The 223297-nt window shown below is 67.1% G+C and carries 210 protein-coding genes, 3 tRNA genes, 1 other RNA gene, 2 pseudogenes and 2 riboswitches (1 of these 218 cut by a window edge); of the genes and pseudogenes, 123 read left to right on the top strand and 93 right to left on the bottom strand.

The features are described 5' to 3' along the window. The first annotated feature begins 51 nt into the window (after positions 1-51). Together KAJ83_RS04440 and KAJ83_RS04445 are read left to right on the top strand one after the other, a co-directional pair. A complete protein-coding gene (locus tag KAJ83_RS04440) occupies positions 52-681 on the top strand; it encodes a hypothetical protein (protein WP_210680841.1) in 630 nt (209 codons plus the stop codon). Between the two features lie 89 nt (positions 682-770). After that, on the top strand, positions 771-1034 hold the full coding sequence (locus tag KAJ83_RS04445) for a hypothetical protein (RefSeq protein WP_210680842.1): 264 nt from the start codon (positions 771-773) through the stop codon (positions 1032-1034). A 22-nt stretch (positions 1035-1056) separates the two neighbouring features. On the opposite strand, the gene KAJ83_RS04450 is transcribed toward KAJ83_RS04445, so the two are convergent. Beyond that, entirely contained in the window at positions 1057-1941 is an 885-nt protein-coding gene (locus KAJ83_RS04450) for a hypothetical protein (protein WP_210680843.1), read from the bottom strand. 151 nt (positions 1942-2092) lie between these two features. Here KAJ83_RS04450 and KAJ83_RS04455 point away from each other — a divergent pair, with 151 nt between their 5' ends. From KAJ83_RS04455 to KAJ83_RS04470, 4 genes are all read left to right on the top strand, one after another. Continuing rightward, positions 2093-2998 carry a hypothetical protein gene (locus tag KAJ83_RS04455; protein ID WP_210680844.1) on the top strand — a complete coding sequence of 302 codons (906 nt, stop codon included), beginning with the start codon at positions 2093-2095 and terminating at the stop codon, positions 2996-2998. An 89-nt stretch (positions 2999-3087) separates the two neighbouring features. Next, on the top strand, positions 3088-3645 hold the full coding sequence (locus tag KAJ83_RS04460) for a helix-turn-helix domain-containing protein (RefSeq protein WP_210680845.1): 558 nt from the start codon (positions 3088-3090) through the stop codon (positions 3643-3645). A 105-nt stretch (positions 3646-3750) separates the two neighbouring features. Further along, entirely contained in the window at positions 3751-4047 is a 297-nt protein-coding gene (locus KAJ83_RS04465) for a ribbon-helix-helix domain-containing protein (RefSeq protein ID WP_210680846.1), read from the top strand. Between the two features lie 41 nt (positions 4048-4088). Continuing rightward, positions 4089-4331: a type II toxin-antitoxin system RelE/ParE family toxin gene (locus KAJ83_RS04470; RefSeq protein ID WP_343221964.1), complete on the top strand. Its 243-nt coding sequence runs from the start codon at positions 4089-4091 to the stop codon at positions 4329-4331. Between the two features lie 150 nt (positions 4332-4481). On the opposite strand, the gene KAJ83_RS04475 is transcribed toward KAJ83_RS04470, so the two are convergent. Together KAJ83_RS04475 and KAJ83_RS04480 are read right to left on the bottom strand one after the other, a co-directional pair. Beyond that, on the bottom strand, positions 4482-4844 hold the full coding sequence (locus KAJ83_RS04475; RefSeq protein WP_210680847.1) for an ankyrin repeat domain-containing protein: 363 nt from the start codon (positions 4842-4844) through the stop codon (positions 4482-4484). 3 nt (positions 4845-4847) lie between these two features. Beyond that, positions 4848-5774, bottom strand: a complete 927-nt coding sequence (locus KAJ83_RS04480; protein ID WP_210680848.1) for a hypothetical protein — start codon at positions 5772-5774, stop codon at positions 4848-4850. Positions 5775-5944: 170 nt separating this feature from the next. On the opposite strand from KAJ83_RS04480, the gene KAJ83_RS04485 reads away from it, so the two are divergent. From KAJ83_RS04485 to KAJ83_RS04515, 7 genes and pseudogenes are all read left to right on the top strand, one after another. After that, positions 5945-6097 (top strand): hypothetical protein, encoded by a 153-nt coding sequence (locus tag KAJ83_RS04485; RefSeq protein WP_210680849.1) that lies wholly within the window; start codon positions 5945-5947, stop codon positions 6095-6097. Between the two features lie 65 nt (positions 6098-6162). Continuing rightward, positions 6163-6480, top strand: a complete 318-nt coding sequence (locus tag KAJ83_RS04490) for a hypothetical protein (protein ID WP_210680850.1) — start codon at positions 6163-6165, stop codon at positions 6478-6480. 4 nt (positions 6481-6484) lie between these two features. Continuing rightward, entirely contained in the window at positions 6485-8092 is a 1608-nt protein-coding gene (locus KAJ83_RS04495) for a type IV secretory system conjugative DNA transfer family protein (protein WP_210680851.1), read from the top strand. Next, complete coding sequence (locus KAJ83_RS04500) at positions 8089-8400, top strand: hypothetical protein (protein ID WP_210680852.1); 312 nt, start codon at positions 8089-8091, stop codon at positions 8398-8400. Before KAJ83_RS04495 ends, KAJ83_RS04500 begins: the two co-directional genes overlap by 4 nt. A gap of 22 nt (positions 8401-8422) precedes the next feature. Then, positions 8423-8746 (top strand): hypothetical protein, encoded by a 324-nt coding sequence (locus KAJ83_RS04505; protein WP_210680853.1) that lies wholly within the window; start codon positions 8423-8425, stop codon positions 8744-8746. A gap of 131 nt (positions 8747-8877) precedes the next feature. Beyond that, on the top strand, positions 8878-9291 hold the full coding sequence (locus KAJ83_RS04510) for a hypothetical protein (protein WP_210680854.1): 414 nt from the start codon (positions 8878-8880) through the stop codon (positions 9289-9291). Then, a pseudogene (locus KAJ83_RS04515) lies at positions 9284-10276 on the top strand (recombinase family protein); the annotation flags it as partial. The gene KAJ83_RS04510 and the pseudogene KAJ83_RS04515, both read left to right, overlap by 8 nt. A 547-nt stretch (positions 10277-10823) precedes the next feature. On the opposite strand, the gene KAJ83_RS04520 reads toward KAJ83_RS04515, so the two are convergent. Then, positions 10824-10914, bottom strand: a tRNA-Ser gene (locus KAJ83_RS04520). 206 nt (positions 10915-11120) lie between these two features. Here KAJ83_RS04520 and KAJ83_RS04525 point away from each other — a divergent pair. Then, positions 11121-11450, top strand: a complete 330-nt coding sequence (locus tag KAJ83_RS04525; RefSeq protein WP_210680855.1) for a hypothetical protein — start codon at positions 11121-11123, stop codon at positions 11448-11450. Positions 11451-11500: 50 nt separating this feature from the next. On the opposite strand, the gene lepA is transcribed toward KAJ83_RS04525, so the two are convergent. After that, complete coding sequence (gene lepA / locus KAJ83_RS04530; RefSeq protein ID WP_210680856.1) at positions 11501-13303, bottom strand: translation elongation factor 4; 1803 nt, start codon at positions 13301-13303, stop codon at positions 11501-11503. Positions 13304-14450: 1147 nt separating this feature from the next. Between lepA and KAJ83_RS04535 the strand changes: the two genes are divergently transcribed. From KAJ83_RS04535 to KAJ83_RS04590, 12 genes are all read left to right on the top strand, one after another. Then, positions 14451-15275, top strand: a complete 825-nt coding sequence (locus KAJ83_RS04535; RefSeq protein WP_210680857.1) for a phage capsid protein — start codon at positions 14451-14453, stop codon at positions 15273-15275. 4 nt (positions 15276-15279) lie between these two features. After that, on the top strand, positions 15280-15549 hold the full coding sequence (locus KAJ83_RS04540; protein WP_210680858.1) for a hypothetical protein: 270 nt from the start codon (positions 15280-15282) through the stop codon (positions 15547-15549). A gap of 109 nt (positions 15550-15658) precedes the next feature. Next, positions 15659-16234, top strand: coding sequence for a phage connector family protein (locus KAJ83_RS04545; RefSeq protein ID WP_210680859.1), 576 nt, complete (start codon positions 15659-15661; stop codon positions 16232-16234). Then, entirely contained in the window at positions 16234-18159 is a 1926-nt protein-coding gene (locus tag KAJ83_RS04550; RefSeq protein ID WP_210680860.1) for a phage tail protein, read from the top strand. Before KAJ83_RS04545 ends, KAJ83_RS04550 begins: the two co-directional genes overlap by 1 nt. Positions 18160-18190: 31 nt before the next feature. Further along, the gene (locus tag KAJ83_RS04555; protein WP_210680861.1) at positions 18191-18679 is read left to right on the top strand and encodes a virion core protein, T7 gp14 family; all 489 of its coding nucleotides are present in this window, start codon (positions 18191-18193) and stop codon (positions 18677-18679) included. Beyond that, positions 18679-19884, top strand: a complete 1206-nt coding sequence (locus KAJ83_RS19220; RefSeq protein WP_246484247.1) for a phage tail fiber domain-containing protein — start codon at positions 18679-18681, stop codon at positions 19882-19884. Before KAJ83_RS04555 ends, KAJ83_RS19220 begins: the two co-directional genes overlap by 1 nt. A gap of 16 nt (positions 19885-19900) precedes the next feature. Continuing rightward, complete coding sequence (locus KAJ83_RS04565) at positions 19901-20575, top strand: DUF4376 domain-containing protein (RefSeq protein WP_210680862.1); 675 nt, start codon at positions 19901-19903, stop codon at positions 20573-20575. A gap of 123 nt (positions 20576-20698) precedes the next feature. Beyond that, the gene (locus tag KAJ83_RS04570; protein WP_210680863.1) at positions 20699-21175 is read left to right on the top strand and encodes a hypothetical protein; all 477 of its coding nucleotides are present in this window, start codon (positions 20699-20701) and stop codon (positions 21173-21175) included. Further along, a complete protein-coding gene (gene terL / locus KAJ83_RS04575) occupies positions 21172-22668 on the top strand; it encodes a phage terminase large subunit (RefSeq protein ID WP_210680864.1) in 1497 nt (498 codons plus the stop codon). Before KAJ83_RS04570 ends, terL begins: the two co-directional genes overlap by 4 nt. 22 nt (positions 22669-22690) lie before the next feature. After that, complete coding sequence (locus tag KAJ83_RS04580) at positions 22691-23005, top strand: hypothetical protein (RefSeq protein WP_210680865.1); 315 nt, start codon at positions 22691-22693, stop codon at positions 23003-23005. Further along, positions 23002-23475 (top strand): cell wall hydrolase, encoded by a 474-nt coding sequence (locus KAJ83_RS04585; protein WP_210680866.1) that lies wholly within the window; start codon positions 23002-23004, stop codon positions 23473-23475. Before KAJ83_RS04580 ends, KAJ83_RS04585 begins: the two co-directional genes overlap by 4 nt. Positions 23476-23487: 12 nt before the next feature. Continuing rightward, on the top strand, positions 23488-24033 hold the full coding sequence (locus KAJ83_RS04590; RefSeq protein WP_210681262.1) for a 3TM-type holin: 546 nt from the start codon (positions 23488-23490) through the stop codon (positions 24031-24033). On the opposite strand, the gene KAJ83_RS04595 is transcribed toward KAJ83_RS04590, so the two are convergent. The 3 genes from KAJ83_RS04595 to KAJ83_RS04605 are packed head-to-tail and all read right to left on the bottom strand — an operon-like array spanning position 24030 to position 26446. After that, positions 24030-24671, bottom strand: a complete 642-nt coding sequence (locus KAJ83_RS04595) for a GDSL-type esterase/lipase family protein (protein WP_210680867.1) — start codon at positions 24669-24671, stop codon at positions 24030-24032. The genes KAJ83_RS04590 and KAJ83_RS04595 overlap by 4 nt on opposite strands. Positions 24672-24707: 36 nt before the next feature. Further along, a complete protein-coding gene (locus tag KAJ83_RS04600; RefSeq protein WP_210680868.1) occupies positions 24708-26054 on the bottom strand; it encodes a CCA tRNA nucleotidyltransferase in 1347 nt (448 codons plus the stop codon). Between the two features lie 2 nt (positions 26055-26056). Continuing rightward, complete coding sequence (locus KAJ83_RS04605) at positions 26057-26446, bottom strand: DUF6111 family protein (protein WP_210680869.1); 390 nt, start codon at positions 26444-26446, stop codon at positions 26057-26059. A gap of 146 nt (positions 26447-26592) precedes the next feature. On the opposite strand from KAJ83_RS04605, the gene KAJ83_RS04610 reads away from it, so the two are divergent. Then, the gene (locus KAJ83_RS04610) at positions 26593-27216 is read left to right on the top strand and encodes a hypothetical protein (protein WP_210680870.1); all 624 of its coding nucleotides are present in this window, start codon (positions 26593-26595) and stop codon (positions 27214-27216) included. Next, a complete protein-coding gene (locus KAJ83_RS04615; RefSeq protein ID WP_210680871.1) occupies positions 27216-27899 on the top strand; it encodes a pesticin C-terminus-like muramidase in 684 nt (227 codons plus the stop codon). Before KAJ83_RS04610 ends, KAJ83_RS04615 begins: the two co-directional genes overlap by 1 nt. 174 nt (positions 27900-28073) lie before the next feature. On the opposite strand, the gene KAJ83_RS04620 is transcribed toward KAJ83_RS04615, so the two are convergent. The 3 genes from KAJ83_RS04620 to KAJ83_RS04630 form a co-directional block, all read right to left on the bottom strand. Continuing rightward, entirely contained in the window at positions 28074-28370 is a 297-nt protein-coding gene (locus tag KAJ83_RS04620) for a hypothetical protein (protein WP_210680872.1), read from the bottom strand. A 155-nt stretch (positions 28371-28525) separates the two neighbouring features. After that, a complete protein-coding gene (locus tag KAJ83_RS04625) occupies positions 28526-29179 on the bottom strand; it encodes a CoA pyrophosphatase (protein ID WP_246484248.1) in 654 nt (217 codons plus the stop codon). 1 nt (position 29180) lies between these two features. Further along, the gene (locus KAJ83_RS04630) at positions 29181-29741 is read right to left on the bottom strand and encodes a DUF1285 domain-containing protein (protein WP_210680873.1); all 561 of its coding nucleotides are present in this window, start codon (positions 29739-29741) and stop codon (positions 29181-29183) included. Between the two features lie 315 nt (positions 29742-30056). On the opposite strand from KAJ83_RS04630, the gene KAJ83_RS04635 reads away from it, so the two are divergent. The 5 genes from KAJ83_RS04635 to KAJ83_RS04655 all read left to right on the top strand — a co-directional run bounded on the left by KAJ83_RS04635 (position 30057) and on the right by KAJ83_RS04655 (position 38685). After that, on the top strand, positions 30057-31013 hold the full coding sequence (locus tag KAJ83_RS04635; protein WP_210681264.1) for an AAA family ATPase: 957 nt from the start codon (positions 30057-30059) through the stop codon (positions 31011-31013). 217 nt (positions 31014-31230) lie between these two features. Next, entirely contained in the window at positions 31231-32082 is an 852-nt protein-coding gene (locus KAJ83_RS04640; protein ID WP_343221943.1) for a DUF58 domain-containing protein, read from the top strand. Then, positions 32079-35087, top strand: coding sequence for a DUF4159 domain-containing protein (locus KAJ83_RS04645; protein WP_210680874.1), 3009 nt, complete (start codon positions 32079-32081; stop codon positions 35085-35087). The genes KAJ83_RS04640 and KAJ83_RS04645 overlap by 4 nt, the downstream gene beginning before the upstream one ends. Next, entirely contained in the window at positions 35084-37264 is a 2181-nt protein-coding gene (locus tag KAJ83_RS04650) for a VWA domain-containing protein (protein ID WP_210680875.1), read from the top strand. The genes KAJ83_RS04645 and KAJ83_RS04650 overlap by 4 nt, the downstream gene beginning before the upstream one ends. A 200-nt stretch (positions 37265-37464) precedes the next feature. Further along, the gene (locus KAJ83_RS04655; protein WP_210680876.1) at positions 37465-38685 is read left to right on the top strand and encodes an aminotransferase class V-fold PLP-dependent enzyme; all 1221 of its coding nucleotides are present in this window, start codon (positions 37465-37467) and stop codon (positions 38683-38685) included. Between the two features lie 17 nt (positions 38686-38702). Here the strand turns inward: KAJ83_RS04655 and KAJ83_RS04660 are convergent, their stop codons facing one another. Next, entirely contained in the window at positions 38703-39581 is an 879-nt protein-coding gene (locus tag KAJ83_RS04660; protein WP_210680877.1) for a TIGR01459 family HAD-type hydrolase, read from the bottom strand. A gap of 137 nt (positions 39582-39718) precedes the next feature. After that, positions 39719-41152 carry an EAL domain-containing protein gene (locus KAJ83_RS04665; RefSeq protein ID WP_210680878.1) on the bottom strand — a complete coding sequence of 478 codons (1434 nt, stop codon included), beginning with the start codon at positions 41150-41152 and terminating at the stop codon, positions 39719-39721. A gap of 221 nt (positions 41153-41373) precedes the next feature. On the opposite strand from KAJ83_RS04665, the gene KAJ83_RS04670 reads away from it, so the two are divergent. Continuing rightward, positions 41374-42381, top strand: coding sequence for an SPFH domain-containing protein (locus KAJ83_RS04670; protein WP_246484249.1), 1008 nt, complete (start codon positions 41374-41376; stop codon positions 42379-42381). Further along, entirely contained in the window at positions 42378-42683 is a 306-nt protein-coding gene (locus KAJ83_RS04675; protein ID WP_210680880.1) for a hypothetical protein, read from the top strand. The genes KAJ83_RS04670 and KAJ83_RS04675 overlap by 4 nt, the downstream gene beginning before the upstream one ends. Before the next feature lie 40 nt (positions 42684-42723). On the opposite strand, the gene KAJ83_RS04680 is transcribed toward KAJ83_RS04675, so the two are convergent. The 4 genes from KAJ83_RS04680 to KAJ83_RS04695 are packed head-to-tail and all read right to left on the bottom strand — an operon-like array spanning position 42724 to position 45619. Beyond that, entirely contained in the window at positions 42724-43758 is a 1035-nt protein-coding gene (locus KAJ83_RS04680; RefSeq protein WP_210680881.1) for a quinone-dependent dihydroorotate dehydrogenase, read from the bottom strand. A gap of 34 nt (positions 43759-43792) precedes the next feature. Then, positions 43793-44176: a DUF952 domain-containing protein gene (locus KAJ83_RS04685; protein WP_210680882.1), complete on the bottom strand. Its 384-nt coding sequence runs from the start codon at positions 44174-44176 to the stop codon at positions 43793-43795. Next, positions 44173-45114: an oxygen-dependent coproporphyrinogen oxidase gene (hemF, locus tag KAJ83_RS04690; RefSeq protein ID WP_210680883.1), complete on the bottom strand. Its 942-nt coding sequence runs from the start codon at positions 45112-45114 to the stop codon at positions 44173-44175. The genes KAJ83_RS04685 and hemF overlap by 4 nt, the downstream gene beginning before the upstream one ends. 25 nt (positions 45115-45139) lie before the next feature. Further along, positions 45140-45619, bottom strand: coding sequence for a tRNA (cytidine(34)-2'-O)-methyltransferase (locus tag KAJ83_RS04695; RefSeq protein ID WP_246484250.1), 480 nt, complete (start codon positions 45617-45619; stop codon positions 45140-45142). A 254-nt stretch (positions 45620-45873) separates the two neighbouring features. On the opposite strand from KAJ83_RS04695, the gene petA reads away from it, so the two are divergent. From petA to KAJ83_RS04710, 3 genes are read left to right on the top strand one after another with little or no spacing between them, the layout of a single operon-like run. Continuing rightward, positions 45874-46425, top strand: coding sequence for a ubiquinol-cytochrome c reductase iron-sulfur subunit (petA, locus tag KAJ83_RS04700; RefSeq protein ID WP_210680884.1), 552 nt, complete (start codon positions 45874-45876; stop codon positions 46423-46425). A 12-nt stretch (positions 46426-46437) separates the two neighbouring features. Beyond that, complete coding sequence (locus KAJ83_RS04705; protein ID WP_210680885.1) at positions 46438-47733, top strand: cytochrome b; 1296 nt, start codon at positions 46438-46440, stop codon at positions 47731-47733. After that, on the top strand, positions 47733-48590 hold the full coding sequence (locus tag KAJ83_RS04710; protein ID WP_210680886.1) for a cytochrome c1: 858 nt from the start codon (positions 47733-47735) through the stop codon (positions 48588-48590). The genes KAJ83_RS04705 and KAJ83_RS04710 overlap by 1 nt, the downstream gene beginning before the upstream one ends. 143 nt (positions 48591-48733) lie before the next feature. Here KAJ83_RS04710 and KAJ83_RS04715 read toward each other — a convergent pair whose 3' ends face one another. After that, positions 48734-51481 (bottom strand): ATP-dependent DNA helicase, encoded by a 2748-nt coding sequence (locus tag KAJ83_RS04715; RefSeq protein ID WP_210680887.1) that lies wholly within the window; start codon positions 51479-51481, stop codon positions 48734-48736. Positions 51482-51639: 158 nt separating this feature from the next. Between KAJ83_RS04715 and KAJ83_RS04720 the strand changes: the two genes are divergently transcribed. Continuing rightward, complete coding sequence (locus KAJ83_RS04720) at positions 51640-53226, top strand: lysine--tRNA ligase (RefSeq protein WP_210680888.1); 1587 nt, start codon at positions 51640-51642, stop codon at positions 53224-53226. Positions 53227-53266: 40 nt separating this feature from the next. Here the strand turns inward: KAJ83_RS04720 and KAJ83_RS04725 are convergent, their stop codons facing one another. The 10 genes from KAJ83_RS04725 to KAJ83_RS04770 all read right to left on the bottom strand — a co-directional run bounded on the left by KAJ83_RS04725 (position 53267) and on the right by KAJ83_RS04770 (position 64011). After that, positions 53267-54520 (bottom strand): polyhydroxyalkanoate depolymerase, encoded by a 1254-nt coding sequence (locus KAJ83_RS04725; RefSeq protein ID WP_210680889.1) that lies wholly within the window; start codon positions 54518-54520, stop codon positions 53267-53269. A 266-nt stretch (positions 54521-54786) separates the two neighbouring features. Further along, positions 54787-55881: an FG-GAP repeat domain-containing protein gene (locus KAJ83_RS04730; protein WP_210680890.1), complete on the bottom strand. Its 1095-nt coding sequence runs from the start codon at positions 55879-55881 to the stop codon at positions 54787-54789. 86 nt (positions 55882-55967) lie between these two features. Next, on the bottom strand, positions 55968-57281 hold the full coding sequence (locus tag KAJ83_RS04735; RefSeq protein WP_246484251.1) for a type III PLP-dependent enzyme: 1314 nt from the start codon (positions 57279-57281) through the stop codon (positions 55968-55970). Between the two features lie 219 nt (positions 57282-57500). After that, positions 57501-58682: an NAD(P)/FAD-dependent oxidoreductase gene (locus tag KAJ83_RS04740; RefSeq protein ID WP_210680891.1), complete on the bottom strand. Its 1182-nt coding sequence runs from the start codon at positions 58680-58682 to the stop codon at positions 57501-57503. 20 nt (positions 58683-58702) lie between these two features. Continuing rightward, complete coding sequence (locus KAJ83_RS04745) at positions 58703-59152, bottom strand: MaoC family dehydratase (RefSeq protein WP_246484252.1); 450 nt, start codon at positions 59150-59152, stop codon at positions 58703-58705. A 59-nt stretch (positions 59153-59211) separates the two neighbouring features. Further along, complete coding sequence (locus tag KAJ83_RS04750) at positions 59212-60267, bottom strand: MBL fold metallo-hydrolase (RefSeq protein WP_246484253.1); 1056 nt, start codon at positions 60265-60267, stop codon at positions 59212-59214. A gap of 93 nt (positions 60268-60360) precedes the next feature. After that, positions 60361-61212 carry an alpha/beta fold hydrolase gene (locus tag KAJ83_RS04755; RefSeq protein ID WP_210680892.1) on the bottom strand — a complete coding sequence of 284 codons (852 nt, stop codon included), beginning with the start codon at positions 61210-61212 and terminating at the stop codon, positions 60361-60363. A gap of 30 nt (positions 61213-61242) precedes the next feature. Beyond that, on the bottom strand, positions 61243-62796 hold the full coding sequence (locus KAJ83_RS04760; RefSeq protein WP_210680893.1) for a benzoate-CoA ligase family protein: 1554 nt from the start codon (positions 62794-62796) through the stop codon (positions 61243-61245). 203 nt (positions 62797-62999) lie between these two features. Next, positions 63000-63485, bottom strand: coding sequence for a 4-hydroxylaminobenzoate lyase (locus KAJ83_RS04765; RefSeq protein ID WP_210680894.1), 486 nt, complete (start codon positions 63483-63485; stop codon positions 63000-63002). A 61-nt stretch (positions 63486-63546) separates the two neighbouring features. Next, entirely contained in the window at positions 63547-64011 is a 465-nt protein-coding gene (locus tag KAJ83_RS04770; protein ID WP_210680895.1) for a flavodoxin domain-containing protein, read from the bottom strand. Positions 64012-64169: 158 nt separating this feature from the next. On the opposite strand from KAJ83_RS04770, the gene KAJ83_RS04775 reads away from it, so the two are divergent. The 5 genes from KAJ83_RS04775 (at position 64170) to KAJ83_RS04795 (ending at position 70701) form a co-directional block, all read left to right on the top strand. Further along, a complete protein-coding gene (locus KAJ83_RS04775; protein ID WP_210680896.1) occupies positions 64170-65069 on the top strand; it encodes a helix-turn-helix transcriptional regulator in 900 nt (299 codons plus the stop codon). 225 nt (positions 65070-65294) lie between these two features. Next, on the top strand, positions 65295-66998 hold the full coding sequence (gene boxC / locus KAJ83_RS04780; protein WP_210680897.1) for a 2,3-epoxybenzoyl-CoA dihydrolase: 1704 nt from the start codon (positions 65295-65297) through the stop codon (positions 66996-66998). A 5-nt stretch (positions 66999-67003) separates the two neighbouring features. Continuing rightward, positions 67004-68428: a benzoyl-CoA 2,3-epoxidase subunit BoxB gene (gene boxB / locus KAJ83_RS04785; protein ID WP_210680898.1), complete on the top strand. Its 1425-nt coding sequence runs from the start codon at positions 67004-67006 to the stop codon at positions 68426-68428. 100 nt (positions 68429-68528) lie between these two features. After that, positions 68529-69818: an FAD-dependent oxidoreductase gene (locus tag KAJ83_RS04790; protein WP_210680899.1), complete on the top strand. Its 1290-nt coding sequence runs from the start codon at positions 68529-68531 to the stop codon at positions 69816-69818. Positions 69819-69891: 73 nt separating this feature from the next. Continuing rightward, positions 69892-70701 (top strand): hypothetical protein, encoded by an 810-nt coding sequence (locus KAJ83_RS04795; protein ID WP_210680900.1) that lies wholly within the window; start codon positions 69892-69894, stop codon positions 70699-70701. Positions 70702-70716: 15 nt separating this feature from the next. Here KAJ83_RS04795 and KAJ83_RS04800 read toward each other — a convergent pair whose 3' ends face one another. The 8 genes from KAJ83_RS04800 to KAJ83_RS04835 all read right to left on the bottom strand — a co-directional run bounded on the left by KAJ83_RS04800 (position 70717) and on the right by KAJ83_RS04835 (position 76718). Next, entirely contained in the window at positions 70717-71088 is a 372-nt protein-coding gene (locus tag KAJ83_RS04800) for a histidine triad nucleotide-binding protein (RefSeq protein ID WP_210680901.1), read from the bottom strand. Positions 71089-71177: 89 nt separating this feature from the next. Continuing rightward, positions 71178-71795, bottom strand: coding sequence for a LysE family translocator (locus KAJ83_RS04805; RefSeq protein ID WP_210680902.1), 618 nt, complete (start codon positions 71793-71795; stop codon positions 71178-71180). 126 nt (positions 71796-71921) lie between these two features. Beyond that, positions 71922-72254: a phosphoribosyl-ATP diphosphatase gene (locus KAJ83_RS04810; protein WP_210680903.1), complete on the bottom strand. Its 333-nt coding sequence runs from the start codon at positions 72252-72254 to the stop codon at positions 71922-71924. Positions 72255-72258: 4 nt separating this feature from the next. Beyond that, positions 72259-73062 (bottom strand): imidazole glycerol phosphate synthase subunit HisF, encoded by an 804-nt coding sequence (hisF, locus tag KAJ83_RS04815; RefSeq protein ID WP_210680904.1) that lies wholly within the window; start codon positions 73060-73062, stop codon positions 72259-72261. Positions 73063-73067: 5 nt separating this feature from the next. Next, on the bottom strand, positions 73068-73826 hold the full coding sequence (hisA, locus tag KAJ83_RS04820; RefSeq protein WP_210680905.1) for a 1-(5-phosphoribosyl)-5-[(5-phosphoribosylamino)methylideneamino]imidazole-4-carboxamide isomerase: 759 nt from the start codon (positions 73824-73826) through the stop codon (positions 73068-73070). A 30-nt stretch (positions 73827-73856) separates the two neighbouring features. Then, positions 73857-74492, bottom strand: coding sequence for an imidazole glycerol phosphate synthase subunit HisH (gene hisH, locus KAJ83_RS04825; protein ID WP_210680906.1), 636 nt, complete (start codon positions 74490-74492; stop codon positions 73857-73859). A gap of 33 nt (positions 74493-74525) precedes the next feature. Beyond that, complete coding sequence (gene hisB / locus KAJ83_RS04830; protein ID WP_210680907.1) at positions 74526-75155, bottom strand: imidazoleglycerol-phosphate dehydratase HisB; 630 nt, start codon at positions 75153-75155, stop codon at positions 74526-74528. Positions 75156-75287: 132 nt separating this feature from the next. Continuing rightward, positions 75288-76718, bottom strand: a complete 1431-nt coding sequence (locus tag KAJ83_RS04835) for a S1C family serine protease (RefSeq protein ID WP_210680908.1) — start codon at positions 76716-76718, stop codon at positions 75288-75290. 197 nt (positions 76719-76915) lie between these two features. On the opposite strand from KAJ83_RS04835, the gene hslV reads away from it, so the two are divergent. Then, positions 76916-77473, top strand: a complete 558-nt coding sequence (gene hslV, locus KAJ83_RS04840) for an ATP-dependent protease subunit HslV (RefSeq protein WP_281413095.1) — start codon at positions 76916-76918, stop codon at positions 77471-77473. Between the two features lie 68 nt (positions 77474-77541). Next, entirely contained in the window at positions 77542-78852 is a 1311-nt protein-coding gene (gene hslU / locus KAJ83_RS04845) for an ATP-dependent protease ATPase subunit HslU (protein ID WP_210680909.1), read from the top strand. A 21-nt stretch (positions 78853-78873) separates the two neighbouring features. Here hslU and nudC read toward each other — a convergent pair whose 3' ends face one another. After that, positions 78874-79836, bottom strand: coding sequence for an NAD(+) diphosphatase (gene nudC / locus KAJ83_RS04850; RefSeq protein WP_246484254.1), 963 nt, complete (start codon positions 79834-79836; stop codon positions 78874-78876). A gap of 125 nt (positions 79837-79961) precedes the next feature. Between nudC and ffs the strand changes: the two genes are divergently transcribed. The 8 genes from ffs to KAJ83_RS04890 all read left to right on the top strand — a co-directional run bounded on the left by ffs (position 79962) and on the right by KAJ83_RS04890 (position 87120). Continuing rightward, positions 79962-80056, top strand: an RNA gene (gene ffs / locus KAJ83_RS04855) — signal recognition particle sRNA small type. A gap of 359 nt (positions 80057-80415) precedes the next feature. Then, entirely contained in the window at positions 80416-82416 is a 2001-nt protein-coding gene (locus tag KAJ83_RS04860; RefSeq protein ID WP_246484275.1) for a DNA polymerase III subunit gamma/tau, read from the top strand. 69 nt (positions 82417-82485) lie between these two features. Further along, positions 82486-82809, top strand: a complete 324-nt coding sequence (locus tag KAJ83_RS04865; RefSeq protein ID WP_210680910.1) for a YbaB/EbfC family nucleoid-associated protein — start codon at positions 82486-82488, stop codon at positions 82807-82809. 22 nt (positions 82810-82831) lie between these two features. Further along, complete coding sequence (recR, locus tag KAJ83_RS04870; protein WP_210680911.1) at positions 82832-83422, top strand: recombination mediator RecR; 591 nt, start codon at positions 82832-82834, stop codon at positions 83420-83422. A gap of 31 nt (positions 83423-83453) precedes the next feature. Beyond that, on the top strand, positions 83454-84206 hold the full coding sequence (locus KAJ83_RS04875; protein ID WP_210680912.1) for a type 1 glutamine amidotransferase: 753 nt from the start codon (positions 83454-83456) through the stop codon (positions 84204-84206). Next, positions 84203-85738, top strand: coding sequence for a DUF4139 domain-containing protein (locus KAJ83_RS04880; RefSeq protein ID WP_210680913.1), 1536 nt, complete (start codon positions 84203-84205; stop codon positions 85736-85738). Before KAJ83_RS04875 ends, KAJ83_RS04880 begins: the two co-directional genes overlap by 4 nt. After that, positions 85735-86211 (top strand): DUF3429 domain-containing protein, encoded by a 477-nt coding sequence (locus tag KAJ83_RS04885; RefSeq protein WP_210680914.1) that lies wholly within the window; start codon positions 85735-85737, stop codon positions 86209-86211. The genes KAJ83_RS04880 and KAJ83_RS04885 overlap by 4 nt, the downstream gene beginning before the upstream one ends. A gap of 3 nt (positions 86212-86214) precedes the next feature. After that, on the top strand, positions 86215-87120 hold the full coding sequence (locus KAJ83_RS04890; RefSeq protein ID WP_210680915.1) for a beta-keto acid cleavage family enzyme: 906 nt from the start codon (positions 86215-86217) through the stop codon (positions 87118-87120). Between the two features lie 33 nt (positions 87121-87153). On the opposite strand, the gene folD is transcribed toward KAJ83_RS04890, so the two are convergent. From folD to KAJ83_RS04905, 3 genes are read right to left on the bottom strand one after another with little or no spacing between them, the layout of a single operon-like run. Beyond that, positions 87154-88047 carry a bifunctional methylenetetrahydrofolate dehydrogenase/methenyltetrahydrofolate cyclohydrolase FolD gene (gene folD, locus KAJ83_RS04895; RefSeq protein WP_210680916.1) on the bottom strand — a complete coding sequence of 298 codons (894 nt, stop codon included), beginning with the start codon at positions 88045-88047 and terminating at the stop codon, positions 87154-87156. A 33-nt stretch (positions 88048-88080) separates the two neighbouring features. Then, the gene (locus tag KAJ83_RS04900) at positions 88081-88428 is read right to left on the bottom strand and encodes a DUF167 domain-containing protein (protein ID WP_210680917.1); all 348 of its coding nucleotides are present in this window, start codon (positions 88426-88428) and stop codon (positions 88081-88083) included. 3 nt (positions 88429-88431) lie between these two features. Continuing rightward, entirely contained in the window at positions 88432-88737 is a 306-nt protein-coding gene (locus KAJ83_RS04905; protein WP_210680918.1) for a YggT family protein, read from the bottom strand. A gap of 193 nt (positions 88738-88930) precedes the next feature. On the opposite strand from KAJ83_RS04905, the gene KAJ83_RS04910 reads away from it, so the two are divergent. Then, positions 88931-89006: transfer RNA gene (locus tag KAJ83_RS04910), tRNA-Ala, on the top strand. An 89-nt stretch (positions 89007-89095) separates the two neighbouring features. Here KAJ83_RS04910 and KAJ83_RS04915 read toward each other — a convergent pair. The 5 genes from KAJ83_RS04915 to KAJ83_RS19610 form a co-directional block, all read right to left on the bottom strand. Beyond that, positions 89096-90016 (bottom strand): trypsin-like serine peptidase, encoded by a 921-nt coding sequence (locus KAJ83_RS04915; protein WP_210680919.1) that lies wholly within the window; start codon positions 90014-90016, stop codon positions 89096-89098. A 146-nt stretch (positions 90017-90162) separates the two neighbouring features. Beyond that, positions 90163-90648 (bottom strand): hypothetical protein, encoded by a 486-nt coding sequence (locus tag KAJ83_RS04920; RefSeq protein ID WP_210680920.1) that lies wholly within the window; start codon positions 90646-90648, stop codon positions 90163-90165. Positions 90649-90714: 66 nt separating this feature from the next. Then, positions 90715-92181 carry a D-glycero-beta-D-manno-heptose-7-phosphate kinase gene (gene rfaE1, locus KAJ83_RS04925; RefSeq protein ID WP_210680921.1) on the bottom strand — a complete coding sequence of 489 codons (1467 nt, stop codon included), beginning with the start codon at positions 92179-92181 and terminating at the stop codon, positions 90715-90717. Positions 92182-92214: 33 nt separating this feature from the next. Next, positions 92215-93018 carry a metallophosphoesterase gene (locus KAJ83_RS04930; RefSeq protein ID WP_210680922.1) on the bottom strand — a complete coding sequence of 268 codons (804 nt, stop codon included), beginning with the start codon at positions 93016-93018 and terminating at the stop codon, positions 92215-92217. Positions 93019-93084: 66 nt separating this feature from the next. Next, positions 93085-95238, bottom strand: a complete 2154-nt coding sequence (locus KAJ83_RS19610) for an HD domain-containing phosphohydrolase (RefSeq protein ID WP_210680923.1) — start codon at positions 95236-95238, stop codon at positions 93085-93087. Between the two features lie 153 nt (positions 95239-95391). Here KAJ83_RS19610 and KAJ83_RS04940 point away from each other — a divergent pair, with 153 nt between their 5' ends. Beyond that, positions 95392-96075: a transglutaminase-like cysteine peptidase gene (locus KAJ83_RS04940; protein ID WP_210680924.1), complete on the top strand. Its 684-nt coding sequence runs from the start codon at positions 95392-95394 to the stop codon at positions 96073-96075. Between the two features lie 94 nt (positions 96076-96169). Here the strand turns inward: KAJ83_RS04940 and KAJ83_RS04945 are convergent, their stop codons facing one another. Further along, positions 96170-97450, bottom strand: a complete 1281-nt coding sequence (locus KAJ83_RS04945) for an MFS transporter (RefSeq protein ID WP_210680925.1) — start codon at positions 97448-97450, stop codon at positions 96170-96172. A gap of 120 nt (positions 97451-97570) precedes the next feature. On the opposite strand from KAJ83_RS04945, the gene KAJ83_RS04950 reads away from it, so the two are divergent. Beyond that, entirely contained in the window at positions 97571-98347 is a 777-nt protein-coding gene (locus KAJ83_RS04950) for an AraC family transcriptional regulator (protein WP_246484255.1), read from the top strand. Positions 98348-98396: 49 nt separating this feature from the next. Here the strand turns inward: KAJ83_RS04950 and KAJ83_RS04955 are convergent, their stop codons facing one another. Then, entirely contained in the window at positions 98397-98777 is a 381-nt protein-coding gene (locus KAJ83_RS04955; RefSeq protein WP_210680927.1) for a hypothetical protein, read from the bottom strand. Between the two features lie 372 nt (positions 98778-99149). Further along, complete coding sequence (locus KAJ83_RS04960) at positions 99150-99686, bottom strand: invasion associated locus B family protein (RefSeq protein ID WP_210680928.1); 537 nt, start codon at positions 99684-99686, stop codon at positions 99150-99152. Between the two features lie 589 nt (positions 99687-100275). Between KAJ83_RS04960 and KAJ83_RS04965 the strand changes: the two genes are divergently transcribed. The 3 genes from KAJ83_RS04965 to KAJ83_RS04975 all read left to right on the top strand — a co-directional run bounded on the left by KAJ83_RS04965 (position 100276) and on the right by KAJ83_RS04975 (position 103640). Continuing rightward, entirely contained in the window at positions 100276-100902 is a 627-nt protein-coding gene (locus KAJ83_RS04965) for a sigma-70 family RNA polymerase sigma factor (protein ID WP_246484256.1), read from the top strand. Between the two features lie 7 nt (positions 100903-100909). Next, positions 100910-101695, top strand: a complete 786-nt coding sequence (locus KAJ83_RS04970; protein ID WP_210680929.1) for a ChrR family anti-sigma-E factor — start codon at positions 100910-100912, stop codon at positions 101693-101695. A 292-nt stretch (positions 101696-101987) separates the two neighbouring features. Then, entirely contained in the window at positions 101988-103640 is a 1653-nt protein-coding gene (locus KAJ83_RS04975; protein ID WP_343221947.1) for a phosphoenolpyruvate carboxykinase, read from the top strand. A gap of 214 nt (positions 103641-103854) precedes the next feature. Here KAJ83_RS04975 and KAJ83_RS04980 read toward each other — a convergent pair whose 3' ends face one another. After that, positions 103855-104841 (bottom strand): 2-hydroxyacid dehydrogenase, encoded by a 987-nt coding sequence (locus KAJ83_RS04980; protein WP_210680930.1) that lies wholly within the window; start codon positions 104839-104841, stop codon positions 103855-103857. Positions 104842-105083: 242 nt separating this feature from the next. Between KAJ83_RS04980 and KAJ83_RS04985 the strand changes: the two genes are divergently transcribed. The 4 genes from KAJ83_RS04985 to KAJ83_RS05000 all read left to right on the top strand — a co-directional run bounded on the left by KAJ83_RS04985 (position 105084) and on the right by KAJ83_RS05000 (position 107531). After that, on the top strand, positions 105084-105734 hold the full coding sequence (locus tag KAJ83_RS04985; protein WP_210680931.1) for an SH3 domain-containing protein: 651 nt from the start codon (positions 105084-105086) through the stop codon (positions 105732-105734). A 78-nt stretch (positions 105735-105812) separates the two neighbouring features. Continuing rightward, a complete protein-coding gene (gene zapE / locus KAJ83_RS04990) occupies positions 105813-106991 on the top strand; it encodes a cell division protein ZapE (RefSeq protein ID WP_210680932.1) in 1179 nt (392 codons plus the stop codon). Positions 106992-107033: 42 nt separating this feature from the next. Next, positions 107034-107120: transfer RNA gene (locus KAJ83_RS04995), tRNA-Leu, on the top strand. 180 nt (positions 107121-107300) lie between these two features. Further along, positions 107301-107531 carry a YrhK family protein gene (locus KAJ83_RS05000; protein ID WP_210680933.1) on the top strand — a complete coding sequence of 77 codons (231 nt, stop codon included), beginning with the start codon at positions 107301-107303 and terminating at the stop codon, positions 107529-107531. 799 nt (positions 107532-108330) lie between these two features. Here the strand turns inward: KAJ83_RS05000 and KAJ83_RS05005 are convergent. Then, positions 108331-109014 (bottom strand): FecR family protein, encoded by a 684-nt coding sequence (locus KAJ83_RS05005; RefSeq protein WP_210680934.1) that lies wholly within the window; start codon positions 109012-109014, stop codon positions 108331-108333. A 199-nt stretch (positions 109015-109213) separates the two neighbouring features. Further along, positions 109214-109322, top strand: a riboswitch (cyclic di-GMP riboswitch). Positions 109323-109342: 20 nt separating this feature from the next. Between KAJ83_RS05005 and KAJ83_RS05010 the strand changes: the two genes are divergently transcribed. Then, on the top strand, positions 109343-109834 hold the full coding sequence (locus tag KAJ83_RS05010; protein ID WP_210680935.1) for a hypothetical protein: 492 nt from the start codon (positions 109343-109345) through the stop codon (positions 109832-109834). 117 nt (positions 109835-109951) lie between these two features. After that, positions 109952-110446, top strand: a complete 495-nt coding sequence (locus tag KAJ83_RS05015; RefSeq protein WP_210680936.1) for an MmcB family DNA repair protein — start codon at positions 109952-109954, stop codon at positions 110444-110446. A gap of 31 nt (positions 110447-110477) precedes the next feature. Here KAJ83_RS05015 and moeB read toward each other — a convergent pair whose 3' ends face one another. The 4 genes from moeB to KAJ83_RS05035 all read right to left on the bottom strand — a co-directional run bounded on the left by moeB (position 110478) and on the right by KAJ83_RS05035 (position 114388). Beyond that, on the bottom strand, positions 110478-111284 hold the full coding sequence (gene moeB, locus KAJ83_RS05020) for a molybdopterin-synthase adenylyltransferase MoeB (RefSeq protein ID WP_210680937.1): 807 nt from the start codon (positions 111282-111284) through the stop codon (positions 110478-110480). Between the two features lie 23 nt (positions 111285-111307). Continuing rightward, the gene (gene cysK / locus KAJ83_RS05025; RefSeq protein WP_210680938.1) at positions 111308-112273 is read right to left on the bottom strand and encodes a cysteine synthase A; all 966 of its coding nucleotides are present in this window, start codon (positions 112271-112273) and stop codon (positions 111308-111310) included. A gap of 79 nt (positions 112274-112352) precedes the next feature. After that, on the bottom strand, positions 112353-113756 hold the full coding sequence (locus KAJ83_RS05030; RefSeq protein WP_210680939.1) for an exonuclease domain-containing protein: 1404 nt from the start codon (positions 113754-113756) through the stop codon (positions 112353-112355). Then, positions 113753-114388: a DUF938 domain-containing protein gene (locus tag KAJ83_RS05035; RefSeq protein ID WP_343221948.1), complete on the bottom strand. Its 636-nt coding sequence runs from the start codon at positions 114386-114388 to the stop codon at positions 113753-113755. Before KAJ83_RS05035 ends, KAJ83_RS05030 begins: the two co-directional genes overlap by 4 nt. Before the next feature lie 212 nt (positions 114389-114600). On the opposite strand from KAJ83_RS05035, the gene fdxA reads away from it, so the two are divergent. From fdxA to KAJ83_RS05070, 7 genes are all read left to right on the top strand, one after another. Beyond that, positions 114601-114939, top strand: coding sequence for a ferredoxin FdxA (fdxA, locus tag KAJ83_RS05040; protein WP_210680941.1), 339 nt, complete (start codon positions 114601-114603; stop codon positions 114937-114939). Between the two features lie 536 nt (positions 114940-115475). Next, the gene (locus KAJ83_RS05045) at positions 115476-115994 is read left to right on the top strand and encodes a CarD family transcriptional regulator (protein WP_210680942.1); all 519 of its coding nucleotides are present in this window, start codon (positions 115476-115478) and stop codon (positions 115992-115994) included. A 247-nt stretch (positions 115995-116241) separates the two neighbouring features. After that, complete coding sequence (locus KAJ83_RS05050) at positions 116242-117060, top strand: hypothetical protein (protein WP_210680943.1); 819 nt, start codon at positions 116242-116244, stop codon at positions 117058-117060. A gap of 188 nt (positions 117061-117248) precedes the next feature. Continuing rightward, positions 117249-118136: an RNA polymerase factor sigma-32 gene (locus tag KAJ83_RS05055; RefSeq protein ID WP_210680944.1), complete on the top strand. Its 888-nt coding sequence runs from the start codon at positions 117249-117251 to the stop codon at positions 118134-118136. Positions 118137-118310: 174 nt separating this feature from the next. Next, positions 118311-119333 (top strand): zinc-dependent alcohol dehydrogenase family protein, encoded by a 1023-nt coding sequence (locus KAJ83_RS05060; protein ID WP_210680945.1) that lies wholly within the window; start codon positions 118311-118313, stop codon positions 119331-119333. Positions 119334-119539: 206 nt separating this feature from the next. Continuing rightward, positions 119540-120574, top strand: coding sequence for a tryptophan--tRNA ligase (trpS, locus tag KAJ83_RS05065; RefSeq protein WP_210680946.1), 1035 nt, complete (start codon positions 119540-119542; stop codon positions 120572-120574). 56 nt (positions 120575-120630) lie between these two features. After that, positions 120631-120894: a coiled-coil domain-containing protein gene (locus tag KAJ83_RS05070; RefSeq protein WP_210680947.1), complete on the top strand. Its 264-nt coding sequence runs from the start codon at positions 120631-120633 to the stop codon at positions 120892-120894. 218 nt (positions 120895-121112) lie between these two features. On the opposite strand, the gene KAJ83_RS05075 is transcribed toward KAJ83_RS05070, so the two are convergent. Further along, positions 121113-121865 (bottom strand): sulfite exporter TauE/SafE family protein, encoded by a 753-nt coding sequence (locus KAJ83_RS05075; protein WP_210680948.1) that lies wholly within the window; start codon positions 121863-121865, stop codon positions 121113-121115. Between the two features lie 146 nt (positions 121866-122011). On the opposite strand from KAJ83_RS05075, the gene KAJ83_RS05080 reads away from it, so the two are divergent. Further along, positions 122012-122803, top strand: a complete 792-nt coding sequence (locus KAJ83_RS05080) for an alpha/beta fold hydrolase (protein WP_210680949.1) — start codon at positions 122012-122014, stop codon at positions 122801-122803. 9 nt (positions 122804-122812) lie between these two features. Here KAJ83_RS05080 and KAJ83_RS05085 read toward each other — a convergent pair whose 3' ends face one another. Then, positions 122813-123310, bottom strand: coding sequence for an Lrp/AsnC family transcriptional regulator (locus KAJ83_RS05085; RefSeq protein WP_210680950.1), 498 nt, complete (start codon positions 123308-123310; stop codon positions 122813-122815). 203 nt (positions 123311-123513) lie between these two features. Between KAJ83_RS05085 and KAJ83_RS05090 the strand changes: the two genes are divergently transcribed. Further along, a complete protein-coding gene (locus KAJ83_RS05090; RefSeq protein WP_210680951.1) occupies positions 123514-124497 on the top strand; it encodes a mitochondrial fission ELM1 family protein in 984 nt (327 codons plus the stop codon). Positions 124498-124507: 10 nt separating this feature from the next. On the opposite strand, the gene KAJ83_RS05095 is transcribed toward KAJ83_RS05090, so the two are convergent. Together KAJ83_RS05095 and KAJ83_RS05100 are read right to left on the bottom strand one after the other, a co-directional pair. After that, complete coding sequence (locus KAJ83_RS05095; RefSeq protein WP_210680952.1) at positions 124508-125122, bottom strand: HD domain-containing protein; 615 nt, start codon at positions 125120-125122, stop codon at positions 124508-124510. Between the two features lie 57 nt (positions 125123-125179). Continuing rightward, positions 125180-126328, bottom strand: a complete 1149-nt coding sequence (locus tag KAJ83_RS05100) for a TauD/TfdA family dioxygenase (protein WP_210680953.1) — start codon at positions 126326-126328, stop codon at positions 125180-125182. A gap of 102 nt (positions 126329-126430) precedes the next feature. On the opposite strand from KAJ83_RS05100, the gene KAJ83_RS05105 reads away from it, so the two are divergent. The 4 genes from KAJ83_RS05105 to KAJ83_RS05120 are packed head-to-tail and all read left to right on the top strand — an operon-like array spanning position 126431 to position 130555. Beyond that, a complete protein-coding gene (locus KAJ83_RS05105; RefSeq protein WP_210680954.1) occupies positions 126431-127378 on the top strand; it encodes a LysR substrate-binding domain-containing protein in 948 nt (315 codons plus the stop codon). Positions 127379-127434: 56 nt separating this feature from the next. Continuing rightward, positions 127435-128076 (top strand): 2OG-Fe(II) oxygenase family protein, encoded by a 642-nt coding sequence (locus tag KAJ83_RS05110; RefSeq protein ID WP_246484257.1) that lies wholly within the window; start codon positions 127435-127437, stop codon positions 128074-128076. A gap of 41 nt (positions 128077-128117) precedes the next feature. Further along, the gene (locus tag KAJ83_RS05115; RefSeq protein ID WP_210680955.1) at positions 128118-130040 is read left to right on the top strand and encodes a hypothetical protein; all 1923 of its coding nucleotides are present in this window, start codon (positions 128118-128120) and stop codon (positions 130038-130040) included. Between the two features lie 8 nt (positions 130041-130048). Next, positions 130049-130555, top strand: a complete 507-nt coding sequence (locus KAJ83_RS05120) for a GNAT family N-acetyltransferase (protein WP_210680956.1) — start codon at positions 130049-130051, stop codon at positions 130553-130555. A 17-nt stretch (positions 130556-130572) separates the two neighbouring features. Here the strand turns inward: KAJ83_RS05120 and KAJ83_RS05125 are convergent, their stop codons facing one another. Continuing rightward, positions 130573-130812: a hypothetical protein gene (locus KAJ83_RS05125; protein ID WP_210680957.1), complete on the bottom strand. Its 240-nt coding sequence runs from the start codon at positions 130810-130812 to the stop codon at positions 130573-130575. Between the two features lie 104 nt (positions 130813-130916). On the opposite strand from KAJ83_RS05125, the gene KAJ83_RS05130 reads away from it, so the two are divergent. Together KAJ83_RS05130 and KAJ83_RS05135 are read left to right on the top strand one after the other, a co-directional pair. Beyond that, on the top strand, positions 130917-131816 hold the full coding sequence (locus KAJ83_RS05130; RefSeq protein WP_210680958.1) for a LysR substrate-binding domain-containing protein: 900 nt from the start codon (positions 130917-130919) through the stop codon (positions 131814-131816). A gap of 56 nt (positions 131817-131872) precedes the next feature. Beyond that, the gene (locus KAJ83_RS05135) at positions 131873-132763 is read left to right on the top strand and encodes a LysR family transcriptional regulator (RefSeq protein ID WP_210681276.1); all 891 of its coding nucleotides are present in this window, start codon (positions 131873-131875) and stop codon (positions 132761-132763) included. 56 nt (positions 132764-132819) lie between these two features. Here KAJ83_RS05135 and KAJ83_RS05140 read toward each other — a convergent pair whose 3' ends face one another. The 5 genes from KAJ83_RS05140 to KAJ83_RS05160 all read right to left on the bottom strand — a co-directional run bounded on the left by KAJ83_RS05140 (position 132820) and on the right by KAJ83_RS05160 (position 140299). Next, positions 132820-133050, bottom strand: coding sequence for a hypothetical protein (locus tag KAJ83_RS05140; protein ID WP_210680959.1), 231 nt, complete (start codon positions 133048-133050; stop codon positions 132820-132822). A 9-nt stretch (positions 133051-133059) separates the two neighbouring features. Continuing rightward, positions 133060-133533 carry a transcription elongation factor GreA gene (gene greA, locus KAJ83_RS05145; protein ID WP_210680960.1) on the bottom strand — a complete coding sequence of 158 codons (474 nt, stop codon included), beginning with the start codon at positions 133531-133533 and terminating at the stop codon, positions 133060-133062. Between the two features lie 238 nt (positions 133534-133771). Further along, the gene (gene carB, locus KAJ83_RS05150; RefSeq protein ID WP_210680961.1) at positions 133772-137029 is read right to left on the bottom strand and encodes a carbamoyl-phosphate synthase large subunit; all 3258 of its coding nucleotides are present in this window, start codon (positions 137027-137029) and stop codon (positions 133772-133774) included. Between the two features lie 224 nt (positions 137030-137253). Continuing rightward, positions 137254-138498, bottom strand: coding sequence for an OpgC family protein (locus KAJ83_RS05155; RefSeq protein WP_210680962.1), 1245 nt, complete (start codon positions 138496-138498; stop codon positions 137254-137256). 115 nt (positions 138499-138613) lie between these two features. After that, positions 138614-140299: a thiamine pyrophosphate-binding protein gene (locus KAJ83_RS05160; RefSeq protein ID WP_210680963.1), complete on the bottom strand. Its 1686-nt coding sequence runs from the start codon at positions 140297-140299 to the stop codon at positions 138614-138616. Between the two features lie 260 nt (positions 140300-140559). Here KAJ83_RS05160 and KAJ83_RS05165 point away from each other — a divergent pair, with 260 nt between their 5' ends. Further along, complete coding sequence (locus tag KAJ83_RS05165; protein ID WP_210680964.1) at positions 140560-141513, top strand: helix-turn-helix domain-containing protein; 954 nt, start codon at positions 140560-140562, stop codon at positions 141511-141513. A gap of 93 nt (positions 141514-141606) precedes the next feature. Here the strand turns inward: KAJ83_RS05165 and KAJ83_RS05170 are convergent, their stop codons facing one another. After that, entirely contained in the window at positions 141607-143010 is a 1404-nt protein-coding gene (locus KAJ83_RS05170) for a c-type cytochrome (RefSeq protein WP_210680965.1), read from the bottom strand. 74 nt (positions 143011-143084) lie between these two features. Next, positions 143085-143678, bottom strand: coding sequence for a formate dehydrogenase FDH3 subunit beta (gene fdh3B, locus KAJ83_RS05175; protein ID WP_210680966.1), 594 nt, complete (start codon positions 143676-143678; stop codon positions 143085-143087). A 487-nt stretch (positions 143679-144165) separates the two neighbouring features. Between fdh3B and KAJ83_RS05180 the strand changes: the two genes are divergently transcribed. Further along, entirely contained in the window at positions 144166-144528 is a 363-nt protein-coding gene (locus KAJ83_RS05180) for a DUF6505 family protein (RefSeq protein WP_210680967.1), read from the top strand. A 40-nt stretch (positions 144529-144568) separates the two neighbouring features. Next, a complete protein-coding gene (locus tag KAJ83_RS05185; protein WP_246484258.1) occupies positions 144569-145594 on the top strand; it encodes a DUF6352 family protein in 1026 nt (341 codons plus the stop codon). Positions 145595-145598: 4 nt separating this feature from the next. On the opposite strand, the gene ubiG is transcribed toward KAJ83_RS05185, so the two are convergent. After that, positions 145599-146357: a bifunctional 2-polyprenyl-6-hydroxyphenol methylase/3-demethylubiquinol 3-O-methyltransferase UbiG gene (gene ubiG, locus KAJ83_RS05190; protein WP_210680968.1), complete on the bottom strand. Its 759-nt coding sequence runs from the start codon at positions 146355-146357 to the stop codon at positions 145599-145601. Positions 146358-146474: 117 nt separating this feature from the next. Between ubiG and KAJ83_RS05195 the strand changes: the two genes are divergently transcribed. Next, positions 146475-147698, top strand: coding sequence for an aspartate kinase (locus tag KAJ83_RS05195; protein WP_210680969.1), 1224 nt, complete (start codon positions 146475-146477; stop codon positions 147696-147698). A gap of 136 nt (positions 147699-147834) precedes the next feature. Continuing rightward, complete coding sequence (gene ptsP / locus KAJ83_RS05200) at positions 147835-150105, top strand: phosphoenolpyruvate--protein phosphotransferase (protein WP_210680970.1); 2271 nt, start codon at positions 147835-147837, stop codon at positions 150103-150105. A 76-nt stretch (positions 150106-150181) separates the two neighbouring features. On the opposite strand, the gene KAJ83_RS05205 is transcribed toward ptsP, so the two are convergent. Beyond that, on the bottom strand, positions 150182-150436 hold the full coding sequence (locus KAJ83_RS05205) for a hypothetical protein (protein WP_210680971.1): 255 nt from the start codon (positions 150434-150436) through the stop codon (positions 150182-150184). A 163-nt stretch (positions 150437-150599) separates the two neighbouring features. Here KAJ83_RS05205 and KAJ83_RS05210 point away from each other — a divergent pair, with 163 nt between their 5' ends. From KAJ83_RS05210 to KAJ83_RS05235, 7 genes and pseudogenes are all read left to right on the top strand, one after another. Then, positions 150600-152330: a helix-turn-helix domain-containing protein gene (locus KAJ83_RS05210; RefSeq protein WP_210680972.1), complete on the top strand. Its 1731-nt coding sequence runs from the start codon at positions 150600-150602 to the stop codon at positions 152328-152330. A 240-nt stretch (positions 152331-152570) separates the two neighbouring features. Next, positions 152571-153725 carry a flavodoxin-dependent (E)-4-hydroxy-3-methylbut-2-enyl-diphosphate synthase gene (ispG, locus tag KAJ83_RS05215; RefSeq protein WP_210680973.1) on the top strand — a complete coding sequence of 385 codons (1155 nt, stop codon included), beginning with the start codon at positions 152571-152573 and terminating at the stop codon, positions 153723-153725. A 34-nt stretch (positions 153726-153759) separates the two neighbouring features. Further along, positions 153760-155124: a glutamyl-tRNA reductase gene (gene hemA, locus KAJ83_RS05220; RefSeq protein WP_210680974.1), complete on the top strand. Its 1365-nt coding sequence runs from the start codon at positions 153760-153762 to the stop codon at positions 155122-155124. Further along, complete coding sequence (gene prfA / locus KAJ83_RS05225; RefSeq protein WP_210680975.1) at positions 155121-156203, top strand: peptide chain release factor 1; 1083 nt, start codon at positions 155121-155123, stop codon at positions 156201-156203. The genes hemA and prfA overlap by 4 nt, the downstream gene beginning before the upstream one ends. Next, positions 156196-157098 carry a peptide chain release factor N(5)-glutamine methyltransferase gene (gene prmC / locus KAJ83_RS05230; RefSeq protein WP_210680976.1) on the top strand — a complete coding sequence of 301 codons (903 nt, stop codon included), beginning with the start codon at positions 156196-156198 and terminating at the stop codon, positions 157096-157098. Before prfA ends, prmC begins: the two co-directional genes overlap by 8 nt. A 426-nt stretch (positions 157099-157524) precedes the next feature. After that, a pseudogene (locus KAJ83_RS19230) lies at positions 157525-157755 on the top strand (DUF4167 domain-containing protein); the annotation flags it as partial. Between the two features lie 18 nt (positions 157756-157773). Next, entirely contained in the window at positions 157774-158418 is a 645-nt protein-coding gene (locus KAJ83_RS05235; RefSeq protein ID WP_246484302.1) for a hypothetical protein, read from the top strand. A 77-nt stretch (positions 158419-158495) separates the two neighbouring features. On the opposite strand, the gene KAJ83_RS05240 is transcribed toward KAJ83_RS05235, so the two are convergent. Then, complete coding sequence (locus KAJ83_RS05240; RefSeq protein ID WP_210680978.1) at positions 158496-159251, bottom strand: MOSC domain-containing protein; 756 nt, start codon at positions 159249-159251, stop codon at positions 158496-158498. Between the two features lie 189 nt (positions 159252-159440). Between KAJ83_RS05240 and KAJ83_RS05245 the strand changes: the two genes are divergently transcribed. Next, entirely contained in the window at positions 159441-159848 is a 408-nt protein-coding gene (locus tag KAJ83_RS05245) for a hypothetical protein (RefSeq protein ID WP_210680979.1), read from the top strand. Here the strand turns inward: KAJ83_RS05245 and clpB are convergent. Beyond that, positions 159845-162463, bottom strand: coding sequence for an ATP-dependent chaperone ClpB (gene clpB / locus KAJ83_RS05250; RefSeq protein WP_210680980.1), 2619 nt, complete (start codon positions 162461-162463; stop codon positions 159845-159847). The two genes, KAJ83_RS05245 and clpB, sit on opposite strands and share 4 nt — an antisense overlap. Positions 162464-162769: 306 nt before the next feature. Here clpB and tmpA point away from each other — a divergent pair, with 306 nt between their 5' ends. From tmpA to KAJ83_RS05290, 8 genes are all read left to right on the top strand, one after another. Continuing rightward, positions 162770-163966 carry a 2-trimethylaminoethylphosphonate dioxygenase gene (gene tmpA / locus KAJ83_RS05255; protein ID WP_210680981.1) on the top strand — a complete coding sequence of 399 codons (1197 nt, stop codon included), beginning with the start codon at positions 162770-162772 and terminating at the stop codon, positions 163964-163966. Continuing rightward, positions 163963-164601, top strand: a complete 639-nt coding sequence (locus KAJ83_RS05260) for a phosphonate degradation HD-domain oxygenase (protein WP_210680982.1) — start codon at positions 163963-163965, stop codon at positions 164599-164601. Before tmpA ends, KAJ83_RS05260 begins: the two co-directional genes overlap by 4 nt. Before the next feature lie 100 nt (positions 164602-164701). Further along, positions 164702-165934 carry a CaiB/BaiF CoA transferase family protein gene (locus KAJ83_RS05265; RefSeq protein WP_210680983.1) on the top strand — a complete coding sequence of 411 codons (1233 nt, stop codon included), beginning with the start codon at positions 164702-164704 and terminating at the stop codon, positions 165932-165934. A gap of 161 nt (positions 165935-166095) precedes the next feature. Beyond that, positions 166096-167352 (top strand): sarcosine oxidase subunit beta family protein, encoded by a 1257-nt coding sequence (locus KAJ83_RS05270; RefSeq protein ID WP_210680984.1) that lies wholly within the window; start codon positions 166096-166098, stop codon positions 167350-167352. A 48-nt stretch (positions 167353-167400) separates the two neighbouring features. Further along, entirely contained in the window at positions 167401-167715 is a 315-nt protein-coding gene (locus KAJ83_RS05275; RefSeq protein WP_210680985.1) for a sarcosine oxidase subunit delta, read from the top strand. After that, positions 167712-170819, top strand: coding sequence for a sarcosine oxidase subunit alpha family protein (locus tag KAJ83_RS05280; protein ID WP_343221949.1), 3108 nt, complete (start codon positions 167712-167714; stop codon positions 170817-170819). The genes KAJ83_RS05275 and KAJ83_RS05280 overlap by 4 nt, the downstream gene beginning before the upstream one ends. Further along, positions 170812-171459: a sarcosine oxidase subunit gamma gene (locus tag KAJ83_RS05285; protein ID WP_210680986.1), complete on the top strand. Its 648-nt coding sequence runs from the start codon at positions 170812-170814 to the stop codon at positions 171457-171459. The genes KAJ83_RS05280 and KAJ83_RS05285 overlap by 8 nt, the downstream gene beginning before the upstream one ends. An 86-nt stretch (positions 171460-171545) precedes the next feature. Further along, positions 171546-171830: a sll1863 family stress response protein gene (locus KAJ83_RS05290; RefSeq protein ID WP_210680987.1), complete on the top strand. Its 285-nt coding sequence runs from the start codon at positions 171546-171548 to the stop codon at positions 171828-171830. Between the two features lie 115 nt (positions 171831-171945). Here KAJ83_RS05290 and KAJ83_RS05295 read toward each other — a convergent pair whose 3' ends face one another. Continuing rightward, the gene (locus tag KAJ83_RS05295; RefSeq protein ID WP_210680988.1) at positions 171946-172527 is read right to left on the bottom strand and encodes a HupE/UreJ family protein; all 582 of its coding nucleotides are present in this window, start codon (positions 172525-172527) and stop codon (positions 171946-171948) included. 47 nt (positions 172528-172574) lie between these two features. Further along, positions 172575-172777, bottom strand: a riboswitch (cobalamin riboswitch). A 76-nt stretch (positions 172778-172853) separates the two neighbouring features. Between KAJ83_RS05295 and KAJ83_RS05300 the strand changes: the two genes are divergently transcribed. Both KAJ83_RS05300 and KAJ83_RS05305 read left to right on the top strand, forming a co-directional pair. Further along, positions 172854-173885: a ligase-associated DNA damage response exonuclease gene (locus tag KAJ83_RS05300; RefSeq protein WP_210680989.1), complete on the top strand. Its 1032-nt coding sequence runs from the start codon at positions 172854-172856 to the stop codon at positions 173883-173885. Further along, a complete protein-coding gene (locus tag KAJ83_RS05305; protein ID WP_210680990.1) occupies positions 173882-175483 on the top strand; it encodes a cisplatin damage response ATP-dependent DNA ligase in 1602 nt (533 codons plus the stop codon). The genes KAJ83_RS05300 and KAJ83_RS05305 overlap by 4 nt, the downstream gene beginning before the upstream one ends. A gap of 22 nt (positions 175484-175505) precedes the next feature. Here KAJ83_RS05305 and KAJ83_RS05310 read toward each other — a convergent pair whose 3' ends face one another. The 3 genes from KAJ83_RS05310 to KAJ83_RS05320 form a co-directional block, all read right to left on the bottom strand. Beyond that, complete coding sequence (locus KAJ83_RS05310) at positions 175506-175952, bottom strand: (deoxy)nucleoside triphosphate pyrophosphohydrolase (RefSeq protein WP_210680991.1); 447 nt, start codon at positions 175950-175952, stop codon at positions 175506-175508. A gap of 21 nt (positions 175953-175973) precedes the next feature. After that, entirely contained in the window at positions 175974-177203 is a 1230-nt protein-coding gene (gene argJ, locus KAJ83_RS05315; protein ID WP_210680992.1) for a bifunctional glutamate N-acetyltransferase/amino-acid acetyltransferase ArgJ, read from the bottom strand. Between the two features lie 78 nt (positions 177204-177281). Then, complete coding sequence (locus KAJ83_RS05320) at positions 177282-178145, bottom strand: peptidylprolyl isomerase (protein WP_210680993.1); 864 nt, start codon at positions 178143-178145, stop codon at positions 177282-177284. A gap of 352 nt (positions 178146-178497) precedes the next feature. On the opposite strand from KAJ83_RS05320, the gene secA reads away from it, so the two are divergent. From secA to KAJ83_RS05335, 3 genes are all read left to right on the top strand, one after another. After that, positions 178498-181317 (top strand): preprotein translocase subunit SecA, encoded by a 2820-nt coding sequence (gene secA / locus KAJ83_RS05325; protein WP_210680994.1) that lies wholly within the window; start codon positions 178498-178500, stop codon positions 181315-181317. A gap of 148 nt (positions 181318-181465) precedes the next feature. Then, on the top strand, positions 181466-182857 hold the full coding sequence (locus KAJ83_RS05330; RefSeq protein WP_210680995.1) for a pyridoxal-phosphate dependent enzyme: 1392 nt from the start codon (positions 181466-181468) through the stop codon (positions 182855-182857). 29 nt (positions 182858-182886) lie between these two features. Continuing rightward, positions 182887-184077 (top strand): trans-sulfuration enzyme family protein, encoded by a 1191-nt coding sequence (locus tag KAJ83_RS05335; RefSeq protein WP_210680996.1) that lies wholly within the window; start codon positions 182887-182889, stop codon positions 184075-184077. 36 nt (positions 184078-184113) lie between these two features. Here the strand turns inward: KAJ83_RS05335 and KAJ83_RS05340 are convergent, their stop codons facing one another. After that, on the bottom strand, positions 184114-185163 hold the full coding sequence (locus tag KAJ83_RS05340) for an MBL fold metallo-hydrolase (RefSeq protein ID WP_246484259.1): 1050 nt from the start codon (positions 185161-185163) through the stop codon (positions 184114-184116). A 295-nt stretch (positions 185164-185458) separates the two neighbouring features. On the opposite strand from KAJ83_RS05340, the gene KAJ83_RS05345 reads away from it, so the two are divergent. Beyond that, positions 185459-188137, top strand: a complete 2679-nt coding sequence (locus tag KAJ83_RS05345; RefSeq protein ID WP_210680997.1) for an ATP-binding protein — start codon at positions 185459-185461, stop codon at positions 188135-188137. Positions 188138-188197: 60 nt separating this feature from the next. Here KAJ83_RS05345 and KAJ83_RS05350 read toward each other — a convergent pair whose 3' ends face one another. Continuing rightward, on the bottom strand, positions 188198-188773 hold the full coding sequence (locus KAJ83_RS05350; protein ID WP_210680998.1) for a PAS domain-containing protein: 576 nt from the start codon (positions 188771-188773) through the stop codon (positions 188198-188200). Between the two features lie 302 nt (positions 188774-189075). Between KAJ83_RS05350 and KAJ83_RS05355 the strand changes: the two genes are divergently transcribed. From KAJ83_RS05355 to KAJ83_RS05375, 5 genes are all read left to right on the top strand, one after another. Beyond that, positions 189076-189612 (top strand): sigma-70 family RNA polymerase sigma factor, encoded by a 537-nt coding sequence (locus KAJ83_RS05355; RefSeq protein ID WP_210680999.1) that lies wholly within the window; start codon positions 189076-189078, stop codon positions 189610-189612. Between the two features lie 69 nt (positions 189613-189681). Continuing rightward, on the top strand, positions 189682-190779 hold the full coding sequence (locus tag KAJ83_RS05360; RefSeq protein WP_210681000.1) for a FecR family protein: 1098 nt from the start codon (positions 189682-189684) through the stop codon (positions 190777-190779). A gap of 213 nt (positions 190780-190992) precedes the next feature. Next, a complete protein-coding gene (locus tag KAJ83_RS05365) occupies positions 190993-193476 on the top strand; it encodes a TonB-dependent siderophore receptor (RefSeq protein ID WP_343221950.1) in 2484 nt (827 codons plus the stop codon). A 133-nt stretch (positions 193477-193609) separates the two neighbouring features. Continuing rightward, the gene (locus tag KAJ83_RS05370) at positions 193610-194776 is read left to right on the top strand and encodes a PepSY-associated TM helix domain-containing protein (RefSeq protein WP_210681001.1); all 1167 of its coding nucleotides are present in this window, start codon (positions 193610-193612) and stop codon (positions 194774-194776) included. Further along, on the top strand, positions 194773-194940 hold the full coding sequence (locus KAJ83_RS05375) for a hypothetical protein (protein WP_210681002.1): 168 nt from the start codon (positions 194773-194775) through the stop codon (positions 194938-194940). Before KAJ83_RS05370 ends, KAJ83_RS05375 begins: the two co-directional genes overlap by 4 nt. A 21-nt stretch (positions 194941-194961) precedes the next feature. Here the strand turns inward: KAJ83_RS05375 and KAJ83_RS05380 are convergent, their stop codons facing one another. Both KAJ83_RS05380 and KAJ83_RS05385 read right to left on the bottom strand, forming a co-directional pair. Next, entirely contained in the window at positions 194962-195990 is a 1029-nt protein-coding gene (locus KAJ83_RS05380; RefSeq protein WP_210681003.1) for an amino acid ABC transporter permease, read from the bottom strand. 134 nt (positions 195991-196124) lie between these two features. After that, positions 196125-196958, bottom strand: coding sequence for an ABC transporter substrate-binding protein (locus KAJ83_RS05385; RefSeq protein ID WP_210681004.1), 834 nt, complete (start codon positions 196956-196958; stop codon positions 196125-196127). Between the two features lie 300 nt (positions 196959-197258). Between KAJ83_RS05385 and KAJ83_RS05390 the strand changes: the two genes are divergently transcribed. Beyond that, positions 197259-197669, top strand: a complete 411-nt coding sequence (locus KAJ83_RS05390) for a hypothetical protein (RefSeq protein ID WP_210681005.1) — start codon at positions 197259-197261, stop codon at positions 197667-197669. Positions 197670-197783: 114 nt separating this feature from the next. Then, the gene (locus tag KAJ83_RS05395) at positions 197784-198827 is read left to right on the top strand and encodes a metal-dependent hydrolase (protein ID WP_210681006.1); all 1044 of its coding nucleotides are present in this window, start codon (positions 197784-197786) and stop codon (positions 198825-198827) included. Positions 198828-198895: 68 nt separating this feature from the next. Here the strand turns inward: KAJ83_RS05395 and KAJ83_RS05400 are convergent, their stop codons facing one another. After that, complete coding sequence (locus tag KAJ83_RS05400; RefSeq protein ID WP_210681007.1) at positions 198896-199231, bottom strand: PilZ domain-containing protein; 336 nt, start codon at positions 199229-199231, stop codon at positions 198896-198898. Positions 199232-199504: 273 nt separating this feature from the next. Here KAJ83_RS05400 and KAJ83_RS05405 point away from each other — a divergent pair, with 273 nt between their 5' ends. Next, positions 199505-200692, top strand: coding sequence for a hypothetical protein (locus tag KAJ83_RS05405; RefSeq protein ID WP_210681008.1), 1188 nt, complete (start codon positions 199505-199507; stop codon positions 200690-200692). Here the strand turns inward: KAJ83_RS05405 and KAJ83_RS05410 are convergent. Beyond that, positions 200677-201405 (bottom strand): GntR family transcriptional regulator, encoded by a 729-nt coding sequence (locus tag KAJ83_RS05410; RefSeq protein WP_210681009.1) that lies wholly within the window; start codon positions 201403-201405, stop codon positions 200677-200679. The genes KAJ83_RS05405 and KAJ83_RS05410 overlap by 16 nt on opposite strands. Before the next feature lie 116 nt (positions 201406-201521). Between KAJ83_RS05410 and KAJ83_RS05415 the strand changes: the two genes are divergently transcribed. Next, complete coding sequence (locus KAJ83_RS05415; protein WP_246484283.1) at positions 201522-202097, top strand: isoprenylcysteine carboxylmethyltransferase family protein; 576 nt, start codon at positions 201522-201524, stop codon at positions 202095-202097. Between the two features lie 36 nt (positions 202098-202133). On the opposite strand, the gene KAJ83_RS05420 is transcribed toward KAJ83_RS05415, so the two are convergent. Continuing rightward, a complete protein-coding gene (locus KAJ83_RS05420) occupies positions 202134-202973 on the bottom strand; it encodes a HalD/BesD family halogenase (protein ID WP_210681011.1) in 840 nt (279 codons plus the stop codon). Positions 202974-203128: 155 nt separating this feature from the next. On the opposite strand from KAJ83_RS05420, the gene KAJ83_RS05425 reads away from it, so the two are divergent. Both KAJ83_RS05425 and KAJ83_RS05430 read left to right on the top strand, forming a co-directional pair. Continuing rightward, positions 203129-204733: an ABC transporter substrate-binding protein gene (locus tag KAJ83_RS05425; protein ID WP_210681012.1), complete on the top strand. Its 1605-nt coding sequence runs from the start codon at positions 203129-203131 to the stop codon at positions 204731-204733. A gap of 176 nt (positions 204734-204909) precedes the next feature. Further along, on the top strand, positions 204910-205551 hold the full coding sequence (locus KAJ83_RS05430) for a TetR family transcriptional regulator C-terminal domain-containing protein (protein ID WP_210681013.1): 642 nt from the start codon (positions 204910-204912) through the stop codon (positions 205549-205551). A 43-nt stretch (positions 205552-205594) separates the two neighbouring features. On the opposite strand, the gene KAJ83_RS05435 is transcribed toward KAJ83_RS05430, so the two are convergent. The 3 genes from KAJ83_RS05435 to KAJ83_RS05445 form a co-directional block, all read right to left on the bottom strand. Continuing rightward, positions 205595-206407, bottom strand: coding sequence for a VWA domain-containing protein (locus tag KAJ83_RS05435; RefSeq protein WP_210681014.1), 813 nt, complete (start codon positions 206405-206407; stop codon positions 205595-205597). Then, positions 206394-208190 (bottom strand): acyl-CoA dehydrogenase C-terminal domain-containing protein, encoded by a 1797-nt coding sequence (locus KAJ83_RS05440; RefSeq protein WP_343221953.1) that lies wholly within the window; start codon positions 208188-208190, stop codon positions 206394-206396. Before KAJ83_RS05440 ends, KAJ83_RS05435 begins: the two co-directional genes overlap by 14 nt. A gap of 72 nt (positions 208191-208262) precedes the next feature. Further along, positions 208263-209744 (bottom strand): FAD-binding oxidoreductase, encoded by a 1482-nt coding sequence (locus KAJ83_RS05445; protein ID WP_210681015.1) that lies wholly within the window; start codon positions 209742-209744, stop codon positions 208263-208265. 196 nt (positions 209745-209940) lie between these two features. Between KAJ83_RS05445 and KAJ83_RS05450 the strand changes: the two genes are divergently transcribed. Then, positions 209941-211416 (top strand): D-alanyl-D-alanine carboxypeptidase/D-alanyl-D-alanine-endopeptidase, encoded by a 1476-nt coding sequence (locus KAJ83_RS05450; RefSeq protein WP_210681016.1) that lies wholly within the window; start codon positions 209941-209943, stop codon positions 211414-211416. A 3-nt stretch (positions 211417-211419) separates the two neighbouring features. Here KAJ83_RS05450 and KAJ83_RS05455 read toward each other — a convergent pair whose 3' ends face one another. The 4 genes from KAJ83_RS05455 to KAJ83_RS05470 all read right to left on the bottom strand — a co-directional run bounded on the left by KAJ83_RS05455 (position 211420) and on the right by KAJ83_RS05470 (position 213946). Beyond that, on the bottom strand, positions 211420-212037 hold the full coding sequence (locus KAJ83_RS05455; protein WP_210681017.1) for a periplasmic heavy metal sensor: 618 nt from the start codon (positions 212035-212037) through the stop codon (positions 211420-211422). Next, positions 212034-212591, bottom strand: a complete 558-nt coding sequence (locus KAJ83_RS05460; RefSeq protein ID WP_210681018.1) for a hypothetical protein — start codon at positions 212589-212591, stop codon at positions 212034-212036. Before KAJ83_RS05460 ends, KAJ83_RS05455 begins: the two co-directional genes overlap by 4 nt. Positions 212592-212593: 2 nt before the next feature. Further along, a complete protein-coding gene (locus KAJ83_RS05465) occupies positions 212594-213193 on the bottom strand; it encodes a sigma-70 family RNA polymerase sigma factor (RefSeq protein ID WP_210681019.1) in 600 nt (199 codons plus the stop codon). A gap of 99 nt (positions 213194-213292) precedes the next feature. Next, positions 213293-213946, bottom strand: coding sequence for an EF-hand domain-containing protein (locus KAJ83_RS05470; RefSeq protein WP_210681020.1), 654 nt, complete (start codon positions 213944-213946; stop codon positions 213293-213295). A 245-nt stretch (positions 213947-214191) separates the two neighbouring features. On the opposite strand from KAJ83_RS05470, the gene KAJ83_RS05475 reads away from it, so the two are divergent. Beyond that, the gene (locus KAJ83_RS05475) at positions 214192-214617 is read left to right on the top strand and encodes a VOC family protein (protein ID WP_210681021.1); all 426 of its coding nucleotides are present in this window, start codon (positions 214192-214194) and stop codon (positions 214615-214617) included. Positions 214618-214687: 70 nt separating this feature from the next. Here the strand turns inward: KAJ83_RS05475 and KAJ83_RS05480 are convergent, their stop codons facing one another. Further along, positions 214688-215656, bottom strand: coding sequence for an L-threonylcarbamoyladenylate synthase (locus tag KAJ83_RS05480; RefSeq protein WP_210681022.1), 969 nt, complete (start codon positions 215654-215656; stop codon positions 214688-214690). A 175-nt stretch (positions 215657-215831) separates the two neighbouring features. Here KAJ83_RS05480 and parA point away from each other — a divergent pair, with 175 nt between their 5' ends. After that, on the top strand, positions 215832-216467 hold the full coding sequence (gene parA / locus KAJ83_RS05485) for a ParA family partition ATPase (RefSeq protein WP_210681023.1): 636 nt from the start codon (positions 215832-215834) through the stop codon (positions 216465-216467). A gap of 345 nt (positions 216468-216812) precedes the next feature. Next, positions 216813-218384 (top strand): hypothetical protein, encoded by a 1572-nt coding sequence (locus tag KAJ83_RS05490; protein ID WP_210681024.1) that lies wholly within the window; start codon positions 216813-216815, stop codon positions 218382-218384. A gap of 56 nt (positions 218385-218440) precedes the next feature. Here KAJ83_RS05490 and KAJ83_RS05495 read toward each other — a convergent pair whose 3' ends face one another. The 4 genes from KAJ83_RS05495 to KAJ83_RS05510 form a co-directional block, all read right to left on the bottom strand. Continuing rightward, entirely contained in the window at positions 218441-220033 is a 1593-nt protein-coding gene (locus KAJ83_RS05495) for a PepSY-associated TM helix domain-containing protein (RefSeq protein ID WP_210681025.1), read from the bottom strand. Beyond that, on the bottom strand, positions 220030-220347 hold the full coding sequence (locus tag KAJ83_RS05500) for a DUF3649 domain-containing protein (RefSeq protein WP_210681026.1): 318 nt from the start codon (positions 220345-220347) through the stop codon (positions 220030-220032). The genes KAJ83_RS05495 and KAJ83_RS05500 overlap by 4 nt, the downstream gene beginning before the upstream one ends. Before the next feature lie 10 nt (positions 220348-220357). Then, entirely contained in the window at positions 220358-222823 is a 2466-nt protein-coding gene (locus KAJ83_RS05505; RefSeq protein ID WP_210681027.1) for a TonB-dependent siderophore receptor, read from the bottom strand. Positions 222824-222974: 151 nt separating this feature from the next. Then, positions 222975-223297, bottom strand: the end of a protein-coding gene (locus tag KAJ83_RS05510; RefSeq protein ID WP_210681028.1) for a FecR family protein. Its footprint extends 736 nt past the window's final position; 323 of the gene's 1059 nt are visible here — the last part of the coding sequence; its start codon lies beyond the right edge, outside the window — the gene reads right to left on this strand; its stop codon occupies positions 222975-222977.

Here is a 223297-nt window from a genome sequence, read left to right on the forward strand (position 1 = left end):
GGACCAACCGTGGAAGATCATGTCCATCGGATATCGACAATGGGCCCATGAATGGTGATCAGCGCGAAATGGTATAATGAGTCTTTTTGTAATTTTATTTTTAGGCACGATTACATGAGTGTGTTACGCGAGACATTTGGATCAAAAGCGAAAACGCTTGGCGCCGCCGCCGCTGTTAGCGCGGGCGTTGCGCTCGCGTCCTGGGGGAACACGGCACAAGCGGGTGAGGCGCAGGCCGCCACGCCGCCCGTGAATCAAACCGCCATCAGTGAATGCATTGATTACGTCGAGAACACCCATCAGCGCGAACTGATATATGCGGACACGACACCCTGCGAAGACCTGACAATCCGCGACGTGGCCAGCATGAACGCCCGCGAAACGTACCTATTTGCCTTTGGAGAAGCCTCACGCCGCGTCTATGCGCTGGGCGCGCCCAGCGGCATGGACGCACTCAATTGCCTGCGCAATGAATTCACCGTGCTTCCAGTCGTCGATGGCAAAAAGCAGGTGCCGCGCGGCTTAGGTGGCCTGATTAAACTCATCCATAGCGCGAATAACAATGGGGGCTCGGACGACCCAGCTACCGGACGCATCTATAACGGTGTTGATTGGGTTGCCAAAAACGTCTGCGGCCTCAATCCCGATCAATTGGCCAGCGCGTCCAGACAGCCCGAATAACCCTCTTACATTCGAACACCCATGCAGCGCTTTGCATAGGCAACCTCACGTGCGCTTTCCCTCGTCCACATAGATGCAGGAGTTCAGAGATGAGTCCGTCCCAAAAAGATTCGGACAACGACCCGCGTCCGGTGCTTGCCATTATCGCCGCTATTATCTGCGGTATTGCCGGGTATGATGTCGGTCAGTGGGGCGGCGCCATCGCCGCCGCCGTGATCGCCTTTGGCGGGGTTTATATGCTGTTCGCCGCCATCGTTATCGGCATCAAACTTGCCATTGGCGGGGCGATATTCTTGATGTTGGTCGTGGCGCTCAAAAACCGCTGGGACTGGCTCTCAAGCCTGTTTCAATAAGCGCGCGGTGAAATGCAGCCTCTTAAAAGCCGGGCCCTGAGGGTGGCGGGGGTGTAACGGCGGCAAAGTCGATATCATCGAAGTCCGGTGCAGCATTCTCCGGCGTGGATTCTGTCTGTTGTTCATCTGATGGAGCAGGATTTCCATCAGCCGTTCCAAAGAACGCCGCCATGCTCGCATCGTCCTGCTGTTCTGCTGAAAGCTCTTCAAGCGTGCCTGCATTTTCTGCTTCTTGTGCCTTCGTGGCATTGTAGGCGGATCGTGCGTTCTCAACGTTATCGAGACTTTTGCCGAGTTCCGCCTTGCCTCCTTGATCGGCGTCAACTGCGGTCTGCATCGCTTCCGGTGGTTTGCGCCCGGCGGCGACATCATCGGCTACATCCATAACATTTTGATAATAATCCATCTTGTCTTTAGCGCGCGTGATTTCCTCCTGGCTGGCACCTTCACGGATAAGCCGGTGATATTTCTCCGCATATTCGTTATAGAGTTCGGATGCCTCGTCGCGCACTTCGCCGGGTGTTGTCGCGGTCGGGCCGTTGCCGAAATCCAAGGTAATCGGCTGATCATAGGCGGCAGCAGCGGCGGCGAGGTAGAACATCTGGCCGTTCTCGCTTTGGCGCTTGCGTCCTTCGACCTGCGCCGCTTGAGCGCCGCGCGAGAAATGCTCGTGCTTGAGGATACGGCCCGCAGCGTTCTCGCTCTGCTCGGCCTGAAATTCTTCGAGGCGCTTTTCCCCCGCCATTCGGGTGGCCTGAGCGCGCAACTCCTGCTCGCTCGCCGGTGCGTTTCCGTTTTTATCGAAAGCGACGGTTTCATAGCGCTGGCTCAGCACGCCCTTATCCCACGCGCTTGCGCGCAGGGCTGCCGCTGCGTCGTTCGAAATGTCGTTTGAATTTGCCGCCATTTAATGCCCCTGCATAAACTCTTTATTTTTGCAATTCGTCATCGCAAAGCTATAATTGCTTATATATTCGCATAGAAAAATTAATAATTATGTAAAATTAGATAAAATGATAATAAAATACTTATAAAATTTGTACTATACTGAAATTGTTATGAATTCTTCCAAATCTGACCGAAATCACAGCCTATACAACGCCATCGAAAATGCCGGGTTCGCGAGCATGTCCGCTTTCGTCCGACATGTCGCGCTTTCCTATCGGAACGTCGAGAGCTACGCGAAATTCGAGCGGCGCCCGGTGGATCGCAAAGGGATCGTCAAATACGACATCGCCGCGATTTGCGAGGCCCTGAATTGTAAGCTCGAAGACATCTTTCCAGCAGACTTCATCGATACGCCTTACCGCTTCCGGGAGAGCTACGACGACGATTACGGACGGCGCGCGAAGAAAAAGCCCATCGCCCGTTATTTCTCGGATCGCACGCTGACGAAGCCGCAGGCGGCGAAAGTGCTGAACCTTATCCGGTTCGCGTCCGATATTCCCGAGCCCCTCGGTCACGCTTTTGCCGAGTTGGCCGTCCGGCGCCTGGCGCCGGTCGAGTACGCCATCCTCGCGCGCGTGCAATTCGAGGGGCTGCGTGAGCCCCTGCGATACGGTGACAGTAAGCGCTATGAACGTGCTTGCCGGGCGCTGAACAAACGCTCCAATCAGGAACTCATCGGCGCCTTGAAGCGCGAGCACGCCGCAGGCGGGTCGCGCCGGGAAATCGTCGCGCGGCTGTCGGCCACAGAGGAGGAACTCGAGACGGCGAACCGGATCACGCTGACACCGGAAATTCGCGCCCGCATCCAAGAGCTGCGAAATCGCTCCGGGCTCAGCCCGATCATGTTGCTGAAATGGGCCACCCGGCACGATATCCCGATCCCTGACGGGGTGACGGCCCAGCCGCTCGGCAATGCGCTGAGCGGACGCACGAAGACCATCGCCGCCTTCCTTCTCGAATTTGCCGAGGAAACATGGATTGCGGCGATTGAGGCCAAGGCAAAGGACTCTTCATAGCGCATGTAAGAAACCTTGGCCGGGTGCTGAAACAGGGCGTGGGGAGAGGAAATGAAATTGTGATTTTGAAGTAAGTGTTTTGACCCATCATGAGGAATAAAAGATACGATCAAGCGATAGCGGATTCCGCGTTTGGCAGCATCTCCCGGCTGGCGGAACATCTGGGGCTGTCCTACCGCAATGTGGAGAGCTACGCCAAGGACGGGCGGCGCCCGGTGGATCGGAAGGGGATCGTCAAATACGATATCGCCGCGATCTGCGAGGCGCTGGATTGCTCTCTTGAAGACCTGTTTCCCGAAGAGCAGATCGACAGGCCCTACCGCGTGCGGGAAAGCTATGCGGACGGCTACGGCCAGCGCAAAAAGAAGACGCCTCGCAAATCGGCGGGCGCGGACAAACCCAAGGCCCCGCCCCGCCGGAAGGCCGAGAAAATCCGTAAACGCGAGGCCGATCTGGCCGAACTCAGGGGGTATTTCGAAAGCGGGCTTCTGCCGAGCCGCATCTTCGTCGATGCCGAGGATGCCCCGGAAGGATTGAACCCGCGCGCCGTGGGTCTATGGCTCAGCCCCAAACCGCCGAAAATCCCGGCCAAGCATCTCGCCTATGTGCTCAAACGATGCCGGGAGATGGCGGATCAGAACGGATAATCGCGGGCCGAGTAGGCCATGGAACTCATGCTGCTCCATCACGGCGCAAGTGGCAATCGCCTACCAAGTATGATATAGTAACACTATTGACGTAAGGAGGTTCGTATGAGCGAGCGCAACAGCATTGAACGCATGACCGTGACCTTGACGCCGGAGATGGCGCTTGCCGTGCGCGCGGCGCTGGATGAAGGCTCTTACGCCTCCAGCAGCGAGATCGTGCGCGAGGCCCTGCGCGACTGGCAGCACAAGCGCAGGCTCCGGGAAACCGAATTGGAAACCCTGCGCGGCGATATCGCCGCGGCCGATGACGATAGGGCGCAAGGACGGGTCGGCGCTTTCGACGCCGATAAGATTATCAAGAAGGGGCAGGAAAAATCGAAACGCCGCGCGCCCTCCAAATAACAGAGACCGCCGAGGACGATCTCGCCGATATCTGGGCCTTCATCGCGGAGGACTCGCCGGATACCGCCTCGCGCTTCGTGCATGACCTCCAGCAACGCTTCGCGCCGCTCTGCCATAGCCCGGAGATCGGCCCCCGGCGCGATAGCTTGGCACCGGGGCTGCGCGCCCATTTTTTCCGAAGCTACGCGATCTATTACCGGATCACCGATACCGCGCTCATTATCATGCGCGTGCTTCACGGTGCGCGCGATGCCGCCGCGTTATTTGGGGAAAGCGAGGCCTGAACGGGTGATTTGCGGTGCATTTTGTTTTGAGCCGTACCTGATTGGATTGCACGGATGCCAATAATCCAAGAATGCCGCACTTGCATCGAAGCATAGCCTGAGCGACTACGAAGCTAATGGCCTTAGGGCGTTCCTATGCCTGTTCGTTGACTAAGGCGTGAATTCAGTAAAAAGGCTCGGGTACATGCGATCTGATAAATAGTGAGGAATCTCAGACTTTGCGGATTCCCACGACACATCCAACGCGGTACGACCAAGCAAATCCGTTGCAGAAAAATCTACGCCGTCTTGTTCAGATAAATGCATAACCATATCAACAAAACCGCGTTGCGCTGCTATATGCAAAGCGGTACGGCCCAAATGATCGGTGTTCTCTATACAACGTGGCTCGGTTTCTAGCGCGCCATCAACCTCTGAGAAATTGTTGAAATACGCTCCGCGCAAAATATTATAGTTTCCACTATTATGGTTTTTATTGTTTTCTTGTTTCATATTTTTATATAGATATAACATAACTTATATTCTTTCACCGAAATGTGCAAATAATCTGTCCGACATGATGTAATACTTATGGTCTTTCGGCATAGACTTGTATTCGCCAGAAAGGGTCGTTCTATGTCCCTCCAGCAAAATTGTTGTAGGTTTCGCGGCACTCTCTGATTTCACGAGGGTTCGGGGACGCACCACATCAAAAGAAACGCGTTGCCCTGCTATGAAAAATGCCTCCATGGTTTCAATTCTTCCATGGTAGGCATTCTGCAACTCTATCGCACAATGCCCGGATAGGTCGGGAATGATGATTCCGCTATAGCGTTGAAAATCTGGAACGTTCTCTTTCATTACTCCGCCTTCAGTAAGTGGGTATTCTGCATCATTGAGAATAAGTACATGGACAATAGCGTATGGTTTTTTCGGTAGGTGCTTCAGAAAAAGTACTTTTGTGGGGTTTGGCCTATCTTCCCTATAATAAATCCCATCATTTTCGGAAAAGAAGAAATCTATTTCAGAAAGAATATATGAACTAAGCTTCTTGATGATCCGTTTGGCCTTGAAATCGGCATATACGTACTGCGCACGATCTATACGAAAACCTTGCGCTGTGTCGGGGGCCCGGATTTTCGCGTAGGCATCCAGCACATTCAGTTTGGCAACCGTCGTATGCATTCCCGGCCCCGCGCCGTGACGTTTCCCAACGAAATTGGCGATATCGGCTTCTTTGAGGTTGTCCGTATTGATGGGCTTTAAGGAAAGCGGATCGATGATCTTGTAGCGTGGTGATTCCACATGCCGGATCACATGATTGAAATACGCTCTTCTGCCATCTCCCAGCGCCCAAGCGTCCTGACAGATGAACTGCCAAAGCGAGTATCGATAAAAAGAGTCGTAAGACGACTCAACGTGTATCTCTTTGATTTCACGAATATTTTCGACGTTGTTGGTCACTTGTTACGACTTCCCACTCATGCATTTCACCATACGAACCGGCTGTTTCCACGACAAACGCGCCGATGATCGAACATGTTTCCGACAACACCCATACATACGGCAATGGCCAATCGCGGGTGGTGTCTCATGTGAGACGACAACTCTAACCCTAGCAACTGGAGGTCATTATGGCCAAGCAGACGTGGGAACGTGTCGGAGGCGGTCAGTATGACGTCTACCGCCCCAAGAAGAAGTCCTTCTGGGAACGCGTGGGCGAGGTGATCGGCGGCATGATCGTCGTCGTCGCCGCCCTCGCCATCATCGGCGCGATTGCGAGCTGATGGGATGAGCCCCCGGGCCGGTCGGTTCGGGGGCTTTTCCTGCTGCCACTCAGGAGGACATATCCATGAGCAATCCCTATCCCCAACCCGGCAATCCCGGCGGCGGCCATGACGGCCCGCCGGGGCAGAACCTGCTTTGCGTGTGCCTTGCGCTGCTGGCAGCCGTGCTGGGTACGCCCGCCCTGTTCCAACTGATCGGCCCGGTCATCAAGGAGATGGTCTACAAGGCCTATGACTCGCGCGATCTGGCGATGCTGATGTATTTCGCGAGTTTCGGGCTGTCGGGCGTGGTGATCTTCGCCATCTGCCGCATGGCGCTGTGGTACGCGATTGCCGGGGTCGTCGCCTTCGGCGCGGTGCGCTTCGCCGGGCTGGCGGTTTAACCCCATGACCGGGCCCGTCCACGATAACGCGGCCCATCCCTTCGGCTCGGCGCGGTTCGCCGGGCCGAAGGAGATCGCGCGCGCCGGGCTCTTCACTCGCCAGCCGCATTCGCTGCTGATCGGGTTCTATCAGGGCCGCGCGCTTTGGTATTCCGACATGGGCGGGGGCATGTGCGTGGCGGGCCCGCGCTCCGGCAAGCTGCGTGACCTGCTGGCCTTCAATATCTGCGCCGGTATTCACGCCCCGACGATCCTCGCGCTGGACGTGAAGGGCGAGCTCGCCGGAATCTCGCGCGATCAGACCCCGGACAATAAATTTTGTCTCCATTGGAACCCCCACGGGCTGCACGACCTGCCGCAGGATCGCATCAATCCGCTGGGGCATCTGCGCAAAGACAGCCCCACGCTGATCTCCGATGTGAAGCGCTTCGCCGCCAATGCGATCCCGCCCAGCGGCGCGCCGCAAAGCGCCTATTTCGAAGGGCGTGCGCGGGAGTTTCTGGAAGCGCTCAGCCTCGCGGTCATCGCGCGCGATGGCGGTCTCACCTATCCGGCGCTCTATGAGGCCATCAACCTGCTGGTGATGGGCGGGGACGGCTGGCTCGATATCGCCTTCGAGATGAGCGAGAGTGATATCGCCTTCGTCCGGCGCATCGAAGCCGAGATCACGGATGGCCGCGAAGACACCTCCGGCGGTTTCGTCGGCATCTTGGGGGAACTGACCAAGGCCTTTGCCTGCCTCTCCGATCCGGTGCTGATGGAGGCGCTCTCCCCGCCCTTTACCGCCGCGCTGGCCGATCTGTGCGCCAGCGATCAGACCTATCAGCTCTATCTCATGCCGCCGGGCGATATGGCCGAGCCGTGGGCGCCGGTCATCAAGAGCTTCTTCGTCGGCGCGCGCACCTACAAGGCCCGTGCCCCCGCCGCCCCGCGCCAGACATGGGTGCTCGATGAGATCGGCAACCTCAAAGGCTTCCCGCAGGTGGTGGAGCTTTACACCCGCGATGCCGGGCTGGGCGTTCGCCCGTGGGGCTTCTGGCAATCGACCGCGCAGCTCAGGGCGCTGGGCCCCGGCGCGGAGCAGATAATCCCGGCCTCGGCGGGGCTGCAAAACTGGTTCGGGGTGCGCGATCTGGACACCGCCTCCACGCTCTCGCGCATGCTGGGGCAGGAGACGCTGGCCTACCGCGACGAGCAAGCGCGTGAGCGCGCGCTGCATGCCAAGCGCAAGGCCGCTCAATCCATCTTCCAGGGCGGCAACCCGTTCAAGGCGGCGATGGAACTGCACCATCACGCCCGCATGGCCGACCTGCCCGTGCTCAAGTCCCGTCCGTTGATGACCTCGGATGAGGTGCTGGGCCTCCCGCCCGGCAAGCAGATCATCTTCGTGGACGGGCTGGCGCACCCGATCCTGGCCGACCGTTTTGCCTATTACGATCTGCCCTTCATGGCCGGGCGCTATCACCCGAACCCGTACTTCCCGCCCGCTGACAAGGTGCGCGTGATGACACCGCGCGGCCCGGCATGGCGGCGGGTGATCACCGAGCCTGTGCCGAAGCGCTTCGCCCACTACCCGCAATACCGAGACGGAACATGGAGCCGCATCGCATGACCAGCTTTGCCAAGAACCTTTCGCCTACGCCGATCACGGCGGACTCGCCGCGCCCCGACTTCGGAACAGCGGGCCAGGCCGAGCCGGACAAGGCCAGCCACCGCGCTTCCGACATGGTGAAGAAGGGTCGGCCCGAACCGGCCCTCAAGCCATCGCCCGCGCTCAGCCATGAGGTGGACGGCACCGCCTTCGATGCCGCGTGGAAGGACGAGGCCAAGGCCGCCCGCCGCGACGCCTTCAAGGCCAAGCGCCGCGCGCAGGCGGCCCAATCCAAAAGCCGCGCCTTCAAGCGCGCGGTGACGCGCTAACCCAAGAGAAGGAGTAAGCACCATGACCGATGATACCGACAATAGTCGCGCCCCCAAGCAACCCGCCGATGTCATCCCGGATAGGAACCTCAAGGCTACCATTTGGCGGAATGAGGGTGAGAAAGGGTCGTATTACGCGACCGAGTTCTCACGCACCTACACCGATGGCGAGGGCAATCTCCGGGATGCCTCCAGCTTTATCGCCACCGACCTGCTGCGCGTCTCCGAACTCGCTCGCAAGGCATACGATCGTACCGCCGAACTGCGCCGCGAGGAATTCAAGGAAAAGCGCCGCGCGCAAGCCGCCCGCAGGCCGGAGCGTTCGCGCGATCAGCGCAGCCGATAGGGAGAAAATCCCGCAGCTTTTCCTTGCATCGCGATACGCATTCCCGTATAGATGTTCGCTTAATGTTCTTATCGCGGTGCATGGAAAGGAGGCGCGAAGAGACGAAAGAAATTTGAGAGAAGGAGGACGCCATGAGCGACAAACACGACACCAACCACTTCAACGCCAAGGCTGGAAATGAAGCCGCCGATGGAGCCGAGAATGGAACTGGTGATCCGCCCGCGCCCTCCGGTTATCCCGCTCTCGAATTCGACGCCTCGGAGTTCATGCACTTCCTCGACGATGCCGATTGGAGCGAGGACGAGAAGGCGGAATATCTCACCCTCGTCTGGAACATCGTGTGCGAGTTCGTAGCGCTCGGCTTCAATATGCACCCGCTCCAGCAAGCCAAAAAAGCCTGTGGAAAACATGCGAAACCCAAGGCTCAGAGCCCATCGGGCGGGCCGTCCATGGTAGAATGCATGGATGATGATTTGATCGAAGAATTTATCGCGCGGGACGGGGCTTGCTCCGATCCGGGCGGAAAGGAGTCCAAGAATGATTGATCGTAGAACCACCCTTTATCCCGATTGCAAACAAGCCGTGATCTATGCGCGCGTGTCCTCCGCCGCGCAGGTCGCCAAGGGGCACGGCGCGCACTCGCAAGAGACACGATGCCGCGAATACGCCCGGATGAAGGGCTATGAGGTGCTGGAGGTTTTCCGGGACGAAGCCGTCTCCGGCGGGCTGATCCAGCGCCCCGGCATGCTGGAATTACTGGCCTTCGTGGCCAAGCAGAAGAAGAAGGGCGGCTGCATTGTCCTGATCGACGATATCAGCAGGCTCGCAAGGGACATTAAGGCGCATCTCGATCTGCGCGGCGCCATCACGGAAGCGGGCGGGCGGTTGGAAAGCCCCTCCATCGAGTTCGGCGAGGATTCGGATTCGATGCTGGTCGAGAACCTGCTGGCCTCGGTTTCCCAGCATCAGCGCCAGAAGAACACGGAGCAGACGCAGAACCGCATGCGCGCCCGGCTGATGAACGGCTATTGGACGTTCTCCTGTCCGCCGGGCTACCGCTACGAGGCCGCGCCGGGGCAGGGCAAGATATTGGTGCGCGATGAGCCGCTGGCCTCCATCATCGCCGAGGGCATGACCGGCTTCGCAACCGGGGCCTTTCAGACGCAGGCCGAGGTGATGCGCTTCTTCGAGGGCTGCCCGGAGTTTCCCAAGACGCGCCATGGCACGGTCACGAATGAAAATGTCCGGCGCATCCTGACCCGCGTGCTCTATGCGGGCTATCTGGAGCGGCCCGAATGGGGCGTGAAGCTGACCAAGGCGCGCCATGAGCCGTTGGTCTCCCTCCAGACCTTCGAGCGCATCCAGCAGCGCCTCAAGGAAGGCGCGAAGGCCCCCGCGCGCGCCGATATCTCGGAGCACTTTCCGCTGCGGAATTTCGTGCTGTGCGGGGACTGCGGCAATCCGCTCACCGCCTGCTGGGCGCGCAGCAAGACGGGCAAGAAACACCCGTACTATATGTGCTTCAATAAGGAGTGCGAGAGCAACCGCAAGGCCATCAAGCGCGATGAGATCGAAGGGGAGTTCGAGGCGATCCTGCGCGATGCCGAACCCAAGTCCGGCAGGCTCGATCTCTTTAAGACGCTCACGGCCAAGGCGTGGAGTCAGTACCGCGAACGCGGCGCGGCGATGCGTCGTTCGATCCGCACCAGATTGGAGGAAGGCGAAAAGCAGATCGCATCCTTGCTGGATCGGATCGTGGAGACCTCCAGCTCAAGCGTGGTCGCGCGCTATGAAACCCGCATCGCGGAGTTGGAACGTAAACAGGCGATGCTACAAGAAAGGCTCGCCTCCGAAGGCCAGCCAATCCAGCCTTTTGAGAAGGTTTTTAAACTCACCCTCCGGTTCCTCGCAACGCCTTGTGATAGCTGGAAAAACGGCAGCTTGGATCACAAGAGATTGCTGCTGAAACTGGCTTTCGAGCACAGACCCCGGTACGCCCGAAATTCCGGATTTTTAAACCCGGAATTCGCGTTGCCTTTCAAGGCGTTAATGGGAAACGGACTCGACGCTAAGGCGATGGCGGAGGGAGGGGGATTCGAACCCCCGAGGGGCTATCAACCCCAACACGATTTCCAATCGTGCGCCTTAAGCCGCTCGGCCATCCCTCCGCAGGTGTTCGTTCGTTTGGACGGGGCGGAAAACGCCCCCGAACGGCGCGGGACCATAGCGAAGCGGATCGGGCCCCGCAAGGCCGTATGAAGACCTTGTGAAAGCCCGAGTCTTTGCCGTTTCGCCCGCCTTGAAGGCCATGCTAGGCTCCCGCCAACGCCGAGGGGCGGGATATGAATTACGCGTCGTGAAGGGACCGCGCCGGATGGTGGTTCTCACCTTTCTCGGTCGGCTGTTGGTGATCTTCGCGCTCGCCATGCTGGGGCTCGGTCTCTGGCTATGGTTGAGCGGGGCGGATGTCACGCAACAGGCCGGTCAGCTTTGGTATGTGCTGGATCGCGTGTCGCTCAATGGCGCGCAGGTTTTGGTTCAGCGCCATCTGCATCTACCCTGGCTGTGGGACAGCGGAATCCTGCCCCTGCTGCGCCGGCCGGCCTGGGAGGCGGTCCTATGGCTGGTGATCGGCGGCTTGGCGACCGGCGGTCTGCTGTTGGTGATCAGCCGCAGGCGCGCGCGCCGATCCAGCTTTCGGTGAGGGGTCGCGCGGCGGGTCGTAGGGCCGCGTCGCGACGATGTCCCGAGGGGTCAGTCGTCGCCCATCTTGAGGGCTTCCAGGAAGGCGGACTGGGGAATCTCCACCTTGCCGAACTGGCGCATGCGCTTCTTGCCTTCCTTCTGCTTCTCGAGAAGCTTGCGCTTGCGCGTCACGTCGCCGCCATAGCATTTGGCGGTCACGTCCTTGCGCAGCGCCCCGATCGTCTCGCGCGCGATCACCTTCGAGCCGATCGCCGCTTGCAGCGCCACCTTGAAAAGCTGGCGCGGGATCAAATCCTTGAGCCGCGCGCAAATCTGGCGACCGCGATAGTCCGCCTGGCCGCGATGGGTGATCATGGCCAGCGCATCGACCGGGTCGCCGTTGATCAGGATCGAGACCTTGACCAGATCGCCCTCGCGATAGCCCTCGATCTCGTAATCGAAGGAGGCGTAGCCCCGGCTGACCGATTTCAGCCGGTCGTAGAAATCGAAGACCACCTCGTTGAGCGGCAGCTTGTAGACCACCATCGCCCGGTTGCCGACATAGGTAAGCTCCGTCTGCTCCCCGCGACGCTCCGTGCACAGCGCCAGCACGGGGCCGAGATATTCGTCCGGCAGCAGGATCGTCGCCTTGATCCAGGGTTCCTCGATCCGGTCGATCTTAGTGACCTCCGGGAAATCCACCGGATTATGCAGTTCGATATAGTCGCCGTTGGTCATCCACATCTTGTAGACCACCGAGGGCGCGGTCGAGATCAGGTCGAGATCATATTCGCGCGAAAGGCGCTCCTGGATGATTTCCAGATGGAGCAGCCCCAGGAACCCACAGCGGAATCCGAAGCCGAGCGCGGCCGAGCTTTCCATCTCGTAATGGAAGCTCGAATCATTGAGCGCGAGCTTGCCCACCGCCTCGCGCAGCGCCTCGAAGTCGCTCGCATCGACGGGGAACAGGCCGCAGAACACCACCGGCACCGAGGGCTTGAAGCCCGGCAGGCGATCCGTCGTCGGGTTGCGATCGTCGGTGATGGTATCGCCGACATTGGTGTCGGCGACCTGCTTGATGCCGGAGGTCAGGAATCCGACCTCCCCGGGGCCGAGCCGGTCGACCTCCAGCCCTTTCGGCGTCATCACGCCGACACGATCGACCTCGTGGGCGAGGCCGTTGGACATCATGCGGATGCGCATGCCCTTGCGGATTTCGCCGTCGACGACGCGGACCAGCGTCACCACGCCCAGATAGACGTCGTACCAGCTATCGACCAGCAGCGCGCGCAGCGGCTTCTCCACCTCGCCCTGGGGCGGGGGGAAGTGCGTTACCAGGGCCTCCAGAAGATCCTCGATGCCGACGCCGGTCTTGGCCGAAATCTCCAGCGCCTCGGACGCGTCGAGACCGATTACCTCCTCGATCTGGCGCTTGATGCGATCCGGTTCGGCGGCGGGCAGGTCCACCTTGTTGAGGACCGGCAGGATTTCGAGATCGTTCTCCAGCGCCAGATAGACATTGGCGAGCGTCTGCGCCTCGACCCCCTGGCTGGCGTCGACGACGAGCAGCGCGCCCTCGCAGGCGGCCAGTGAACGGCTGACCTCGTAGGAGAAATCGACATGACCCGGCGTGTCGATCAGGTTGATCGTGTAGCGGATGCCGTCCTTGGCCGTATAGAGCAGACGAACCGTCTGCGCCTTGATGGTGATGCCGCGCTCGCGCTCCAGATCCATGGAATCCAGCACTTGCTGCTTCATCTCGCGTTCGCTCAGGCCGCCGCAGAGCTGGATCAGACGATCCGCCAGCGTGGATTTGCCATGGTCGATATGCGCGATGATCGCGAAGTTCCGAATGCGCGACAGGTCTGTCATGATCGAAGAGATGCTCGTCTAAAGGGCCTCGCCCGGCACATTTCCGGGCCCTTGGCGGCGGCGCGGAAGATAGGGCGCGCGAGGCTCCGGTGCAATGCCCGCGAAGACCCGGCGCGATTGGCGTGCGTGCGTGGGCGCATGCGGGGATTGCGCCATGAACGAAGATCCTTCGGGTCTTACAAGTAGATCCGTATTTGTTCTCATATTTTATGACTTATAACTTTTATCGTTGACTCTGACGAGAAAATTTTGGAAGATCTGTTTATCCAAACACCACAGCTGTGTCCGAAGCGACCTGATCGGGGACGAACCGAATGGGTCGAAGACCGCGTGGTCCGTGGGTTACTCCTCGGCCGATGCGGGGGATATGGTGTGTCGAGGCGGTCCGGATGGGCCGCCTTTTTTCTTTTCGCAGGAAGTTCGCCAGTGTCCGGAGGTTGCCGGACCCGGCGCGCGCCCCGGATCCGGTTCCTTCCCGCCGGACCGTGACGGCGGCGGCCGGGTCGCGGCGCGCCGCCCCGGCACGGCCCACCGCGCGCCAGGTTCGGCCGCCGGACGTTCCCCACGCGTCCGGTGGCCGACCCGCGACGCGACGGGTGCCCGATTGTTCCGAAGGCGTGGCACCCGGACGCGGCGCCGCCGGGTGGGGCCGTGCCGGGGCAGGCCTGCATTCGGCCTGTTTTTTTAAGCATTCATTCGTTTGGTCCTTCGACCGGTCCGGATAACCGGCCGGCAGGCTTGGAACGACCCGGGAGACCGTCCCCGACGGGGCCGGGCGCGACCGCGAGGCGACGCAGAGCCGAAGCGGTCCGCCACCGGCCGGCCGCCGGGACGGCGTCACGTTCCGATGCCGCCGCGCCGGCCCCGACCGAAAGGTCCGCACGGCCGCCACCGCCAAGGGGCCGCGCCCGCGCCCTCCGAGGCCACGGGTCGCGACAACCCCTGTCCTTCCGAGAGGAGGGAACGGGGCGGCCGTCGCCTTTCCCTGACTTCGCCATCCCCGACTTCGCCATCCATGGGGTGGCCGGCGGCCGCCTCGCGACCCATGGGGCGGCCGGTGGCCGCCTCGCGACCCATGGGGCGGCCGGTGGCCGCCTCGCGACCCATGGGGCGGCCGGTGGCCGCCTCGCGACACAGAGGAGACGACATGTCCACGACTGTCGACGACAGCTTCACACGGCATTTCCAGGCGGAGGTGCATGAGTCCTACCAGCGCATGGGCTCGAAGCTGCGCAACACGGTGCGCACCAAGAACGAGATCAAGGGGTCCTCGACGACCTTCCAGAAGGTCGGCAAGGGCACGGCCTCAACCAAGGCCCGGCACGGCAAGGTGCCGGTCATGAACATCGACCACGAGCCGATCGAGGTGGTCTTGCAGGACTACTATGCCGGCGATTGGGTCGATGCGCTGGACGAGGTGAAGATCAATCACGACGAACGCGCGGTCACGGCCAATGCGGGTGCCTATGCGCTCGGCCGCAAGACGGACGACCTCCTGATCGAGGCGTGCGACGGCAACGGCGCGGTGGTCGAGGCCGGCGACGGCGGCGACGGGTTGACCAAGGCGAAGGTGCTGGAGGCGTTCGAGCTGCTCGGCGCCTCCGACGTGCCGGATGACGGCCAGCGCTATGCCATCGTCGGTTGGAAGCAGTGGAGTGATCTGCTGAATATCGCCGAGTTCGCGGACGCGGACTATGTCGGCGACGACAACCTGCCCTGGAAGGGCACGCAGGCGAAACGCTGGCTCGGCGCGCTGTGGATGCCGCATTCCGGCCTCGTCCTCTCGGCCGGGGTGCGCAAATGCTACTGGTACCACAAGACCGCTCTCGGCCATGCGGTCGGTCACGAGGTCAAGACCGACATCACCTGGCACGGCGACCGCGCCGCGCATTTCGTCAACAACATGATGAGCCAGGGCGCCGGCGTGATCGACGCCACCGGCATCATCCGCATGCCCTGTCTGGAGAGCTAGGATCATGGCCTTTCACGCGAAGGATCTGAGCGTCATCGCCTATGCCAACGGCTTCACGCTCTGGCACTACACCACCGCCGACGCGGCCGCGACGGTCGACACGGCGGGCTATTTCAATGCCGCCGCCGACATGTTGCGGCGCGGGGACATGATCCTCGCCAACACCGATACCGGCGGCGATTTCGTCACCGGCATGCTGGCGGTCAGCGCGAACGACGGCATCGAGGTCGATGTCGACGACCTGACCGGGGTCGGCGGCACCGATACCGACTGACCGGTCGCGCATCTTCACCTCAACAGGCCCCATGAGGGAGGCCTCGCCGGAATCCTCCGGCGGGGCCTCTCCGTGTGGCCTGCCGCCATCACACGCAAGGACATGCCCCATGGCCCTCAGCAGTATCGAGTTGACCAACCGCGCGCTCGTGAAGATCGCGGCCGCCCCGATCAGCGGTTTCGAGGACGGCACGGCGGAAGCCATCGTTGCCGGCACGCTCTATGGCGCGACGCGCGACGCGCTGCTCTCCGCCCATCCGTGGAGCTTCGCGGCCGCCCAACGCCTCCTGCCGCGCCTCGTCGCCGCGCCGGTGGCGGATTACGACTATGCCTATCAATTGCCGGCCGACTTCCTGCGCGCGCTGTCGGCGGGCCCCGGCGGGGGCGGCCGCGGCCGTGGTCTCGACTACCGGATCGTCGAACGCCGCCTGCATACCGACGCGCAGGAGGTGACGCTCACCTATATTTTCCGGCCGACCGAAACGGCCTTCCCCCCCTTCTTCGATCAGGCCCTGATCGCGCGTTTGGCGGCCGAGTTCTGCCTGCCGATCACGGAGAGCACCAGCCGCGCCGACGCGCTGTATAAGCTGGCGGAGGATTCGTTCCGTCGCGCCCGTCTGATCGACGCCCAGCAGGATGTCCCCGGCCGGTTCGAAGGTTTCAGCCTTGTCGGGGTGCGTGGCTGATGCCCCGCGTCAAGAGCGTCAAGACGACCTTCACGGCGGGCGAGGTCGGCGTGCATCTGATGGGGCGCACCGATCTGCGTGCCTATGCCAACGGCGCGGCGTGTCTGCGCAATGTGATCGTGCAGCCGACGGGTGGCGTCCGGCGGCGGGCGGGGCTGCGTCATGTCGCGGGCGTCGCGGGGGGCGGGCGGCTGATCGCCTTCGAGTTCAATACGGAACAGACCTACCTTCTGGTCCTGACCCATGGCGCGATCACGGTCTATAACGAGGCGGAGACGGCGGTCGCCACCCTCGCTACCCCCTATGCGGCGGGTGATATTCCCTCGATCGCCTGGACGCAGAGCGCGGACACGCTCTTGCTGATGCATCCGAACCATGCCCCGCGCCAGTTCATCCGCACCGGCGCGACCAGCTTCGAGCTGATCGGCTGGAGCTTCGAGCAAGGCGACAGCGGGCGCCTCCACCAACCGCATCATAAGTTCGCGAAGGCCGATGTGGTGTTGCAGCCCACCGGGACGGCGAATGCGATCGGCGTCGCGGCGAGCGCCCCTGTCTTCACGGCCGCGCATATGAACGCGCGCTTCCGGATCGGCGGCAAGGAGATCCGCATCACCGGCATCTCCAGTGCGACCCAGGCGAGCGCCAGTGTCATGGAAGAGCTCGACGGCACGGCCGCCACCACGGATTGGACCGAGCAGGCCTTCAGCGCCGCGCGCGGCTATCCGATCTGCGGCGTTTTTCACCAGGATCGTTTGGTGATCGGCGGCTCGCGGGAGGCGCCGAACCGCCTCTGGTTCTCGAAGGCGTCGGATCTGTTCAATTTCGACCTCGGCACGGGCGAGGATGACGAGGCGATCGAGTTCGCCATCCTGTCCGATCAGGTGAACGCGATCCGCGCCGTCTTCTCCGGCCAGCATCTCCAGGTTCTGACGTCGGGCGCGGAATGGATGGTTCAGGGCGAGCCGCTGACGCCGACCAATCTGGACCTGAAGCGACAGACCCGCGTCGGCTCCCCGATCGATCGTTACGTTCCGCCGCGCAGCGTCGATCTGGGCACGCTCTTCGTCTCCCGCGATGGGCGGACGTTGCGCGAGTTCCTCTTCGCCGACAGCGAACAGGCCTACGAGGCGAAGGAACTCACCACCCTCGTCCGGCACATGGTCGATCATCCCGTCGACCTCGATTATCACCCGGAGGAACGGCTGGTCTATGTCGTGATGGGCGATGGCGCCATCGGCGCGGTCACGCAATATCGGCAGGAGGCCGTGACCGCCTGGTCGCGCATCGACACCAATGGCGCCTTCCGGTCCGTCGCCGTCAGCGGCGGGCGGGTCTATGTCCTGGTGGAACGCGACGGGTCGATGCGGCTGGAGCGGTTCGATCCGTCGCTGATGACCGACGGCGCCTTCACGCTCGTCGCCGGAACGCCGCGCGCGCCCTGGGGGGCGGGGCAGGGCGGGGATTCGACGCTTGCCCCGCTGGAGGGGGTGGAGGCCGCGATTCGCGCCGACGGTTGGGTCCATGCCCCGGCCCGGGTAACCGGCGGGGTGCTGACGCTGACGGAAGCGGTGAGCGCCGTCGAGGTCGGCCGTCCCTATACCCATGAGGTGGCGCCCCTGCCGGTCTTCGTGAAGGAGGCCGGCGCCGGGCCCGGTCAGGCGGTGCGCCTGGTCCGCGCGCTCTTCCGGCTGGAGGCGACGCAGGCCCTGCATGTCGATACCGGGCGCGGGCCCGTGCCCGTTCCCTTCGCGCGCCGGGACGGTCTTTCCGGTCCGGTGGCTCCGGCCCCGGCGACGGTCGACAAGCTGGTCCGCGCCATCGGCTGGACCAAGGGCGAGGGCACGCCCCTCTGGCGGGTCGAGCAGGCGACCCCCGTCCCCTGCACCATCCTTTCCGTGATGACCGAGATTTCGGCGAACGGATGACCCCGATCTTTTTCACTTAAGGAGAACCATCATGACAGGCGTAGACCCGATCTCCGTGGCCGGTCTCGGACTCAGCGTGCTGAGTACCATCGGCGATGGGATGAGCCGTGGCGCCGAGGCCGAGGCCCGGCGCGAGACGCAGGCGCGACAGGCCGAGAACGAGAGGAACCGCCGCGCCCATGAGCAGCAGCAGCACGCGCTGAGGCAGCGCGTCGAGGAACGGCGGATCGAGCGCGAGCGCAAGCAGGCGCTCGCCACCCAACGCGCGCGACTGGCCGCCTCCGGCGTGTCGGGCACCGGCGGTTCCGCCGACGCGATCATGGCCGGCATCCATCAACGGGCGGACCAGCGGCTGACCGACCTGCGCGCCGATACCCTCTTCCAGCCGGAACCGGTGGACCTGTTGGCCGACGATACCGGCGATACGTTGAAGAATATCGCCGGCTTCGGGCACCAGGTCCTGGGGGTCGCCGACCAGACGGTGGATCTTCTTTCCAATGCCTTCCCCGGGAGCGAGTGATGACAACGCTCACCGTCAACGACGTTCGGCCGCGGGTTCGTTTCCTGCAGACCGTCGGGGGGACCACCGATTTCGATCTTCCCTTCCAGATCCTCGCGGGCGCGGATGTGAAGGTCGCGATCGACGACGGGCCGGAGAATGCCGTCGCCTTCACCCTGCAAATCCTGGACGAGGCGGGGTCGGCGCGGCTGCACTTCGCGGAGGCGCCGCCACTCGGCGCCGTGATCACCGTCTGGCGCGATATGCCGGTCCAGCGGACCGCGAGCTTTCGGGACGACGGCTCGTTCCGGGCGGCAGCCCTCAACCTGCAACTCAACGCCTTGACCTTGTCGGTTCAGCAGGTCGAGGCGCTTGCCGGCGACGCGGTGCGCCGGGCCGTATCGGACGAGGATATCGACCTGACCCTGCCCCGGGTCGACCGCCGCGCCGGGCGTTATCTCAGCTTCGACGACGCGGGGCGGCCCGTGACCGAGGTTCCGGTCGCGCCGATCGAACGCCGTTATCTCGGCGCCCATGCAAGCGCGCCGACGGTGCGCAATGACGGGATGCCCCTGCAACCCGGCGATCTCTATTTCGATATGGCCGCCGACCGGATGAAGGTTCGCGTCGCCGGGGGCGGCGCATGGGGCGCCGTCGCGCTCGAGCCCGCGTCGTTCCTGTCCAGGGAGGGCACGAGCGGGGTTCCGATGGAAGGCGATATCGATCTCGGCGGCCATCGGGTCGTGAACGGCGTGGGGCCCGTGCCGGCCGGCACGGTGATCCTCCATGCGTCCTCGGTTCCGCCGGCCGGTTACATCAAATGCAACGGCGCGGCGGTCGGCCGGGCCGCCTATGCCGATCTGTTCGCGGTCATCAATACCTTCTGGGGCCCCGGCGACGGATCGTCCACCTTCAACGTACCCGATCTGCGCGGCGACTTCCCGCGTTTCTGGGACGATGGGCGGGGCGTGGATGCGGGGCGCGGGTTCGGCACCCTCCAACTCGACGCCCTGCAGAACTTCTCGGGCGCGATGCGCTCGGTTTGGACCGGCGGGGGCGCGATCGACGGCGCCTTCACCGGCTATCCGTCAACGACCAACAATAAGCCGGGAACGGGCGGCAGTTACACCTTCGATATTTACTTCTCGCCCGGCCCCGGCGGGGCGCGCGTCGCCACGGAAACCCGTCCGCGCAACGTCGCGCTGATGGCCTGCATCAAATACTGAGAGAGGAGAGCCGAGAATGAAGACCGTCCACCAGACCGACGCGCTCGGCGTGCTCGTCGGACCATTGTACCTAGATGCCGGCGATCTGGACCCGCTGGAGCTCGGCCGGTATCTGGTGCCCGCCGGCGCGGTCGATGAGCCGCCCCCCGGGGAGGTGCCGGCCGGCCATGTCGCGCGGTGGACCGGCGCGGCCTGGACCGTGGTCGAGGATCATCGCGGCGAGACCGTCTATGACGCGGAGACCGGCGCGGCCACGACCGTCACCGACCTGGGTCTCCTGCCGGCCGGGGCCAGTCAGACCCCGCCGCTGCCCACGGCCGAGGCGCTGTGCGATGCGGTGGATGCCAGCCGCGACCGCCGGATCGGGGACGGGTTCACATTCGATGGGACGGCATTCCAGACCGACCCGGACAGCGTGAAGCGGATCGCCGGTACCGCTAGCGCCGCGCATATCGCGATCACCCAGGACGGCGCGGCGGCGGGCGATCTGCGCTGGGCCGATCCGGCGAGCGATTTCGTTTGGATCGCCGCCGATAACAGCCTCGTTCCCATGGATGCGCCGACCGCCATCGCCTTCGGCCAAGCCTATCTGGCGTTCGAGCGGCGCCTCGTCTTCGCCGCCAGCGCGATCAAGACGCGTATCCGCGACGGCGAGACGGTCGATATCGAGACGGCGGCGGAATGGCCCTGAGGCATCTCGCTTCACCCCGTCCCGGCCGGCCGCGATCCGTGCCCCTGACCACCCAAGACCCCGATCGCCGATCCCTCCGCCCTATTCGGGCGGATTTTTATTTGCCATGAGGAGTATTCGACAATGACCGACGGTCCGCGCAAGACCGGACGCCCCAAGGGCGGAACATCCCGATCCGCCCCCCGCCGCAAGGCGGGCCGGGGGCGCGGCCGCGTCGCCGCCCCCAAGACGCGCGCCCGGAGCAAGACCGACCAGTTGCGCGACCGGCTGGCCGAGCGTCTGCCGGAGATGCTCGACGCCGCCATCACCGCCTATCAACGCATCGCCGCGCCCGTCGGTGGCGATGACCCCAAGGGCTTCGACCCCAAAAGCTTCGCGGCCAGCCAGACCGGGGCCAAGGCCGCGCTCGCCCATATCGAGCAGTTGATCGTCCTGGCGGAGGCGATCATCCGCGATCCGCCCGCCGGTCATGCCGGGGATACCGCGCTGGCCGCGCAACTCGTCGCCCAGGCCAAGGTGGCGTTGGGCGCCGGCGCGGACTCCGACGGCGACCCTAGTGGTGATGGGAATACGGCCGAACCCGGGGAGGATGGGGGATGAGCGCCCGCGAGATCGCCTGCGGCTTCCCCGAATTCCTATGGATATGGAATAGGGTTCAGGGAATGGAGACGCCGGCCCTGCACCGCCGGATCGCGCGTTGGCTCGGCGCGCGCTGGCGGGCGGGCGACCGGCATCTCCTGCTGCAGGCCTTCCGGGCCAGCGGCAAGTCCACCATCGTCGGTGTCTTCTGCGCCTGGCTGCTGTTCCGCGATCCGGCGCTGCGCGTCCTGGTCTTGGCGGCGGAGCAGGATCTGGCCACCAAGATGGTGCGCAACGTGAAGCGTGTGATCGAGCGCCACCCGCTGACCGCCGGCCTGAAGCCGGATCGCGCGGACCAATGGGCGTCGGGCCAATTCACCGTGCGCCGCGCCTTGGAAAGCCGCGATCCCTCCATGCTGGCGCGCGGCATCGGCGCGAACCTGACCGGCTGCCGGGCGGACGTGCTGATCTGCGACGATGTGGAGGTTCCCAATACCAGCGACAGCGCGCCGAAGCGCCAGGACTTGCGCCAACGCCTCAGCGAGACGGATTATGTGCTGACGGCGGGCGGAACACAGCTCTATGTCGGAACGCCGCACAGCTATTACACAATTTATGCAGAAGATGTCCGGCCGGAGACGGACGAGCGCGCGCCCTTCCTCGACGGCTTCCGGCGGCTCACCCTGCCGATCCTGACGGCGGGCGGCGTTTCCCGGTGGCCGGAGAAGTACGACGCGGCGGTGATCGATGGTCTGCGCCGGCGTCACGGTTCGGCGAAATTCGACAGCCAGATGATGTTGCGGCCGGTGAATATCGCCGGCTGCCGCCTCGACCCCGACCGTCTGCGCCCCTATGAGGCCGAACTGGTCTATAGCGAGCGCAACCGCCGGGCGGAACTCAGCCTGGAGGGGGTGCGCCTCGCCTCCGCGACCTGCCGGTGGGACCCGGCCTATGGCGCGCCGGACGCGGGTGACCGATCCGTCGTCGTCTGTGTCTTCACCGACGAGGCGGGCGGCTATTGGCTGCATGACGCCGTCTATCTGAGCGTCGAGCCCGACACCGAGGTGGACGAGGCGCGCCAGCAATGCCGCGCCGTCGCGCGCTTCGCCGCGCGTCATCACCTGCCGGCGGTGACGGTGGAGACGAACGGCATCGGCCGCTTCCTGCCGGGGCTGCTGCGGGCGGAGATCCGGGCGCTCGGCCTCGCGGTCGGGGTGGTGGAGGCGCACTCCACCCGCGCGAAGGAGCGGCGCATCCTGGAGGCGCTCGACGCCCCGCTCGCCGCCGGTCAGATCCGCGCCCATGCCCGCGTCTGGCGGACGCCCCTGCCACGGGAGATGCGCGAATGGCGGCCCGACGGGACCGGCAAGACGCATGACGACGGGCTCGACGCGCTGGCCGGGTGCCTGATCGACGAGCCGGTGCGCCTGCCGCGCACGCCCGCCCCGGATGCCGTGCGACCGGGCTGGCGCGGTGCGCCGGGCCTCGCCGCCGACACGGATTTCGACCTCTAGCCCGAACGCGAAGGAAAGAACGATGGAAGACGCCATCACCATCGACCTGATCTGGTGGATCACGGCGGTGGAGATCCCGGTGTTGACCGGCCTGTTCTGGCTCATCTGGCGCAATCGCCGGGAGCAGGAGGCCGATCTTCAGCACCACCGGCACTTCACCGAGAAGGGGCTGGCCCAGGCGCGCGAGGCGCTCGCCGCCTACAAGCTGGAGGTCGCCAAGACCTATGCCTCGATCTCCTACCTCAAGGATGTGGAGCGCCGGTTGACCGGGCATCTGCTGCGCATCGAATCCAAACTCGATAATACACAAAATATGGAAAGGAAATCCGGTAAATGACGACCTTCTATGAACAGGCCCACCCGATGCGGGAATCCGCCTGTCCCGCCGCCGATGACGGTCCCGTGATCGACCTGTTGGCCCGCACCGTTTGGGGCGAGGCGCGGGGCGAGCCCGTGCGCGGACGCGAGGCCGTCGCGGCCTGCGTCATGAACCGCGTCGCCCTGGCCACGGCGCGCGGCGGCCATTGGTGGGGCACCAATGTGGTCGCGGTCTGCCGTGCCCCTTGGCAGTTCGCCTGCTGGAACGAGGGCGATCCGAACCGGGAGCAGCTGCTGGCGGTGGATCGCGCGGACCCGGTGTTCCAGAGCTGCCTGCGCATCGCGCGCCGGGCGGTGCGGGGCGCGCTGATCGACCCGACGGGCGGGGCCACCCATTACCATCACGAGGATATGCTTCCCTGGTGGGCGAAGGGCCGCGCGCCGACATGCCGGATCGGCCGGCATGTCTTCTACCGCGATATCGGCTGAGGGGGCGTGGCGATGATTCCCGCGTTGCTGGCGCAGATCGGCCTGCCGCTTCTGGTGAGGGCGGTCGGATCGGCCCTGTCCGGCTCCTCCAACGAGGTTGCGAAGGCGGCGGGCGCGGCGCTCAAGGGCGTCGAGGAGGAGATCGCGCGCGGCGGTCTCTCCGGCGCCGATCTCGCCGAGGCCAACCGTCATATCGAGGCGATGGCCGAACTGGACGCCGGCACGGAACGCACCTGGCTGGCCGAGATCAACCGCACGATCCGCGCCGAGGTGGCGAGCGAGGACGCCTATGTCCGGCGCATGCGGCCCACCTTCGGCTATGTGGTCGCCGTCACCTGGGCGGCCCAGATGGGTGCGGTCGCCTATGTCATCGCGACCGACCCTGCCTCGGCGGGGGCGGTGGTCTCCGCCCTCGGCTCGCTGGGCACGATCTGGACGGTCGGGCTCTCCGTGCTCGGCATCTATGTCTATAAGCGCAGCCAGGAGAAGCAGGCGGCCCCGCCCTTCGAGAAGGCGAACGGCTTCCAGGCGTTGGCCCGGATGCTGGGGCGCTCCTAACTGAACCAGCCCCGCCAGTCCGACCAGTCGGCGATCCGCCGGGCGAGCATCCGGTAGCCCTCGGCCGTCGGATGCACGCCGTCGCCGGCGGCCATGTCGCGGTTCCAATCCGCATCCTCCGCCAGCGCGCCGAAGAGGTCGCAATAGGGGATGTCCAGTTCCGCCGCCACCGCCTTGTAGCGGTCGTTGAGGTCCGCGACCCGGTCGCGGTGGAAGAGATATGTCACGCCGGGGCCGGGCCGGATCTGCGGCGGCTCCCGGCGCGGCGGGGTGGGGCCGAGCCACAGGGTCGGCCGCCAGCTCCGCGCGCGGGAGAGCATGGCCCGCGCCGTCTCGACCGAGCGCGCGTGGGACAGGCGCTGGCCCGCCCCTTCCTGATCCGCCATATCGTTCAGCCCGAACATGAAGGTCAGGCGCCCGTCCACATGTTCCGGCAGGCGGGGTCGGCATTCCGCCTCCCAGCGCGCGGCGATCTGCGCGCTCGTCTCCGCCCGGACGCCGAGATTGTAGCAACTCAGATCATGGCCGCGTGTCCCGATTTCCTCGGCGCACAGGCGGCCGGGCCACCCCCGGCATTCGGCGTCGCCGGTCCCGGCGGTCAGGCTGTCCCCGACGAAGCAGATTCGCGCGTTGGTCATGATCGACTGTCCCTTCCTGGTCCTGTTGATCGGGGATTATCCGGCATCCGCGCCGTTGTCGGCCGACAGGCGCGCGGCCTCCGCCGCCAGACGGTCGAGACAGGCGGCGCGGTCCGGGGCGAAGTCCCGGGCGATCCACCACGTCTCCACCGCGCGCAGGCAGCGCCCGACCGCCGGTCCGGGCGGCAATCCCGCCGCCAGCGCATCCGCGCCGGAGATGGGCAGGTCGCGCGGGCGCCACGCCTCCGCTTCCGCCATCAGCGCCTGCCAGGGGGTGGGGTCCGCGCCCGTCCCCTCGGCCCGGGCAGCGCCCAGGATGGCCAGGTCCCAGGCCCGGTCCCGCCCGATGCGGTAGAGCGCCTCGCGGCGCGCCGCCACCGGCAGGTCGGGATGGAAGGGCACGGACGGCTCCGCGAAATCGGCCAGTCGTTCGGCCTCCGCGTTGGAAAGCCGCAGCCGCTCCGCCTGCGCGTGGGCGGCGGCCCGTGTCTCGACCGGGGCCAGCACGGCGAGCCGCCGCAGCCAGTCGCGCCGGCCGGCCGCATCCGCGCGCGCCGTCGCGGCCTGGAGCGCGGCCACCTCCCGCGCCTCCGGCAGCCAATGGGCCAGCAGCCCGCGCGCGATCATCGCCTCCAGTGTCGGCACCGGCCGGTCGCAGGCCAGCAGGCGGGAAAGCTCCCGTCGCACCCGCTCGGCCGAGAGTTGGGGCAGGAGGTCGCGCCGCGCGACGCAGGCCTCGAAATCCGGACCGGAGGGCGCGCCCGCCCCGAACCGCGCATGAAACCGGCAGAAGCGCAGGATGCGCAGCACATCCTCGCGAATGCGCAGGTCGGCCTCGCCGACGAAGCGGACCCGCCCGGCCTTCAGGTCCGCGATCCCGCCGAACGGGTCGTGCAGCGTGCCGTCCGGCTCCGCGAACAGCGCGTTGAAGGTAAAGTCGCGCCGCGCCGCGTCCTCCGTCCAATCGGTGGTGAAGGCGACGACCGCGCGGCGCCCGTCCGTCTCCACGTCGCGGCGCAGGGTCGTGATCTCGAAGGGGCGGCGGTTGACGACGGCGGTGACGGTGCCATGCGCGATTCCCGTCGGTACGGCGCGCAGACCGGCCGCCTCCAGGCGCCGGGTCACCTCCTCCGGGAGGAGGGGGGTGGCGATATCGATATCGATGTCGGCCCCGGCCCCCATTCGGCCGGCCAGCGCATCGCGCACGCAGCCGCCGACGAAACGCGCCAACGCGCCGTCGGCCGCCCCCCGGTCCGAGGCGTTCCCACTTAGGGCGCGCAGCACGGCCAGCGTCTCCGGCGCGCGCATCCAGGTCTGCCTGTCAGGGTCGAGGCGAGGCAGGCGCAAGGGCGGGGGTGGGGGTGGGGGCCGGGATTGGGGCATGCTCACCCCCCCTCGTCCCGCGGTTGATTGGGCAGCGATGGGGGCGGGATGCCGAGGCCCTTGAAGGTCTGTGTCTCGCTCGGCCGGTCGTCCGGCTCCGCTCCCTCCTCGGGGTCGACGAAATGGCCGGGGATGAGTTCGCCGTTCTCCATATGCGGCGGCACGTAGCGCGCGCCGATCGGATTGTCGCGCATCATCGCGACGGCGGAGAGCGTCAGGGCCGTCAGCACCGCGCCCGCCAGGCTGAGCCGCGCCCAGGGCCAGCTCTGCCAGGCGGGGATGGGCTGATGGCGGGCCTCCGCCTCCGCCCGGCGCATGGCGAACCAGCGCCAGACGAGGAAGACCAGCGTCGGCGCGATCAGCGGCAGGATGATGGTGAGGAATGTCCGCACGGGGTTCCTATCCGATCCGGTTCCGGCGCGCCGCCCGGCCCATGGCCGGCGCCGCGCCGCGTGGCAGCGATCTCCATGCCGAATCTATGCCGCATGCCCCGACACGCCAAGCACCGGTCGGAAATCGGTGGGGGGATGGGGCCTCCGTGGCGGCCCGTTCCGGCGCGGCCGGGTCGTCGTCCGGTGCGCTGTTCACCAAGGATATTGGCAAGGAGACCGGCAAGGAGACGGGCGAGAAGGCACGCGGCGAAGGGGCGGCGCGGGCGCGGCGCGTGACGAAACGCGAGGACCGGCGGCAGGATGAAGCCGGGCTCTTCTCCCCGGCCGGGACGGACCGGATCGAGCCGGCCGGCGCGACCGTCGACGAGGCGATCCGTACGCTCATGCGTGATCCGCGCTATTGGCGCGACCGGGGCAAGGGGGTGTCCGACCATGTCGTTCGGCAATGGCGGCGCGCCTATCCCGGTCGCGGCCGACGGGCGGGGGGCGGCACCACCGCCCTATCCCCGGCCATCCGCGCCGACGAGGTCGAGCCCTGGTCGCCGGCGGAATCGCATGCTTGGCCCAACCCGTCCGGCGACGACACGATCCATTCCCGCCCCGCGGTGATCATGCCGGGCTTCGAATGGGACGCGAGGAATGGGGAATGGGTGTCGGTTCCACCGGGGTCGGAAGGGCATGAGGGGTGCGCCGACGCGCAACCCCACCCTTTTCGCCATGCCACGGGCGTGGGGGGACACTGCTGGGCGGCGCCGGCGAAGACACGGTGATGTCCTCGACGCCGAAAGACGCGCGCGCGCAAGTCGCGCAGGCGTCGCCATCCGGAACGATGCCTGGCAGCGGTGCGAACACGATATCGGTCCCGCCCTCGCTCGTCGGAATCGATATGAAATTCATTCACGCGCAGGAGGGGTACGAAACCAATGGATATGTGCCCTACGACAACAACGGAAATGTCGATGGCAGTAGTGGCGTTACCATCGGGGCCGGTGTGGACCTGGGGCAGATGAACGATTACGACCTCAACCGCTTGGTCAAGAACCACGGATTGGACCCGGCGCTCGCCGCAAGGCTGAAACCCTATCTCGGTCTGACGAGGAAGGCCGCGGATTCCTTCCTCGCGGCCAATCCGATCACCCTTTCGAAGGCGGAAGCGGAGCAACTGTCGAATGCCAAGTACGACCAAATCGCGGGCGATCCCGTCAATCGATACGACAAGGCCATGAAGGCTGCCGGGCGCCCCGATACATTCGCGGCGCTCCCGCCGAAAATGAAAACGGTCGCGTTGAGCGTCGCAATTCAGCACGGGGCGAATTTACGATATGCAACCAAACGTTTCTGGAAGACACTTCTTTCAGGAAGCGTCACCGCCATGGAGCACGAGCTTCGTAACTTTGGACCGAACTACAAGAGCCGGAGAATCCGGGAAGCTGATTACCTAGGCAAACCTTAGAGCAAGCGCACGCATGAGACAGTCCCGCGCCCTAACCAGGGTGCGGGACACAGTCATCCAGCTTCTCGGCGAATATGTCACCGAACGCACGCCACTCCGAAAGGGCAGTATCATAATATACAGAGAATTCGGATTGATCGCGCAGTGTGCCGCTATAAATCGCCCCACGGAGGTCTATGGAATTTTCATTATGAAAATAGACATGCCAAAAGAAATCTTCACCTCGTGATATCTCAAGATAGTCATCACTGATTTTTTAATTTCAAAAAAGGTCTTTGGATAGGAATCGCAATACGCACGAAGGTTCTGCCACATCGCGCTGCCAATCGTGCGCATGTTGAACGATTCGTAAAACGCCATCCGCGTAATCTGTTTTTCGCTCGACGGTTCGGCCGTGGCCGGGAGCGCCCAGAATGGCGAAAGCACCATGGCGGCCAGAACCAAAACCCGCATCTCCGCCAAGCCTCCCATGCCGGTTATCGCGCTCCGCAGCTTAATCCGAGGCTGTGGGGGTGGCAAATAAGTGCCTATTCATCTTCCGATGGTTTCGCCGGCGCGGGTGGCGGTTATCGTCCCGGACCTTCCGGCGGCCTGTCGCGCCGGGGGCGTGGACGGGGCGTCCCGCGCTAAGGCGCCACGCCTTCCAGCACATCGGCGAGATTGACCAGCATGCCCGCGGTCGCCCCCCAGATATAGTGGCGGTCATAGGGCATGGCGTAGAAATGGCGCGTGCGGCCCTCGAACTCCCGCGAATGGCGCTGATGGTTGCGCCGGTCGATCAGGAAGGAGAGCGGCACCTCGAAGACTTCCGCCACCTCGAACGGGTCGGGCCTGGGCGCGACCGGGGGGCGGAGGAACCCCACGATCGGCTCCACCTGGAAGCCGGTGCGGGTGACATAGGGGTCGAGGTCGCCGACGATCTCGATCCGTTCCGGGGCGATGCCGACCTCCTCGCGCGTTTCGCGCAGGGCGGCGGCGCGCGCGTCCGCGTCGCCCGGATCGACCTTGCCGCCGGGAAAGCTGATCTGCCCCGCGTGATCCGTCAGGTGATCCGTCCGCCGGGTCAGCAGGACGGTCGGCCGCGAAGGGTGCAGGATGATCGGCACCAGAACCGCCGCCGGGATCAGGGTCGGGCGCGTCGGCGCCATGTCGGGATTGAGGTCGGCATCGCCCCGCCGCGGCCGTGCCGCGCGCCGCGCGGCCTCCAGGCGGGCGATGATCGTCTCGGCCTCCATCTCCGCCATGCGCCGGTCCCCGTCGTTCGCCCCGTCCCCCGCCATGTCATCCGCCATCGGCGGGGCCGAGGGGGAAGAAGCGGCCGGCGCTTTCCACCCCCAGCATGGTGCGGCCGTCCACCGTGCGGGCGACCGCGCGGTCCACCAATTCGTAGAAGACGCTGCGCGCGATCAGGGCCTCCAGCCGGTCGCGGACCAGCACATAGGGGGAGGGCTCGCCGGTCTCCGCATTCTCCTCGACCCGGATCGGGTGATCCGCGCCGGCCGTCACCCAATGGTCCAGATTGGTGCGGAAACGCAGCGTGCCGGGCGTGCTGTCCGCGTCCAGTTCGACCGCGACGAAGGGGGCGTCCTCCACCGCGACCCGGCCGCGCTCGCCCGGCGTCACCAGCCAATAGACGCCCTCCGCGTCGCGTTGAAGCACGGTGGCGAACAGCTTCACCAGCTTCTCGCGCCGGATCGGGTCGCCCTGATGGGTCCAGGTGCCGTCGCGCCGGATGGCGATGTCGAATTGGTTCTCATGCGCCGGCCAGGCGAAACCGGTGAGGCCCCCGCCGGTCTCCATCAATTCCTTCAGGCTGCGCGGTTTGCGCTCTTGTCCGGCCATGGCTTCACGATCATCCTTGCGGCCCGAGCGACGCGGACGATGTCCCTTATCGACACGCTCTTCGGGCGGGGTGCGGAGCCGGTCCGAAATTCGGGGCTATCGCCACGACAAATTCCCGCCCTATTCTCTTGTTGAATTAAGGGCGCTTCGCCGGTTCGTGCAAGCACCGGGGGCCGATCCGCCCCGGAACGGTCCCGCAAGCGTTCATCGCCACCCCGTTCGAGGAGCCAGCGACCCGTGAGTGACAGCCACAGCACCGCCGCCCGCGCGGAGGAGACCAGCGCCGATCTCGACGCCGAACGATTGGCGGAGGAGATGGAGGCGCTGGGCGAGAAGATGGCCGACGCCCGCGCGCAGATCGGCCGCGTCATCTTCGGCCAGCAGGTGGTGATCGATCAGGTCCTGACGACCCTGCTGGCGGGCGGGCATCTGTTGCTGGTCGGCGTGCCGGGTCTGGGCAAGACGCTGCTGGTGGAGACGCTGGGCACCGTGCTGGGCCTGGATAGCCGGCGCATCCAATTCACGCCCGATCTGATGCCGGCGGATATCCTCGGCTCCGAGGTGCTGGAGGAGAGCGAGAGCGGCAAGCGCTCCTTCCGCTTCGTGCACGGTCCGGTCTTCACCCAATTGTTGATGGGAGACGAGATCAACCGCGCCAGCCCGCGCACGCAATCCGCGTTGCTGCAGGCGATGCAGGAGCGCAAGGTCTCCGTCGCCGGTCATCCGCACGACCTGCCGAGCCCGTTCCACGTCCTGGCGACCCAGAATCCGATCGAGCAGGAGGGAACCTATCCCCTGCCGGAGGCGCAACTCGACCGCTTCCTGTTGCAGGTCAATATCGATTATCCGGACGCGGAATCGGAACGCGAGATCGTACTGCGCACCACGGGCCTGCGGAACGCGCGGCCAAGCGCGGTGTTGGACGACCGGATGCTGCTGGACGCCCAGCGCCTGGTTCGACAAGTACCGGTCGGCGAGAAGGTGGTGGACGCCATCCTGCATCTGGTGCGCGAGGGGCGGCCGGAGACCAGCGGGATCGAGGCGGTGCGGCGGAATGTCGCCTGGGGGCCGGGGCCGCGCGCCAGCCAGGCCCTGATGCTGGCCGCCCGCGCGCGGGCGCTGCTGACCGGGCGGCTCGCCCCCTCGACGGAGGATGTGGTGGCGCTGGCCAAGCCGGTGCTGCGTCACCGCATGGCCCTAAATTTCTCGGCGCGGGCCGACGGCGTCACGCTCGATACGGTGATCGAGCGTCTGGCCGCCGACCTCGCCTGACGGAACGACGACCCAGGACCGGACCGGGAGAGCCGCCATAACCCCGAGCGACCGCCAGAACGATCCCCAGACGCCCGCGCCGGACGGGTCCGCGCAGGACGGGACCGATAGGACCGGGGCACCCGATCCGGGCCGGACCGGGCGCGCGCGCGCGATCCGCGGCCGGGCGGAGAGCCTGGGCGACAGCCTGCCGGGTCTGCTGATCGAGGCGGAGCGCGTGGCGGCCACCGTGGCCCAGGGCATCCATGGACGCCGCCGCGTCGGCATGGGGGAGACCTTCTGGCAATATCGCAATTTCGAGGCGCATGACGCGGCCTCCGCCGTGGATTGGCGGCGCTCCGCGCGCTCCGACGGATTGTTCGTGCGCGAGACGGAGTGGGAGGCGGCGCAGAGCGTCTGGCTCTGGGCGGATTCCTCGCCCTCGATGGACTATCGTTCGCATGCGCGCCTGCCGATGAAGCGCGACCGGGCGGAATTGCTGCTCCTGGCTTGCGCCGCGCTACTGCTGCGCGGCGGGGAGCGGGTGGCCCTGATGGGGGTCGGCGACCGACCCGCCATGGGTCGTGCCGCCCTGGAACGCCTGACGGAGCGTCTGCTGTTCCCGCCCGCCGCGATCGCGGCGGCGGAAAGCCGCCGCGACCTGCCGTCGGAGGAGCGCCTGCCCCGCCATGCCCAAATTCTTCTGTTCGGCGATTTTCTCAGCCCGTTGGAGGATATCGAGGCGCGCATCGCCGGTCTCGCCGTGCGTCATGTGCGCGGCGTGCTGGTCCAGGTGCTCGACCCGGCGGAAGAGGCTCTGCCTTTCACCGGACGGACCAAGTTCCTGGGACTGGAGGCGGAAGGGGACCTGACCGTCGGCAAGGCGGAGAGCCTGCGCCCGCGCTATATCGAAAGGTTGCGGGCGCATCGCGCGGCGCTCGGCGATATCGCGCGCGCGGCCGGGTGGCAATTGCTCGTCCATCATACGGATCAGCCGGCCGAACGGGCGCTCTTGACGCTGTTCATGGCGCTTGCCCAGGAGGCCCCGGCGCGTGAGGGCGCGGCCATCGGCGGCGGGGGAATGCGATGATCGGACTCGGGCCGCTCGCCTTCCTCAACCCCTGGCTGTTGCTGGGGTTGATCGCGTTGCCGGCGCTATGGCTGCTGCTGCGCATCCTGCCGCCCGCGCCGAAGCGGATCGGCTTTCCGGCGATCCGGTTGCTCTTCGGCCTGGAGAGCGCGGAGAAGACGCCGGCCTCCGCCCCCTGGTGGTTGGTGCTGCTGCGGCTCCTGGTGGCGGCGCTGCTGATCGTCGCGGTGGCGGGGCCCATCCTCGATCCGGAGCGTGAATTGCCGGGCGACGGCCCCCTTATCCTGGTGATCGACGACGGGTTCGGCGCGGCGCCGGGCTGGCCGGACCGGCAGGCACGGCTGACGGCGCTGGCGGAACAGGCGGGGCGCGCGGACCGGCCGGTGCGGCTTCTCTTCACCGCGCGCGACGCGGAAGGGGCGCCGCCCGCGCTTTCCGACATGCTGCCGGCCGCGCGCGCCATCGACCGGATCGGCGCGGCGACGCCCCATCCCTGGGCGGTCGATCGCGCGGCGGCTGCCGACGCGTTGGCCACGGCGGGGGCCACGGCGGGGGCCACGGCGGGGGCCGGGGTTGGGGCCGGGGCCGGAAGCGAAGGGGAAAGCAGCGGCGGGGCGAGCGTCATCTGGGCCAGCGACGGGGTCGACGCGCCCGGCACGGGCGCGCTGACGGAGGCGATGGCCGCGATCGGCCCGCTGACGGTGCTGACGCCGGCTGCCGACCGGTTGCCGGTCCTCGCCATCCCGCCCCGGGCTGGTGCCGGTGAACTGACGCTGAGCCTGCGGCGGCCGGATGCGGGCGCGCCACGGGACGTCGTCCTGGTCGCGCGCGGCCCCGACGGACGCCCGCTGGCGCGCCATGTCGCGCGTTTCGAGCCCGACGCGCGCGACATGGCGGTGACGATGGAGATCCCCCGCGCGTTGCGCAACGATCTGGCCGCCGTGACCGTGGAGGCGCCGGAGCGCGTGGCGGGTACCCCCCCGGCCGGAAATGGGGCGGCCGAAAACGGAGAGGAGGGCGCCGGCGGCGCGGGGCTCTCGGACCTGTCCGTCGGCCTGGGCGCGGGCGCGGTCGCGCTGTTCGACGAGCGCTGGTCGCGCCGGCCGGTCGGCATCGTGTCGGATGCGGGCCGGGATGTCGGCCTGGCGCTGTTGTCGGAAGTCTATTATCTCGACCGGGCCCTGGCGCCGATCGGGGATTTGAGCCGCGCGCCGGCCGATATCCTGATTCGGGCGGGCCAAGCGGCGATCTTCCTGCCGGATTCGACGCCGGTCGACAGCGACGCGCGCACGGCGCTGCGGGATTGGATCGAAGGGGGCGGCGTGCTCGTGCGCTTCGCCGGTCCCCGCCTCGCCCAGGCGGAGGAGGACGATCTGGTGCCGGTCACGCTGCGCCGGGGCGGCCGGCAGCTATCCGGCGCGCTGCAATGGACGGAGCCGGCGCGGATCGGCTCCGTCTCCCCGGACGGTCCGTTCGCCGGCTTGCCGACACGGACGGAGGCGGTCGTGAAGCGTCAGGTCCTGGCCGAACCGGCTCTCGATCTGGCGGAAAAAACCTGGATGCGGTTGGAGGATGACACCCCCCTCGTCACCGCCGAGCGGCGTGGCGAGGGCTGGTTGGTCCTGATCCACACCACGGCGAACACGGAATGGTCCTCGCTGGCGCTGTCCGGGCTGTTCGTGGAGATGCTGCAACGGCTGACCGAACTGGGCGCCGGTGTCGCGACGGCGACGCCGGGGGCGGCCGACCGGCCGCTCGCCCCCGTCCAGACGCTGAACGGCGCGGGGCGGCTGGGCGACCCGCCGGTCACCGCCCGGCCGATCCCGGCCGACGCCCTGGAGGATGTGGCGATCGGTCCCCGCCATCCGCCCGGCTTCTACGGTACGGAGGCGATCCGCCAGGCGGTCAGCCTCGGCCCGAGGGTCGAGGCGTTCGAGGCCCTGCCCGCCCTGCCCCCCGCGGCCACGCGCGCGGGCTATGACCGGGCCGAGGAACGGCCGCTCGACGCGTGGTTCTATCTGACCGCGTTGGCGCTGTTGCTGATCGACGGGATCGTGACGCTTCTGATGCGCGGGCAGTTCCCGGGCGTCGGCGGTCGTCCGGTCCTGGGTTCCGGCGGGGGCAGCCGCGCGGGAAGCACCGGGACGGCGTTGGTGCTGTCGCTGTGCGCAGGGCTTTCCGTCCTGGCGCTGGCGGCCGGGAACTCCCCCGCCCGGGCGCAGGACGACGCCCGCACGATCGGCCCCGCCATCGGCGCCGAGGCCGGGGACGGGGATGTCGCGCTTACCGGCGACGAATTCGCGCTGCGCGCCGTCAGCGGCACGACGCTCGCCTATGTCGAGACCGGCGACCCGGAGGTCGACCGTATCGCGCGCGCCGGCCTTGGTGGCTTGACCGCCGTGCTGCGGCAACGCACGGCGGTCGAGACGGCGGAACCGCTGGGCGTCGATGTGAACGAGGACGAGCTTTCCTTCTTCCCGTTGCTCTACTGGCCGGTGACGGAAAGCCAGCCCGACCTGCACCAGGGGGCGATAGACCGGCTGAACCGGTTCCTCGCCAATGGCGGCACGATCCTGTTCGATACCCGCGACGCCCATGTCTCGGGCGGTTGGACGACCGGCGGCTCGCCGGATCTGCGGCGGCTGACCCAGGGCATCGACGTGCCGGAACTGACCCCCGTCCCACCGGAGCATGTCCTGACCAAGAGCTTCTATCTGATGCAGGATTTCCCGGGACGCTGGACTGGCGGCACCTTGTGGATCGAGAAGCCGGGCACGACCGTCAATGACGGTGTCGCGCGCATTCTGGTCGGCGCCGCCGACTGGGCCGGCGCCTGGGCGGAGGATGCGGGCGGGCGGCCGATGTTCCCGGTCGTGCCCGGCGGCGACCGCCAGCGCGAGATGGCCTATCGCTTCGGCGTCAATCTGGTGATGTACGCGCTGACCGGGAACTACAAGGCCGATCAGGTCCATGTGCCGGCGATCCTGGAAAGGCTGGGTCAATGACCGACGGGTTGGCGATCGTCTTCGATCCTCTGCTGCCGTGGTGGGCGATCGGCGCGCTGGGCGCGGTGGCGGCGCTGGTGCTGTTGGCCGGCGCCCTCGGCCGCGCGCCGGGCAGCGTGCCGAGGGCGCTGCTGGCCGCGGCGATCCTGGTGGCGGTCGCGAACCCCACGGCGATCCAGGAGAAACGCGCGCCGATCAAGGACGTGGCGCTTCTGGTGGTGGACGAGACCCCCTCCCAGGAGACCGCCGGCCGGCTGGAGGAGACGCGGGCGGCCGCCGACGCGCTGGAGGCGCGCCTCGCCCGGTTCGACGAGACGTTGGAGGTGCGCCGCCTCACGCTGCGCCATGGCTCCATCGCGGAGGACGCGAAGGGTACCCGTCTGGTCGAGGCGGTGCGCACCGCGCTCGCCGACATTCCGGCCCGGCGCTTCGCCGGCGCGATCATGGTGACCGACGGCCAGGTGCATGACGTGCCGGAGCCCGATCCCGCCACCGGCGATCGCGCGCGCGGACTGCCCGGCCCGCTGCACGCCCTGATCGTGGGGAAGCCGGAGGCCTCCGACCGGCGGCTGACGGTCGTCGAGGCGCCGGGCTACGGGCTGGTGGGCGAGCCGGTTAGCATCCGCGTGCGGGTCGACGATCCGGTCGCGCGCGCGGGCGAGACAGCACGGGTTACCGTGCGCCTGGACGGCGAGGTGCAGCGCGGCGTGCGTGCGCCGATCGGCGAGGTGGCGGAAATCCGCGTGACGCCGGATCATCGCGGCCCCTCGATCGTCGAACTGGCGACGCCGGAGCGCCCGGGCGAACTGTCCGCCGTCAACAATCGCGCGGTGTTGTCGGTCAATGGGGTGCGCGACCGGCTGCGGGTCCTGCTGGTTTCCGGGGAGCCGCATCCGGGCGAGCGGACATGGCGCAACCTGCTGAAATCCGACCCGTCGGTCGATCTGGTTCATTTCACCATCCTGCGCCCGCCGGAGAAGCAGGACGGCACGCCGATCCATGAGCTTTCCCTGATCGCCTTTCCGACGCGCGAGCTGTTCGAGATCAAGCTGGACGAGTTCGATCTGGTGGTCTTCGACCGCTATCGGCGGCGTGGGGTCCTGCCCTCCATCTACCTCGCCAATATCGTCGACTATGTCCGTAAGGGCGGTGCCGTGCTGCAGGCGGTCGGGCCGGGCTTCTCCGGTCCCTACAGCCTCTACCGCACGGCCCTCGGACAGGTCATGCCGGGAAGGCCCAGCGGCGCGGTGATCGAACGCGGCTTTACGCCCGAGGTGACCGAGCGCGGCCGCCGTCACCCGGTCACGGCGGATCTGCCGGGCGGTCCGGGCGTCACCTTGAACAGCGCGGGGCAGGCGGTCACCGCCCGGCGCGGGGAGGCGGTCTGGGGCCGCTGGTTCCGGCAGGTCGAGACCGACGCGCATAGCGGCGAGGTGTTGATGACGGGCCTCGACGATCTGCCGCTGCTGCTGCTCGACCGGGTGGGCGAGGGGCGAATCGCCCAGATCAACAGCGACCATATCTGGCTTTGGGCGCGCGGCTTCGAGGGCGGTGGGCCGCAGGCCGAACTGCTGCGCCGCATGGCCCATTGGCTGATGAAGGAGCCGGAGCTGGAGGAGGAGGATCTGCGCGTGCGCGCCGAGGGCGACCGGCTGGAGGTGCGGCTGCGTAGCCTCGACCCGATGGTGGAGCCCGAGGTCGAACTGACGACGCCGGATGGCACCACCCGCGCGCTCACCCTGTCCGCCCAGGGGTCGGGCACCTACGGCACCACGATCCCGATCGAACGCACGGGCCTCTATACCGTGCGCGACGGCGAGCGGGTGGCGATGGCGGCGGCCGGCGCGCTCAACCCGCTGGAGCTTTCTGCCCTTTCCGCGACGACGGAACGGCTGGCCCCCCTGGTGTCGGCGACGGGCGGATCGACCATAAGGCTCGCCGAGGCGGAGGGTGGCACCCGGCTGACGGACGATCCGGCCGCTTTGCAGGCGGCCCTGCCGGCGATCCGGCGGGTGGCGCCGGACCGTGCCGCTGGTGGCGGCGACTGGTTCGGCCTGCGCGAGAACAGGGATTTCGTCGTCACCGGCATCGCCACCCAGACGCTGATGCCGGGATGGCTGCTGTTGCTCCTGGCTCTCGGCCTGCTGGCGGTAAGCTGGCGGCGGGAGAGCCGGTAGGCGCATCCCGATACCCCATCAATCCCCGTTCGTGCGACTGATCCGCAAAGGGCGGCTTGACGGCCGTAACCCGGCGTTTGACACTATCCCTCCCGCGCCGTGACGGCGCGGGAGGGCGGCCGCAATTCCGCGGCCCCGATATTGGACGAGGCACCGGCGCTCGGAAGGCAGGACTCCGACGCCCGCATCGGCAAGGAAACATGCCGTCCGTCAAATTCGATGAGACCGTGAAGTCGGCGCCGGGGCGCCCGGCGGCAGGAAACCGAGGCAGGGCGCCGGTTGGGGCGGCCGCGCGCGATCTTTTCGCGCTGGAACCCCAGGCGACATATCTGAACCACGGTGCGTTCGGTGCGCTCGCGCTGCCGGTGGCCGAGGCACAGGACGAATGGCGCCGTCATGTGGAGCGGCACCCCGCGCGTTTCCTGCGCCGGGAATTAAGCGGCCTACTTCGGCGCACGGCGGACCGGGTCGGGGAGTATGTTGGGGCGCGGGGGGAGGATATCGTCTTCCTTGATAACGCCTCGACGGCGATGAACGCGGTTCTGCGCTCCTTCGTGTTGATGCCGGGCGACGAGGTGGTGACGACCAGCCATTGCTATGGCGCGGTGATGCGCACGCTGGAATTCGTTTGCGACCGGGCGGATTCGCGTCTGATCACGGCGCCGCTTCCCTTCCCGATGTCCGATCCGGAGGAGGCGGTGGAGGCGGTGTCGCGGGCGCTCAGCGCGCGCACGCGCCTGCTGGTGATCGATCACGCGACCTCGAAGACGGCGCTGGTCCTGCCGATCGAGGAGATCGTCGCGGAAGCGCGGGATCGCGGGATCGCCGTGCTGGTCGATGGGGCGCATGGACCGGGCATGCTGCCGCTCTCGATCGAGGCGCTGGGCGCGGACTACTATGCCGCCAACGCGCATAAATGGCTGGGCGCGCCGCGCGGTTCCGCCTTCCTGTGGGCCGCGCCGGAGCGACAACCCTTCCTGCGCCCGACGACGATAAGCCATTTCATCGCCGACGGTTTCACCCCCGCCTTCGATTGGCCGGGGACGAAGGATTTCACGCCGGTCCTCTCCATTCCCGCCGCCCTCGATTTCCGTGCGCGGTGGGGCGAGGCGGCGATCGCGGAATATTGCGGCGATCTGATCCGATCCGCCGCCAGCCAGGTCGCGCGCGACCTGGGCACGGTGCGCGGCGGGCCGGACAGCATGACCGGCTTCATGGCCGCCGTCGCCCTTCCCCCCACGAGCGGAGGCGCGAAGAAACCCCAGGCGGAGCGGCTGCGCGCCCGCCTGCTGGACGAGCATGATATCGAGGTCGATATCCAGCCCGTGGACGGCCGGCTGTGGCTGCGGCTATGCGCCTATCTCTATAACGAGCCGCGCGACTACGAGCGGCTGGTCGAGGCGCTGCACAAGGTGCTGTAACGCCGGGCCGGTCGTCGTCACCAGCGGAACATGTCGGCGGCGTAGGTGGGATGCACGCCGCGCGTTCGCGCCAAGGCCTCCACCTGATCGGGGTCGAGGGGACGGCCCAGATCCTGGCGGTGGATTCCACCGGCGATGAACAGGCTGTCCAGGCCGCCATTCTCTGCCCCCTGGATATCGTGCTGCAGGGAATCGCCGATCCCGATCCCGGGCGCGTCGGTATCGAAATGCGCGCGGATCATATCGTAGACGGCCCGTTGTGGCTTGCCGTGCCAACGCACCGTGCCGCCCATGCGTTCATAGGCCTCGGCGATGGCGCCGGGGCACATCTTCAGGCTGCCGTCCGGTTGGACGCTGACCCGGTCGGGATTGGCGCAAGCCATCGGCAGGTCGCGATCCAGCGCCGCCGCCAGAACCGGCATGTAGTCGTCGAGCTCGCTGCCGCCGGTACCGGCGCACAGGATGAAATCGGCCGCCGCGATATCGTCGGTCTCCGCCACGTCGCAGCCGTCGAGGATGCCGCGGTCGTCGTCCCACCAGATGCCGAAGGCGCGCCGGCCGAGCGCGCCGTAGAAGGGATCGTCCGCATCGTCGCGGCCGCGTTGAAGAAGGCCGCGATGGAGTTCTTCCCCCGAGGTCACGACCAGATCGTAGAGATCGCGATCGATGCCGAGCGCCGAGAGGCGCTCATAGGATGCCTCCACCCGCTTGCCGGAATTGGAGAGTAGCGCGATGCCCGCGCCCGTGCGCGTGGCCAACGCGCGCAACTCCCGCAGCGCCCTGACCGCGCCCGGATGCGTCTGGGCGCCGTCATGCAGGACGCCCCATTGATCGATCACGAAAAGCCCATAATGCTCCGCGACCGCGCCCAGCCCGTCGATGATCCGGATCGTCATCCGCTGAATTCCATCCCCTTTCCATGAGAAGGGGGTTAGATGGCCGGTCGGGCCGGATCGGTCAAGCGACCCTTCCGCGACGGCCGCCGGGGGAAGGGGGAAAGTGAAAGGAATAGGGGCGGTGTCCAGGATGCGCCCTATTGCGCGCCCCCGCGCCCCTCGACATCTTCCTCCTGCCCGTGCTCGGGGCTGAGCTTCGGTTCGCCGAAGAGATAGCCCTGGCCGAAATCGATATTGAATTCCAGAAGCTCGATCAGCATCCGCTCGGTCTCGATCCGCTCCACGATCAGGTCGATATCGTGGGCGTCCAGTTGCTGCTTCAGCATGCGAAGCTGGGAAGCCGCCTCGCCGCCGGCCTCCAATGTGTCGAGGATCAGGGCCGCGTCGATCTTCAGGAAATGGATGTTGAGCGCTTCCAACTCCCCGAGGTCGAGGTCCAGCCGGTCGACCGCGTCGAGCGAGAAGCGATAGCCCATGCCCGCGATCCGCTTCAGATCGGGGCCGAGACGCTGGCGCTGCGCGTCGAAATCGCTCTGCGCCATTTCCAGCACGAGGCTGGAGGCGAGTTCCCGGTGGTTCTCCATATAGGAGATGAAATCGCGGAAGAATTCCCGGTCCGCCAGCGTGTGCGGCGAGACGTTGCAGAAGAAGGCGGTCGTCGCGTCGCGCCGACGCACCCGGCGCAGCAACTGCACGCAGCGGAACAACAGCATGTTGTCGACCGCCGTCGAGAGGCCGGCGCGCCGCGCGGGGGCGAGATACTGGGCGGGCGTCACCACGGTGCCGTCCTCCGCCCGGATGCGGCTGAAGCATTCGAAGAAGCGGCGCTTGCGCTGCGGCAAGCTGACGATGGGTTGGAGATAGAGGTCGACGCGGTCCGTGCGCAGCCCGTCGCGCACGATCTCCAGCACCCGCTCCTCGCTCAAGGCGTTCGGTCCCTCGTCCGCCACGACGCGCAGCGGCGGGCGTGTGCGCTCCCGCTCCGGGCCTCCCTGGGCGCGCCCCCGGTCGGCACGTCCCATGTTGGGTTCCTTGCGCGTGCCGTCCCGCTCCGCGTCGGGCAGCGGTGGCGGTGGCGGCGTCTCGCGCGAGCGTAGGACCGGCGGCACATCGTCGGAATAGAGTTGCTCGACCAGTTGGTGCAGCACCCGGACCTCGGCCTCGACATCCTCCGACGCGCCGGGGGATTGGGCGGTCCGGGCCACCTCTCCCGCCCGGTCGCGCGCCTCGGATTGGCGGCGCGCGGCTTCCTCCAGCGCGTCCAGCACCTCCTCGCCGCCGCGATCCTCGATCAGTTCGAACAGCCGCCGCGTCTCGTCCCGGCTGGTCATCAGCTCCTGACGCAGCCGGTCGTGCGCGCGCTTGAGCAGCAGGATGCGGTGGAGGGTCTGGCGCTCGGCCCGGCGCGCGCGGATCACCTCATGCCCGACCAGCAGGATCAGGAAGACCAGGATTCCGGCCACGACCGCTTCGCCCAGACCCGTCAGATCGGCGGCGCGTAAAACCCAGCCGGCCGCGATGGCGGTCAGTGCGTAAAGCGCGATCAGCCCGGTCTGGACGGTTCCGGCCATGGCGCGGTGTTCCCTGCTTGCCCCCCGCGAAGCCGACACGCCGAATGCGCGCCAAGCGTCGTCTTTCCGTCATACTTGGAAAAGAGCGCGAAGGCTAGACGCGGGCGAGAGCGAAGCCTTCTCGGTATCTTGCCGCTGGCATGCGGGTTGTTTTGGGTGGTAAATCTCACTTGAAAACATCAAAGGGGCGTGCTGCCCGAGCGTGGAGATGATTTGAAGCCATGGAGTTCCAACTGAACGCGCTGATCAGCGAGGGCCTTAGCGGTATCGTCGCGCTTCTCGTACTGATATTCGCGATCCTTCTCGTCCTGAAGGGGGTGAAGGTCGTCCCGCAGAGCGAGGAGTACGTGATCGAGCGTTTCGGGAAGTACACGAAGACACTCGTCCCGGGCCTTAATTTCATTGTTCCCTTTCTCGATCGTGTCGCGCACCAGGTTTCAATCCTCGAGCGGCAATTGCCGGAGTTCACGATCTCCGTCATCACGCGCGACAACGTGGAAGTGCGGCTGGAATCGACGGTCTTCTTTCGAGTAACGGAGCCCGCCGCGAGCGTCTACCGGATTCGCAATATCGATCAGGCGATCTATACGGCCGCCACATCGATCGTCCGGTCGGCCGCCGGCAAGCTGGAATTGGACGAATTGCAATCATCCCGCGATTCGATGAATGCGGAGATCGCCAGCAATCTGCACGATGCCGCGAAGGTCTGGGGCATTGAGATCACCCGTACGGAGATCACCGACGTCATCGTCGACGAGCAGACCAAGGAGGCTCAGCGCCAGCAACTCGTGGCCGAACGCCAACGCCGCGCGGCGATCGCCGTCGCCGAAGGCCAGAAACGCTCGGTCGAGCTTGCCGCCGAGGCCAAGCTCTACGAGGCGCAGAAGGAGGCCGAAGCCGTGCGGATCACCGCCGATGCGGAAGCCTACTCCGTCAAGGTGCAGGCCGAGGCCGATGCGGAACAAACCCGGCTGATCGCCACCGCGATCGCGGATAACGGCCAGCCCGCCATCGACTTCGAGATCATGAAACGTCAGGTCGACGCGCTCGGCAAGGTCGCTTCCGCCGACAACGCAAAGACCATCGTCGTGCCGACGGACGTGACCGCGGCCTTCGGGGCCCTGCAGATGTTGGCCGACACGTTTTCGCGTGGCGCCGCCGGCGGAGCGAGGACAGGTCGGGACGGGGCGGTCGAAGGCGCCACCAACACGCCCCGGGAGGGCGCATGATCGATACGATCGACTATTGGGTCTTCCGCTACGAAGTCTGGATCATCCTCGGCATCGCATTGATCGCCTTGGATCTCCTCGTCGGATTGAACTTCTTCGCCCTGGCGCTCGGCGCGGCGGCGTTGACGCTCGCCGTGTTGGTCTTCGCGGAGACGGAGATCTGGTACGAAGAGGCGCTTCTGCTGGACGACTGGCACGACATGGCGATCGCATACGGTGTCTTGTCGGTGGCCGAAGTCTACCTGATCAAACGCTTCTTCAAACGCAGCGTCGACGACAAGCCGGATATCAATAAATACTGAATGCGGATGCCTGGAACGTGATGGTTCCGCGGAGGCATCATCATGTCCGGTAACCGGCGAGGCCATCCAGGATGCGCGGCACGAGCCCCGGCCCCTCATAGACCAGCGCGCTGTAGAGCTGCACCAGCGTCGCGCCGGCCTCCAGCTTGGCGCGCGCGTCCGCCGGTCCGCCGATGCCGCCGACGCCGACCAGCGGCACGCGCCCTTGCGTCAGCCGTGCCATCCGCGCGAGTCGCTCGGTCGAGGGCGCGAACAGCGGGCGGCCGCTGAGCCCGCCCGTCTCCTTCGCCAGCCGTGTCTCCCGCAAATCGTCCGGCCGGTTGATCGTGGTGTTGGAGATGATCAGCCCGTCGCACCCCCCCTCCGAGGCGAAGCGCGCGATCGCTTCCTCGTCCGCCGTCTCCAGATCGGGCGCGATCTTGACCAGGATCGCGGGCGCGGGACGGCCGGTGACCACCCGGTCGCGGGCGTCGCGCACCGCCTCGACCAGGCGGGAAAGTTCATGGATCGACTGCAGCGCGCGCAAGCCCGGCGTGTTGGGGCTGGAAACGTTGATGACGAGGTAATCGGCGAATTCCGCCAGCGTCTCCGCCCCGATGCGATAGTCGGCGGCGGCGTCCTCGCTGTCCTTGTTCTTTCCCAGATTGACGCCGAGGAGCCCCGCCGGCCCCTCGGCCCGGAAGATGTCGAGGCGCCGGCGCGCGGCCTCCGCCCCCTCGTTATTGAAACCCAGGCGGTTGATCACCGCCCGGTCGGCCGGCAGGCGGAAGATGCGCGGGCGCGGATTGCCGGGCTGGGGGCGCGGGGTGACCGTGCCGATCTCCACGAAGCCGAACCCGGCGCGCAGCATCGGGCCCGGCACCTCGGCATTCTTGTCGAATCCGGCGCTCAACCCCACCGGATTGGGAAAGCGCAGGCCGAAGGCCTCGACCGCCAGGGAAGGATGCCGGTCGGCGCGCGCCGTCGGCCCCAGCCCGGCCTTGAGCGCCTTGATCGTCAGGCCGTGCGCCGTCTCCGCGTCGAAACGGCGCAGCACCGGCAGCGCCAGGGGCGCAAGGCAGTTCGCGATGGTCATGGCGCGTTCCCGTTCCGCCCTCGTCCCGTCCGTTTCAACCCGCCGTCAGGCCGGGCAGGGGGTCGGGAAAGATGTGCACGCCGTCCGCGCCCAGCGGCAGCGGGTCGAGGGAGACCACGGCCTCCAGCGGGACCGTGCCGTATATATGGGGAAAGAGTTTCCCCCCGCGCGAGGTTTCCCATTTCAACGTATCGGGGTCGAGCCTGGCCGGGTCGACGGTCAACAGCATCAGGTCCGGCTCGCCCGCGCGGTGGCGCCGGGCGCTTTCCGCGATCTGCTCGGCGGTGGAGAAATGCAGGAATCCGTCCGCCCGGTCGGCCGCCACCCCCTCGTAGCGGCGCTCGGCCAGGGCCTGGGCCCAGGCGTCGGCCTTGGCGAGGTGATAGATCGGGCGGTTGTCGAAGGTTTGCGTGCTCATGGCCATTTCGCCTCCGGCGGCAGGGACATCAGGACCGCTTCCGGATTGCCCCCGGTCATCAGGCCGAAGCGCGTGCCCCGGTCGTAGACCAGATTGAATTCGGCATAGCGGCCGCGCTTCTCCAACTGCCACTCACGCTCCGCGTCGGTCCAGGGCTCCTGCATGCGGCGGCGCACCAGGGCCGGATAGATATCGAGGAAAGCCTCTCCCACATCGCGGGTGAAGGCGAAATCATCCTCCCAATCGCCGCTGTCCAGATAATCATAGAAGATGCCGCCGACGCCGCGCGCCTCGCCCCGGTGCTTGATGAAGAAATACTCGTCGCACCATTCCTTGAAGCGGGGGTAGTAGCCGGGATCGTGCCGGTCGCAGGCGGTCTTGAAGGCGGCGTGGAAATCGGCCGTGTCGGTCGGGACCTCCACCATGGGATTGAGGTCGGCGCCGCCGCCGAACCAGCTTCGGCCGGTCACGATCATGCGGGTGTTCATGTGGACGGCCGGGACGCGGGGGCTGCGCATATGCGCGACCAGCGAAATGCCCGCCGCCCAGAACCGCCCGTCCGAGCGCGCCGCGCCCGGAATCTCCTTCGCGAACTGGGGCGAGAAATGGCCGTGCACGGTCGAGATGTTGACGCCCACCTTCTCGAATACCCGCCCGCCGCGCAGGATCGACATCTCCCCGCCGCCGCCCAGGTCGGGATTCGGGCCGCCGCCCTCCGGGGCCTCGTCGGCGCGGTTCCACGGCTTGCGCGCGAAGCGGCCGGGGGCGAGGTCGGCATGAGGTCGATCGGGATCGAGGTCGGTCTCGATCGCCTCGAAGGCGGCGCAAATCCGGTCGCGCAGATCGCGGAACCAGTCGCGCGCACGCTCCTGCCGGTGGGCCAGCGTCGCCGCGTCGGGCAAGGGGCTCGCCGTCTCGGGCGCGCTTCTATCCTTCATACCGGTATTAACCATGGGCGCGAGCTTAGTCCGCTTCGCCGGGGTCGGGAAAGCATTGCGTCTGGCGCAAGGTCTCGCCCAACGCCATCGCCGCGCATTGCGCGACATTGAGGGATCGCAGGCCGGCACGCATCGGAATCAGAAGGCGCGCATCGACCGCGTCGTGGACCGCCCCCGGCACGCCCGCGCTCTCCCGTCCGAACAGCAGGACGTCCCCCGGCGCGAAGGCGAAGTCGGTATAGGCGGTTGTGCCGGCGGTGGTGAAAAGCAGCAGGCGGCGGTCCGCATGCGCCGCCCGGAAGGCATCCCAACCGGCGTGGCGCGTCAGATGCGCCTTGGCGATATAGTCGAGGCCCGCGCGCTTCATCCGCGCGTCCGACCAGACGAATCCGGCCGGTTCGATCACCGACAGATCGACGCCCATGCAGGCGGCGAGGCGGAGGATCGCGCCGGCATTTTGAGGGATATCCGGCTGGTAGAGGGCGAGCTGCGGCATTTGGCGCATGGTATTCGGGCTCATGCGCCCGCACAGGCGACTTTGCAAGCCCCGTTCAATCAAGTATACGTGCCGCGTTTCGGGGACGGGGGCCTCGCGTGCGCGATCATGGACGGGATCGTGATCGGCGCCTCTATCCGTGTGTCGCGTTGCGGCGTGTTGTCGCAAATGCACCCGTCGTCGTGAACATGGGGTCTACTATCAGGATCCGGCGCGCGGGGCGGACGACCGTGCGCGACGAGGCATGTATCAAGGGGACGACGATGGCTGACGCGACGCAGTCGAGCGGCGGTGACGAGGAAAAGACCGGCCGCCGCGACTTTCTGAATTATCTCGCCATCGCGACCGGTGCCGTCGGTGCCGGCGCGTTTCTCTGGCCGGTGATCGATTCGATGAACCCGGCGCGCGACGTGCTCGCGCTCGCTTCCACCGAGGTCGATCTGAGCCCGGTCGAGGTCGGTCAGGCGATCACCATCACCTGGCGCGGCAAGCCGGTCTTCATCCGCCACCGCACGGAGGAGGAGATCGAGGCCGCGCGCTCCGTCGATATCGCGTCCCTGCCCGATCCGCAGGCGGACGAGGAGCGGGTGCAGCAGGCCCCCTGGCTCGTCATGGTCGGCGTGTGCACGCACCTCGGTTGCGTGCCGCTCGGCCAGAAGCAGGGCGAGCCGAAGGGCGATTTCGGTGGCTGGTTCTGCCCTTGCCACGGGTCGCACTACGACACGTCCGGCCGCATCCGTAAGGGGCCGGCGCCCGAGAATCTCCATGTTCCGGGCTATGAGTTCACGTCGGACACGTCCGTCCTTATCGGGTAAGGGGATAGCCAGATGAGCAGCCATTCCGCTCCGAGCTTCAAGAATCCGGTGGTGCGCTGGGTCGACTCGCGCCTGCCGGTCTTCAGCTACATGCACGCCGAATACGGCACCTTCCCGATGCCGAAGAACCTGAACTACTTCTGGAACTTCGGCGCGCTGGCCATGGTGGTGCTGATCACCATGATCCTGACCGGAATCATGCTGGCCATGCAGTACACCGCGCATACCGAGCACGCCTTCGATTCCGTCGAGCGCATCATGCGCGACGTCAATTTCGGCTGGCTCCTGCGCTATATCCACATGAACGGGGCGTCGATGTTCTTCATCGTCGTCTATGTCCATATCTTCCGGGGATATTATTACGGCTCCTACAAGCAGCCGCGCGAACTGCTCTGGATCCTGGGCGTCGTCATCCTGGTCCTGATGATGGGCACGGCCTTCATGGGCTATGTGCTGCCCTGGGGCCAGATGAGCTTCTGGGGCGCCACGGTCATCACCAACCTGTTCTCGGCCATCCCCTTGGTGGGCGAGAACATCGTGACCTGGCTGTGGGGCGGCTTCTCGGTCGATAATCCGACGCTGAACCGCTTCTTCGCCCTGCACTATCTGTTCCCGTTCCTGATCCTGGGCGTGGTCATCCTGCACGTGGTCGCGCTGCATGTGACCAAGTCCAACAACCCGGACGGGATCGACGTGCGCGGCCCGCAGGACACGGTGCCGTTCCACCCCTACTTCACGGCCAAGGATTCGGTCGGGCTGGGCGTCTTCCTGCTGATCTTCGCCTTCTTCGTGTTCTTCGCGCCCAACTATATGGGCCACCCGGACAACTACATCGAGGCGAACCCGCTGGTGACCCCGGCGCATATCGTGCCGGAATGGTACTTCCTGCCGTTCTACGCGATCCTGCGGTCCTTCACCGATGACTGGTGGTTCTTCAGCTGGTTCCTGAGCTGGCTGATGACGGCGAAGCTGGCCGGCGTGCTGGCGATGTTCGGCTCGCTGATCGTGCTGGCGGTTCTGCCCTGGCTCGATACCTCGAAGGTGCGCTCGAACCGCTATCGTCCGATCCACAAGTGGCTGGTGATCGCGGTGCTGATCGACTTCGTCATCCTGGGATGGGTCGGCGGCAAGCCGGCGGAGGAGCCCTATGTCTCGATCGCGCAGTGGTCGACGCTGTTCTACTTCTTCGCGTTTATCGTGCTGACTCCGATCATCGGCTGGATCGAGCGTCCGCGTCCGCTTCCCGCCAGCATTTCCGAGCCCGTGTTGAAGGGCGGCGCCACGACCGCGAAGATGGAGAAGTCGTAATGGCCATCACCCTGAAAGGCTTCGCTCTCGGCGTCGCGACGGCGGCGGTCGCGGGCACGATCGCGCTCTCGGGCATGACGGACCGGGCCCTGGCGGCCGGCGAGGCGGAGCACCCGCCGGAGCTTGACTGGTCCTGGACCGGCCCCTTCGGCACCTTCGACCGGGCGTCGGCCCAGCGCGGGCTTCAGGTCTACAGCCAGGTTTGCGCCAGCTGTCATGGCCTGGGTCAGCTCTACTACCGGGACCTGACGGGCCTCGGCTATACCGAGGATCAGGTGGCGGAGTTCGCCGCCCAGTATCAGGTCGAGGACGGCCCGAACGATCAGGGCGAGATGTATATGCGACCGGCCGAGCCGTCGGACCATTTCGTCGAGCCCTTCCCGAACGAGGCCGCGGCCCGTGCCGCCAATGGCGGCGCGCATCCGCCGGACCTCTCGCTGATCATCAAGAACCGGGCCCACGGCTTCGGCTCGATCGGCGAGAACTTCCTGGCGATGCTTCAGGTGCGGGGCTATTCCTCGGGCGCGGACTATGTCCACGGCCTGCTGGCCGAGGGCTATGTCGACCCGCCGGAGGACGTCAATCTCCTGCCCGGGCAGTACTACAACAAGTTCATGGGCAGCGGCGCGATCGGCATGCCGCCCCCGCTCTATCCCGATGGGGTCGAGTACGAGGACGGCACCGAGGCCACGGTCGACCAGCAGGCGCGCGACGTCTCGACCTTCCTGGCCTGGGCGGCGGAGCCCCGGCTGGAGGCGCGCAAGCAGACCGGCGTCAAGGTGCTGATCTTCCTTGCGATCTTCACCGGTATCCTGATCGCGGTGAAGCGCCGGACCTGGGCCAGCGTCAAGCACTGAGGTCCCGGCCGGCCGCGACGGCGCCGGTGCCACCGGCGTCCGCGACAGTGAGAAAATAAGACGGGGAAGCGGCCCTTCGGATCGCTTCCCCGTTTTTCTTTTCGGGATTTTTCTTTTCAGGAGAAGACGGGGCGGGACTCGGGCTATCCCGTCAGGAATTCCCGCGTGCCCCGCACCGCCTCGCGCAGGCCGACGCGCTGAACCTCCACGCCTTCCGGGAAGGCGCCGGTCAGGCGGGTCGGCATCATGGGGTCGAGCAGGACGAAGACACCGCGATCCTCCTGCTGCCGGACAAGGCGGCCGAAGGCCTGCTTCAGCTTGAGACGCGTCAGCGCGTCGTCATAGGCGCGCGCGCCGAAATGCTTGCGCCGGGCCTTGTGCAGGATCGTCGGGCGGGGCCAGGGTACCCGGTCGAAGACGATGAGGCGCAGGCTCTCCCCCGGCACATCCACCCCGTCGCGCACCGCGTCGGTGCCGAGCAGGCAACTGTCGCGCTCAGCCCGGAAAATCTCGATCAGGGTCGGCAGGTTCAGCGCGTCCACATGCTGGCCCAGCAGGGTCAGCCCCGCCTCGTCCAGCGGCCCGGCGATGCGCCGATGCACCCCGCGCAACCGGCTGATCGCGGTGAACAGGCCGAGCGCCCCGCCGCCGGAAGCCTTGAACAGTTCCCGATAGGCCGCGGCCACGAGGTCGAGATCGTCCTTGCGCACGTCGTTCACGACGAAGACGCGGGTATGGTTCGGATAGTCGAAGGGCGAGGGCGCGCGCGCCCGGATCGCGCCTTCGGGCAGATGGACGGCGCCTGTGCGCGCCTCGGCGGAGCGCCATTCGCTCTCCGCGTCGCCGGAGCCGTCGGTCAACGTCGCGGAGGTGACGAGCAGCCCGTGCGACGGTGCCGCCACCGTCTCCGCGAAGGGCAGGGTCGGGTCCACCCAATGGCGGCGCATGCCGACATCGATATCGCGCCCGTCGATCCGTTCGACCGCGAACCAATCGACGAAGGCGGCCGGTGTTTCCCCGTCGAGCGCCAGCAGCATGTCGCTCCACGCCTTGACGGTATCCACCAACCGATGCTTGAGCGAGCGGCAGACCTGCTCGATCCGCACCCGCGTCGCGCCGTCGAGATCGTCCGCCTCCTCGTCGAGCCGGCCGTGGAGGAGGGCCGCCAAACGCTCCGCCGGCTGAATCAGCCGGTCGAGTTTCTGTTTCAATGCGCGGGCGGTCTCCAGCACGGGCTCGCCGACCTCCGCCGCCTCGATCTCCAGGCCATAGGGGCCGTCGCGCCCATGGGCGCGGGCGTAAACCAGTGCGTGAAGCGCGGCCAGGAAGCTTTCCCCCGCCCCTTGCGGCCGGGATTCCGCGAGGCGCGCCATCCACCCGTCGCCCGGCAGCGCGTGGGCGGCGTCCAGCACCTGTTCCAGCGCCTCGGCCGCGGCCTCCCCGCCGCCCAGCAGATCCTCCGCCCGCGCCTTCAGCCCGCGCGCGCGGCCCCGGCTACGGCCTTCGTGGCCGCGCAGCCAGCGGCGCAGTTCCGCCGTCTCCAACCCCGAAAGATAGGCCGAGAAGGCACTGTCGGCGGCGTCGAAGACATGATGTCCCTCGTCGAAGACGAGCCGTGTCGTCCGCCCCCCGAGGTCGAGTTGCCCGCGCGCGGCCTGCACCATCACCAGGGCATGGTTGGCGACGACGAGGTCGGCGCGCCGGGCCTTCCGGATGCCGGATTCGATATAGCATTTCTTGTAGTGCTGGCAGGCGGTGAAGATGCATTCCCCCCGCCGGTCGGTCAGCCCGCTGGTCCGGCGCGGGCCGAGCAGGTCGGTCAGCCAACTCGGGAAATCGCCGCCGGTCATGTCGCCGTCGCGCGTCGCCCCCGCCCAGCGCGCCATCAGGCCGAGCGGGACGGCGTCCGCCCCGTTCACCTGCACGCCGGCCGCCGCCTCCTCCAGGTTCAGGAGACAGAGGTAATTCTCCCGCCCCTTGCGCACGACGACGCGTTGCCGCTTCTCTTCCTCCTCCGGATAGAGGCGGTCCAGCTCCCGGTCGATCTGATGTTGCAGGTTGCGGGTATAGGTGGAGAGCCAGACCGGCGCCTCGTTCCGCTCCGCCCACAGGCTGGCCGGGGCGATATAGCCGAGCGTCTTGCCGACGCCCGTCCCGGCCTCCGCCAGGACCATGTTGGGATGGCCCTCCGTCATTTTCGGCGCGAAGGCGGCGGAAACGGCGGAGGCGTAGTCGGCCTGCCCCGGCCGTTCCTCCGCCCCGTCCCCCAGCAGTTCGGCGAGCCGCCGGCGCGCGTCCGACGGGTCGATGCCGTGGTCGCCGGCCGGCGGCGGCGGCGCCTGTTCCGACCATTCCTTGAGGCGGCGCCAGACGTCGAGGCCGCTGGCCGCCGCGCGGGTCATCACGGCTTCCTCGCTCTCGCCGAGCGCGCTCAGCACCGCCGGTCCCCAGATCCAGCCGCCGCGCGCCATGGCGCCGGCGATACGCGGGGCCTGGTTATCCTCCCCGGCCTCGCGGCCAAGGGTGGTCAGCAGCCCATGCGCCGCGCGCAACAGGCCCGTCGGCGCGTCCTCCAGGCTCTCCGGCATGGGCAGGGAAAGCGCCTCGGCCAGACCGCGCGGGGTCGGCACGCAGAAACGCGCGGGTCGGACGAAGGCGAACAGCTCCAGCAGATCGAAGCCGCGCGTCGGCCGCTCCACCCCCAGCCGCGCCGCCGTCGCGCCCGCATGGACGAGATAACAGGCCTCCGCCCGGCGCAGACGGCGCCCGGCCTCCTTCAGCGACAGCCGCTCGATCTCCCCTTCCTCGGAAAGCCAGGCGGCCTCCCGCATGCCGGCGACGAGCGCGGGCGCGGCGGGCAGGGCGACGCGGATGTGGGACGGGGTGCTCATTGCCCGCGCATTGGGCGTGATTCCGTCGCTCGCTTCAAGCGATCGCGCATGGTGTAAGGCATCGCGGCCGAGTTGACGCGCGGCCCGCCCGCGCCTAGTGTCTGGCCCGCTTTTCCGGGGCTTTCGGGCCATTTCGTTCATGCATGGGAAACAGGAAGATGAGCACTCTCGGGGAATTGGCGTTGGAGGCGAAGGCGTGGCCGTTCGAGGAGGCCCGCAAGATCCTCAAACGCTATGAGAGCGCGCCGCCCGAAAAGGGCTATATCCTGTTCGAAACCGGCTACGGCCCGTCCGGCCTGCCGCATATCGGCACCTTCGGGGAGGTGCTGCGCACCACCATGGTGCGCCGCGCCTTCGAGCTGATGAGCGATATTCCGACCAAGCTGCTGGCCTTCTCCGACGACATGGACGGGCTGCGCAAGGTGCCGGACAACGTGCCCAACAAGGACACGCTCCAGGCCGCGCTCGGCAAGCGCCTGACCAAGGTGCCCGATCCCTTCGGCACGCATGACAGCTTCGGCCATCACAACAATGCGCGCCTGCGCGCCTTCCTCGACGGGTTCGGGTTCGAGTACGAGTTCGCGAGTTCCACCGACTATTACTTCTCCGGGCGCTTCGACGATGCGCTGATCCGCGTGCTGGAGGAATACGAGGCGGTGCAGAAGATCATGCTGCCCAGCCTGCGGGACGAACGCCGCGCGACCTATTCCCCCTTCCTGCCGGTCGATCCGGCGACGGACGAGGTCTATCAGGTGCCCGTCATCGCCACGGATGCGGCCAAGGGCACGATCGTCTATCGCCGCGAGGACGGGGAGGAGGTCGAGACGCCGGTCACCGGCGGGCGCTGCAAGCTGCAATGGAAGCCGGACTGGGGCATGCGCTGGGCGGCGCTTGGCGTCGATTACGAGATGTCGGGCAAGGATTTGATCGATTCCGTCCGCCTTTCGACGCGCATCTGCCAGGCGCTGGGTGGCCGGTCGCCGGAGACGCTGACCTACGAGCTGTTCCTGGACGACAAGGGTGAGAAGATCTCCAAGTCCAAGGGCAATGGCCTGTCGATGGACGATTGGCTCGCCTACGGCCCGAACGAGAGCCTGTCGCTCTTCATGTTCCAGAAGCCGAAGACGGCGAAGAAGCTCTATTTCGACGTCATCCCGAAGAACGTGGACGATTATCTGACCTTCCTCTCCAAGATCGGGGAGGAGGAACCGGCCAAGCAGTTGGAGAACCCGGTCTGGCACATCCACGAGGGCAAGCCACCGGTGGAGCGTCCGAAGCTGTCCTTCTCGATCCTGTTGAACCTGGCCGCCGTCTGCAACACGGAGGACAAGGCGGTTCTCTGGGGCTTCATCAGCCGCTATGCCTCGGACGCGAGCCCGGACAGCGACCCCTATCTCGACCGGCTGGTCGGCCACGCCATCCGCTACTACCAGGATTTCGTGAAGCCGCATAAGGCCTATAAGGCGCCGGACGAGACGGATCGCGCGGCGCTGACGGCGCTGCGCGCGGCGTTGGCCGACATGCCGGCGGATGCCGATGCGGAGGCTATCCAGACCCAGGTCTACGAGATCGGCAAGGCCCACGCCTACGAGAACCTGCGCGACTGGTTCAAGGCGCTCTACCAGATCCTTCTGGGCCAGGATCAGGGGCCGCGGATGGGCAGCTTCTTCGCCCTCTATGGCCTGTCGGAGACGATCGCGTTGATCGACCGGGCGCTGGCCGGGGAGGATTTGTCGGCCGCGTAATGGGGAACGAGGGGGCGCGTCCGCGTCCCCTCGCGCCGCCTTAGAGGGTTTCCCGGATGAACTCCGCGATCTGGGGTTTGATCCGCTCGCGCCATTTGCGGCCGTTGAAGATGCCGTAATGGCCGACCCCTTCCTGCAGCAGATGGCGCTGCCGCTCCTTCGGGATCATGGGGCAGAGAGCGTGCGCCGCCTCGGTCTGGCCGGGGGCGGAGATATCGTCGAGTTCGCCCTCGATCGTCATCAACGCCGTGTCGGTGATGGTCTGCGGGCGCACCGGGCGGCCGTGATGGGTGAACTCACCCTTGGGCAGGCTGTGGCGCTTGAAGACGTGGTCCACCGTTTCGAGGTAGAAATCGGCGGGCGTGTCCATCACGGCCATGTATTCGTCATAGAAGGCGGCCGTCTTGTCCGCCGATTCCCCGTCGCCGCGAACCAGATGGCGGAACATGTTCCAATGCGCGCCGGTATGACGCGCCGGGTTCATCGCCATGAAGGCGCGTAATTGCAGGAACCCCGGATAGACCGGCCGATTGGCGCCGGGGAAGCGCGGCGGGACCCGGTGGATGGCGTTATAGTCGAACCAGGCGATCGGCCGGTTCTCGGCCGCCTGGGTGACGATGGTGGCGTTGGCGCGGGTATCGATCGGCCCGCCCATCAGGATCATGCCGGCCGGCGCATAGGGGGAGCGCTCCTCCGCCAGCACCGCCGTCGCCGCCAGCACCGCCGGCGCCGGCTGACAGACCGCCATGGCGTGGAAGGGCTTGATCGTGCCCTTGCCGTCGCGTTCGGACACCGTGCGCATGAAATCCATGACGTAGTCGATATAGGTGTCGAGGCCGAAGCGCCCCTCCTCCTCCGGCACCAGACGGGCATCGATCCAATCGGTGATATAGACCTCATGATCGGGAAGCAGCGCCTCCACCGTGCCGCGCAGCAGCGTCGCGTGGTGGCCCGACATCGGCGCGACCAGCAGGATCGCGGGATCGTTCAGGCGCTTGGCCCGGTCCCCGATACGCTTGAAATGCAGCAGGTCGCAGAAGGGCTTGGACTCCACGGTCTCGATCGCGATGGGCACGGCCTCGCCGTCGATATGGGTGAGGGGCAGGCCCCATTCCGGCTTCTCCCGCTCGGTCAGCAACCCTTCCATCACCGTGGAGGCCGAGGCCATCATCCGGCCGAAGGGCGTATAGCTCAGCGGTTGGAACGGATTGAGAAAGGCGAGGCGCGTTGCCTCCGCCATCAGGCGCATGGGGACCATCGCCCGCGCACGCGTGTCATGCAGATTGTAGAGCATCTTGTTTCTATCCCCGCCCTTGGGTCCGATATCGCGGCCGCGCCGCCGGGCGGGTCCGTCGGGCACCGCCGCCACGTGCGATTGGTGCGGGGCGGTACGGCCCGGGCTTGGACCCTTGCAGTGTCGGACCTTTGCGTTCGACCGTTTGTCGGACAATTGAGCGGAAAGGCTAGCAGCATTCCGCAAAGCCGAAAAACCTTTTTCGCACACGCGGCAAGTGTCTGATACTAATATAAAAATTCGGGTTGTTCGGCAGGATTCACGTATTATCGCGGGATCGCGAGCCCGCGAATCGCGCCATCTTCCAGGCCCCAGAGGATCTCCACGCGCCCGTCACGGTCGAGATCGACCGTCACGATCGAGGCCGTGATAGTCCGTCCGCCATTGGCGATCCGGGCCTTTTCCTCGAAGCCGCCATCCTCGAAGGCAAGGATCGCGACCATCGCGCGATCCTCGCGCGGCAGGACGAGTTCCGGGCGTCCATCGCCGTCGATATCGTGGATGGCGGAGAGGTCCAGGGCCGTGCTGCCAGCCGCATGGTTGGAATAGCCGGCGATCCGGCGTTCCTCGACGATCCGGGCGCTTTCCCCATCCCAGGCGAAATGGACAAGCACGCCCTCGCCATGCGGGGTCAGGACGGCGGCGATCTCCGGCCGGCCGTCGCCGTCGAAATCAGCGATGCCGGCGGGGTTCAGCCATCGGTCGCGGTCGCCGACGGGTTGGGTCGCCGCGATCTCCTGCATATCCCGGTCGTCCGCCTCCGCGTCATAGAGCGCGAGCGCCGCGCCACGCCCCAGGTCCGTTCGGATCGCCAGCACCTCCAGATCGCCGTCGCCGTCGGCATCGACGATGCGTGGCTCCAGATCCTCGAAGACATGCTCCTGGCCCAGGCGATGCGCCAGGATGCGGCGGTCGGCGAAGGCGACCTGCAGGATTTCCGCCTCGATGGCGTCGCCCAATATGGCGTGGTCGTAGCGCCGAACCGGCCCCTCGTACCAAGCGGCGCTGGGGGTGCGGGGCGCGGTGTCGCTCGTCGGCTCGGGCGGTATGCCGGGGGCGACGCCGACCCGTCCCTGGGGAACGATTTCCGGCGGGGCGAGCTTGCCCATGAAGGGCGCCTCCCCGGCATCGACCAGCGCGCCGTCCTCCAGGGCGAGCGCGCGCCAGCCCCGCCCCTCGACCCGCGCGATCAGGCCGGATGGGGCATGCGGGCTCTCGCGCAGGTCGATCAGCCCCTCGATCCGGCCGAAATCGACCGTCCGCCAATCGAAGGCCCGCGCCGCCGTCGCCCCGGCGGCGAGCAGGGCGCTGGCGATGAGCACGGCGGCGGGCAGGGCGAGAAGAACTCCACGCGTCATCATGGCGCCGACGCTAGCGCATGCGGCCGGGGGATGCCATGGAAGCTTTGATGGCGTGGGAGGCGGGAGGGGGGCGGGGCGGTGTTCCCTCACACGCAACTGCATCCCAGCGGATCGAAGCCGTTGAAGCCGACGCTGGAATAGGTCTGAGTATAGGCGCCGCAGCCGAGGATATACACCCGGTCCCCCTCCCTGAGCGCGAGCGGCAGGCGGATATCCGTCTGCTCGTAGAGCACGTCGGCGCTGTCGCAGGTCGGGCCGCTCAACACGACGGGGCCGGTCGGGCCGCCGTCATGCGGGGTCAGGATGCGGTACTTGATCGCCTCGTCCATGGTTTCGGCCAAGCCGGTGAACTTGCCGATATCGAGCGTGACCCAGCGGCGCGGATCGCCATCGCCCTTCTCCGCGACCAGCATCACCTCGGCCTCGATCACGCCCGCGTCGGCGACGAGGCCACGCCCGGGCTCCGCGATCACGGCGACGGGGCGGGCCGAGCCGAACCGGGCGGCGACGGCGGCCGCGACGGCCTCGGCATAGCGGATCGGATCGGGCGCGGGGCCGCGATAGCGCGCGGGAAAGCCGCCGCCGATATTGACCAGCGACAGGTGGATGCCGTCCGCCGCCAGCCGGTCATAGAGCGCGGCCACCCGGTCGAGCACCGCGTCCCAGGCGGCGAGCCGGGTTTGCTGCGAGCCGACATGGAAGCTGATGCCGAGGTCGGTGAAGCCGCGCCCATGGGCGGCGCGCAGCAGATCCTCCGCCATCGCGTCGGCGCAGCCGAACTTGCGGCTGAGCGGCCAGTCGGCGCCCGCGCCGTCGGTCAGAAGGCGGCAATAGATCAATGCCCCCGGCGCGGCGTCCGCGAGCTTGTCCAACTCCCCGGCTGAATCGAAGGCGAAGAGGCGCACGCCCTTGGCGTAGGCATGGGCGATATCGGCGCGTTTCTTGACCGTGTTGCCGAAGGAAAGGCGGTCGGCCGCGATGCCGAGCGCGAGGCACATATCGATTTCCCCCCGGCTGGCCACGTCGAAATTGGCGCCGGCCTCGGCCAGCAAGCGCAGGACGGGCGCCTCCGGATTGGCCTTCACGGCATAGTGGATATGGGTCGGGGAGAGCGCGGCGGAGAGCGCCCGGTAGCGTGCCCCGACCGCCGCCAGATCGATCGCCAGATGCGCGCGGTCGAGCCCGGCGCCCGCGAACCAGGCGGCGAGGTGCGGCGACATCGCGTCGGCCGGCGCGATGCCGGCATCATCCACGACGCGGAGGTCGTTGGTGCGCGGGTCGTTGGTGCGCTGGTCGGGGGCATTCGAAAGTCCCTCCGGCGCGACCGGGGACGCATTCGGGGTAACGGCCAGGGAATAGATCGGGGATGCGGCGGGGTCGCCGCCGGACAGCGCAGCCATTGACAAGGCTCCCTCTCGGACCGGGGTGACAGCCATGGCCGGCCCGGTGGGCGCGGCGCGGCTTGTGACCGGCAGGTTCCAAAAAGGACGCCTTATCGTCGGTGCAAAGCCCGGCAGGGTTTCATCCACCCCGCCTTGGCCCGTGCGTCCGGCGTCTTCATTCGCGCATATAGGCCCGTTTCGAATCCCCCGCAATAGGGATTTTCGAGGAGGGAGGGGTCAGACGATCCCCCGCTCCGGCAAGGGGCGGTTTTCCGCCACCCGGGCGTAGCCGAAACGGGTCAGGTCGATGGTTTGGTACCCGCCCGTCGTGATCAGTTCCGCGATCGCCCGGCCAGCCCCCGGCGCCTGTTGCAGGCCGTGGCCGCTGAAGCCATTGACGAAGTGGAAATTGCCGACCTCCGGATGAGGGCCGATGACGGCGTTGTGGTCGAGCAGGTTGACCTCGTAATGCCCGGCCCAGGCATTCATCATCTTGATCGCCTCGAAGGCCGGCACGCGACGGGCCCAGGCGGGCCACAGCACCTCGTCGAAGAGGGTATAATCCACCTCGACGTCCCAGCATTCCGGATCGTCCGCCGGGTCGGGCGACTTGCCGCCGATGAAATGCGCGCCCTCCGGCCGGAAATAGACGCCGCTCGGATCGACGGTCAGCGGCAGGTGGGCGAGATCCTCCCGGCAGTCGAAGGCGAAGACCTGGCGCTTCCTCGGCCAGACGGGCAGGTGGATGTCCGCCATCGCGGCGATCCGCCCGGCGGCGGGGCCGGCCGCGTTCACGACGTGAGCGCAGGGCAGGCGCCCGGCTTCGGCGCAGTGCACGGCCGCGATCCGCCCGCCCGCGCGCTCCAGTCCCGTCACCTCGTCCTTGAGGAACTCGGCGCCCAGCGCGCGCGCCTTGCGGCGGAAGGCCTGCAACAGCGCATGCGGGTCGAGCCACCCCTCGTTCCGCTCCCCGAAGCAGCCGCCGGCCACCTCCTCGACCGACAGCCAGGGGAAGCGCGCGGCCAATCCGTCACGGTCGAAGGCGGCGATCGCCGCCCCCTCCGCCGTTTGAAGCGCGTGATTCTCGCGCAGGGCGGGCAGTCCCTCCTCGCTTGCCAGGAACAGATAGCCCTGTTCCCGGAAGACGATGCCGGCGCCGGCCTCGTCCACCGCCAGATGCTCGTCCGCATGTTTCACGAAGTCCGCGCCGAAGAGGGAGAGGCGAATATTCTCCGCCAGCGAGAATTGCTGGCGTACGCCCCCGACGCTGCGCCCGGTGGAGCCGAGGGCATAGGTCGGATCGCGCTCCACCACGGCGACGGTGCCGTCGAAGGCGGCCGGTCCCTTGAGGAAATAGGCCACGGCGGCGCCCATCACCCCACCGCCGATCACTACCGCGTCATAACCGCCCGTGCCCATCGCCCCCGCCTTTCGGCCGCTCAGGGCCGCCGCTTCAACATGGTCATGGATTGATATGTGGCGACCGTTTCATCGTTCTGGTTCCTGACCTCGATGCCCAGGCGCAGGAAGCCACGGTCCGGTTTGCTCTGCGACGGGCGGGCTTCCAGCACGGTCATGCGGCTGGTCAGGGCGTCGCCCGCGAAGACCGGCTTCAGCCAGCGGACTTCGTCCATCCCGGGCCCGGCGAGGCCCGTGCCCACGAAATGACCGAGGTCGAGATAGAGCCGGAAGGAGAAGGCGAGCGTCTGAAACCCGCTCGCGATCACGCGGCCGAAGGGGCCTTGCTCCGCGGCATAGACCGGGTCGGTATGGATCTGCTGCGGGTCGTAGTCCTGGGCGAAGGCGATGATCGTCGCCTCGTCGAGCGTGCCCGCCCGCGTCGTGAAGGTTTCGCCCACCGTGAAGTCGTCGATATAGCGGCCGATCATCGCCTCTTTTCCGGGTTCTGTCAGTGTTTGTCGGGTATCGGGCAAGGGGGTGTCGGATATCAGGTAAGGGCGTAGCGCCGCACGCCGTCGGCGTCGAGGCTGGCCTCGGCCGTGCCGGCTTCCACAAGATGCTCCAGATGCGCCACCGTCTCGCCCAGGGCGAAGATCATGTGTTGGGCGTCCAGCTTGCGCTCGAACAGGGTCTCGATCAGGTCGGCGGCCGGCGCGGGGCCGAGTGCCCGCAAGCCCGCGCGCAGCGCCTCCAGCCGTTCGGCGTGGTGCGCGCGAAGCTGGTCGATCCGCCGGGGCGCGCCGCGATAGGGCAGCTTGTGCGAGGGCAGGATCAGCGTGTCGGCGGGCAGCAGCGCTTCCAACCTGTCCAGGCTGCGCAGGAAGTCGGAGAGCGGCCGCGTCCCGTCCTTGAACCACCAGACGGAGATGTTGGGCGTGATCTTCGGCAGCAGTTGATCGCCGCAGATCATCAGCGACAGGTCGGGGCAATGCAGGCAGGCATGTTCCGGCGCGTGCCCTTCCACCGTGACGACATGCCAGGACCGGCCGCCGATCGAGAGATGCTCCCCATCCCGGATGCGGGTGAAGCGCTCCGGCGGCGGATCGACGCGCGCGGCGAACTCGTTCCCCTCCGCGCGCAGCGTCTCGCGCAAGTCGGTCGACAGGCCGTTGCGCGCGAAGAACGCGTCCTGCGGTCCGGTGAAGGCGGCGTCGTCCAGCCGCTGCAACAGGGTGCCGGCGATCCATTCACCTTCCGTCATCTCGGTCGTGACGCCGTATTCACGGGCAAGCCAGCCGGCGAGGCCGAAATGATCCGGATGGTAATGGGTGCAGATCAGCCGGTGCGGCCGGCGCCCGGAGGCGGGCCCGTCGAACAGCCGGCGCCACAGACGCTTGGTCTCCTCATGTCCGAAGCCGCTATCCACGATGGTCCAGGTCGGGGCGCCGTCGGCGTCCTCGTCCTCGATCAGCCACAGATTGATGTGGTCGAGGGCGAGCGGGATCGGCATGCGCACCCAATGGATGCCCGGCGCGACGGCCAGCATCTCGGCCGGCGCGGGCGGGGCGGCATGCGGATAGTCGAGGGCTCTAACGTCGCTCAAACCGGATCGGTCCTTCTGATTTGGCGGGCGCGCGACGCCCCGGCCGGGCGAAGGATGGACGCACGCGGCGCCTCTTTACAAGACCTCCCGGGGCTAAAGCGCCTTCAGGAAATCGTCCGCCGCCTTCAGCACCGCCTCGCGCCGGTCGCGGTGCGGTGAATGCTTGCAGGTTTCCAGCACCAGCTTCTCGACGCGGCCGGTCGCGCCGCGTTCGATCGCGTCCAGTTGGTCGAGCGTGCCGTACTCGTCATCCGCGCCCTGGATCGCCAGCACGGGGGCGACGACCTGGGGCAGGAACTCCTCGATGTTCCAGGCGCGGAACTCGGGATGCAGCCAGATATCGTTCCATCCCCGGAAGCTGCTGTCCGCGTCGTCGTGATAGCGGCCGAGCTTGGTGACCAGATCGGTGGTCTGGAAGGCGGTCTTCGCCTGTTCGATGGAGGTGATGGTGAGATCCTCGACGAAGACATGCGGCGCCTCCAGGATCAGCCCGGCGACCGCGCGCCCCGCCCCGCCCGCGTGGATCAACGCGATCGAGGCGCCGTCCGAATGGCCGAACAGGATCGGGCTCTCGATGCCGAGCCGGTCGAGCAGCGCTGGCAGGGTCTCCAGCGCCTCGCGATGCATGTAGTCGGTGCCGAACGGCGCGGCGAGCCGGCTGGACCGGCCATAGCCGTGGCGCGAATAGACCAGCACGGGGTGACCGCTCTCCGTCGCCAGCGCGGCCGGGAAGTCCTTCCACATGGCGACCGACCCCAACCCCTCATGCAGCATCACGATGGTCGGACGCGCCGCCGAGTCGCCCCCGGTCGTGTCGCCCCCAGTCGCGTCGCCCCCATGGGCCCCGTCGCGCGGCGGGGCATGGCGGACGCATTCCAGGCGTGTCTCCGCGATATCGACGAAGAAGGTTTCGCTATCGGCTATGGTGAGGCTGTCGGGGGACATGGGGCACGGACCTTTATCGAAAGGGACGGGTCAGGAGGCGCGCAGCTTGAAGCGTTGGATCTTGCCGGTCGCGGTTTTCGGCAGTTCGTCCGTGAACTCGACCCAGCGCGGATATTTATATCCGGCCAGGGCCTGCTTGACATAGGCCTTGATCTCGTCGGCCAGCGCCTCGTCGCCGGAAAGCCCCTCGCGCAGCACGACATAGGCCTTCGGCTTGATCAACTGGTCATGATCCGGATGGCCCACGACGGCGCATTCCAACACCGCCTCGTGACCCAGCAACGCATTCTCGACCTCGACCGGGGAGACATAGATGCCGCCCACCTTCAGCATGTCGTCGGAGCGTCCGGCGTGGCTGTAATAGCCCTCGGCGTCGCGGACATACTTGTCGCCGGTGCGGGTCCAGGCGCCGCAGAAGGTCTCCCGGCTCTTGCCGCGCTGGCTCCAATACATGATGGCGCTAGTCGGCCCCTTCACCTCCAGCGTGCCCATCGCGTCGGCTTCCTCGATCACCGTGCCGTCCTCGTCGACGAGACGCAGCTCATAGCCCGGTACCGGCTTGCCCGACGCGCCGGGCCGCACCTCTCCCGGCCGGTTGGAGAGGAAGATATGCAGCATCTCGGTCGAGCCGAGGCCGTCCAGGATTTCCACCCCCGTCTTGTCCTTGAAGCGCTTGAACAGCTCGGTCGGCAGCGCCTCGCCCGCGGATGTCGCCGCACGCATCCTGTGCTCGCCGGTCGCGGGCAGTTCGCCGCTGGCCAACAACATGCCGTAGAGGGTGGGCACGCCATAGAAGATGGTGACGCCCTGATCCTTGAGAATCGCGCAGACCGATTTCGGGTCCGGCGGCCCCTCCAGCAGCACCGCCGTCGCGCCGACCGCCATCGGGAAGGTCAGGCCGTTGCCCAGGCCATAGGCGAAGAACAGCTTGGCCGCGGAGAAGACGATATCGTCCTCCCGGATGCCGAGGATCGGCAGGGCATAGAGCTCGGCCGTATCGGACAGATGGCTGTGCAGATGCACGGCGCCCTTCGGCTTGCCCGTGGTGCCGGAGGTATAGAGCCAGAAGCAGATATCGTCGGCCCGCGTCGGGGCGGTTTCGAACGTCGCCGGCTGGTCCGCCAGCGCGTCGGAGAGCAGGATATGCCCGCCCGCATCCGCGCCGGAGACGATCACCGTCTCCAGATAGCGATGGGTGCCGATATGGCTCTCGAACTGCGGCAGCAACGGCTCGGAGACGATCAGCGCGCGCGCCCGGCTGTCCTCCAGCATGAAGTCGTAATCCTCGGCCGTCAGCCGTGTATTGACCGGGATCGGCACGATACCGGCCTTGATCGCGCCGAGGAAGGCCGCGGGAAAATCCACCGTGTCCGTCATGCACATCAGGACCCGGTCGTCGGCCCGGATACCGCGCGCCGTCAGGAGATTGGCGACCCGGCAGGCGCGTGCCTCCAGATCGGCATAGCTATGGGGGCCGTCCTTGTCGATGAAGGCAGTCTTGTCGCCGCGGCCGGCCTTCAGGTTGCGGCCGATCAGGTCGTCGGCGGCGTTGTAGGGGGCGCCGACGCTTTGTTCACTCGCCATGGGGTCGTTTCCTGCTTCTCTCTTGATATCCCTCGCCAAGCGGAATGGCGCCTGCCCCGTTCTCGGGGCGGCGGGTGCGCCATCCGTCCCAGGCGGCCTTGGTCCGTGCGGTCTTGGCGGCGATGTCGCGCCGGGACCGTTCTTATGATCTTGGAGGGCGTGGCGGGGTCCCCCGTCCGTCCCCGGGTCGCCGTGCGGCGCGGTTACTTGCCCTTGGTGAAGGCGATCTCGCCTTCGGGCAGAAGATAGAGGACGATCGCCTCGCCCTCGGAAATCGTCGGATGATGCGCCGTGCCGGGCTCATAGACCAGCCAGCCCTCGCCCCGGCCGTCGAACTTGGCGTCCGGCTCCAACGGCACGATCATGTCGATCTCGCCCTTGGGGTGGCCATGATGCGGGCCGGCCAAATCGCGATAGCGCACGACGTCGACGGAGAAACCGTGCGTTTCCGGCCCCGGCTTCACCGGCCGGCCGAAGCGAATACCGCCCATCTCGCGCTCGCCCAGCCAGCCTTCGTCCATGCCCCGCCGGCAGGTGTCGGCGAGGCGCTGGAAGGTCTCGCTTCCCGGCGGGAAGGTATCGTTCAGGAACCGGTCGAGATCGGCGTCGAGCGGCTTGTCCGCGATCCGCGCCGTGATCTCCGCGACCGTCGATTTAAGGGTTTCCGCCGCGGCGGTTCCGGTCGTCATGCGTTCATCCTCCTGTTCCGGTTCGGGCGGCGCGGGATGAGGGGGCGGAAGGTACGGGCGTTCACGCCGCTTCCATCAGCGTATCGTACCATTCGGCCGCCCAGTCGGCCGCCACGTCCTCCGGCAGCGTGCCTTCGGAGGCGTTGTGCTTCATCACCTCCCCGATCCGCCGCGCGCCGAGCTTCGACAGCATCTCGTCGAATTGCTTGCCGCCAAAGCAGAAGGTCTGCGCATAGGTCATGTCGCCCAGCGCGAACACGCCATAGCGCACGGCGCTCAGGTCCGGGGCGTCCTTGTCCAGCGATTCGATGAAGGCATGGCCGTTGTCCGGTACGTCGCCGCTGCCATAGGTGGAGGTGCAGATGATGAAGGTGCCGCCGCCGGAGAGCGCGGCCGAATCGAGATCGTCCATCAGTTCGATTTCCGCCTCCAGGCCCTTGTCGTTCAGGACCTCGGCGATCTCGTCCGCCACCAACTCGGCCGTTCCGGTCATCGTACCGACCAAAATCGTTACCTTATCCGACATCCCGTCCAAGTCTCCGCTTGTTCAAAATAACGGCGCCCGGCCGCTATCGTGGGCAGGGCATTGGGTGTGCAATATAATGCATGTCACCCGTTCTGAAAAGCACCATACTGCACAAGCTCTCTTGCGCGGCGCGACGATTCGCTGCACCGTGCCGCCCCATGAGCGAACGGCGTGTCAAGGACGAGGCGGACAGCGAGCTCGCCGATTATCTGGCCAAGCTCGGCGCGCGCGTTCGCGATGCCCGGGCGAAGCGGGGCATGGCGCGTCGTATTCTGGCACGGGATTCCGGCGTTTCCGAACGATATCTGGCGCAGTTGGAAGGGGGGACCGGCAATCCCTCCATCGCGGTGCTGCGCCAGATCGCGTCGGCCGTCGATTATCCGCTGGCCGACCTGATCGCCGGCACGGTGACGGCGGAAGGCGCGCTGGGGGAGATCGTCGATCTTCTCCAGGGTGTGGAGCCCGCGCGCCTGCCTGGCATCCGCGCGGCGATCGAGCGCCACCTGGAAGGCGGGGAACAGGCGAACAAGCGCCAGCGGATCGCCCTGATCGGCCTGCGGGGGGCCGGAAAATCGACCCTCGGCCGGCTGCTCGCGGCGCGTCTCGACCTGCCCTTCGTCGAGCTTAACCGGATCGTGGAGCGCGACTACGGCGGCAGCATCGGGGAAATCCTGGCGCTGAGCGGCCAGCCGGCCTTCCGGCGGTACGAGCGGCGCGCGCTGGAATCCGCCCTGCGCGAGCATGACCGGGTGGTGATCTCGACCGGCGGTGGTATCGTTTCCGAGCCCGCGACCTTCGGCCTGCTGCTCGATCACTGCCATACGGTCTGGATCAAGGCGTCGCCCGAGGAGCATATGAACCGGGTGATCGATCAGGGCGACCTGCGCCCCATGGCCCGCAACGACGAGGCGATGGAGGACCTGAAGGCGATCCTGGCCGCGCGGGAATCGAGCTATCGCCGCGCCGACGCCTCGATCGACACGTCGGGTCAGACGATCGAGGAAAGCCTCGCCGCCCTCGTCGCGGCGGTGAAGCCGATGCTGGCCCGGGCGATCTAGGCTCCTCTTCTTTCCCAGGATTTGTCGGTGGGTGGCGGCCCGGTCCCGTGCGGGTTTCGGCCGCCTTCACCCCTGCCTTGTTCATGGAGAAAGGGCAGGCAAGGCGAGGGCGGTACGCACAATAATTCTTGAATCCGCCCAAGACATGCATTATAGTGCATAAGGGTGAAGCCAAGGAACGGCATGCACTGCAACAGTCCGTTCCGGGAAAGAAAGGGATCGGGAATGACCGCTCACGCAGCCGAGGCGCCGGCGACCGCCGCGCAGCCCGCCACCGCGAACATCGTCACCTACGACCGCGACCCGTCGGAATACCGGCATTGGTCCTATGAGGTCGACGGCGAGATCGCGACCATGAAGCTGACCGTCGACGAGGACGGCGGTATCCGCCCGGGCTACAAGCTCAAGCTCAACTCCTACGACCTGGGCGTGGATATCGAGCTCAACGACGCGCTGAACCGCATCCGGTTCGAGAATCCGACCGTCAAGACGGCGATCGTCACCTCCGGGCTGGACCGGATGTTCTGCGCGGGCGCCAACATCTACATGCTCGGCACCTCCAGCCACGGCTGGAAGGTCAATTTCTGTAAGTTCACGAACGAAACCCGCAACGGCATGGAGGACAGCTCCAAGCATGAGGGGTTGAAGTTCCTGGCGGCCTGCAACGGCACGACGGCCGGCGGCGGCTACGAACTCGCGCTCGCCTGCGACGAGATCTTCCTGATCGATGACCGCTCCAGCGCCGTCAGCCTGCCGGAGGTGCCGCTGCTCGGCGTGCTGCCGGGCACGGGCGGCCTGACCCGCGTCACCGACAAGCGTAAGGTGCGCCGCGATCTGGCCGATGTCTTCTGCACCTCCGAGGAGGGTGTTCGCGGCAAGAAGGCGAAGGATTGGGGGCTGGTCGACGACATCGCGCCCAAGCAGAATTTCGACGAGAAGGTCCGCGCGCGCGCCGAGGAGCTGGCCGCGACCAGCATCCGTCCCAGCGACGCGGAAGGTGTCGCCTGGACCAAGGTCGCCCGCGACATGCGCGACGACGGCTATGGCTACCGCTATGTCGACGTGACGCTGGACGAGGCGACGCGCGTCGTCACCCTGACCGTGAAGGCGCCGGAGAGCGACCCGCCCGCCGACGGCGAGGCCGCGCGGGCCCAGGGCGTGGATTTCTGGCCGCTCGCCATGGCGCGGGAGCTGGAGGACGCGATCCTCATGCTCCGCACCAATCACGAGAGCTTCGGCATGTGGCACCTCAAGACCGAGGGCGATGCCGAGAAGGTCATGGCCCATGACGCCTTCCTGGCGGAGCAGGGTCGCGATCACTGGTTCCTGCGGGAGACGCTGGGCTTCCTGCGGCGCACGCTGCAGCGGGTGGATGTGACCTCGCGCTCGCTCTTCGCGATCATCGAGGAAGGCTCCTGCTTCGCGGGCACGCTTCTGGAACTCGCGCTGGCGGCGGACCGCAGCTACATGCTCGACCTGCCGGACGACCCCGATGCCGCGCCGACGATCCGCCTCAGCGCGATGAATTTCGGGCCGCTGCCGGGTGTCGATGACCGCACGCGCCTACAGAACCGTTTCCATGAGGATGCGGATACCGTGGCCGCGCTGGAGAAGCGCGTCGGCGAGGCGATGGCGGCCGAGGCGGCGAACGAGGCCGGTCTCGTCACCTTCATTCCCGACGATCTGGATTGGAAGGACGAGATCCGCATCGCCACCGAGGAGCGCGTCAGTCTTTCGCCCGACGCGCTGACCGGCATGGAGGCCAATCTGCGCTTCCCCACCAATGAGACCATGCTGACCCGGGTCTTCGGGCGCCTCAGCGCCTGGCAGAACTGGATCTTCATCCGGCCGAACGCGGTCGGGGAGAAGGGCGCGTTGAAACTGTTCGGCTCGGGCTCGAAGGCCGACTTCGACTGGAAGAGGGTGTAAGCGACATGTCGATCAACTATCAGGAACGCATCCCCAATAACGTCAATCTGTCGACGGACCGGGCCTTGCAGCGCGCGCTGGAGCATTGGCAGCCGCATTTCCTGGACTGGTGGACGGATATGGGGCCGGAAGGTTTCCAGGCGTCCGACGTCTATCTGCGTACCGCGACCTCGGTCGATGCCAAGGGCTGGGCCACCTTCGGCCATGTGAAGATGCCGGACTATCGCTGGGGCATCTTCCTGGCCGATCAGGAGAAGGACCGCGCGATCGGCTTCGGCGACGAATTCGGCAAGCCGGTCTGGCAGGACGTTCCGGGCGAGCACCGCGCGGCGCTGCGTAACCTGATCGTGACCCAGGGCGACACCGAGCCCGCCTCGGTCGAGCAGCAGCGCATGCTGGGCCAGACCTGCCCGTCGCTTTACGATCTGCGCAATCTCTTCCAGGTCAATGTGGAGGAGGGGCGTCACCTCTGGGCCATGGTCTATCTGCTGCACGCCCATTTCGGCCGCCAGGGCCGCGAGGAGGCCGAGGAGCTTCTGCACCGTCATTCCGGCGATCAGGATAACCCGCGTATCCTCGGCACCTTCAACGAGCCGATCGACGACTGGCTCAGCTTCTTCATGTTCACCTACTTCACGGATCGCGACGGCAAGTTCCAGCTCAAGTCGCTGGCCGAAAGCTCGTTCGACCCGCTGGCGCGCACCTGCCAGTTCATGCTGACCGAGGAAGCGCACCACATGTTCGTGGGCGAGACCGGCATCGGCCGCATCATCAAGCGTGCGCTGGAGGTGATGAAGGAAGCCGGCACCGACGATCCGGAGGCCGTGCGCAAGGCGGGGGCGATCGATCTGCCGTTGCTTCAGCGCTATGTGAACTTCTGGTTCTCCAGCTGCATGGATCTGTTCGGTTCGGAGAAGTCGTCGAACGCGGCCGCGTATTTCGCCAGCGGCCTCAAGGGCCGGCCGGACGAGGCCAGCTTCGAGGATCATGTCCTTCTCGACGCGACCTACGACCTGACCGTTCCCGACGGCAACGGCGGCGCCACGGTGGAGAGCGCGCCGGCGCGTAACGCGGTCAACGAGATGGTCCGGCAGGCCTATGTGAAGGACTGCATGATGGGCGTCATCCGCTGGAACCGCCTGATCAAGAAGGCCGGCTTCGACTTCGAGATCACGCTGCCCTCGACCCGTTTCCGCCGGTCGGTCGGCCCCTGGCAGGGGCATACGACGGATCCGGAGGGCAATCCGATCGCGGACGAGCAGTTCGAGCGGATGCGCACCACGTGGCTGCCGACCGAATCCGACCGGGCCTATGTGAAAAGCCTGATGCATCAGGTGATCGAGCCCGGCAAGATGGCGGGGTGGATCGCGCCGCCGGATCGCGGTATCGACTCCAAGCCGGTCGATTACGAATATGTGCGGATCAACTGATCGGCACGATCGTCGCTAGGGCCCTCGCCGTCCCCGGTCCGCGATCGGGGGCGGCGGTGCCTTTTCGCGATGCAGGGTTGGGTTTCGGGACGTAACGCGCATGTCTTCCCTAAAAATCGCCATCGTCGGCAGCGGCCCAGCCGGCTGCTATGTCGCCGAGCGTCTCGGCCGCAAGGCCAAGGGCGCGGTGGAGGTCGATCTGTTCGACCGCCTGCCGACCCCTTTCGGCCTCGTCCGTTCGGGCGTGGCGCCGGATCATCAGACGACCAAGGCGGCCAATCGCGTGATGGCCAAGGCGTTGGAGAAGCCGGAGGTGCGCTTCCTCGGTAATGTCGCCATCGGTCGCGATCTGTCGCTGGACGATCTGCGCGCCGCCTATGACGCGGTGGTCCTGGCGACGGGCGCGGCGAGCGACCGACCGATGGGCGTGCCGGGCGAGGATTTGCCGGGTGTCATCGGCTCCGGCCGGTTCACCCGCTGGTACAATGATCATCCCGACGCGGCGGCGGATGTGCCGGACCTGTCCACCGTGCGGCGCGTCGTCGTCGTCGGTAACGGCAATGTGGCGATCGACGTCGCGCGGCTCTTCTCAAAGACGCCGGCGGAGTTGGAAGGCTCCGACCTTTCGCCGGAGGCGAGCCGCGCGCTTGCCGAGGCGCCGGTGGAGGAGATCGTGATCGTCGGTCGGCGCGACGCGCTCAACGCCAAGTTCACGCCGACGGAGATCGGCGAGCTTGGCACGTTGGAAAATGCCGCCGTGCGGGTTCGCGCCGGGGACGTGGCGTCGGATGGGGAGGGCGCGCTCAATTCCCAAGCCTATGAGATACTGAAGGGCTATGCGGGCGAAACGCGCTCGGCGCCAATCACCATCCGCTTCGCCTTTCACCTTGAACCGGCGGCGGTCGTGGCGGGCGCGGACGGCCGGGTCGCGGCCATGCGTTTCCATAGAACCGAGGTTCGAGACGGTAAGGCCATGGCGACGCGGGAGACGGTCGATTTGCCCGCCGATCTGGTCGTGTCCTGCATCGGCTATGTCAGCGAGGACTGTGGTGCCGTGCCGACGACGGGCGGGCGGCTGGCGAACGAGGGCGGGCTGATCGAGCCCGGCCTCTATGTCGTCGGCTGGGCCAAGCGCGGCCCCAGCGGCACGATCGGCACCAATCGGCCGGAGGCGCACGGCGTTGCCGACCGTATCCTGGACGAGGTTTCGGCCGGGGACCGCCCCGGTCGCGCGGCGATCATCCCGCGCCTGGAGGAAGCGGGGCATGTCACCGTCGATTTCGCGGCCTGGGGCCGTATCGACGCGGCGGAATCCGCCCGCGCCGGCGACGGACGCGTGCGGCACAAGTTCGCCGCGCTCGAGGATCTGCTGGCGGCGGCGCGCGGCTGAGGCACGTTCGCTCGACGCGCGGGGTATGGAGGGGTAGGCTGACGCTTCTCCCTCTCGTATTAGGTTCGTGACCATGACAACCGCCGATCCCGGCGCGCCGACGGCTCATTTCAACGCGGATGCGGATATCGTGCCGGCGGCGCTCGCCGGGGCGGATGTGCGCATATTCCTTCAGCCGGACGAGACGGTCGAGACCCGCCGTTCCACCGAGACCTATATCGAGGCGCTGGATCTGCCGCATCTGATCATCCGTGACGGGGAGATGTGGGCGACCCAGCGCAACGCCGTGGCCGAACCCGGGCGGCCGGGGCGGGTCGCGAAGAATTTCTTCTCCTATTTCACCGGCCTGGATATCTTCGCCAACGTTATCTACACGGACGATTCGGCCATCGCGAAGACGGTCGAGGCGCAGATCATGTCGACCGGCCGCTACAAGCGCCTGCGCTGGGCCGCGCGCGGGCGCTTCGAGCCGGTCTATGACAGCCGGGAGCCGGAAGCCCTGGACCGCTATATCGCGGCGATCGAGAAATGCAGCCGCTTCAAGATGCGCATCGACATGGAGGACGGGACGATCCAGATTCACCCGGTCGTTTATCCGTTCTATTTTCCGCGTTTGAACGACATCCAGGTCGATACGGAAATTCAGTATTTCCCCAGTTTCATGCGGGATAGCCGCGCCGAATTCCTCGGCCTCCTGGACACCAACGTGGAGATGTTCCGGGATCACGCCAACCCGGCGACGCGCGAGAAGGGCGTCCAGGTTCGGGCCCCCGGTTTCTGCGCCTTCTATCGGATGCGGAAAGGGGCGATGGGGCGTCGAATATACGATATTCCCAGCCGCCCCGAACGCCGGTTCGAGCGGATTATCGTCTTCGCCGAATAGCCGCGTGGACGACGATCAACTCCGGGGTTTCGCCAGCAGCGGGCCGAGCTGTTGCCCCCCGGCGATATGAACGTGGAAGTGGGGCACCTCCTGGTTCGAATCGCGCCCGTGATTGGCGAGGACGCGATAGCCGCTGTCCTTCAGGCCCATCTTGCGCGCGACATGGCCGACGGCGCGCACGAAGGCGGCGATCTCCGCGTCCCCGGCCTTCTCGCTGAAATCGTCGAAGGAGACATAGGCCCCCTTTGGGATCACCAGCACATGGGTCGGGGCCTGCGGGTTGATGTCGCGAAAGGCGAGGACATGCTCGTCCTCGAAAATCGTGTCGTTGGGAATCTCGCCGCGCAGAATCTTCGCGAAGATGTTCTGGTCATCATAGGTCGCCATGGCGACTTCGTCCTCCGGTTGGTCCAGGATTTGACGGGAGGGTCGCACCCGGCATCGGTCGGTTCAAACGAAATGAGGCGGCGGCCGCTTCAGCGGTCCACCAACAACCGAAGGCCGAGCGCGCCGAGCAGAAGCGCCGCGCCCCGGTCGAGATGGCGCTTCGCCGCCAGATAGCGCCCGCGCACCGTCTCCGCGCCCATCGCGGCGGCGAGGACGGCATAGAAGGCGAGTTCGACCGCCAGGTGATTGCCGACGACGACGGCCATCTCCCATGGGCCGAGGCCGACGGGAAAGATCACCACCAGGACGGCGGCGGCGAACAGCACGGACTTCGGGTTCAGCAGATTGATCAGGAATCCGTCGCGGAAGGCATGACGCGCCGGGCGGGCGGGGCCGGCGATTGCGTCGCGCGCGCCCTTCCAGGTGCGATAGGCGATATGGAGGAGATAGAGCGCGCCCGCGATCTTGGCCGCCATATAGCCCCAGGGCACCAGTTGGAACAGCCCGTCCAGCCCCAGAAGCGCCAGCAGCGTCCATGTCGCCGCCATGGTGCCGAGCCCCGCACCCGTCACGAAGCCCGCCCGCCGACCGGAGGCGAGCGTCGTTCGAATCGCCACCAGCAGCGCCGGCCCGGGACTGGCGATCGCGGCCAGCAGGGTTAGGTTGAAGGCGATCAGATGGGCGAGGTCGACGGCGCCGTCCGTCATCGTGGTTCATACCAAATCTTGTTGACGATGCCCCGCATCGCTCGCGCCACCCTTCCTATCCGCCTCTGTCCGTTCGGGGGAAAGCCGAACGCGATCCGCATGGGGCATGATCAGCAAGATTTGGTATTACTCCCCGCGGCGCGCCTTCTCCTCCAGCCCGGACGTGCCGGCGCGCGCTTCCAGCTTCTCCCAGACCTCGGCGGGATCGACCCCGGCATCGGCCCAGAGCACGCAGAGATGATAGAGCAGGTCGGCGCTCTCCGCGACCAGCCCGTCATGGTCGTCGCGGGTCGCCTCGATCACGCACTCGACCGCTTCCTCGCCCAGCTTCTGGGCGATCTTGGCCCGCCCCTTGGCGTAGAGCTTCGCGGTATAGCTCTCGCCCGGGTCCGCGCCCTTGCGCGCCAGCACGGTGGCGTGCAGACGGTCGATGGCATGCGTCGGCGTTTCTTGCGCCATGGGGTCAGTCTCCCTCCCTTGGCGTGGTGGGGGCCTGGCTGCCGCCATCGACCGGCCGGATGGGCAGACCGGCGGCGGCCATGTGCGCCTTGGCCTCGGCGATGGAATATTCGCCGAAATGGAAGATGGAGGCGGCCAGAACGGCGGCGGCATGACCCTCGCGCACGCCGTCCACCAGATGGTCGAGGGTACCGACGCCGCCGGAGGCGATGACCGGCACGGTGACCGCGTCCGCGACCGCGCGGGTCAGGGCGTTGTCGAAGCCGCTCTTGGTGCCGTCGCGGTCCATCGAGGTCAGCAACAGCTCGCCCGCGCCGAGATCGACCATATGCCGCGCCCATTCCACCGCGTCCAGGCCCGTCGGCTCCCGCCCGCCATGGGTGAAGATCTCCCACTTGCCGGGGCCGGTCGCCTTGGCGTCGAGGGCGACGACGATGCATTGGCTGCCGAAACGCTCCGCCCCCTCGCGCACGAAGTCGGGACGTTTCACCGCGGCCGTGTTGATCGACACCTTGTCGGCGCCGGCCAGCAGCAGCTTGCGGATATCCTCCACCGCGCGAACCCCGCCGCCGACGGTGACCGGCATGAAGGCCGCCTCCGCCGTGCGGGCGACGACGTCATAGATCGTGTCGCGGTTCTCGTGGCTCGCCGTGATGTCGAGGAAGCAGAGCTCGTCCGCCCCGGCGGCGTCATAGATCCGCGCCTGTTCCACCGGGTCGCCGGCATCGCGCAGATCGACGAAGTTGACGCCCTTGACGACGCGGCCGTCCTTGACGTCGAGGCAGGGGATGATCCGTGTCGTCAGCATCGCGATCAGTTCCCACCCGTCTGGCCGGTCGCTTGGCCGCCGGACTTGGTGAGCGCCACCGCCTCGCCGAGGTCGAGCCGCCCGTCATAGAGCGCCCGGCCGGAGATCGCGCCCGCGATCGCGCCGGTCGCCATCAGCGCCCGAATGTCCTGCAGATCCTTAACCCCGCCCGAGGCGATCACCGGGATCGAGACCGCCCGGGCAAGCGCCGCCGTCGCGTCGACATTGACCCCGCCGAGCGCGCCGTCCCGGTCGATATCGGTATAGACGATGGCCGAGACGCCGGCATCCTCGAACCGGCGGGCGAGGTCGAGCGCCTCGATCTCCGTCGCCTCGGCCCAGCCCTCGACGGCGACGCGGCCGTCGCGCGCGTCGATGCCGACGGCGACCTTGCCCGGGAATTCCCGGCAGCAGTCGTGCACGACCGCCGGGTCCTTGACCGCGACGGTGCCGAGCACGATGCGGCTCACCCCGCGCTCGATCCAGGCGCGGGCCCCCTCTAGCGAGCGGATGCCGCCGCCGAGTTGCACCGGCATGCGCCCGCCGACGGCGGCCAGGATACGCTCCACCGCCTCCGCGTTGACGGGCTTGCCGGCGAAGGCGCCGTTGAGGTCGACCACATGCAGCCACTCCGCGCCCGCCTGATGGAAGGCGCGGGCCTGGGCGCCGGGATCGTCGTTGAAGACGGTGGCCGCCGCCATCTCGCCGCGCAGCAGGCGCACGCACTGGCCGTCCTTCAGGTCGATTGCCGGGTAGAGGATCATCGCGTCACGGGTCCTGTGCGGTTTCGTGCTCTAGGGAGTCCAGGCAAGGAAATTGGCGATCAGCCGAAGGCCCGCCGCCTGGCTCTTCTCCGGGTGGAACTGGGTGCCCACCATGTTGTCGCGTCCGACGGCCGCCGTCAGCACGCGGCCGTATTCGACCGCCGCGAGGCGATGGGCCGGATCGTCCGGCGTCAGGTGATAGCCGTGGACGAAATAGGCATAGTGCCGCCCATCCCCCAGCCCGGCGAAGACCGGATGATCGGCCACGTCGGTCAGGATGTTCCACCCCATATGCGGCACCTTCAGGCTCGGGTCCGGCGGACGGATCGCCTCCACCCGTCCCGGAATCCAGCCGAGGCCCGGATGCACCCCGTGCTCCCGCCCCTCGTCGGCCATCAACTGCATGCCGACGCAGATGCCGAGGAAGGGGCGGCCCTTGTGGATCACCGCCTCCGTCAGGGCCTCCACCACGCCCGGCACGGCCGAAAGCCCGCGCATGCAGTCGCCGAAAGCGCCCACGCCGGGCAGCACGATGCGGTCGGCCGCGCGGATACGCGCGGCATCGTCCGTCACCTCGATGGTTTCGGAGGGGCCGGCCATGCGCTCGAACGCCTTCGCGGCCGAGCGCAGATTGCCGGAGCCGTAATCGACGATCGCGACACTCATCGACGCGCTGTTCCCATTACCAAGGGTGAGATATCAGGAGCGCGCGGCCGGCGCCGCCGCCATGCCGGCGACCCCGCCGAGCGCGCCCTTGGTCGAGGGCACCTGATCGGCCTTGCGCGGGTCGATCGCCACCGCCGCCTTGAGCGCGCGGGCGAGGCCCTTGAAGGCGCTCTCGATCTTATGGTGGTTGTTCTCGCCGTGCAGCGTCTCGACATGGACGTTGGCGCCCAGCGCCTGGGCGAAGGCCTGGTACCATTCCTTGAACAGCTCGGTATCGAAATCGCCCAGCTTGTCCCGGGTGAAGGCGACCTTCCACACCAGATAGGGACGGCCGGAAAGGTCGAGGGCGACGCGCGTCAGCGTCTCGTCCATCGGAATGACGGCATCGCCGAAGCGCTCGATCCCCTTGCGCTCGCCCAGCGCCTTGGCGATCGCCTCGCCGATGGCGTAGCCGGAATCCTCGGTCGTGTGGTGGAAATCGATATGCAGGTCGCCTTCCGCGCGCACGGTAAGGTCGACCAACCCGTGCCGGCCGAGTTGATCCAACATGTGATCGAGGAAACCGATCCCGGTCGCGATATCGGTCTTGCCGGTGCCGTCCAGATCGACGGACACGGCGATCCGCGTCTCCTTCGTGACGCGCTCGACGCTGGCGGTGCGCATGGCGAATCCCTTCTCCGTGCGGCGCGAACAGGGGCCGCAAGGCGCGGTTATACCCGCCGATAGGGCGCTTGGCCAGGGATGGCGCGCCCGATCGGCGGGACAACGCATCGGGACCGCGTCGTCCCTATCGGGTTAGAGGGCCGCGGCTTCTTCCGTCGTGATCCTGACATTCAGGAAGTGCAACGCATCGGCGATCGGAATGAAGAAGTTGGCGCCGACGGAGTAGCTGCCCGGCCCGTATCCCGAGACCGCGACCGCGACCACGTTGCCATTGGCGTCGAGCAGGGGGCCGCCGCTATTGCCGCCCTGAATATCGACGTCCGCCTGGATCAGTCGAAGCCCGGTTTGCTCCGACCGGCGGGTGGCGCTGACCACGCCGCGCGTCACGGTGGAGCGCAGCGCCTCCTTCAACGGGTTGCCGACGGCATAGACATCCTCGGTCACTTCCGGTTCCGCCGTGCGGATCGGGAAGGGGTTGCCGCCGGTCAACGGGACCTTGATCAGCGCGATGTCACGCTGCTTGTGGCGGCGCAGGACGGTGCCCGTCACCTCGATTCCGTTGCGCAGCACGACGGCCACCTGCTCGGCGTTCCCCGTGACGTGGTGGTTGGTCAGGATATAGCCGTCGCGCGAGATCAGGAATCCGGAGCCCAGCCCCGTCCCGGTGCGAATCGAGACCGTGGAATCCAGAACCGCGTCCAGTGTCTCGCGGATCGGCAGGGTGCGCAGCCTGTTGGCCTCGATCAGGATGGGCTCGTCCGCCAGGGGCTGGGAGCGGAAGGTCTCGGTCTCGCTGGTGGAGAGAAGGGCGGCGAAGTCGGGATCGACCGCCAGCTTTTCCGTGGCGGCGCCCCAGGCGTCGAAGAAGGCATCCGTGATTCCGGTCTGCTTCGGCTTCTTCTGGATGCCGTACCCCTTGGAGGTGAAGGTTTCGACCGGCTCCTTGCGCAGCGGGTCGTAGACGATCCAATCGACCTCGATCTGGATCTCGGCGGAGTATTTGCCAAGCGGCCGGCCGTCCCACCAATGATGTTCCTCGCACCCGTTGCCGACCATTTCGGCCAGCCGCGCGCCGAGGAGATATTGGGCCCGGTTGCGGTCGTCATCGACCTCGAACATCGCCTCCGGGTCGCCCGCCAGGTCGAAGCCCCTCTGGGCGAGGGCCTTGTGGATCATGGTGCCGACCTCTCCGTCCCAATTGCCGAGGAACTTGCCGGTCGCCCGCCATTCGTAAACGGACTCGCCCTGATGCCGGTAGTTGCACAAGGAGCCGCCCAGCCCCTCGACTCCGCCGGCGGGGAAATGCATCACGACGGTTCCATGCCGGATCGCGCTGATCGCGCTGGTGAAGGCGATCGGCTTGTACTTGCTCTCCCCGAACATCGCGGCCTGGGCGATCTCGTCCGCGTCCGCCTGGGCCTCGATCGCGGTCGGGGCGTCCGGGTCCGGACGGTCGAGCACCATCGGCGCGGTCGTGTTGCAGGCGGCCAGGACGGCCAGGACGACAAGCAGCGAGATGGACGCGCGAACGCGGGCGCACGCGCGCTGAACATGGACCGGCATGATAAGGACCCTCTCCCCAACGAAACGCAATTACGACGTGCAGTTTAATCGTGGACAACCGGATATGCCATATGGAGATATGATTTTTGCGCGGGCGGGCGTCCGGCATCCCTCCCGCCTTCCTTCGGGCCGCGTCCACTTTCCGATTGACCCCCGTCGCGCGGCATCCCATATCGCGGCGCATGACGGACAAGGCGATGAACTCTCCCGCCGAGATGCATGGCACGACGATCCTGGCCGTGCGCAAGGGGGCGGATGTCGTGGTGGCCGGCGATGGGCAGGTCACCCTCGGCAATACGGTCTTCAAATCCAATGCGCGCAAGGTGCGGCGCCTCGCGAACGGGCGCGTGATCGCCGGTTTCGCGGGCGCGACGGCGGATGCCTTCACGCTGTTCGAGCGGCTGGAGGCGAAGCTGGAACAATATCCGACCCAGCTTACCCGCGCCTGCGTCGAGCTTGCCAAGGACTGGCGCACCGACCGCTATCTGCGCCGGTTGGAGGCGATGATGGCGGTGGCGGACAGCGAGGTGTCGCTGATCCTCTCCGGCACCGGCGACGTGATCGAACCGGAGGACGGGCTGATCGGCATCGGCTCCGGAGGCGCCTACGCGCTGGCGGCGGCCCGGGCGCTCGCCGACCGGGAGGACATGGACGCGGAGGCGATCGCGCGCCGCGCCATGGATATCGCCGCCGGCATCTGCATCTATACCAATGGCGAGATCGCGGTCGAGACGCTGAAGCCCGGCGCCGCCTGAGGCCGGGACACGCGTCCCGCCCGATCCGCGATCCAGTTCGAGAGTCCAGTCGAAAGGCCGCTTTCCCCATGACCGCATTCAGCCCGCGCGAGATCGTCTCCGAACTCGACCGCTTCATCATCGGCCAGCGCGAGGCCAAGCGCGCCGTGGCCATCGCCCTGCGCAACCGCTGGCGCCGCCAGCAGCTCGACGAGACGCTGCGCGAGGAGGTGCTGCCCAAGAACATCCTGATGATCGGCCCGACCGGGTGTGGCAAGACGGAGATCGCCCGGCGGCTGGCCAAGCTGGCCGAGGCGCCCTTCATCAAGGTCGAGGCGACGAAGTTCACCGAGGTCGGCTATGTCGGACGCGACGTTGAGCAGATCGTGCGGGATCTGGTCGAGGCCGCGATCCAGATGGCCTCCGACAAGCAGCGCCGGGCCATGCGGCCCCAGGCCGAACTGGCGGCGGAGGAACGGGTGATCTCCGCCCTGGTCGGCGATAACGCGGGCGACAGCACGCGCCAGTCCTTCCGCAAGAAGCTGCGCGAGGGCGAACTCGACGACAAGGAAATCGAGGTCGAGTTGCAGGACCAGGGCGGCGGCATGCCGACCATGGAAATTCCCGGCATGCCGGGCGCGCAGATGGGCATGGTCAATCTGGGCGACATCTTCGGCAAGGCCTTCGGCGGGCGCACGAAGAAGCGCAAGATGACGGTCAAGAACAGCTACGACGTGCTGGTGGCGGAGGAGGCCGACAAGCTCCTCGACCACGAGGCGATCAAGCTGGAGGCGATCGGCAATGTCGAGCAGAACGGCATCGCCTTCATCGACGAGATCGACAAGATCACCATCCGCCAGGAACGCGCCGGCGGCGGCGATGTCAGCCGTGAGGGCGTGCAGCGCGACCTGCTGCCACTGATCGAGGGCACGACCGTCTCCACCAAGCATGGCGCGGTGAAGACGGATCATATCCTCTTCATCGCTTCCGGTGCCTTCCACCTGGCCAAGCCGTCGGACATGCTGCCGGAATTGCAGGGGCGCCTGCCGATCCGGGTCAATCTGACCGCCCTGACGGAGGAGGATTTCGGCCGCATCCTGCGCGAGACCGAGAATTCGCTGATCAAGCAGTCGGTGGCCCTGCTGGGGACGGAGGAGGTGACGCTCTCCTTCAGCGAGGAGGCGATCGACGAGATCGCGCGCCTTTCCGCCGCGATCAATCAATCGGTGGAGAATATCGGCGCTCGGCGTCTGCACACGGTGATCGAAAAGCTGCTGGAGGAAATTTCCTACACCGCCTCCGACCGCGCCGGCGAGACGGTGGAAATCGACGCGGCCTATGTCGAGAGCCAGGTCGGCCATCTGGCCGCCGACGCGGATCTGTCGAAATTCATTCTGTAGCGGCAGGCCGTTTCGGAGCGGTCATTTCGCGCCGTCGGCCAGCCAATCCTCGATCAGGCGCCGCGCGATGCTGTCCGGGCGGGGCAGCTTGAAGCTCTCGTCCTCCGGACTGGCCAACAACTCCGCGCGGCTCATCCAGCGCGCGCTTTCGATCTCGTCCTCCGCCACCCGGAGGTCGAAGCCGGTGGCGCGCGCCGTGAAGCCCAGCATGATGGAGGAGGGGAAGGGCCAGGGCTGGCTCGATTTATAGGTGACGTCGGCGACCGGCAGGCCGACCTCCTCCATCACCTCGCGCGCGACGGCGTCCTCCAGGCTCTCACCCGGCTCGACGAAGCCGGCCAGGACCGAATGCATGCCCGGCGGCCAGACCGGCTGGCGGCCCAGCACCGCGCGGTCGCCGCCGTCATGGATCAACATGATGACGGCCGGGTCGGTGCGCGGGAAATGCACGGCCCCGCAGGCCGCGTTGGTGCAGCGCCGCTCATGCCCGCCCTTCGCGGCCTCCGCCGGGTGGCCGCAGGCGCCGCAGAAGCGATGGCGCCGGTCCCAATGCACCATGCCGCGCGCATAGGCCAGGATCGCGCCGGCCTCGTGGTTCAGCGCCGGGCCGGTCTTGCGCAGATCCTCGAACGCGCCGCCGAGACTCTCCGGCGCCGCCTCTCCGGTGCCCAGGTCCAGCGCGAAATAGGGCCGGCGCAGATCGTCGAGCCCCAGGAAGATGCCGACGCCGCCCCCACCGGTGGCCTCGACCGCGACGGCCATCTCCTCGACGGAAAGGAACCGCGCCGTCACGTCGCCGTCGGTGTAATCCACCAATGTCGCCTGCTGCCAGACCGGCACGTAGCGGGCGTTCCCGGCCATGGCGAAATCGCCCAGCGCCGCCCCGTCGCGCCGCATCTCGTCCGCCCGGTCGAGCGGCCCGGAGGCGTAGCGGTTGGCGGGATGGGCGTGGTGCGGAACGGATCGGCGGGGCAGCATTTTCATGATGGGGAAAAGTGGCACGGAGGGGCGGGGGCGACAATCCTATTCCCTATACGGAACCCGCCCCTAGGAATCTGGAGGAATCGGGTTGCACTCCCCCGGGGCGATCCTGATATAAGGCGCTTGGAAGGCCGGACGGCGGGCGGGCGCCTCGCCAACCCGGTCAGGTCCGGAAGGAAGCAGCCGTAACGAGTTTCCGCCCGGGTCGTCGCTCCGGTCTTCCGCCGCTTTTCCCACTTTTTCCCGACCGAGACGATCCCACTCGCTGGTCCCAACAATCTGTTGGGTTCACCGCTTGGCGCCGCTATTGTCGGGGCGATGAGTGCCAGCGACGACATGGACCGCGACGATGAGACCGGGGAGGACGGCGCGCCGGAGGCGCCGCCGCCCGGCCCTAATCTGTTTGGGGAGGAGACCCCGCCCCCCGAGCCCGAAGCCTCCGAACCGGAACCGCCCGAAAGCGATTCCGCCCCGGCCGAGGGCGAGGGCGCCCCAGTGAACGCCTCGGTGAACGCGCCGGTGAACTCTCCCCCGGATTCCCCGGCGGAGGCGACCTCCGCCGAGCATCCCGCCGAACCGCCGATGGGCGAAGCCGCCGGGAAGAAATCCGACGCCTATCGCGTTCTCGCCCGGAAATACCGGCCGACCAATTTCGAGGAGTTGATCGGGCAGGAGCCGTTGGTCCGCACCCTGACCAACGCGATCAACGCCAACCGCATCGCCCAGGCCTTCGTGCTGACCGGCGTGCGCGGGGTGGGCAAGACGACGACGGCGCGCATCATCGCCAAGGCCCTCAACTGCACCGGCCCGGACGGAACGGGCGGGCCGACGACCAGCCCCTGCGGCCGGTGCGAGAACTGCCTGGCCATCGCCAGCGACCGCCATGTCGACGTGATCGAGATGGACGCGGCCAGCCGCACCGGGGTCAACGATATCCGCGACCTGATCGACGGCGTGCGCTACCGCCCGACATCGGCGCGCTACAAGGTCTATATCCTGGACGAGGTGCACATGCTCTCGAACCAGGCCTTCAACGCGTTGCTGAAGACGTTGGAGGAGCCGCCGGCGCATGTGAAGTTCGTCTTCGCCACGACCGAAATCCGCAAGGTCCCCGTCACCGTCCTAAGCCGGTGCCAGCGCTTCGACCTTCGCCGCGTTCCCGTGGAACAGCTTTCCGGTCATTTCCGCCGCGTGGCGGAGGCCGAGGGGATGGGCGTCGAGGACGAGGCGCTCGCCATGATCGCGCGGGCCGCCGACGGCTCCGTGCGCGACGGGCTGTCGATCCTGGATCAGGCCATCGCCCTTTCCTCCGGCACGGTCGAGGGGGCGCGGGTGCGCGACATGCTCGGCCTCGCCGACCGGGCGCGGATCTACGATCTTTACGACGCGGTGATGAAGGGCGATGCGGCCGGCGCGCTCGACGTGCTGGGGGGGCTCTATGATGTGGGCGCGGACCCGGCGGTGGTGATCCAGGACATGCTGGATATCACCCATTGGCTGACCCGCGCCAAGATCGTGCCGGGCCTGTTCGATCAGTCCACGACGCCTGAGTTGGAGCGCACGCGCGGCCGCGAGATGGCCGAGCGCCTCAGCATGCCGATCCTGAGCCGCGCCTGGCAGATGTTGATGAAGGGGCTGGGGGAGGTGCGCGAGGCGCCGTCCCCCATCCAGGCGGCGGAGATGGTGCTGATTCGCCTGATCCATGCCGCCGACATGCCGCCGCCGGGCGATTTGATCAAGCAGTTGCGCGGCGCGGACGGGGGCGCGGCGTCCACGACGGGTGGCGCGGCGACGGGCGGCGCGGCCCCATCCGGTGGCGGTGCGCCGCCCGCGAGCGGTGCCGGTCCGAATGCCGTATCCCAGGCGGCGGCGCCGGGCGCCGCCGCACCGCAACAGGCCCCGACCGCCCAAGCCCGAACCACCCGCCTCCCGACCGCCCAGGCGGAGCAGGGCGGCGCCCGTACGGCCCTTCAGTCGGCGCCCCAGCCGGTCGAGACCGAGGCCCCCGCCCCGAATTCGGCGCCCGCGCTGTCCCCCGCGCTGTCCAATGATCCGATACCGCAGGATTTTCGCGCGCTGGTCGCCCTGGCGGAGAAGCGCAAGGAATTGCGCATCGCCAGCGCGCTGCGCCGCCATGTCCATCCCGTCGCGCTGGAGCGCGGGCGGCTGGAATTCCGGCTCTCCGACAGCGCGCCGCGTGATCTGAAGGAACTGCCGGGTCAATTGACCCGCAAGCTTACCGACTGGACGGGGGAGCGCTGGATCGTCAGCCTCTCCAACGCGCCCGGCGCGCCGACGATCGTCGAGCAGGAAAAGGCGAACGAACGCGCCCGCCTGTCCCGCGCGGAGGGCGACCCGCTGGTCCAGGCGATCAAGTCCGCCTTCCCGGGGGCGGAGATCGTCCGCGTCACGGGCCGCGATACCGGAGGTGGACCGGAGGTTTCGTCCACCGGCGAAGAAAGCGGCGATTCCGGGACCGGTCTTGATCCCGACCCCACGGCGACCCCATTTCCCGATCCGGGGCCGGAGGATGACGAGCCGCCGCCATGGGAAGACGGCGACCCCGGACCCTTCGACCCCTGAGCCGCTCGCACGCCCCCTTGGGGCGCGCGCCGTGAATGACCGACAACCGTCGAGAGAGGCCGACCGCCGATGAAGAACATGGCCAATATGATGAAGCAGGCGCAGGAAATGCAGCAGCGCATGCAGGAAATGCAGCAGCAGATGGAGGAGATGGAGGTCATGGGCACCGCCGGCGGCGGCATGGTCTCCGCCACCGTCACGGGCCGGTCCAAGCTGCGCCGGGTGGAGATCGACCCCTCGCTCCTCAAGGAGGACGAGAAGGAGGTGCTGGAGGATCTGCTGGTCGCGGCGGTCAACGACGCCCAGACCAAGGCCGAGGAACGCATGCAGGAGGAAACCCAGAAGCTGATGGGCGGCCTGCAACTTCCCCCCGGCATGAAGCTGCCTTTCTGATCGCCGGGCGCGACGGGTTTCGATGCAGGAGATCGACCGGCTGATCCAGCTTCTGGCCCGGCTCCCGGGCCTCGGGCCGCGCTCCGCCCGGCGGGCGGCACTCGACCTCGTGCGTAAGCGCGAAAGCCTGATGCGTCCGCTGGCGACCGCGCTCGCCGAGGCGGCGGACGCGATCCGCACCTGTTCGACCTGCGGCAATCTGGATACGGCCGACCCCTGTCATATCTGCACCGACGAACGGCGCGACCCGACGCTGATCTGCGTGGTGGAGCAGGTGGGCGATCTTTGGGCGCTGGAACGCGCGGCCGGTTTCAAGGGGCGCTATCACGTATTGGGCGGGGTGCTCTCCGCCCTCGACGGGGTGGGGCCGGAGGATCTGACGATCGCGCAATTGTTGGCCCGGGTCGGCGGCGACAGCCCGGTCACCGAGATCATTCTTGCCACGAATCTGACCGTGGACGGTCAAACCACCGCCCATTACATCACCGAACGTCTGGCGGAAAGCGGGGTGCGCGTGACCCGCCTTGCCCACGGGGTGCCGGTGGGCGGGGAACTCGACTATCTCGACGACGGCACGTTGAGCGCCGCGCTGAAGGCGCGCCAAGCCCTCTAGACCACCCTTTCGGAAACAGAGTTTGCCATCCATGGCGGAGCCCCTCAAACGCCTCACCTTCATCGGCCAGCTCGGCGCGCCGGGACGTTACGACCCCGCGCTGTTCGCGGACGAGCCCGGCGGCGACGACGAGACCGTCTGGTTCGAGGCGACGCTGCGCCGCGCCGGCGTGCGCGAGAGCGTGCGCTATGAGGGGCGGCGGGTCTGTCACGGCGCGCCCCTGCCCCCGATCGACGGGCCGGACGCGCCGGAAGTGGTGGTGGTCGGCGGTTCCTTCCACAGCGTGCATGACGACCTGCCCTGGCAGCGCGCCCTGACCGACTGGCTGCGGGCGCAGCGCGCGCGGGGGGATGCGGGCCCGATCGTCCTGGGCATTTGCGGCGGTCATCAGATCATGGCCCGCGCGCTCGGCGCGCCGGTCGCGAAGGTGACGGGCGGCACCGTGGCCGCGACCCTGCCGGTCGATCTGACGGCGGCCGGGGCGGCGCATCCGCTGTTCCGCGACCTGCCGCGCCCGCCGCGGTTTCATTTCGGCAACGAGGAACATGTCGTCCAGCCGCCGGAAGGCGCCACGATCCTGGCCACGCGCGCGGAGATGCCGGCGGTTGCCCTCGATTTCGGCGGCGGCTGGTATTCCGTTCAGTTCCATCCCGAAGCCGAGGCGGCGCCCTTCGCGCGAAGCTGGGGCCGGGATGCGCTCCACTACGCGAACAACTATGTCGAGGTGCCGGAGACCGCGCGTCTTATCCGGAATTTCCTCGATCTGGAAAGGAGACCCCGATGACACCCTGTCGCGCGCGCAAACATGCTCTGCTGGCGGCCGCCGGGCTCACGGCGCTTGCCTGTCTTGTCGCCGTGCCGCGGCCCGCCGCCGCCCAATCGGCCACCCAATCGACCGAGCAGGGAACCGCCACGGTCCCGGTCCCGGCGGCGGACGCGCACGACATCGTGCTCTATCGCGACGGCCCGGCGGAGGTGACGGAGGCCCGGCCGCTCGCTTTGCCGGACGGCGCGCGCCGTCTGGTCGCGGACGGTCTGCCGGAGACCGCCATCGACGACAGCCTGAGCGCCGCCCTGGTCCCGTCGGAGAGCGCCGCCGCCATCCTGCCGGAGGCCGTCACCCTGCAAGCCGCCGAGACCCAGGCATATGGTCTCCTGGCGCGGTTGATCGGCCAGGAGATCACCTGGCTCGTCCCCAACCCGTCCGCCGGGCCGGGCGAACCGGCCGAACGCGCGATCACCGGCATCCTGCGCGCGGCCGGGGCGGGGGAGCCCGTGGTGGAGCGCGACGGCGGGTTGGAGGTGCTGCCGCCGGGCCGGTTGCGCCTGGACAGCATTCCGGCGGACCTCGCGCTCAACCGCTCCGCGACCGTCGAGATCGACGCGCCGGCGGGAACCTCGACATTGTTTCTGCGCTATACCGCCGGAGGTCTCGCCTGGGATGCGCGCTACGCGGTCGAGGTGGCGCATGACGGAACGTCCGTCCACTTCTCTGGCGACTATCTGATTGTCAATACAAGCCGCGAGGATTACGAATCCGCCCGCCTGCGTCTCGTCGCCGGGGACGTGCCGCGCATCGCGCGGCCGCGCCCGGTCCAGAAGGAGGCGATGCAGGCGATGGCCTATCGCACCATGTCGGCCTCCGATTCCGGCGGGGGACCGCCCTCGGTCGCGGCGGTGGGGGAGCGGCAGATATTCTCCGTCTCGCGCCCGGTCACCTTGGCGGGGAGCAGCACGGTGCGCCGCCCGCTTTTCAAGTCGGTGACCCTGCCGGCGGAACGGCATTACCGGCTGACGGGACAGGGCGAGGCCTGGATCGGCCGCGCCCCGGACGAAAGCGAGCGCCTGCGCCCGCGCGTCGAGGTCACGTTCGTGAACGACGCGGACGGCCCGCTCGCCCGGCCCCTGCCGGCGGGCGAGGTGTCGGTGCGCGCGCCGGATGACGGCGCGCTCTCCACCCTGCTGCTGGCGGAAGCGCGGATGCCGGCCACGGCGGTCGGCGAGCGCGTGGCCCTCGATCTCGGCGAGGCCTTCGATGTCGGGGCGCGGCGGCGTCTCGCCAGTTTCGAATGGCGCGGCGAACCGGACGAGCGCACCGGCCGCCGCCCCTACACGGCGCGGCACGAGATCGTGCTGACCAACGCCAAGAAGACGCCCGTCACGGTCGATATCCTGGATCGTTTCAACGGCGAATGGCAGGTCACGGACTCAAGCCATCCGGTGACGCGCGCGGATGCCCGTACCGCCAGCTTCGAGGTCGAGGTCCCGGCCGGCGGCGAGACCACCTTCACCTATACCGTGCAGGCGGGGGGATGAGCGCGCCCGACCCGACCCGCATTCCGCGTCCGGCGCTGATCCTGGGCGTCGGGGGGCTGCTGCCCTTCATCGTCGGGGCCGTCGGCGGATGGGTCGCGGCGCCGGGCGACGCCAGCCTCGCCCTCAACGCCATGCTGGGATACGGCGCGGTGATCCTCAGTTTCCTGGGTGGCGCCCATTGGGGACGTGCGCTCGCCCCCGATTTGGCGGCGCGGCCCGGCGGGGCGCGGCTGCTCTGGTCGGTGACGCCGGCCCTGATTGGTTGGGGCGCGATGTTCGCGGGCCAGATCTACGCCGTGCTGACACTTTATATCGCGGCCTTCCTGCTGGCCTTCATCGTCGATCGCAAGGCGGTGGCGGTGGGCATGTTTCCCCCCTGGTACGGGCGGCTGCGCCGCTATCTGACGATCGGGGTGCTGGCCTGCCTGATGGTGGGGCTGATGGCGGTGCTCGACGGTGGGCGGGGTATCTAGACGATGATGGGCGCGGCCGGGGAGGCGGACGCGACCTGGCTGGAGGTCGCCTTGAACGGCCCCTGGGGACCGGCGGCCCAGCCGCGAGCGCCGGTGACCGTCGCCGACTGCATCGCCGAGGGGGTCGCCTGCGCCAAGGCGGGGGCCGCCATCATCCATGTCCATGCCTTCGATCCGGAGACCGGGCGCCAGAACGACGATTGGCAAACCTATGCCCGCATCATCGAGGGCATTCGCGACGCGGTCGACGCTATCGTCTATCCGACCCTGCCCTTCAACGGCGCGGCGGGCCATGGGGGCGGCCTCGACGTCGCGGCGCGCTATGCCCATACGGTGGAACTGGCCACGCGCGGCTTGATCGAATGGTCGGTGGTCGATCCCGGCACGGTGCAGATCGCCGATTTCGACCGGATCGCGGACGATAGGCCCGGCTTCGTCTACAGCAACCCCGAGGATCATGTGCGCGAGGGGCTGCGGCTTGCCGGGCGTTACGGCTTCCATCCGGGCTATGCGATCTATGAGCCGGGCTTCCTGCGGTTCGGCGCGGCGCTCGCCCAACGCTATCCGGATGCGCCGCGCGCGCTCTACCGCTTCATGTTCTCCGATCGGTTCAGCTTCGGCTTCCCACCGCGCGAATGGGCCTTGGCGAGCTATATCGAATTGCTCAGGGAATGCGCGCCGGGCGCGCCCTGGATGGTGGCGGGGCTGCAGGTGGATATCACCGGCCTGATCCCCGCCGCGGTCGCGGCCGGCGGCCATGTGCGCGTGGGGCTGGAGGATGCGGTCCTTGGGCTGGAGCGCGGCAATATCGCGCTGGCGGAGGACGCGGCCGCCCTCATCCACCGGGCCGGCGGCCGATTGGCGGATGCCGCCACGGTCCGCCGCATGGCGCGCGGCGCCGCGGATTAGGCGCGAAACGCCGCCCCTTCCCCTCTCGGCGGATTACATCGCCGGTTCGTCCACCCCATGCTGGCGGCAGCAGGCCGTTACCGTGTTGCGCAGCAGGCAGGCGATCGTCATCGGACCGACGCCGCCCGGCACCGGCGTGATGGCGCCGGCGACTGCCTTCGCGGCTTCCGTATCCACATCGCCGACGAGGCGGGTCTTGCCGTCTTCCTTCGGGATACGGTTGATGCCGACATCGATGACGGTGGCGCCCGGCTTGATCCAGTCGCCCTGGATCATGTTGGGCCGGCCGACGGCGGCGACCAGGATATCGGCCTCGCGGCAGACGGCGGGCAGATCCTGGGTGCGGCTGTGGGCGACGGTGACGGTGCAGCTCTGTTGCAGCAGCAGGTTGAACATCGGCTTGCCGACGATATTCGACCGGCCGACGACGACCGCCTTCTTGCCCGAGAGCCCGTCCTTGCCGAAGCGGTCCTGCAACAGCAACAGGCAACCGAGCGGCGTGCAGGGCACCAGCGCCCCGGCCGATCCGGTGGAAAGCCGCCCGACATTGACGACATGGAAGCCGTCCACGTCCTTGTCCGGGTCGATGGTGGCCAGCACCTTCTCCGCGTCGATCTGATCGGGTAGCGGAAGCTGCACCAGGATGCCGTTGACGGTGGGGTCGGCGTTCAACTCCCGCACCTTGGCGAGCAGCGTTTCCTCGTCGGTGTCGGCGTCCATGCGGAACTCGAGGCTTTCCATGCCCGCCTCGACGGTCTGCTTCGCCTTGTTGCGGACATAGACCTGGCTGGCCGGGTCCTCGCCCACCAGCACGACGGCGAGGCCGGGGGTGATCCCATGCTTATCCTTCAGCGTGGCGACCGCCGCGCCGACGCGCGCGCGCAGTCCTTCCGCGAAGGCCTTGCCGTCGATGATATCCGCCGTCATGGGTGTCGGGTCCTTTCGCCGTGATATGCCGCTTTATCCGCCCTGTTCGAGGCGCGCCCTAATCCCGGCCTCCAGATCGGCGGGGTCGTCGGTCGCGATGCGCACGACCTTATTGCGGCCCGTCGCGCCGGAAACGATCGCGAGCGACGTTTTCGGCAGGCTGAGCGCCTTCGCGAGAAGCTTGACCACCGCCTTGTTCGCCGCGCCGTCCGACGGTGGCGCCGTGACGTGAAGGACGAGGCGCCGCCCCACCGTGCCGGTCTCGTCCGCCGCGTCGACCAGCCCGCCGACCCGCTCGGCCGAGGCCTTGGGCGTCACCTTCAGCGCGATCAGCAGCGCCCCCGTCTCGCGACGGAACGGATCGGCCGGTGTGCCGGCCATATCTCAGCCGTAGGCGATCTGACCGGCCAGCCGGCCGAGCACGCCCTGCAGGAACCAGATGCCCAGTACCAGGACCAGCGGCGACAGGTCGATACCGCCCAGATTGGGCAGGAAGCGCCGGATCGGACGCAGCGCGGGCTCGGTGATGCGATAGAGGAAATCGCCGATCGTGTAGACGATCTGGTTGGAGGTGTTGACCACGTTGAAAGCGACCAACCAACTCAGGATGGCCGAGATGATGATCGCCCAGACATAGATCTGGAGCGCGATCTGCACGACCTGGATCAAGGGCAGTAGAATCGTATCCATGAAGCGGTGCCTTCCTCTTGCGATCCGCCGCACATTAGCCAGCCCCGCTGGGCGGGACAAGAGGCGCGGCTGGGTTTCCCCGGCTTTCCCGGGAGGATGAATCGACCGCTTGACAGGGCCGCCCAAGCTCCACATATTCGCGCCGCTTTCGCCGGGGCCCTTGGGGGTTGCCCGCCGGAAGCGGCCCGATCAAGGGGCTGTAGCTCAGTTGGGAGAGCGTCGCGTTCGCAATGCGAAGGTCAGGGGTTCGAATCCCCTCAGCTCCACCACCGACCCCCGTGCCGAGAGGCCCGGGGGTCGTTTCATTTCGATGGGGTGTTATTCGGGGGGGCCGGGGGATGATATCCGGTGGAAGGCGCTATTGCCTCGGGCCGCTGCGTCCGGGGCGGCCCGAATTCACGGCGTCGGCGCCACCTTCGGTTTCGGCCAGAAGGGCGGCGATCTCCGTCCGGAAGGTGGATAGCGGGACGGCGCTGTTGATCTTCGTTCCGGTCGAAAGCTGTACGTCGGCGGCGCTGTTGATCGCGACGATGCGCAGCCCGTCCTCGGTCTGGAGAGCGATCGGCGCGCCTGAATCGCCCCCCACGATGCGGCAGTGATGGCCGAGCAGGGGCGGCAGTTCCTTGGTTACCTTCAGGAATTGCTCCAACCGGCATGTCGCGTCGAGCGAGATGGCGTGCTGCCGGTCGCGCGGATAACCGGCGAGCGAGAAGTCGGACCTGCCCATCAGCGCCGTATCCGCCTCCCGCTGCACCAGCGAGCGCCAGCCGAGATAGCCGGTCTTCCGTCCGATCGGCTCCTTCAGCACGATCAGCGCCCAGTCGTTCGGCAGATTTAGGGGGCTGGCCCATTTTTCCCCATCGAAGCCGGGGGAGGCGATATAACGCTCGGCCTGGGAATGGGCGACGAATTCGCCGCGCTGATAGCCGGCGACGAAATGAACATAGTCGGGCGCGACCCATTTGCCCGTGGCGCGGAAGAACAGGCAATGGGCGGCCGTCACCACCAGACGTTCGCCGATCAGGGCGCCGGTGCAATGGCCGCGCTGACTGACCGCGACATTGACCCGGCCGACGGCGCTCCACGGATAGCGGCTGGCATCGACCACCGTGCGGTTGGCGGTGGGGGCTTCCCCCTGGGCGGCGGCCTGCTTGATGCCTTGATCCGCGCGCACCGGCGCCACGCCTTGCGGCGCGATCAATAGCGACAGGGCCAGGAAAAGGATCGCGGCCGGCGCCGGACGTCGGCGCGCCCCGCGCGTCATCTGGGATAACAGCATTCGCTTCGGTCCTCACCCCTCGCGGGTCGCGTTCGGGTCGCGCGATCCCATCCCGCACGCCGATACGAACGGCGCCGCCAAGCGTGCGTTCAGCAGAGAATATCGTCCCGCGTGGGGGCGTCCAACCCCCGCGACAATAGGCGCGCTCAAATCAATCGCGCGGCGTCGAGGAAATTGCCGGCGACCGCCCCGGCGGTCGGCGCGCGGTTCCCCGCCGCCTCGAATAGATCGGCGAAGGCGCTGGAGGAAAGCGGACCGGCGGCCTCCGCCGTTCCTGCTGCGCCCTCCGTGCCATCGGCGCCGTCGGCGGTGAAGGCATTGTCGAGGGAGGATGCCGTTTCCTCCGGCGCGGCGAGGGCGAGGAACGTATCGGCCCGAAGGCTGAGGCTCTCGCCGATCAATGTCGGCAGGCGCGGGGTGAAGCCGGCCTCGGCGGGCTCCGCGTCCGCCCCGGCGAGTGGGGGTGCCAGCGGGGGTGCCAGCGGGGGTGCCAGCGGGGATGAAAGCGATGATGACGCATCGCCCCTCGTGCTGGCCAAGGCTTGGGCCAGCGGCGCGCGATTCCCGGTGGCGAGCGGCCGTAGCGTTTCGAGCAGGCCGCCAGCGCTATTCGTTCCGGCGATCTCGGCCATCTGTTGGACCTCCACCCATCGAGGTGGGGGGTATCGGCGGCGCTGTGAAGGGGAAGGTCGGGGACGCTATTTCTCGTCGGCCTGAAGCCGCGCGATGGTGCCGGTGGTGGAATGGCCGTCGAGCAGATCGGCCAGCACCACCCGGCCGCCCCAGTCCTCGACATCCACGGCGCCCACGACCTCCTCGCGGCGATAGTCGGCCCCCTTCACCAGCACATCGGGCTTGAGGCTTCGAATCAGGTCGAGCGGCGTGTCGTCGCCGAAGACGACGACGAGATCGACCGCCTCCAGCGAGGCGAGGACGGCGGCGCGCGCGGCCTCCGCCTGAACCGGACGTGTCGGTCCCTTGAGGCGCGCGACGGAGGCGTCGCTGTTGAGGCCGACCACCAGCCGGTCGCAGGCCGCCCGCGCCTGACGGATCAGCGAGACATGGCCCGGATGCAGCAGGTCGAAGCACCCGTTGGTGAAGCCGACGCGCTTGCCCTGCCGGCGCCAGGCGGCGACCCGGTCCTGGGCGGCGGCGGGCGGGGCGACCTTGCTTTCGCTCCCGGCCCAACTCGCCTCGTGCCAGGCGGCCAGGATCTCCGGTGGATAGGCGACGGCGGTGCCGATCTTGCCGACGACGATGCCGGCGGCCTGATTGGCGAGATGCGCGGCCTCCAGCGGCGTGACCCCGGCGGCCAGCCCGGCGGCGAGGGCCGCCACCACCGTGTCGCCGGCGCCGGCGACGTCGAAGACCTCCCGCGCGCGGGTCGGCAGTTGCGTGACATTGCCCGGCTGCCACAGCGTCATGCCCTGTTCCGAGCGGGTGGCGAGCACGCCGTCGATGCCGCAATTCTCCACCACCCAGCGACAGGCTTGCAGCACCTGCGGGTCGGTGTCCGTCATCCGCTCGGTGGCGAGCGCCAGTTCCTGCCGGTTGGGCGTGATCCAGTGCGCGCGGCGGTATTTCGTGAAGTCCCGGCCTTTCGGGTCGCAGATGACGGGCACGCCCGCCGCGCGCGCCGCGTCGATCAACCGGCGGGCCAGATCCTTGTCGACGACCCCCTTGCCGTAGTCGGAGAGGACGAGCGCGCCCGCCCCGTCGAGCGCGGAGGTCGCCCCGGCGATAAGCGCCTCCCGCGCGTCGTCGTCGAGCGGTCCCGGCTGTTCCCGGTCGGTGCGCAGCAATTGCTGGCCGCCGGCCATGAAGCGGGTCTTGAGGGCGGTCGGCCGGTCCGCGACCTCGACCAACGACGCCGTCACGCCGTCGAGCTCGTCGAGCACCGCGCGCACCCGCCCGGCCGTGTCGTCCCGGCCGACCACGGCCAGAAGATCGGCCCGCGCGCCGAGCGCGGCCAGATTGCGGACCACATTGCCGACGCCACCCAGCGCCTCGCGCTCCCCCTCGATGCCGAGGATGGGGATCGGCGCTTCCGGCGAGATACGCTGGACCGTGCCCTCGACGAAGCGGTCGAGCATGAGGTCGCCGACGCAGACAACCCGCGCGTCGGCCAGACGTTCGATCACCGCCGCGATGTCCGCGCCGCTCATGGTTTCACCGCCCTCCGATGATGGCGCGGGCCGTCAGAAGCCGGCCCGCAGGAACCGACGCTCGGTACCCCAGAAGCAGGCGGCGGTCAATTCGCCGCCATAGCAGGCACCCGTATCGATATCGAGGCGGTTGGGCCGTTCCTCCACCGTCGGAACAGGCGTGTGGCCATGCACGACGAAGGCGCCGAAATCGGCCGTGCTCTCCAGGAAGGGCTTGCGGATCCAGATCAGTTCCGCCGGGTCCTGGGCATCGAGCGGCACGCCCGGACGCACGCCCGCATGAACGAGGAAATAACCGCCCGCCCGGTGGCTGTAGGCGAGGGCGTCGAGGAACCGACGATGCGCCGCCGGCACGGCATGCGCCAGATCGTGGGAGGCGCGCAGCAGGTCGTCCGGATCGTCATGGCGCGCCGGCGGCTCGACATCGTAGCTCTCCAGCGTCTCCGCCCCGCCATTGATCATCCAACTGGGCGCGATGGTAAGATCGCCGATCAGGAAGCGCGTGAAATAATCCTCGTGATTGCCCTTGAGCGTCACGACCGTCACCGGGCGGCCGTCGTCGAGGCCGTGCGGCGCCAGCCCCTCGCGGTCGAGCATCAGGATATCGTCGATCACCCCGGCGGAATCCGGCCCGCGATCGACATAGTCGCCGAGGAAGACGATGCGGATCGCCGTCTGCGCCGTGCCGGCGGCATCCGCCGCGATCCGGCCCAGCAGGATGCGCAGATGCGCGCGGCAGCCATGCACGTCGCCGACGGCATAGAGACGCACCCCATCCGGCGCGGCGGGCGGCGCGGCGGGCGCCGTGTCGGAGAGGTGGGCGGGACGATCCATCATGCCTCGATAGATGGCGGCCCGCCCGCGATCCGTAAAGGCGCGCGCGGGAAGGGCGGAAGCGGGGCCTCAATCGACGTGTTTCGGCCCGTCCTCCTCCGGCAGGTCGCCGAAGTCCTTCCACTTTTCGCGGCCGCCACGGTTGTCGAGCACATTGGCGAGCGCGACGACCACCGCGCGGTCGAATTTCTTATTGCCCTCCTGCAGCAGGATATCGACCGCCCGGTCGAAATCCATGCCGGCGCGCCAGGCGCGGGCGGAGACCATGCCGACGAAGGCATTCGCGGCGGCCGCGATGCGGGCGGTCACCGTGATCTGGTCGCCCTTCAGCCCCTGCGGCGCGCCGGAGCCGTCGAAATTCTCCTGCAACTGCGCCAGCGTGTCGTAGACCGGACCGTCGAAATCGATGCGCTTGACCATCTCCGCGCTGGTCAACACCGATTGCTGGATCATCCGGATTTCCTCGTCGGTAAGTTGGCCCTGCTTGGTCAGGACCTCGGAAGGGACCGAGATCTTACCGAGATTCATCAGGTTTCCGGCGATGTTGGTGGTCTCGATCAGGGTGCGGTCGAGTTCCATCTCCTCCGCCACGGCGCGGGCGACCCGGCCGACGCGCGCGGAATGGTGGGCGGAATAGGGATCGCGTTGATCGACGACGGATACCAGGGTCTCCACGAGCTGGCGCATGGCGAGCTCGCGCTTCTCGCGCTCCTTCACGCTTTCCGTGATGTCCTGGCTGACCATCAGCACGCCGGGTGGAAAATCCTCCCGCGCCGGCAGCGGGATCAGATCGGAGCGATAGACGCGCGGACCGCCCTCGCCCAGCTCCATCTCGTGGGTGAAGCTTTGCGGCTCGCCCTTGGCCAGCGTCTCCTTGATCCAGGCGTTGATCCGCTTGCCCTCGACCGGGCCGAGCACGGCGCTGACATGCTTGTCGAACATGTCGCCCCGCTCCATCCGGGCGAGGTCGAGCGCCTTCTGGTTGAACCAGCGGAAATGCCCGTCCTCGTCCATGATGACGATGACGTTGGGCTGGCTGTCGGTCACCAGATGCATGAAGTTGCGCTGGCCCTGGAAGCGCTTGGCCAGCGTCTCGAAACGGGTCGCGGCCTCGGTCGCGCGCTTCGAGGTGCCGTAGTACCAGAGCGCTACCATGCCGCCCAGCACCAGCAGGATGATCATCCCGAAGACGATCATCAGGGTGTTCAGACGATCCTCGGATTCCGACAGCGCCTCCGACCGGTCGATCTTGTAGAGCAACGACCAGGGTACCTGCTCGAACGCGCGCGCGGTGGCCAGCACCTCCGTCCCGTCATAGTCGGTCTTCAGCGCGAAGCCGCCGGCATTCTGGATCGCCCAGGCCGCCGCGAGATCGGGCGTGTCCATGGCGAGCTTGCTCTTGAGCGGGCCCGTGCCGTCGGCGAGCGGGGTGAGATAGGCGACCGTCTGCCCCTCCTGACGGACCAGCAGGGTCTCGGCCGTGTCCTCGCGCGCGCCGGGTTGTTCCAGCAGCGGGAAAAGCTCCTCGCCGACCTCCTTCACGCCGACGACGGTCGCGATCTGGTTGGCCGCGCTCTCGTCCGATTGCAGCGCGAAGACCGGCATGGCGAAGGCCATGGCCGGATTGCCCGCATTGTTGAGGAACATGTCCGAGATACCGGCCGTGCCCGGCTCCAACGCCGCCAGGAAGGCCTGCAACCGGCCCTGCAAGGGCGGGAAGCCGGGGCTGGAGACCACGATCAGCCCGTCCTGCGCCACCAGCGCGAGACCGGCGACGCCGACGCGGTTGACGTTGGCGTTCACCTCCGGCCCCGAAATCTCGCCCTTGAAACCGGCACGGTCGGCGACGACGGTCAGCAGGTTCTGGAGATAGCCGAGTTCGGCGGGCGCGTCCTCGTCCTCCGCCGTCGTGCCCTCGGAATGCAGCAGTGTCATATAGAGCTGCACCGACTGATTGTCCGCGATGCCGCGCAGATCGGCGAGCTGCGCGTCGAGCCACCGGTCGATATCGGAGAAGCGGCTGTCGGCGACGATGCCCATGCGCGACTGCCAGTCGCGCAGCTCGCGCGCGCGTTCCGACTCGGTGAATTGATAGACCAGATAGAAGCCGATGGCGGCGGCGATCAGCAGCACGCCGCCGGTCACCGCCATGCGGATGGCCGCGCTCTTGCCGCCCTGTTCGGCGCCGGATGCCTTCGCCACGGCCGCGTCGCTCGTGCTCACGGAACCTTGTCTCCCCCTCCGCCGGCGGGCCCGTTTTCATGGCGGGCCTTGTCGCCTCTGTGATATCGCGCACAGACTAGCGTAAGAGGACGCGGCAAACTATAGGTAACGCGAGGTCCGTTCCTTGTGTGCTTGGCAGGAAGAGTGGGTACGATGCGCGCGACGATGATGCAGCCGAAACAGCTTGTCCACCGGGCCCGCCGCGCCGGCCGTTTGTGCCTTCTGATCGCGGCGCTCGCCGCCGCCGGGGTTGCCGCGCCGGCCATGGCGGCGGGCTATAAGCTGTTCGGGACCAACGAGATACAGTCCGACTCGTTGGAGAAGTTCAACAAATGGACCGAGGCCCTGTCGCGCTACGACGACGAAAAGGGCAATGAACTCGACGTCTGTCAGCCGAGCGCGAGCGAGAAGTGCCATGTCGCGCGCTGGCGTATCTTCCTGAAGCAGATCGCCGGCCGGCCGCCGATGGAGCAGTTGCAACTCGTCAACGAGTATCTCAACAAGTGGCTCTATGTCATCGATCCGGTGAACTACAACAAGAAGGACTATTGGGCGACGCCGCGTCAGTTCATGTACCGCAACGGTGATTGCGAGGATTACGCCTTCGCGAAATACGCCTCGCTGGTGCATCTCGGTTTCCCGAAGGACAAGATGCGCATCGTCGTGCTGAACGACCTCAACTTGAAGATCCCGCACGCGGTGCTGGTGGTCTATATGGACGAGACCGGCTATCTGCTCGACAACCAGATCGCCAAGGTGATCGAGGCCAACCGCGTCACCCACTACAAGCCGATCTTCTCGATCAACGAGCAGCATTGGTGGCTGCATCGGGGCTAGCATCGCGGAGTAGGGCCGGATAGGCCCCGCGATCGGTCAGCGGCCCGGCGGGGCGCGCGGCGTTTCGACGCGGCCCCGATCCGATCCGCCCGCGCTACTCCGCCGGGGTCGGCGCCGGACGCGGCCCGTCCAGACGGCGGACCAGCGTTTCGTTCCCCTGGTCGGGGTGGCGCGGGACCATCAGCGCCAGGATCAGCGACACGCACGCCATGGCCGAGCCGATATAGAAGACCAGCCCCGGATCGTTCAGCCAGATGAAGCCGAAGGCCGCCGGGATGCCGACCGCGGCGATATGGTTGATGGTGAAGCTGACGCCGGCGGTGGAGGCGATGTCCTTCGGATCGGCGATCTTCTGGAAATAGGTCTTGATGGCGATCGCGAAGGCGAAGAACAGATGGTCGAGGATATAGAGCCCGGCCGCCCAATATTGGTCTTCGACGATCGCGTATCCGGCGAAGATTCCGATCAGCCCGCAATATTCGAAAATCAGCGCCGCCCGTTCGCCCAGCCGCGCGATCAGCCGGCCGACATAGGGGGCGACAAAGATGTTGGCGATCAGATTGATCATGTAGAGCAGCGTGATCGCGCTCACGTCGTAGCCGAACTTCTCCACCATCAGGAAGGCGGCGAACACCATGAAGATCTGCCGCCGCGCCCCGCCCATGAAGGTGAGCGCGTAGTAGAGCCAATAGCGCCGACGCAGGAAGAGGCTCTTGGTTTGCATCTCCGGCGCCTCGAAGCGCGGGAAGTAGATCTTGCAGAAGACCGCGATCGCGAGCGTGAACAGACCCGCGCCGACATAGAGCGGCTCGTAACCGAGCGACAGGCCCCAGCCGTCCGTCGATATGCCGATCAGATCGCCCAGCAGCGTCAAAGGCTTGTCGTCGAAGGTCAGCATGATGACGATGAAGACGGCGAGCGTCCCGGCGGAAGCGGCCATTAGCTGCTTTGAGAGATGCTGGGCCGCGTGGCGTTTCTCCACCAGTTGCAGCGTCAGCGACTGGTTCATCGTTTCGTAATAGTGATAGCCGACCGACATGATGAAGGTCGTCCCGTAGAACAGCAGTTCGCTCGGGAAATAGCCGGTGAGCGCCGTGCCGATGCCGAGTAGCGCCAGCGAGACGAAGGCCAGGTTCTGTTCGCGGATGAAGGGCAGCAGGAAGATCGCCGCGAAGCTCAGGAAACCGGGGATTTCCCTGATCGACTGAAGGAAGCCGATCTCCTTTCCGGTGAAGGCCGCGCGTTCGACCGCGAAGTTGTTCAGCAGCGCCATCCAGCCGTTCATGCTGACGGCCATGGCGCAGGCCATGATAACCAGCATCGTCTCGGGCCGGCGCAGGAGGGACGGGCGCTCGCTCGGCGCCGATTGGGTCATTGTCTTCATGGCGCGGAGAATAGGCCTGACGGGGGCGGCTGTCTTACGTTACTCTGCCATGTGATGTTGCGAATCGGACAACCTCGACCCTCTGTGCCTCCCGGGCTTCCCCGGCCCGTCATGGTGCGCGCGGAAGAGCTGGAGCCCGGCTATCGCTATCCGCCGCACAATCATCCTTGGGGGCAACTTGTCTATGCGCTGGATGGTTCGCTCACGGTGGAAACCGAGGCCGGAAGCTGGCTCGCCCCGCCGCAGCGCGCGGTCTGGGTGCCGCCGAACGTCGACCATGCGGTCAGCGCCACCGGGCCGGCCTCCTTCCGCAGCCTCTATTGCGACATGGAGGCATCGGCGACCTTGCCCGACCGGGTCACGGTGCTGGAGATCGCGCCCTTGCTGCGCGAACTGATCCGTGCCTTCGCGGCGTTTCCCGAACGCTATGATCGGGAAGGGGCGGAGGGGCGGCTGGTTGCCGTGGTGCTGGACCGCTTGCGTTCGGCCGCCGCGACGCCGGCGCCGCTTCACCTGCCGCTGCCGAGTGATCGACGCCTGCATTCCGTCACCGCGGCGCTGATCGCGGACCCGGCGGATGGGCGGGGGTTGGAGGTGCTCGCAACCGGTGCGGGGGCGAGCGTGCGGACGCTTGCCCGGCTATTCCAGCGCGAAATGGGAATGAGCTTCGGTCAATGGCGCACGCGCCGCCGTCTGATCGCGGCGATCGAACGGCTGGCCGACGGAGTGTCGGTCACGACCGTCGCCTATGATTTGGGCTATGAAAGCCCGTCGGCCTTCGTCGCCATGTTCCGGCGCGAAACCGGACGCACGCCGGGCCAATTCCTCGACCGTCCCGCCGCCGTGTCGCGCGCGTCCGGGGTGCGCGCCGACGGGCGCCACCCCTGATCGCCCCAAATCACGCATACGGGATGGCCGCTACGGAAGGTAAGGGGGATCAGGCCTCGCCCGCGCGGATTTCGGCGCGCACGGCGAGCGCCCGGGCGAGCAGCCCCTCATAGCGGTCGCCCCAGGGGGCGCGCGCGGAATCGAGCCGTTCGCTTTCCAGCATCTCGATCACGGAATCGAGCGCGTCGCGCGGACCGTCTGTCTGGGCGCGCGTCAGGATTTCCTCCGTTCCCCGAAGCCGGCGCAGCGAGCAGGTCAGCCGCAGATCGCACTCGTCGAGTGCCCGCGCGATCCGCTGCGTGTATTCCGCCATCCCGTCGACGGCGATCTTGGCCCGCCGAAGGTTCGCGGATTGCCTGTCGATGGCGGTTTCAAGCGCGCGCATGGCCGCGGCACTAGAGCGCGGCTCCCATTGGGGCGTGGGGGGCATGACCGGTATCTCTTCTCCTGGACGAGGGGTGTATACGGACCCTAGAGCATGATGAGATCATATGGACCCACTCGAGGTCGTTTTTCCGGGTTTCCGGCAAGAAGAGGGCGCGCGGGCGATGTGGTTCATCGTCAAGCGGCCTCGACGCGGTCCGGGGGCCCGGAAAACAGACCGAAGGCGCCGCTTGCGGCTCCCTGGTCGTCGTCGCGACGCGCTTCCGATGCCCCGCATCACCACGCGCGGCGCTCCTAGCCCAAGAAACCGAAAGCGGCGTCTCGGATGGGTCCATATGATCTCATCATGCTCTATAGCACGGGCGTCCAGATCTGCTGTGGTATCCGGGTGGCTCCGCCGCGTACGTCATGACCGGTGTCAATTCACGCCGCAGGCACGGTTTATCGCATTGTTCGCGTCGGTGAAGCCGCGCAGGGAGTAGGTGTCCTTTGTCGCCGTCCCCCGGGAGGAGGTGCCGCGCACGACCATGTCCAACCCGGCGCGCATGGCGCGGACGATCCTGGGGTCGTCTTCCCGCCGGGCGAAGGCGCCCTCGCCGTCGGTGAAGAGTTGAAAACTCTGATCGCCGATCTGGACGGTGACGGTGCTGTTCTCCTTGATCGGATAGCCCATGACGAAGCTGACCTCGCCGATCCGCTCATCGGAGGGTCGGTGGATAACGAAGGCCCAGATGTCGCCGCGCTGGGTATAGTCTCCCTCGTCCTTCTGGGGCTTGGAGTACATCGAGCACATCTTCGCGCCGTCCTGCTCATAGGTGTGCGCGGTCCAGTCCCGGAATTGGCCGAGAACCTCGTTGGCGCGCGCTTGCGGGGCGGCCCCGGTCCATAGGGCCACGCAGAGGGCGGCTCCGGCCGCCAAGAGGCCCGTCGCGCGAATGGGGCGCGTCGCTCGCATACCATATCCTCCTGTCTTGCTCGTCATCCGTTCCTCGTTCCGATGCGTCGGGAATATCGGCTATCGACTCGAATGGCCGCGTCCCGGCTTTCCCGGGAGTATCGGCCGCCGTATCTAGTGCCATGATATGGGCTACGCCAGTAGATTGACGAAAAAATGGCCAATACACCATGTCCCGCCGGAATACCGGCGCCAAGGGCGCTTCCCGATTGATCCATGCCCGATTGATCCATGATCGTGACGCCCGCGTATGATTTCCATGATGCTGGATATCATCGAACATGAACGCCGGGAAACGCGTTTCCCCACAAGGCATGCCCGGGAAATTTCCCGGGAAGAGCCCCGCGATTTTCAGGGCGATCACCAGGGGGACCGCTGCCGGCGCGCGACCTCCGGCGATCATTTCGCGCGCGACCCCGATCCGATCCTTGCGGTCGAGCCTTGCACTTGTCGGACATGTGGGCAAGATCGGACCGAAGGGCGCGGAAAGCTGCCGGCCGGTCATGTCTGCGATGTTCGCGAAGCGGATGCAGAGGGCACGTCGGTCGCGGCGCCGGCGCCATCGGGGAAGTGGGCGACGCGGGCGAGGATGAAAACGACCGGCACCGGCAACGCCGAACAGGAAACCGAGAGGGCCGCGGCCGATCGCTCCGAGCCGGTCGAACCGGGGCCGGAGGAACACGCGGCGTGGATGCGCGCGGTCGCGCAGGAGCGCTCGAAGGTCGCCTTCGCCCGGCTGTTCGACCATTTCGCTCCCCGGATCAAGGCCTATCTGGTTCGCAGCGGCTCCGACATGGGGGCGGCGGAGGAACTCGTCCAGGAAGCGATGTTGATCGTGTGGCGGCGTGCGGAAAGCTTCGATCGCGCCCAGGCTTCCGTGGCCACTTGGATGTTCACCATCGCGCGGAACAAGCGGATCGACGCCTATCGCCGAATGAGCCGGCCGGAACTCGATCCGGACGATCCGGCGCTTGCCCCCCAGCCGGAGCCGATGCAGGACGATTCGGTGGGCGCGGACGAAACCGCCCAGGCGATTCGAACGGCGATCGCGGATCTTCCGGAGGAGCAGGCGGAGATGCTGCGCCTCGCCTTCTACGAGGACCTCGCGCATAGCGAAATCGCGGAAAAGACCGGCCTACCATTGGGGACGGTGAAGTCCCGTCTCCGGCTCGCCATCGGGAAGATGCGCGGGCTCGTGGATGATGATTTGAGGTGAGTTGAGAATGGCGGCGACACAGTCCGATAACCGGAAGTCCGCGAACGTCGATCGAGAGGCCCCCGGCGCGGCTCCCACCCATCACTTGAGCGAGGAACTGCTCCTGGACTACGCGGCCGGCGTGACCGACGAGGCCGTCGGCGTGCTGATCGCGACGCATCTGACGCTCTGCCCGGTCTGCCGGGCGCGCGCGGATCAACTCGATGCGCTCGGTGGCGTGATGATGGACAGGCTGACGCCCTCGCCGCTGAGCGAGGATGCGTTCGACCGGTTGATGGCGCGTCTCGACGCGGATGCGCCGGGCGATGACGCCCCGCTGCGTCACGACATCGATATGCGGGCGCCCGGTGGCGGACGCGATGGGCGGGGCGGTGACGATGATGCGCTCATGTCCGGGGGGGGCGCATCGGATGCCGTCCTGCCGCGCGTGTTGCAACGTTATGTCCCGGCGCGGGTCGAGGATATCGATTGGACACCGATCGGCCTCGGCGTGCGACGATTCGACCTGTCCATCACGGGACGCTCCCGCGCGACCATGCTCTATGTGCCGGCCGGCCGGGCCGTGCCGCAGCACACGCATGAGGGCAATGAATATGTTCTCGTCCTGCAAGGGGCCTTCACGGATTGCTGCGGGCACTTCGGGCGCGGGGATGTCGGGATCGCCGATTCCGACCTCGATCACCGCCCGGTGGCGGAACTCGGACAGGATTGCATCTGCCTCGCCGTTACGGACGGTCCGCTTCGGCTGACGGGGCTTCTCGGCCGGGCCTTCAACCGTTTCGTGAAATTCTGAGACGACACGCGCCGGATGCCTGCCCGGCTGGCGCATGCGCGTCCTTCCGGTGCGGGAAGCCGGTGACGTGAATCTGTTGATCCCTCCCTTGCCAAGGGGTATTGACCCCGGGTCGGTGTCGGATGCGGGGTGTGGCGCCCTTTGATCTGGCCAAGCGCGGGACGCGCCTTATACTCATTCGCACTTACGCGTTCGAAACGCCCTCATGCGGCGAGGCGGCGCGGGTCCCGCGGCGTGAGCGTAGCCGAAGGCCGCCTAGCCGGAGTTCCAGGCCCCATGAGGCGGGCCGGTGGTGAATGAGGTCCGGTGGCGGGTGAAGGAGGAGGAAACCTTGTCGTCGCAGCATCGGGTCACGGGCGCGCCCAGCGCCTTCGGGTTGGATAATCACGGCATCATCAATCCAGGCCCCACTCATTGGAATCTCGGCGCGGAGGCCCTCTACGAGGCGACCGTCCGCGGCGGTCTCGGCACCGTGACGGTCGGCGGCGCGCTGACTGTCGAAACCGGCACCTATACGGGCCGATCCCCGAACGACAAGTTCATCGTCGACGAGCCCGCGAACCGCGATCAGGTCTGGTGGGGCGCGGTCAACCGGCCGATGGAGGAGAAGCGCTTCGACCAGCTTCATGCGCTGACCGCCAGCTATCTTCAGAACCGCGATCTCTATGTCCAGGATCTCCACGCCGGCGCCGATCCGGAACACCGGCTGAAGGTGCGCGTCGTTTCCGAGAGCCCATGGCACAGCCTGTTCGCGCGCAACATGTTCATTCGTCCCGCGCGCGGAGATCTCTCCGGGTTCGAGCCCGACTTCACCATCCTTCACGCCCCGAACCTGCAGGCATTGCCCAGTCGGGACGGCACCAATTCGGAATGCTTCGTGCTCGTCAACCTGGCGAAGCGCCTGGTGCTGATCGGGGGTACGCGCTACGCGGGCGAGATCAAGAAATCCGTCTTCTCGATCATGAACTATCTGCTGCCGGCCAAGGGCGTGTTGCCGATGCACTGCTCCGCCAATATCGGCGAGGCGGGCGATGTCGCGATCTTCTTCGGACTTTCCGGCACCGGAAAGACGACCTTGTCGGCCGACGGCACGCGGCGCCTCATCGGCGACGACGAGCATGGCTGGTCCGATAACGGCGTCTTCAATTTCGAGGGCGGCTGCTACGCCAAGGTGATCAAGCTGAACCCGGAGATGGAGCCGGAAATCTGGGCCACCACGCGGCGTTTCGGCACGATCCTGGAGAATGTGGTCTTCGACCCGGAAACCCGCGAGCTCGACCTCGACGACGGCACCTTGGCGGAGAACACGCGGGCAAGTTACCCGATCGATTTCATCCCGAATATAGAGCCGGCCGGCCGGGGCGGACAGCCCAAGAACATCGTGATGCTGACGGCGGACGCCTTCGGTGTGCTGCCGCCGATCGCGGAATTGACGCCGGAGCAGGCGATGTATCACTTCCTCTCCGGCTATACCGCGCGCGTCGCGGGGACGGAACGCGGCGTGACCGAGCCGCAGGCGACCTTCTCCACCTGTTTCGGCGCGCCCTTCATGCCGCGTCATCCGACCGTTTACGCCCAGATGCTGCGGGAAAAGATGGCGAAGTCCGGTGCGCGGTGCTGGCTCGTCAACACCGGCTGGTCCGGTGGCTCCTACGGCGAAGGGGAGCGGATGTCGATTCATCATACCCGGGCGATGGTGCGCGCCGCGATCGAAGGCAAGCTCGCCTCCGTCGCCAAGACGCCGGACGAGAATTTCGGTCTCTTCATTCCGGAGAACTGCCCCGACGTTCCGGCCAATGTGCTGCAACCGAAGAAGACCTGGCAGGACGGTGGCCGCTACGACGAGGTGGCGCGGAACCTGCGCGGCCTTTTCGAGAAGAATTTCCGGCAGTTCGAGGATCACGTCTCCGACGACGTCAAGAAGGCCGGAATCTACGCCGCCTGATCCGGGCCCGTGGGGCCGTGAAAAACGAAGGCGGCGGTCCCGGACGGGCCGCCGCCTTTCGGTTCCGGCCCGCACCTCCGGTCAGAATCCTGTGCTCTGGTCAGAACCCTGTGCTCTGGTCAGAACCCTGTGCTCTGGTCAGAACCCTGTGCTCTGGTCAGAACCCCGTGCTCTGGTTAGAACCCCGTGCTCTGGTTAGAATCCCGTGCTCTGGTCAGAACATTGTCTCGATCACGCGGTCGGGTGGGTTGTGGCCGTCGACGAAGGTCTTGATGTTGATGATGACCTTCTCGCCCATGGCGACGCGCCCCTCGATCGTGGCGGAGCCCATATGGGGCAGCAGCACCGCGTTCTCGGCCTTGAGCAGCTTGGGGTTGATCTTCGGCTCGTTCTCGAAAACGTCGAGGCCGACGCCGCCGATCCGGCCCTGGGTCAGGGCCTTGACCAGCGCGTCCTCGTCGATCACCTCGCCGCGGCTGGTGTTCACCACATAGGCATGCGGCTTCATCAGCGCCAGCCGCCGGCCGTTCAGCAGGTGAAAGGTGGCCGGCGTGTGCGGACAATTGACCGAGATGATGTCCATATGCGCGATCATCTGGTCGAGCGAGGACCAGTAGGTCGCCTCCAGCGCCTCCTCCGTTTCCGGAGCGACGCGGTTGCGGTTATGGTAATGGATGGAGACACCGAAGCCCCGCGCGCGCCGGGCCACCGCCGTGCCGATCCGGCCCATGCCGATGATGCCGAGCCGCTTGCCCCAGATGCGGTGGCCGAGCATGCCGGTCGGGCTCCATCCCGTCCATGCGCCGGACCGGACCAGCCGTTCCCCCTCCACCAGCCGGCGTGGCACCGCGAGCAGCAGCGCCATGGTCATGTCGGCCGTGTCCTCGGTCAGGACATCGGGGGTGTTGGTCACCATGATTCCGCGCTTCTTGGCGGACGGGAAGTCGATATGGTCGACGCCCGTGCCGAAGGACGCGATCAATTTCAATCGTTCGCCGGCCGCCGCGATCACATCGCGGTCGATCCGGTCGGTGACCGTCGGGACAAGGACGTCGGTCTCCGCGGCCGCCGCGATCAGCTCGTCCTTGCTCATCGCGCGGTCGTCGAGATTGAGCGCGCAATCGAATAGCTCCATCATCCGTGTCTCGATGATGTCGGGCAGCTTGCGGGTGACCAGAACCTTGGGTTTCCTGTAACTCATCGCCTCGTCGCTTTTTCCTCCGGGCGCGCTCCATGCGGGTCCCCCCGAGGGAACCGCGAGAAACCCGGGCTCACCGCTTGTGGAAGCGCGCGATTCGGGCCATTTTCCCAGAATGCGGCCGGGTGTCCGATCGCGCGCACGCGCCCGTTATAGGCGTTCAGGTACGCGCGAGCCAGAGGCAACCGACGGGTCGCTTGCCGCTTTCATGGCGGGTGGATCGATCGAAAGAGGGTTAACAGCCGATGCGCGCCTCCGACTGGCGCCCGGCCGATCGCGACCGGGCCGAGGCATGGATGGACCGCACGCCGGGCGTGATGCCGGCCCGCCGTCGCCTGACGGCGGTCGTCTTCATGCTGGTTTTCCTGGCGGGCGGGGCGATCGGGCTCGTCTGGCTTCCGGGAGTGATCGGGCCGGGGGCGGCGGTCGCTCAGAACGCGACGCAAGACACCGGCGCCGGCAGCGATGCGAATGCGGCTGGGGCGCCGGGGGGGGCGGCGCGGCGCATGGTTTCGCTCGATTCCAGCGAGGTGAATGTTCGCACCGGCCCCGGTATCCGCTTTCCCGTGAAGTGGGTCTTCAAGCGCCGCTTCATGCCGCTGGAGGTGCTGGCGGAATACGAGACCTGGCGCAAGATTCGCGATTGGGAGGGTGCCGAGGGCTGGGTCCACCGGGCCATGCTCTCCGCCCGGCCGACGGTGCTGGTCATCAAGCCCGAGGTCACCATGCGCCGCGCGCCGGAGGAAACGGCGCCGGCCGTAGCCCGTCTCGCCGACGGGATGGTCGGCCGCCTCATCGGGTGCGGCGAGCAGGGCTGGTGCCAAATCGACGCCGCGGGCTATGAGGGCTGGGTCCGGCGCGAGGGGCTGTGGGGGGCGCTCTCCGGCAGCGGGTGAGGGGGCGTTCCCCCGCACCCGGATACGCATGGGGTTCGCCGCTTTATCTCCCGCGCATTTGCGCTTATGACGGACGGCATGTCCGAAGGCCCCCTTTTCCAATATCGCCAGTTGCGCCGGGATGGCGCGATCAAGGCGGATTCCGTCCAGGAACTCGCGGCCGAGAAGCTGCAGAGCCTGCATAACGCGCTCAAGGGCTATCGCCCGGAGAAGGGCGGCGGCGGGCTGAAGGCCCGGCTCGGCCTTGCCCGCCGGCGGCAGGAGCCGCCGCAAGGCCTCTATCTCTATGGCGGGGTCGGGCGCGGCAAGTCGATGCTGATGGACCTCTTCTTCGAGGAGGCCCCGGTCGAGCGCAAGCGGCGCACCCATTTCCACGAATTCATGCTGGAGGTGCACAACGCCCTTCATGCGCGGCGCAAGGCGGGCGGCGGCAAATCCGACGACCCCCTGCCCAAGATCGCCGCCGAGGTGGCGAAGGAGACATGGCTGCTCTGCTTCGACGAATTCTTCGTCACCGACATCGCGGACGCGATGATCCTGGCCCGTCTGTTCGGGGCGCTGTTCGACGAGGGGGTGGTCGTGGTCGCGACCTCCAACTGGCCGCCGGACGAGCTCTATAAGGACGGCTTGCAGCGGGAGCGCTTCCTGCCCTTTATCGATATCCTGAAGGAACGGCTGGATCTCCTTCACCTCTCCTCCGAGACCGACTACCGGATGCTGCGCCTCAAGGCGATCAAGACCTATTGGGCGCCGCTCGGCGCGGCCGCGTCCAAGGCACTGGCGAAGGCCTTCGCCGATCTGACCGACGGCGCCCGGGCCGAGCCCGAGACGGTCGAGGTACGCGGTCGCACGGTGGCCGTCGCCAAGGCCGCGCGTGGCGTGGCGTTGGTCGATTTCCACGAGCTGTGCCAGAAGCCGCGCGGGGCGGAGGATTATCTGGGCCTCGCGCGGGCCTATCACACCATCGTCCTCGATGGCGTGCCGCGGCTGTCGGCCGATCGGCGCAACGAGGCCAAGCGCTTCATGACGCTGATCGACGCGCTCTATGAGCACCGCTGCAATCTGATCATGGCCGCCGACGCGGACCCGCCCGACCTCTATCGCGAGGGCACGCATGCCTTCGAGTTCGAACGCACCGTCTCCCGCCTCAACGAGATGCAATCGGCGGAATACCGCGACCTCCCCCATCGCGACGCCCCGGCACCGGGAGAGGACGCCGAAGCCGAACCGGAATCCAGGAATGAAAGCGCGGAATAGCGGTTGAACCGACGCCCGCGCCGTCCTAATAACGGCACCGAGGCCCCTGTGGCGGAACCGGTAGACGCGGCAGACTCAAAATCTGTTTCCCGTAAGGGAGTGGGAGTTCGAGTCTCCCCGGGGGCACCATTTCTCCTGACGTCGAACTGGCGCTCCAGTTTTGGTTCGACATCCCTTCGGGATGGGGCACCACCTTCTCGTTCTGATCCAGGTCTTTTCCTCCTCTCCCGAATCCGGGAGCGTGCGCAGTCGTGGTCCGGGGAAGCTGGATGCCGCCTCCGGGCGCGGTTGCCGTGAGAGGAGGGAATATTGCGCAAGGCACTCAAGATCCTGGTTAAGGATTTCGGTTGGATTCACCTGTCGCTAGGCCTGGGCGGCAATCTCGCCTTCTTCGTCGGCAGCGTCTTTTTCCTGCCCTCGCTGGAAGCGTTCAAGTTGGCTGGAATCTGGCTCTTCATCATCGGTTCCTTCTTCATGTTGATCGGGGCGCTGGGCGAGTTGCTGGTGCGGCTCTGGCGCGAGGAGGACGAGGGAGAATGACCCTGCCGTCCGAGGCCGCTTACATTGTCCCGCACCGCGTTCCTTTTCCGGCATGCCGATTGCCGTGCCATGGCACGGCTGCGGGCATTGGGAGGGGCGCGGCGGGAGAGGCGCGGCCATGGATGCGATGTTGGGCACCGATATCTTTACCGATCCGGTCATGAGGCCGCGCCTGAAGGCGCTCTATAACAAGCATTATGACGTGTCCATGCCCGCATCGATGCCATGGAGGCGCGCGGCGGCGCGCCACGCGCGATGACGGCGCGCACATTAAGCGCGGCGCGATATCGGGCGGGGATTCCGGATTTCGATTCCCGGCTCGATATACAGGCGCGGGTCTCCCCCATCGCCATGTCGGGAGCCACGGGCGACGCGATCGAGCGCGCGGAGCAGCGGATCGCGCATCTGATGGCGACCGATCCCGACCCCCGTCGAGCGTGCATTCGGTCTTTTCCGGCGGTGGTCGGATGATGGGCTATGTCCGGGTGGACGGCACGCTGGTGACCGATGAAAGGGGCGCGCGGGAACTTGCCCGGTATTACGACGGTCTTTCGGTCAAGATCTATGACACGACCCCATGCCGAGCCGCCGCGCCTTCGCCGAGACGTGGTATCCCGGCCACGATGTCGGCGCGCATCATGCCGAGGCCTCGCTGGAGGCCAAGCAGGATATGGAAAGCGCGCGCGCCATCGCGCGCAGCAGGAACGCCTCGCCGAGATGCGCGATTTCCTGTTGGGCCGGATGGAGACCGCGCGGAGCGCCGCCGGGTGACCTGTCCGGCGCGCCGCCTGGGCGGCGATTATTCGCCGGGAAAGGCGACCGTCACGATATTGCGTGCGATGCGGTTCGCGTCCCAGCGCGCGGGCGTGTCCGGCATCGGTGCCTCTGGGTCGGTGATGACGATCCCGTCGCCCGGCTCATCCAACGCGATGCTGCCGCCGGCCGTCTCGATCGACACCAACCCGTCGTCGAGCAGCACGACCGAGAGCGCGCGCCCATCCTGATAGCCCCAGAAGTCCGTGCCGCGAATGCCGATCGTCGCGATCGGGGTTTCCACCCGCATGCTTCCCTGCTTGCCGAGCGCGCCGGAAACCATGCGGAAGGCGCCGTGCATGACCGTCAGCGTGGCCGCGCCGACGCCGGTGTCGGGATCGTAGATCAGGCTGTCCAGACTGACCACCGCCGCTTCGCCCAGCGTCAGCACAGACCCGTCATCGAGCCGGATCGAGGCGCGGCCGGATGGGTCGGTACGCAGGCGTTCACCGGCGTGGACGGGTGCCTCGGCTTCCAGGTCCCGGCGCTCCGTCAACGTCTCCGCCCGGACAGCGGGGTGCAGCCGCGCGACCGTTCCGATGGCCGTGTCCTCCGCCGCCGCCCGCGGCAATGCCGGAAGGCAGGTCCCGATCAAAAGGGCGGCGGTCAGGCAGATGGCGCGCGGAAGCGCCGCGCGCGCCGCCGTCATTCGATTGCAGAATGCCCTCATCGCGGAAATCCCCCCATAAAACGCTTGTCGATAAAACGTCCGAAAGACCGAAAATATCGCCCCACGGCGCCACATGCCCCCGGGCATGCCCGCCGGTCAAGCGCCGATCGCGTTCGTGACCATGCTGTGACGCCAATCACTGACGCGCGGTACCCGGTTCCTGTTGACTGGTGGTATCGAGGCGAGGGCTGGCGCCCTCGACCCGAAAGGGCAAACCGCCGGAAACGGCGGGACGCAAAGTGACCGGCCTTAGGCCGGGCGCCCCGAAAAGAGGGGGAGGGCCCGGCGATGGCGGCGGCACTGCCGAAGGAAGAGGACGACCGCCGCGATGCGCGCCGAATATATCATCGCCGCCACCTTGATGGGTGCCGCGTTGGCCGTGCCGGCGGTCCTGGTGGGCGTGATGGGGGATGTGATTCCCGGCCTCTCCCTTGAGGGGCGCGCGCGCGGTAATGGCGAGGCCCCGGCCCTCACGCTTACCATTCCGCCGGTCATGGTTCCCGATGCGCGCGGTGTTCGGGGGGGCGCGCCCCGTACCGTGGTGGTGGAACTGGATCTGCGCGGCCGCGATGCGGCCGACCGCGTTTGCAAGGCACATCCCCGTCTGGCCGATCGGATTCTGGAGCATATGCAGGATGACGGGCGGGGGCCGACCGGCCCGCGTGGTAACGATACGCGCCTTGCCTGGTTGCTCGACCGGACGCTCGGGGCGGTCGAGATCGAACGCGCCGCGGTTGTCGAGAGCGATGACAAGCGCCCGCGCACCTATGACCGGCCGCTCTATCGCTGCAATCAGGGCAGCGCTTGGCCAATGCCGTAGCCGACTGTCCGGTATGCCCGAATATCGCGGCCCCGGTGGGGCTCGACAGCGGCCGATCGTCCCGGCATTGTTCCCCCTTCGATCCGCTTATCCCATGCCTCCACGGGACCGACGGCCATGCCAGCCGATTCGACATATGCCGACGCGCCGTCGGGCGAGGGCGATCCCGCGCCCTTCGACGGGCGGCCGGCGGCTACCGGCGCGGTTACGCGCGGGACGACGCGCCTGTTCCGGGAGCGTGGCGAGGCCTGCTTGCTGGAGGTTATCCTCAAGACCGGCCGGCGCGCCGATATCATGGCGCTCGACCGGTCCGGCGCGGTCACTATCCTGGAGGTGAAGTCGGGTGTCGAGGATTACCGTGCCGACGGCAAGTGGCGGGACTATCTGCCCTTCTGCGACCGGTTCTATTTCGCGGTGCCGATCGGCTTCCCGGTCGAGATCCTGCCGGACGAGGTGGGGTTGGTGGTGGCGGACGCCTATGGGGCCTCGATTGAACGCCCGGCGGCCGAGGGCACGATGAACGCCAGCCGTCGCAAGGCCCTGATGCTGCGCTATGCCCGGCAGGCGGCCGAACGGCTGATGCGGATCGGCGATCCGTCGGCCGGGCTCTGAATCGCGGCATCTCCGTTGGGAAAAGGGTGGGTCAATCCGCCTGCGGTGCCGTTATGCGCGGATGGTCGCCGCACAGCGGACACTCGGGATCGCGGCGCGTGCGGATCGTGCGGAAGGTCTGGTCGAGCGCGTCGAACAGCAACAGCCGCCCGGCCATGCCGGTGCCGAGTCCCAGCAGTTCCTTCAACGCCTCCACCGCCTGCAAGGTCCCCATCACGCCGGCCACCGCGCCGAAGATGCCGACGGTGTCGCAGCGCAGCACCAGGTTCGGGTCCGGCGGCGTGGGGAAGAGGCAGCGATAGCAAGGAAAATTCTCTCCCTCCGCGTTCGCCGCATAGGCCTTGTAGGTGGAAAGCTGCCCTTCGAAGCGCACCAGCGCCGCGCTGACCAGCGGCTTGCGCGCGAGATAGCAGGCATCGTTCGTCAGATAGCGCGCGGCGAAATTGTCGGAACCGTCGACCACCAGGTCATAGTCGGAGACGAGGTCCATCGCGTTCGCGGCGGTGAAGCGCGCGCGATGCTCGATCACCTCGATCTCGGGGTTGAGGGACTCGATGCGTTCGGCCGCGCTGCGCACCTTGGCCTCGCCGACCGTATCGTCCGCATGGATGATCTGGCGTTGCAGGTTGGTGACGTCGACCACGTCGTGATCGACGATGCCAAGCGTTCCGACCCCCGCAGCCGCCAGATAGAGCAGCGCCGGCGAGCCCAGCCCGCCCGCGCCGATCACCAGAACCCGGCTGGCGAGCAGCTTGAGCTGCCCTTCTTCCCCGACCTCGTCCAGGATGACGTGGCGGGCATAGCGTTCCAGTTGCGCGTCGCTCAGATCGTTCGTCATGCCTGCCTCGCCGGCTTGCGCCCTCACACGCCCTCGAACAGGGCGGTGGAGAGATAGCGCTCGGCGAAGCTCGCCAGGACGACGACGATGCGCTTGTCCTTCATGTCGGGGCGCTCCGCCACCTCCAGCGCGGCGGCGAGCGCGGCGCCGGACGAGATGCCGCAGGCCAGCCCCTCCAGCCGGGCCGCGCGCCGGGCGGTTGCGAAGGCGGTCTCGTTGGCGATGCGCAGAACCTCGGTGATGACGCCTGTATTGAGGATCTGGGGAATGAACCCGGCACCGATGCCCTGAATCTTGTGCGGGCCGGGCTGTCCGCCGGAGAGGACGGGGCTGTCCTCCGGCTCGACCGCGACGACGCGCAGATAGGGATTGCGTTCCTTCAGCACTTCTCCGACGCCGGTGATCGTGCCCCCGGTGCCGACCCCGGCGACCAGCACATCGACCTTGCCGTCGCAGTCGGTCCAGATTTCCTCCGCCGTGGTGCGGCGGTGAATCTCGGGGTTGGCGGGATTGACGAACTGCTGCGGCATGACCGCGCCGTCGATTTCCCCGATCAGCGCCTCGGCGCGCGCGATGGCGCCCTTCATGCCCTTCTCCGCCGGGGTGAGGTCGATTTCGGCGCCGAGCAGCTTCAGCATCTTCTGCCGCTCGACCGACATGCTCTCCGGCATGGTCAGGATCAGCCGATAGCCCTTGGCCGCGGCGACGAAGGCCAGCGCGATGCCGGTATTCCCCGAAGTCGGCTCCACCAGGACCGTCCGGCCGGGGGTGGCGAGACCGCGCTCCTCCAGCTCCTCGATCATGGCCAGCCCGATCCGGTCCTTCACGCTCGACAGCGGATTGAAGAATTCGAGCTTGGCGACGATGTCCGCCTCGACGCCCGCGTCCTTCGCCAGCCGGTCGAGACGCACCATTGGCGTGCCGCCGATCGTCTCCAGAATGGTGTCGTGGATATGCCCGCGCGCGGGCGCCGCCTTGCCTGCCGTCATGGGATGTTCGGTCCGTTTCCTTCGTCGCGTTTCCGCCCTGCCCGGACTGTACGCCCTTTGCTCCGCGCGGCAAGACGGCTCATGCCGAAAGCGCGGCCTCGCGCCGGTCCAAATAGGCCTCGATCGCGTCGAACAGCGGGTCGTTCCCTTCCGTCTCCCGCAGGGTGGCGAGGTCCGCGCGCGCGGCCGGCAGGGTGGTCCAAGGGACCTCCGCCGCCTCCACCAAGCGCTCGCGTTTCCAGGCGTCGAGCTTCGCCACCGTTCCCGCCGGCAGCGCATGGGGGCTGTCGAAATAGACGATGCGCCGGGCGAAGCTGGCGAGGCGCTTATCCTCGAACTGGCCGATCAGTTCCTGGCGTTCCTCCGGCGGGGCGTCGCGGAAGCGCGCCATCAGCGGTTCGTCATGCCGGGGGATGAAGCCGTCATAAAGCCGTTCCTCCACATGCGGGCTCGGCTCCCGGTCAGCGAAACGCTTGCTCATCGCCTCCAGGATCTTCTGGCGCAGCCGCCCATTCGCGGCGAGGCGCGCGGCCCGGCGATGCCATTCCGCCTTATCGAGGGTCGGCAGCCGCGCGAAATAATCCTCCGACGCCACGTCCAGCGGCACGGCATAGGGTTGCGCGTTGAGGCGCATCGGCTTGATCGGCTGGGCCGGGTCGGTGCCGATCAGGCCGATCAATTCTTCTAGGGGGTGGGCGGCCAGATCATCCGGGTCGGTGCCGAGGTCGAGGACCGCGGCCTCCGACTGGAACGTGCCGATCAGACTGCCGGCCCATGCGGACAGCGTGTTGAAGCGGTCGACATGGCCGGCGGCGAAAACCGGGTTGTCGCGCATCAGACGCTCCGCGTTCTGCTTCGCCGTGTTGTCGAGCATGGCATGCCAGACGGCGGGCGATCGTTCGCGGATCATGGCGGCGAGCTCGGCCGTCTTCTCCACGTCGTAGAGCGCGTCATGCGCGTCGGCCGCATCGAAGGCGATGCCGTTGGCTGCCGCCAGGGGGCCGAGCTTGAAGCTGGGCCTGCCCGAATCCGTCATCGGCAGGTCGATCTCTCCCGGACGGAATAGCCAGACCGCACGGGCGAACCGCATCGTATCGCCGCGCCGGTTGCCGTGCTTGTTGGTCAGATAGGGATCGAGCAGGCTCTGGAAGCGCGCATGGCGCAGCACGCTCTCGTCGAAGCCGAGGGAGTTGTGACCGATGAAGATAGCGGGGCCGTACCGGCTCGCGAACCGCTCGAAATCCGCCATCAGGTCCCAGTGCCGCGTCTCCGGCTCGTCGAGCCGGTCGGGATGGAGATGGGTCACGTAAAGCGCGGTCGGGGAAGGGACGACATGCGGCATCAACCGGCAGCGCGCGTTCATCCGCGCGTCCGGCACGGGTCTCAGATCCGGGTCGCACGCGACGGCGCCGATCTGCAGCACCTGGTCGAAGCCGATGGCGAGGCCCGAGGTCTCGAAATCATAGAACAGGAAATGGGTCATCGGCGGAAGACGACGATCAGGTTGTTGGCCGGCATGGGCACGACGGCGGCGAGGGCGAGGCCGGCTGCCTCGGCCTCCGGCGCGACCTCCCCCTCCAGGTCGCGGACGCCCCAGGCCGGGTTCCGCTCGCGCAGGGATTCGTCGAAGGCCTCGTTGGTGTCCGCCGTGTGACGGCCCTCGCGGCGATAAGGACCGTAGAGGATCAGCGGCGCCCCCGCCGGCAGCAACCGGCCGGCGCCCGCCATCAATCCCCGTGTCGCCGCGAAGGGGGCGATATGGATCATGTTGGCGCAGAAAATCGCGGCGACATCGCCGGGAAGCTCCGACCACCACGCGTCCCGCGTCACGTCGACCAGAAGCGCGGGCGCGATGCGCGCGCAGCCGGTGTCGCGGGCATGGGCATCGATCGACGCGCGCGCCCCGTCATCCAGATCGCTCGGCTGCCAGCGCAGGCCCTCATTCAGGATCGGGGCGAAATGGGCCGCGTGTTCGCCACTGCCGCTGGCGATTTCCAGTACGGTGCCGTGCGTCGGAAGCTCACGCGTCAGGACAGGCAGGATGGCATCGCGGTTGCGCAGGGCCGCGGGCGCGTGTCGGCGCGGGTTCGGGGCGTCGGGATCGGGGGCTTTCACGCGTGTGAACTCCTTGCAGTCGCTGTCGTCGCGGGGTGCTGAATGCCGCATTGCGGCGAAAAACGTTGCGTCGCACCCTGGGCATTACTACAAACCCACCGGTGCCGTGCGGTAAAGTCCGGTGCTTGTTTTTCGTCGTGCGTACCCGGCCGGCATCCGGATTATCCCGCAGCGCACCATGTTGATCGCCCGCGTTCGGAGGATCGTCATTCATGACCTATGTCGTTACCGAAGCCTGCATCAAGTGCAAGTATCAGGACTGCATCGAGGTCTGCCCCGTCGATTGTTTCTACGAGGGCGAGAACATGCTGGTGATCCATCCCGACGAATGCATCGATTGCGGTGTGTGCGAACCCGAATGTCCGGCGGAGGCGATCCTGCCCGATACCGAGCCCGAGGCCGAGAAGTGGCTGGAACTCAATCGGGACTACTCCGAGAAATGGCCGAATATCACGCGGAAAGGCGAACCGCCGGCCGATGCCGAGGAATGGGACGGCGTGAACGGCAAGTTCGAGAACCATTTCAGCGCCAATCCGGGTAAGGGAGACTGACCTTTCCCGGATGCCGCGGTGCCCCCGCGGGTCGTCCCGGTACCTGTCGGAACGCGATGTCGGGTTAAGCTTCGCTTTTTATATCAAAAGCTTGCGGGCCAGGTTCCACGTGTCTGGCCAGGATTCCGCGTGTGCGAAGTTTCGCTGGGAAATCGGCGAATTTTATGTTACATTATTACCCATAAATCGAAGCGGCGTCCGGCCACACACATATCCGTCCCCGGGGAAATCCCTGGGCGATGGTGAAATGGCGGACGGCGCGCTTTCAGGCGACCGAATATCCCGCGCCTGGCTGTCGATCCACCGGGCCCGTCCCGGAGGTCGTGCCGGGTCGGGGGAAAATCGCGTCAGGCGCCGGCGGGTAACCGTCCTACGGGCGTCGGGCGCCATCGGCCGGGTGCTTCCGATCGTCGGCCCGCGATCGACCGATCCCGACCGGAGACCGAAATATAGGATCGCAGGGCCCGGTGCCCGGTGGGCCGGGTGAAGCCGCGGACGGTTCGACCCGATGCGGCATACTGGTAACGAGGAATGGAATGGCTAGCAAGTCTTCGGCGAACAAGGCGGGATACCGCAAGGGTGATTTCGTGGTGTATCCGACGCATGGCGTCGGCAAGGTTCTGGGAATCGAGGATCAGGAAATCGCGGGTCAGAAGCTCGAGCTCATCATCATCGAATTCGACAAGGACCGCATGACGCTGCGCGTCCCGGTTGCCAAGGCCGATCAGTCGGGCCTGCGCAAGCTGTCCTCTCCCGATCAGATGAAGACGGCGCTGAAGACCCTCAAGGGTAAGAGCCGCGTGCGCCGGACCATGTGGTCGCGCCGCGCCCAGGAATACGAGGCGAAGATCAATTCCGGCGATCCGGTCGCCATCGCGGAGGTCGTGCGCGACCTGTTCCGCAACGCCAATCAGCCGGATCAGTCCTATAGCGAGCGTCAGCTCTATCAGGCGGCGCTCGACCGGCTCGCGCGCGAGTTCGCGGCCGTCGAGGCGATCGACGAAACCTCCGCCGCCGATCGGTTGGAGCAGATGCTGCAGAAGGCGGCGGCCTAGGCTTTCCTCCCGTCGGGAAGAAGCAGGACGGGCGGGAAAAGGCGGGCGAACCTCGGGGGCGCCCGCCTTTCCCTTGCCCGGTCGCGACGCGCCGTGTCTTTCTGGTGGTTCCATTTGCCCGGAAAGCCCTCTAAAGAGGATGCGGGAGGGACGATCCACCGCGCGCCGGCGGCCGTCCGCGAACAGTCGCCCATATGTGCGAAGGCGCGACAGATCAAGGCGACCGGGAGGACCACGGGCGAAACCCATGGCGGATAGTCGGACGATCATTCCCCTGCGGTCCGCCGCGCGGATATGGGCCGTGGCCGCGATCCACGGCGAGGCGGAACGCCTCGCGGCCCTGCATGACCGCATGGCGGAGGAAATCGATAGCGGCGACCGGATCGTCTATCTCGGCAATTATTTCGGCTATGGGCCCGATGGCCGCGAGGTGCTGGACGAATTGATCCGTTTCCGGCGCTGGTTCCTCTCCTTTCCGCCCTATATGGACGGCGACGACATCGTCTTTCTGCGTGGCGCGCAGGAGGAGATGTGGGTGAAACTGGTGCAACTTCAGTTCGCGACCGAGCCGGCGGCGGTCCTCGACTTCATGGCCGCGCGCGGTATGGGCGAGGCGTTGGCCGCCTTCGGCGCCGATTTGGAGGAGGCGCGCCGCGCCGCGCGCGACGGCACGCTGGCGCTGACCTATTGGTGCAATCGGTTGCGCGACCGGTTACGTGCCATCCCGGGGCACGAGGCGTTCATCGCCGCGCTGGCCCGCGCCGCGCTGGTCGCCCCGGCGGGGGAGCGCGGCGGCATGCTTCTCGTTCATTGCGGTCTTGATCCGGAAAAACCGCTCGATGCCCAGGCGGATGCCTTCTGGTGGGCGCCGCGTGGATTCGAGCGCTTGGATACCGCCTTCCAGGGGTCGATTACCCGCGTCGTGCGCGGGTTCGACCCGGAGGCCGCCGGCGTCGTCGACCGTGCGCTCACCCTCTCCATCGACGCGGGCGCGGGGCGCGGTGGGCCGTTGACCGCCGTGCGGCTCTCCCCGACGGGGAAGCTTGAGAAGCGCTACACCGTCTGACCCCAGATCTCTTCCCTTCGGCCTTTTTCCCACCTGTCGTTCGCTGCGAATGCATCGCGAGCGGAAAGATGATATATTTCGGCTCGCGAAAGTGATCCGTTTTCCCACGGTCGACGTATTACCTCATGCAAGAACGCGCGCGCTGCCCGCAAGGACCGGCCACGCCGCAAGCGAGAGGGATCAGGGACATGGCCTATATCGATGATCCGGAGACCCAACGGGCGAATCTGCGCTTCATCAAGGCGTCGATGAAGCAGCCGCTCCTCACCCGCGAACGCGAGATGGAATTGGCCCGTCTCTGGCGCGAGACGGGGGACGAGGCGGCGTTGCACGAGATGGTCTCGGCCTATACGCGCCTTGTCGTCTCGATGGCGTCCAAGTTTCGCAATTACGGCCTGCCGGTCGGCGATTTGGTTCAGGAAGGCTCGGTCGGTCTGATGCAGGCCGCCGCGCGGTTCGAACCGGAGCGCGATATCCGTTTCTCCACCTATGCCAGTTGGTGGATCCGTTCGGCCATGCAGGATTACGTGCTGCGCAATTGGTCGATCGTGCGTACCGGCACGACGGCGGCGCAGAAATCCCTGTTCTTCAACCTGCGTCGACTGCGCGCCAGGATCGCGGATGCCTCCGCGACCCAGCTTACCCCGCAGCAGCGCGCCGCCATCGCGGCGGAACTTAAGGTCAATCCGCGCGACGTGGAGAGCATGGAAAGCCGCCTCGCCGCGGGCGACCAGTCGCTCAACGCGCCGGTCGGCGAGGAGGAGGACGGCGGCAACTGGCTCGACTTCCTGCGCGACGACCGGGCCAGCCCGGAGGAGGTGGTCTCCGGCCTGCGCGACAGCGAGACGCGCTCGCGCTGGCTCGCCGAGGCGATCGGCGAGTTGAGCGCGCGCGAACAGACCATCATCCGTCGCCGCCGGCTGGTCGAGGAAGGCGCGACGCTGGAGGAGCTGGGCCGCGAACTCGGCGTCAGCAAGGAGCGCGTCCGGCAGTTGGAGCATCGCGCCCTCGGCAAGTTGCGCAAGAGCCTCGAAAGCTGCGCGGAACGGCCCGGCGACCTGCTGGTCGAGGCCTGAACGCACGACATTCGACCTCCCCCAAGATCGGTTTCGATCGACCTCGCCCGGGCTTTGGTCCGGGCGTTTTTTTGTTTGGTCCCATGTTCGGCCCCATGTTCGGTCCCGGAGTCTGGAGCCTTCGGGGCGCGCATGGCACCCTGCGCCCGCGCGGCGGCAGGATGAAGGAGAAGAATGATGAAGGCCATGCGGCTCGAGGAGGATTTCGGGCTGGAGAATATCCGCTATCGCGACCTGCCCGATCCGGAACCCGGCCCGGGCGAGGTGGTGATCGCGATCGAGGCGGTGGCGATCAATCCGCGCGACCGACTGATGATGCTGGGCGGCTATGGTCGGATGGGCGGTCGGCCGCCGCTGATTCCGCTGTGCGACGGGGCGGGGCGGATCGCGGCCGTCGGCCCGGGGGTCGATGGGGTCCGGGAAGGTGATTTCGTCTTTCCCCATTATAGCCGGACATGGCCGCGCGGGCTGCCCGACCCCTCCGCCCACGGGGGCGCGCATGGCGGACCGCTGGATGGGACGATGCGCGCGCTGATGCCGGTGCCGGCCACGGCCGTGGTCCAGGCGCCCGTCCATCTGACGGCGGCGGAGGCGGCGGCGTTGCCCTGTGCCGGGGTCACCGCCTGGTCGGCCGTGGTGGAACAGGCGCGGATCAAGACCGGTCAGCGGGTACTGATTCAGGGGACGGGCGCGATTTCCCTCTTCGCCCTGCAATTCGCGAAGCTTCAGGGGGCGGAGGTCGTCCTGATCTCCTCCAGCGACGAGAAGCTGGAACGCGCCCGCGCGCTCGGCGCCGATCACCTGATCAATTATCGCGACGTTCCGGATTGGCATAAGCCGGTGCGGGAGATGACGGCGGGGTTGGGCGTCGACCATGTGGTGGATGTCGGCGGGGCGGCGACGCTCGAAAACTCCATCGGGGCCGTGCGTACCAGCGGGTCGATCAGCCTGATCGGCGTGCTGGGCGGCTCGCGGCCGCCCTTCGATCTCGGCCGCGTCGTCACCCGCAATATCCGCCTTCAAGGTGTCACCGTCGGCGGCCGGGACATGGCGGAGCGCATGGCGGCCGCCGTCGCGTTCCACCGCATGCGCCCGGCATTGGAGGAAAAGCGCTTTGCCTTCCGGGACCTGGCCGGGGCATTGGATGCGCTGCCGGAGGGGCGGCATTTCGGCAAGGTCGTGTGCGAGGATTTCTGAATCCGGCATCCTCGTGACGCCCGCCCGCCGCGCCTTGCGTGACGCCCGCCCGCCGCGCCTTGCGTGACGCCCGCCCGCCGCGCCTTGCGTGACGCCCGCCCGCCGGGCACTTGCTTGACGCCCGCCCGCCGCCCGGCGATAAGGCGGGCGACCGCAGCCGATCCATCCTGATCAATCGCAATGACGCCTCGGGGAGTCCACATCCCATGACCGGTAAGAGCTATCCCGCCGCCCCCACCGCCCGCGTCTTCTCGGGCATCCAGCCGACGGGGCACCTGACGCTGGGCAATTATCTGGGCGCGATCCGCAATTGGGTGCCGTTGCAGCGGGAGTTCGAATGCCTCTACTGCATCGTCGATCTGCATGCGATCACGATGTTCCAGGAACCGGCGGCCCTGCACGCCGCGACCCGTCAGGTCGCGGCGGCGCTGATCGCCTGCGGTATCGACCCGACGCGCCATATCCTCTTCAACCAGTCGCTGAACCCGGATCACGCGGAGCTTGCCTGGTACTTCAACTGCGTGGCGCGGATGGGCTGGCTCTCCCGCATGACCCAGTTCAAGGAGAAGGCGGGCAAGGACCGGGAGCGCGCCTCGGCCGGCCTCTTCGTCTATCCGAACCTGATGGCGGCGGACATTCTGGCCTATCGCGCGAACCGCGTGCCGGTGGGCGAGGACCAGAAGCAGCATCTGGAACTCGCCAACTCGATCGCGGACAAGTTCAATCACGATTGGGAGGTTCCGGGCTATTTCCCCGAGATCGACCCCCTGATCCTGGGCGAGGCGACGCGGGTGATGTCGCTGCGCGACGGCACCAAGAAGATGTCGAAGTCCGACCCCTCGGACATGAGCCGCATCAACCTGACCGATACGGCCGACCAGATCGCCCAGAAAATCCGCAAGGCGAAGACCGATCCGGAACCCCTGCCGACCGAGGCCGCCGGTTTCGAGAATCGACCGGAGGCCCGCAATCTGGTGACGATCTATGCCGCCTTGACCGACAAATCGGTGGCCGATGCGCTGGCGGAAGTCGGCGGCCAGGGGTTCGGCGATTTCAAGAAGCAACTGGCGGACGCGGCGGTCGCCCATCTCTCCCCGATCACGGAGGAAATGAACCGCCTGCTGGCCGATCCGGCGGAGATCGACGCCACCCTCTTCAAGGGGGGCGAAAAGGCGCGTGCCCTATCCCGACCGGTCCTGGCCCAGGTTCGTGATATACTGGGGTTCGTGCATTCGGGATGAGGCGCGAGGCCCGATCCGGATAGGACCATGACCCGTCGAGAGCGGGAGGATATAGGGTGACACGGGACGAGGCGATCGGATGGCTGCGCCTGCTCGGGGATGCGCTGGAGGAACAGCGCGTCGAAGTGGAATTGCTGCGTCGCCAGTCCGAACGCCTGATCGAGGAATGCGAGGCGTTGCGGGCCAGTCTCGCGCGGTATGGCGCGTCCTGGACGCCTGTTCTGAGCGACCTTGATCGTCTGAGGAACCATGTCGTCCGAACCGGCGCGTTCGCCACGGCCGGAAGCCCCGACGGCGATATCCGGACGCGTTCCCTTTAGAGCATGATGATATGACATGGACCTATCCGGGACGCCCTTTCGGTTTCCTGGCTAGGAGCGCGGCGTGACGCTGTCCCCCTTATGATCCTGGGGGGGGCCGAACCGCGTCGAGGCCGCTTCACGATGAACCACATCGCCCGCGCGCCCTCTCCCCATGGGGCCGTGGGCCGGAAACCCGGAAAACGATCTCGGATGGGTCCATGTCATATCATCATGCTCTAGAAGGAAAGCAGCGCCGATAGTCGGTCTCCGACCAACGACAACCCCGCCACCGCCAGCATGACCAGAACATAGCGCCGGAATTGCGCGCTGCTGGCCCGGCGATAGAGCCATAGCCCCCCGATCGCGCCGATCACGGCGAGGCCCGTCACCATCGCCACCAGCCACGCGTCCGACAACGCCACGCGGCCGCTGGCGTAATGGCCGATGGCCGCGGTCAGCAGCACCATCAGATTGAAGGGCTGGTAGACGCCGCGCTGTTCGTCCTTCGGCCAACCGCGCAGGCCCGCCCAGATCGTCGGCAAGGGCCCGGACAGGCTGAGCAACCCGCCGAAGAAACCGCCGCCCACGCCGACGGCCGCGTCCGCGGCCCGTCCGCCCCAGCGCACCACCGGCGGCACCCGAACCAGCAGCCCATAGGCGGCATAGGCGACGAGGAAGATGCCGAGGCCGAGCTTCACGGCCTCCCGGTCCAGGACCGGCAGCAGGAATACCCCGATCGGCATGCCGATGACCCCGCCCGCCAGGAAAGGCAGCAGCCGGGGCCAATGGATGCCGTGGCGCACGAAGGTCAGCGTGGTGATATGCGCGGCCACCGCGATGGTGGCCCCCAGCGGTACGACGAAGGTCGGGCTGGCCACATGAATCCAGATGCTGAGCGAGATCAGCCCGGTGCCGAGACCGGTCAGGCCCGAGACGAAACCGGCGACGAGTGCGCCGCCCGCCATGACGGAAAGGAACAGGATGTCCATGATGGTCTCTTGTCGCGAGCCTCTTTCGGTCGCGGACGGGCCGGGCACGGCCGTCCGCCTTGCGTGGGGGGATGGCGGGTGGTTCGATGGAACTTCTCTAGGCCATGCCCGCGCCAATTGAAAGCAGTCCGGACGGAAAGACACTCATGCCGCTCACGCTCGCGACGACCGACCTGTCGACGGATCGATCGGAAACGCCCCTCGTCATCCTGCACGGCCTGTTCGGGCAGCGGAAGAACTGGACCAGTTTGCAGAAGCAATTCGCGCGTAGCCGCCCCGCGATCGCCGCGGATCTGCGCAACCATGGGGAAAGTCCCTGGGACGACGCCATGGATTATCCGGCGATGGCGGCCGATGTCGCCGCCCTGATCGAGGGGGTGCCGGGCGGTGGTCCCGCCGACGTCCTGGGTCATTCCATGGGGGGTAAGGTGGCGATGATGCTGGCGCTCACCCGGCCGGAGTTGGTCGCGCGCCTGATCGTGGTCGATATCGCGCCCGCGCCCTCGACCGCCGGGGGGCTCGCCGCCTATGCGGAGGCGATGCGCGCCCTCGACCTTTCCGGGGTGACTCGCCGGGGCGATGCCGATTCGATGCTGGCCGACGCGGTGCCGGATCAATCCGTGCGCGCCTTTCTTCTGACCAACCTCGCGCGCGAGGGGGAGGGCTATGGCTGGCAGCCGAATCTCGACGTGCTGGCGGCGCGCATGGATGATATCGAGGGTTTTCCGGAGCCGGAGGACGGCGCGACGCCCTATGAGGGGGAAACCCTCTTCATCGCCGGCGGAAAATCGGATTATGTCGGCCCGCAGCATCAGGCGGCGATCGACCGCCTCTTCCCCCGCGCCCGGATCGATACCATTCCCAGCGCCGGCCATTGGGTCCATGCGGAGGCCCCCCGGCCGTTCATGGAGACGGCCCTGGGCTTCTTGGACGATTAAGTCCGGCCGTCAGTCCAGATCCTCGTCCGGCCGTTCCGGGTCGATCGGCACGCCCACGTCGCGCTTGGAGGTGCGGATGCCGATGGCGGAGCGCACATGGCTGACATTCGGCGCGGCGGTCAGTTCGTTCGTCAGGAAGCGGTTATAGCTGTCGAGATCCCGGGCCACGACCTTCAACAGGAAGTCGGTCTCGCCCTGGAGCATGTGGCATTCGCGCACGAGCGGCCAGCGCCCGACCCGTTTCTCGAACTCCACCAGATCGCTTTCCGCCTGGCTTTCCAGGCCGACGAAGGCGAAGACGGTGACGCCGTAGCCGAGCTGTTCCTCGTCCAGGTCCGCATGATAACCGCGGATGAAACCGGCCTCCTCCAGCGCGCGCACGCGGCGCAGGCAGGGCGGGGCCGAGATGCCCGCGTTCTTGGCGAGTTCGACATTCGTGATCCGGCCATTGGCCTGCAGATCGCGCAGGATCTTGCGGTCGATCTTGTCGAGTTTGGTGCGGCGCATGAGGCTCACTTTCCATCGCGGGAAGTCGCGCATGCCTTACCGCGAACCGAGGGTAAAGCGCAACATTGTTAGCGCATCCGCGAAGGGCACGCGATCGGGTGGAGGGGAAGCTTGCCCGGTTGGGAGCGTATCGGCATAGTCCCGCGCGATTCGGGCCGAGGTGGCCCGCGCGAAGGTTCTCACGACAAGACAGTTGGAGCGCGATGCAGCCGGTTGACGAGTTCTGCTGGGTCCTGACCGACGGCAAGGCCGGGATGGAGGCGCAAGCGCTTGGCCTGGCGGAAGCCGTCGGCCTGCCCGTTACGATGAAACGGTTGCGCGGCGGCTTCCCCTGGCGCTTCCTGCCGGCCGCTTGCTGGCCGCCGGGCGTCATGGGCTTGAGCCCGCGCAGCGATCAATTGGTCCCGCCCTGGCCGCGTCTCGTGATCTCCTGCGGCCGCCATGCGGTCGGCCCGGCGCTGGCGGTGCGCCGGCGCAGCCGGGGGGCGACGGTCGTGGTGCATGTCCAGCACCCGCATGTGCCGCTCTCGCGCTTCGATCTGGTGGTCGCCCCGCGTCACGATCGCGTGAACGGCCCGAATGTCGAGGTGACGACCGGCTCCGTTCACCGAATCACCCGGGCGCGTCTCGACGAGGCCGCGGCCGCGATGGCCGAGGATTTCAAGTATCTGCCCCGGCCGTTGATCGCGGTGCTGATCGGCGGCACCAACGGGGCCTATCGCCTCGACGAGGTGGAGAGCGCGCGCCTCGCCCATCAGCTCAAGGATCTCTCGGCGAAGACACGGGGCAGCCTGTTGGTCACGCCCTCGCGCCGCACGGGCGAGGAAAATATCCGCATCCTGCGCCGCGCGCTTCACGCGGTGCCCAGCAAGGTCTGGGACATGCAGGGGGAGAATCCCTATTTCGGCTGGCTGGGCGCCGCCGACGCGGTGCTGGTGACGGGCGATTCGGTCAATATGGTCTCGGAGGCGACGGCGACCGGCAAGCCGGTCTATCGCCTCGACCTTCCGACCGTGGGCCGGGTCGAGAAGTTCAAGCGCTTCCACGCGGCGATGGAGGAGCTCGACGCCGTCCGCCCCTTCGAGGGCCGGATCGATCTGGACTGGACGCCGGGCACGGTGGATGACACGCCGCGCGCGGCCGCGCGGGTGAAGGCGCTGCTGGCCGAACGCCGGGCCGACGCCTGAGCGCCGGCGCCTAAGCCGCGATCAGCGGCTCCCGCGCGCCGGGTCGCAGGACCGCTTCCGCCCAAACGGGCCGGGCGAAGACCTCCCGCACCATCGGCGCGAAATGGGAAAGCGGCAGCGTCTCGTAATCCGGATCGAAGGATGTCTGGTCCCACCGCTCGCAGAAGGTGACCGCGGCGTCATAATGCGGGCTGTCGGCATATTTCCGCCGCGCCTGCGGATCGGCGCCGATCTTGTCGCCGTAATAGGCGAGTTGGAAGATGCCGTGATGGCGCACGACCCAAGTCACCTCCTCGCGCACATAGGGGGCGAGGATATCGGCGGCCAGGCTGTCGTGATTGAAGGGGGCCAGCCCGTCGCCGATATCGTGCAGCAGGGCGGCGACGATCCAGTCGGTATCCGCGCCGTCCCGTTCCGCGCGCGTCGCCGATTGCAGCGAATGGTCCAGCCGGCTGATCCGGTAGCCGGACAAGCCTTCCTCCAAGGTTTCGAGCTGCGTCAGAAGCCGATCGGCCAGCCCGGCGGCATAGCGTTCCTCCAGCCGGTGCAGCAGGGCGTATTCGGCCTCCGTGCCGTCCTGCATGCGGGTGAAGCCGACGGTCCCGTCCGCGTTGGGTTCGTTCATTCTCCTCGTCTCCCTCGTCTCGTATCGCCTCGCCTTGCCACGTCTTGCCCCATCGGGTCACGCGACTTCGCGGCCGACCTCCGTCGCCATGCCGCCGCGCGCCAGCACGCGATAGAGGCTTTCCGGCCCGTCATGATCGATATAGCAGCCCTGAAGATGCCGGAAACCGCCGGCGCTGTCGAAGGCCGTGCGGCCGTGCAGCAGGCGGTGATTGTCCATCATCATCAACATGCCCGGCTCCAGCCGGAATTCGATCCGGAAGGCGGGATCGCGCGCCAGGTCGTGCAGCCGCCGGCGCCCGCGATAGAACAGCGTCAGTCTTTCCGTCTCCACCGGGGGGACATAGTCGAGGCGCGGGCTGAAGCGCAGGGTCTTGAGCCGCCCGTCCGGCCAGCGCTCGATCATCGGCACCCGGGTCTCCAGGCTGGAATAGGTGGAATCATAGACGAAGCGCACCGGCATGGTTTCCAGCACGCGGACCGCCTCCGGCATCTCCTCCTCCAGCGCCGCGACCAACGCCTCGCCGTCGACCAGGGTGGAGCGCCCGCCCTCGACCGTCGTCTCCAGGCAATGCAGCATCTGGATGCCCGGCACCGGCCGGCGATAGGGATTGTCCGCATGCGCGGCCAGCGCGTTTCCGGTATAGGCGAGGTCGATCGGGTCCGGCTTGGTCCTGACGTCGAACAGCGGGCCGAAATTCGTCTCGCGCAGGTACCCGAAGCGCGCGGCGATCCGAAGCAGCGACCCCGGCTCGCGCGGGGTTTCGTTCAGGATACAGAAGCCGGTGCGGAAGAAGCCTTCGAGCATCGTCCTCAACGCCGCCGGATCATCCAGCGAGTCCCATCGCGCATCCGTGCGCGCGACCGTCGCGGCCGTCCAGGGCTCCGGCGCGGGAACGCGCAACGGGTCGTCCAGCCAGCCCAGTTCGATCGCCAGTTCATAGAGGTCGAGGGCGCGCGCGCCACCATCGCTGAAGCCGAGGCGCAGGCGTCCGTCATCGCCCAGGCTTGCCTGATGCACGGCCAGATCCTCGGGCAGTTCGCAGGGCTCGAACAGGCGCTGACGGCTGACCGGGTCGAAATCGGCGGGGTCGTCGCCGCGCTCGCGCAACCACAGGGGATGCAAATCCGTCGCGCGGCCGTGCGCGCCGCGCAGATGGAGGTAGCCCTCCCGTGACACGATCGCCGCCTCTATGCCGTGCGTCATGGCTTCGCGCTCCTCGATTCGCCACGTTGATGCCTTCCCTTACGCCTGATGATGCGCATTGATCCACTTGGAAAATTCTGATGCATCTCATAACATGAAGTTATGAAAGCACTGCGCCATCGCCTGTTGAATGCCAATGCCTTGCTGGTTTTCGAATGCGCCGCGCGGCTGACCAGTTTCACCCGCGCGGCGGAGGAACTGGGGATCAGCCAGCCGGCGGTCACCCGCCATGTGCGTGGGCTGGAGGAGGCGCTGGGCCGGCCCTTGTTCCGGCGCCGGCACAATCGCCTCGCGCTGACCGAACCGGGGGAGCGTCTGTGGCTCAGTGTCAGTCATGGCTTCCACGATATCGCGGAGACGCTGGAGGCCATTCGCCAGACCGACAGCCGCCCGCGTGTCGTGGTGGCCTCCCATTCCGGATTCGCCCAGCAATGGCTGATGCCGCGGTTCTCGGCGCTCTGCGCCGAACTGCGCGATTTCGATGTGCGCCTGATGGTCTCCGACCGGGAGACGGAACTGGATCGCGGCGGCTATGATTTCGCGATCCGCATCGGTGGGCGGCGCGCGCGCGGCGGCCCGCTGGCCCACGCGCTGGCGGACGAATATGTGTTCCCGATCGCCTCCCCCGCTTTCCTCGCCGCCAATCCCCATTATCGCGATGCGTCGCCGGCGGATCTGCTGCATGCGCCGCTGCTGCATATGGACGAGGGGGATCAGGCCTGGATGACCTGGTCCGGCTGGTTCCGGGCGAACGGCGTCGCGGGTCGCGTGCCCCGGCCGGAAGTGCTCTACACCAACTATCCGCTGGTGCTGCAGGAGGTGATGGCCGGGCGCGGCATCGCGCTCGCCTGGCGGCCACTCACCGACCTGCCGGTCGGCCAGGGGGCGCTGGTGCCGGTCGGGCCGGCGGTTCACAATCCGGAAACCGGCTATTATCTGACATGGCGGGGCGACGGGCCGGCGGCTGAACGCGCGCCGTCGCTGTGTGCGTGGTTCGATGTGGAAATCGCGGCGACCGCCACGCCCGGGCGGGACCCGGCGGCCGCGTGATTTCGCGGGCGCCGTTGCGTTTGCGAAGGGGCGCTCCGTCGCTTACAAGAAGGTTCATGATGCAGGCGACAGAGCTCTCCACGATCGATATCGCGCGGTTGCGCGCGTGCCCGGTGAATGGGGACCCGTTCCGGCATATGATCGTACCCGGGTTCCTGCGGGCCGACGCCGCCCCGGCGGTTGATTCCGATTATCCCAAGCTGGATCGCGGCGGTTCCATTCCGTTGGGCGCGCTCGACTATGGCCCGGCTTTCGCCCGGTTGATCGCGGAGTTGCGCTCGCCCGAGATGACGGCGGCGGTGGCGGAGAAGTTCGATATCGACCTCGCCGGCCGGCCGACCATGGTGACCGTGCGCGCGCGCTGCCGGCTCAAGGACGGCCAGATTCATACCGACAGCAAGGGCAAGCTCGTCACCGCGCTGCTTTATATGAATGGCGGCTGGGAGGCCGATGGCGGGCGGCTGCGGCTGCTGCGCGGGCCGGATTCGCTCGACGATTACGCGGCCGAGGTACCGCCGGACGCGGGCACCCTGCTGCTCTTCAAATGCACCGAGGACGCCTGGCACGGGCATAAGCCGTTCGAGGGGCCGCGCCGCGCGATCCAGCTCAACTGGGTGGTGGACGAGAGTTACCTCAAGCGCGAGCAGCGGCGCCACGGCCTCTCGGCGCTGCTCAAGAAGCTTCCCTTCGCCTCCTGAAGCGGGGCAATTCCCAAGGACCGGATCGGAGGACGCGGACCATGCCGCTCAATATCGAGACCTTCTCTAACAGGATCGGCGGCATCTCGACCTTCAAGGCGCTCGGCCATCCCTTGGCGGTGGCGCCCGCGCGCGCGCTGATGGAACGGCTGGCGGCGGCGGGGCCCGTCGCGCTCTACGACCCCCTCGGCATGGCGGAGGCGGTGAACGCGATCCACGATCTCTCCGGCCTCGATCTATGCGGTCTTTACGTCCAGGACATCGAGGCGGTGGGCGCGGTTCATGTGGGCCTGACCGCCCAGCCGGTAACGGACCTGAAGGCCTCCGGCGCGCGGACGGTGCTGCTGACCGCGTTCGAGGCCGACCGGCTGGCCGATCATGTCCGCCACCTGCTGCCGGAGGGGGCGGAGATCGTCACCCTCGACGCCATCCGCATCCCGGAGGCGATGCAGACCAACCGGCGGCGCTATCTCGACAACCTCAACTGGGCCACCAATTTCGCCTTCTTCCGCGACGATGACGACGGGCATCACACGCGCCTCGTCACCGCCAATTACTGGGGCGGCTACGGCGCCAAGGATGTCGAGGTCTGGTGTTGCCTGTTCGACGCGGCGGGGGAGGTTCTGGCCGACTGGCGGGAAGCCCTGGGCCCCGCCAACGGCACCTTCACGGTGGACAGCAAGGCCGTGCGGCGGCGCTTCGGTCTCGGCCCCTTCACCGGCCAGCTTTTCCTGCATGTGATCGGGGCGGCGGGGCACGACATCGTCAAATACGCCCTCGACACCTATGGCGAGGGGGCGGACGTGCTTTCCTGCACCCATGACGCCAATGCCTGGCCGGCCGATCTTTATGCCGGATTGCCGGCACCGGCGTCGGGGGAACGCGTGGTGCTCTGGGTTCAGAACAGCCATCCGACCCCGATCCCGAAAGGGGCCATCGGCCTCAACCGCATGGGACGGGAGAGGGTCGCCTGGTTGGAGGAGGAGGTGCCGGCCTTCGGGTCACACGCCCTCGACGTCTCGACGCTGATGCCCGGGCTTTCCTGGCCGGAGCAGATCGAGATCCAGGCCGGCAAGCATTTCGTGCGCCCGCGCTACGAGATCACCAAGGCCGACGGCCGCCTGCGCATCAGCCATCCCAATGTCGAACGGGTGGACCTGAAACCCGATCCGAAGATCCCCGACCTCGCCAATCTGATGGGGAAGGGCTATCTGCTGCCCGCGCCGATCCTGCCCCCCGCGCATTACGAGAGCCTGGTCCTGCCGACGCCGATGTCGACGGCCCAGGACAATCTGCCGATCGCGGTGGTGCTCCTGGACCGGACGGGCAACGAGATCGCGCGCCACGGCTTCGGCTGTCTGCCGCGCGATCATGCGGAGCAGCTCGACCTCGGCCGTCTGGCGGTCGATTCGGGCCTCGCGCCGGAAGATTACGGCCATGCGGAGTTGATCTACGATTTCGCGGACGGGGGCGAGGCCGATGGGTGGCTGCACGGTCTGTTCCGCTATACCGACGCGCGCTCCGGCCATGCGGCGGAGACCAGCTTCGGCGCGCATATCTTCAACCATATCCTGACATATAGGAACGAGCCGCAGAGCTATGCCGGCCGTCCGCCGGGCCTTTCGACCCGGCTGTTCCTGCGCATCGGGCCGGACGGCTACGACGCCTTCTGTCATCTGATCTATCCCGCCTCAACCGATTGGCACGCGTCGAGCGATACCAGGCTCTCGCTGATGAACGCGTCGGGCGTGACGGTCGCGGAGCGCGCGGTCGCCATTCCCTGCGGCGGCAGCTATCGCTTCACCCAGCGCGGCCTGTTCGACGCGGCGGAGTGCGCGGCCGCGGGCGATGCGGGCTATATCCTGATCCGCGACGTGACCTGCCGCCTTTTCGGCTATCACGGGCTGATGGCGGGAGAGAACGGCGCGTCCAGCTTCTCGCTCGACCATATGTTCGGGTTCTGAGCGCTCCCATGCTCCAAGGCGCCGCCGCGATCCGGGCGGAGCGGCCGGCGGATGGGCCGGCGATCGCGGCGCTTCATCGTGATGCCTTCGACGGCCCGGACGAGGCCCTTCTCGTCGATCGCCTGCGCGCCGATGGGGATGTCGTCCTTTCGCGCGTCGCTTGCGCCGGGCCGGCCGTGATCGGGCATATCCTCTTCTCGCGCATGGATGCGCCTTTTCCCGCGCTGGCCCTGGCACCGCTCGCCGTGGCGGCGGATCATCGGCGTCAGGGCATCGCGGCCGCCTTGATCGGGGATGGCTTGGCGGCGGCCCGCGTGCGTGGCTGGGTGGCGGTCTTCGTGCTGGGCGATCCGGCCTATTACCAGCGATTCGGCTTCTCTCACGAGGCGGCGGCCGGGTTCGAAAGCCCCTATCAAGGCCCCGGTTTCATGATGTGCGCGATCGACCCCGGCGGCTTGCCGGCAGGGGGGAGGGGCGTCCTGCATCACGCCCCGGCCTTCGCCCGGCTGGGATAGCGCGGGGCGCGGCCCGCCTACCGATCGAACCAAAGGCGCAGCGCCTCGATCTCCCGGCGGTGAATATCCTCCGGCAGTTCCTCCACGCCGATATCGCGGCGCAGATGCGACGGCAACCGGGCGAGGTCGCGGCGGATTCGATGTTGCCTCACGGCCTCGCGCGTGCCGTCGATCAGCCGCTTCGCGGCCAGATGCAGGCGGCCCGTCGGGCGGCGTTCTTCCGTCTTTTCCGCGCAAGCCGTCATCGTGCAGGTCATCGTACCGCTCCTTTTTTCGTCTCCGGTCATACCGGTAATCTGGGCCGGGATGACAGCGGCGAAAAACGGCATTATCTTGCATCGATATAAGGAAAGCTTGCATCTTGACCCGACGCTCCCTGCCGCTGAATGCCTTGCGCGCCTTCGAGGCCGTCGGCCGCCATCGGAACATCTCCCATGCGGCGGACGAGCTTGCACTGACCCATGCGGCGGTCAGCCGGCATATCCGCAATCTTGAGAAGGAGTTGGGCGCCGCGCTCTTCCGCCGGACCGCGCGCGGGGTGGAGCCCCTGCCGCATGCGCGCGCGCTGCTGGAGGCGATGACGGGAAGCCTCGCGGCGATCGGGGAGAGCTATGACGCGCTCGCGGGGCGCAAGACGACGCGGCTGACGGTCAGTTGCGGGGTCTGTCTCGGCATGCGCTGGTTGCTGCCCCGCTTGAGCGATTTCGAGGCCGAGGCCGGGTTCATCGAGGTCGATGTCGATGCGACGCCCGATGTCGTCGATATCGCGCGCCACGAGGCCGATTTCGCCCTGCGTTTCCTGCCCGAGGCGCCGGGCGCGGAGACGGATGGCATCGTGCATGACCGGCTGTTCGGGTCCGCCATGGTTCCGGTCGCGGCGCCCGCGCTGGCCGCGACACTGGACGGCGGCGGGCCGGAGGCGTTGTTGGAGGCCAAGCTGCTGCAGGAGGATGACGGCCGGCTCTGGTCCTATTGGTTCGAGGCCCAGGGGTTGAGCTTCGATCGGCCCAAGCGGCGGACGACGAAGGTCACGGGCTCCGTTCTCTCGATCGAGGCGGCGATGCGCGGTCTCGGCGTGGCCCTGGGGCCGGCGGAACTGATCGGCGATGAGTTCGAGCGGGGAACGCTCGCCGTGCCGCGCGGGATGGAGACGATTCCCTTCGGCGCCTATTATCTCGTCCATCTGCCGGAGACGGCGCGGCGCAAGGCCGGGGCCGCGTTTCGCCGGTGGGTCCTGGCGCAGGCGGCAGCCGCCGGCTGAAGGGTGCAATGCTCTAGCACCGCTGCGCCGATTCGGCTAACGTCCCGGCCATGCCGATGGATTGGGACAGATTGCGCATTTTTCATGCCGTGGCCGAGGCGGGCAGCTTCACGCATGCCGGCGAGCGGCTGAATCTGAGTCAATCCGCCATCAGCCGGCAGATCTCCTCCCTGGAGGAGAGCGTGAAGGTCCCCCTTTTCCACCGCCATGCGCGCGGCCTGATCCTGACCGAGCAGGGGGATATGCTGTTCCGCACGGTGAAGGACGTCTTCCATAAGCTCTCGATGGTGGAGGCGCGGCTGGCGGAATCGAAGGACCGGCCGAGCGGTCCCCTGAAGGTCACGACCACGACCGCCTTCGGTTCGACCTGGCTGACGCCGCAGATCAAGGAGTTCATCCATCTCTTCCCCGATGTGGAGGTGAGCCTGATCCTCTCCGACGAGGAACTCGATCTCGGGATGCGTCAGGCGGATGTCGCGATCCGGATGAGCCCGCCGCGCCAGCCGGACCTCGTCCAGCGGCCCTTGATGAGCTACACGACCAAGGTTTACGGCGCGGTCGCCTATCTCGAAGCCAAGGGCCGCCCCGGCAAGCCGGAGGAGTTGGACGGCCACGATATCGTCGTCTTCGGGGAGGAGACGCCGATGCCGGTGAAGACGGTCAATTGGTTGCTGGAAGCCGGGGCGCGGCCGGAGACGCCGCGTCGGCCGATCCTGCGGGTCAATTCCGTCTATGGCGTCTATCGCGCGGTGCGCAGCGGCCTCGGCCTCGCCAGCCTGCCGGAATTCATGATGCCGGAGAAGATGGGGTTGGAGCAGGTTCTGCCGGAATTGAGCGGCCCGACCACCCAGGCCTATTTCGTCTATCCGGAGGAACTGCGCCATTCCAAGCGCATCGCCGTCTTCCGCGACTTCCTGTTGCGCAAGGTGGCGGAGATGCAGTTCTGAAGCCCCGGCGGGGGCGCACCGCCGCCGCTCCCGGACAGCCGCTCCCGGACACCGGTCTATCGGTCGTCGAACTGACCGGCTTCGCGCGGGGCGCGGCGTGGATCCTGGAAATCGTCGACTTCTTGATCGTGCCCACTCCGGTGGGAGCGGTGCATGAGCACCATCAGAGCGGCGTAGAGCCCGAAGGAGAAGATCAGCGCCAGCAGCACCGCGATCCAGCCATGGATCGAGAAATTCAGGCCGGACAACTCATTGAGCCAGACAGCCAAACTGTCGAGGAAATTCATGGCGCCGGATCACTTATAGCTGACGGAAACGACTTCGTAGTCCTTGGTTCCGCCGGGGGTGGTCAGTTCGAAGCTGTCGCCGACCGACTTGCCGATCAGGGCGCGGGCAAGCGGCGAGGCGATCGAGAGCTTGCCTTCCGAGATATCGGCCTCCAATTCGCCGACGAGGCGATAGACCGACTCTTCGTCCGTATCGCAATCCGCCACGGTCACGGTCGCGCCGAACTTCACCTGATCGCCGGAGAGCTTCGAGGGGTCGATCACGTCCGCCCGGCTGATGCTGTCCTCAAGCTGGGCGATGCGCCCTTCCACGAAGGACTGACGCTCGCGCGCGGCATGATATTCGGCATTCTCCGACAGATCGCCATGCTCGCGCGCCTCGGCGATCGCCTGGATGATCGCCGGGCGTTCCTGCGTCTTGAGGGTCTTGAGCTCTTCCTGCATGGCCTCGTAGCCCTGCAGCGTCATCGGCACTTTCTGCATCGACGATTCCGTCCCGCCTGTTTTCGTCCCGTCGCCGCGTCATGCGCCACGGGGTGTCGATCTTCTTGTTCCGTGCCGGCATCCGGCACCTCGTCCAACCGTCCGCCCGATCGCCCCCCGATACCTTTCGATACCTGACGGGCGCACCGCCGCCGATACCCCCCGTCAGGAAGCCGGCAGGCGGCGCGACGATCCTTTCGGGACCGGTCGAACCCTTGGCTCTCTCGGGGGGCAGCGACTAGGCAGAGCGTTTAAAGTACGATTGAAGCGGAGCGACTTCAAGGGTGCCTTCCTTAAGCGCCCGGATCGCCATCGCCGCCGCGCGCACACCGGATACCGTGGTGTAGTAGGGCACCTTCTGTGCCAGCGCCGCCTGACGCAGACTGGCGCTGTCCTCGATCGCCTTGCGGCCCTCGGTCGTGTTGAAGATCAACTTGACCTCGCCGTTGATGATCGCGTCCACCACATGCGGCTGGCCTTCCAGCACCTTGTTGACCCGACGCACCTCCAGGCCGTGTTCGGCCAGGAAGCGCTGGGTTCCGCTGGTGGCGATCAGCGTCAGCCCGGCCTCCAACAGCATGCGGGCCGGCTCCAGCACCGCTTCCTTGTCGGAATCCTTGACCGATATGAAGGCCGTGCCTTCCGTCGGCAGGTCGGCGCCGCAACCGATCTGCGCCTTGGCGAAGGCATGCGCGAAATCGCTGTCGAGGCCCATGACCTCGCCGGTCGATTTCATCTCCGGTCCCAGCAGCACATCGACGCCGGGGAAGCGGTTGAAGGGGAAGACCGCCTCCTTCACCGCGACGCGCGGGGCAAGGGAGCGATTCTCCAGATCGAAGGCTTCCAGCGTCTCGCCCGCCATCACGCGCGCCGCGATCTTGGCGATCGGCAGGCCGGTGGCCTTGGCGACGAAGGGAACCGTTCGGCTGGCGCGCGGATTGACCTCCAGGATGAAGACCCGGCCCTGTTGCACCGCATATTGCACGTTCATCAGCCCGACCACGCCGAGCGCGTGGGCCAGCGCCTCGGTCTGGCGCTTCATCTCCTCGACGGTCTCGTCCGGCAGTGAATAGGGCGGCAGCGAGCAGGCGCTATCGCCGGAATGGATACCGGCCTCCTCGATATGCTCCATGATGCCGGCGACATGGACGCGCGTCCCGTCGCAGATCGCATCGACATCCACCTCGATCGCGTCGCGCAGATAGAAGTCGATCAACACCGGGCTCTTGCCGGAAACCAGAACGGCGGTGCGGATGTAGCGCTTCAGTTCCGCTTCGTCATGGACGATCTCCATCGCCCGGCCGCCCAGCACGTAGGATGGGCGCAGCACCACCGGATAGCCGATATCGGCGGCGATCTTGAGCGCCTGCTCCTCCGAGGTGGCGATGCCGTTGGGCGGCTGCATCAGCCCCACCTCGTTCAGCAGGCGCTGGAAGCGCTCGCGATCCTCGGCCAGGTCGATGGCATCCGGTGGTGTGCCCAGGATCGGGATGCCGGCGGCCTCCAGCGCGCCCGCGAGCTTGAGCGGCGTCTGCCCGCCGAACTGCACGATACAGCCCAGGACCTCGCCGCGCTCCTGCTCCTTGCGGACGAGCTCGATCACGTCTTCCGCCGTCAGCGGCTCGAAATAGAGCCGGTCGGAGGTGTCGTAGTCGGTCGAGACCGTTTCCGGGTTGCAGTTGACCATGATGGTTTCGAACCCGGCATCGGACAGCGCATAGGCCGCATGGACGCAGCAGTAATCGAACTCGATCCCCTGGCCGATGCGGTTCGGCCCGCCGCCCAGGATGACGACCTTACGGCGGTCGGTGACCTCGGCCTCGTCCTCCGGCTCGGTGATGCCGTCACCTTCATAGCAGGAATACATATAGGGGGTCGCGCTCGGGAACTCCCCGGCGCAGGTGTCGATGCGCTTAAAGACCGGTCGCACGGAAAGGGCGTGCCGATGCGCCGCGACCGCGTCCGCGGTCTTGCCGGTGAGCTGGCCCAGCCGCTCATCCGAGAAGCCGAGCTTCTTGAGGCCCAGCATCGCCTGCCGGTCGTTCGGCAGCCCCTCGGCGCGGACCCGGCTCTCGGCCGCCAGGATTTCCGCGATACGCTCCAGGAACCAGGGGTCGATGCGGGTGATGCGGTGCGCCTCCTGGACGCTCATCCCCTGGCGCATGGCCTGCGCGACCTTGAGCAGCCGGTCGGATGTCGGCTTGGCGATCGCCGCGCGCATCGCGTCCGGGTCCTCGCCGATCTCCATGTCGTCCAGGCCGCAGAGTCCGGTCTCCATCGAGCGATAGGCCTTTTGCAGGCTTTCCGGGAAGGTGCGGCCGATCGCCATGGCCTCGCCCACCGATTTCATCGAGGTGGTGAGATAAGGGTCGGCGCCCGGGAATTTCTCGAAGGTGAAGCGCGGCATCTTGGTGACGACATAATCGATCGTCGGCTCGAAGCTGGCCGGCGTCACCTTGGTGATGTCGTTGTCGAGCTCGTCGAGCGTATAGCCGCAGGCGAGCTTGGCCGCGACCTTGGCGATCGGGAAGCCGGTCGCCTTGGAGGCCAGCGCCGAGGAGCGCGAGACGCGCGGGTTCATCTCGATCACGACGAGGCGCCCGCTCTCCGGATCGACCGCGAACTGCACGTTCGAGCCGCCGGTATCCACCCCGATCTCCCGCAGGCAGGCGATCGAGGCGTCGCGCATGATCTGATATTCCTTGTCGGTCAGCGTCAGCGCGGGCGCGACCGTGATCGAATCGCCGGTATGGACCCCCATCGGGTCCAGGTTCTCGATCGAGCAGATGATGATGCAGTTGTCGTCCTTGTCGCGGACGACCTCCATCTCGTATTCCTTCCAACCGAGCACGGATTCCTCGACCAGCACCGTGTGGACCGGCGAGATGGCGAGGCCGTATTTCGCCATCCGCTCGAACTCCTCGCGGTTATAGGCGATGCCGCCGCCGGTGCCGGCGAGCGTGAAGCTGGGCCGGATGATCGCGGGCAGCCCGACATAGTCGAGCGCGCGCATCGCCTCCTCCATCGAGGAAACCTGCTGCGAGCGCGGGCTCTCCAGGCCGATGGCGTCCATCGCCTCGCGGAAGCGCTGGCGATCCTCCGCCTTGTCGATGACGTCGGCGTCGGCGCCGATCATCTCCACGCCCAGGCGCTCCAGCGTACCGTCGCGGAACAGGTCGAGCGCGGTGTTGAGGCCCGTCTGCCCGCCCATGGTCGGCAGCAGGACGAGCTTCTCGTCCGGATGCTCGGCGCGTTCGCGTTCCAGGATACGGGCGACCGTGTCGGGACGGATCGGTTCGACATAGGTGGCGTCGGCCGTCTCCGGATCGGTCATGATGGTGGCCGGGTTGGAGTTGGCGAGGACGACGCGGTAGCCCTCCTCCTTCAAGGCCTTGCAGGCCTGAGTCCCGGAATAGTCGAATTCGCAGGCCTGTCCGATCACGATCGGACCGGCGCCGATGATCATGACCGCATCGATGTCTGTGCGCTTGGGCATGGGGGCGCGGTGCCTCGGTCGGTTTGTCAGCGTTGGCGCGAAAAGGGCGCGCGGTGATTGCGGCCCGCTTTCGTCGCGTCCCCGCCCGATCCGGCCACGCACGAAGGCGCGGCCGCGCGGCGAGGGGGCCGACCCGCGAACCGGGGCGTGTTTACATCATGGCAGGGGGGGACGCCAGCCCCCGCACGCGGGATTCCACGCAGCGCGCGATGCCCCATGGCATGTCATTCCGCGCCCGCCGGCCGGACGTGCGTCGCTGTCGGGTCGCCCCGGCCGGCGGCATTCGACCGCATGTCCGAGGGAGAGACCTTCGTTCGTTCCCGCCAGGGCTGGCGCTTCAGCATCGTGCACCAATAGGCGAAGCCGACCAGAACCGCCATGCCGCCCAGATTGACCAGCAGGAAGGTGATCCCGTTCCGCCCCATCTGGTCGAGCGCCATGCCGGCGATTCGCGCTAGTCCCATGGAGAGAAGGAAAATCGGCAGCGAATTGCGGCCCACCGTGATGATCGGCATGGCATAGCGCGAAAGCAGCGCCGCCTCCCGCCCCTCCACGACACGTAGGGCGAGATAGGCCAGCGCCAGGAAATGCAGATAGCGCAGGATGCCGAAATCCGTCTTGTCCCGGATTGGCCAGATCACGACGCGCAGCTCGCGCAGCGCCTCGAAATGCTGTGCCGTCCCCCAATGGGCCGCGGGAATGCAGAGCACGACGAACAGCGCGCAGATCCAGGTCAGGGCGGCGGAACGCGGCGGCGGCGGCAACCAGCCCCGCGCGAAGGAGAAGCCGGTAAAGAACAGAAGCTGCCAAGCCAGCGGATTGAAGAACCATTCGCGCGTGACGTCCTCCCGCCACGCCTCCGCCGGGAGGTCCCAGCCGAACCCGGCATTGAGCGCGTAGAGCGTGAAGCTCGCCGCGATCGGCAGCAGCTTATGTACGAGCGAGAGCGCCATGATCGCCGGCACCATGACGAGCGCGCCGATATACATCGGCAGAATGTCGAAATAATTCGGGACGTAGGTCAGCGTGAAGAGCCCCATCATGCCCTCCGCCGGGTGCTCCAGGAACCAGCCGAGATTGAGTCCGTCGATATACTCCCCCTCCGGCAGGAGGTGGGCGCCCGCGACCGTGATCGCGGCGATATAGAAGAACATCCCGATATGGGCGGCATAGACCTGCCAGACGCGGAACAGGATGCGCGTGCAGCCATAGCCGAACCCCGCCTTCACGAAGGTACCGCCGAACGCGATGGCGGCGGCGAAACCCGAGCAGAAGACGAACATCTCCGTCGCGTCCGACCAGCCGAAGCGTGCCGGGATGAACAGCGTCCAGAGATTGCCCGGCACATGCGCGATGAAGATGATCAGCATCGCGATACCCCGGAAGAAATCCAGGCGTGGGTCGCGGGGCGTCTTGGCCGGAACCGGATTGGGCGCGGGGGTCGGGACGGAGGTCGGGGGTGGGGCCATTCGTTTCTCGCAACAAGCTAGGGTCGGACGACACTATCCGCCCGCGTCCGCGACCGCGAGGGCATGGGGTGCTCTCCGGCGCTCACAATGGCGTCATCGCGTCGGGAGGAAGGGGCTATCGCGCCTTAAGCGATGCCTCCCGGATCTGGCTGAGCGATTGGGTCGGGGTCAGCGCCTCCGGGTCGACGACGAGGTGAAGGAGCGCGGGGCGACCCGACGCGGCCGCCTCCATCGCGCGCTCGAAGGCGGGGGCGAAGGCTTCCGTCGTCTCCACCCGTTCGCCATGGGCGCCGTGGGCCGCGCCGAGGGCCGCGAAATCCGGGTTGCGCAGCGCCGTGCCGCTTACCCGCGTGGGGTAGGCGCGTTCCTGGTGCATGCGGATCGTGCCGTACATGCCGTTGTCGATCACGATCACGATGATGCCGAGACCGTGCTGCGCGGCGGTCGCCAGTTCCTGCCCATTCATCAGGAAACAGCCGTCGCCCGCGAAGGCGACGACTGTCCGCTCCGGATGCAGCATCTTCGCCGCGACCGCCGCCGGCGTGCCGTACCCCATGGAGCCCGAGGTCGGCGCCAATTGCGTGCGCCAGCCACGATAGGGGAAGAAACGATGGACCCAGGCCGCGTAATTGCCCGCCCCGTTGCACAGGATCGCATCCTCCGGCAGGCGTTCGGCCAGCCACTGCACGATTTCGGGCAGTTGCAGCGGACCGGGGACCGCGACGGGCTCGATGAACGCCTCGTATGCCGCCCGCGCGTCGGCGCGACGCCCGGCCCAGGGGACGGGCGCCGTGGGCGGCGTCAGGGTCGCCAACGCCTCCGCGAAGGGTTCCATGCCGGTCGCGATGGCGAGATCCGCGTCATAGACCCGGTTCAATTCGTTCGCGTCCGGATGGGCGTGGATCAACATTTGCGCCGGGCGCGGCGGGGCCGGCAGGCTGTAGCCGCCCGTCGTCATCTCCCCCAGGCGCGCGCCGGCGACCAGCAGCAGGTCCGCCTCGCGAATCCGGGCGGCGAGCGCGGGGTCTATCCCGATACCGACATGGCCGGCATAGCAGGGGTGGCGGTTGTCGAGATAATCCTGACAACGGAAAGACGCGCCGACCGGCAGGTCCCAGGCTTCCGCGAAGCGGCGCAACCGGTCGAGCGCGTCGGCGTTCCACGTCGCGCCGCCGACGATCATCATCGGCCGTTCGGCGGCGGAGAGCCGCGCGCGCAGATCGGCCATCGCCGCCGCGCCGGGATGCGCCTGGATGGGGCTGTAGCGTTCCAGCCCGCCGGGGGCTTCGGCCCGTTCGCGCAGCATATCCTCAGGCAGGGCCAGCACGACCGGCCCCGGCCGCCCGGATGTCGCGGTATGGAAGGCGCGGTTCAGATATTCCGGAATGCGATCGGCGCTGTCGATCTGCGCCACCCATTTGGCGAGCGGCGCGTACATCGCGCGGTAATCCACCTCCTGAAACGCCTCGCGGTCGGTCTGGTCGCGCGCGACCTGCCCGATCAACAGGATCATGGGGGACGAATCCTGAAAGGCGATATGAACGCCGGCGGCGGCGTTCGTGGCGCCCGGCCCGCGCGTCACCATGGCGATGCCCGGCCGTCCCGTCAGCTTGCCATGGGCATCGGCCATCATGGCGGCGCCACCTTCCTGCCGACAGGTGACGAAGCGGATGTTCGTATCCACCAGCGCGTCGAGCAGCGCCAGATAACTTTCCCCCGGCACGCCGAAGGCCGTTTCGACCCCGTGCAGTTCGAGGTGCCGCGCCAGGATCTCGCCGCCCGTTTTCTCAGCCCCGTTCACCGTTCCGTCAGCCTTCTCGTTGCGTCGCGACCGGCCCCGGGCCTCCGGATGCCGCGCGGCATCCTATGCCGGTGCGCGCGGGTGAGAAAGCGGCCTCGCATGGAGGTTTACCGTAAAATCCGATTTTTCGCCTTTCATGCCCCGGAACGCATCCCGGACGTACCCCGAACGCGACATAGTCGGTTAAGATCGCGTCTTCGCAAGAGGGGAAGGGTAGCACCGGGTCCTCGGCGCGTCGCAGGGGGGCGGACGGCGTCGGCATGACGAGTGTGAAAAACGATTTCCAGGGCCGCTTCGCGCGGGCCGTGTTGTTTCGCGCGGCTCACGGTGAACCGCCGCGCATCCTGCCGTATTTCCGGATGGTCATGCGGGTCGCGGGCGCGCCCGTGCGGTTTCGCCTCGGCGGGGGCATGGCGGGCGGGGATATGGTGGATCTAGGCGCCGACGAGGTGCTTCTTATCGACCCCTGGACACCGCACGCCCGGGACCCGTTGGCGGAGAACACGGCCGCGACGCTCCTCGTCCTGGAGATGGAGCCGAGTTGGGCGGGCGCGCCGCCGGCCCTTCCGGTCACGGAGGCGCCAGCGCGCGTCGCGCGCGAGGTTCTGGCGCCGCTCGGCCCCGAAACACGCTCGGCGCGCGACGCGCTCGTGCGGTCCATGCGACGGGACGCGAACCGAATACCCGGCCTTTCTCGCTCGCCGGCGGATGCTTGGGCGGTGGAGGAGCCGCTGTGCGCGCTTGTTAATTCCATTCTGGCGCGGTGTCTCGATCCGGTGGAAGGCGGTGCCAGATCCCTGCCCGCCGGGGTGCGGCCGATCGACCATCGCATCTGGCGGGCGATCGAATTGATGCGCCGGACCATCTGCAAGGAGCCGGGGGTGGACGCGATCGCGGTCGCCGCTGGATTGTCGCGCTCCCGTTTCTTCGAGCAATTTCGGGCCTGTTGCGGCGTCACGCCCCGCTTCTACGCCGATATGCTGATGATCGAGGAGGCGGCTCGTCGCCTGACCGAGGGGGAAGGCTCGATCGCCGAGATTTCCGATGCGCTCGGCTTCAGCGCGCAGAGTCATTTCACGCGATTCTTCCGGCATAAGACGGGGGCTTCGCCCAGCCTGTTCCGGCGCGCGACGCGCGGCTATTCGACTCGGGCGCGCCTGTCCCTCGTCGCCTCCGGCGTCGATGGTGGGGCGGATCGGCTGGCCGGGGCCTGACCGGGACTGGCCAAGGGTCTGGCCAAGGGGTTGGCCAAGGGACTGGCAGGACGCGCGTGTCTCGCGGGCGCGCGCCGGTTGCCGCGCGGCGGTTCAGTCGGCCTGCGATTCCCCCTCCTTCCGCGCGGGTTGCGACGCGTCCTCGGTCGCGTGCTTCAGGAAGGTCATCAGATCGGCGCGGGCCTGGGCATCCGGCATGCGCTGGATCGGCATCTTGGTTCCCGGCAACATGACGTCGGGTCCTTCGGCGAAGAGTTGGGAGACCGTCTCCGGCGTCCAGACGAAATCGGCCGCGCGCAGCGCGTCGGAATAGGTATAGCCCCGCAGCCCGCCGACACGCCGGCCGAATATCCCGTCGAGCGTTGGGCCGGAACGGGGCGGCGCCTCGGCGTCCAGGCTGTGACAGACGGCGCATTTGCGGAATTGGAAACTGCCGCGCTCGACCGGGTCGTCGCTGTCGGCGAGGTCCCGGCTCACCCGCTCGATCGGCTGGAAGGGCGTGGCCGTGCCCTCGACGGGGCTGCCGTCCGACGCCTTGAAGGCGCGCGTCACGCGATCGATGCCGGAGGCATAGACGGTCGCCCCGTCCGGCGTGAAGGCGATCGACCAGACCGCGCGGTAATGTTCCAGCGGAACGTCCACCGCCGGTACTTCGCTTTCTCCCGTCCCGACATCGGTCAGATGCCAAAGGAACAGATGGCCGTCCGTTCCGCCGGTGGCCAGCATATGGCCGTCCGGCGAGGCCGCGACCGTCAGCATCGCGCCGTCATGCGCCGGCACCTCGCGCAGGTTCTCCCCGCTCTCCATATCCCAAAGGCGCAGGGCGCCGTCGGCCGACGCGGTCGCGGCGCGGCGTCCGTCGGCCAGCAGGGCGATATCGTTGATCGGGAACCCGACCGTGGCGAAGGTCCCCGCCGGCGCGTCGTTCCCACCGATCGGCCAATGGCGGATGGTACCGTCATAGCCGACGGAGATCAGGGTGCCGCCGTCGGGCGTGAAGCGGACCGCGTTGACCGGCCCCTCATGGCCTTCAAGTACCGCGCGTTCGACCCCGCCCGCCGCGTCCCACACCCGTATCGTCCGGTCCCAGGAGGCGGTCGCGATCAATCCACCGTCGGGCGAGACGGCGACATCCACCACCTTTCGTTCATGGCCGGAAAGGACAGCCCGTTCCGTGGCGGTATCGAGCGACCAGATCCGCGCGGTGCCGTCGTCGCTGACCGTGACCGCGCGCCCTTCCGGCAGGAAGGCGGCCGCGTTGACCGCGGCGTCATGGCCATAGAGGCGGGCCCGCTGCGTTCCCTCCGGCAATGTCCAAAGGATCGCCACGTCATCGAAGCCGCTGGTTATGGCACGGGCGCCGTCCGGGGCGATGGCGATATCGCGCACTGGCGCCCCATGTCCGATCAGATCGCCCGCCCCGGCCGTGCCCGGCGATAGAAGCGGAAGCGGGAGCAGGCAGAGAACCCGCGAAATCCACCCGGCACGGGCGGCCAAGACCCGAAAAAACGCCTTCATGCCGTTCGACCCGGTTCCCGATTATGCCCTGCGTTCAATACCACCCGGTTTCATCAAGACCCGGATTTCTCGTAGGCGGACCCCCACCCCCAGGCGCCGGAGCCGAAGCCGCGCGCCACGACGCGCTCGCGGTAGATGTCGGAGATCATGTCCCCGTCGCCCGCCAGCAACGCCTTGGTCGAGCACATCTCCGCGCACAGCGGAAGCTTGCCCTCGGCCAGACGGTTGCGCCCGTACTTCTGGAACTCCGCCTGGGAGTGGTTCTCCTCCGGGCCGCCCGAGCAGAAGGTGCATTTGTCCATCTTGCCCCGGCTGCCGAAATTGCCCGCCTGCGGATATTGCGGCGCCCCGAACGGACAGGCGTAGAAGCAGTAGCCGCACCCGATGCACAGATCCTTCGAGTGAAGAACGACCCCTTCCTCCGTCTGGTAGAAGCAATCCACCGGACACACCGCCATGCACGGCGCGTCCGAGCAATGCATGCACGCGACCGAGATCGACCGCTCCCCAGGCTCCCCGTCGTTGATCGTCACGACACGACGGCGGTTGATCCCCCAGGGTACCTCATGCTCGTTCTTGCACGCCGTAACGCACGCGTTGCACTCAATGCACCGCTCCGCGTCGCACAGGAACTTCATTCGTGCCATTGGTCTCGTCTCCTCGCCTCGGCCCGCCCGGCCCGCCCAGCGGGGGGGGGGGTATCCCGTGACCGCCTTCGTCCGAGGAAGGGCGGCCGACCGTCGGTTCAACCTGATGGTGGGACGGCGTTCCCATGCGCTTCGCCGTGATCGCGGTGCCGCTCGATCGCGGTCAATGCCGGTCTGCGCGGGTCCTCTCCGCGCGGCGCGCATGGGGTGGCGGTCATCAAGACGATCCCACCTCCCTAAATCCGGTTCGGCTGGTCAAGCTTCGTCCGAACCGGTTATCCGGGCGCCGTTCCGCGTCTGTCGCGCGGTTTTCCTCGTTGTCGGCCGGTCGTCGGCCTGGCGCCTCGTCAACTCGCGGCGTAGCGTGCGATGGTTGCAAGCGGGCCGCTTATTGGTCCTACCAATTGAGTATCGCGCTCATCGCGAACGGTGTCTAGGGTATGTCGCGAGGGTCGGTGATATCCCGGCTTGGCGACGGGAGCGGAGGATGGCCTCGAACGCGGCGAAGCAAGGCGCGGACGACGCGCCGGGGTGCCGGATCACGCGGCTGCCCCGGGTGATCCGGCTCGACCGGTCGGACGCGCGGATTTTCGATCCCCCCGCCGCGCCGGGGGAGATCGCGGTCACCGGCGCCTTCGCCTTCGCCGATGTGCGGGTCGACGCGCTCAAGGGCCGGGATCTGATCGCCTTCGGGCAGGGCTTCCTTGGCCTCGTCAGTTTCGGGCGCGCGACATTCGTCCAGGTGGCGCGCGTGGAACCGGGGGAGGTGGAGGCGTCGACCCTGGCGCTTGGTGCCGGACGACGATGCCGGCTGAGGCGGCGCGGGGCGAGGCGGCCGGACAAGGGATAAGGGACGCGGCCGAACCGCGCCCGAACAGCGAGGAGCGGCCATGAACGCCACCATCATTCCCGATTTCTGGGTCACCGCCGGTCACGGTCTATTGCGCCGCGGAGAGGACGGCCGGCACACCGTCACGGACGCCTTCCTGCGGGCCTATTTCGAGCGGCCGGAGATTCGGCCCCAGCCGGAAAGCGGCCCGGCCGAACGCGCGCTGCACCAAAGCCTGCTGGACGACCCCCGCCGCCCGGTGGGCGCGGGCGATATCGCGCGGATCGAGGATTCGGATGGGCGGGAGAATTATCGCATCCTGTTGCCCTTCCGCGATCTGCTGGTCGAGGCGGGGAGTCTGGAGGCGGCCTATCGCCGGTTGGTGACCGAGAGCCCCTTTCCACTGCCGCAACTCTTCCTCGACCAGATCGTGCACGCCATCCTGCGCGGGATCCTGGACGGGACCGACAACCCGTTGCAGGCGCGCGCCGGCGAGATATTCTTCCGTCCGCAGCGGATCACCGTCCAGGACGGCCAAATCCTGGCCGGCGACGCGGAGACGGTGGAACGGCTATCGACCACCGGCGGCTTCGGCGATATCGGGCGCATGCTGAAGGAGAGCAACGCACCGATGAACGCGGTCGACATGGACGTCCTGTCGGAGGAGCACGGCGCCGACTATTGGGCGCGGTCCGACCGCTTCGACATGGTGCTGGACCTGACCTTCGCGCGGCCGGGTCTCGATGCCCTGTGCCGGGTGATGGAAAAATGGATCGCGCATTTCCTGGCGTTGGAGACCCGGATTCATCCGGTGCAGTCGATCAGCGACGAGCGTTGGGTCTGGCACAGCGGCCTCGACACGGAATCGAGCGCGCTGCTCAACGCCCTCTATCGCGGCGAGCCGGTGGCGGAGGCGCGCCAGGGCCGGCTCCTCTCCCTCTTCCGCATGGAGATCAAGGACGAGGCGTCGGTGATCGCGCGCGTGCGCGGCCGGCCGGTCTATCTCGGGCTCGCCATGTCGGCGGATAACACTGTTCGCATGAAACCGCAGAACCTGCTGGTCAATCTGCCCGTCGAGGGGGCGTGAGACGCTACCGCCTGACCGCGAAGGCCAGGTAGTTGACGGCCAGATCGCGCGCGTCGAGGCGGAAGGCGTCCTTTACCGGGTCGTAGGTCAACCCTTTCAGGTCGCTCAGCGTCAGCCCGCCCGCGCGCAGCATCGCCGCCAGTTCGGAAGGCTTCACGAACTTGCGCCAGTCATGCGTGCCGCGCGGCAGCCAGCGCATGACATATTCCGCCGCCACGACGCCGAGCAGGAAGCCCTTCGGCGAACGGTTGAGGGTGGAAAGCCCCATCGCGCCGCCCGGCCGGACCATGGAGGCGCAGGTGCGGATGAAGGCGGCCGGGTCGTTCACATGCTCCACCACCTCCAGCGCGAGGACGGCGTCGAAGCGTTCCCCGGCCGCCGCCAGCGCCTCCGCCGTGTCATGGCGGTAGTCGATCGCGAGGCCGGTTTCCTCGGCATGAAGGCGGGCGACGGCGATCGATTCCTCCGTCGCGTCGAGGCCGACCACGTCCGCCCCCATCCGTGCCAGCGGTTCCGTCACCAGGCCGCCGCCGCAGCCGACATCGAGAATCCGCAGACCCGAGAGCGGCGTCAGGCTCCCCGGATCGCGGCCGAAACGTGTCACCAGATGATCGCGCAGGAACGTAAGGCGGAGCGGGTTCAGCCTATGCAGCGGGCGGAAGTCCCCCTCCGGGTCCCACCATTGGCGGGCGATGCGGGCGAACTTCTCCACCTCGCCCGCGTCGATCGATCCGGCGGCCGCTGCCTGTCCCCGAATGGGCATCGATTCGTCCTTGAAGCTTCTATTGCGCGTCAACCACTGCTTGAGTATGGATACGCCGCGCCGTGTGGACAAGCCGCGCCGGCGCCTTCACCTCAAGACCGACGGACGGCGGACCCGATGGCGCGCATCGTGATGAAATTCGGCGGAACATCGGTCGCCGACCTGGACCGGATCGCCAACGCGGCCGGACGCGTCAAACGCGCGGTGGAGGCGGGTGACGAGGTCGCCGTCGTGGTTTCCGCCATGGCCGGCGTCACCAACCAACTCGTCGGCTATGTCGATAAGACCAGCCGGGTCTATGACGCGCGTGAATATGACGCGGTCGTCGCTTCCGGAGAGCAGGTGACCGCGGGCTTGATGGCCCTGCGGCTGCAGGAGCTGGGCGTCGCCGCGCGCAGTTGGCACGGCTGGCAGATTCCGATCCGCACCAACGAGGTGCACGGCAAGGCCCGGATCGAGGAAATCGGCACCGACAATCTCGATCCCCGCCTGAAAAGCGGCGAGGTCGCCGTCATCGCCGGCTTCCAGGGAGTGAGCCCGCGCGGGCGCATCACCACGCTGGGCCGCGGCGGGTCGGATACCACGGCGGTCGCGCTCGCCGCCGCGCTGAAGGCGGATCGCTGCGACATCTATACCGACGTGGACGGTGTCTATACGACCGATCCCCGCATCGTCGCCAAGGCGCGCAAGCTGGAGCGGATCAGTCACGAGGAAATGCTCGAGATGGCCTCGCTGGGCGCCAAGGTGCTACAGACGCGCTCGGTCGAACTTGCTATGAATCACGGGGTGCGCTTGCAGGTGCTGAGTTCCTTCGAGGACAAGCCCGGTACCCTGGTCGTGGATGAGGAAGAGATCGTGGAACAGCAGGTCGTGAGCGGCATCGCCTATTCCCGGGACGAAGCCAAGATCACCCTCGTCAAGGTGGCGGACAAGCCGGGCGTCGCGGCCTCGATCTTCGGGCCCCTGGCCGATGCGGCGGTCAATGTGGACATGATCGTCCAGTCCGTCTCCAGCGACGGCCAGCGCACGGACATGACCTTCACCGTGGCGAAGACCGATCTGGATCGGGCGGTCAAGACGCTGGAGGAGAATCGCGCGGCGATCGAATATGAACAGCTCATCGCCGATCCTGACGTGGTGAAGATCTCCGTTATCGGCGTCGGCATGCGCAGCCATGCGGGCGTCGCCCAGACGATGTTCCGCACGTTGGCGGAGAAGGGCATCAATATCCAGGTGATCTCGACCTCCGAGATCAAGATTTCGACGCTTGTCGGCGAGGAATATACCGAACTCGCCATCCGTGCCCTGCACAGCGCCTACGGCCTCGACACCGCCGCCTAGCGGCGACGCGCGGTTCCGGGTCGTCTCCGGCCCGGGTTTCGGACGATGGGAGCGGGGCGCGACGTGATCGTGCGCGGCGGCGCGCCGGCCGGTATCCGAAGCGATGCGCCGCCTTTTCGGGAGATGGAGTGAGGCCATGGGCGTCACCGCGAAATGGGCCGGATCGCGCCTGCTGCTGCGGCGGCTGCGCGATGTCATGGCCGGCGGTGGCAGCGCCCAGGAACGGCTCGACCGCATCGTCCGGCTGATCGCCAGCGACATGGTGGCGGAGGTCTGTTCGATCTATGTCCGCCGCGCGGGCGACGTGTTGGAACTCTTCGCGACCGAAGGGCTGAAGGCCGAGGCGGTGCACCATACCCGCCTGCGCGTGGGCGAGGGCATCGTCGGCGAGATCGCGGCCTATAGCCGGGCCACCGCGCTGGCGGACGCGCAGAATCACCCCAATTTCGCCTATCGCCCCGAGACGGGAGAGGAAATCTACAGCTCGCTGATGGGCGTGCCGATCCTGCGCGGCGGCCGCGTGCTCGGCGTGCTCGTGGTGCAGAATCGCACCAGCCGCACCTACACCGACGAGGAGGTGGAGGTGATGGAGACGATCGCGATGGTGATCGCGGAACTGATCGTCTCCGGCGGGGTCGTGCGGCGCAAGGAGCAGACGCCCGCCGACGGCATCGCCATCGCGCCCCTGCGCATGGAGGCGGTGAAGCTCAATGCCGGTCTCGCCATGGGGCGCGCGGTGCTGCACCGGCCCTATGTGCCGGTCGGGCGGTTGGTGGCCGAGGACGAGACGCAGGAGCAGGACCGCCTGTCCGAGGCGCTGGCGGCCATGCACAAGTCGCTGGACGACATGGTCGATCAGGCGGATAGCGCCGGGTCCGGCGACCATGTCGATATCCTCAAGACCTACCGGATGATCGCCCAGGACCGGGGCTGGATCAAACGCATCCGGGAGGCGATCTCCACCGGTCTGACGGCCGAGGGCGCGGTTGTACGCGTACAGGACGATACCCGCACCCGCATGAAGAATGTGCAGGACAATTATCTGCGCGAACGGCTGCTCGATCTGGAGGATCTGGCCTATCGCCTGTTGCAGCACCTGGCGGGTGGCGACGCCGCCGGGACCGGTGGTGCCCTGCCGGAGAACGCGATCCTGGTGGCGCGCAACATGGGGCCGGCGGAGTTGCTGGACTATGACAGTTCCCGTCTGCGCGGGCTGGTCTTGGAAGAGGGGTCCGCGACCAGCCATGTCGCGATCGTGGCCCGCGCGCTGGATATCCCCGTTCTCGGCCGGGTCAAGGGCATCGTGGACCGGGTGGAGGCGCAGGATCATCTGATCGTGGACGCCAATAATGGCGTCTGCTTCGTTCGGCCGGGGGAGGATTTCCGGGCAGCCTTCGCGCTCTCCATGCGGACCTTCGAGGAGAAACGGGAAGCCCATCGCCGCGCCCGCGACCTGCCGAGCGTGACGCGCGACGGAGTCGCGGTCGACCTCATGATGAACGCCGGCCTCTTGATCGACATGCCGCATCTGCATGAAAGCGGCGCGGCGGGCATCGGGCTCTATCGCACCGAGGTTCCCTTCATGGTGCGCAACGATTTTCCGGACGTCGAGGCGCAGATCGATATCTATGCCCGTATCCTCGATCAGGCGGAAGGCAAGGAGGTGGTCTTCCGCACGCTCGATATCGGGGGCGACAAGGTGCTGCCCTATTTCGAGGCGGCGGAGGAGGAGAACCCCGCCATGGGCTGGCGCGCGATCCGCATCGCGATGGATCAGCCGGGCCTCTTGCGCACCCAGTTGCGCGCCATGATCCGGGCGGCCGGCGCGCGTCCGCTGACGGTGATGTTTCCGATGGTGGCGGAACTCTCCGAATTCGAATATGCCCGCCGCCTGTTGATGAAGGAGGTGCGGCGCTGCGCCGATCGTGGCCATCCGACGCCCGCGATGCTCAAGGTCGGCGCGATGCTGGAGGTCCCCTCGCTCGCTTTCCAGATCGAGGCGCTTTCGGGCCGGGCGGACTTCCTGTCGATCGGCTCCAACGATCTGCTGCAATTCCTGTTCGCTTCCGACCGGGGAAATCCAAGGCTGGATGGACGCTACGACCCGCTCTCGCCGCCGGCGTTGGGGTTCCTCAAGCATGTGATCGAGGCTTGCCGGCGCGCCGGTATTCCGCTCTCCGTTTGCGGCGAGATGGCGGGCGATCCGTTGCAGGCGATGACGTTGATCGGCCTCGGCATCCGCCGGTTGTCCATGGCGCCGGCTTCGGTCGGGCCGGTGCGCTCGATGGTGCGGTCGCTCGATGCCGCGACGACTAGTAGTTTCACGGAGAGCCTGCTCGAGGCACGTGGCCACAGCCTGCGCGCGCGCTTGGCGGGATTCGCGCGGGACCACGGGGTGTCGCTTTAGGCTCCGCCGCCGGGGCGGTCGCGATGGTCGGGGCGCATGCGGGCATACGGGTCCGGTTTCGGTCCAGGCTTCTCGATCACTTGATATAACCTTTTATGAATGAAGGAATATTCTTGTTGAACCGGCGGGCCGCCGGGGCGCGGATGGTTTCGCGGCGCGTGCCGGCCCGTGCGCCACGAACCGACCGCGACATCATGCCGGAAGGGGCGCGTATCGACATTCCGGTTTCCCGCAATGCGCCGGACCACGGCGGTTTCGTGCGTGTTTTTCGTGAGAAGACGCGGAGAATCATATCCATATCGGGCATTGCGTTTCCGTCGCCCTGCTTCATAATGCCCGTGAATCGTTGGTGTTTTGGGGCATCGGCAAGGAGCCCGTCGCGACATGGACGATCCCCGAGGGAGGGGGCGCGCCGGGTTCGTGAAAATGGTGGCCGCTAAGGATTTAGGGCTGCCGACCGGCCCCTGTTTCTTCGATAACCCAATCGGATAGTCATGGCGCGCATGCCGCACGAGACGATACAGCAGGACTCGACCCAGGACGCCGAGCGCTCCCGCCCCAAGGTCGGTGAGGTGCTGCGCAGCCGCCGCCTTTCACGCGATGAGGGGCTTCGGGAGGTCGCGCAGAAATTGCGCATCCGATACCCCTATCTGGAGGCGATCGAGGAAGGACGGCTCAGCGAGTTGCCGGGGCCGACCTATGCGATCGGCTTCGTGCGGGCCTATGCCGATTATCTGGGCCTGACCACGGAGGATGTGGTCGCCCGGTTCAAGGCGGAAAGCCGGCAATTGGAAAGCCGCTCGGAACTGGTCTTTCCCGAACCGCTTCCGGGCAGTCGCGTGCCGGGCTTCGCGCTCCTGCTGGTGGCGATCATGCTCGGTGGCATGGTCTATGGGGGATGGCTCTATGTCTCCGGCCAGGATCGTCCGATCGCGGAGATCATTCCCGCCGTGCCCGAACGGCTGGCCGCCCTGATCAACGACGTCTCGGGGCAGATTTCTGATGTGCCCGCACCGCCGCCCGGGACCGAAACCCCGGCGGAGGACGGGACGGCACCCGCCGATAGCGCGCCGGATGCCGGCACGGGCGCCGATGTCCGAATGGACGCGGAGACCGGGGCCGGTGCCTCCTCCGGCGCGGGCGGCAATGAATCATGGCCCGGCGCCCAGCCCCAGGCGGACCAAATGGCGGGTCAGACGGGGGAGACGACCTCCGAGTCGGCGCCGGCCTCCGGGGCGGAGGACGCGGCGCGGCCGACGACGGGGGGGGCGGTCGACGGAAGCGGGACCGCCGCGCCGCAAGCCGGAACGGGCGAAACCGAAACGACGCGCGCCGACGGGCCCCAGCCCGGCACGACGGAAGGCGTGGCCGCCGACGATGCGGAGGCGCCCGCCTCCGGTCAGGTCGCGACGGGACAGGCGCCGGCCGCCGAGGCCGCCGCCACCGGCGAGTCGACAGTGGCGCAATCGACGGCACCACAACCGACAACACCACAACCGACGATCCGGAGTGGGCAGGAAAACGCGACGGCCGCCGCCAACGGCGAGGCTGCCTCGACGGCGGAGAGCGGCGCGCCGGACGGCCCGGCCCCCCGCACCGCCGCGGAGGCGGAGGAGAATGTCGCGGCTATCGCCGAGGTGACGAGCGAACCTCTCGACCCGCCCGCGTCCGCCTCCAACCAGCCCACCTCGAACCAGCCTGCCGGCACGGCCCCCGATCCCGGTGCGCCGGCCTCGGGCGGTGTTCCGGCAGGCAACACGCCGACACAAGTCACGTCGACACAAGGCACGCCATCCCAAGACGGTGTGCCCCAGCAGGGCGGGGCCTCCCAAGGCGGGACGACGGAAACCGCTTCGGCCGAATTACCGGCCGTGCCGGAGAATGACAGCGCGGGCGATCAGATCGCGCCCGCCGCCGGGTCTGGTGGCCAGGTCTATGGCGCCGCCCCGGATCAATCGCGCGTGACCCTCACCGCGCGCGTCGCTTCCTGGGTCGAGGTCAGCGGCCCGGCCGGTCAGACGCTGATGGCGCGCCTGCTGCGCGCGGGCGAGACCTATCGCGTGCCGGACGAGGCGGGAGTAACATTGGTCACCGGCAATGCCGGCGGGCTGGAGATCCTGGTGGACGGGGAGCGCGCGCCGGATATCGGGCCGCTCGGCGCGGTGCGGCGCAATGTGGTGCTCGACCCGGCGAAGTTGAAGGCGGGGGTCGCCGTCGGCGGTTAGGTGCCGGGTATCGGCCCGATCCGCATCATGCGCGGGAAAGCGTTACGCCACGGCTTGATTTCCGCCGGCTCGACCCGCATTTTCAGGATATGGAGAGTCCCCCGGTGACTGGCGCTGGCCGGTACGGAAACGGGGTGTAACCCCTGGAACAACCTGGGCTGGGAACAACCCGGGCCGGGGACAAGCGCGGGACGGGCGAGCCCGGCCGAGGCCGCGCCCGAGGAAGATCGAGCACGGACGATGAGCGTCAGGCCCTATCGCGATATCTATCGCCGCCCTTCGCGCCGGATCATGGTGGGCGAGGTGCCGGTCGGCGGGGACGCGCCGGTCACCGTTCAGACCATGACCAACACGCTGACCGCCGACGCGGCGGCTACGATCGCCCAGATCCGGCGTTGCGAGATCGCGGGCGCGGACATCGTGCGCGTCTCCTGCCCCGACGCGGAATCGACCGAGGCGCTGCGCCATATCGTGCCCGAGGTGACGGTCCCGATCGTCGCCGATATCCATTTCCATTATAAGCGCGCGATCGAGGCGGCGGAGGCCGGGGCGGCCTGCCTGCGCATCAATCCGGGCAATATCGGCAGCGCCGAGCGCGTGCGCGAGGTGGTGCGCGCGGCCAAGGATTACGGCTGCTCCATGCGCATCGGCGTCAATGCCGGCTCGCTGGAGAAGCATCTGCTGGAGAAATACGGCGAGCCCTGCCCCGAGGCGATGGTGGAGAGCGCACTGGAACATGCCCGTATCCTGGAGGATAACGACTTCCGGGAGTTCAAGATTTCGGTCAAGGCATCGGACGTCTTCCTGGCGGCGGCGGCCTATCAGCAATTGGCGGAGGCGTGCGACTATCCGCTTCACCTGGGCGTGACCGAGGCGGGTGGCCTGCGCGCCGGGACGATCAAATCCTCGCTCGGCATCGGGTCGCTGCTCTGGGCGGGTATCGGGGACACGCTGCGCGTCTCTCTCTCGGCGGAGCCGGAGGAGGAGGTCCGCGTCGGCTTCGATATCCTGAAGTCGCTCAATCTGCGCCATCGCGGCGTCAATGTGATCTCCTGCCCCTCCTGCGCGCGCCAGCAGTTCGACGTGATCGAGACGGTGAAGGTGCTGGAGGACCGGTTGAGCCATATCACCACGCCGATGACGGTCTCGGTGATCGGATGCGTGGTGAACGGCCCGGGCGAGGCGCGGGAGACCGATATCGGCTTCACCGGTGGCGGCAAGGGCACGCATCAGGTCTATATCGCCGGGCAGCCGGCCCATCGGCTCAAGGACCGGGATATCGTCGATCATCTGGTCGAACTGGTCGAGGCGAAGGCGGCCGAGATCGAGGCCGAGAAAGCGGCCGCCGAGGAGACCGGCGGTCCCAAGACCCAGGCCGCCGACGCCGCCGAATAGCTCTTCAACACCCGGCCGAAGGACCGAAACGCCCGTGACGGATCACGCTTCCGTCGATCGGCCGGCGGATGCGCGGCCTTATATCGTCGGCGCGAATCATCGCACCGCGGACGGGCGGCTGCGCGAGGCGTTGTTCGTCGAGGAGGCGCGGCTGGAGGAGACCTATGCCGCGATCGGCGCGGCGGGGCTCGCCCCGGCGGCGTTGCTCTCCACCTGCGACCGGGTGGAACTGCACGGCATGGCCGCCGATCCGGAAGCGGCGGCCGCGCGGGCGGAAGCCTTCCTGGCGGACCGGGCGGGCGTTCCGCCCCATCGTTTGGACGGCGCGGTCTATCGGCTCTATGACGCGGATGCGGTCGGGCATCTCTATCGGGTGGCCTCGGCGCTCGACAGTCACATGGTGGGCGAGGCGCAGATCCTGGGGCAGCTCAAGGCCGCGGCCGCGCGCGCGGCCGCGGCCGGCACGATGTCGGTCGAACTCGACCGGCTTTATCAATCCGCCTTTCAATTGGCGAAGCGCGTGCGCAGCCAGACCCGGATCGGGGAGGGCGCGGTCTCCGTGGCGGCGGCCGCGGTGCGGATCGCGGGCGATCTACATGGCGACCTGAGCGACCGGCGCGGGCTTCTGATCGGACTCGGCGATGTCGCGGACGTGATGTTGGAGCAGTTCGAGCGTGCCGGCCTGACCCGGTTCGACATGACCGGCCCGTCGCGCCGGACCGAACGGGTGGCGGGCCGTGCCGGCCGGAACTTCGTGCCCTTCGACCGGCTGGCCGAGGCCATCGGCGAAAGCGACGTGGTGGTGACGGCCGGGGGCCTCGGCCGATATCTGGTGACGCCGGAGGTGCTGGAGGCGGCGCTGGACCGTCGGCGGCGCCGGCCGATCCTGCTGCTCGATTGCGGTGTGCCGCGCGATGTGGAGCCGGCCTGCGACCGGATCGAGGAGGCGTTCCTCTATAGCCTCGCCGATATCGAGCGGTTGGCCGAGCGCGGCCAACTCGACCGCCGGGCGGAGGCCGAGGAGGCGGGTCGCATGGCGGAGGCCGCGGTAATCGAATGGCGCCGCCACCAGGCGGAACAGGAAGGGATTCCGGCACTGATCGCGCTGCGCGAGCATTTCGAGACGGCGCGGGCCGACGTCCTCTCCCGCCATCCGCGCGCCGACGCGGAGGAGGCGACGCGGCTGTTGATGAATCGACTGCTGCACCGGCCAAGCGAGGCGCTGCGCGCCATCGCGGCCGAGGGGGGCGCGGCCGACCTGCGCGACATGGTGACCGTCAATCGCGTCCTGGCGCGCCTGTTCGGCGTGGGCGGCGCGGCGGAGGCCGGTGCGGCGGAAAGCGGCGTGGTGGCGGATCAAACCGGACGGGACGATCAGGAGGTGAAGGACCGCGAATGAGTTGGACCGATAATCTGGAACGGGTCCTGGCGCGCCATCGGGAGCTTTCCGATACCATGGCGCGGGGCGATCTGGGCGCCGACGCGTTCCGAAAATATTCGAAGGAATATGCCGACCTCTCCCCTCTGGTGGAGAAGGCGGAGGCCTTCAAGGCCGCGAGGGCCGAACGCGCGGACCTTGCCGGCATGGCCGAGGATGCGAGCGCCGACGCGGAGATGCGCGCGCTGGCGCGCGAGGAATTGGAGACGCTCGACGAACGCCTGCCGGAGATCGAGCACGAGTTGAAACTGCTCCTGCTGCCGAAGGACGAGGCCGACGATCGCAGCGCCATCCTGGAAATCCGCGCCGGGACCGGCGGTGACGAGGCGGCGCTCTTCGCGGGCGATCTGTTCCGGATGTATCAGCGCTACGCCCAGATCCGGGGCTGGCGCCTCGACGTGGTGGAGGCGAGCGAGAACGAGATCGGCGGCTATTCCCAGATCATCGCCGAGGTGTCGGGCGATGGCGCCTATGGCGCGCTCAAGTATGAATCGGGCGTCCATCGCGTCCAGCGCGTGCCGGAGACGGAATCCGGCGGCCGCATCCACACCTCCGCCGCGACGGTGGCCGTGCTGCCGGAGGCGCAGGAGGTCGATATCGACATCGACGAGGGCGATCTGCGCGTCGATACCTATCGCAGCCAGGGTGCCGGCGGTCAGCATGTGAACACCACCGACAGCGCGATTCGCATCACCCACATCCCGACCGGCGTCGTCGTCACCTGCCAGGACGAAAAGTCGCAGCATAAGAACCGGGCGAAGGCGATGCGGGTCCTTCGTGCGCGCCTGTTCGACGCCGAGCGCGAACGTCAGATGAGCGAGCGGGCGGAGGCCCGCAAGACCCAGGTTGGCTCCGGCGACCGGTCGGAACGCATCCGCACCTACAATTTCCCGCAAGGCCGCGTCACCGACCATCGCATCAACCTGACGCTCTACAAGCTGGATAAGGTGATCGCCGGCGAGGCGCTGGGCGAGGTGATCGACGCCCTGGTGCTGGAGGATCGCGCGGCCCGGCTCGCCGTGATCGCCGAGGATGGCTGAGACGACCCCGCCTAAAACCCTGGGGGCGCTGCTGACCGCGGCCACGGCCCGCCTTGCCGAAGCGGGGGTGGAGACGCCGGCGCGCGATGCGCGTCTGTTGCTGGCCGATGCCATGGCGGTTTCCCCGGCGGCGCTGATCGGGGCGGGGCGCGATCCGGTTTCGCCGACCGCCGCCGCGCGGTTCGAGGCTCATATCATCCGGCGCGCGGAGCGGGAGCCGGTATCCCGGATCCTGGGACGGCGGGGATTCTGGACGCTCGACCTTGCGGTCGATCCGGCGGTCCTCGATCCGCGCGCGGACAGCGAAACCTTGGTGGAGGCCGCGCTCGACGCCGCGCCGGACAGGGCGCGGGCTTGGCGGGTGCTCGACCTCGGTGTCGGCAGCGGGTGCCTATTGCTGGCCGTGCTGTCGGAGCGGCCGGCGGCGATCGGCCTCGGCATCGATCGCTCGGCGGCGGCGGCCGGAATCGCGCGGGCCAACGCGGCGGCGCTCGGCCTCGATGGCCGGGCATGGATCGCGGTCGGCGACTGGGCGGCGGCGGTGGCTGGGCCGATCGACCTGGTTTTGGCGAATCCACCCTATATCGCGCGCGGCGAGATCGCGGACCTCGCCCCGGAGGTCGCGGGACATGATCCCCGGCTCGCGCTCGATGGGGGGGCGGACGGTTTGGACGCCTATCGCGCGATTCTCGCGGGATTGCCGCGACTCCTCGCGCCGGACGGCCATGCGGTCTTCGAGGTCGGCGCGGGGCAATGGGCCGCGCTCGCCGATCTGGCCCTGGCGGCGGGTTTCGAGGCGACGGCCTGCCGGCGCGATTCGGCGGGGATCGCACGGGTTCTGAGTGTCCGTCGCATGGGCAAAAAACGGCTTGGAAAGAGCCAACGAACGGGCTAGGGTCATCCGCGCGTCGGGTACGATGTTGCGGCTGATGCGCGGGCTAATTGCCCCGCGTGCCGCGTGATCGGGGCGACGCTGGCGGACAATCCGGCGAATAGTAGGCCGCACAGGATGTGCGCGCGGTGCGATCCACGGGATCGCGTCCCGATACGCGCTCGCCCTAGGGAATGGCCATGCATGCCGCCCATAATGGGCGTGGCCGGGCACCAGCCGAGGCGACGACGAAAGGCTCCCCGCGTGTCGTGACGTGGGGGAGGCCGGACGGAAGCGCGGTCTTGACCGTGCGCGCCGCAGGCTCCCGCGCCGTCGGGTTGAGAGGGGCCGGACGAAAATCGGCCGGATCGGGGGGACCTATTCGGTCTCACGCATGAGGTCGCCGTCACGGGTCGCGGCCGTCCTTGATGGACGGGCGGGGGCCATTTCATGAATGACGGCGGGAATCGAACGAGGATCGGTGTGAGCAATCAGAATCAAAAGCGCGGCCGTCGTAACAATAACAACAATAATAATGGCGGCGGTGGTCGCCGTGGTGGCGGAAATCCGGCACGGCAGAATTATGATTCGAATGGGCCGGGTGTGCGTATTCGCGGCAACGCGACGCAGATCCAGGATAAGTATCTGCAATTGGCGCGCGATGCTCAGGGTTCCGGCGACCGGGTTCTGGCCGAGAATATGTTGCAGCATGCGGAGCATTACTACCGCATCCTGAACGCCGATTCCGGCGATCGGGGCGGCCGCTCCAACCAGCATCAAGGGCAACCCCAGATGCCGAATGCCGCCGAACTTACCCAGCGCGGCGATCAAGACGATGACGCGGGCAATCGGCGCGACGACGCCGATGGATCGCGCCGGGAGCAAGCGTCGGGACGCGATCAGGGCACCGACGGCCGGGACGACGGCGATACCGCCGAGGGCGATGGCGGCGGCCGTCCCGCGCGCGCGCAACGTGGTCGGGGCCGGGGGCGCCCGCGCCGCGAGGCGAGCGATGAGGGGGCGGGCGAATCCGGCCCGGTCGCCAAATCCGGGACCGACGCGACGAACGAGGACGGCACGGGCGCTGGCGGCGATTCACCCAAACAGGAAGCGGCCGACGCGACCGACACGGGAGGCACCGACGCGGGAGGCACCGAGGCCGGGGCGACAGAGGCGGCAGCGGCTGAAAGCGCGCCGCCCAAGCGTGGTCGCGGCCGCCCCCGCAAGAACCCGGATGCGCCCCCGCGTCGTCGTCGGACGCCGTCCCGGGATGCGGCCGATAATGCGGCCGACTCGGAGGAGCCGGACGATGCCGGCGTCCGCGCCATTCTCGGCGCGGACTGAACGACGCGCCGGCGCCCCGCCGGCGGCCATTTCCGGCGCTCGTTTCATGTTGTTCCGGTGACGGTCGGGGCGGTCGGTCAGGCGATGCGCGCGCTATCGCCCTTGGCGATCCGGCCGCCTCGAACGACGCGGGCATAGACGCCGCATTCGATATGACCGAAGCCCTTACGCAGGGTGAGCGGCAGGTTCATGTCGACCGCGCCGGTCGCGGGGTCGACATTGGTGGCGGCGCAGCGCTCGATCGGCTCGACGACCTCCAGCGCGGCCTCGCCGATCTCGATCACCTTGCCGACCCAGCCCGATTCGGTCCAGGCCGGCGCGCCGTCGATATAGAAATTGCCTCGGAAGCGCAGCGGATCGACCGGCGCGCGGGCGACGCGCTCGATATCGCGCACGCTCGCCAGATTGATCAACGAAACCCATGGGTCCGGTACGTCGGTGAATTGCTGGTCCGCCGGTGCCTCGACGATGCGCGGATTGCCGCGCGGTCCTTCCGGCAGGAAACCGGAGAGGAAGGTTTGCAGCAGCATTCGTCCGGTGACGTCGTCGAGCCGCCCACGGCTGACCTGCTTGCCCTTGCGGGTGATGGTCAGGGTGTTCGTCTCATCTTCGAAGGAGATGCCGAGTTGGCCGAGCTTCTCGTCCTTCGCCAACATCAGGAATTCCTGCTTCCGCGCCCATTCCGGGGCGGCGGGGTCGATCTTGCTGGCGGCGTGCGCGATCGCCCACCGGCGGTCGTTGGGCAGCGCGCGGCCGACCGCCAAGGCGACCTCCGACACATGGTCGGCGCTCAATCCCTTTACCGGATAGCGGCAGATATCGTCGACGCGCATCCCCATGCCTCCGTTTTAGCCACTCCCTTCGGTGTCGCCAAGGCCCGCGAGGATCTCACCGCGACCACGTGCAATGCGGGCGGAATGGTCGCGGCGTTTCAACTTGCTGTGATTGGGCGGCGCGCCTAGTTTCGCACGCGCGATCTTTCGTCCACCGTTTCCCCTTAGCGTGGTGTGATTTCAGACTAAATGGCTGATGCCTTTCCCTATGAGGTCTATGCGGTGCGGGCCGGTTCCTCCGCGCCGGTCTTCGCTCTCGTCTCGCCCGTTCGGGTGTTGCTGGTTCTTCTGGGGCGGGAAGCGCCGCCTCTCGGCACATCGATGGTGACCGCGCTCAAGGAGATCGATTGCTCTCCGCGCGACGTGCGCGACATCGTCCATGTCGGCGAGGCGCCGGAGGATGGCCCGCGCAGCGTCGCGGCCTTCGCCGATGCTTGGATACATCGCGTCACGGGAGAAAAGGACCTGCTGGCCGGCATCAGCGCCGTGCGTGACGAGGACGGGCGCCTTACCCTGCGCGTCACCACGCGCGGCGGGCGCCTGATCCTGCCCGCGCTGGACCAGGTGCCCGCCGGCGCGGCGGTGCGGTTGGATTAGGCCGCCTCGGCCTTCACCTGCGTGCCGTTGATGACGAGGCCGTCCGCGTCGGCGGTGACGCGGACCGTGTCGCCGTCCACGATCCCTCCTTCCAGGATCAGCGTGGCCAGCGGGTTCTGCAGGTGCTTCTGGATCACCCGCTTCAACGGCCGCGCGCCATAGACCGGGTCATAGCCGGTCGCGCCCAGCCAGTGCTTGGCCGCCTCGTCCACCTCCAGCCCGATCCGGCGGTCCGCCAGGAGCTTGGTGAGATGGCCGAGCTGGATATCGACGATCCCGGTCATGTTCTCCCGGCCGAGGCGGCGGAACAGCAGGATTTCGTCCAGCCGGTTGAGGAATTCCGGCCGGAAGGCGCCGCGCACGACGTTCATCACCTGCTGGCGCGCCTCCTCGACATCCTGGCCGTCCTCCTGGGCCGCCAGGAATTCCGCGCCCAGGTTCGAGGTCATGACGATCAGCACGTTGCGGAAATCGATCGTCCGGCCCTGGCCGTCCGTCAGGCGCCCCTCGTCCAGTACCTGGAGCAGGACGTTGAAGACATCCGGATGGGCCTTTTCCACCTCGTCGAACAGCACGACCTGATAGGGTCGGCGGCGCACGGCCTCGGTCAGGGCGCCGCCCTCGTCATAGCCGACATAGCCCGGGGGCGCGCCGATCAGGCGGCTGACCGAGTGTTTCTCCATGAATTCCGACATGTCGATGCGCACCATGGCGGTGTCGTCGTCGAACAGGAATTCGGCGAGCGCCTTGGTCAGTTCCGTCTTGCCGACGCCGGTCGGCCCCAGGAACAGGAAGCTGCCGATCGGCCGGTTCGGGTCCTGCAGGCCGGCCCGGCTGCGCCGCACGGCGTTGGCGACGGCCTTGATGGCCGCGTCCTGGCCGATCACCCGCTTGGCCAGCAGGCTTTCCATGCGGACCAGCTTCTCGCGCTCGCCTTCCAGCATCTTGTCGACCGGAATGCCGGTCCAGCGGCTGACGACGCTGGCGATATCCTGGTCGGTGACGGCTTCGTTCAGCATATGGCCCTGGCCCGCGTCCGCCTCGTCGTCGTCGCGTGCCTCGGCGGTGGCGAGCTTCTTCTCCAGATCGGGGATCACGCCATAGGCGAGCTCGCCCGCCCGGTCGAAACGCCCGTCGCGCTGCGCCTGGGCAAGCTCGACGCGTGCCGCGTCCAGTTTCTCCTTCAGTTCCTGGGCGGAATGCAGCTTCTCCTTCTCCGCCTGCCAGGCGGCGGTCATGTCGGCGCTTTGCTTCTCCAGCCCGGTCAGTTCCTCCTCCAGCTTCTCCAGCCGCTCGCGGGAACCCTTGTCGGTCTCCTTCTTGAGGGCCTCGCGCTCGATCTTGAGCTGGATGATCCGCCGGTCGAGTTCGTCGATCTCCTCCGGCTTGCTATCGACCTCCATGCGCAGGCGCGAGGCCGCCTCGTCCATCAGGTCGATCGCCTTATCCGGCAGGAACCGGTCGGTGATGTAGCGGTTGGAGAGCGTCGCGGCCGCAACCAGCGCCGAATCCTGGATGCGCACGCCGTGATGGACCTCGTATTTCTCCTTCAGACCACGCAGGATCGAAATGGTGTCGGCCACCGTCGGTTCCGCCACGAAGACGGACTGGAATCGCCGGGCCAGCGCCGCGTCCTTCTCGATATGCTTGCGGTATTCGTCGAGTGTCGTGGCGCCCAGACAGTGCAATTCGCCGCGCGCCAGCGCCGGTTTCAGCATGTTGGAGGCATCCATCGAGCCTTCCGCCGCGCCGGCGCCCACCAGCGTGTGCAATTCGTCGATGAACAGGATGATACCGCCCTCGTCGGCCGCGACCTCCTCCAGCACGGCCTTCAGCCGTTCCTCGAACTCGCCGCGGAACTTGGAGCCCGCGACCATCGCGGACAGGTCGAGCACCAGCAGTTTCTTATCGCGCAGCGCCTCCGGCACGTCGCCATTGACGATGCGCAGCGCCAGCCCCTCGACGATCGCGGTCTTGCCGACGCCGGGCTCGCCGATCAGCACGGGGTTGTTCTTCGTCCGGCGCGAAAGCACCTGGATCGACCGGCGGATTTCCTCGTCCCGCCCGATGACGGGGTCGAGCTTGCCGTCCCGCGCGGCCTGGGTCAGGTCGCGGGTGTATTTCTTGAGCGCGTCGAACTTGCCTTCCGCGTTCTGGCTATCGGCCGTGCGGCCCTTGCGCATGTCCTTGATGGCCTTGTTGAGGGCCTGCGGATTGACGCCCGCGTCGGCCAGCGTCTTGGCCGCCCCCGTTCCCGACGCCATGGCGAGCGCCAGCAGCATCATCTCGGCCGTCACGAAACTGTCGCCGTTGTTCTTGGCGAGGTCCTCCGCCTGGCTCAACAGCTTCGCCGTCGCGGTGTCGAGATGGAGCGAATTGGCCCCGCCACCCTGAACCTTGGGCTGCTTGACCAGATCCGTCTCGACGAGCGCCAGCGCGCGCTTCGGATCGCCGCCGGCGGCCCGGATGAGGGTCGCTGCCAGCCCTTCCTCGTCGTCGAGCAGGACCTTGAGCAGATGGTCGGGAACCAGCCGTTGGTGATCCGAATTGATCGCCAGCGTCTGGGCGGACTGGATGAAACCGCGACTGCGGTCGGTGAACTTCTCGAAATTCATGCCTGTCGATCCTCTTCGTTCGTCCCCCGCATCATGCAGCGAGACGTCCAAGAACCCGAATGCCACGGGCCGGACTTCCGGCCAGGAGACCCGCTTCGGCGGCGTCCCCGCATTCATCGTACCAGATATATTGGAAGCGCGGGGAAGGGCCACAAGACCGATGATTCGGGCTGCGTGGCGTATCGGCCCCTTGTTCGCGTCTATCCCGCCATTGGGTGAAATCAATGGGGCCGCGGGCCTCGGGGATTGTTACATGGCTGCAATATAACTGCGCTAACCACCGACCCCTGCTGAAAGGATGACGGCATGGACACCCTGACCCGAGCGACCCCCCATACGGACGCCGCCGATCTCGTCGCGGAACTCGCCGGTGTCGAGGACCGGGCGCTGACGCTGCGCTGGCCCGACGGCGCGACCCATCGGTTCGACGCGGTTTGGCTGCGCGACAATGCGCGCGGCGACGCCCACCGCCATGGCGGCAACGACCAGCGCCTGTTCGATGTCGCCGACCTGCCGGCGGACATTACCATCGCGGCGGCCGAAATCGCGGCGGACGGAAATCTTCGCCTGACGGTCGAGCCGGAGGGGCTGGATCTCGTCTTCTCGCCCGGATGGCTGCGCGTGAACGCCTATGATGGCCGGTCCGGCGTGGGAGGTAACGAAGACGGTGAGGGGGGCGCGCCCGCGACCTGGGACGCGCGCCTCGCCGACCGCCTCGTCCGGCACGATTACGCCGCCGTCACCCGCGATCCGGCCGCCCTGTATGATTGGCTGGACGCGATCCGCGCGGACGGCTTCGCGCTGATGCATAACGTCCCGGCGGAACCGGGCATGGTCTGCCGGTTGGCCTCCCTCTTCGGTTTCGTGCGCGAGACCAATTACGGGCGCCTGTTCGACGTGCGCAGCGAGGCGCGACCGAACAACATGGCCTTCACCGCGGCCGGATTGGGTGTGCACACCGATAATCCCTATCGCGACCCGGTGCCGGGGCTGCAACTCCTCCATTGCCTGGCGGCGGAGGAGGATGGCGGTGCCTCCATCGTCGTGGACGGGTTCGAGGCCGCCCGTCGCCTGGCGGAGAGCGCGCCGGAGGATTTCGCCCTGTTGGCGCGCTGGCGGGTGCCCTTTCGCTACCGTACCGGCACGACCGACCTGCGCGCCCGCCGCCGGTTGATCGAGGTGGACGAGGCCGGACGGCCGATCGCGGTCGCCTACAATAACCGCTCCATCGCGCCGCTGGATCTTCCGGCGGAGGTAATGCCGGCCTATTATCGGGCCTATCGGCGGTTCTCGGAGGTTCTGCGCGACCCGTCTCTCGCCGTGCGCTTCAAGATGGGACCGGGCGATCTGTTCGTGGTCGACAATCGCCGGGTGCTGCACGGCCGGGACGGTTTCGCGGGCGGCACCCGCCATCTTCAGGGCTGCTACGCCGATATGGATTCGCTGTTGAGCCAGCTTCGCGTCATGGAACGCGAGCGCGGCGGCGAGGGGGAACGGGCATGACCGCCCCGACGACCAACCGGGAAACCGGCATTCGGGATACCCTGCCGAGCGACCCCGACCGGGTGACGGCCGTGACGGCGGTGGACTTCATCCTCGCCCTCTTCGCCCAGGCGGGCGGGCGCGACTATCTGGGCGAGGTGGTGAGCCAGCAGGAGCACGCGCTGCAATGCGCCGTCTGCGCCGATCAGGAGGACGCGCCGCCGCCGCTGGTCGCCGCCAGCCTGCTGCACGATGTCGGGCATTATCTGCATGATTGCGCGGAGGACGCGGCCGCCCAGGGCCTGGACAGCCGGCACGAGCAGGCGGGCGCCGATTTCCTGGCCCGCTTCTTCCCGCCGGAGGTCTCGGAGCCGGTGCGCCTGCATGTCGATGCCAAGCGCTATCTCTGCGCGGTGGAGCCGGATTATTTCGACCGTCTGTCGGAGGCGAGCGTCCATTCGCTCAATCTCCAGGGCGGACCGATGTCCCCGGCGGAGGTCGCGGCCTTCGAGGCCAATCCGCATCATCGCGCCGCCGTGCGGCTGCGCCGTTGGGACGAGACCGGCAAGGTCGAGGGGCTGCGCACGCCCGCGCCGGAGGATTTCCGCGCGTTGCTGGCGGGGTTGGTGCGCCCCGTCGGCGCGGACGGCCGCTGACCCTTCGCGTGCTACCCTTCGCGCTTCCTCTCCCCCTTTCCAAGCCTTCCCCGCTCCGCCATAAGGGCTTCGGGGTAAGGACAGGCGGGGAATGGATGCGATGAGCGAGACGCCACTGCCGCTCGACGGGCTGCGAATCCTGGATATGAGCCGGATTCTGGCGGGGCCGACCTGCACGCAGTATCTGGGTGACCTGGGCGCCGACGTGATCAAGGTCGAACGGCCCGGCGCCGGCGACGACACGCGCAAATGGGGGCCGCCCTATCTGCGCGACGCCGAGGGCGCGGAGACGGAGGAGAGCGCCTATTACCTCTCATCCAACCGCTCCAAGCGCTCGGTGGCGATCGACGTCTCCACGCCGGAGGGGCAGGCGCTGATCAAGCGGCTGCTCGTCGGCTGCGACGTGCTGATCGAGAATTACAAGGTCGGCGGCCTGAAGAAATACGGCCTGTCCCATGACGATCTGAAGGATGATTTCCCGGGGCTCGTCTATTGCTCGATCACCGGTTTCGGCCAGACCGGCCCCTATGCGGCGCGCGCGGGCTATGATTTCCTGGCGCAGGGCATGGGCGGCATCATGTCGGTGACCGGCGCGCCGGAGGGGGAGCCGACGAAGGTCGGCGTCGGCATCGCCGACGTGATGTGCGGCATGTACGCGACCACCGCGATCCTGGCCGCGCTGCGCCACCGCGACCGCACCGGCGAGGGCCAGCATATCGACGCCTGCCTGCTCGACACCCAGGTCGCCTGGTTGATCAACGAGGGGTGCAACTATCTGATATCCGGCAAGGTGCCGAAGCGGATGGGCAACGAGCATCCCAACATCGTCCCCTATAAGGTGTTCGAGGTGAAGGACGGCTTCGTCATCCTGGCCATCGGCAACGACGCGCAGTTCCAGCGTTGGTGCGGGTTCGCGGGCGCCGGGGATCTGGCGGCCGATCCACGCTTCCAGACCAACAAGGACCGCGTCACCAATCGCGCCGTCCTTTATGCGGAGATGCCGCGCTACATGATCGTCCGGACGATCGACGAATGGGTCGATGGGCTTGCCGCCATCGGCGTGCCCTGCAGCCCGGTCAACACGATCGACCGCGTCTTCGACGACCCACAGGTCCAGGCGCGCGGCATGCGCATCGACCTGCCGCACCATCAGGCGGGCGGCGACGGCACCGTGCCGTTGATCGCCAATCCGATGAAATTCTCCCGCACGCCGGTGCGCTATCGGCGTGCCCCGCCGACGCGCGGGCAGCATACGGACGAGATTCTCTCGGAAACGCTCGACCTCGACGCGGCGGAGATCGCGCGGCTGCGTGCGGCCGGCGCGATCGAGTAGGATGGCAAGGCGAGGGAAGGGGGAGCTGTTCCGTTTCCGCCGCCGATGTCGCGCTTTGGCCGAAGCTTGACGGAGACCGGCATATGCCGTGCCCTGTTCCGGGCTATAGACCGTCGGCGTGATTTCAGCGGTGCCGGCGGCACCATCCGTTGGGGTTGTCGATGGGCGAGTATTCGGTCTGGAGCGTGCTGAAGGGCGGGTTCACCGCCCAACGCCATTGGAAACCCGCCTGGCGCGATCCCGATCCGAAGCCGGCCTATGACGCGCTGATCGTCGGCGGGGGCGGGCATGGTCTGGCGAGCGCCTTCTATCTCGCCAAGCTGCACGGCATGCGCAATATCGCGGTGCTGGAGAAGGGCTGGCTGGGCGGCGGCAATACCGGGCGGAACACGACCATCGTGCGCTCCAACTACATGTTGGAGGGCAATGCGCATTTCTATGAGAAGTCGCTGCAACTGTGGGAGGGGTTGAGCCAGGAACTCGGCTACAACGTCATGTTCTCCCAGCGCGGCGTGATCAATCTGGCGCATTCGGACGCGCAGATGGACGCCTATGCCCGGCGCGGCAACGCCATGCGCCTCAACGGGATCGATGCCGAACTGCTCTCCCGCGAGGAGGTGCGTGCCCGCGCGCCGATGTGCGATTTCTCCGACAAGGCGCGGTTCCCGATCCATGGCGGGCTGTTGCAGCCGCGCGGCGGCACGGCGCGGCACGACGCGGTCGCCTGGGGCTTCGCGCACGCGGCCGACCGGCTGGGCGTCGATATCATCCAGAATTGCGAGGTGACCGGCATCGATGTCGAGCAGGGCCGCGTCACCGGCGTTCAAACCACGCGCGGTGCGATCAAGGCGCCGAAGATCGGCCTCGCCGTCGCCGGGCACACGACGCAACTGGCCGAGATGGCCAGCCTGCGCCTGCCGATCGAGAGCCATTTGCTCCAAGCCATGGTGTCGGAGCCGCTGAAGCCCTGGATCGACACGGTCGTCACCTTCGGCGCCGGGCATTTCTATATCAGCCAGTCGGACAAGGGCGGCCTCGTCTTCGGCGGCGACCTCGACGGCTATAATTCCTTCGCCCAGCGCGGCAACATGCCGACGGTGGAACATGTGATCCAATGCGGCGTGGCCCTGATGCCGGGGTTGAAGCGCCTGCGCCTACTGCGCCATTGGGGCGGCGTCATGGACATGACCATGGACGGCAGCCCGATCATCGGCCGCACGCCGGTGGAGGGGCTCTATCTCAATGGCGGCTGGTGCTATGGCGGCTTCAAGGCGACGCCGGGCAGCGGCTGGGTCTTCGCCCATACCATCGCCCAGGACCGGCCGCACAAGCTGAACGAGGCGCTGGGGCTGGAGCGGTTCGAGACCGGCGCCCTGCTGGACGAGCGCGGCGCCGGTCCGGTGCCCGGCTGGCATTGAGCGCGGGCGCGCTCGGGATCGTGATCGAGGGAAAGGTGCGTCGGCGGAATGTTTCGGATTGAATGCCCCTGGTGCGGCACGCGCGACATGGTGGAATTCACCTATGTCGGCGACGGCACGCTGACCCGCCCGGCGCTCGGCGCGCGGACAGGTCATTTCGAGCATGTCTATCTGCGCGCCAACCCGAAGGGCACGCATGTCGAGCTTTGGCATCATGTCGCGGGCTGCCGCCAGCATGTGGCGGTGAAGCGCGATACCCTCACCCATGAGATCCTGGCGACCGGCGGACCGGGCGAGGTGACGGCCGCGCGCGACGACGTGCCGAAGGGCGCGGCAAAAGGCGAGACGGGGGGCATGGCGTGAGCGAGTATCGCAAATCCCCCCGCTCCCCCCTGCCCAGCGTCGCGCCGCCGAAGTCGCGGCCCATGCGCGTGGCCGACGGCGGGCGCATCGACCGCACGCGGCGGCTTAGCTTCACCTTCGATGGTGTCGCGATGACCGGGTTCGAGGGGGATACGCTCGCCTCCGCCCTGTTGGCGAATGGCGTCGATCTGGTCGGGCGCAGCTTCAAGTATCACCGCCGGCGCGGCATCTTCTCCAACGGGCCGGAGGAGCCGAACGCCCTGGTCCGTCTGCGTGTCGGCGCGCGGATGGAGCCCAATACGCGCGCCACCATGGTCCCCCTCTATGACGGGCTGGTGGCGGAGAGCCAGAATCGCTGGCCCACGCTGGCCCACGATATCCAGGCGCTCAATTGGCTGATCGCGCCCTGGATTCCGGCGGGGTTCTACTACAAGACCTTCATGGGCCGCGCGGCCAACACCCGGCTTTGGATGTGGTTCGAGAAATCGATCCGCCGGGCCGCCGGCATGGGCACCGGCACGCACGAGGCCGACCCCGACGACTATGACAAGATGACCGCCCATTGCGAGGTGCTGGTGATCGGCGGCGGGCCGTCGGGCCTGGCCGCGGCGCGGGCGGCGGCGGCCGGCGGCGGCCGCGTGGTCCTGGTCGATGAGCGCGAGGATTTCGGCGGCCGCCTGCTGATGGACCGCGAGACGATCGACGGCGAGGAGGGCGCCGCCTGGGCCGCCCGGATGCGCGCGGAATTGGCGGCGCTTTCCAATGTCCGCCTGCTGCCCCGGACCACCGCCTTCGGCTATTACGACCATAACCGGATCGGCTGTGTCGAACGGGTGAGCGACCATCTGATCGAGCCCGAGCCGCATCGCCCGCGCCAGCGCCTGTGGTCGATCCGCGCGGCGGAGGTGGTGCTGGCCACCGGCGCGATCGAACAGCCGCTCGCCTTCGCGGACAACGATCTGCCGGGCGTCATGCTGGCGGGGGCGGTGCGCGCCTATGCCAACCAATATGGCGTGAAGGTGGGCGAGCGTATCGTGATCGCCACCAACAACGACGACGCCTATCGCACGGCCTGCGATCTGGACGATGCCGGCGCCTGGGTGGAGGCGGTCGTCGATATGCGCCCGAAGGGGGCGGAGCCTACGCTGCGCGCGGCGATCAAGGAGCGCGGGATCGACATCCTGCATGGTTGGGCGCCGGTGAAGGCGCAAGGCACGAAGCGCGTGCGCGGCCTCGCCATCCTGAAGATCGACGAGACCGGCAAGCCCGTCGGCAATCAACGTGCGGCCAGTTGCGATATCGTCGCGATATCCGGCGGTTGGCAACCGACGCTCCACCTCTTCAGCCAGACCGGCGCCAAGGCGGTCTGGGACGATGCGAAGGCGTGCTTCCTGCCCGGCCCGCCGCGCCAGCGCGAACGCTCCGCCGGGGCCTGCGCCGGGCGCTTCACGCTGTCCGAATGCCTGGAGGGCGGGCACGCCGCCGGCCTGGACGCGGCGGAGAAGGCCGGCGCCGCGCGCCCAACCCTCGCGGCACCCCGGGCCGAGGTCACCCCGCAGAACCCGCCGCGCGCGATCTGGGAGTGCCCCAAGCCGGTGAACACGCCGGGCAAGCGCTTCGTCGATTTGCAGGACGATGTCGCCGTCTCCGACATTCAACTCGCCCATCGCGAGGGCTATGTCTCGGTCGAGCATCTGAAGCGCTACACCACCCTCGGCATGGGGACGGACCAGGGCAAGACCTCCAACATCGCGGGCTTCGCCGTGATGGCGGCCGCGCGCGGGGTCGAAATCGGGCGCACCGGCACCACCACCTTCCGCCCGCCCTATACGCCGGTCGCGCTCGGCGCGCTGGCCGGGCCGGAGGTGGGGGAGCATTACGCCCCCCTGCGCCGCACGCCGATGGATTCCTGGCATGCGGAACGGGGCTGCACCTGGATCGACGCCGGCCTCTGGCGCCGCCCGCGCACCTATCCCGCCCATGAGGGGGAGGGGCTGTTCGATGCCTATATCCGCGAGACCAAGGCGGTGCGCGGCTCGCTCGGCCTGTGCGACGTCACCACGCTCGGCAAGATCGACATCCAGGGGCCGGATGCGGCGGAATTCCTGAACCGCCTCTATATCAACGGCTGGAAGACGCTTCCCGTCGGCAAGGCGCGCTATGGCCTCATGCTGCGCGAGGATGGGCTCGTCCTCGACGATGGCACGACCTCGCGCCTGGGCGAGACGCATTTCCTGATGACGACGACGACGGCGAACGCCGTGCGCATCATGGCCTGGATCGAGTACTATCTGCAGGTCGTCTGGCCGGATCTGCGGGTGAAGGCGACCAGCGTGACGGAACAATGGGCGGCGATGGCGATCGCCGGGCCGAAGGCGCGCGAATGCCTCGCCACCGTGGTGGACCGCGACCTTTCCAACGAGGCCTTTCCCTTCATGGCCTGTGGGCCGTGCGTGATCGACAAGGGCGTGGCGGGGGCCGAGATTCCGGCGCGTCTCTTCCGCATCAGCTTCTCGGGCGAGCTTGCCTATGAACTGAACGTCCCGGCCGATCATGGCCGCGCGGCGTGGGAGCGGCTGATGGCGGCCGGCGCGCCCTTCGATATCGTGCCCTACGGCATGGAGGCGCTCGGCAATATGCGGATCGAGAAGGGGCATGTCGCGGGGCCGGAACTGGACGGCCGGACGACCGCCGAGGATCTGGGGCTGGGCCGCATGATGTCCTCGAAGAAGGATTTCATCGGCGCGCAACTCGCCAGGCGGCCCGACATGACGCGGCCGGACCGCAAGCAGCTGGTCGGCCTCGTACCGGTGGACGGCAAGACGCGCCTCGGCCAGGGCGCGCAACTCGTCGCCGCCGACGCGCCGGCGCGGGCCGGATCGCTCGCCGCCGGTGGGGCGCCGGTCGCGATGATCGGTCATGTCACCTCGACCGGCTACAGCCCGGAACTGGACCACCCCATCGCGCTTGGCCTCGTGGAGAATGGGCGCGCGCGGCATGAGGAGGTGATCGCGATGCGCGATCCGGTGCGCGGGCGTGAAACGAAGGTGCGCATCGTCGCCCCCGTCTTCGTCGATCCGGAGGGAGAACGGCTCCATGGCTGAAACGGCATCCCTTCACCCCGCCCGCCGCTCCGCGCTGGAAGGGCATCTCCTGCCCGGCGATGTGGGGGGCATCGGCGCGGACGGGCCGGGATTGACGGTGACGGAGCGTCGCGCGCTCGCCATCGCGCAGGTCGAGGCCTGGGGCGAGAGCGTGGAAGAAACCCAGGAGGCCATCGCCAAGACGATCGGCATCCGCCCGTCGCGGGAACCGCTGACGGCGGTGAGCGCGGATCGGGCGGTGGCGCTGTGGCTCGGCCCGGAACGCTGGCAGATCGTGGAACCGGAGGCCGCCCGTGCCGGAGCCGATGACGGGGCCGGGCTGGTCGGGGTGCTGGCGCGCGCGCTCGGCACCCAGGCCGCCGTGACCGACCAGGGTCATGGCCGGGTGTGCCTGCGGATCGGTGGGCCGGCGCTTCTTCCGGTGCTGGCGAAGGGCTGCACGCTCGACCTCGATCCGGGGCGCGATCTCGATCCGGGCCGGGTGGCGAACACCAGCCTCGGCCACATGGCCGCGACCATCCACCGGACCGCGACGGACGGGGCGGATATCTATGTCGCGCGGTCCTTCGCCGTCAGTTTCGTGGACTGGCTGCTTCATGCGGCGGCCGAATATGGCTGCCGCGTCACCGATCCGGAATAATCCGCGGGTCCCCCCTTTACAAAAGACGTTTCGCTCCTCATCTCTCGGACAAGCAAATACTTCGGGAAACGAAGGAGGTTGCCGAGATGGAAACGAAGGACGCGATTCGCACGAAGCTCGAAGCCCGCTTGCAGGAATTGCGCGCGGAGATCGACAAGCTGGAAGCGAAGGCGAAAGACCGGCAGGCCGACGCGCAGTTGGAGTCCGACAAGACCTTGGACGAGCTGCGCGACAAGCGCACCGAGACCGAGCGTAAGTTGGAGGATCTGCGGCGTGCCGGCGAAAGCGCCTGGGACGATACGCGCATGGGCCTCGAACGCGCCGTGGAGGATTTGCGCGGGGCTCTCGATAAGGCCAAGTCACGCTTCTGACGGCGTGCACCCCATTCCGGAGCCGACCACGCCTTTGGCGTACTGCCCCTCCCCCGGCTCCGGGAAACCGCGCGGCGGCACCCGTTATCGGGGCCGCCGCGCGGAAATTCTTTCTTCAGAGAATACCGAAGACGATGGCCAGGCCGGCCGCCGCCGTGGCCGCGCCGCCGATGCGCACGACCCGGCGCTGGGTCGAAAGCGCCGTGAAGGCGCCGACGCCCGCCGCATGCAACAGCGCGGTCGCCAGCATGAAGCCGACGGCATAGGTCAGGCCGGACGCCGCGAGCGGCGCTTCCGTCCCATGGGCATGGCCGTGGAAGATCGCGAAGAACCCGACGATCGCCATGGCGAGCGCCGTCGGCAGTCCCTTGCCCAAGGCGACGAGACCGCCGATCGCGACCACCGACAGCGCGATGCCGAGTTCGACCATCGGCAGGCCCAGCCCGGCCATCCCGGCCACGCCGCCGACCGCCATCATGCCGACGAAGCTGGCGGGCACGAGCCAGCGGGCGCGCCCGCCGAGCAGCCCGGCGAAAAGGCCGACCGAGACCATCGCCAGCACATGGTCGAGACCGCCGATCGGGTGTAGGAAACCGCTGGCGAAGCCGCTGGTGGCGGTGGCTCCGGTATGGGCGAGGGCCGGATCGGCCAGCGTGACCGCGGCGAGTGTCGCGGCGGCGAGATGGGTCGTGCGCATGATGTCGTTTTCTCCTTCTGAGGGGCCCTCCGCCCCCGGGTAAGGGATTGCTGCCGAGTGCGACGGCCGGTCTCCTGGCTCGCGATCGCTTCCACGCCCGGCCTTCCCAACGCGGCGCCGATAAGGCGGCGCGTCAGTGACCTCGTCGAGGGGCGCGGCACGGATCGTCACAGTGGCGGGGGCCGCACCGGATTCTCACCGGTTTCCCGATTATCCCGGAGGGTCCGGGACCGTCGCGATGCTTTCACCCTGGACGGTAGCGAGCGGCGTACCGCACCGCAACGGTTTCGTTGGCGAAGCGCCGGCTCCGTCCTAGATTGACGTCCATGATGCGTGCGCGTGGGGCTGACTCCCATCCCGAATCCTGGCTCAGGGCGACCGACGGTGGCCTTTATTGCGTGCCGGGCGATTTCCATGTCGATCCGCACCGCCCGGCCGAGCGCGCGGTCATCACGCACGGCCATGCCGACCATGCCCGGGCGCGCAACGGGAAGGTACTGGCGACCCCGGGGACGCTCGCCATCATGCGGGCGCGTTACGGCGCGGAGGCATGGAGGGAGAGCCAGGCCCTCGACCATGGCGAGACGGTGCGGATCGGCGATGTGACCGTCTCCCTCGCCCCGGCCGGGCATGTCCTGGGCAGCGCCCAGGCGGTGCTGGAATATAAAGGCGCGCGGGTCGTCATCTCCGGCGATTACAAGCGGCGGCGCGATCCGACATGCCCGCCCTTCGAGCCGGTCGCCTGCGATGTCTTCGTGACGGAGGCGACCTTCGGCCTGCCCGTCTTCCGCCACCCGCCGGATGGGGAGGAGGTGGCGAAGCTGCTGCGCTCGCTGGAGACGTTTCCGGAGCGTACGCATCTCCTCGGCGCCTATGCGCTGGGTAAGGCGCAGCGGTTGATTCGCTTGTTGCGGGAGGGTGGCTACGACCGGCCCATTCATCTGCATGGCGCGATGGGCGCGCTCTGCGATCTTTACGAAGCGCAGGGCGTGCCGCTCGGGCCGTTGCGGGCGGTCGGTGATCGGGACAAGAAGGAATTGGCGGGGGAGATCGTGCTCTGTCCCCCCTCCGCGCTGTCCGACCGGTGGAGCCGGGGATTTCCCGATCCGCTCACCGTCATGGCTTCCGGCTGGATGCGGGTGCGTCAACGCGCGCGCCAGCGCAATGTGGAACTGCCCTTGATCCTTTCCGACCATGCCGATTGGGACGAACTGACCCGCACGCTGGAGGATGTCGGCGCGCCGACCGTCTGGGTCACGCACGGGCGGGAGTATGCGCTGGTCCACCATGCGCGCGGGCGCGGCTTCGACGCCAAGGCACTCTCCCTCGTCGGCCGCGAGGAGGAGGACGAGACGTGAAGCCCTTCGCTGGCCTGCTGGAGCGGCTCGTCTTCACGCCCTCGCGCAACGGCAAGCTGCGCCATCTTCAGCGCTATTTCGCCGAAACGCCGGACCCGGATCGCGGCTGGGCCCTGGCCGCGCTGACGGACGGGTTCGAGCGGAAATACGCCACCCCCTCCCTTGTCCGCCCCCTGATCGAGGCGCGCGCGGACCCGGTGCTGTTCCGCCTGTCCCATGATTATGTCGGGGATCTGGCGGAGACGGTATCCCTCATGTGGCCGGGTCCGGCGGAGGCTGCGCGGGAGAACGCGCCGCTCGCCCTCTCCGACGTGATCGAGACGGTGCGCGAGGCGCGCCGCAAGGAGGTGCCCGCGCTGATCGCGGGGTGGCTGGACCGCCTCGACCCCAGCGCGCGCTTCGCCTTGCTCAAGCTTCTGATGGGCGGGATGCGCGTCGGTGTCTCGGCGCGCCTGGCCAAGACCGCGCTGGCCCGGTACGGCGGCATCGACCTCGACCGGATCGAGGAGATGTGGTTCGGCCTGAGCCCGCCCTATACCGATCTGTTCCGCTGGCTCGACGGCACGGGCCCGGCGCCCGCGGTCGATGACCGGCTGATGTTCCGGCCGATGATGCTGGCGACGCCCCTGGAGGGCGAGGACGTCGCGAGGCTCGACGCCGGCGCCCATGCCGCCGAATGGAAATGGGACGGCATCCGCGTGCAACTCGCCGCCCATGATGGGCAGGCGCGCCTCTATTCCCGCACCGGGGACGAGATCGGGGGAAGCTTCCCGGAAATCGCGGGCGCCGCCGACTTCGACGCGGTGGTCGATGGCGAATTGCTGGTGGTCGCGGCGGGGGAGGTGCGCCCCTTCAACGACCTGCAACAGCGTCTCGGCCGGAAATCGGTCACGCGTCGGATGTTGGCGGACTATCCCGCGCACCTGCGCGCCTACGACCTTCTGTTCGAGGGGGGCGAGGATCTGCGCGCCCTGCCGCTGGACGCCCGGCGGGACCGGCTGGCGGCCCTGATCGCGCGGGAGAACAAGAGTTGGCTCGACCTGTCGCCGGAAGTGCCGTTCGCCTCGTGGGACGATCTGGCCCGGCTGCGCGGCGACGCGCGGGCGGCGGGGATCGAAGGGCTGATGCTGAAGCGTCGGGATAGCACCTATCAGGCCGGCCGGCCGAAGGGGCCCTGGTTCAAATGGAAACGCGATCCGCTCACCGCCGATTGCGTGCTGATGTATGCCCAGCGTGGACACGGCAAGCGCTCCAGCTTCTATTCCGACTTCACCTTCGGCGTCTGGCGGGGCGAGGAGGTGGTGCCCGTCGGCAAGGCCTATTTCGGCTTCACCGACGCGGAGTTGCGCCAACTCGACAAATGGGTGCGCGACCACACGATCGACCGGTTCGGGCCGGTGCGCGCGGTCTCCTTCGGGTTGGTGCTGGAAATCGCGTTCGATTCGATCCAGCGTTCCAACCGTCATAAATCCGGGCTGGCGATGCGCTTTCCCCGGGTCGCGCGCATCCGCTGGGACAAGCCGGTCGCGGAGGCGGAGCGGATCGAGACGCTGGAGGCGCTGGTCGAACGCGCGGCGCCCGATTTGGTGGCGCAATGAAGGAAGGAGATTTGCCCCGGGATCAGAGCAGGTCGCGCAACAGGCCGATCAACGGCTCGTCCGCCGGCGGCATGGCATAGTCGCGCAGGCGCGCGGGATAGGCCCAGGCCAGCGCCTCATGTTCCAGCGCCCGGGGCTCGCCCTGCCAGACGCGGCAGGCGAAGACCGGCATCAGAAGGTGGAAATCCTCATAGCCATGGCTGGCGAAAGCGATGGGGGCGAGGCAGCTTCGCCGTGTCTCGATGCCCAGTTCCTCGGTCAATTCGCGGATCAGGGTCGCCTCCGGCGTCTCCCCGTCCTCGACCTTGCCGCCGGGAAACTCCCATAGGCCGGCCATCGCCTTGCCCTCCGGACGCTTGGCGATCAGCACACGGCCGTCGCCGTCGACCAGCGCGGCCGCGGCCACCAGCACGATCCGCGCGGTCGTGCCCGCCTCCCGCGCACCGGCCTGCCAGCATCCGCTATCCATCGTTGGAACGCGCCCCCGTCGTCAGGTGCGGTAGTCGGCATTGATGTCGATATAGCCGTGGGTCAGATCGCAGGTCCACACCCGCGCCTTGCCCCGGCCGATACCGATATCGACGTCGATCTGGATGTCCCGGCCCTTGAGGTGCGCGGCCACCGGGGCCTCGTCGTAATCGGGCACGCCCTCGCCCTTCTCGGCGATGACGGTGCCGCCGACGGCGACGGTCAGCCGGTCGCGGTCCGCCCGTTCGCCCGCCTTGCCGACGGCCATGACGATGCGGCCCCAGTTCGCGTCCTCCCCCGCGATGGCGGTCTTCACCAGCGGCGAATTGGCGATGCACAGGCCGATACGCCGGGCCGCCTTCTCCGAGGCGGCGCCGGTCACGTCGATGGTGATGAACTTGCTGGCGCCCTCGCCATCCTTCGCCACCTGGATCGCGAGGTCGGTCATCACCTGTTGAAGCGCCTCCCGGAAGCCCTTGAGCGCCTTGTCGGAGGCCTTCTTCGGCAGCTTGTTTCCCGCCTTGCCGGTCGCCGCGACGAGCAGCGTGTCGCTGGTCGATGTATCGCCGTCCACCGTCATGCAGTTGAAGCTGCGATCGACCGCCTTGCGGGTGATCTTCTGCAGGATGTCCTTCGGGATGGACGCGTCGGTGAAGACGAAGGACAGCATGGTCGCCATGTCCGGCGCGATCATGCCGGACCCCTTGGCGAAACCGGCGATGGTGACCGGCACGCCGCCGATCGCGCAGGTCGCGCTCGCCCCCTTGGGGAAGGTGTCGGTCGTCATGATGGCGCGCGCGGCCTGGGGCCAACCGTCGGACGTCAGCCCCGCGCGCAATTTCGGCACGGCCTTGGAAATCCGGTCGCCCGGCAGCTTCACGCCGATCACGCCGGTGGAGGCGACCAGTACCTCCTTGCGCGTGCAGCCCACGGCCTCGGCCGCGGCATCGACCATCACGCGCACCCCCTCCATCCCGGCCTTGCCGGTGAAGGCGTTGGCGTTGCCGGCATTGACCAGGATCGCGCGGGCCGTGCCCTTCTTCAGAACCTGGGCGCACCAATCGACCGGCGCGGAGCGGGTGAGCGATCGGGTCAGCGCCCCGGCCACCACCGTCCCCGGGTCGAGTTCCGCCATGAAAAGGTCGGGTCGCCCCTGATACTTCACCCCGGCGGACGCGCCGCCCAGGCGCACGCCATCGATGGGCGGCAGTGTCGGAAAACGCTTCGGCGCGAACGGCGACACGGCGGTCATGACCGGTCCGGCTCCCCTAGAAGTTATATAGAGATATGTCCCCGGCCGTCCGCCGGAACGGACGGCCGGGGGGACAGTTTACTGGTCCCCGATCGGACTTTCCATCGGCTCGCCGTCGAGATTGAAGCGTTGAACGTCGGCCTGTTTCGTCATGTCGTTGGAAACCTTGAAGGCGATCTCCTGGCCCAGGCGTTCGACCAGCCGGGGGCGCATTTCCTCGAAAGTCGGCGAGGGGACGGTGCGGCGATCCTCCACCAGGATCACATGCCAGCCGAACTCGGTCTGGATCGGGTCGGCGGTGAAGGTGTTGGGTTGCAGGCCGAAGGCGGCCTCGGCGAAGGCCGGGACCATCGCGTCGTGGGTGAACCAGCCGAGATCGCCGCCGTTCTCGCCGCTCGGCCCGGTCGAGGACTCCTTGGCCAGCGTCGCGAAATCGGCGCCGTCGGTGACCTGTTGGATGATGTCGCGGGCCTTGGCCTCGCTATCGACCAGGATATGGCGGGCCTTCACCTCCTCGCGCGGGGGATTCTCCGCGATGAAGCGGTCATATTCGGCCCGGAGCTCCTCGTCGGTGATCGCCTCCTCGACCCGGCGGCTGAGATAGACGTCGTGGATCACCTGATCGCGCAGTTCCTCGACGCGCTCCTCCACCTCCGGATCGTCGGCGAGGCCGGCGTCGCGGCCGCGCTTCATCAGCACTTCCTGCTGCACGATCCGCTCCAGCAGTGCCGGATAGACCGCGCCGAAGCCCTGTTGCTGATACTGCCGGGGCAGGTCGCGGAAGGCGCGATGAACCTCGCCCATGGTGATGGTCTTGCCCTCCACCTCGGCGGCGACGGCATCGGGGTCGAGCGATTGCGCCTCGGCGGTGCGCGGGTGGATCGGCGCGCCGGCGACGGCGAGCGCGAGCAGCACGGCCAGCATGGAGAGTATGCGCGTCATGTCGGGTTAGCCTCCCGGTTCGGAATCGGTCTCGGACTTGAAGGGGGCCGCGCCGCCATCCTGGGCCGGCGTCGCGGGCGGGCGCACGAAACCACACTCCATCGCCCTTCACAAGCGGCCGCGACCCCATCGCGAGCGGGCGCGGCGAAGCGACGCGAGCCTCGCATGGCCCGGCATCCCGGGGCTTCCCGTCATCGCCCCGTCGTTGACAGGGGCGACCCGGCCCCTTAAGTCGAAGGTCGATTTGCACGCACCCCCGGACCGTCTCGGGGACCGCCGCGGGACAAGCGCCGCGGCCGGCCCGGCCTTGGGGGCGCTCTCCAACGCTTCCAGGCGACGGCGGACCCATTTGATGATTTCCGGACTGCTCAAATCCGTATTCGGCACGGCGAACGATCGCGTCCTAAAGGGGCTGACCAAGAAGGTCGAGGCGGTCAACGCGCTCGAACCGGAGATGGAGGCACTCGACGACGCGGGCCTGCGCGCGCGCACCGACGATTTCCGCAAGCGCCTGGCCGAGGGGGCGACGAAGGACGACCTGCTGGTCGAGGCCTTCGCCACGGTCCGCGAGGCGGCCAAGCGCACGCTGGGCCAGCGCCATTTCGACGTGCAGCTCATGGGCGGCATGGTGCTGCATGAGGGCAAGATCGCCGAGATGAAGACGGGCGAGGGCAAGACCCTCGTCTCGACCCTCGCGGTCTATCTCAACGCGCTCGGCGGCAAGGGCGTCCATGTCGTCACGGTCAACGACTATCTGGCCAAGCGCGACGCGAGCTGGATGGGCGAGATCTACGAGTTCCTCGGCCTCACCGTCGGCGTCATCGTGCCCGGCCTTTCCGACGTGGAACGGCAGGCGGCCTATGCCCGCGATATCACCTACGGCACGAACAACGAATTCGGCTTCGACTATCTGCGCGACAATCTGAAATTCCGCCTGGAACAGATGGTGCAGCGCGATTTCAACTTCGCGATCGTCGACGAGGTGGATTCGATCCTGATCGACGAGGCGCGCACGCCGCTCATCATCTCCGGCCCGACGGAGGACAGCTCGGACACCTATCGCACGGTCGACGCGCTGATTCCCGACCTGACGGCGGAGGATTACGAGGTCGACGAGAAGCAGCGCTCTGTCACCCTGACCGAGCAGGGGCAGGAGCGGATCGAGGCCCTGCTGCGCGAGCGCACGGACCTGTTGGGCGAGGGCGGCCTCTACGATATCGGCAATGTCAGCGTCGTCCATCACGTCAATCAGGCCCTCAAGGCGCATCGTCTGTTCACGCGCGACACCGACTACATCGTCAAGGACGACAAGGTCGTCATCATCGATGAGTTCACCGGCCGCATGATGGAGGGGCGACGCTATTCCGACGGCCTGCATCAGGCGTTGGAGGCGAAGGAGCGCGTTTCTGTTCAGATGGAAAACCAGACGCTGGCTTCCATCACCTTCCAGAATTACTTCCGCATGTATCCGAAGCTGGCCGGCATGACCGGCACGGCGATGACGGAGGCGGGCGAGTTCGATGAGATCTACGGCCTTCAGGTGGTCGAGATGCCGACCAACAAGCCGATGGTCCGCAAGGATTTCGACGACGAGGTTTATCGCACCAGCAAGGAACGCGACGCCGCCGTCCTCGAACAGGTGAAGGACGCGCATTCGCGGGGCCAGCCGGTGCTGGTCGGCACCGTTTCGATCGAGAAGTCGGAGCAGTTCGCCGATCTTCTCAAGAAGGCCGGGTTGAAGCATCAGGTGCTGAACGCCCGCCATCACGAGCACGAGGCCGCGATCATCGGGCAGGCCGGTATTCCGGGCGCGATCACCATCGCGACCAACATGGCCGGGCGCGGCACCGATATCCAACTCGGCGGCAATTACGAGATGCGGGTCTGGCGCGAGTTGGAGACCGTCACCGACCCGGCCGAACGGGCCAGCCGCGAGAAGGCGATCGCCGACGACATCAAGGCCAAGCGCGATACGGTGCTGGAAGCCGGCGGCCTGCTGGTGATCGGGACCGAGCGGCACGAGAGCCGCCGCATCGACAACCAGTTGCGCGGCCGTTCCGGCCGGCAGGGTGATCCGGGTGCCTCCACCTTCTATGTCAGCCTGGAAGACGACCTGATGCGGATCTTCGGGTCCGAACGCATGGACGGCATGCTCGGCAAGCTGGGCATCGAGGAGGGCGAGGCCATCGTCCACCCCTGGGTCAACAAGGCCCTGGAAAAGGCGCAGCAGAAGGTCGAGGCGCGGAACTTCGAGGTGCGCAAGCAGCTTCTCAAGTTCGACGACGTCATGAACGATCAGCGCAAGGTCATCTTCGACCAGCGCAAGGAGTTGATGCGCGCCGACGATGTCTCCGACACCATTCAGGACATGCGCGCGGAGACGATCGACGAGTTGATCCATCGCACGATCCCCGCCCAGGCCTTGCCCGATCAGTGGGAAACCGACTCGTTGCATGAGGAATGCCTGCGGCTCTTCGCGCTCGACCTGCCGGTCGCGGACTGGGCGGCGGAGGAAGGCGTCGGCCGGGAGGAGATGCGCGAGCGTATCGCCAAGGCGGTGGACGAGAAGATGGCCCAGAAGGCCGCCCATTACGGCCCCGAGATCATGCGGGTGGCGGAGCGCAGTCTGCTGCTGCAACTCCTCGACCATGCGTGGAAGGATCATCTGCTGCAACTCGACCATTTGCGCCAGGGTATCGGGCTCAGGGCCTATGCGCAGCGCGATCCGCTCAATGAGTACAAGTCCGAGGCCTTCGACCTGTTCGAGCAGATGCTCTCCAACCTGCGCAGTCAGGTGACGAGCGTTCTCGCCCATGTCGAATTGCGGGTCGAGGCGACGCCGGAGGAGATCGATCAGCGTGCCCGCGCGCGTGGCCAGGAAGGCGCGCGGCGCGAATTGCGCCCGGAGGCCGAGGGTGCGCCCGCCGAAGTGCCCGCCGAAGCGCGGCAGCCCGCGCGCCAGCCGGAGATGGCGGGCGTCGGTGCCGGCGCCTCGCCGCAACGCGCCCAACCGATGACGGCGGAGACCGCGCCCCCCGGCTGGGTCGAGGACGAGGGCACCGGGCGCTGGCTCGACCCCAAGGACGAGAGCACCTGGGGCAAGGTGCCGCGCAATGCCAAGTGTCCCTGCGGGTCCGGCAAGAAGTACAAGCAGTGCCACGGCCGGGCGTGACGCCTCGTCCAAATCTCCCCGTGATCGGCACGGCCTGATCGGCGCGACCTGATCGACGCGACGCGCCTTCCGCATGCCGTCTTGGCAGGGCGGACAATGGGGTTTTAACTGCGGGCGTCGCGTGTTCACCGTCGGCATCGGAGGTCCCATGACCCGCATAGACGCCCGCCCGCCCTATCCCGATGTGCTCTCGATGATCGGCAATACCTCGATGGTCGAGGTGACGGGATTCGATACCGGCCCCTGCCGGCTGTTCCTGAAGCTCGAAAGCCAGAATCCCGGCGGCTCGATCAAGGATCGCATCGCGCTGTCGATGATCGAGGCGGCCGAACGCGAGGGCCGGATAAAACCCGGCGGCACGATCATCGAGGCGACGGCGGGGAATACCGGTCTCGGCCTGGCGCTGGTCGCGGCGCAAAAGGGCTACCGGATGAAGCTCGTCATCCCAGACAAGATGAGCCAGGACAAGATATTCCATCTGAAGGCCCTCGGCGCGGAGGTCGTCATGACCCGCTCCGACGTCGGCAAGGGGCATCCCGATTATTACCAGGACATGGCCGAACGGCTGGAGCGGGAGATTCCCAACAGCTTCTGGGTCAACCAGTTCGCCAACCCCGCCAATCCGGCCGCGCATGAGAAGACGACCGGGCCCGAGATCTGGGAGCAGATGGGCCACGATCTCGACGCGGTGGTCTGCGGCGTCGGCTCCGGCGGCACGATCTCGGGGCTCGGCCGCTATTTCAAGCGGGTGGCGCCGGATGTGCGCATGGTGCTGGCCGACCCGGAGGGCTCCGTCGTCGGCAAGGCCGCGCTGACGGGCGAGGTCCCGTCCGAGGTCGGCTCCTGGCTGGTCGAGGGCATCGGCGAGGATTTCATCCCGCCCAATTGCGACCTCTCCCTGATCGCCGACGCGGTCTATGTCTCCGACCGGGAGGGGTTCCATGCCGCGCGCGATCTGGTGGCGCGGACCGGCGTGCTGGGCGGCAGCTCGACCGGAACGCTCCTCGCCGGCGCGCTGAAATGGTGCCGGCGGCAAACGGAACCGAAGCGGGTCGTCACCTTCGTCTGCGACACCGGCAATAAATATCTCTCCAAGGTCTATAACGACGCCTGGATGGTCGATAACGGCCTGATGGAATTGGAGAGCCACGGCGACCTGCGCGATCTGGTCGTGCGCCGGGCGGATCGCGGGCAACTGGTCACGGCGAAGACCACGGAAACCCTCGGCACCGCCTATGGCCGGATGCGCATGTTCGATGTCAGCCAGATTCCGGTGATGGACGACAAGGGACGCCTCGTCGGACTGGTGGATGAGAGCGACGTGATGCTGGCGGCCCAGGAAGGGACCGACCCGTTCGGCCAGTCGGTCGCGGATCACATGGTCGAGAATCTGGAGATCGTGCATCCCGGCGATTCGCCGGACAGCCTGTTGCCGCTGTTCCGCTCGGACAAGGTTGCTATCGTGATGGAGGACGACCACCTATTCGGCCTCATCACCAAGGTCGATTTCATCAACCATCTGCGGCGCCGCGGGCGCTGACGGATCGGCGAGGGAAGGGAAGCAACGGCATGGACGGCGCGCCGAGCGGATCGAAACGCAATCGCAAGCAGGGCCTCTCCACCCGGGGTATCCATGCGGGCCAGGAACCGGACCCGACGACCGGCGCCATCATGGTGCCGATCTACGCGACCTCGACCTACGTTCAGGAGAGCCCGGGCCGGCACAAGGGCTATGAATATTCGCGCAGCCAGAACCCGACGCGCATGGCGCTGGAGGCCTGCGTCGCCGATCTGGAGGGCGGCGCGCGCGGCTATGCCTTCGCCAGCGGGCTGGCCGCCATGGGAACCATCCTGGAGACACTGGACAGCGGCGCGCGGGTGCTGGCGATGGACGATCTCTATGGTGGCAGCTACCGGCTGTTCCATGACGTTCGGCAGCGGTCCAGCGGCCTGCATTTCGATTTCGTCGACATGACCGATCCGGCGGCCGTGGAGGCCGCGATCACGCCGGAAACGCGGATGATCTGGATCGAGAGCCCGACCAACCCGACGCTGAAGCTGGTCGATCTGGCGGCCATGGCCGATATCGGGCGCCGCCACGGCCTCGTCACCGTGTGCGACAACACCTTCGCCTCGCCCATCGTCCAGCGTCCGTTGGAGCATGGCATCGACATCGTCGTCCATTCGGCGACGAAATACTTGAACGGTCATTCCGATATGGTCGGCGGCGTGGTCGCGGTGCGCGAGGCGGGCGATATCGCCGACCGGCTCGGCTATCTCCAGAACGCGGTGGGCGCGATCCTGGGGCCGTTCGACAGCTTCCTGGCGCTGCGGGGGTTGAAGACGCTGGCGCTGCGCATGCGCCAGCATTGCGCCGCCGCCCAGGCCGTCGCGGAGTATCTGGAGGCCCATCCGAAGATCGAACGGGTGATCTATCCCGGCCTCGCCTCGCACCCGCAGCATGATTTGGCGGCGCGCCAGATGACGGGCGGGTATGGCGGCATCGTCACCGCCTTCCTGAAGGGCGGGCTGGAGGAAAGCCGCCGTTTCCTGGAGAGCACAGAGCTTTTCGCCCTCGCCGAGAGCCTGGGCGGGGTGGAGAGCCTGATCGAGCATCCGGCGATCATGACCCATGCCTCCGTCCCGCCGGAAAACCGCGCGAAGCTGGGTATCTCCGATACGCTCGTGCGGCTATCCGTCGGGGTGGAGGATACGGCGGATCTGATCGCCGACCTGGAGGCCGCGCTGGAGGCGGTCTGAGAACCGCCGCCATCACCCTGTCCACCCGTCCTCCGGTCAGCAGCCGGCGGTGCAGGTTCCTTCTCCGTCGAAACGCATCGCCCGGCCGCTGAGCGGCAGGTGCGCGGGCACCGTCACCGCGTCCATGAACTGCTTGGTGCGGGTCCCGTCCTTGACGGCGCCGCCCTCGGTCGCGGGTTCGTTCGCGTGGCTGGGGATGACGGCCTTGGGCTTCACCAGCTCGTTGACGACGAAGGCGGCTTCCGTCGGGCCGGTCGTGTAGGTGTCGCCGATATTCATGACGGCCAGTTCCGCGCCGTACTGGCGGCGGACGACGGTTTCCTGTTCCGCCGTCACGCCGGTATCGCCGGAGAGATAGACGACCAGCCCGTTGCTGAAGGTCAGCACGAAGCCTTCCGGCGGGCCGACATAGGCGGTCAGGCCGGCGGTGGAGAGATGCTCGCCCAGCTCCCCCTCGATGAAGGCGCCGGACAGGCCGTTCGAATGCACCGCGGGCACGGTCGTGACCGTGACCCCGCCGATCGTCGTCGAGGCGCCGAAGCGCACCAGCCGCACCGTCGCGGGATCGCCGCCCAGCGCCTTCACCTTGTTGGCGAAGAAGCCCGGCATCTCGCCGCCGACGACGAAGGCCGCCCCCTTGGCCATGGCGATATCGATGCTGTTGGAATTCGGCGTGGCGTCGACGGGGAATTCCAGATCGGTGCAGGGGCCCTGCTTCACCGCCTCGATCCGGCGGTCGCCCAGATGGTCGCCATGGACGTGGCTCAGCAGCACGGCGTCGATCGCGCCGAGGCGCGGGTCGTCGGGCCCCGCGACCGTACGGCCGGCATCATAGAGAATGCGGGTGCCGTCCGGGTCCTCGAAGATCATCGCGCGGTCGAGCTGACAGAACTCGCCCTCGTGACTGCCGAGCGGAGTGACCGTCACGGTGCCGTCGGAGGCGCCGCCATCCTGGGTACTATCCTGGGCTGCGGCCGAGGGCCCGCCGGGCAGCATGGCAGCGCTCATCATCAGGGAAAGCGCGGCGAGTGTCCGCGTTCCGGCGCGGAGCGAACTGAACGCGGTCGCGATCGACGTCGAAACCATGGGTCCCTGTCCTTTCAATGTTCGTGCGGGTCAATGTTCGTGCGGTCGGGCGGGCCGGCGAAGCCGAACGGCGCCATGATCATCGCTTGGGATTATGTAGAGCGCGCACGGCGGGCGGCCACCCCGGTGTCGCCATGCCTCCATATCCGTCTGCGAGGCGACACCACCTTGCCGTTAACGAAATCTACACGGGTCCTCGGTTATCGAGGGGAACCATTATTCATGAATGTTGCCATCCAGCCCCGTAGGCATTGGGTCCATCATGTCGAGATGGGCCGATCCGAGTAGGACATCCATGGACGCGCTGAAAGCACTGCTGCTTCCCCTGATCAACGATATCGGACTGTTGTCCCTCATGGTGCTCGTCGTCGGGGGACTTCGCGCACGCTATGGCATCGATGGCGTGGCGCTTCGGCGGGATATCCTGACGGGGCTCGCCTTCGGGGCGATGGCATCGCTCGTGATGTTGCAGCCGGTTCCGCTACCGCATGGGGCCGTGGCCGACCCGAGGGCGGGTCCCTTGCTGCTCGCCGGCTATTTCGCCGGTCCGTTCGGCGCGGCCGTCACGGCCGCCATGGGGGCGGCCACGCGCTACTATGTGGTGGGTGGTCCCGTCGCCCTGGGAGGCGCGGTCAGTTTCGCGCTCTATGCGATGGCAGGCCTCGGCGCGGGCTATTTGCTCAAGCGCCGCCGGCGCCCGCTCTCCGCGCCGGTCCTGGTCGGGATCGGGGTCGTCGGGACCGTGGCGGTCATCCCGTCCTTCTTCATAAGCGTCACGCCCGAGGTGGCGCTGGAAATTCTCGCCGTCGCGGGACCGACCGTGCTCGGCGCGAATATCGTCGCGACCCTGCTCGTCGGCCTAGTCCTTACCGAGGCGGCGCGCATGGCCGACAGCCGGCGGCGCGAGATTCAGACCCGCGAGGAACTCCGTAAGCTCGCCTTGGTCGCCGACCGCACGACCAACGGCGTGATCATCTCCGACCGGTTCGGCATGATCGACTGGGTCAATGAGGGCTTCACCCGAATGACCGGCTATTCCCTCGACGAGGTGCGCGGCCTGAAACCCGGCGCGTTCCTGCAGGGACCGGGAACCGATCCGGAAACGCGCGCCCATATCAGCGAACAGCTTAACGCCGGCCTGCCCGTGTCCACGGAAATCCTGAACTATCATAAGTCGGGGGGGGAATATTGGGTGGCCGTCGACATCCAACCCGTGGAGACGGTGGGTGAACTGACAGGTTTCATCGCTATCCAGTCCGATATCACGCGTCGCAAGAAGCTGGAACTCAATCTTCTTCAGGCGGAAACGGTCGCGCGGACCGGCAATTGGGAATATGATCTGCGAACCGGCGCGGCGGTATGGTCGCGCGGTGTCTTCGAGCTGTTCGAGGTGCGCGAGGCGGATGGCGCGCTCGATTTCGATCAGGTTCTCTCCATCATCCATTCCGAGGACCGCGACCGGCTGCGCAACAAGATCACGCAGACCCGGAAGACCGGGGCGGCGTTTCGGGTCCGGGTCCGCGCCCTGGTTCACGGCAGGACGGTGTGGGTCGAACTGGTCGGCGATGCGGATCGCGCCCGTGGCCAGACCCAGCGCGTCTTCGGCATCATACAGGATGTGACGATGATCGCGGAGCGCGAGGAGCAATTGCTGGCCGCGCGCGAGCAGGCGGAACTCGCCAACCGCTCCAAGAGCCAGTTCCTCGCCAATATGAGCCACGAAATCCGCACCCCCATGAATGGGGTGCTCGGCATGGCTTCCTTGCTGTTGCAATCCGATCTGAGTCCGGAGCAGAAGCGTTTCGTGCGCACGATTCATGAATCGGGCACGATTTTGCTGACGACAATCAACGAGATCCTCGATTTCTCCAAGATCGAGGCGGGGCACGTCGATATCACGCCGGGCCCGTTCGACATCCGCCTCCAGGTCGACAGGGTCCGGGATCTGTTCATGGTCCAAGCGAGCGAGAAGGGGCTGACCTTCTCCGTCGAGGTCGCTGACGACGTGCCGCGCGCCTTGGTGGGCGACGGCGATCGTATCCATCAGATCCTGGTCAATCTGCTCGGCAATGCGATCAAGTTCACGGCCGAGGGCGTCGTTCAGCTTTCCGTTTCCGTCGAACGGGAGCGATTGGACCAAGCCGCCGGCGATGCGACGCATGTCGTGCGTTTCGACGTGGCCGATACCGGGATCGGGATTGAATCGGAGGCGTGTGAACGACTCTTCTCCAGCTTCACCCAGGCGGACAGCAGCATCGCCCGGCGTTATGGCGGCACGGGGCTTGGTCTCGCCATCTCGCGCCATCTGTGTAGCTTGATGGACGGGACGATCGAGGTCGAGAGCGCGCCGGGCAAGGGCAGTGTCTTCACGCTTCGATTACCGCTCCGCGAGACCGCCGGGACGGGCGGGAACCGGACGGAGGCATGGGGCTCGCCCATGGATGTGGGATCGCTCTCCATCCTGCTGGCCGAGGATAATGAGGTGAATCAACTCGTCGTCGGCGCGATGCTCTCCGCGCTGGGTCATCGCTATGAGGTCGCGAACAACGGCGCGGAAGCGATCCGGGCCTTGCGCGGCGCACGCTATGATCTCGTCCTGATGGATGTCCATATGCCGGAGGTCGACGGCGTGACGGCGGTGAAATCGATCCGGGCCTCCGATATGGATCAGCGCGACATTCCCGTGATCGCCTTGACCGCGGACGCTCTGGACGGCCGTCGGGAGCATTATCTCTCGCTCGGCATGAATGACTATCTGACCAAGCCGATCGATATGCGCGCGCTGGCCGCCGCGCTTCGCCGCGCGGTGCCGGGGCGCCGGCCGGCCGTCCTTCGCGAGCCGGTCTCCACCGCGCTGCGGCCGGGCCGCGTCCGTGGGCGGTCCGGTGCCGGCCATGACGCGGCACCTGGAAGCGTCATGGCGGACATGGCGCGGACCGGCGATAATCAGGAGGCACGGAAGGCCGAGCGGTAAGGTCTTTCCCCTCTATCCGGGTCCCCAATCCGGGTCCCCAGTCCGGGTCCCCAGTCCGGGTCAGCGTCTTTGGTCCGGAATCCCCGCGCGCGGGGGACCGGGGATGTTGCCGACGACGAACCGTGTCACACGGCCGTCCCCTCCGGCTAGGGGCAGGATCAGGCGACGCCAGCTCGCGACCATAACCGATTGGGGGGGCGCGTGCTCGGTCAGGACGGGTTCGCGCCGTGCCATGGACGCCAGATAGACGGCCCGGAAAAAAGCCGCGATATAGGGGTCCACGGCGGTCTCCGATAGGAGCAGGCCGGTCAGATCCCGCCCGAACCGCTCCGCGATCTCGCGCCCATAGACGCGGTATCGGAAATCCGCGCCTTCGTTCACGACGTCAAGCAACATGACATAGGGCAGGGTGGCCGACACCTCCAGCGGATCGAACTCCATCTGCGCGGGCAGGTCCAACCCGTCCCGCCGCCGCGAATCCCGCAAGCTGGTCCAGTAGGTGAAAAGGGTATCCAGATTTGGATTCCGCAATTGGCCTACCGCCGGCTCGAAGTCGATCACCGGCCTGGGCGCGTTGAATTCGCGGAAATAATCGATGGTTCGATCCGCTCGTCCTTCCGTCAACTCACGCGTCATCGCGTCAAGCATGTCCTCGAGAGGAAGCCGCGCCATCGATCAAGCCTATTCCCATGTCCGTTAATTGTTCCGTGAAAAGCGAGTGCAGCATAACGGCGCATGATAAGCGAGCATTGTTTCGCCTCGTCGGCGGGTTGCCGCCACTCCCCCTTTCCGGCCTGTCCGGCGCTTTCCCGTCCCGGAGTCTTCCTTCGGGAACAAGGAAGGCGACGGGGATGATTGCACCATGGGCGTGGTATTGTTAAAAGCAAATAAGAATTATTCGCATCTAAATTCCTGCTCAAGGCACGGATCGGCAGCCGGTGCAACGAACGCGCATCACATTGGCCTTGTTTTCCCGGCACAGGGCCGCGCTTATCGACTATGCCCAACGCATTCTCGGCAATCGGGAGGGGGCGGAGGACGTGGTTCAGGATGCGTGGCTTCGCGTCGCGCATGCCGATGGGTCGTCGACCGGCGCCATGGTCGACCGACCGCTCGGCTATCTCTATCGTGTCGTGCGCAATCGGGCGATCGACATGCGCCGCCGCGATATGGAGCGCGCGCCCTCCACTGCCCCGGCCCAGGCCGGATCGGCCGACCCGTCGCCGGAGGCCGTGGCCGCGGACCGTCAGGCGTTGGCGGTGATGTCGGCCGCCCTCGACGAGTTGCCGGCGCGTACGCGCCGTGCCGTTCTCTTGCATCGCGTGGACGGAATGCGCATGGTTGAAATCGCGCGCGAACTCGACCTTTCCGTCGCATCGGTTCATGGCTTGATCCATGATGGTCTTGCCCATTGCCGAGATCGGTTGAGGCGCGAAGGCGTTCTGCCACAGTCGATCGATGGGGACGGGCGATAGGGCGGGTGTGAAATATCGCCGGTCTCGTTCGTCCTAGAGGGTATGGATCATCTTCCAAAGGGAAACGCCATGCACGGACAGCGCCTTTCGCGCGGTCGCGGTCCGACCGATAGGCCGGACGGGCGGGCGGTCGACGCGACGGCGCTGGATTTCGCCATCGCGCTGCGCGACGCCCCGGAAGATGAGGCCCTGGCCGAAAGGTTCGAGGCATGGTTGGCGGCGGATATGGCGCATCGGGCCGCATGGCGTGAGGTGCGAAGCCTTATGGCGCTGACCGACGCGATTGGCGCCGGTCGGTGGGCGGCGTCGCCCGACCCTTCGCCCGACGCCGGTTTCGCGCCGGAAACCGGGTCGGCGTCCGGGCGTTCGGGCCGGCCACGGGCGGCGCGATGGCGCGGCGGCCGGGTATCGCGGCCGCGACGCGTGACGGCGGGCCTGTGCGCGGCGGCCGTCATCATGATGCTGGCGGTTGTCATCGGAACGGGCGTGCGGGGGCCGGAGGCGGATTACGCGACCGGCATGGGGGAACGGCGCGCCGTCTCCCTGCCCGATGGTTCGCGACTCGATCTCTCGGCGGAGAGCGCGGTCGCCCTTTCCTTCGACGCGGAACGGCGTGTCGTCGATCTGATCGACGGCGCGGTCTTCGCGACCGTCGTGCCGGATCCGACACGGCCCTTCACCATACGTGCCGGCGCGCTCGAGGGCACGGCGGTCGGCACGGCCTTCGAGGTGCGACGGCTCGACGATGGCGCGCGCCTCGCGGTTGCCGAGGGGGTGGTGCGTGTCGACCGGCCCGGTACTTCCGTTTCGAACACCGATACCGACCCCGTGCCCGGCACGGTGCGGCTCGTCGCGGGCGAATGGGCGCGCGTCGACGCCGATGCGACACGCGCTCTCGCGCGCGGCCGCCAGTCCGCGGCAAGCGTCGCCAGTTGGCGCGAGGGCGTGCTCAGCGTCACGGATTGGCCCGTCGCGGATGTGGTCGATGCGATCCGCGACCAGTTTCCGGGAACCATCCTGGTGCTCGGGTCGGCGGCGACGGGGACCCATGTCACCGGCGTCTACGACCTCTCCCAACCGTTGCGGGCCCTGCGCGCGGTGGCGCATCCGCATGGCTTCGTCGTCCGGCCCTTCGGGGATTGGCTGATCGTCCTCTCGCCGGTTTGAGGGCGCGAGGGCCGCGCAATTCCGCGGAAGGGGCCGGTGCGGAACTTTTTCTGAAATCCGGGGATACCCAGCCGTCCTAGGAGTCGGACGCGATCATGACGGTCGCGGCGCGCCCACTCTCGGGGTGGGCGTCGGTTTCGGTCACGGATGAGTGGAGAAGGGGAAGTCATGCTCAGCACTGGCATGCTCAGCACTGGGAGGAACGCGCGGACGGTGGGCCAAGCGCCGCGCCGGGAGGCACCGCGCCGTCGGCTTGTCGAGGCGGGCTGGATCGTGCCGGCGGCGTTCTTGGTGGCGTCGATGGCGTCGCCCGCCGTGCTGGCCGAACCGGCGAACATCGAAATGGCGAGAGCCGCGCAACTCGCGCAAGCGTCCGAGGAGAGCGTCGATTTCGCGATTCCCAGCCAAGCGCTGAGCGAGGCGCTGACCGCCTTCGGTCGTCAGGCCGGCCTGCAGGTCACGGTCGAGTCGGAGCTTCCGGCCGGGCGCACGGCGCCCGCGGTCAACGGGACGATGACGCCGAGCGCGGCGTTGCGGATGCTTCTTTCCGGAAGCGGCCTGACCTGGGCGTTCCTGGATGACGACACGGTCGCCCTGCGCCGGGTCGAGGCGGGGAACGATCAGATGGTCCTGGACCCGATCATGGTCGAAGGCAGCGGCACGCCCGCGACCGGCGATATCGGCCGTCAACTGGCCCCCTATGCCGGTGGGCAAGTCGCGCGCGGCGGGCGCAGCGGTATCCTGGGGAACCAGGACATGATGGACGCGCCCTTCAACGTCACGGCCTATACCGAGGATACGATCCGCCTGCAGCAGGCCGAGACGATCGGCGACGTGATGGAGAACGACCCCTCCGTGCGTACCGGCTACGGCTTCGGCAATTTCTCCGAACGCTTCCGGATTCGCGGCTTCGACGTCTATGGCGAGGATGTGTCGGTCGACGGCCTCTATGGCAACGCGCCGCGCCAGCTCGTGTCCATGGAAATGTATGAGCGCGTCGAGGTGACGAAGGGCGCGAATGCCTTCCTGAACGGTGTCGGCCCTGGAAACAGCGGCGTCGGCGGCGGCATCAATCTCGTCCCGAAGCGCGCGGGCGACGAGCCCCTGACCCGCCTGTCCGGCGATCTGGCGAACAATGCGCGGGCCGGCGCCCATGTCGATTTCGGGCGGCGCTTCGGCAAGAACGATGTCTTCGGCCTGCGTGTCAACGTCGCCCATCGCGACGGTGAAACCTCGATCGAGGATGAGGAGCGCCGGATGAGCCTCGGCTCCGCCGCCTTCGATTATCGTGGCGAGGATACCCGCGTCACCCTCGACATCGCCGCCCAGGAACATCGCATCGACCAGGGACGCCCGATGGTGCAGGTCGGCACGTCGCTGGTACCCGACGCCCCCGACGCGGAAACCAACTACGGCCGGGATTGGAGCTATGCCGAGATGGACGATCGTTACGTCCAGGCCCGGGTGGAACATGATCTGTTCGATCGGTGGACGGCGCATCTCGCCGCCGGTCTGCGCAATATGGAGGAGGACGGCGACTACGCCACCCCGACCATCAATAATCTGTCCGGCACGGCGACGGTCGGCCGGATGGCGGTCCCGCGCGAGGATTCGAACCGCAGCATCGATGCCGGTATTCGCGGTGCCTTCGAAACCGGGCCGGTCGGCCACGAACTGACCTTCGGCGCCAATCGCCTGGAGACGGAGAACCGGAACTCCTACGACCTCGCGCTGACCAACGCGACGATCAATATCTACGATCCGCGACAGACGGCGCGGCCGGGGCCCGGCCTCGTCGCCGGCAGCCTGACCGACCCGCCGCTGGTTTCGGAAAGCGAGCTTCAGAGCACCTATATCGGCGATACGCTCTCGATCATGGACGACATGGCCTCCCTGACGGTCGGCCTGCGCAACCAGGAGATCGAGGTGCGCGGTTATAACCGCACGACCCAGGCCCAGACGTCGTATTATTCCGAGAGCGCGCTGACCCCGGCCGTCGGCCTCGTGGTGCGGCCGACGGAGCAGTTCTCCCTCTACGGCAACTATATCGAGGCGCTGGAGCAGGGACCGACCGCGCCGAGCACCGCGACAAATGCCGGCGAAATCTTCGCGCCCCATATCTCGGAGCAGTTCGAGATCGGCACGAAGCTCGATTTCGGAACTATCGGGGGATCGCTGGCGCTGTTCCAGATCAGCAAGCCGAGCGGCCTGACCGACCCGGCGACCAATCTTTATAGCGTCGACGGCGAGCAGCGCCATCGCGGTGTCGAACTGACACTGTTCGGCGAGCCGGTGGAGGGAACGCGCCTGATCGGTGGCGTCGCCTATACCCGGGCCGAACTGGTCGCGACGGCGGGTGGCGCCAATGACGGCAATGATGCGGTCGGCGTGCCGGACCTTCAGGCCAATCTGGGCGTGGAATATGACCTGCCCTTCCTGGACCGGGCGACGATCGGCGCGCGTGCCCTCTATACCGCGCCGCAATATCTCGACGCGGCCAATAGCCAGGAGGTTCCGTCCTGGGCGCGGCTCGATCTCGCCGCGCGCATGACGCGGACGATCGACGACCGGGACGTGCTCTTCAACCTGTCGGTGGAGAATGTGACGAACGAGGCTTATTGGGCCTCGGCCGCCGGGGGGTATCTGACCCAGGGCGCGCCGGTGACCGGCAAGTTCTCGGTCTCGATGGATTTTTAATCGAAGCTCACGACCCGCGCGTCATTGCGCGGGACCGGAAGATCTTTGGGGAGGCGAAGCCGGCGTATCGCGCCGCGCGGTCGCCTCCCCAATCGTCGTAAGGGCCGGTGGGCCGTAAGACGGAGGAGAAGGCGTGAGTCCGGTCGCGGTTAAACGATGGGTCTGGGTTCATAAGTGGACCAGTCTGATCTGCACGGTCTTCATGCTGTTGCTGTGCGTGACGGGTCTGCCCCTGATCTTCCATGATGAGATCGACGCGGCGCTGGAGGGCGATACCACCCTGCCGCCAGTGCCGGAGGGCACGGGCCTTCGCACCCTGGACGAAGCGGTCGCGGCCGCCCTCGCCGCCTATCCGGGGGAGCGGCCGCTGTTCCTCAGCTTCGACATCGACCGCCCGGTCGTGAACGTGACGACGGGGCCGCGCGCGCGTTCGACGCTGGCGGAGATGCACCTGACCGCCATCGATCTGCGCACCGCGGAAATCATCGGTTCGATCAAGGAGGAGGGGATCATGCATGTGATCCTGCGCCTCCATGTCGATATGTTCGCGGGTCTGCCGGGGGAGCTTTTCCTGGGGTTCATGGGGCTGTTGCTGGTCGTCTCCATCGTCTCCGGCGTTGTCGTCTATGCGCCTTTCATGCGGCGGCTGCGGTTCGGGACGGTGCGGACCACGCGTTCGATCCGGCTGAAATGGCTCGACCTGCATAATCTGATCGGGATCGTCACCTTGATGTGGCTGACGGTGGTGGCGATCACGGGCGTGATCAACACACTCTCCACGCCGCTGGTGGACCTCTGGCGGGCGGATGAATTGGCGGAGCTGACCGCGCCCTATGAAGGCATGCCGCTTCCGGAAAGCTTCACCGACATCGATGCCGCGGTCGATACCGCCATGGCGGCGGCGCCAGGGATGAGCCCGCGTTTCATCGCCTTTCCCGGCGTCCGGTTCAGCACCAACCACCATTATGCCGTCTGGCTTCGCGGTGCCACCACGGCGACGGAACGGCTCAGTACCCCGGTGTTGATCGATGCCACCGACGGCGACCTGACCGCCGTCGGCTCGCGCCCCTGGTACATGACGGCGCTCGGTCTTTCCCAGCCGCTGCATTTCGGGGACTACGGTGGGCTGCCGTTGAAGATCCTGTGGGCGGTCCTGGATATCCTGGCGATCGTCCTGCTGGGAAGCGGCGTTTATCTCTGGGCGGTCAAGCGTTCCGGCGGCTCGGCGGAGGCGTTGGTGGCACGCCGCGCGCGGGCCGTGTCGGAGGGATCGGGACCGGAAGCGGAGGCGGCGGAATGACCCTGTGGGCGATTTTTCGGGCGCCGGTCGTCATCGCGGTGGCCAGCATCGTCGGGCTCGTCGCCGCGCTTGTCGGCAACGGGTTGGCGGACGCGGCCTCCTGGGTTGGGCTGTTGGTGCCGGTTGCCGCGGTGGTCTGGGCCTGGATGGCGCGGCGGCAGTAACGACGGCGACCGCGATCGATCCTATCGCGCGTCGGCCTTGCCATAGTGTCGCTCGATCCGGGCCTGGATCATCTCGAAGCAGATCGACAGCGCCCAATAGACCAGCGCGGCGGTGATCAGCATCTCCATATGCTTGAATTCGCTGCGCCCCTGGGTCTTGGCAAGGAAGGTCAGTTCCCACACCCCCACGACGGAAACGAGGGAGCTGTCCTTCAGCATGGCGATGAACTGGTTGCCGGTCGGGGGGACGATCAGCTTCATCGCTTGCGGCATGACGATCTTGCGGAAGATGATGCCGCCGCGCAGGCCGAGCGCCATGGCGGCTTCCCGCTGGCCGCGCGGCACACCCTGGATGCCGGCGCGGAAGATCTCCGCCAGATAGGCGCCGTAGCATATCGACAGCGCCGCGATCCCCGCCGGTACCGGATCGACGACGAAGCCGAGCTGCGGCAGGCCGATATAGATCAGATAGATCTGCATCAACAGCGGCAGGCCGCGGAAGAAGCTGATGTAGAAGGTGGAGACGCCAAAGGCGAAGGGGTTCCGCGACATCCGCGCCAGCGCCGCGAACAGCGCGATGACGCAGGCGATCGCGATCGAGACGAGCGAGATATAGATCGTCGTGAAAGCCCCGCGCCCGACCAGGAAGCCGATCTTCTTGGCGATGAATTCATAGGAAAGATCGAAGGAATAGAAGAAGGTGAGAAACAGCAGGAAGAGTTCGAGCCAGACGAGCGGAAGCTGAAGCCGCCCGGGGCAGAGCGTGATCAGGAAGACGTTGATGGCGATCGCGACCGTCATGACGACGGCGGTCGCGAAGAGGCCCCAGAGCCCGCTCTCCATCGGATCGCCGATCGCCGGGCGCAGCAGTTCGCCGACCCCGGTGCCGCGCAAATCCGTGATCATGAAGAAGACGACGCCGATGACGGCGAGCGCGATGCGCTGGTTCCGCCGGCCCTCCAGCCAGGCGAAGCCGTTCTCGAAGGCGGTACCGAGGATGTTGAGGAGCGACTTGCGCGCTCGCGCTGGGACGGCGTCTCGCTCGGACATGAGCCTCTGGCCGGTGCTGCGCCGTCCGGAGCCCGTGGCTGGGACGGCGGTGGTTTGGAACGGGATAGGGGCCGGCCGCGCCCGCCACCGGCCCGGACGGGCGGGGACGGGGCGCGGCCGGTATCCGATCGCGTTTATTCGGTCGTGGTATAGTCCACGCCGTACCACTTCTCGGACAGCTCGCTCAGCGTGCCATCCTCATGCATGGCGTTGATGATCTCCTTGATCTTGGCGTCGAATTCCTCGTCGCCCTTGTCGGTCGCGACCGCCAGCGGCTCGTAGAAGGCCGGCGTGCCGACGATCTCCATCGGATAGCCGTTCTTGATCGCTTCCTGGATGGTCGGCTGGGCCGAGAGCACGGCGTCGAGGCGCGTGCCGTCGCCGAGGCGCAGATCGTCGAAGGCATTGGTATCCGTCTCGTAGGTACGGATTTCCCCGGCCTTGACGTCGTAGGAGAAGTCCGGCGCGCCGAGCGCGTCGATCACCAGGTTCTCGTTCAGGTAATTCTCGTAGGTGCAGCCGCCGCAAACGCCGATGGTCTTGCCGTTCAGCGCTTCCTTGCTGTCGATCGCGGAATCCGCGTGCACCGCGAAGGAGGCTGGCACGTAGTAATAGACCGCCGGGAAGTCGAGCACCTCCGCCCGCGTCTTCGTCGGCGTCATTGAGCCGACCGAGATATCCCAGCGGCCGTTCCAATTGCCGGCCGTGATGACTTCCCAGGCCGGGGTGACGATCTCGATCTCGACGCCCATGCGCTTGGCGATCTCGCGGCCGACATCGACGTCGAAGCCGTCCATCTCGTTGTCGTCGTTCAGGAAGGACTGCGGCGGATAGGCCGGGTCCGAGGACAAGGTGAGCGTGCCGGTGGACGTCACCCGGTCGAGCGTCTCGCCCGCCTGGGCGAGGGCGGGGGCGACGAGAAGCGTGGCGGCCGTGAGCAGGCCGATGAGCGTGCGGGTCGGTTTCATGGTGTTCGAGCCTCCAAACCGTTCTTTAGCCGGATCGTGTCCGTTCTTCGTGGTATGTTTCGTCGTGTTCGTGACCGGATCGCCGCCCGGCGCATCGATATGATCCCCTACGATACGACCCGCACGACGGGTAGCAGCATAGAGAATCCACGCGCGCGCAACAATCGCCCAATCCACCGGCCCCAATCCGGAGGCCCCCAATCCGAAAGCCTCCGTGCGGGCGGCGCGAAGGGGCTCGCATGCGGGAAAGGAATCATGCTAGGCGAATGAACGGTTAGGATCGCGTCGATACGCGGCGCGATGGCGAGTCAATATATGGGCGTGGGGCCGGTGGCAGCTTCCTTCTTGAAATTCTTCGCGATGCTTCTTCTTGTCGGCATGGTCGCCGGATGCGCGCAGATCGAACCGTCCCCGACCGTTCGGGAGGACGGTACGTTTCAGTTCTGCCCGAATCCCTTCAATCGCCATCATGTCCTGATGGCCGCCCGACGCCATTGCGCGCCGTTGCCGGCCCAGCCGCTCGGCTTCGAGACCTGTCCGGACGATCCGCTGGTCGATGGCTGGGTCTTCGCCTGCCGCTACAATCCCGGCTATGACCGCCTCGAAATCGACGATGTGCGGACGAAGGAGCCGGAGGAAGCGAAGGACGCGGACGACCCGATCACCGATCCGGACGGCGACGGGGCGAAGGCCGTGGAGCCGGCCGAGTAACCTTCCCCGTCCGGGTGACCGGGCGGGCTTGTCCGGCCGCGTCCCGCTCCTATTTGAACAAGGGCCTCGGGCGGTAAATCGTTCGATCATCGCTTCCCTGGACAGGTTCAGCTCTTGGATTCCCTCACGCAATTCGCGCTCGGCGCCGCGATCGGCACGGCGGTGCTCGGCCGGCGGATCGGGCCGCGCCGTGCCGCCATCGCCGGCGGCGTGCTCGGCACCCTGCCGGATCTCGATGTCCTGTTGCCCTTCGACGGCCCGATCGATGGTTTCGTGGAGCATCGCGGCTGGACCCACTCGCTGTTCGTCCACAGCCTGCTCGCGGTGCCGATCGGGGAGGGGCTGCGGCGGCTCTGGCGGGCGCGCGGGCGGGTGCCGGACCTTCCCCGCCTGGAGGTTTGGGCGGCGGTTTGGCTCGTGTTGACGACGCATGCGCTGCTCGATTGGACGACGACCTACGGCACGCGCATCCTCTGGCCGCTCAGCGACGTGCCCTATGCGCTGTCCTGGATCTTCATCATCGATCCGCTCTATACCCTGCCCTTGTTGATCGCCGTGCTGGGGGCGTTGATCCTGGGCGCGCGCTGGCGCGGCGTTCGGCGGGGCGCGGTCGTCGGCCTCGTGCTCAGCACGGCCTATCTCGGCTGGACCGGCGTCGCCCAGGGCATCGCGGAGGCGAAGGTGCGCGCCGCGCTGGCCGCCGGCGGGGTGACGCCCGAGCGGATCACGATGATCCCCATGCCCTTCAACAGCCTGCTCTGGCGCGGGATCGCGATCGATGGTGCGCGCTATATCAACGTCTATCGCTCCGTCCTAGACGACCGGGTCGAGGCGCCGCTTCACATCCATCCACGGCATCTTGCCCATGACCGGGCCCTCGACGCCTATCCGCCGCCGCAGCGGGTGGAACGGTTCAGCGACGGCAATTACGCCTATCGCCGCGATGGCGAGGATATCCTGATCGCCGATATTCGCATGGGGGTCACGCCGAACTATGTTTTCACCTTCCGGGTCGGCCGGGTGGTGGCGGGGGAAGACGCCGGCTCGGCCGTGATCGAGCCCGCCCCCGTCGAACGCCGGGAAGGCGGGCACGATCCCGCCGGGATCGGATGGCTGTGGACACGGATATTCGACGAGGACGCCGTGCGCGCGGAATGACCGGCGGCCGCCCGCGCGGAACCGGGCCGGTCAGCCGGCGTTGGGCCAGTCAGCCGGTGTTGGCCCAGTCAGTCGGCGTTGGCCTTGATGAAATCGAGAACCATAGCGCGGTGATAGGGCGCCTGATAGGTGATGGCCGCGCCGACGTAGTCCTCGATGCGGCGCCGCACCTCGAATCCGACGGGAATCTCGAACTGATCCTCGAGATTCTGCAGCACGAGGAAGGCCTGATGCTTCTCGCCCTCGACCAGCGGCAGCGCGGCGTCGGTATAGAAGCCGACGCCGTCCTCGCTGACATTGTCGACCTTCAGGGTACGATCCGCGATCTCCAGGAAGCCGACGGAGACGGTATAGCGGGGCTGTCTGCGCCGTTCGATATGTTTCATCGCCTCGCCGTCCGCCATCGGTCCACGCCACTTGATCCTTGAAAATCCGCTACACTATATCGACTTCGGCGCGAATATCCACCGCGACGCGGGAGGAAGGGCGAGCGCGAAAGAACCCCATGTCTTTTCGGCGATATCGATGCGGGACGCTATAGTCCGGGGAGGGTCCGTGTGGTAGTTATTGGGCAAGGGTGGGAGAGGGGCGGCGCCGTGCGATCGCCAATGCCCAATGTTTGTGCAATTTCTTGAGGAACTGGGTCAGGCGATTCCATGAATCGGCGTGCGTTGAAAATGCTCCTGCGCTCGGGGCGATTCCTGTGTTTTGACTGTCGTGGTCCTTATCACGACCTCAAGCAGCGCAACGCGGAAGAAGACGACAAGACGATGGTGGATGACGGCTTCAAGCGTCAATCGCCGTCGCGCGGGATGCTGTTCGACCTCTCCACGCTCAACCTCGGAATCTTCTTCAAGGAGGTTTCCTATTCGGACGAGCAGGACGAGGTGTTCGTTTCGACCCGTGTCTACTTCCCCTATAACGACGAGGACGTGGGGCAGGGCGGGGAGAGCACCTCGGCCGAGCCGGAGACGATCATCCGCGTACTTGCCAAGCGCGGGGCCATCAAGGACACCAGCGCGCTTTCCACCCATGACCAGCGCGTGCTGGAGGTATTGTCCCAACTTCCGACCTTCGATCCCTTCCTGCTGCTTTCCCAGCGCCGGGAGATGGAAGGGGACCGGAAGATTTCCGCCAAATATTTCGACATCACCGAGGACGATTGGGTGATGATCCGCCGGCCGGTGATGGAGAAGATATCCCTGCTGGTCTCGAAGGCGAACCGGGATCACGAGGTCGATGTCTTCGAGCAATATATGGGCGGCGAGGACGAGGACGACGAGACCCGCCGCCTGATGACATCGGCCGTCATCGATTCGATCTGGCGCGGCGAGGCGACCCAGGGCTGCCGACAATTGATCCGCAGCTTCAAGCTGGACGAGGACAAGACGACCGAGATCCTGTTCGCCTGGAAGGGGATCAACTACTACGAGTTCCAATACAAGAAGTATCAACAGCAGTTCTACGACTTCTTCAAATGGCTCGGCGGCGCCGGGTCCATGCCGAAGGACCACAAGACGCTGCAATCCAGCCAGATCGACCGTTTCGAATATCGGCGCGAGCGGGCCCGCAAGCTGATCCGTGCGACGCATGCCACGGTGATGCAGATCATCGCCGACTATAATTCCTCCTTCGAGCGGTTGGTCGACGAGGATTCCCCGCGCGAGTTCCAGCTTTTCCTGTCGAACGCGCCGAAGAACTTCCTGACCGTGGGCCTCGCCATCGGCGTGCTGGCGCATACCACCACGGCCTGGGTCCAGATGACCCAGTCGGGCAAGAAGCCGAGCGTGAAATCGACCGAGTTGGAGCCGTTCTACGACTTCATCATCGCCGTCAATGGCCAGGATTTCTACGTCGCGCGGTGATCCGCCGCCCCCTTCGCGAAGGGCAGCTTGCCACGCGGCAGGGAGCCCATGCCGTCACGGATATCCTGCTCGATCGCATGGGCGAGCGCGTCGATCTCCCGGCCCCGCAGGGCGGCCACCGCCTCCTTGTGCCGGTCCTCGTTATAGGTGACCCCCAGGGTTTCGCGCGTCAGATAGAGGAAGGGGCCGATCTGCAGCCACAGGCTCTCGATCAACGGGACCGTGACGCGCGAACGCGCCGCGTCGTAGAGCGTGAAATGGAAATCCAGGTTCTTCTGCAGATAGGCCTCCCAATCGCCCGTCTCGATGGCGACGTCCTGTTCGGCGTCGATCCGCTCCAGACGCGCGGCGAGGGCGTCGAGGTTCCCCCGCGCCGCCGCCGCCTCATAGGCCCGGCGCGCCGCCAGAACCTCCAGCGCGACGCGCGCCTCGGCCAGTTCCTCGAAGGCCTCGACCGTCATCGCCGGCACCTCGACCCGGCGGTTGGGCTTCAGCGTCAGGGCATGTTCGCTGACCAGCCGGCGCAGAGCTTCGCGCACCGGCATGCTGCTGACGCCGAGACTGTCCGCCAGCCCCCGGATCGTGACCGACCGGCCGGGCCGGAAGCGGCCCGTCATGATTTCCGCGCGCAGCGTTTGATAGACGCGCTCCTGAAGCGTCGTCTTGCCCTCGCCCACCTTACCGTCGTCCGTTATGCCGTCGTCCGGTGACATCCGGCCCTTTACCCTCTCGCCCGAAGCATATGTGATCACAGTTTCCCAGATCGCGCGTGTCGCGGCAATGACGCTGCCACGAGGGGTGTTCGGATGGGTAGGAAACAGGAGTGACCATGGAACCGGACGGACAGACCCTGGAGGCCGCAGGTCTGGCGCGCGAAGCCGGGCCGATGATCGGCGCCGGCGCGATCGCGCTCGGCATCGTCATCGCGATCCTGTTCCAGCGGATCGGGGAATGGATGGTCGCGCGGCGCAACGAGGCCGCGTTGCGCGCCCATGGTTTCCACGAGGCGGGGCCGCGCTTCCTCCACTCGGCCGGCATATTGCTTCAGGGCGCGTGGCTCATCGCTTGCGGCTGGGTGGCCCTGACGCCGGAGACGATCCATTGGCCCGCGATCGTGCTCTATGCCGGGCTTCAGGTCGCGCGGCTCTGGGTGATCCTGTCGCTCGGACCTTTCTGGACGGGACGAATCCTCACCCATGACGAGGCGCCCGTGCTGCGGCGCGGCCCCTATCGCCACCTGCGTCACCCGTTGCATTGGATCGTCGCGGTGGAGGTGGCGCTGCTGCCGCTGGCCTTCGGGGCCTGGCCGGTCGCGCTGGCCTTCACGCCGCCGATGGTGGCCCTTCTGATCCTGCGCGCGCGGGCGGAGGACGCGGCGCTCGCAGGGCGTCCGGCGATCCGGTAGGGCGGCGCGCCCGGGCGGGGCTCGGCCGGGCGGGGATCAGCCGACCGTCATCCGGGGTTCCCGCGCGCCATAGACGGTTTCGTTCACTTGCGGGTCGCCGATGACGCCGGGCTCGGTCTCGTAGACGAAGACCCCCATGACGCGCAGGCGGTCCCCGCGCACGGGCGAGACGCGGTGGAGCGAATTGCAGCCCCGGAAGAGGCAAAGCGCCCCGGCTTCCCGCGCGACGGTGCGGATGCCGTCATCCGCCTCGCCCTTCAGCACGCGGGCGACCCGGTCATAGCATTGGTCGTCGTCGGCGCGCGTGTTGGGCCAGATCTGGAAATCGCCGCCCGATTCCGGCTCCTGCAGCATCAGGGTCATGGTGAAGGCGTTCACCGAATCGAAATGCCAGGCCGACCGGTCGCCATCCCGATAGCAGACGGTGTTGACCGGCTGCATCGGGTCCTCGTTCACATAGAGCGTTTCCTCCCCGACGATCGCGGCGATCAGGCGGCGCGTCGGCTCCCAGTAGTAAAGCGTCTTGAGCGGGGAATCGGCTGGCAGAAGATCGGCGGCGAGCATCCGGGTGCTGGCCTCCAGCATCATGTTGCGCGGATGATCCGCCGGCAGGTCGGGGTCCGCGGCGCGCTGGAGATAGCAGTTACGCCGCGCGCTGTTGTCATGCCCCATCGGCAGGGCGGCATTGGCGTCCGCGATGGCGCGCAGGCGCGCGGCCTCGGTGATGAAATGCGGCAGTTCGCAATATTGGTCGCGGTCGAGCTTCGCGCGCAGGCGCTTTACCGTCTCGACAAGGCCCGGATCCTTCGGCCGGTCCAGCGGATAGCGCGCCAGGTCGATGACGGCCTCGGGGCGGGTGAAATCGATGTCGCTCATGATCGGGCTCCTCCGAATAGGCGAAGTTCTTTGCTGCCGGGACAATGCCAGAAAAAATTTTGAACGACCAATATATTTTTTGTTATGCTACGATCGGATCGTCGGCGATCGACGTCGACGGCGGGCATGGGAGATAGAAAATGGACGAGGACAGGATGAGAGGCAGCGGGAACGGAACCGGAGTCGGATCGAACCGGGGGCCGAACCGCCGGCGGGTACTGACCGGCGCGGCGGCGGCCGCGGCCGGCTTCTATGCCGGGCCGATGCTCTGGACGGCCGGGCGTGCCCGGGCCGCGACGCCCAAGGCCGGCGGCCATATGACTTTCGGCGTCAGCGCCGGATCGACCAGCGATACCTTCGATCCGGGCAAGGTCGGCAATGCCTTCGAATCCGTGATGCAATACACGGTCGGCAGCATGCTGACGGAGATCGACGCCGACGGCGGGGTTCAGCCGAAACTGGCGACCGGCTGGGACTCCTCGGCCGACGCGACGCGCTGGACGTTCGAGTTGCGAAAGGACGCGGTCTTCCATGACGGGCGGAAGGTCACGTCCGAGGATGTGATCGCCTCCCTCAACCATCACCGGGGCGAGAAGTCGGAATCGACCGCGAAGCCGATCATGGCCGCGGTCGAGGATATCAGCGCCGACGGGCCGAGCACCGTCGTCGTCGCCCTGTCGGCGGCGGACGCGGACTTCCCTTTCAAGCTCAGCAGCTTCAATTTCCCCATATATCCCGCCAATGCGGACGGCACGATGGATTGGCAAAGCCGCAATGGCTGCGGCCCCTATCGGGTCACCGCGTTCGATGCCGGCGTCCGCGCCGAGTTCGAACGTCATCCGGATTATTTCGCGCGCGGCCCGCGCGCCCATTTCGACAGCGTGTCGCTGCTCTGCCTTTCGGACACGGCGGCGCGTCAGAACGCCCTGATGACGGGCGAGGTGGATGCGATCGACCGAGTCGATCTGGCGACCTTCGATCTACTGGCGAAGGCGACGGGCATCACCGTGGAGGAAGTGCCGAACAAGACGCACTATACCTTCCCGATGCGCACCGATACCGCCCCCTTCACCGACCTCAATGTGCGCCTCGCGCTCAAGCACGCGGTCGATCGGGAGGCGTTGCTGAAGACGATCCTGCGCGGTCATGGGGTGATCGGCAACGATACGCCGATCAACAGCACCTACCGCTATTACAGCGACGAGGTCCCGCAGCGGACCTATGATCCGGATCGCGCGCGCCACTACTTGAAGAAGGCCGGCCATGAGGGGCTGGCGCTCGATCTCCACGCCTCCGACGCGGCCTTCACGCGCGCGGTCGATGCCTCCGTCCTGTTGGCGGAGAATGCCAAGGCGGCGGGTTTCGACATATCCGTCAAGCGCGCGGCGCAGGACGGTTACTGGAACGATGTTTGGATGAAGGTTCCGTGGAGCGCCTGCTATTGGTACGGCACGCCGACGGAGGACGGTATCTTCACGACCGCCTATTCGGCGGGGGCGGATTGGAACGACACGTTCTGGGATAACGAGCGGTTCAACGAACTGCTGGTCGCCGCGCGCGGCGAACTGGACGAAGCGCTCCGGGCGGAGATGTATCACGAGATGCAGCTTATCCTGAACGAGGATGGCGGGCTGATCGCGCCGGTCTTCGCGAACGATGTCTTCGCCACCCGCGACGGAATCGCGCACGGGCCGCTCGCCAATAACTTCGAGGTCGACGGGCGCCTCTTCTTCGAGCGCTGGTGGCGCGAGGACGCCTGATCGTCTCGACACCACCGCCTCGTCGGCCATCCTTGGCCCGGTCGACGGGGCCATCGGTTGGGCCGTCCGCGCGGACGATCCTGGGAGGGGTCGGGGGGCGCGTCGCTTGGCGCGGCGCGCCCCTTGACTCTATAATGAGGTGGATCGTTGCATTTCCTGTTGGAGTATCCAGTCCCGTGGCAAATAGGTCGTCCGCGAGTCCGGCGAAGCGCGAACGCCCGCGCACCCATGCCGAGATCAATGATTTCCGGCGGCGGGCGTTGTTGGAAGGGACGATCCGGTCCTTCGCCGAACATGGCGTCGCCGGCACCACGAACCGGACGATCTGCCAGGCGGCCGGTACGTCCAGCGGATTGATCCAGCATTATTTCGAAACCAAGGAGAAACTGGTCGCGGCGGCCTTCTCCCATCTCTTCACGCATCTCGCCGATGCCGTGGGGGAGGCCGTGGCCGCCGCCGGGCCGGGCGCGGTGGACCGATTGCGCGCCATGCCGCGCGCGATCCTCTCGCCGGAGATCGCGACCGACGAGATCAAGAACGCCTTCCTGACCTTTTGGCACGAGATCCGATTCAACCCGATGGTGCGGGCCGAGAATAAAGAATTCTACCGAGACTATACACGCCGTACCGAGATGCTGTTCGCCGATGCCGCGGAGGAACTCGGCCGGAAGATCGATATCGCGCAATCGACGCACGGGCTGGTCTGCCTGTTGGATGGGCTTTGGCTCAATCTGACGATGGAGAAGCCGGTGCTGTCCGCCGAGGAGGCGGAGACGATCTGCCAACGCTATATCGATGGGGAATTGGGATTGCGATGACCGCCCCCCCCCCCCGGCGCGCGCGGTCCAAACCGGGCGCCCGTCACGACACGGTCTTGGCGCCGCAGGCCTCGATGATTTCCGCGATGGCTTCCGCCGCGCCGCTGCCGGATCGCTGGATTTGGATGAAGAGCCCGCCGGTCAGCAGGGCATAGGCGCGCATGACCTCCGCCTTGCGCGGGTCGGGCGTGGGCTGGTTGCCGTCGGTGGGGATATAGATCGCCGATATGCGGATGTCGCGCGCCAGCGCCGCGCCCGCCACCGCGCGGGCGTTGGCGCCGTCCACGGCTTCCACGAAAAGATCGTCGAACCCGCCCGGCAGATTGTCCGTGATCAGCACCAGGATACGCGAGGCGGCGCGCCAATCGCCGGAGAAATCGCCCCGTTGCGGCCGTGCACCCCCACCGGCCAACCCTTCCACCGCCGTGCGCAGCGCCTCGTCGGAAGCTTCCGGCCCGCCGCCTCCCCCTTCCGCGCGGAGCCGGAAGAGCGCCCGGCGAAACAACTCGTCCGCCGCCTCGGGACCTTCGCCGTCCACCAGATCGAGGTCGACGTCGATATCGTCGCGGAAACTGATCAGACCCAGGCGGTATCGCCCCGCCGACACATCGGCGACGCGGTCCAGCAGGCGGCGGACCTCCGCCTTCGCCTCGCCGATTGCGCGACCGATGGAGTATGTCTTGTCGATCGCGAAGACCAGATCGACGCTACCGCAACGCGCGCCGTCTCCGGGCTTTTCCACGCCGGCGGGGGCGGCGGTGGGGCCGCAGAGAGCGAAGACCATCGAAAGAGCCAGCAGGCCCGCCGGGATCAGCGGGCTTCCACGGGGATGGCGTATTCCGCTAAAGCGCCTCATCCGGAATGGCGCGCAGGCTCGCCGGCCCCCGCGCGATCGGCGTGACGAGCCCCGCGGAGAGGGGCAGGATATTCTCCGCATAGAACAGCGCGGTGGCGAGCTTGGCCTCGTAGAAGCCGCGGTCGATCTCCTCCCCGCCGCCGTCCAGCTTGTCCTGGGCCACGATCGCCGCGCGCGCCATCATCGCCCCGCCCGCGGTCAGACCGAACAGCCTCATGTAATAGGCGGCGGCGCCATGGGCGGCGTCCGGGTTCTCCGCGCCATGCTCCAGCAGATGGCCGGTGGCGTTGTCGAGGTGATCGACCGCGAGGGCGAGTTGCCGGCGGATTATCGCCATATCCTCGCCGCCGCGCTCGTTCAGGCCGTTGATCAGCGCGTGCAGCTCGTCGATATATTCGCCGATCGCCTCGCCGCCGTCGCGGATCAGTTTCCGCCCGACGAGGTCGTTCGCCTGGATGCCGTTGGTGCCCTCGTAGATCGGCAGGATGCGGCTGTCCCGGAAATGCTGGGCGGCGCCCGTTTCCTCGATATAGCCCATGCCGCCATGGACCTGCACGCCCATGGAGGTCAACTCCACCGCCATGTCGGTGCACCAGCCCTTGACCACCGGCGTCAGGACGCCGACCCGGCGCTTGGCATAGAGGCGGTAGCTCTCCTCCGGATGGCGCCGCGCGGTATCCTGCATCAGCATCGCATCCAGGATCAGCGCGCGCATCGCCTCCGAATAGGCCCGCATGGTCATCAGCATGCGGCGGATGTCCGCGTGCCGGATGATCGCGGCCGGATAGGTACCGTCGATGGCGCGGCCCTGCCGGCGTTCCCGCGCATAGTCGCGGGCCTGCTGATAGGCCCGTTCGACGGCGGCCAATCCCTGGACGCCGACCGCCAGACGGGCGTTGTTCATCATGGTGAACATGTATTCCAGGCCGCGGTTCTCCTCCCCGACCAGATAGCCGACGGCCCCCTCGTCGTCGCCATAGGCCATGACGCAGGTGGGGCTGCCGTTGATGCCGAGCTTGCGCTCCAGCGAGACGCAGCGCACATCGTTGCGTTGCCCCGGCGCGCCGGTTTCGTCCGGCAGGAACTTCGGCACGATGAAGAGGGAAATACCCTTCACCCCCTCCGGGGCGTCGTCGCAGCGGGCCAGCACCAGATGGACGATGTTCTCCGCCAGATCATGCTCGCCATAGGTGATGTAGATCTTCTGTCCACGGATGCGGTAGTGATCCTCCCGCCGTTCCGCCCGGGTCTTGACCTGGCTGAGGTCCGAGCCCGCCTGCGGCTCGGTCAGGTTCATGGTCCCGGTCCACTCGCCGCTGATCATTCGCGGCAGGTAGAGCTGCTTCTGCGCCTCGCTGCCATGGGCCTGCAAGGCCTCCACCGCGCCTTGATTCAGGATCGGGCAGAGCCCGAAGGCGAGGTTGGCGGATTGCCACATCTCCTGCACCGCCGTGGCGATTGTCCAGGGCAAGTCCTGGCCGCCGTAATCGGCCTCGAAGGGGACGGAGTTCCACCCGCCCTCGACATAGGCGCGATAGGCCTCGGCATAGCCGTCGGGGGTGCGCACCACGCCGTTTTCCAGGCGGGAATGCTGACGGTCGCCCGCGTGATTGATCGGGGCCAGCACGTCGCGGGCGAGCTTGCCGGCCTCCTCCAGCACGGCCTCGACGAGGTCGGGCGTGATCTCCTCGCCGCCATGCAGTTGCTGGACCTGACCGAGCAGGCCGAGATCCTTCAGCACGAAACGCATATCGGCGATCGGTGCGTTATAGGGAACCATCATCCACCCCTCGATTCCTCCCGCCCGGACGTGCCGGCCTCGTTCGCGAGGGGCCGGTCGCGCGTGGGCGTTCCTTCAAGCTTCCGGCAGCAATGCGCCGGGATTCATCAAGCCCTTCGGGTCGAGCGCGCGCTTGACCTGGCGCATGATGTCCAGCTCCACCGCGCTCTTGTACCGGGTCAGTTCGTCGCGTTTGCTGCGGCCGATGCCGTGCTCCGCGCTGATCGAGCCCTTCAGGTCGTGAACGATATCGTGCACCGCCCGGTGCAGGTCCGGCGCGCGGGCCTTGAAGGTCTCGCCGTCCATGTCCTCGGGCTGGCTCAGATTGTAATGGATATTCCCGTCGCCGACATGGCCGAACGGATAGGGTCGGGTGCCGGGCTGGACGCGCTCCACCGCCTCGGCGGCGCGGCGGATGAAATCCGGGATCGCGCTGACGGGGACGGAGATGTCGTGCTTGATCTGCGCGCCCTCTCGGTTCTGGGCGTCCACGATGGCCTCGCGCAGGAACCAGAGCTGACCGCGCTGATCCTCCGACTGGGCGATCACCGCGTCCACGATCCGCTCCGCCTCGAAGGCTTCCTCCAGCAGCGTCTGCAAGGCCGCCTCCACCGCCTCGCCGCCGGCGAATTCCAGCAACACGGTCCAGTCATAGGTCTGCTCGAAGGGCGCGCGGGCGCCCTCGACCAATTTCTCCGCCCAATCCAGGGCGAAGCCCGGCATCAATTCGAAACTGGTGAGCGCGCCGCCGCCCTTCGCCTTCGCATCGGCCAGCAGGGTCAGCGCGGCGTCCAGGTCGCTCAACGCCACCAGCGCCGTTGCCCGCGTCCTTGGCCGGGGGAAGAGTTTCAACACCGCGCCCGTGATGATTCCCAACGTCCCTTCCGATCCAAGGAACAGATGCTTCATGTCATAGCCGGTATTGTTCTTCCGCAGCCCCGTCAGCCCGTCCCAGACACGCCCGTCGGGCAGCACGACCTCCAGCCCCAGCACCAGCTCGCGCGCATTGCCGTAACGCACGACGTTGATCCCGCCCGCGTTGGAGGCGAGATTGCCGCCGATCTGGCAGGTCCCCTCCGCGCCGAGGCTGAGGGGGAACAGCCGATCGGCCGCCGCCGCCTCGTCCTGCAGGCTCTTCAGGATGCAGCCGGCCTCCACCGTCATGGTGTCGTTGGCGGCGTCGATGGCGCGCACCTTGTTCATGCGGGAGAGGTTGATCAGCAGCATCCGGCCCGACCCGTCGGGGGTGGAGCCGCCGACGCGGCCCGTGTTGCCGCCCTGCGGGACGACGGGGATGCCGGCCTCGTAGGCGATCCGCATGACCGCCGCGACTTCCGCCGTGCTCGCCGGGCGGGCCATGCCGAGGCATTTGCCGTGATAGATGCCCCGGCTGTCGACCAGCCAGGAGTCGAGCGCCGCGGGGTCCGTCACCCAGCCCTTGTCGTCGAGGGCGGCGCGGATCTCGCCCACCGCCCGCTCGACCGCCGCCGCGTCGGGCGAAGAGGCGGTCGGTGGGGCATCGCCCGTCCGGGTGTCGATCACGCTATCTCGGCTCATCGGGGGGCACCGTTCATCGGGACTGCCGACCATTCATTGACCATGCTGAACAGGGTAACAGGTAGCCCGCTGCGGGGGCGCCCGCAAGATATTGCTCGTGCGGTCCCGCCCGCCGGGGGCGCGACCCCTTGTCCCGTCGTTTTCCGATACCGCGACGATTTCCGGCGCGGGCGAATGGCCTTAGTCTCGGGACATCATGTCGCGATCGATTCCTGCTCCGTTGTCCCTGTTGCTGTTCGTCCTGGCGGTCGTCGCCGGGTGCGCCGGGCCGCCGCCCGCCCCCGACACAGGGGGCGACACCGCGCGCGCCCGGGCCGAGCCCGTGATCGGGCCGGATCACCTCGGCTATCTGTTTCTCGAAATCGGCACGGGCCGGGTGGTCGCCGGGCATCGCGCGGACGAGGGATTCATTCCGGCCTCCACCGTGAAGCTGATCACCGCCGCCGGGGCGCGTGGGGCGCTCGCCCCGGATCTTCGCTTCGTGACCCGTCTTTGCATGGGTCGGGTGCTCGATGCACAGGGGCGGTTGACGGGCGACCTGATCCTGGTCGGCGGGGGCGACCCGACCCTCGACATGGACGATCTGTTGACGTTGGCGGAAAGGGCGCGGGGCGCGGGCCTGCGCGGTGTGACGGGGCGGCTGCTGTTGGACGATGCGTTGTTGCCGCCCACCGGGCCGATCGCGCCGCGCCAGCCACCGGATGCGGCCTATAACCCGCCGCTTTCCGCCCTGATGGTGGCGGAGGGCGCGCGGCGTCTTGAATGGCGGCGCGAGGGGGCGGCGACGCAGGCCTGGTTCGTGCCCGAGGCGCATGGGCATGGCCCCGATGAGGGGGATGATCCCGATGAGGCGGCGGCCCGCGCGGCGCGGGAGGGGGCCGCGACGGGCCATCGCTGGCTGCCCGTCACCGCGCCGAGCCTGGCGACGGGTCGGCTGTTCCGGCGCATGCTGGGCGATCTCGGCCTGGAGGTGTCGGAGGTGGCGCGCGCGCCGGGGGCCGGCTGTCCGGTCGAACTCGCCCGGGTGGAGAGCGCGCCGCGCGATTCCGTCCTGGCCGAGATGCTGGCGACCAGCAGCAATCCGATGGCGGAACTGGTCGGCCTCGCCACCGACCGGGCGCGCGGCGGGACCGGCACCGCCATCGCGGCGGCGGCGCGGGGGACGGTCGATTGGCTGCGCGCGGCGGTGCCGGGGGTGACATGGCGCGGGCTGCGCCTGCCCAATCATTCGGGACTGGATGCCGGCGCGCGCGTCAGCCCGCGCCAGATGGCGGGACTGCTCGCCCATGCCTATCGCGCGGATGCGCGTGCGAAGGCGGATCGGGGGACGGCGGCGCGGCCCTTCCCCGCCCTGCTGGCGGCGGGCGGTTGGGACAAGAGCCTGCGCGGCCGTCTGGCCTCGCCGGAAACGGCGCTGCGTGTCTGGGCCAAGACCGGCACGATGCATTTCGGCATCGCGCTCGCCGGCTATCTCTATGCGGGCGACGGGCGGGTTCTGGCTTTCGCGATCGATGCGCACGACCCGGCGCTTCGGGCCGCCTACGACCCGGTCGCGGCTGATCCCCCGGCGGCGGTCGAGGCGCGGGCCGCCGCCTGGGATGCCGCCGCCCGCCGGGCGATCGACGCGATCCTGATCGAACAGGCGCGCGGGCTCCACGCCGTCGAGGGGTGACGGTCAGTCGGGACGGTCGCGCCGGGGCGGGCCACCGCGCTCCACCAGCGCTTCCAATTCCTCCGGCGTCAGGACATCGGCCGCGTCCAGCAGCGTGGCGTGCATCCGCTCCTGCACCGCCCTGGTGGTTCGCCGCACCTCCGCCAGCGCACCATCCAACGCCGCCTTGTCGAGGCCGTCGCCCTCCGCCGCGCCGGCCATGAGATCGCGCAGCCGGCGCCGCGCGTCGCGTGCCTCCCTGAAGGCCGCGCGCAGGGCCGGGCCGTGCCGTTCGAAGATCGGCCTCAAGCGCGCGTCGTCGCCGATGCCCCGTTCATCGAGGAAGGCGCGGAACAGGCCGCGCGGCCGTTGGAAGCCGCGCCCTTCCCCGGCATGATGCGATGGGCCGCCGGGCCCGCTTTCCCATTGGCGCGCGTCGTGATGGCCGAAGCCGCCGCGATGATCGATCACCCCGGACCAATGCAGGGCCGCCATGCCGAGCCATGCCAGCACCAGGAGATTGAGCGCCAGCGAGCCGATCAGCAACCAGCGCCGCCATCCGCCCCCCGCGCGCCCTGTGTTGCCCCCCGCCACGTCGTTCTTCGCCACGTCGCCCGAATTCAGGTCGTTCGGATCGCTCATTGCATGCCCTCCTGCGACACGCCCGCATCCGGCGCGGCGGGACCATAGAGGAAGAGCGCGATATCGACGCCCTCGCCGGTTTCATCCATGGCTATTCCGTTCGATTCCGGCGGGGTGGCGGTCGGCGTCTCCGCCGAGACCAAACCACCCAACGGCGCCATGTCCGGCGCGCCCACACCGAGACCGAGGCCCAGCATCAGGGCCGCCGCGAAGGCACCCGCCGGTTGCCAGATCGGCCCCGGCCATTGCAGCAGGCGCCGCAACCGGGCGGCCGTGCCCGGCCGCGCGTGCCCCGCGAGACGCGGCGCCAGATTCGCCGGCATGTCGGGCGCCGCCCATTCATCCAGCATCCGGTCGAGCGTGGCGGCCTCCGCCAGCAGCCGCGCCGCCTCTGCCGGCGCGGCCGCTCGGAAGTCCCGCGCCGGGCCGCGTTCCGCCGCCGGCCAGCGCGCGATCGACGCGCCATAGGCCTCGGCCAGGGCGGCGAAGCGCGCCGCGCCCATCCCAACCCGGTCTCCGCCGTTGCCCGTCATCGTCCTGTCGCCTTCCGTCATGGTTAGAGATCCCCCCGCCGGTCGAGCAGCGCGGCCTTCAACGCCCGGCGTCCCCGCGCCAGCAGGCTCTCCAACGCGTCCTCGCCGATATCGAGTGTCCGGGCGGCCTCCCGGCCGCTCAGCCCCTGATAATGCACCAGTAGGATCGCGGCCTTCTGCCGTTCCGGCAAGGCATGGATCGCGCCGCGCACGGCCTGGGCCCGCGCGGCGCTTTGCAGGCGCTCCTCGCCGCTCGGGCTTTCGTCCAGCCCATGCCGGCCGAGCGCGTCGTCGGCGGGAAGCGGCATGGTCCGCCCGCGCCGCCGCAGCCGGTCGATACATAGATTATGCGCCGTGCGATAGAGCCAGGCGCGCACCGGCCCGCGCGGCGGGGACAGGTCGTAGGCCCGCCATAGGCGCGCGAAGCTTTCCTGGGTCACGTCCTCGGCCTCCGCGGTTTCGCCCAACAGCCGGGCGGCATAGCCGTGCAGCGGCCGCGCCAGCCGGTCGAGCAGGGCGCGATAGGCGGCCGCCTCCCCGGCCGCCGCCGCGCGCGAGAGCGCGTCGAGCCTGGCGCTTTCATCGTCCGGCGGCGCGTCCTGGCCGGTCTGGTCCTCCCGCATCGGCACCTATCCGTGATCCGGTCCGGGCGCGCCGGCCGCTCCCATACCGACCGCGCACGGTCGGGATGGGATGCCCGGCACGCCGTGGCCGGTGGGCGGTCAGCCCTGCTTCCTCGGCCCCTCGACCTGGATTTCCCCGGCCTCGATCGTGCCGCTTTCGTCACGGTCGAGGCGCTTGAACAGCCGGTCGGTCGCGGTCTCGACCTGGGCACGTTCCATGCCGGCGGCGCGCATCAGCATGGCCATCGGATGCCGGCCGTGATGCTTGCCCCAGCGGCCGTCACGATAGCCGTGCCGCTTGCCGTCGTCATCGCCGCGATGATCGTCCCGGCCACCATGCCACGCGGCGCGCATGCGCATGCGCATCTTCTGGCCGAAGGCCGTGAACTCGGCCTCGCTCAACATGCCGTCGCCGTCGCTGTCGGCGTTCCGGAAGATCAGGCCCTGGAAGCCCTCGCGCACCTCCCGGCGGCTCAGCGTGCCGTTGCCGTCGGCATCGACCTTGTCGAACAGCGCCAGCGTACGCGCGCCCAGTTCCTCCCGGCTGATCGCGCCGTCGCCGTCTGCGTCGGCATCCGTCAGGATTTCCTGCATCATCGGGCTCGCCAACATGTGGCGATGATGGGCCTCGCCGCGTTCGGCCTTGTCGCCATGGGCCTGGGCGAGACCGGCGAGCCCGGCCAGACCCAGCGTGGAGGCGAGGCCGAGGGCGGCGGCACCGCGAAGCGCGGCGCGTTTGCGGGAAAGGGTCATGTGTCGAAATCTCCTTGGTGACGTTCGGGGGATACGATCCGGGGACCGGACGGGATTGTCCGCGCCCATCCATGCCCTTCGAACGCGGCAAGCGATCCTTTCCGTCGCGGTCCCGTGAAATTTTTCCGCAAATCAGTAAATATACGTAATTCGATGCCTGGGGGAGCGTCCTTGACGCCCGGGCGGGCGGGCCCTACCCATTTCCGGACCGATCGGGGCGGCACGTCCCGGATAAGGCCACGGAAATGAAGCCGCGTATCTCCGTCATCACGCTCGGCGTCGACGATCTGGAACGGTCGCTCGTCTTCTATCGCGACGGCCTCGGGTTGCCGACGGCGGGGATCGTCGGTCGTGAATTCGCGCATGGCGCGGTCGCTTTCTTCGATCTGGCGGGGGGAGTGAAGCTGGCGCTCTGGGCGCGGGCGGATATCGCGCACGACACCGGCCTGCCGGTGTCCCGGGTCAGCCCGACGGCCTGCACCATCGGACATAACGTCGCCAGCAGGGCGGAGGTCGATGAAGTCATGGCGGCCGCCGCGCGCGCCGGCGCCACGATCCTGAAGCCCGCGCGGGAGACGTTCTATGGCGGCTATGCCGGCTATTTCGGCGATCCCGACGGCCATCTGTGGGAGGTTGTGTGGAATCCGGACTTGATTCCGGTGGCGGACTGATCGGGCTTCCTGGCGACGGCGGGGCTGGCGAGTGCGTGGCGATTGACGGGCGCGCGCGTGCCCGGTTCGCTTAATCCCGGGGCGCGGCGGCCCGGCGCAGCCGGTCGTTGATCGCGCGGCCGAGGCCGGTTTCCGGCACGGGCGCCACCGCGATCCCGGTGAAGCGCGCCGGGTCGTCCGCCCGGTGGAGAAGCGGGAACAGGTTCGCGGCCGCCTCCCGCAAATCCCCCGCCGCGCTCAAGCTGGCGAAGGTGTCGGGCGGGTTGATGTCGGCGAACCCGATGAAGGCCTCGCCCTCGCGCGCGGCGCGCGCCGCCAGCCGGATCGGCAGGCCGGGCGCGTAATGGCTCGCCAACATGCCGGGGGCCTTGGGCGCGGATTTGCCCGCGGCATCGCCGTCATGGGCGCGCAGCGGCGCCGCCAGCAGCGCCTCGATCTCCTCCGCCGCCACGCCGCCGGGGCGCAGCAGGGTCGGGCGCGGGCCGCTCATATCGACGATCGTGCTTTCCAGCCCGATATCGCAGCGCCCCCCGTCGAGGATCAGGTCCACCGCCCCGCCCAGCGAGGCCTCGACATGCGCGGCCTCGACCGGGCTCAACCGGCCGGAGCGGTTGGCGCTGGGGGCCGCCACCGGCCCATCGACGGCGCGCAGCAACGCGCGGCTGCGCGCATGTCCCGGAATCCGCACCGCCACCGTGGGCAGGCCCGCGCTCGCCAGCAGCGATAACGGCGCGCCCGCCTTGCGCGGCAGGACGAGGGTCAGCGCCCCGGGCCAGAAGGCGGCCGCCAACCGCTCCGCCTCCTGCGGCACCACGACATAGCGGTCGAGGGCCGCGCGGTCCGGCAGATGGACGATCAACGGATTGAAGCGCGGGCGGCCCTTGGCCTCGAAGATCCGGGCGACGGGCCCCTCGCTCTCCGCCAGCGCGCCGAGGCCGTAGACGGTCTCGGTCGGGAAGGCGACAAGGCCGCCGCCGCGCAGCATGTCGGCCGCGCGCGTCAGCGCCTTATCGTCCTCTATCGGAAGGATCGGGGTCATGACGGGCGGCTATATGCCGAAGCGATGCCGATCGGGCAAGCGCGGCGCGCGCCCTGGCCGGTAAAGGCGCGGAAACTGGCCCCGCCGTACGCTATGCTTCTCGCAGTTGCGAAATGCGCGCATGCGCGCGTAAGCTCACCCCACGGCTTCTCGAGCGGATCGCGAAAGGGACATCATGCCCGGAACCGTCCTAACCGTCGCCCAGCAGAAGGGCGGTGCGGGAAAATCGACATTGGCCGCCCATCTGGCGGTCGCCCTTCTTCTCAAGAAGAAGAAGGTGGCCTTGGTCGATATCGACCCGCAATCGACGCTCGCCGCCTGGTTCGAGGCGCGGCGCGAAAGCCTGGACGAGGCGGCGGGCGGCCTGATTTTCGAGAGCGTCACCGGCTGGCGCGCCGCGAAGACGGTGGAGACGCTGGCGCGGGAGGCGGATTTCGTCGTCGTGGACAGCCCCCCGCATGCCGAGACGGATGCCCGCGTCGCGGTGCGCGCCGCCGATCTGGTGGTGATCCCGACCCAGCCGAGCCCGCCGGACGTCTGGGCGACGCGCCCGACGCTGGACCTGGCGGAGAAGGAGAAGCGCCCGGCCGTCCTCGTGCTCAACCGCGTGCCGCCGCGCGCGCTGCTGACGGACCAGATGGCGGAGAAGCTCGGCGATTATAAGGTCCGCATCGCCAAGGCGCGCCTCGGCAACCGCGTCGCCTTCGCGGAGGCCATGGCCCTCGGCCTCACCGCCCCCGAATTCAAGAAATCAAGCCAAGCCGCCCGCGAGGTCCGCGCGCTCGCCACCGAACTCATGCGGGTGAAATAGCCGCGTTGGCTGCCGGAACCGCGAATCCCGGTCGCCTTATAATTCCTGGGTGTCGGGCGCGCGCTTTACAATCCGCTTTGTGTCATGCTGCCGGATCGGTAGACTCCTGAAATGGCGGACGATCCGAAATTCGAGACTCGAGAGCAATTACGCCGCTGGTTACGCGACAAGCCAGCCGCATGGGGACAAGCGATCGCCTGTCGCGCGGCGTTGCGGGTCCTACCCCTCGTGGGGAGGGCCGTTGGTTCGCGCATAACGCGGCGAACAAGGTTTTCGAACTTCCCTTTCCAGTCTTTTCGCGCCAATCTCATATCATGGGCGGCGCTGAAATATCCCGCCCATGATATGAGGGCCGCCGCCGCCTACGCCGCCGCCTACGCCGCCGACGCCGACGCCGACGCCGCCGCCTACGCCGCCGCCTACGCCGCCGCCGCCGCCGCCGACGTCGCCGCCGCCGCCGCCGACGTCGACGCCGCCGCCGCCGCCGCCGACGTCGACGCCGCCGCCGCCACCGCCGCCGCCGCCGCCGCCGCCGCCGCCGGCGCGCAGGTTTGGTCGGCGGTGACGATGGATGCCGGGTGGCTGGAGGTTCATCCCGAAGGACGGCTCGTCGAACAGCCTCTCTGGCTCGCGGATGTGCGTGAGGACGATCGGTACAAGGCGAATATTCCGCCTTGGGTCCGGGACGCATTGGACGGTTTGGCGAAAAGCGATTTCATGATCCAGACCGGCTTCGATCCCTGGATCGCGTGGTATCGCGCCATCATCCCCAACAATAGAGGTGGCGTGCCACGGGACCATTTCGGTGAAGCCGTGACCCTCAGGATCGCGACCCAACCCGACAAGTGGTGGAAGCGCCCGGTATCGGAAGTCAATGCCGACATCGCGGCATGGCTGAATGAGCGCCCGGCCGATCCCGACTATGACCGGGACCTGGAAACCGCGCTGGAGAACCTGCCCGCGCAGACGCCGGCCGCCTATCGGTTCCATTGGCGGGATGACCGCATCAAGGCGGAGCCCCCCGATCCATCGCCGGGCGATAGCCCGGTCGCGCAGGATTTGCTCGACGAGGTTCGGCGCAAGGCGAACGATCTTTCCGAACGCCTGGAACGGTTGAACGCCGATCCGCATGCTCACCGGTCGGTACGTGGCTTGCTGGATGTCCTGCCCCCCGGGGCCGGTGAGTTGCGTCCCGGCCTCCTGCTTTCCCGCGCCCGGTCCGTGGAGGCCATCGCCACCGCCTATGCCGGGCCCGACGAGGAACGAGAACTGTTTCCGGGTGCCGTCTCGCAGATTCTCGATCTGTCGGAGACGGTGCGCGACCTGCAGGGGTGCCTGCCGGAAATTCGCGAGATCGAAGCCGAGAGAATGGCTCTCGAAATCGATCCCGCCACTGTCGATGCAATCGCGCGCCATCTCGACGACATCGTCGAGACGGCGGTCGCCGACGACGAAATCGTCGATGAAAGTGCGAAGGATGCGCTTCGCACCATCACCGCGAACGCGGACCAAGACGCGCCGCCGGTGGTTCAACAGCGTCTGGTCGCCGATCGCGTCCTCGTCGTTCGTAACTTCCTGTCACCGCTCTTCCGCCTCGCGCTCGCGTCGAGTTTCGCGGCCGGGGCAACGGACGTCAGCCGGGAAATTTGGGAGAAGGCGCGCCCGAAGTTCGTCGAGGGGGCCGCGGACGGCCTCGGGTCCATGGGGCGGCCCGTCGTCGTGATCGGCGTGTCGGCGTTGGTGGGCGCTTTCCTCGGCCCGACCGCCGGTATCGCGGCGATGCTTGCCGGATTTTGCAAGATCGACCGGCTGGTCGGGCTGTTGGAAAAGCGTTTGCAAAATAGCCGGCCGGATACGGACGACGAACCGGATGACGATAAAGCCGATAATGCGTCGAGCGGGCCTCCGGTAGATTAGGCCGCATAGGAAGAGTGCTCTGCCGACAGCGGCAAGGCCCAACGTCGCAAGTGCCGTCATTCGGCTGCCTCGGTTTTTCGTCGGGCGGATATCTGGGCTTTTTTGCCGGGGGTCGGGTCGGATCGGCGGTGTCGTGCGACCTGCCGGGCGGCGACGGCGAAGGCGGCCCCGAAAGCCAGGACCGTCAGGTCGAAGCCGGCGAGTTCCCAGGCCCTGGCTGGCAGGGTGACGCCGAGGTGTCTGTCGGTGGTCAGCGCGTTCAGGATCGGCAGCAGGCCGAACGCGCCGGCTGCGATCCAAAGCTGTTCCACCCATCCGCGCGCGGCGGGGCGGGTGAAGGCATGCAGGGACATGACGGCCCAGGCGATGAACATCGCATGGGCTTCCCAGGCCGCGCGGTTCTCGATTCCGAGGGGGATCAGCCGGTTGGCCCAGAAATACGCGGCGATGGCCACGGGCAGGCCGACGATGGTGGCGATGTTCAGCCGCTCGACCAGCCTGAACCCGAAGCCGTCGCCGATCTTCAGCCGTCGCTTCACGGTCCATAGAATGAGCCCGGCCCCGATCATGGCCGTCCCCATGAGACCGGACAGGAAGTAAATCCAACGCAGGACGGGTCCGGCGAACAGCCCCTCGTGGAGGCCGAGGAGAGTCTGAAACGTCACAAGTGGCACGGATCGAGGAACGGCCTCGTGGAGTAACATTCCTGTCGTCCCGTCGAAGGTCATTTCGGCCAGTGCCCGGGATGGGTTGAGTTCGCCTCCCCTGATTACAACGCGGGCATTGGCGTCTCCTGGGTTGTAGACCCTGATGGATTTAACTTCGCCGACACCCATTCGGGTTTCCGACGCGTGCAATAACGGCTCGAGTGGAACAAGTGGCATGGTGAGGCCAGCCGGATCCGGTGCATCCGTCCGGTTATACAACTCGTTGAAAAAGGTCTTCTGTGAGTCTTCACCTTCTCCAACGCCATAGCTGGCCCACATCACCGGCGCCATGTAGATGTAAGCTAGAAAGATCAAGCCCGACCACGTGATCATCAAATGGAAGGGTAGTGCGAGCACGCTGAGAACGTTGTGTGCATCGAGCCAGGATCGCTGCCCTTTGTGCGGACGGAACGTGAAGAAATCCTTGAAGATGCGTCTGTGGACGATGATGCCGGTAATGATGGCGACCAGCATGAACATGGTGCAGACACCGACGATCCACTCCGCCGTTCGCATGGGCATGTAGTGGAGTCGCCAGTGCATACGGTACAGAAGATTGCCGCCACCGGTCTCGCGGTGTGCTATCGGTTCGGCCGTGGCGGGATTCAAGAATACTCTACCGCTACCGCTCGTCTTGCCACCCGGTTGGGGTGTATCGCGCCAGAAAATATAAAGATCCGATGAACGGTAGCCGGGAAAGCTGATAGTCCAGTATTCGGCATCCGACGATGCTGATTCAAGATGCGCGCGCGCCAAACCAAGCAGCTTTTCCGTGGGCATGGCGACCTCCGGCAAAGGTCGCTCTGGCTCCATCCAGCGATCAATTTCTTCATCGAAATAGCCTGCCGTTCCTGTCAGGAAGACGAAGAACAGTACCCAGCCGACCACCAGTCCGGCCCAGATATGCAGCCATCCCATCGACTGCCGGAAAGTGCCTTTCATAATAAGAAGCCGGGTGAAAGCAGACCCCAAAGCCCGGAGAAGCCGGCGATCGTGCCGCCAATTCCCAAGCACATCCGTCGCAATGATTTCACTGCGAAGACCCAGAGGACCGCGCCTGAATAGGTGAGGAAGCTCACCATCAAGCCGATCAATACAGCTTCGGCGCGGGCCATGGGAAGAACGAGGGAAAGACAAGCGGAAGCAGCTATAGCTAGCGCATATCCCCCTATTACGGCTGCACCAATCCGTAAGATGATCTCGCCAGTACGTCCCGCTATTTTTCCGCTAGTCACAGATGCGAACGAACGATTCATCGCCGCATCCTCAGAAGTTCTTTCTCAGCGTGAGCCAGAAGCTTCGCGGTTCTCCGAAACGGTTGCCGAGCGACGTGCCTTGCAGTTTCTCGTAATAGGTTTCGTCAAGTATGTTGTTCACGGACAACGAAACGGAGGCATCCTCCGTTAGGTCGTAGCCGAGTTGCGCGTTGGCGACGACGTAACCATCCTCTTCGATCCGCAAATTGCCGGATTGGACGAAGAAACTGCTCGCAACTTTGCCGCCGCCCCCAATGCTTAGACCTTCTAGCGGGCCTTCATAGAATTTGTAGCGCGCCCAGAGATTGAACACGTGCTTTGGAATTGTTGGCCTGAACGCGGTGCCGGTTTGACTGGCGGAGCCCTTGATATACTCACTCTCGGTATACGCGTAACCGGTGAGCAATTGCCAACCTTCGGCCGGGCTGCCGCTGATCTCGGCCTCGATGCCCCGGCTACGGACCTCCCCGGCGGAGATGGAGAAACCAGGATTATTGGGATCGGAAAGAGCGCGGTTCTGGTCTTGAACCTGAAATGCTGCGAGATGTCCGATTAGGTTGTCGTTGAACAACCCAATTTTAACGCCTGCTTCATATTGATCTCCCACGCGGGGGGGCAGGACGTCGCCCGCCACGGTTGTGGCTGTTTGTGGCTGGAATATGCTCGCATAGCTGCCATAGAAGGAAGCCGCATCATTGGCGTCAATAACGATTGCCGCGTAGGGAGTTCCCTCTGCCTCAATGCTCGTGTCCGACGTTGTCTGGCCGATAAGGTTATCTCGGGCTTCGGATTGCCACCAACTCAGTCTGCCGCCGAAGATACCCGTGAGCCATCCGGTCGGTTTCAGGCGCGCTTGACCGTAGAGGCCGTACTGCTCCGTATTCAATCCGCTGGCAGATGACGCTACGAAGTTGGGTTCCGGTATATCCGATCTCGGGGCATATACGTTGGTCGATGCAAATATACCGGAATCCCAGTAGTTCTTGTCGAAGTCTGAGTATTTGTAGTCAAAGCCCCCAAGCAGTTTCTGGGTCTGGCCGAATGCCTGCAAGGGAACATATCCATGCGCGTCGATGGATATGTCTTCTTGCTTGGAGTTGAATTTTTGCCCGTGCAGCTGGACCAATCCCGTATTCGGATCGGCGCCACCGCCCAGGGAAAAGGCATACTTACCGCCTGCGCTCCGATCCACATAACGTGTGGTCAACTGCAACTTCGCGCCATCATCGAAGCTGTGTTCGATATCAGCAAAAGTGCTCACGGTTTCAAGTTCGTAGCGGTTCCAGTCAGCCCCGATGAAGGTTGAACGATCGACATCCAGCAATTCGCCGTTATCGAACGTCGGTAATCCATAAGATATGACGGCGTCATCTTGCTGATACGTGGAGCCGACAGACAACGTTGTCGATTCCGTAATGTCCGCTTCGATGGTGCCGTAAAGGACTGGTCGTTCCTTGCGCGCCACATCATAAAAGTACTCACGATCCTCATAGGCAGCGACGATACGACCTCTAACCCGCTTATTGTCAGTAAGCGGCCCCGTGACATCAGCTTCGCCACGATAGTAATTCCATGATCCGACGCGTGCCGCACCGCCGTAGGCAAAGTCATCCAGAGGACGCTTCCGGACAAAGTTGATTGCGCCACCAGGTTCTCCGGAACCTTGAAACAGTCCAGAAGGCCCTCGGAGAACCTCCACGCGATCGTAAGTATAGAGGTCGAGGCTTTTGCCGAATGAGTTATCGTTGCGTACGGTGACTCCGTCGTATTGGAACGTATCTACTTCGAAGCCCCGCGAATAAACTGGAGAGCGGGTTTCATCGGTTCGCACGACATTCATACCGGTCGTTTGCCGCATGGCGTCTTCCAGTGAGGTGTAGTTGCGATCTTCCATGAGTTGGCGAGTAACGACGCTCACCGACTGTGGCGTTTCCCGGATGCTCGTCGGAATTTTTGAGCCGACAGAAACTTGTGATCCTGCATAGGAACCGGTCCCTTCTGTCTGGCCGGGGTCTCGGAGAGTGCTTCCTTCGACAGTAATGGGATCGAGCACAATAGCGCTGCCGTTGTTGTCGCTAGGCCGTTCGATGGCGACGGTCGCGTCGTCGGAACGCGTGTAGATAAGGCCGCTCCCCGCCAGCAGGCGGTTCAGCGCCTCTTCGCTTGTCATCGGGCCGCGCACGGCGGGCGCGGTCAGGTCACGGGGAAGCGTGCCGTGGACCGTCACCTGCATTCCTGACTGCTGGCCGAACTGGGTGAGCGCCGTTGTCAAGGGCTGGGAGGGGAGATCGAATGCCTTCTCGTTGGAGAGTTGCACGACCTGGACTTGGCCGTCGACGGCCTGCGCCCGTGCCGGCGGCACTGCGACGACAATTGAAAGGGCGGTGGCGGAAAGGGCGGTGGCTATCGCCAGGGAAACACGTAAGGTCGCACCATGGCCGGTTCCTTCCGGTTGCTGTTCAATCCCGCAATTCATCCAACATCTCCAACAAGTGTTTCGTGTTCAGGCGCATATGTTGAAAGCGCGAATGAGAGGCATTCGCGTATTCAATCACGAAACGCTGTGGGAGATTTCAATTCCAGAAAAAGTTCCGACTTTCTCGTAACCCCCTGGAATCAAGAGCGGCCTAAAAACGAGAGACGACGAGAAGCCAGGGGCTGAACGCGCGGACTACGGCCTTCTGGGAACGGGCGATAGCGCGAAGCGCGGCTTCGGAATCGGTCAGATTGTAGACGCCGGTCACGGGCTCGTCGCCGAGCGAGCCGTCGGCGATAATAATCGCCCCCGAATGGTAACGGCGCAGTCGATCGACGACGTCGGCGAATGCCTGATCCTGCGCGATGAGCTGGTTTTGACGCCAGGCACCGATTTCCGATACGGGCTGCCGGCCAAATCGTGCATGCCCCGACAGGCCCACGCGCACGAACTCACCCGCCTGTAGGGCCTCCG

Source organism: Marivibrio halodurans (genome assembly GCF_017963645.1).
Taxonomy (GTDB): domain Bacteria; phylum Pseudomonadota; class Alphaproteobacteria; order UBA8366; family Aestuariispiraceae; genus Marivibrio; species Marivibrio halodurans.

What these genes read in the sequence shown, in the direction of transcription:
- KAJ83_RS04440 (WP_210680841.1), top strand. Translation starts at nt 52, where the DNA reads ATGGTGATCAGCGCGAAATGGTATAATGAGTCTTTTTGTAATTTTATT.
- KAJ83_RS04445 (WP_210680842.1), top strand. Translation starts at nt 771, where the DNA reads ATGAGTCCGTCCCAAAAAGATTCGGACAACGACCCGCGTCCGGTGCTT.
- KAJ83_RS04450 (WP_210680843.1), bottom strand. Translation starts at nt 1,941, where the DNA reads ATGGCGGCAAATTCAAACGACATTTCGAACGACGCAGCGGCAGCCCTG.
- KAJ83_RS04455 (WP_210680844.1), top strand. Translation starts at nt 2,093, where the DNA reads ATGAATTCTTCCAAATCTGACCGAAATCACAGCCTATACAACGCCATC.
- KAJ83_RS04460 (WP_210680845.1), top strand. Translation starts at nt 3,088, where the DNA reads ATGAGGAATAAAAGATACGATCAAGCGATAGCGGATTCCGCGTTTGGC.
- KAJ83_RS04465 (WP_210680846.1), top strand. Translation starts at nt 3,751, where the DNA reads ATGAGCGAGCGCAACAGCATTGAACGCATGACCGTGACCTTGACGCCG.
- KAJ83_RS04475 (WP_210680847.1), bottom strand. Translation starts at nt 4,844, where the DNA reads ATGTTATATCTATATAAAAATATGAAACAAGAAAACAATAAAAACCAT.
- KAJ83_RS04485 (WP_210680849.1), top strand. Translation starts at nt 5,945, where the DNA reads ATGGCCAAGCAGACGTGGGAACGTGTCGGAGGCGGTCAGTATGACGTC.
- KAJ83_RS04490 (WP_210680850.1), top strand. Translation starts at nt 6,163, where the DNA reads ATGAGCAATCCCTATCCCCAACCCGGCAATCCCGGCGGCGGCCATGAC.
- KAJ83_RS04495 (WP_210680851.1), top strand. Translation starts at nt 6,485, where the DNA reads ATGACCGGGCCCGTCCACGATAACGCGGCCCATCCCTTCGGCTCGGCG.
- KAJ83_RS04500 (WP_210680852.1), top strand. Translation starts at nt 8,089, where the DNA reads ATGACCAGCTTTGCCAAGAACCTTTCGCCTACGCCGATCACGGCGGAC.
- KAJ83_RS04505 (WP_210680853.1), top strand. Translation starts at nt 8,423, where the DNA reads ATGACCGATGATACCGACAATAGTCGCGCCCCCAAGCAACCCGCCGAT.
- KAJ83_RS04510 (WP_210680854.1), top strand. Translation starts at nt 8,878, where the DNA reads ATGAGCGACAAACACGACACCAACCACTTCAACGCCAAGGCTGGAAAT.
- KAJ83_RS04525 (WP_210680855.1), top strand. Translation starts at nt 11,121, where the DNA reads ATGGTGGTTCTCACCTTTCTCGGTCGGCTGTTGGTGATCTTCGCGCTC.
- lepA (WP_210680856.1), bottom strand. Translation starts at nt 13,303, where the DNA reads ATGACAGACCTGTCGCGCATTCGGAACTTCGCGATCATCGCGCATATC.
- KAJ83_RS04535 (WP_210680857.1), top strand. Translation starts at nt 14,451, where the DNA reads ATGTCCACGACTGTCGACGACAGCTTCACACGGCATTTCCAGGCGGAG.
- KAJ83_RS04540 (WP_210680858.1), top strand. Translation starts at nt 15,280, where the DNA reads ATGGCCTTTCACGCGAAGGATCTGAGCGTCATCGCCTATGCCAACGGC.
- KAJ83_RS04545 (WP_210680859.1), top strand. Translation starts at nt 15,659, where the DNA reads ATGGCCCTCAGCAGTATCGAGTTGACCAACCGCGCGCTCGTGAAGATC.
- KAJ83_RS04550 (WP_210680860.1), top strand. Translation starts at nt 16,234, where the DNA reads ATGCCCCGCGTCAAGAGCGTCAAGACGACCTTCACGGCGGGCGAGGTC.
- KAJ83_RS04555 (WP_210680861.1), top strand. Translation starts at nt 18,191, where the DNA reads ATGACAGGCGTAGACCCGATCTCCGTGGCCGGTCTCGGACTCAGCGTG.
- KAJ83_RS19220 (WP_246484247.1), top strand. Translation starts at nt 18,679, where the DNA reads ATGACAACGCTCACCGTCAACGACGTTCGGCCGCGGGTTCGTTTCCTG.
- KAJ83_RS04565 (WP_210680862.1), top strand. Translation starts at nt 19,901, where the DNA reads ATGAAGACCGTCCACCAGACCGACGCGCTCGGCGTGCTCGTCGGACCA.
- KAJ83_RS04570 (WP_210680863.1), top strand. Translation starts at nt 20,699, where the DNA reads ATGACCGACGGTCCGCGCAAGACCGGACGCCCCAAGGGCGGAACATCC.
- terL (WP_210680864.1), top strand. Translation starts at nt 21,172, where the DNA reads ATGAGCGCCCGCGAGATCGCCTGCGGCTTCCCCGAATTCCTATGGATA.
- KAJ83_RS04580 (WP_210680865.1), top strand. Translation starts at nt 22,691, where the DNA reads ATGGAAGACGCCATCACCATCGACCTGATCTGGTGGATCACGGCGGTG.
- KAJ83_RS04585 (WP_210680866.1), top strand. Translation starts at nt 23,002, where the DNA reads ATGACGACCTTCTATGAACAGGCCCACCCGATGCGGGAATCCGCCTGT.
- KAJ83_RS04590 (WP_210681262.1), top strand. Translation starts at nt 23,488, where the DNA reads ATGATTCCCGCGTTGCTGGCGCAGATCGGCCTGCCGCTTCTGGTGAGG.
- KAJ83_RS04595 (WP_210680867.1), bottom strand. Translation starts at nt 24,671, where the DNA reads ATGACCAACGCGCGAATCTGCTTCGTCGGGGACAGCCTGACCGCCGGG.
- KAJ83_RS04600 (WP_210680868.1), bottom strand. Translation starts at nt 26,054, where the DNA reads ATGCCCCAATCCCGGCCCCCACCCCCACCCCCGCCCTTGCGCCTGCCT.
- KAJ83_RS04615 (WP_210680871.1), top strand. Translation starts at nt 27,216, where the DNA reads ATGTCCTCGACGCCGAAAGACGCGCGCGCGCAAGTCGCGCAGGCGTCG.
- KAJ83_RS04620 (WP_210680872.1), bottom strand. Translation starts at nt 28,370, where the DNA reads ATGGGAGGCTTGGCGGAGATGCGGGTTTTGGTTCTGGCCGCCATGGTG.
- KAJ83_RS04625 (WP_246484248.1), bottom strand. Translation starts at nt 29,179, where the DNA reads ATGGCGGGGGACGGGGCGAACGACGGGGACCGGCGCATGGCGGAGATG.
- KAJ83_RS04630 (WP_210680873.1), bottom strand. Translation starts at nt 29,741, where the DNA reads ATGGCCGGACAAGAGCGCAAACCGCGCAGCCTGAAGGAATTGATGGAG.
- KAJ83_RS04635 (WP_210681264.1), top strand. Translation starts at nt 30,057, where the DNA reads ATGGAGGCGCTGGGCGAGAAGATGGCCGACGCCCGCGCGCAGATCGGC.
- KAJ83_RS04645 (WP_210680874.1), top strand. Translation starts at nt 32,079, where the DNA reads ATGATCGGACTCGGGCCGCTCGCCTTCCTCAACCCCTGGCTGTTGCTG.
- KAJ83_RS04650 (WP_210680875.1), top strand. Translation starts at nt 35,084, where the DNA reads ATGACCGACGGGTTGGCGATCGTCTTCGATCCTCTGCTGCCGTGGTGG.
- KAJ83_RS04655 (WP_210680876.1), top strand. Translation starts at nt 37,465, where the DNA reads ATGCCGTCCGTCAAATTCGATGAGACCGTGAAGTCGGCGCCGGGGCGC.
- KAJ83_RS04660 (WP_210680877.1), bottom strand. Translation starts at nt 39,581, where the DNA reads ATGACGATCCGGATCATCGACGGGCTGGGCGCGGTCGCGGAGCATTAT.
- KAJ83_RS04665 (WP_210680878.1), bottom strand. Translation starts at nt 41,152, where the DNA reads ATGGCCGGAACCGTCCAGACCGGGCTGATCGCGCTTTACGCACTGACC.
- KAJ83_RS04670 (WP_246484249.1), top strand. Translation starts at nt 41,374, where the DNA reads ATGGAGTTCCAACTGAACGCGCTGATCAGCGAGGGCCTTAGCGGTATC.
- KAJ83_RS04675 (WP_210680880.1), top strand. Translation starts at nt 42,378, where the DNA reads ATGATCGATACGATCGACTATTGGGTCTTCCGCTACGAAGTCTGGATC.
- KAJ83_RS04680 (WP_210680881.1), bottom strand. Translation starts at nt 43,758, where the DNA reads ATGACCATCGCGAACTGCCTTGCGCCCCTGGCGCTGCCGGTGCTGCGC.
- KAJ83_RS04685 (WP_210680882.1), bottom strand. Translation starts at nt 44,176, where the DNA reads ATGAGCACGCAAACCTTCGACAACCGCCCGATCTATCACCTCGCCAAG.
- hemF (WP_210680883.1), bottom strand. Translation starts at nt 45,114, where the DNA reads ATGAAGGATAGAAGCGCGCCCGAGACGGCGAGCCCCTTGCCCGACGCG.
- KAJ83_RS04695 (WP_246484250.1), bottom strand. Translation starts at nt 45,619, where the DNA reads ATGCGCCAAATGCCGCAGCTCGCCCTCTACCAGCCGGATATCCCTCAA.
- petA (WP_210680884.1), top strand. Translation starts at nt 45,874, where the DNA reads ATGGCTGACGCGACGCAGTCGAGCGGCGGTGACGAGGAAAAGACCGGC.
- KAJ83_RS04705 (WP_210680885.1), top strand. Translation starts at nt 46,438, where the DNA reads ATGAGCAGCCATTCCGCTCCGAGCTTCAAGAATCCGGTGGTGCGCTGG.
- KAJ83_RS04710 (WP_210680886.1), top strand. Translation starts at nt 47,733, where the DNA reads ATGGCCATCACCCTGAAAGGCTTCGCTCTCGGCGTCGCGACGGCGGCG.
- KAJ83_RS04715 (WP_210680887.1), bottom strand. Translation starts at nt 51,481, where the DNA reads ATGAGCACCCCGTCCCACATCCGCGTCGCCCTGCCCGCCGCGCCCGCG.
- KAJ83_RS04720 (WP_210680888.1), top strand. Translation starts at nt 51,640, where the DNA reads ATGAGCACTCTCGGGGAATTGGCGTTGGAGGCGAAGGCGTGGCCGTTC.
- KAJ83_RS04725 (WP_210680889.1), bottom strand. Translation starts at nt 54,520, where the DNA reads ATGCTCTACAATCTGCATGACACGCGTGCGCGGGCGATGGTCCCCATG.
- KAJ83_RS04730 (WP_210680890.1), bottom strand. Translation starts at nt 55,881, where the DNA reads ATGATGACGCGTGGAGTTCTTCTCGCCCTGCCCGCCGCCGTGCTCATC.
- KAJ83_RS04735 (WP_246484251.1), bottom strand. Translation starts at nt 57,281, where the DNA reads ATGGCTGCGCTGTCCGGCGGCGACCCCGCCGCATCCCCGATCTATTCC.
- KAJ83_RS04740 (WP_210680891.1), bottom strand. Translation starts at nt 58,682, where the DNA reads ATGGGCACGGGCGGTTATGACGCGGTAGTGATCGGCGGTGGGGTGATG.
- KAJ83_RS04745 (WP_246484252.1), bottom strand. Translation starts at nt 59,152, where the DNA reads ATGATCGGCCGCTATATCGACGACTTCACGGTGGGCGAAACCTTCACG.
- KAJ83_RS04755 (WP_210680892.1), bottom strand. Translation starts at nt 61,212, where the DNA reads ATGTCCCCCGACAGCCTCACCATAGCCGATAGCGAAACCTTCTTCGTC.
- KAJ83_RS04760 (WP_210680893.1), bottom strand. Translation starts at nt 62,796, where the DNA reads ATGGCGAGTGAACAAAGCGTCGGCGCCCCCTACAACGCCGCCGACGAC.
- KAJ83_RS04765 (WP_210680894.1), bottom strand. Translation starts at nt 63,485, where the DNA reads ATGACGACCGGAACCGCCGCGGCGGAAACCCTTAAATCGACGGTCGCG.
- KAJ83_RS04770 (WP_210680895.1), bottom strand. Translation starts at nt 64,011, where the DNA reads ATGTCGGATAAGGTAACGATTTTGGTCGGTACGATGACCGGAACGGCC.
- KAJ83_RS04775 (WP_210680896.1), top strand. Translation starts at nt 64,170, where the DNA reads ATGAGCGAACGGCGTGTCAAGGACGAGGCGGACAGCGAGCTCGCCGAT.
- boxC (WP_210680897.1), top strand. Translation starts at nt 65,295, where the DNA reads ATGACCGCTCACGCAGCCGAGGCGCCGGCGACCGCCGCGCAGCCCGCC.
- boxB (WP_210680898.1), top strand. Translation starts at nt 67,004, where the DNA reads ATGTCGATCAACTATCAGGAACGCATCCCCAATAACGTCAATCTGTCG.
- KAJ83_RS04790 (WP_210680899.1), top strand. Translation starts at nt 68,529, where the DNA reads ATGTCTTCCCTAAAAATCGCCATCGTCGGCAGCGGCCCAGCCGGCTGC.
- KAJ83_RS04795 (WP_210680900.1), top strand. Translation starts at nt 69,892, where the DNA reads ATGACAACCGCCGATCCCGGCGCGCCGACGGCTCATTTCAACGCGGAT.
- KAJ83_RS04800 (WP_210680901.1), bottom strand. Translation starts at nt 71,088, where the DNA reads ATGGCGACCTATGATGACCAGAACATCTTCGCGAAGATTCTGCGCGGC.
- KAJ83_RS04805 (WP_210680902.1), bottom strand. Translation starts at nt 71,795, where the DNA reads ATGACGGACGGCGCCGTCGACCTCGCCCATCTGATCGCCTTCAACCTA.
- KAJ83_RS04810 (WP_210680903.1), bottom strand. Translation starts at nt 72,254, where the DNA reads ATGGCGCAAGAAACGCCGACGCATGCCATCGACCGTCTGCACGCCACC.
- hisF (WP_210680904.1), bottom strand. Translation starts at nt 73,062, where the DNA reads ATGCTGACGACACGGATCATCCCCTGCCTCGACGTCAAGGACGGCCGC.
- hisA (WP_210680905.1), bottom strand. Translation starts at nt 73,826, where the DNA reads ATGATCCTCTACCCGGCAATCGACCTGAAGGACGGCCAGTGCGTGCGC.
- hisH (WP_210680906.1), bottom strand. Translation starts at nt 74,492, where the DNA reads ATGAGTGTCGCGATCGTCGATTACGGCTCCGGCAATCTGCGCTCGGCC.
- hisB (WP_210680907.1), bottom strand. Translation starts at nt 75,155, where the DNA reads ATGCGCACCGCCAGCGTCGAGCGCGTCACGAAGGAGACGCGGATCGCC.
- KAJ83_RS04835 (WP_210680908.1), bottom strand. Translation starts at nt 76,718, where the DNA reads ATGCCGGTCCATGTTCAGCGCGCGTGCGCCCGCGTTCGCGCGTCCATC.
- hslV (WP_281413095.1), top strand. Translation starts at nt 76,916, where the DNA reads ATGAACTCTCCCGCCGAGATGCATGGCACGACGATCCTGGCCGTGCGC.
- hslU (WP_210680909.1), top strand. Translation starts at nt 77,542, where the DNA reads ATGACCGCATTCAGCCCGCGCGAGATCGTCTCCGAACTCGACCGCTTC.
- nudC (WP_246484254.1), bottom strand. Translation starts at nt 79,836, where the DNA reads ATGAAAATGCTGCCCCGCCGATCCGTTCCGCACCACGCCCATCCCGCC.
- KAJ83_RS04860 (WP_246484275.1), top strand. Translation starts at nt 80,416, where the DNA reads ATGGGCGAAGCCGCCGGGAAGAAATCCGACGCCTATCGCGTTCTCGCC.
- KAJ83_RS04865 (WP_210680910.1), top strand. Translation starts at nt 82,486, where the DNA reads ATGAAGAACATGGCCAATATGATGAAGCAGGCGCAGGAAATGCAGCAG.
- recR (WP_210680911.1), top strand. Translation starts at nt 82,832, where the DNA reads ATGCAGGAGATCGACCGGCTGATCCAGCTTCTGGCCCGGCTCCCGGGC.
- KAJ83_RS04875 (WP_210680912.1), top strand. Translation starts at nt 83,454, where the DNA reads ATGGCGGAGCCCCTCAAACGCCTCACCTTCATCGGCCAGCTCGGCGCG.
- KAJ83_RS04880 (WP_210680913.1), top strand. Translation starts at nt 84,203, where the DNA reads ATGACACCCTGTCGCGCGCGCAAACATGCTCTGCTGGCGGCCGCCGGG.
- KAJ83_RS04885 (WP_210680914.1), top strand. Translation starts at nt 85,735, where the DNA reads ATGAGCGCGCCCGACCCGACCCGCATTCCGCGTCCGGCGCTGATCCTG.
- KAJ83_RS04890 (WP_210680915.1), top strand. Translation starts at nt 86,215, where the DNA reads ATGATGGGCGCGGCCGGGGAGGCGGACGCGACCTGGCTGGAGGTCGCC.
- folD (WP_210680916.1), bottom strand. Translation starts at nt 88,047, where the DNA reads ATGACGGCGGATATCATCGACGGCAAGGCCTTCGCGGAAGGACTGCGC.
- KAJ83_RS04900 (WP_210680917.1), bottom strand. Translation starts at nt 88,428, where the DNA reads ATGGCCGGCACACCGGCCGATCCGTTCCGTCGCGAGACGGGGGCGCTG.
- KAJ83_RS04905 (WP_210680918.1), bottom strand. Translation starts at nt 88,737, where the DNA reads ATGGATACGATTCTACTGCCCTTGATCCAGGTCGTGCAGATCGCGCTC.
- KAJ83_RS04915 (WP_210680919.1), bottom strand. Translation starts at nt 90,016, where the DNA reads ATGCTGTTATCCCAGATGACGCGCGGGGCGCGCCGACGTCCGGCGCCG.
- KAJ83_RS04920 (WP_210680920.1), bottom strand. Translation starts at nt 90,648, where the DNA reads ATGGCCGAGATCGCCGGAACGAATAGCGCTGGCGGCCTGCTCGAAACG.
- rfaE1 (WP_210680921.1), bottom strand. Translation starts at nt 92,181, where the DNA reads ATGAGCGGCGCGGACATCGCGGCGGTGATCGAACGTCTGGCCGACGCG.
- KAJ83_RS04930 (WP_210680922.1), bottom strand. Translation starts at nt 93,018, where the DNA reads ATGATGGATCGTCCCGCCCACCTCTCCGACACGGCGCCCGCCGCGCCG.
- KAJ83_RS04940 (WP_210680924.1), top strand. Translation starts at nt 95,392, where the DNA reads ATGCGCGCGACGATGATGCAGCCGAAACAGCTTGTCCACCGGGCCCGC.
- KAJ83_RS04945 (WP_210680925.1), bottom strand. Translation starts at nt 97,450, where the DNA reads ATGACCCAATCGGCGCCGAGCGAGCGCCCGTCCCTCCTGCGCCGGCCC.
- KAJ83_RS04950 (WP_246484255.1), top strand. Translation starts at nt 97,571, where the DNA reads ATGGTGCGCGCGGAAGAGCTGGAGCCCGGCTATCGCTATCCGCCGCAC.
- KAJ83_RS04955 (WP_210680927.1), bottom strand. Translation starts at nt 98,777, where the DNA reads ATGCCCCCCACGCCCCAATGGGAGCCGCGCTCTAGTGCCGCGGCCATG.
- KAJ83_RS04960 (WP_210680928.1), bottom strand. Translation starts at nt 99,686, where the DNA reads ATGCGAGCGACGCGCCCCATTCGCGCGACGGGCCTCTTGGCGGCCGGA.
- KAJ83_RS04965 (WP_246484256.1), top strand. Translation starts at nt 100,276, where the DNA reads ATGAAAACGACCGGCACCGGCAACGCCGAACAGGAAACCGAGAGGGCC.
- KAJ83_RS04970 (WP_210680929.1), top strand. Translation starts at nt 100,910, where the DNA reads ATGGCGGCGACACAGTCCGATAACCGGAAGTCCGCGAACGTCGATCGA.
- KAJ83_RS04980 (WP_210680930.1), bottom strand. Translation starts at nt 104,841, where the DNA reads ATGAGTTACAGGAAACCCAAGGTTCTGGTCACCCGCAAGCTGCCCGAC.
- KAJ83_RS04985 (WP_210680931.1), top strand. Translation starts at nt 105,084, where the DNA reads ATGCGCGCCTCCGACTGGCGCCCGGCCGATCGCGACCGGGCCGAGGCA.
- zapE (WP_210680932.1), top strand. Translation starts at nt 105,813, where the DNA reads ATGTCCGAAGGCCCCCTTTTCCAATATCGCCAGTTGCGCCGGGATGGC.
- KAJ83_RS05005 (WP_210680934.1), bottom strand. Translation starts at nt 109,014, where the DNA reads ATGAGGGCATTCTGCAATCGAATGACGGCGGCGCGCGCGGCGCTTCCG.
- KAJ83_RS05010 (WP_210680935.1), top strand. Translation starts at nt 109,343, where the DNA reads ATGCGCGCCGAATATATCATCGCCGCCACCTTGATGGGTGCCGCGTTG.
- KAJ83_RS05015 (WP_210680936.1), top strand. Translation starts at nt 109,952, where the DNA reads ATGCCAGCCGATTCGACATATGCCGACGCGCCGTCGGGCGAGGGCGAT.
- moeB (WP_210680937.1), bottom strand. Translation starts at nt 111,284, where the DNA reads ATGACGAACGATCTGAGCGACGCGCAACTGGAACGCTATGCCCGCCAC.
- cysK (WP_210680938.1), bottom strand. Translation starts at nt 112,273, where the DNA reads ATGACGGCAGGCAAGGCGGCGCCCGCGCGCGGGCATATCCACGACACC.
- KAJ83_RS05030 (WP_210680939.1), bottom strand. Translation starts at nt 113,756, where the DNA reads ATGACCCATTTCCTGTTCTATGATTTCGAGACCTCGGGCCTCGCCATC.
- fdxA (WP_210680941.1), top strand. Translation starts at nt 114,601, where the DNA reads ATGACCTATGTCGTTACCGAAGCCTGCATCAAGTGCAAGTATCAGGAC.
- KAJ83_RS05045 (WP_210680942.1), top strand. Translation starts at nt 115,476, where the DNA reads ATGGCTAGCAAGTCTTCGGCGAACAAGGCGGGATACCGCAAGGGTGAT.
- KAJ83_RS05050 (WP_210680943.1), top strand. Translation starts at nt 116,242, where the DNA reads ATGGCGGATAGTCGGACGATCATTCCCCTGCGGTCCGCCGCGCGGATA.
- KAJ83_RS05055 (WP_210680944.1), top strand. Translation starts at nt 117,249, where the DNA reads ATGGCCTATATCGATGATCCGGAGACCCAACGGGCGAATCTGCGCTTC.
- KAJ83_RS05060 (WP_210680945.1), top strand. Translation starts at nt 118,311, where the DNA reads ATGATGAAGGCCATGCGGCTCGAGGAGGATTTCGGGCTGGAGAATATC.
- trpS (WP_210680946.1), top strand. Translation starts at nt 119,540, where the DNA reads ATGACCGGTAAGAGCTATCCCGCCGCCCCCACCGCCCGCGTCTTCTCG.
- KAJ83_RS05075 (WP_210680948.1), bottom strand. Translation starts at nt 121,865, where the DNA reads ATGGACATCCTGTTCCTTTCCGTCATGGCGGGCGGCGCACTCGTCGCC.
- KAJ83_RS05080 (WP_210680949.1), top strand. Translation starts at nt 122,012, where the DNA reads ATGCCGCTCACGCTCGCGACGACCGACCTGTCGACGGATCGATCGGAA.
- KAJ83_RS05085 (WP_210680950.1), bottom strand. Translation starts at nt 123,310, where the DNA reads ATGCGCCGCACCAAACTCGACAAGATCGACCGCAAGATCCTGCGCGAT.
- KAJ83_RS05090 (WP_210680951.1), top strand. Translation starts at nt 123,514, where the DNA reads ATGCAGCCGGTTGACGAGTTCTGCTGGGTCCTGACCGACGGCAAGGCC.
- KAJ83_RS05095 (WP_210680952.1), bottom strand. Translation starts at nt 125,122, where the DNA reads ATGAACGAACCCAACGCGGACGGGACCGTCGGCTTCACCCGCATGCAG.
- KAJ83_RS05100 (WP_210680953.1), bottom strand. Translation starts at nt 126,328, where the DNA reads ATGACGCACGGCATAGAGGCGGCGATCGTGTCACGGGAGGGCTACCTC.
- KAJ83_RS05105 (WP_210680954.1), top strand. Translation starts at nt 126,431, where the DNA reads ATGAAAGCACTGCGCCATCGCCTGTTGAATGCCAATGCCTTGCTGGTT.
- KAJ83_RS05110 (WP_246484257.1), top strand. Translation starts at nt 127,435, where the DNA reads ATGATGCAGGCGACAGAGCTCTCCACGATCGATATCGCGCGGTTGCGC.
- KAJ83_RS05115 (WP_210680955.1), top strand. Translation starts at nt 128,118, where the DNA reads ATGCCGCTCAATATCGAGACCTTCTCTAACAGGATCGGCGGCATCTCG.
- KAJ83_RS05120 (WP_210680956.1), top strand. Translation starts at nt 130,049, where the DNA reads ATGCTCCAAGGCGCCGCCGCGATCCGGGCGGAGCGGCCGGCGGATGGG.
- KAJ83_RS05125 (WP_210680957.1), bottom strand. Translation starts at nt 130,812, where the DNA reads ATGACCTGCACGATGACGGCTTGCGCGGAAAAGACGGAAGAACGCCGC.
- KAJ83_RS05135 (WP_210681276.1), top strand. Translation starts at nt 131,873, where the DNA reads ATGGATTGGGACAGATTGCGCATTTTTCATGCCGTGGCCGAGGCGGGC.
- KAJ83_RS05140 (WP_210680959.1), bottom strand. Translation starts at nt 133,050, where the DNA reads ATGAATTTCCTCGACAGTTTGGCTGTCTGGCTCAATGAGTTGTCCGGC.
- greA (WP_210680960.1), bottom strand. Translation starts at nt 133,533, where the DNA reads ATGCAGAAAGTGCCGATGACGCTGCAGGGCTACGAGGCCATGCAGGAA.
- carB (WP_210680961.1), bottom strand. Translation starts at nt 137,029, where the DNA reads ATGCCCAAGCGCACAGACATCGATGCGGTCATGATCATCGGCGCCGGT.
- KAJ83_RS05155 (WP_210680962.1), bottom strand. Translation starts at nt 138,498, where the DNA reads ATGGCCCCACCCCCGACCTCCGTCCCGACCCCCGCGCCCAATCCGGTT.
- KAJ83_RS05165 (WP_210680964.1), top strand. Translation starts at nt 140,560, where the DNA reads ATGACGAGTGTGAAAAACGATTTCCAGGGCCGCTTCGCGCGGGCCGTG.
- fdh3B (WP_210680966.1), bottom strand. Translation starts at nt 143,678, where the DNA reads ATGGCACGAATGAAGTTCCTGTGCGACGCGGAGCGGTGCATTGAGTGC.
- KAJ83_RS05180 (WP_210680967.1), top strand. Translation starts at nt 144,166, where the DNA reads ATGGCCTCGAACGCGGCGAAGCAAGGCGCGGACGACGCGCCGGGGTGC.
- KAJ83_RS05185 (WP_246484258.1), top strand. Translation starts at nt 144,569, where the DNA reads ATGAACGCCACCATCATTCCCGATTTCTGGGTCACCGCCGGTCACGGT.
- ubiG (WP_210680968.1), bottom strand. Translation starts at nt 146,357, where the DNA reads ATGCCCATTCGGGGACAGGCAGCGGCCGCCGGATCGATCGACGCGGGC.
- KAJ83_RS05195 (WP_210680969.1), top strand. Translation starts at nt 146,475, where the DNA reads ATGGCGCGCATCGTGATGAAATTCGGCGGAACATCGGTCGCCGACCTG.
- ptsP (WP_210680970.1), top strand. Translation starts at nt 147,835, where the DNA reads ATGGGCGTCACCGCGAAATGGGCCGGATCGCGCCTGCTGCTGCGGCGG.
- KAJ83_RS05205 (WP_210680971.1), bottom strand. Translation starts at nt 150,436, where the DNA reads ATGAAGCAGGGCGACGGAAACGCAATGCCCGATATGGATATGATTCTC.
- KAJ83_RS05210 (WP_210680972.1), top strand. Translation starts at nt 150,600, where the DNA reads ATGGCGCGCATGCCGCACGAGACGATACAGCAGGACTCGACCCAGGAC.
- ispG (WP_210680973.1), top strand. Translation starts at nt 152,571, where the DNA reads ATGAGCGTCAGGCCCTATCGCGATATCTATCGCCGCCCTTCGCGCCGG.
- prfA (WP_210680975.1), top strand. Translation starts at nt 155,121, where the DNA reads ATGAGTTGGACCGATAATCTGGAACGGGTCCTGGCGCGCCATCGGGAG.
- prmC (WP_210680976.1), top strand. Translation starts at nt 156,196, where the DNA reads ATGGCTGAGACGACCCCGCCTAAAACCCTGGGGGCGCTGCTGACCGCG.
- KAJ83_RS05235 (WP_246484302.1), top strand. Translation starts at nt 157,774, where the DNA reads ATGTTGCAGCATGCGGAGCATTACTACCGCATCCTGAACGCCGATTCC.
- KAJ83_RS05240 (WP_210680978.1), bottom strand. Translation starts at nt 159,251, where the DNA reads ATGCGCGTCGACGATATCTGCCGCTATCCGGTAAAGGGATTGAGCGCC.
- KAJ83_RS05245 (WP_210680979.1), top strand. Translation starts at nt 159,441, where the DNA reads ATGGCTGATGCCTTTCCCTATGAGGTCTATGCGGTGCGGGCCGGTTCC.
- clpB (WP_210680980.1), bottom strand. Translation starts at nt 162,463, where the DNA reads ATGAATTTCGAGAAGTTCACCGACCGCAGTCGCGGTTTCATCCAGTCC.
- tmpA (WP_210680981.1), top strand. Translation starts at nt 162,770, where the DNA reads ATGGACACCCTGACCCGAGCGACCCCCCATACGGACGCCGCCGATCTC.
- KAJ83_RS05260 (WP_210680982.1), top strand. Translation starts at nt 163,963, where the DNA reads ATGACCGCCCCGACGACCAACCGGGAAACCGGCATTCGGGATACCCTG.
- KAJ83_RS05265 (WP_210680983.1), top strand. Translation starts at nt 164,702, where the DNA reads ATGAGCGAGACGCCACTGCCGCTCGACGGGCTGCGAATCCTGGATATG.
- KAJ83_RS05270 (WP_210680984.1), top strand. Translation starts at nt 166,096, where the DNA reads ATGGGCGAGTATTCGGTCTGGAGCGTGCTGAAGGGCGGGTTCACCGCC.
- KAJ83_RS05275 (WP_210680985.1), top strand. Translation starts at nt 167,401, where the DNA reads ATGTTTCGGATTGAATGCCCCTGGTGCGGCACGCGCGACATGGTGGAA.
- KAJ83_RS05285 (WP_210680986.1), top strand. Translation starts at nt 170,812, where the DNA reads ATGGCTGAAACGGCATCCCTTCACCCCGCCCGCCGCTCCGCGCTGGAA.
- KAJ83_RS05290 (WP_210680987.1), top strand. Translation starts at nt 171,546, where the DNA reads ATGGAAACGAAGGACGCGATTCGCACGAAGCTCGAAGCCCGCTTGCAG.
- KAJ83_RS05295 (WP_210680988.1), bottom strand. Translation starts at nt 172,527, where the DNA reads ATGCGCACGACCCATCTCGCCGCCGCGACACTCGCCGCGGTCACGCTG.
- KAJ83_RS05300 (WP_210680989.1), top strand. Translation starts at nt 172,854, where the DNA reads ATGATGCGTGCGCGTGGGGCTGACTCCCATCCCGAATCCTGGCTCAGG.
- KAJ83_RS05310 (WP_210680991.1), bottom strand. Translation starts at nt 175,952, where the DNA reads ATGGATAGCGGATGCTGGCAGGCCGGTGCGCGGGAGGCGGGCACGACC.
- argJ (WP_210680992.1), bottom strand. Translation starts at nt 177,203, where the DNA reads ATGACCGCCGTGTCGCCGTTCGCGCCGAAGCGTTTTCCGACACTGCCG.
- KAJ83_RS05320 (WP_210680993.1), bottom strand. Translation starts at nt 178,145, where the DNA reads ATGACGCGCATACTCTCCATGCTGGCCGTGCTGCTCGCGCTCGCCGTC.
- secA (WP_210680994.1), top strand. Translation starts at nt 178,498, where the DNA reads ATGATTTCCGGACTGCTCAAATCCGTATTCGGCACGGCGAACGATCGC.
- KAJ83_RS05330 (WP_210680995.1), top strand. Translation starts at nt 181,466, where the DNA reads ATGACCCGCATAGACGCCCGCCCGCCCTATCCCGATGTGCTCTCGATG.
- KAJ83_RS05335 (WP_210680996.1), top strand. Translation starts at nt 182,887, where the DNA reads ATGGACGGCGCGCCGAGCGGATCGAAACGCAATCGCAAGCAGGGCCTC.
- KAJ83_RS05340 (WP_246484259.1), bottom strand. Translation starts at nt 185,163, where the DNA reads ATGGTTTCGACGTCGATCGCGACCGCGTTCAGTTCGCTCCGCGCCGGA.
- KAJ83_RS05345 (WP_210680997.1), top strand. Translation starts at nt 185,459, where the DNA reads ATGGACGCGCTGAAAGCACTGCTGCTTCCCCTGATCAACGATATCGGA.
- KAJ83_RS05350 (WP_210680998.1), bottom strand. Translation starts at nt 188,773, where the DNA reads ATGACGCGTGAGTTGACGGAAGGACGAGCGGATCGAACCATCGATTAT.
- KAJ83_RS05360 (WP_210681000.1), top strand. Translation starts at nt 189,682, where the DNA reads ATGCACGGACAGCGCCTTTCGCGCGGTCGCGGTCCGACCGATAGGCCG.
- KAJ83_RS05375 (WP_210681002.1), top strand. Translation starts at nt 194,773, where the DNA reads ATGACCCTGTGGGCGATTTTTCGGGCGCCGGTCGTCATCGCGGTGGCC.
- KAJ83_RS05380 (WP_210681003.1), bottom strand. Translation starts at nt 195,990, where the DNA reads ATGTCCGAGCGAGACGCCGTCCCAGCGCGAGCGCGCAAGTCGCTCCTC.
- KAJ83_RS05385 (WP_210681004.1), bottom strand. Translation starts at nt 196,958, where the DNA reads ATGAAACCGACCCGCACGCTCATCGGCCTGCTCACGGCCGCCACGCTT.
- KAJ83_RS05390 (WP_210681005.1), top strand. Translation starts at nt 197,259, where the DNA reads ATGGCGAGTCAATATATGGGCGTGGGGCCGGTGGCAGCTTCCTTCTTG.
- KAJ83_RS05400 (WP_210681007.1), bottom strand. Translation starts at nt 199,231, where the DNA reads ATGGCGGACGGCGAGGCGATGAAACATATCGAACGGCGCAGACAGCCC.
- KAJ83_RS05405 (WP_210681008.1), top strand. Translation starts at nt 199,505, where the DNA reads ATGCTCCTGCGCTCGGGGCGATTCCTGTGTTTTGACTGTCGTGGTCCT.
- KAJ83_RS05410 (WP_210681009.1), bottom strand. Translation starts at nt 201,405, where the DNA reads ATGTCACCGGACGACGGCATAACGGACGACGGTAAGGTGGGCGAGGGC.
- KAJ83_RS05415 (WP_246484283.1), top strand. Translation starts at nt 201,522, where the DNA reads ATGGAACCGGACGGACAGACCCTGGAGGCCGCAGGTCTGGCGCGCGAA.
- KAJ83_RS05420 (WP_210681011.1), bottom strand. Translation starts at nt 202,973, where the DNA reads ATGAGCGACATCGATTTCACCCGCCCCGAGGCCGTCATCGACCTGGCG.
- KAJ83_RS05425 (WP_210681012.1), top strand. Translation starts at nt 203,129, where the DNA reads ATGAGAGGCAGCGGGAACGGAACCGGAGTCGGATCGAACCGGGGGCCG.
- KAJ83_RS05435 (WP_210681014.1), bottom strand. Translation starts at nt 206,407, where the DNA reads ATGAGGCGCTTTAGCGGAATACGCCATCCCCGTGGAAGCCCGCTGATC.
- KAJ83_RS05440 (WP_343221953.1), bottom strand. Translation starts at nt 208,190, where the DNA reads ATGATGGTTCCCTATAACGCACCGATCGCCGATATGCGTTTCGTGCTG.
- KAJ83_RS05445 (WP_210681015.1), bottom strand. Translation starts at nt 209,744, where the DNA reads ATGAGCCGAGATAGCGTGATCGACACCCGGACGGGCGATGCCCCACCG.
- KAJ83_RS05450 (WP_210681016.1), top strand. Translation starts at nt 209,941, where the DNA reads ATGTCGCGATCGATTCCTGCTCCGTTGTCCCTGTTGCTGTTCGTCCTG.
- KAJ83_RS05455 (WP_210681017.1), bottom strand. Translation starts at nt 212,037, where the DNA reads ATGAGCGATCCGAACGACCTGAATTCGGGCGACGTGGCGAAGAACGAC.
- KAJ83_RS05460 (WP_210681018.1), bottom strand. Translation starts at nt 212,591, where the DNA reads ATGACGGAAGGCGACAGGACGATGACGGGCAACGGCGGAGACCGGGTT.
- KAJ83_RS05465 (WP_210681019.1), bottom strand. Translation starts at nt 213,193, where the DNA reads ATGCGGGAGGACCAGACCGGCCAGGACGCGCCGCCGGACGATGAAAGC.
- KAJ83_RS05470 (WP_210681020.1), bottom strand. Translation starts at nt 213,946, where the DNA reads ATGACCCTTTCCCGCAAACGCGCCGCGCTTCGCGGTGCCGCCGCCCTC.
- KAJ83_RS05475 (WP_210681021.1), top strand. Translation starts at nt 214,192, where the DNA reads ATGAAGCCGCGTATCTCCGTCATCACGCTCGGCGTCGACGATCTGGAA.
- KAJ83_RS05480 (WP_210681022.1), bottom strand. Translation starts at nt 215,656, where the DNA reads ATGACCCCGATCCTTCCGATAGAGGACGATAAGGCGCTGACGCGCGCG.
- parA (WP_210681023.1), top strand. Translation starts at nt 215,832, where the DNA reads ATGCCCGGAACCGTCCTAACCGTCGCCCAGCAGAAGGGCGGTGCGGGA.
- KAJ83_RS05490 (WP_210681024.1), top strand. Translation starts at nt 216,813, where the DNA reads ATGAGGGCCGCCGCCGCCTACGCCGCCGCCTACGCCGCCGACGCCGAC.
- KAJ83_RS05495 (WP_210681025.1), bottom strand. Translation starts at nt 220,033, where the DNA reads ATGAAAGGCACTTTCCGGCAGTCGATGGGATGGCTGCATATCTGGGCC.
- KAJ83_RS05500 (WP_210681026.1), bottom strand. Translation starts at nt 220,347, where the DNA reads ATGAATCGTTCGTTCGCATCTGTGACTAGCGGAAAAATAGCGGGACGT.
- KAJ83_RS05505 (WP_210681027.1), bottom strand. Translation starts at nt 222,823, where the DNA reads ATGAATTGCGGGATTGAACAGCAACCGGAAGGAACCGGCCATGGTGCG.